The sequence below is a fragment of the Sphingopyxis sp. H073 genome (assembly GCF_001468395.1).
GTDB lineage: Bacteria > Pseudomonadota > Alphaproteobacteria > Sphingomonadales > Sphingomonadaceae > Sphingopyxis.
The window spans coordinates 1-193,174 of sequence record NZ_LNSG01000009.1; the positions used below are offsets into that span (position 1 = coordinate 1).

At 62.9% G+C, this 193,174-nt stretch carries 187 protein-coding genes, 4 tRNA genes and 1 pseudogene; 92 read left to right on the forward strand and 100 right to left on the reverse strand.

From position 1 onward, the window contains the following. Positions 1-137 precede the first annotated feature (137 nt). The 9 genes from ATE64_RS16100 to ATE64_RS16130 all read left to right on the forward strand — a co-directional run bounded on the left by ATE64_RS16100 (position 138) and on the right by ATE64_RS16130 (position 10,833). Positions 138-1,607 (forward strand): TonB-dependent receptor, encoded by a 1,470-nt coding sequence (locus ATE64_RS16100; RefSeq protein ID WP_167541776.1) that lies wholly within the window; start codon positions 138-140, stop codon positions 1,605-1,607. A 107-nt stretch (positions 1,608-1,714) separates the two neighbouring features. After that, positions 1,715-4,165, forward strand: a complete 2,451-nt coding sequence (locus ATE64_RS16105) for an FAD-dependent oxidoreductase (protein ID WP_058455736.1) — start codon at positions 1,715-1,717, stop codon at positions 4,163-4,165. Continuing rightward, positions 4,162-5,046 carry a formyltetrahydrofolate deformylase gene (gene purU / locus ATE64_RS16110; RefSeq protein WP_231729138.1) on the forward strand — a complete coding sequence of 295 codons (885 nt, stop codon included), beginning with the start codon at positions 4,162-4,164 and terminating at the stop codon, positions 5,044-5,046. The genes ATE64_RS16105 and purU overlap by 4 nt, the downstream gene beginning before the upstream one ends. Positions 5,047-5,233: 187 nt before the next feature. Then, entirely contained in the window at positions 5,234-5,896 is a 663-nt protein-coding gene (locus tag ATE64_RS21255) for a cupin domain-containing protein (protein WP_082657752.1), read from the forward strand. Positions 5,897-5,919: 23 nt separating this feature from the next. After that, a complete protein-coding gene (locus tag ATE64_RS16120; protein WP_058455739.1) occupies positions 5,920-6,669 on the forward strand; it encodes an electron transfer flavoprotein subunit beta/FixA family protein in 750 nt (249 codons plus the stop codon). After that, positions 6,666-7,595: an electron transfer flavoprotein subunit alpha/FixB family protein gene (locus tag ATE64_RS16125; protein WP_058455740.1), complete on the forward strand. Its 930-nt coding sequence runs from the start codon at positions 6,666-6,668 to the stop codon at positions 7,593-7,595. Before ATE64_RS16120 ends, ATE64_RS16125 begins: the two co-directional genes overlap by 4 nt. Before the next feature lie 19 nt (positions 7,596-7,614). After that, complete coding sequence (locus ATE64_RS21260) at positions 7,615-8,487, forward strand: tetrahydrofolate dehydrogenase/cyclohydrolase catalytic domain-containing protein (protein ID WP_082657753.1); 873 nt, start codon at positions 7,615-7,617, stop codon at positions 8,485-8,487. Between the two features lie 8 nt (positions 8,488-8,495). Continuing rightward, positions 8,496-9,767 (forward strand): DUF3422 domain-containing protein, encoded by a 1,272-nt coding sequence (locus tag ATE64_RS21265; RefSeq protein ID WP_082657754.1) that lies wholly within the window; start codon positions 8,496-8,498, stop codon positions 9,765-9,767. A 157-nt stretch (positions 9,768-9,924) separates the two neighbouring features. Continuing rightward, positions 9,925-10,833: a LysR family transcriptional regulator gene (locus ATE64_RS16130; RefSeq protein ID WP_058455899.1), complete on the forward strand. Its 909-nt coding sequence runs from the start codon at positions 9,925-9,927 to the stop codon at positions 10,831-10,833. Here ATE64_RS16130 and ATE64_RS16135 read toward each other — a convergent pair. The 12 genes from ATE64_RS16135 to ATE64_RS16195 all read right to left on the reverse strand — a co-directional run bounded on the left by ATE64_RS16135 (position 10,806) and on the right by ATE64_RS16195 (position 22,976). Continuing rightward, complete coding sequence (locus tag ATE64_RS16135) at positions 10,806-11,057, reverse strand: DUF2274 domain-containing protein (protein ID WP_058455741.1); 252 nt, start codon at positions 11,055-11,057, stop codon at positions 10,806-10,808. The genes ATE64_RS16130 and ATE64_RS16135 overlap by 28 nt on opposite strands. Continuing rightward, positions 11,054-12,289, reverse strand: coding sequence for a TrbI/VirB10 family protein (locus tag ATE64_RS16140; protein ID WP_058455742.1), 1,236 nt, complete (start codon positions 12,287-12,289; stop codon positions 11,054-11,056). Before ATE64_RS16140 ends, ATE64_RS16135 begins: the two co-directional genes overlap by 4 nt. After that, complete coding sequence (trbG, locus tag ATE64_RS16145; protein ID WP_231729139.1) at positions 12,286-13,206, reverse strand: P-type conjugative transfer protein TrbG; 921 nt, start codon at positions 13,204-13,206, stop codon at positions 12,286-12,288. Before trbG ends, ATE64_RS16140 begins: the two co-directional genes overlap by 4 nt. Positions 13,207-13,313: 107 nt before the next feature. Then, the gene (gene trbF / locus ATE64_RS16150; protein WP_058455744.1) at positions 13,314-14,000 is read right to left on the reverse strand and encodes a conjugal transfer protein TrbF; all 687 of its coding nucleotides are present in this window, start codon (positions 13,998-14,000) and stop codon (positions 13,314-13,316) included. 6 nt (positions 14,001-14,006) lie between these two features. Beyond that, positions 14,007-15,308, reverse strand: coding sequence for a P-type conjugative transfer protein TrbL (trbL, locus tag ATE64_RS16155; protein ID WP_058455745.1), 1,302 nt, complete (start codon positions 15,306-15,308; stop codon positions 14,007-14,009). A 331-nt stretch (positions 15,309-15,639) separates the two neighbouring features. Further along, the gene (gene trbJ, locus ATE64_RS16165; protein WP_058455747.1) at positions 15,640-16,341 is read right to left on the reverse strand and encodes a P-type conjugative transfer protein TrbJ; all 702 of its coding nucleotides are present in this window, start codon (positions 16,339-16,341) and stop codon (positions 15,640-15,642) included. Further along, the gene (gene trbE / locus ATE64_RS16170; RefSeq protein ID WP_058455748.1) at positions 16,338-18,782 is read right to left on the reverse strand and encodes a conjugal transfer protein TrbE; all 2,445 of its coding nucleotides are present in this window, start codon (positions 18,780-18,782) and stop codon (positions 16,338-16,340) included. Before trbE ends, trbJ begins: the two co-directional genes overlap by 4 nt. An 11-nt stretch (positions 18,783-18,793) precedes the next feature. Continuing rightward, a complete protein-coding gene (locus ATE64_RS16175) occupies positions 18,794-19,072 on the reverse strand; it encodes a VirB3 family type IV secretion system protein (protein ID WP_058455749.1) in 279 nt (92 codons plus the stop codon). Then, positions 19,072-19,404, reverse strand: a complete 333-nt coding sequence (locus ATE64_RS16180; RefSeq protein ID WP_058455750.1) for a TrbC/VirB2 family protein — start codon at positions 19,402-19,404, stop codon at positions 19,072-19,074. Before ATE64_RS16180 ends, ATE64_RS16175 begins: the two co-directional genes overlap by 1 nt. Beyond that, the gene (gene trbB / locus ATE64_RS16185; RefSeq protein ID WP_058455751.1) at positions 19,401-20,384 is read right to left on the reverse strand and encodes a P-type conjugative transfer ATPase TrbB; all 984 of its coding nucleotides are present in this window, start codon (positions 20,382-20,384) and stop codon (positions 19,401-19,403) included. Before trbB ends, ATE64_RS16180 begins: the two co-directional genes overlap by 4 nt. Positions 20,385-20,523: 139 nt before the next feature. Continuing rightward, complete coding sequence (locus ATE64_RS16190) at positions 20,524-20,943, reverse strand: ribbon-helix-helix protein, CopG family (protein WP_058455752.1); 420 nt, start codon at positions 20,941-20,943, stop codon at positions 20,524-20,526. Then, positions 20,940-22,976 (reverse strand): conjugal transfer protein TraG, encoded by a 2,037-nt coding sequence (locus ATE64_RS16195; protein ID WP_058455753.1) that lies wholly within the window; start codon positions 22,974-22,976, stop codon positions 20,940-20,942. Before ATE64_RS16195 ends, ATE64_RS16190 begins: the two co-directional genes overlap by 4 nt. Before the next feature lie 182 nt (positions 22,977-23,158). Here ATE64_RS16195 and ATE64_RS16200 point away from each other — a divergent pair, with 182 nt between their 5' ends. The 6 genes from ATE64_RS16200 to ATE64_RS16225 all read left to right on the forward strand — a co-directional run bounded on the left by ATE64_RS16200 (position 23,159) and on the right by ATE64_RS16225 (position 28,647). Continuing rightward, a complete protein-coding gene (locus ATE64_RS16200; RefSeq protein ID WP_058455900.1) occupies positions 23,159-23,389 on the forward strand; it encodes an AbrB/MazE/SpoVT family DNA-binding domain-containing protein in 231 nt (76 codons plus the stop codon). Beyond that, a complete protein-coding gene (locus ATE64_RS16205) occupies positions 23,389-23,799 on the forward strand; it encodes a type II toxin-antitoxin system VapC family toxin (RefSeq protein WP_058455754.1) in 411 nt (136 codons plus the stop codon). The genes ATE64_RS16200 and ATE64_RS16205 overlap by 1 nt, the downstream gene beginning before the upstream one ends. Positions 23,800-24,817: 1,018 nt before the next feature. Beyond that, entirely contained in the window at positions 24,818-25,642 is an 825-nt protein-coding gene (locus ATE64_RS16210) for a cytochrome b/b6 domain-containing protein (RefSeq protein WP_058455755.1), read from the forward strand. Continuing rightward, on the forward strand, positions 25,639-26,427 hold the full coding sequence (locus ATE64_RS16215; RefSeq protein ID WP_082657756.1) for a molybdopterin-dependent oxidoreductase: 789 nt from the start codon (positions 25,639-25,641) through the stop codon (positions 26,425-26,427). The genes ATE64_RS16210 and ATE64_RS16215 overlap by 4 nt, the downstream gene beginning before the upstream one ends. A 313-nt stretch (positions 26,428-26,740) precedes the next feature. Beyond that, the gene (locus ATE64_RS16220; protein WP_058455757.1) at positions 26,741-27,283 is read left to right on the forward strand and encodes an Rrf2 family transcriptional regulator; all 543 of its coding nucleotides are present in this window, start codon (positions 26,741-26,743) and stop codon (positions 27,281-27,283) included. A 155-nt stretch (positions 27,284-27,438) separates the two neighbouring features. Next, positions 27,439-28,647 (forward strand): FAD-dependent oxidoreductase, encoded by a 1,209-nt coding sequence (locus ATE64_RS16225; RefSeq protein ID WP_058455758.1) that lies wholly within the window; start codon positions 27,439-27,441, stop codon positions 28,645-28,647. Positions 28,648-28,787: 140 nt separating this feature from the next. Here ATE64_RS16225 and ATE64_RS21270 read toward each other — a convergent pair whose 3' ends face one another. The 8 genes from ATE64_RS21270 to ATE64_RS16270 all read right to left on the reverse strand — a co-directional run bounded on the left by ATE64_RS21270 (position 28,788) and on the right by ATE64_RS16270 (position 35,296). Beyond that, positions 28,788-30,518 (reverse strand): VirD2 family relaxase/mobilization nuclease, encoded by a 1,731-nt coding sequence (locus ATE64_RS21270; RefSeq protein ID WP_058455759.1) that lies wholly within the window; start codon positions 30,516-30,518, stop codon positions 28,788-28,790. Between the two features lie 259 nt (positions 30,519-30,777). After that, positions 30,778-31,521, reverse strand: a complete 744-nt coding sequence (locus ATE64_RS21275) for a lytic transglycosylase domain-containing protein (RefSeq protein ID WP_082657757.1) — start codon at positions 31,519-31,521, stop codon at positions 30,778-30,780. After that, on the reverse strand, positions 31,518-32,027 hold the full coding sequence (locus tag ATE64_RS16245; protein WP_231729141.1) for a S26 family signal peptidase: 510 nt from the start codon (positions 32,025-32,027) through the stop codon (positions 31,518-31,520). Before ATE64_RS16245 ends, ATE64_RS21275 begins: the two co-directional genes overlap by 4 nt. 14 nt (positions 32,028-32,041) lie before the next feature. Further along, the gene (locus ATE64_RS16250; RefSeq protein ID WP_231729142.1) at positions 32,042-32,488 is read right to left on the reverse strand and encodes a DUF2840 domain-containing protein; all 447 of its coding nucleotides are present in this window, start codon (positions 32,486-32,488) and stop codon (positions 32,042-32,044) included. Positions 32,489-32,801: 313 nt separating this feature from the next. Continuing rightward, positions 32,802-33,695, reverse strand: a complete 894-nt coding sequence (locus ATE64_RS16255; protein ID WP_058455901.1) for a replication initiator protein A — start codon at positions 33,693-33,695, stop codon at positions 32,802-32,804. 5 nt (positions 33,696-33,700) lie between these two features. Next, complete coding sequence (locus tag ATE64_RS16260; RefSeq protein WP_058455762.1) at positions 33,701-33,967, reverse strand: helix-turn-helix domain-containing protein; 267 nt, start codon at positions 33,965-33,967, stop codon at positions 33,701-33,703. Positions 33,968-34,099: 132 nt separating this feature from the next. After that, positions 34,100-34,876, reverse strand: a complete 777-nt coding sequence (locus tag ATE64_RS16265; protein ID WP_082657758.1) for a DUF2285 domain-containing protein — start codon at positions 34,874-34,876, stop codon at positions 34,100-34,102. Positions 34,877-35,047: 171 nt separating this feature from the next. Further along, complete coding sequence (locus ATE64_RS16270; RefSeq protein ID WP_058455764.1) at positions 35,048-35,296, reverse strand: hypothetical protein; 249 nt, start codon at positions 35,294-35,296, stop codon at positions 35,048-35,050. 210 nt (positions 35,297-35,506) lie between these two features. Between ATE64_RS16270 and ATE64_RS16275 the strand changes: the two genes are divergently transcribed. Beyond that, entirely contained in the window at positions 35,507-35,794 is a 288-nt protein-coding gene (locus ATE64_RS16275) for a helix-turn-helix transcriptional regulator (protein ID WP_231729143.1), read from the forward strand. Positions 35,795-35,801: 7 nt separating this feature from the next. On the opposite strand, the gene ATE64_RS16280 is transcribed toward ATE64_RS16275, so the two are convergent. The 3 genes from ATE64_RS16280 to ATE64_RS21765 all read right to left on the reverse strand — a co-directional run bounded on the left by ATE64_RS16280 (position 35,802) and on the right by ATE64_RS21765 (position 37,510). Continuing rightward, positions 35,802-36,122: a DUF736 domain-containing protein gene (locus ATE64_RS16280; RefSeq protein ID WP_058455766.1), complete on the reverse strand. Its 321-nt coding sequence runs from the start codon at positions 36,120-36,122 to the stop codon at positions 35,802-35,804. Positions 36,123-36,705: 583 nt separating this feature from the next. Further along, entirely contained in the window at positions 36,706-37,122 is a 417-nt protein-coding gene (locus ATE64_RS16285; protein ID WP_058455767.1) for a hypothetical protein, read from the reverse strand. A 142-nt stretch (positions 37,123-37,264) separates the two neighbouring features. Beyond that, a complete protein-coding gene (locus tag ATE64_RS21765; RefSeq protein WP_156416585.1) occupies positions 37,265-37,510 on the reverse strand; it encodes a hypothetical protein in 246 nt (81 codons plus the stop codon). Between the two features lie 206 nt (positions 37,511-37,716). Here ATE64_RS21765 and ATE64_RS22045 point away from each other — a divergent pair, with 206 nt between their 5' ends. The 3 genes from ATE64_RS22045 to ATE64_RS16295 all read left to right on the forward strand — a co-directional run bounded on the left by ATE64_RS22045 (position 37,717) and on the right by ATE64_RS16295 (position 39,070). Beyond that, entirely contained in the window at positions 37,717-37,893 is a 177-nt protein-coding gene (locus tag ATE64_RS22045; protein ID WP_167541777.1) for a DUF6771 family protein, read from the forward strand. 78 nt (positions 37,894-37,971) lie between these two features. Further along, on the forward strand, positions 37,972-38,874 hold the full coding sequence (locus tag ATE64_RS16290) for a MucR family transcriptional regulator (protein ID WP_058455768.1): 903 nt from the start codon (positions 37,972-37,974) through the stop codon (positions 38,872-38,874). Further along, positions 38,867-39,070, forward strand: a complete 204-nt coding sequence (locus tag ATE64_RS16295) for a DUF5818 domain-containing protein (protein WP_058455769.1) — start codon at positions 38,867-38,869, stop codon at positions 39,068-39,070. The genes ATE64_RS16290 and ATE64_RS16295 overlap by 8 nt, the downstream gene beginning before the upstream one ends. 180 nt (positions 39,071-39,250) lie before the next feature. On the opposite strand, the gene ATE64_RS16300 is transcribed toward ATE64_RS16295, so the two are convergent. Then, positions 39,251-40,969 carry a DUF6119 family protein gene (locus ATE64_RS16300; protein WP_058455770.1) on the reverse strand — a complete coding sequence of 573 codons (1,719 nt, stop codon included), beginning with the start codon at positions 40,967-40,969 and terminating at the stop codon, positions 39,251-39,253. 1,355 nt (positions 40,970-42,324) lie between these two features. Here ATE64_RS16300 and ATE64_RS16310 point away from each other — a divergent pair. After that, a protein-coding gene (locus ATE64_RS16310) for an IS3 family transposase (RefSeq protein WP_156416586.1) occupies positions 42,325-43,694 on the forward strand; the annotation gives its coding sequence in 2 pieces (ribosomal slippage) (positions 42,325-42,673 and positions 42,673-43,694; 1,371 coding nt in all). 35 nt (positions 43,695-43,729) lie between these two features. On the opposite strand, the gene ATE64_RS21770 is transcribed toward ATE64_RS16310, so the two are convergent. From ATE64_RS21770 to folK, 10 genes are all read right to left on the reverse strand, one after another. Beyond that, on the reverse strand, positions 43,730-44,557 hold the full coding sequence (locus ATE64_RS21770) for a hypothetical protein (RefSeq protein WP_156416587.1): 828 nt from the start codon (positions 44,555-44,557) through the stop codon (positions 43,730-43,732). Then, positions 44,554-45,486 (reverse strand): hypothetical protein, encoded by a 933-nt coding sequence (locus ATE64_RS16320; protein WP_058455774.1) that lies wholly within the window; start codon positions 45,484-45,486, stop codon positions 44,554-44,556. The genes ATE64_RS21770 and ATE64_RS16320 overlap by 4 nt, the downstream gene beginning before the upstream one ends. 484 nt (positions 45,487-45,970) lie before the next feature. Then, positions 45,971-46,894 (reverse strand): DUF2493 domain-containing protein, encoded by a 924-nt coding sequence (locus ATE64_RS16325; protein WP_058455775.1) that lies wholly within the window; start codon positions 46,892-46,894, stop codon positions 45,971-45,973. A 345-nt stretch (positions 46,895-47,239) separates the two neighbouring features. After that, a complete protein-coding gene (locus ATE64_RS16330) occupies positions 47,240-48,289 on the reverse strand; it encodes a toprim domain-containing protein (RefSeq protein ID WP_058455776.1) in 1,050 nt (349 codons plus the stop codon). Positions 48,290-48,415: 126 nt separating this feature from the next. After that, positions 48,416-48,781 carry a hypothetical protein gene (locus ATE64_RS16335; protein ID WP_058455777.1) on the reverse strand — a complete coding sequence of 122 codons (366 nt, stop codon included), beginning with the start codon at positions 48,779-48,781 and terminating at the stop codon, positions 48,416-48,418. Positions 48,782-48,792: 11 nt separating this feature from the next. Continuing rightward, on the reverse strand, positions 48,793-49,275 hold the full coding sequence (locus tag ATE64_RS16340) for a DUF6878 family protein (RefSeq protein ID WP_058455778.1): 483 nt from the start codon (positions 49,273-49,275) through the stop codon (positions 48,793-48,795). Positions 49,276-49,374: 99 nt separating this feature from the next. Continuing rightward, positions 49,375-51,378: a ParB/RepB/Spo0J family partition protein gene (locus ATE64_RS16345; RefSeq protein WP_058455779.1), complete on the reverse strand. Its 2,004-nt coding sequence runs from the start codon at positions 51,376-51,378 to the stop codon at positions 49,375-49,377. Between the two features lie 135 nt (positions 51,379-51,513). Next, entirely contained in the window at positions 51,514-52,710 is a 1,197-nt protein-coding gene (locus tag ATE64_RS16350) for a hypothetical protein (RefSeq protein ID WP_058455780.1), read from the reverse strand. Positions 52,711-52,963: 253 nt separating this feature from the next. Next, positions 52,964-53,039, reverse strand: a tRNA-Lys gene (locus tag ATE64_RS16355). 43 nt (positions 53,040-53,082) lie between these two features. After that, positions 53,083-53,604, reverse strand: coding sequence for a 2-amino-4-hydroxy-6-hydroxymethyldihydropteridine diphosphokinase (gene folK / locus ATE64_RS16360; protein ID WP_058455781.1), 522 nt, complete (start codon positions 53,602-53,604; stop codon positions 53,083-53,085). Between the two features lie 23 nt (positions 53,605-53,627). On the opposite strand from folK, the gene ATE64_RS16365 reads away from it, so the two are divergent. Continuing rightward, positions 53,628-54,317: a uracil-DNA glycosylase gene (locus ATE64_RS16365; protein ID WP_058455902.1), complete on the forward strand. Its 690-nt coding sequence runs from the start codon at positions 53,628-53,630 to the stop codon at positions 54,315-54,317. Here ATE64_RS16365 and ATE64_RS16370 read toward each other — a convergent pair. Beyond that, positions 54,278-54,751: an RNA pyrophosphohydrolase gene (locus ATE64_RS16370; protein ID WP_058455782.1), complete on the reverse strand. Its 474-nt coding sequence runs from the start codon at positions 54,749-54,751 to the stop codon at positions 54,278-54,280. The genes ATE64_RS16365 and ATE64_RS16370 overlap by 40 nt on opposite strands. Continuing rightward, a complete protein-coding gene (locus ATE64_RS16375; protein WP_058455903.1) occupies positions 54,748-55,689 on the reverse strand; it encodes an alpha/beta hydrolase in 942 nt (313 codons plus the stop codon). Before ATE64_RS16375 ends, ATE64_RS16370 begins: the two co-directional genes overlap by 4 nt. Before the next feature lie 187 nt (positions 55,690-55,876). On the opposite strand from ATE64_RS16375, the gene ATE64_RS16380 reads away from it, so the two are divergent. From ATE64_RS16380 to ATE64_RS16405, 6 genes are all read left to right on the forward strand, one after another. Then, positions 55,877-57,739, forward strand: coding sequence for a 2-oxoacid:acceptor oxidoreductase subunit alpha (locus tag ATE64_RS16380; protein WP_058455783.1), 1,863 nt, complete (start codon positions 55,877-55,879; stop codon positions 57,737-57,739). Next, positions 57,736-57,987 (forward strand): CPCC family cysteine-rich protein, encoded by a 252-nt coding sequence (locus ATE64_RS16385; protein ID WP_197410153.1) that lies wholly within the window; start codon positions 57,736-57,738, stop codon positions 57,985-57,987. The genes ATE64_RS16380 and ATE64_RS16385 overlap by 4 nt, the downstream gene beginning before the upstream one ends. Further along, complete coding sequence (locus tag ATE64_RS16390) at positions 57,984-59,021, forward strand: 2-oxoacid:ferredoxin oxidoreductase subunit beta (RefSeq protein ID WP_058455784.1); 1,038 nt, start codon at positions 57,984-57,986, stop codon at positions 59,019-59,021. Before ATE64_RS16385 ends, ATE64_RS16390 begins: the two co-directional genes overlap by 4 nt. Before the next feature lie 40 nt (positions 59,022-59,061). Then, positions 59,062-60,012, forward strand: coding sequence for a metal-dependent hydrolase (locus ATE64_RS16395; RefSeq protein ID WP_058455785.1), 951 nt, complete (start codon positions 59,062-59,064; stop codon positions 60,010-60,012). Positions 60,013-60,153: 141 nt separating this feature from the next. Continuing rightward, entirely contained in the window at positions 60,154-61,434 is a 1,281-nt protein-coding gene (locus tag ATE64_RS16400; RefSeq protein WP_058455786.1) for a cyclopropane-fatty-acyl-phospholipid synthase family protein, read from the forward strand. Positions 61,435-61,568: 134 nt separating this feature from the next. Beyond that, positions 61,569-62,642, forward strand: coding sequence for a serine hydrolase (locus ATE64_RS16405; RefSeq protein ID WP_231729144.1), 1,074 nt, complete (start codon positions 61,569-61,571; stop codon positions 62,640-62,642). Between the two features lie 6 nt (positions 62,643-62,648). On the opposite strand, the gene ATE64_RS16410 is transcribed toward ATE64_RS16405, so the two are convergent. Genes ATE64_RS16410 through purF form a run of 3 tightly spaced genes read right to left on the reverse strand, consistent with a single transcriptional unit; the run spans position 62,649 to position 65,298 of the window. Continuing rightward, the gene (locus tag ATE64_RS16410) at positions 62,649-63,041 is read right to left on the reverse strand and encodes a hypothetical protein (protein ID WP_058455788.1); all 393 of its coding nucleotides are present in this window, start codon (positions 63,039-63,041) and stop codon (positions 62,649-62,651) included. A 60-nt stretch (positions 63,042-63,101) separates the two neighbouring features. After that, entirely contained in the window at positions 63,102-63,830 is a 729-nt protein-coding gene (locus tag ATE64_RS16415; protein ID WP_058455789.1) for an SDR family NAD(P)-dependent oxidoreductase, read from the reverse strand. Positions 63,831-63,840: 10 nt separating this feature from the next. Next, entirely contained in the window at positions 63,841-65,298 is a 1,458-nt protein-coding gene (purF, locus tag ATE64_RS16420; RefSeq protein WP_058455790.1) for an amidophosphoribosyltransferase, read from the reverse strand. Positions 65,299-65,452: 154 nt separating this feature from the next. Here purF and hisI point away from each other — a divergent pair, with 154 nt between their 5' ends. The 5 genes from hisI to ATE64_RS16445 all read left to right on the forward strand — a co-directional run bounded on the left by hisI (position 65,453) and on the right by ATE64_RS16445 (position 70,258). Next, positions 65,453-65,827 (forward strand): phosphoribosyl-AMP cyclohydrolase, encoded by a 375-nt coding sequence (hisI, locus tag ATE64_RS16425; protein ID WP_058455791.1) that lies wholly within the window; start codon positions 65,453-65,455, stop codon positions 65,825-65,827. Continuing rightward, positions 65,820-66,359, forward strand: a complete 540-nt coding sequence (locus ATE64_RS16430) for a hypothetical protein (protein WP_058455792.1) — start codon at positions 65,820-65,822, stop codon at positions 66,357-66,359. Before hisI ends, ATE64_RS16430 begins: the two co-directional genes overlap by 8 nt. A gap of 65 nt (positions 66,360-66,424) precedes the next feature. Beyond that, positions 66,425-66,856 carry a MerR family DNA-binding transcriptional regulator gene (locus ATE64_RS16435; protein WP_058455793.1) on the forward strand — a complete coding sequence of 144 codons (432 nt, stop codon included), beginning with the start codon at positions 66,425-66,427 and terminating at the stop codon, positions 66,854-66,856. 63 nt (positions 66,857-66,919) lie between these two features. After that, positions 66,920-68,722 carry an acyl-CoA dehydrogenase C-terminal domain-containing protein gene (locus ATE64_RS16440; protein WP_058455794.1) on the forward strand — a complete coding sequence of 601 codons (1,803 nt, stop codon included), beginning with the start codon at positions 66,920-66,922 and terminating at the stop codon, positions 68,720-68,722. Positions 68,723-68,767: 45 nt separating this feature from the next. After that, positions 68,768-70,258 (forward strand): phospholipase D-like domain-containing protein, encoded by a 1,491-nt coding sequence (locus tag ATE64_RS16445; RefSeq protein ID WP_058455795.1) that lies wholly within the window; start codon positions 68,768-68,770, stop codon positions 70,256-70,258. On the opposite strand, the gene ATE64_RS16450 is transcribed toward ATE64_RS16445, so the two are convergent. From ATE64_RS16450 to ATE64_RS16470, 6 genes are all read right to left on the reverse strand, one after another. Beyond that, positions 70,255-71,106, reverse strand: coding sequence for a CoA ester lyase (locus ATE64_RS16450; protein ID WP_058455796.1), 852 nt, complete (start codon positions 71,104-71,106; stop codon positions 70,255-70,257). The two genes, ATE64_RS16445 and ATE64_RS16450, sit on opposite strands and share 4 nt — an antisense overlap. Beyond that, complete coding sequence (locus tag ATE64_RS16455) at positions 71,106-71,558, reverse strand: MaoC family dehydratase (protein WP_058455797.1); 453 nt, start codon at positions 71,556-71,558, stop codon at positions 71,106-71,108. The genes ATE64_RS16450 and ATE64_RS16455 overlap by 1 nt, the downstream gene beginning before the upstream one ends. 2 nt (positions 71,559-71,560) lie before the next feature. Continuing rightward, a complete protein-coding gene (locus tag ATE64_RS16460) occupies positions 71,561-72,019 on the reverse strand; it encodes a GNAT family N-acetyltransferase (protein ID WP_058455798.1) in 459 nt (152 codons plus the stop codon). Then, on the reverse strand, positions 72,016-73,896 hold the full coding sequence (locus ATE64_RS16465) for an acetyl/propionyl/methylcrotonyl-CoA carboxylase subunit alpha (RefSeq protein WP_058455799.1): 1,881 nt from the start codon (positions 73,894-73,896) through the stop codon (positions 72,016-72,018). Before ATE64_RS16465 ends, ATE64_RS16460 begins: the two co-directional genes overlap by 4 nt. Beyond that, entirely contained in the window at positions 73,893-74,339 is a 447-nt protein-coding gene (locus ATE64_RS21280) for a DUF559 domain-containing protein (protein WP_082657759.1), read from the reverse strand. The genes ATE64_RS16465 and ATE64_RS21280 overlap by 4 nt, the downstream gene beginning before the upstream one ends. 79 nt (positions 74,340-74,418) lie before the next feature. Beyond that, on the reverse strand, positions 74,419-76,017 hold the full coding sequence (locus ATE64_RS16470) for a carboxyl transferase domain-containing protein (protein WP_058455800.1): 1,599 nt from the start codon (positions 76,015-76,017) through the stop codon (positions 74,419-74,421). Positions 76,018-76,163: 146 nt separating this feature from the next. Here ATE64_RS16470 and ATE64_RS16475 point away from each other — a divergent pair, with 146 nt between their 5' ends. Continuing rightward, positions 76,164-78,248, forward strand: coding sequence for a M13 family metallopeptidase (locus ATE64_RS16475; RefSeq protein WP_058455801.1), 2,085 nt, complete (start codon positions 76,164-76,166; stop codon positions 78,246-78,248). A gap of 17 nt (positions 78,249-78,265) precedes the next feature. Here the strand turns inward: ATE64_RS16475 and ATE64_RS16480 are convergent, their stop codons facing one another. Genes ATE64_RS16480 through ATE64_RS16495 form a run of 4 tightly spaced genes read right to left on the reverse strand, consistent with a single transcriptional unit; the run spans position 78,266 to position 80,472 of the window. Continuing rightward, a complete protein-coding gene (locus ATE64_RS16480) occupies positions 78,266-78,544 on the reverse strand; it encodes a hypothetical protein (RefSeq protein ID WP_058455802.1) in 279 nt (92 codons plus the stop codon). Then, positions 78,541-78,954: a VOC family protein gene (locus ATE64_RS16485; RefSeq protein ID WP_058455803.1), complete on the reverse strand. Its 414-nt coding sequence runs from the start codon at positions 78,952-78,954 to the stop codon at positions 78,541-78,543. Before ATE64_RS16485 ends, ATE64_RS16480 begins: the two co-directional genes overlap by 4 nt. 1 nt (position 78,955) lies before the next feature. Continuing rightward, complete coding sequence (locus tag ATE64_RS16490; protein ID WP_058455804.1) at positions 78,956-79,306, reverse strand: hypothetical protein; 351 nt, start codon at positions 79,304-79,306, stop codon at positions 78,956-78,958. Continuing rightward, the gene (locus ATE64_RS16495; protein WP_058455905.1) at positions 79,303-80,472 is read right to left on the reverse strand and encodes an isovaleryl-CoA dehydrogenase; all 1,170 of its coding nucleotides are present in this window, start codon (positions 80,470-80,472) and stop codon (positions 79,303-79,305) included. The genes ATE64_RS16490 and ATE64_RS16495 overlap by 4 nt, the downstream gene beginning before the upstream one ends. Before the next feature lie 100 nt (positions 80,473-80,572). Here ATE64_RS16495 and ATE64_RS16500 point away from each other — a divergent pair, with 100 nt between their 5' ends. The 5 genes from ATE64_RS16500 to ATE64_RS16520 all read left to right on the forward strand — a co-directional run bounded on the left by ATE64_RS16500 (position 80,573) and on the right by ATE64_RS16520 (position 86,314). Further along, positions 80,573-81,469 carry a LysR family transcriptional regulator gene (locus ATE64_RS16500; protein ID WP_058455805.1) on the forward strand — a complete coding sequence of 299 codons (897 nt, stop codon included), beginning with the start codon at positions 80,573-80,575 and terminating at the stop codon, positions 81,467-81,469. 33 nt (positions 81,470-81,502) lie between these two features. Beyond that, complete coding sequence (gene cysD, locus ATE64_RS16505) at positions 81,503-82,450, forward strand: sulfate adenylyltransferase subunit CysD (protein ID WP_269433225.1); 948 nt, start codon at positions 81,503-81,505, stop codon at positions 82,448-82,450. Beyond that, positions 82,450-84,351 carry a sulfate adenylyltransferase subunit CysN gene (cysN, locus tag ATE64_RS16510; RefSeq protein ID WP_058455807.1) on the forward strand — a complete coding sequence of 634 codons (1,902 nt, stop codon included), beginning with the start codon at positions 82,450-82,452 and terminating at the stop codon, positions 84,349-84,351. The genes cysD and cysN overlap by 1 nt, the downstream gene beginning before the upstream one ends. Before the next feature lie 3 nt (positions 84,352-84,354). After that, positions 84,355-85,104 (forward strand): 3'(2'),5'-bisphosphate nucleotidase CysQ, encoded by a 750-nt coding sequence (locus ATE64_RS16515; protein ID WP_058455808.1) that lies wholly within the window; start codon positions 84,355-84,357, stop codon positions 85,102-85,104. Between the two features lie 76 nt (positions 85,105-85,180). After that, positions 85,181-86,314 carry a zinc-binding dehydrogenase gene (locus ATE64_RS16520; protein WP_058455809.1) on the forward strand — a complete coding sequence of 378 codons (1,134 nt, stop codon included), beginning with the start codon at positions 85,181-85,183 and terminating at the stop codon, positions 86,312-86,314. Here ATE64_RS16520 and ATE64_RS16525 read toward each other — a convergent pair. Beyond that, the gene (locus ATE64_RS16525) at positions 86,311-87,021 is read right to left on the reverse strand and encodes a YafY family protein (protein WP_058455810.1); all 711 of its coding nucleotides are present in this window, start codon (positions 87,019-87,021) and stop codon (positions 86,311-86,313) included. The genes ATE64_RS16520 and ATE64_RS16525 overlap by 4 nt on opposite strands. A gap of 91 nt (positions 87,022-87,112) precedes the next feature. Between ATE64_RS16525 and ATE64_RS16530 the strand changes: the two genes are divergently transcribed. After that, a complete protein-coding gene (locus ATE64_RS16530) occupies positions 87,113-87,850 on the forward strand; it encodes a glutathione S-transferase C-terminal domain-containing protein (protein ID WP_058455811.1) in 738 nt (245 codons plus the stop codon). Positions 87,851-87,899: 49 nt separating this feature from the next. Here ATE64_RS16530 and ATE64_RS16535 read toward each other — a convergent pair whose 3' ends face one another. The 4 genes from ATE64_RS16535 to ATE64_RS16550 form a co-directional block, all read right to left on the reverse strand. After that, entirely contained in the window at positions 87,900-89,030 is a 1,131-nt protein-coding gene (locus ATE64_RS16535; RefSeq protein WP_231729145.1) for a cell wall hydrolase, read from the reverse strand. Between the two features lie 33 nt (positions 89,031-89,063). Next, positions 89,064-89,984 (reverse strand): cysteine synthase A, encoded by a 921-nt coding sequence (gene cysK / locus ATE64_RS16540; RefSeq protein ID WP_058455813.1) that lies wholly within the window; start codon positions 89,982-89,984, stop codon positions 89,064-89,066. Beyond that, on the reverse strand, positions 89,981-90,649 hold the full coding sequence (locus tag ATE64_RS16545; protein WP_058455814.1) for an alpha/beta fold hydrolase: 669 nt from the start codon (positions 90,647-90,649) through the stop codon (positions 89,981-89,983). The genes cysK and ATE64_RS16545 overlap by 4 nt, the downstream gene beginning before the upstream one ends. 152 nt (positions 90,650-90,801) lie before the next feature. Continuing rightward, entirely contained in the window at positions 90,802-92,112 is a 1,311-nt protein-coding gene (locus ATE64_RS16550; protein ID WP_082657761.1) for an MFS transporter, read from the reverse strand. Positions 92,113-92,239: 127 nt separating this feature from the next. Between ATE64_RS16550 and ATE64_RS16555 the strand changes: the two genes are divergently transcribed. The 3 genes from ATE64_RS16555 to ATE64_RS16565 are packed head-to-tail and all read left to right on the forward strand — an operon-like array spanning position 92,240 to position 96,957. Further along, positions 92,240-93,961 (forward strand): DUF885 domain-containing protein, encoded by a 1,722-nt coding sequence (locus tag ATE64_RS16555; RefSeq protein ID WP_058455815.1) that lies wholly within the window; start codon positions 92,240-92,242, stop codon positions 93,959-93,961. A gap of 54 nt (positions 93,962-94,015) precedes the next feature. Continuing rightward, a complete protein-coding gene (locus tag ATE64_RS16560) occupies positions 94,016-95,185 on the forward strand; it encodes a YARHG domain-containing protein (protein ID WP_058455816.1) in 1,170 nt (389 codons plus the stop codon). Continuing rightward, complete coding sequence (locus ATE64_RS16565; RefSeq protein ID WP_058455817.1) at positions 95,182-96,957, forward strand: adenylate/guanylate cyclase domain-containing protein; 1,776 nt, start codon at positions 95,182-95,184, stop codon at positions 96,955-96,957. Before ATE64_RS16560 ends, ATE64_RS16565 begins: the two co-directional genes overlap by 4 nt. Here the strand turns inward: ATE64_RS16565 and ATE64_RS16570 are convergent. Further along, positions 96,949-98,247 carry a transcription antitermination factor NusB gene (locus tag ATE64_RS16570; RefSeq protein ID WP_058455907.1) on the reverse strand — a complete coding sequence of 433 codons (1,299 nt, stop codon included), beginning with the start codon at positions 98,245-98,247 and terminating at the stop codon, positions 96,949-96,951. The two genes, ATE64_RS16565 and ATE64_RS16570, sit on opposite strands and share 9 nt — an antisense overlap. Between ATE64_RS16570 and ATE64_RS16575 the strand changes: the two genes are divergently transcribed. Then, positions 98,246-98,512 carry a DUF1674 domain-containing protein gene (locus ATE64_RS16575; RefSeq protein ID WP_331458609.1) on the forward strand — a complete coding sequence of 89 codons (267 nt, stop codon included), beginning with the start codon at positions 98,246-98,248 and terminating at the stop codon, positions 98,510-98,512. The genes ATE64_RS16570 and ATE64_RS16575 overlap by 2 nt on opposite strands. Positions 98,513-98,529: 17 nt before the next feature. On the opposite strand, the gene ATE64_RS16580 is transcribed toward ATE64_RS16575, so the two are convergent. From ATE64_RS16580 to ATE64_RS16590, 3 genes are all read right to left on the reverse strand, one after another. Further along, the gene (locus ATE64_RS16580) at positions 98,530-99,072 is read right to left on the reverse strand and encodes a cytochrome b (RefSeq protein ID WP_058455819.1); all 543 of its coding nucleotides are present in this window, start codon (positions 99,070-99,072) and stop codon (positions 98,530-98,532) included. Positions 99,073-99,085: 13 nt separating this feature from the next. After that, positions 99,086-99,862, reverse strand: coding sequence for a SapC family protein (locus ATE64_RS16585; RefSeq protein WP_058455820.1), 777 nt, complete (start codon positions 99,860-99,862; stop codon positions 99,086-99,088). A gap of 109 nt (positions 99,863-99,971) precedes the next feature. Then, complete coding sequence (locus ATE64_RS16590) at positions 99,972-101,396, reverse strand: FAD-binding oxidoreductase (protein WP_058455908.1); 1,425 nt, start codon at positions 101,394-101,396, stop codon at positions 99,972-99,974. Positions 101,397-101,580: 184 nt separating this feature from the next. Between ATE64_RS16590 and ATE64_RS16595 the strand changes: the two genes are divergently transcribed. After that, positions 101,581-102,111: a hypothetical protein gene (locus ATE64_RS16595; protein WP_058455821.1), complete on the forward strand. Its 531-nt coding sequence runs from the start codon at positions 101,581-101,583 to the stop codon at positions 102,109-102,111. Positions 102,112-102,224: 113 nt separating this feature from the next. Continuing rightward, positions 102,225-103,589 (forward strand): DEAD/DEAH box helicase, encoded by a 1,365-nt coding sequence (locus tag ATE64_RS16600; protein ID WP_058455822.1) that lies wholly within the window; start codon positions 102,225-102,227, stop codon positions 103,587-103,589. A 286-nt stretch (positions 103,590-103,875) separates the two neighbouring features. On the opposite strand, the gene ATE64_RS21775 is transcribed toward ATE64_RS16600, so the two are convergent. Together ATE64_RS21775 and ATE64_RS16610 are read right to left on the reverse strand one after the other, a co-directional pair. Beyond that, positions 103,876-104,208, reverse strand: coding sequence for a hypothetical protein (locus tag ATE64_RS21775; protein ID WP_058800288.1), 333 nt, complete (start codon positions 104,206-104,208; stop codon positions 103,876-103,878). 68 nt (positions 104,209-104,276) lie between these two features. After that, positions 104,277-105,293: an NADP-dependent oxidoreductase gene (locus ATE64_RS16610; RefSeq protein WP_082657762.1), complete on the reverse strand. Its 1,017-nt coding sequence runs from the start codon at positions 105,291-105,293 to the stop codon at positions 104,277-104,279. A 101-nt stretch (positions 105,294-105,394) separates the two neighbouring features. Between ATE64_RS16610 and ATE64_RS16615 the strand changes: the two genes are divergently transcribed. Then, a tRNA-Ala gene (locus tag ATE64_RS16615) sits at positions 105,395-105,470 on the forward strand. 119 nt (positions 105,471-105,589) lie between these two features. Here the strand turns inward: ATE64_RS16615 and ATE64_RS16620 are convergent. From ATE64_RS16620 to ATE64_RS16630, 3 genes are read right to left on the reverse strand one after another with little or no spacing between them, the layout of a single operon-like run. Continuing rightward, on the reverse strand, positions 105,590-106,543 hold the full coding sequence (locus ATE64_RS16620) for a DUF4349 domain-containing protein (RefSeq protein ID WP_082657763.1): 954 nt from the start codon (positions 106,541-106,543) through the stop codon (positions 105,590-105,592). Positions 106,544-106,572: 29 nt separating this feature from the next. Next, positions 106,573-108,885, reverse strand: a complete 2,313-nt coding sequence (locus tag ATE64_RS16625) for a UvrD-helicase domain-containing protein (RefSeq protein WP_231729146.1) — start codon at positions 108,883-108,885, stop codon at positions 106,573-106,575. A gap of 48 nt (positions 108,886-108,933) precedes the next feature. Then, the gene (locus ATE64_RS16630) at positions 108,934-109,803 is read right to left on the reverse strand and encodes a Rossmann-like and DUF2520 domain-containing protein (RefSeq protein ID WP_058455825.1); all 870 of its coding nucleotides are present in this window, start codon (positions 109,801-109,803) and stop codon (positions 108,934-108,936) included. A 110-nt stretch (positions 109,804-109,913) separates the two neighbouring features. Between ATE64_RS16630 and ATE64_RS16635 the strand changes: the two genes are divergently transcribed. After that, entirely contained in the window at positions 109,914-111,182 is a 1,269-nt protein-coding gene (locus ATE64_RS16635) for an MFS transporter (protein WP_058455826.1), read from the forward strand. On the opposite strand, the gene rsmD is transcribed toward ATE64_RS16635, so the two are convergent. Together rsmD and ATE64_RS16645 are read right to left on the reverse strand one after the other, a co-directional pair. Then, complete coding sequence (gene rsmD, locus ATE64_RS16640; RefSeq protein WP_058455827.1) at positions 111,169-111,711, reverse strand: 16S rRNA (guanine(966)-N(2))-methyltransferase RsmD; 543 nt, start codon at positions 111,709-111,711, stop codon at positions 111,169-111,171. The two genes, ATE64_RS16635 and rsmD, sit on opposite strands and share 14 nt — an antisense overlap. Continuing rightward, the gene (locus ATE64_RS16645; RefSeq protein ID WP_058455828.1) at positions 111,708-112,556 is read right to left on the reverse strand and encodes a pseudouridine synthase; all 849 of its coding nucleotides are present in this window, start codon (positions 112,554-112,556) and stop codon (positions 111,708-111,710) included. Before ATE64_RS16645 ends, rsmD begins: the two co-directional genes overlap by 4 nt. Positions 112,557-112,711: 155 nt before the next feature. Here ATE64_RS16645 and ATE64_RS16650 point away from each other — a divergent pair, with 155 nt between their 5' ends. The 4 genes from ATE64_RS16650 to ATE64_RS16665 all read left to right on the forward strand — a co-directional run bounded on the left by ATE64_RS16650 (position 112,712) and on the right by ATE64_RS16665 (position 116,155). Continuing rightward, positions 112,712-113,149: a response regulator gene (locus tag ATE64_RS16650; protein ID WP_058455829.1), complete on the forward strand. Its 438-nt coding sequence runs from the start codon at positions 112,712-112,714 to the stop codon at positions 113,147-113,149. A 60-nt stretch (positions 113,150-113,209) separates the two neighbouring features. Continuing rightward, positions 113,210-113,953 carry a DUF1223 domain-containing protein gene (locus ATE64_RS16655; protein ID WP_058455830.1) on the forward strand — a complete coding sequence of 248 codons (744 nt, stop codon included), beginning with the start codon at positions 113,210-113,212 and terminating at the stop codon, positions 113,951-113,953. 107 nt (positions 113,954-114,060) lie between these two features. Beyond that, the gene (locus ATE64_RS16660; protein ID WP_058455831.1) at positions 114,061-115,407 is read left to right on the forward strand and encodes an MFS transporter; all 1,347 of its coding nucleotides are present in this window, start codon (positions 114,061-114,063) and stop codon (positions 115,405-115,407) included. A 4-nt stretch (positions 115,408-115,411) separates the two neighbouring features. Beyond that, complete coding sequence (locus ATE64_RS16665) at positions 115,412-116,155, forward strand: tetratricopeptide repeat protein (protein ID WP_058455832.1); 744 nt, start codon at positions 115,412-115,414, stop codon at positions 116,153-116,155. Here the strand turns inward: ATE64_RS16665 and ATE64_RS16670 are convergent. From ATE64_RS16670 to purB, 8 genes are all read right to left on the reverse strand, one after another. Then, on the reverse strand, positions 116,152-117,492 hold the full coding sequence (locus tag ATE64_RS16670) for a folylpolyglutamate synthase/dihydrofolate synthase family protein (RefSeq protein ID WP_058455833.1): 1,341 nt from the start codon (positions 117,490-117,492) through the stop codon (positions 116,152-116,154). The genes ATE64_RS16665 and ATE64_RS16670 overlap by 4 nt on opposite strands. 19 nt (positions 117,493-117,511) lie before the next feature. After that, a complete protein-coding gene (gene accD, locus ATE64_RS16675; RefSeq protein ID WP_058455834.1) occupies positions 117,512-118,363 on the reverse strand; it encodes an acetyl-CoA carboxylase, carboxyltransferase subunit beta in 852 nt (283 codons plus the stop codon). Continuing rightward, positions 118,360-119,154 carry a tryptophan synthase subunit alpha gene (gene trpA, locus ATE64_RS16680; RefSeq protein WP_058455835.1) on the reverse strand — a complete coding sequence of 265 codons (795 nt, stop codon included), beginning with the start codon at positions 119,152-119,154 and terminating at the stop codon, positions 118,360-118,362. The genes accD and trpA overlap by 4 nt, the downstream gene beginning before the upstream one ends. 199 nt (positions 119,155-119,353) lie before the next feature. Next, positions 119,354-120,574 carry a tryptophan synthase subunit beta gene (gene trpB / locus ATE64_RS16685; protein ID WP_058455911.1) on the reverse strand — a complete coding sequence of 407 codons (1,221 nt, stop codon included), beginning with the start codon at positions 120,572-120,574 and terminating at the stop codon, positions 119,354-119,356. Between the two features lie 100 nt (positions 120,575-120,674). Then, a complete protein-coding gene (locus tag ATE64_RS16690) occupies positions 120,675-121,304 on the reverse strand; it encodes a phosphoribosylanthranilate isomerase (protein ID WP_058455836.1) in 630 nt (209 codons plus the stop codon). A gap of 10 nt (positions 121,305-121,314) precedes the next feature. After that, positions 121,315-121,989 carry an orotidine-5'-phosphate decarboxylase gene (gene pyrF, locus ATE64_RS16695; RefSeq protein ID WP_058455837.1) on the reverse strand — a complete coding sequence of 225 codons (675 nt, stop codon included), beginning with the start codon at positions 121,987-121,989 and terminating at the stop codon, positions 121,315-121,317. Then, positions 121,986-122,336 (reverse strand): LapA family protein, encoded by a 351-nt coding sequence (locus ATE64_RS16700; RefSeq protein ID WP_058455838.1) that lies wholly within the window; start codon positions 122,334-122,336, stop codon positions 121,986-121,988. The genes pyrF and ATE64_RS16700 overlap by 4 nt, the downstream gene beginning before the upstream one ends. A 60-nt stretch (positions 122,337-122,396) precedes the next feature. Continuing rightward, positions 122,397-123,713, reverse strand: a complete 1,317-nt coding sequence (purB, locus tag ATE64_RS16705) for an adenylosuccinate lyase (protein WP_058455839.1) — start codon at positions 123,711-123,713, stop codon at positions 122,397-122,399. Between the two features lie 198 nt (positions 123,714-123,911). On the opposite strand from purB, the gene ATE64_RS16710 reads away from it, so the two are divergent. Continuing rightward, positions 123,912-124,349: a hypothetical protein gene (locus ATE64_RS16710; RefSeq protein WP_058455840.1), complete on the forward strand. Its 438-nt coding sequence runs from the start codon at positions 123,912-123,914 to the stop codon at positions 124,347-124,349. A gap of 71 nt (positions 124,350-124,420) precedes the next feature. Here the strand turns inward: ATE64_RS16710 and rnk are convergent, their stop codons facing one another. Next, the gene (rnk, locus tag ATE64_RS16715; RefSeq protein ID WP_058455841.1) at positions 124,421-124,834 is read right to left on the reverse strand and encodes a nucleoside diphosphate kinase regulator; all 414 of its coding nucleotides are present in this window, start codon (positions 124,832-124,834) and stop codon (positions 124,421-124,423) included. Between the two features lie 217 nt (positions 124,835-125,051). Beyond that, a complete protein-coding gene (gene radC / locus ATE64_RS16720) occupies positions 125,052-125,741 on the reverse strand; it encodes a DNA repair protein RadC (protein WP_058455842.1) in 690 nt (229 codons plus the stop codon). 197 nt (positions 125,742-125,938) lie between these two features. Here radC and ATE64_RS16725 point away from each other — a divergent pair, with 197 nt between their 5' ends. The 8 genes from ATE64_RS16725 to ATE64_RS16760 all read left to right on the forward strand — a co-directional run bounded on the left by ATE64_RS16725 (position 125,939) and on the right by ATE64_RS16760 (position 132,487). After that, entirely contained in the window at positions 125,939-129,097 is a 3,159-nt protein-coding gene (locus ATE64_RS16725) for a YdbH domain-containing protein (RefSeq protein WP_082657764.1), read from the forward strand. Continuing rightward, positions 129,094-129,309 (forward strand): YnbE family lipoprotein, encoded by a 216-nt coding sequence (locus tag ATE64_RS16730; RefSeq protein ID WP_058455843.1) that lies wholly within the window; start codon positions 129,094-129,096, stop codon positions 129,307-129,309. The genes ATE64_RS16725 and ATE64_RS16730 overlap by 4 nt, the downstream gene beginning before the upstream one ends. 49 nt (positions 129,310-129,358) lie before the next feature. Further along, a complete protein-coding gene (locus tag ATE64_RS16735; RefSeq protein WP_058455913.1) occupies positions 129,359-129,721 on the forward strand; it encodes a YdbL family protein in 363 nt (120 codons plus the stop codon). A gap of 205 nt (positions 129,722-129,926) precedes the next feature. Further along, the gene (locus tag ATE64_RS16740; RefSeq protein ID WP_058455844.1) at positions 129,927-130,247 is read left to right on the forward strand and encodes an AtpZ/AtpI family protein; all 321 of its coding nucleotides are present in this window, start codon (positions 129,927-129,929) and stop codon (positions 130,245-130,247) included. Between the two features lie 67 nt (positions 130,248-130,314). Then, a complete protein-coding gene (locus tag ATE64_RS16745) occupies positions 130,315-131,100 on the forward strand; it encodes a F0F1 ATP synthase subunit A (RefSeq protein ID WP_058455845.1) in 786 nt (261 codons plus the stop codon). 41 nt (positions 131,101-131,141) lie between these two features. Further along, positions 131,142-131,369: a F0F1 ATP synthase subunit C gene (locus tag ATE64_RS16750; protein ID WP_003044110.1), complete on the forward strand. Its 228-nt coding sequence runs from the start codon at positions 131,142-131,144 to the stop codon at positions 131,367-131,369. An 82-nt stretch (positions 131,370-131,451) separates the two neighbouring features. Then, positions 131,452-131,952: an ATPase gene (locus ATE64_RS16755; RefSeq protein ID WP_058455846.1), complete on the forward strand. Its 501-nt coding sequence runs from the start codon at positions 131,452-131,454 to the stop codon at positions 131,950-131,952. Further along, a complete protein-coding gene (locus ATE64_RS16760; protein ID WP_058455847.1) occupies positions 131,945-132,487 on the forward strand; it encodes an ATP synthase subunit B in 543 nt (180 codons plus the stop codon). Before ATE64_RS16755 ends, ATE64_RS16760 begins: the two co-directional genes overlap by 8 nt. A gap of 52 nt (positions 132,488-132,539) precedes the next feature. Here the strand turns inward: ATE64_RS16760 and ATE64_RS16765 are convergent, their stop codons facing one another. Next, positions 132,540-133,190, reverse strand: coding sequence for a glutathione S-transferase family protein (locus ATE64_RS16765; protein ID WP_058455848.1), 651 nt, complete (start codon positions 133,188-133,190; stop codon positions 132,540-132,542). Between the two features lie 11 nt (positions 133,191-133,201). Further along, a complete protein-coding gene (locus ATE64_RS16770; protein ID WP_058455849.1) occupies positions 133,202-133,921 on the reverse strand; it encodes an SDR family NAD(P)-dependent oxidoreductase in 720 nt (239 codons plus the stop codon). 70 nt (positions 133,922-133,991) lie between these two features. On the opposite strand from ATE64_RS16770, the gene uvrC reads away from it, so the two are divergent. The 7 genes from uvrC to ATE64_RS16805 are packed head-to-tail and all read left to right on the forward strand — an operon-like array spanning position 133,992 to position 140,592. Further along, positions 133,992-135,926 (forward strand): excinuclease ABC subunit UvrC, encoded by a 1,935-nt coding sequence (gene uvrC / locus ATE64_RS16775; RefSeq protein WP_058455850.1) that lies wholly within the window; start codon positions 133,992-133,994, stop codon positions 135,924-135,926. A gap of 24 nt (positions 135,927-135,950) precedes the next feature. Beyond that, a complete protein-coding gene (locus ATE64_RS16780) occupies positions 135,951-136,343 on the forward strand; it encodes a PaaI family thioesterase (RefSeq protein ID WP_058455851.1) in 393 nt (130 codons plus the stop codon). Next, positions 136,331-137,068 (forward strand): DNA repair protein RecO, encoded by a 738-nt coding sequence (recO, locus tag ATE64_RS16785; protein WP_058455852.1) that lies wholly within the window; start codon positions 136,331-136,333, stop codon positions 137,066-137,068. Before ATE64_RS16780 ends, recO begins: the two co-directional genes overlap by 13 nt. 48 nt (positions 137,069-137,116) lie before the next feature. Next, on the forward strand, positions 137,117-138,163 hold the full coding sequence (leuB, locus tag ATE64_RS16790; RefSeq protein WP_058455853.1) for a 3-isopropylmalate dehydrogenase: 1,047 nt from the start codon (positions 137,117-137,119) through the stop codon (positions 138,161-138,163). Positions 138,164-138,179: 16 nt separating this feature from the next. Continuing rightward, positions 138,180-139,385, forward strand: coding sequence for an aminotransferase class I/II-fold pyridoxal phosphate-dependent enzyme (locus ATE64_RS16795; RefSeq protein WP_058455854.1), 1,206 nt, complete (start codon positions 138,180-138,182; stop codon positions 139,383-139,385). Between the two features lie 17 nt (positions 139,386-139,402). Continuing rightward, positions 139,403-139,804: a Co2+/Mg2+ efflux protein ApaG gene (gene apaG, locus ATE64_RS16800; RefSeq protein ID WP_058455914.1), complete on the forward strand. Its 402-nt coding sequence runs from the start codon at positions 139,403-139,405 to the stop codon at positions 139,802-139,804. Next, positions 139,801-140,592, forward strand: coding sequence for a LysR substrate-binding domain-containing protein (locus ATE64_RS16805; protein WP_058455855.1), 792 nt, complete (start codon positions 139,801-139,803; stop codon positions 140,590-140,592). The genes apaG and ATE64_RS16805 overlap by 4 nt, the downstream gene beginning before the upstream one ends. On the opposite strand, the gene ATE64_RS16810 is transcribed toward ATE64_RS16805, so the two are convergent. Together ATE64_RS16810 and parE are read right to left on the reverse strand one after the other, a co-directional pair. Next, positions 140,593-141,918, reverse strand: coding sequence for a serine hydrolase (locus ATE64_RS16810; protein WP_058455856.1), 1,326 nt, complete (start codon positions 141,916-141,918; stop codon positions 140,593-140,595). 1 nt (position 141,919) lies between these two features. Further along, complete coding sequence (gene parE / locus ATE64_RS16815; protein WP_058455857.1) at positions 141,920-143,899, reverse strand: DNA topoisomerase IV subunit B; 1,980 nt, start codon at positions 143,897-143,899, stop codon at positions 141,920-141,922. Positions 143,900-144,068: 169 nt separating this feature from the next. Between parE and ATE64_RS16820 the strand changes: the two genes are divergently transcribed. Then, a complete protein-coding gene (locus tag ATE64_RS16820; RefSeq protein ID WP_058455858.1) occupies positions 144,069-144,908 on the forward strand; it encodes an outer membrane beta-barrel protein in 840 nt (279 codons plus the stop codon). Positions 144,909-144,968: 60 nt separating this feature from the next. On the opposite strand, the gene ATE64_RS16825 is transcribed toward ATE64_RS16820, so the two are convergent. Both ATE64_RS16825 and ATE64_RS16830 read right to left on the reverse strand, forming a co-directional pair. Beyond that, positions 144,969-145,367, reverse strand: coding sequence for a PaaI family thioesterase (locus tag ATE64_RS16825; RefSeq protein WP_058455859.1), 399 nt, complete (start codon positions 145,365-145,367; stop codon positions 144,969-144,971). Between the two features lie 10 nt (positions 145,368-145,377). Next, complete coding sequence (locus ATE64_RS16830) at positions 145,378-146,064, reverse strand: GcrA family cell cycle regulator (RefSeq protein ID WP_058455860.1); 687 nt, start codon at positions 146,062-146,064, stop codon at positions 145,378-145,380. A 125-nt stretch (positions 146,065-146,189) separates the two neighbouring features. Between ATE64_RS16830 and ATE64_RS16835 the strand changes: the two genes are divergently transcribed. Continuing rightward, positions 146,190-147,062: an ABC transporter permease gene (locus ATE64_RS16835; protein ID WP_058455861.1), complete on the forward strand. Its 873-nt coding sequence runs from the start codon at positions 146,190-146,192 to the stop codon at positions 147,060-147,062. Between the two features lie 21 nt (positions 147,063-147,083). Here ATE64_RS16835 and hspQ read toward each other — a convergent pair whose 3' ends face one another. After that, positions 147,084-147,470 carry a heat shock protein HspQ gene (gene hspQ, locus ATE64_RS16840; protein ID WP_058455862.1) on the reverse strand — a complete coding sequence of 129 codons (387 nt, stop codon included), beginning with the start codon at positions 147,468-147,470 and terminating at the stop codon, positions 147,084-147,086. A gap of 186 nt (positions 147,471-147,656) precedes the next feature. On the opposite strand from hspQ, the gene ATE64_RS16845 reads away from it, so the two are divergent. After that, positions 147,657-148,286 (forward strand): Yip1 family protein, encoded by a 630-nt coding sequence (locus ATE64_RS16845; protein ID WP_058455863.1) that lies wholly within the window; start codon positions 147,657-147,659, stop codon positions 148,284-148,286. 62 nt (positions 148,287-148,348) lie between these two features. Here the strand turns inward: ATE64_RS16845 and ATE64_RS16850 are convergent. Further along, a tRNA-Ser gene (locus ATE64_RS16850) sits at positions 148,349-148,438 on the reverse strand. 91 nt (positions 148,439-148,529) lie between these two features. Then, entirely contained in the window at positions 148,530-151,763 is a 3,234-nt protein-coding gene (locus ATE64_RS16855; protein ID WP_058455864.1) for an amidohydrolase family protein, read from the reverse strand. 126 nt (positions 151,764-151,889) lie between these two features. On the opposite strand from ATE64_RS16855, the gene ATE64_RS16860 reads away from it, so the two are divergent. The 5 genes from ATE64_RS16860 to ATE64_RS16880 all read left to right on the forward strand — a co-directional run bounded on the left by ATE64_RS16860 (position 151,890) and on the right by ATE64_RS16880 (position 157,265). Then, positions 151,890-153,083 (forward strand): CoA transferase, encoded by a 1,194-nt coding sequence (locus ATE64_RS16860; protein WP_058455865.1) that lies wholly within the window; start codon positions 151,890-151,892, stop codon positions 153,081-153,083. A 75-nt stretch (positions 153,084-153,158) separates the two neighbouring features. After that, positions 153,159-154,040: a glutathione-dependent disulfide-bond oxidoreductase gene (gene yghU / locus ATE64_RS16865; RefSeq protein WP_058455866.1), complete on the forward strand. Its 882-nt coding sequence runs from the start codon at positions 153,159-153,161 to the stop codon at positions 154,038-154,040. A gap of 158 nt (positions 154,041-154,198) precedes the next feature. Then, positions 154,199-154,645 (forward strand): TadE/TadG family type IV pilus assembly protein, encoded by a 447-nt coding sequence (locus tag ATE64_RS16870; protein ID WP_058455915.1) that lies wholly within the window; start codon positions 154,199-154,201, stop codon positions 154,643-154,645. A 2-nt stretch (positions 154,646-154,647) separates the two neighbouring features. Beyond that, positions 154,648-156,270, forward strand: coding sequence for a TadG family pilus assembly protein (locus ATE64_RS16875; RefSeq protein ID WP_058455867.1), 1,623 nt, complete (start codon positions 154,648-154,650; stop codon positions 156,268-156,270). A gap of 116 nt (positions 156,271-156,386) precedes the next feature. After that, on the forward strand, positions 156,387-157,265 hold the full coding sequence (locus tag ATE64_RS16880; protein ID WP_058455868.1) for a PAS domain-containing protein: 879 nt from the start codon (positions 156,387-156,389) through the stop codon (positions 157,263-157,265). Here ATE64_RS16880 and ATE64_RS16885 read toward each other — a convergent pair. Next, positions 157,262-158,338, reverse strand: a complete 1,077-nt coding sequence (locus tag ATE64_RS16885; protein WP_058455869.1) for an MBL fold metallo-hydrolase — start codon at positions 158,336-158,338, stop codon at positions 157,262-157,264. The two genes, ATE64_RS16880 and ATE64_RS16885, sit on opposite strands and share 4 nt — an antisense overlap. 153 nt (positions 158,339-158,491) lie before the next feature. Here ATE64_RS16885 and ATE64_RS16890 point away from each other — a divergent pair, with 153 nt between their 5' ends. Both ATE64_RS16890 and ATE64_RS16895 read left to right on the forward strand, forming a co-directional pair. Continuing rightward, positions 158,492-159,685 carry an acyl-CoA dehydrogenase family protein gene (locus ATE64_RS16890; RefSeq protein ID WP_058455870.1) on the forward strand — a complete coding sequence of 398 codons (1,194 nt, stop codon included), beginning with the start codon at positions 158,492-158,494 and terminating at the stop codon, positions 159,683-159,685. Positions 159,686-159,796: 111 nt separating this feature from the next. After that, a complete protein-coding gene (locus ATE64_RS16895; protein ID WP_058455871.1) occupies positions 159,797-160,936 on the forward strand; it encodes an acyl-CoA dehydrogenase family protein in 1,140 nt (379 codons plus the stop codon). Between the two features lie 22 nt (positions 160,937-160,958). Here the strand turns inward: ATE64_RS16895 and ATE64_RS16900 are convergent, their stop codons facing one another. From ATE64_RS16900 to ATE64_RS16915, 4 genes are all read right to left on the reverse strand, one after another. Then, positions 160,959-163,451, reverse strand: a complete 2,493-nt coding sequence (locus tag ATE64_RS16900) for a TonB-dependent receptor (protein ID WP_058455872.1) — start codon at positions 163,449-163,451, stop codon at positions 160,959-160,961. 1 nt (position 163,452) lies between these two features. Further along, complete coding sequence (locus ATE64_RS16905) at positions 163,453-164,388, reverse strand: FecR domain-containing protein (RefSeq protein WP_058455873.1); 936 nt, start codon at positions 164,386-164,388, stop codon at positions 163,453-163,455. Then, complete coding sequence (locus ATE64_RS16910; RefSeq protein WP_058455874.1) at positions 164,381-164,899, reverse strand: sigma-70 family RNA polymerase sigma factor; 519 nt, start codon at positions 164,897-164,899, stop codon at positions 164,381-164,383. Before ATE64_RS16910 ends, ATE64_RS16905 begins: the two co-directional genes overlap by 8 nt. 250 nt (positions 164,900-165,149) lie before the next feature. Next, complete coding sequence (locus tag ATE64_RS16915; protein WP_058455875.1) at positions 165,150-168,353, reverse strand: autotransporter outer membrane beta-barrel domain-containing protein; 3,204 nt, start codon at positions 168,351-168,353, stop codon at positions 165,150-165,152. Positions 168,354-168,527: 174 nt separating this feature from the next. On the opposite strand from ATE64_RS16915, the gene ATE64_RS16920 reads away from it, so the two are divergent. Then, positions 168,528-169,244, forward strand: a complete 717-nt coding sequence (locus ATE64_RS16920; RefSeq protein WP_058455876.1) for a 2OG-Fe(II) oxygenase — start codon at positions 168,528-168,530, stop codon at positions 169,242-169,244. A gap of 4 nt (positions 169,245-169,248) precedes the next feature. Here the strand turns inward: ATE64_RS16920 and ATE64_RS16925 are convergent. Continuing rightward, positions 169,249-169,338 (reverse strand) — tRNA-Ser (locus ATE64_RS16925). 226 nt (positions 169,339-169,564) lie between these two features. Between ATE64_RS16925 and ATE64_RS16930 the strand changes: the two genes are divergently transcribed. From ATE64_RS16930 to mazG, 10 genes are read left to right on the forward strand one after another with little or no spacing between them, the layout of a single operon-like run. After that, positions 169,565-170,557, forward strand: a complete 993-nt coding sequence (locus tag ATE64_RS16930) for a lytic murein transglycosylase (RefSeq protein WP_058455916.1) — start codon at positions 169,565-169,567, stop codon at positions 170,555-170,557. Beyond that, positions 170,541-171,518, forward strand: a complete 978-nt coding sequence (locus tag ATE64_RS16935) for a septal ring lytic transglycosylase RlpA family protein (protein ID WP_058455877.1) — start codon at positions 170,541-170,543, stop codon at positions 171,516-171,518. The genes ATE64_RS16930 and ATE64_RS16935 overlap by 17 nt, the downstream gene beginning before the upstream one ends. 7 nt (positions 171,519-171,525) lie before the next feature. Continuing rightward, positions 171,526-172,749 carry a D-alanyl-D-alanine carboxypeptidase family protein gene (locus tag ATE64_RS16940; RefSeq protein WP_058455878.1) on the forward strand — a complete coding sequence of 408 codons (1,224 nt, stop codon included), beginning with the start codon at positions 171,526-171,528 and terminating at the stop codon, positions 172,747-172,749. Then, positions 172,743-173,372: a dTMP kinase gene (gene tmk, locus ATE64_RS16945; protein ID WP_156416590.1), complete on the forward strand. Its 630-nt coding sequence runs from the start codon at positions 172,743-172,745 to the stop codon at positions 173,370-173,372. The genes ATE64_RS16940 and tmk overlap by 7 nt, the downstream gene beginning before the upstream one ends. Further along, on the forward strand, positions 173,360-174,343 hold the full coding sequence (locus tag ATE64_RS16950) for a DNA polymerase III subunit delta' (protein WP_058455880.1): 984 nt from the start codon (positions 173,360-173,362) through the stop codon (positions 174,341-174,343). Before tmk ends, ATE64_RS16950 begins: the two co-directional genes overlap by 13 nt. Positions 174,344-174,381: 38 nt before the next feature. Continuing rightward, entirely contained in the window at positions 174,382-175,950 is a 1,569-nt protein-coding gene (gene metG, locus ATE64_RS16955) for a methionine--tRNA ligase (protein ID WP_058455881.1), read from the forward strand. Then, on the forward strand, positions 175,950-176,726 hold the full coding sequence (locus ATE64_RS16960) for a TatD family hydrolase (RefSeq protein WP_058455882.1): 777 nt from the start codon (positions 175,950-175,952) through the stop codon (positions 176,724-176,726). The genes metG and ATE64_RS16960 overlap by 1 nt, the downstream gene beginning before the upstream one ends. A 13-nt stretch (positions 176,727-176,739) precedes the next feature. Beyond that, a complete protein-coding gene (locus ATE64_RS16965) occupies positions 176,740-177,504 on the forward strand; it encodes an MBL fold metallo-hydrolase (protein ID WP_058455883.1) in 765 nt (254 codons plus the stop codon). After that, positions 177,501-177,683 carry a hypothetical protein gene (locus ATE64_RS16970; RefSeq protein WP_058455884.1) on the forward strand — a complete coding sequence of 61 codons (183 nt, stop codon included), beginning with the start codon at positions 177,501-177,503 and terminating at the stop codon, positions 177,681-177,683. Before ATE64_RS16965 ends, ATE64_RS16970 begins: the two co-directional genes overlap by 4 nt. A gap of 56 nt (positions 177,684-177,739) precedes the next feature. Further along, complete coding sequence (mazG, locus tag ATE64_RS16975) at positions 177,740-178,522, forward strand: nucleoside triphosphate pyrophosphohydrolase (RefSeq protein WP_058455885.1); 783 nt, start codon at positions 177,740-177,742, stop codon at positions 178,520-178,522. A gap of 10 nt (positions 178,523-178,532) precedes the next feature. Here mazG and hflX read toward each other — a convergent pair whose 3' ends face one another. The 7 genes and pseudogenes from hflX to dusB all read right to left on the reverse strand — a co-directional run bounded on the left by hflX (position 178,533) and on the right by dusB (position 187,742). Continuing rightward, positions 178,533-179,864, reverse strand: coding sequence for a GTPase HflX (gene hflX, locus ATE64_RS16980; protein WP_058455917.1), 1,332 nt, complete (start codon positions 179,862-179,864; stop codon positions 178,533-178,535). Between the two features lie 10 nt (positions 179,865-179,874). Continuing rightward, a pseudogene (gene hfq / locus ATE64_RS16985) lies at positions 179,875-180,396 on the reverse strand (RNA chaperone Hfq); the annotation flags it as partial. 97 nt (positions 180,397-180,493) lie between these two features. Then, the gene (locus ATE64_RS16990) at positions 180,494-181,873 is read right to left on the reverse strand and encodes a sigma-54 dependent transcriptional regulator (RefSeq protein ID WP_058455887.1); all 1,380 of its coding nucleotides are present in this window, start codon (positions 181,871-181,873) and stop codon (positions 180,494-180,496) included. Then, entirely contained in the window at positions 181,863-184,154 is a 2,292-nt protein-coding gene (locus tag ATE64_RS16995; RefSeq protein WP_231729147.1) for an ATP-binding protein, read from the reverse strand. Before ATE64_RS16995 ends, ATE64_RS16990 begins: the two co-directional genes overlap by 11 nt. An 86-nt stretch (positions 184,155-184,240) precedes the next feature. Further along, complete coding sequence (ntrC, locus tag ATE64_RS17000) at positions 184,241-185,656, reverse strand: nitrogen regulation protein NR(I) (RefSeq protein WP_058455889.1); 1,416 nt, start codon at positions 185,654-185,656, stop codon at positions 184,241-184,243. Next, the gene (locus tag ATE64_RS17005; protein ID WP_058455890.1) at positions 185,653-186,747 is read right to left on the reverse strand and encodes an ATP-binding protein; all 1,095 of its coding nucleotides are present in this window, start codon (positions 186,745-186,747) and stop codon (positions 185,653-185,655) included. Before ATE64_RS17005 ends, ntrC begins: the two co-directional genes overlap by 4 nt. Then, entirely contained in the window at positions 186,744-187,742 is a 999-nt protein-coding gene (dusB, locus tag ATE64_RS17010; protein WP_058455891.1) for a tRNA dihydrouridine synthase DusB, read from the reverse strand. Before dusB ends, ATE64_RS17005 begins: the two co-directional genes overlap by 4 nt. Before the next feature lie 96 nt (positions 187,743-187,838). On the opposite strand from dusB, the gene ATE64_RS17015 reads away from it, so the two are divergent. Then, positions 187,839-189,014, forward strand: a complete 1,176-nt coding sequence (locus ATE64_RS17015) for a bifunctional 2-C-methyl-D-erythritol 4-phosphate cytidylyltransferase/2-C-methyl-D-erythritol 2,4-cyclodiphosphate synthase (protein ID WP_058455892.1) — start codon at positions 187,839-187,841, stop codon at positions 189,012-189,014. Between the two features lie 2 nt (positions 189,015-189,016). After that, positions 189,017-189,574: a CinA family protein gene (locus ATE64_RS17020; protein ID WP_058455893.1), complete on the forward strand. Its 558-nt coding sequence runs from the start codon at positions 189,017-189,019 to the stop codon at positions 189,572-189,574. Here ATE64_RS17020 and ATE64_RS17025 read toward each other — a convergent pair. Further along, entirely contained in the window at positions 189,517-189,996 is a 480-nt protein-coding gene (locus ATE64_RS17025; protein ID WP_058455894.1) for a type II toxin-antitoxin system RatA family toxin, read from the reverse strand. The genes ATE64_RS17020 and ATE64_RS17025 overlap by 58 nt on opposite strands. Further along, positions 189,997-190,941 (reverse strand): lipoyl synthase, encoded by a 945-nt coding sequence (lipA, locus tag ATE64_RS17030; RefSeq protein WP_058455895.1) that lies wholly within the window; start codon positions 190,939-190,941, stop codon positions 189,997-189,999. 62 nt (positions 190,942-191,003) lie between these two features. Between lipA and ATE64_RS17035 the strand changes: the two genes are divergently transcribed. Further along, positions 191,004-191,642: a carbonic anhydrase gene (locus ATE64_RS17035; protein WP_058455896.1), complete on the forward strand. Its 639-nt coding sequence runs from the start codon at positions 191,004-191,006 to the stop codon at positions 191,640-191,642. A gap of 22 nt (positions 191,643-191,664) precedes the next feature. Beyond that, positions 191,665-192,243 (forward strand): hypothetical protein, encoded by a 579-nt coding sequence (locus tag ATE64_RS17040; RefSeq protein WP_058455897.1) that lies wholly within the window; start codon positions 191,665-191,667, stop codon positions 192,241-192,243. A gap of 321 nt (positions 192,244-192,564) precedes the next feature. On the opposite strand, the gene ATE64_RS22120 is transcribed toward ATE64_RS17040, so the two are convergent. Further along, a partial coding sequence (locus ATE64_RS22120; protein ID WP_205626371.1) for a hypothetical protein occupies positions 192,565-193,174 on the reverse strand: 610 nt, incomplete at its 5' end.

Sequence of the window (193,174 nt, forward strand, 5' to 3'; positions counted from 1 at the left end):
ATTGGGGCTTCATCTTCGTTCCTTCGTCACTACGACGAAGCCCCAATCCTCCTTAATTCACAACCTCAAATCTGTGCCATAGGTGCTGACGGGGGACAATCAATACATTGCGTGCATCACCAACTGAAGTCTGCCAGGTGATCCAAGCTGGTGCCTGTGTCCATGGTGGATTCTCGTCTTACCCCGGTGCGCTACGGCCGTTGCCAGGCGGTGACTGGTTTGGATACATCGATCCGGACGGCAGCGGGCGGGTAACGTCGAGTGATTATACATTCGATAACGCAAATACCATGTCCACCTACGGTGGTAGTGCCAAGCTGACCTCAGCTGTGGGGGATGTAAACATCAATCTGATCAGCGATTACAAGCAGTTCAAGAAGGACTTCAATCTCGACCTCGAGGCTGGACCGGAAAATCAGTTTGCATGGCATGGCATTGCCAATACTAAGGCCTTTACGCAAGAACTGCGTCTTGACGGTGCAACTGGTCCTCTCAAGTGGGTGACCGGACTGTATTACCTGAATATCAAGACCCATGCCGTCCATGGCATCGCGGCGTTGCCGGACAGCGCGTATCCTATTCCTTCATGGGATCAACCGCGCATCGCAAACCTCAAGACTGAATCTTACTCCGCGTTCGGTCAGGTGGACTATCAGGTTACGGACACGGTCAATTTGATTGGTGGCCTGCGCTGGACCCGCGAAAAGAAGCGGTATGATTTTGAGGTTCTTTTCGTGACCCCGACTGACAACGGCAATCCTTATTCCTGGGATTACTCGCCCGCAATTAGTTTCCCTGGTTTCTCTCAGGGGCTTTACGCAGACTCGCACGGTGAAACGTTGTGGTCATGGAAGGCGGGAGTTAACTGGAAGCCTGTGCAGGATGTCCTGGTCTATGCCAGCGTTACGCAGGGTGCCAAGGCAGGAAGTTACAATGCGGGCGGTCCGCCGCTTCCCGCTTCTGAGATTCCCTATAAGCCGGAGCGGCTTATTTCTTACGAGGTCGGACTCAAAAGCACTCTTTTTGGCGGTAAAGTCCGGTTCAATACAGCGGGCTACTACTATGACTACCACAACTATCAGGCCGCGCGCTGGTTGGGTTTCTCGAGCCTTATCACCAATGCCAATGCGCGGATATATGGTGGTGAAGCCGAGCTTGCTGCTTCTCTTACAGATAATCTCGAAGCGTCGTTCAACGTTGGCGCACAGCACAATACGGTGAAGAATGTCCTAGTGGGAGGAGTGCGGCGTAATGTTCAGACGACCTTTACGCCCAAACTGACCTTGGCCGGCACTATCCGTTACACTGTTCCCAGCTTGGTTGCAGGTGGCAAAGTCGGCCTTCAGGCTAGTGCAAATTATCAGTCCCGGGTGTGGCATAACCTGAACAATTTCGACGCCAATAGTCTCGCGCCCTATGGCGTGGTTAATGCGCGTATTGATTGGACCAGCGAAGACAAGAAATGGTTGGTCGCCTTCAGTGTCAAGAACCTCACAGACAACGTTTACGACAATATCGGTTTCGATTTGTCGCAGGTTTGCGGATGCAACCTTCAGGCACAGGGAAAGCCGCGGTGGTTTAACGTGTCTGTGCGCCGCAGTTTCTAAATAGTTGGTCCTCCGCCTCGCTGTCCCGGCGAGGCGGAGACATCACAATATTTTGAGTGGCTCTCGCGGGCGCTTCAATTTTTGTCCATTCAACAAGAAGTGTAAACATGACCCCTAGTATTCCTCGCAGGGCTAAAGTCGTGATTGTCGGTGGCGGCGTTATAGGCTGCAGCATCGCCTATCATCTTACGAAACTTGGCTGGCAAGACGTCGTGCTCCTGGAGCGTAAGCAGCTAACTTGCGGCACTACATGGCACGCCGCTGGTTTGCTAACGACGTTGCGATCTACAGAAAATGCAACCAAGCTCGCAAAGTATACGCAGGATCTCTATGCAAAGCTGGAAGAAGAGACCGGTCTGTCTACGGGTATTATGCGGGTCGGTTCGCTCCAGATTGCCAGCGACTACGAACGTCTTGAGGAAATGCGTCGCGGTTGCGCGATGGCCGGCATTTTTGGCGTTGAGAGCAGGGAGGTAACACCTGCGCAAGTTCAGGAGCTCTGGCCTTTGGCGGATGTTTCAGACATTCTCGCCGGGTTTTATTTCCCTACAGATGGCCGTACCAACCCGACCGACACGACCATGTCGCTCGCCAAAGGGGCGCGAATGGGCGGTGCCAAGATCGTCGAAGGGGTTAAAGTTCTTGACGTTGTCAAGCGGGGCGATCGGGTTGTTGCTGTTACAACGGACGCTGGTGACATCGAGGCCGATTACGTTGTGAATTGCACCGGCATGTGGGCTCGAGAATTCGGGCTAAGAGCCGGTGTGAATATTCCGCTGCAGGCAGCCGAACATTATTATCTCATTACCGAGAGCTTGGAGGGTATGCATGCCAATCTGCCTATCCTGCGCGATCCGGGTAATGTAGCCTATTATCGTGAAGAAACCGGCAAGCTCATGTTGGGCTTGTTCGAGCCTGTTGCCGCAGTTTGGGGTGAAAAGGGAATTCCCGAGGAATTTTGCTTTGACGAGTTGCCCCCGGATTGGGAACGCGTAACTCCGTATCTGGAAAAGGCGATGAGCCGAGTCCCCTCGATGACGAACGTCGGAGTTCGAATCCTTTTTAATGGTCCCGAGAGCTTCACGCCTGATCATAATTACCTGATGGGACGTGCGCCGGGGTTACAGAATTATTATGTTGCCGCAGGCTTTAATTCTCTTGGGATTCTATCTGGTGGCGGTGCCGGGATGGTCTTAGCGCATTGGATAGTAAACGGCCATCCGCCGATGGACGTCTTTGATTCCGATATTCGTCGTGTTCATGATTTTCAGGGCAATGCGAAATATCTGCAAGACCGTACGGTCGAATCATTGGGCATCGGTTATCAGCACCACTGGCCGTTTCGGCAGTGGGAGACCGCTCGCGATGTCAAGAAACTTGTCCTGCATGATCGCGTCGCTGCCGCAGGCGCATGCTTCGGCGAGTCTGCTGGTTGGGAACGCCCCAACTGGTATGCGCCAGCCGGTGTTAGGCCGCAATACGAATATACTTTCAAGCGCCAGAATTGGTTTGAATATAACGCACAAGAGCATCGGGCGGTCCGAGAGAAAGTCGGCCTATTCGAGCAGAGTTCATTTTCGAAATTCCTTGTCCAGGGCAAGGACGCGGAAAAAGTACTTAACAAGATCAGTGCCAACAACGTAGCGGTGATCGCTGGTAAAGCAGTGTACACACAATTCTTGAACGAGCGTGGTGGGATCGAAGCCGACCTTACCATAACTCGGCTGGGTGCCGAAGAATATCTTGTCGTTACTGCGGCCTTCACCCATAGTCATGTGCTCGCCTGGATCCGGGAGCATATTCCGGACAATGCTCACTGCTCAATCGCAGACATTACCGGCGCCTATGGTATGCTCAACTTGCAGGGGCCGCTTTCGCGGGACTTGCTTTCAAAGCTAACGGACAGCGACCTCTCGCTTGAGGCATTTCCGTTCGGCACCATGCAAGATATTGAAATTGGGTATCAGAAAATCAAGGCGCTGCGGATCACTTATGTCGGGGAGTTGGGTTGGGAGTTATATGTTCCTACGGAATATCTGCTTCCTGTCTACGACAAGTTAATCGACGCGGGCCAGGCATTTGAACTCAAGCATTGCGGCTATCACGCGCTCAACTCGCTCCGCATCGAGAAGGCATATCGCGAGTGGGCTCACGACATAGGCGCCGATGATACACCAATAGAGGCCGGGCTGGGTTTTGCTTGCGATTTCAAAAAGGCGGAGGGGTTCGTTGGGCGTGAGGCGCTCCTGCGTCAAAAGGAACTGGGCGTCCCTTCCAAGAGACTGGTACAATTTCTGCTCAAGGATCCCGAACCGCTGCTCTATCATGCCGAGCCGATCGTCGTGAACGGAGAGGCGAATGGTTTCACGAGCTCGGCTATGTATGGTCATACCCTCGGCGGATCTGTGGCCATGGGATACCTCTACCGTCAGGATGGGGTGACTCAGGACTGGCTCGACAGTGCCGATATCAAAATCAATGTTGCTGGCCAGCTCGTGTCAGCCACAGCTTCGCTCAAGCCTCTCTATGATCCGTCATCAAGTCGGATTCGGGTTTGATCGACGTCCATTTTCCGGGAGGCAGGCAGTTGAATCACCGTTATATTCTTACCTTGGACTGTAAAGATCAGCCGGGGATAGTTAGTTGTGTATCAGGTTTCTTCTTCAAGCGCGGTTACAATATCGAGGAATCGGCACAGTTTCGCGACCCGTTTTCCGATCGCTTCTTTCTTCGAACCGTGTTCGCAGGTGGCGAGGCGCAGGTGCTAGACGATCTTAGCGCAGAACTGGCGGAAGTCAGCGCGCCTTACGACATGGTCTGCTCCATACGAGACGCTGACAAGCCGATGAAGGTAATGATAGCCGTGTCCAAGTGGGGACATTGCTTGACGCATCTTCTCGCGTCCTGGAAGCGTGGAGCGCTGCCAATTGATATCGTCGGTGTGGTTTCCAACCATCCAGACATGGCCGAACTGGCAGGGTGGTACGGAATACCATATCATTATTTGCCCGTGGAGGCTGGGGCCAAGCGTGAACAGGAACTCCAAATTCTCGATCTGATGAGCGCCGGAGGTGCCGAACTGCTTGTCCTCGCACGATATATGCAGATTCTTTCCGCCGAGATGAGTGAGGCATTGGCTGGTCGCGCCATCAATATTCATCATTCGTTTTTGCCGGGCTTCAAGGGCGCGCGTCCGTATGAACGGGCTTACGAACGTGGGGTAAAGCTTATTGGCGCGACCGCACACTATGTGACCTCTGATCTTGACGAGGGACCAATCATTGAACAAGCGGTGGAACGGGTGTCACATGCCCTGATGCCGGCGCAGTTGATTGAAACCGGCCGGGATATCGAGTCCTCGGTGCTAACTCGTGCAGTTCGATGGCATGCTGAACAGCGGGTACTTAGGAACGAAGGGAGAACAGTTGTATTCTCCTAAACGGCCCTTGATATTATGATGACTGCACCGTCGGCTGAGTTTGCAACTAGTTTGACGTGCGCCACGAAAGATATCGCCTTGCTGCTGTCTGTCCGGGAAGGTACGAGTCTGATTGCAAGATGAAAATGCATCAAAGCGGACATCGCCTGACAGGAAGATGACCGAAAGAATATGGGGCTGAGCGAAATTGCTGAAGAAGATGACTAAAGCTCAATTGGCTAGTGGCAAGGGGCCGGGTCGTGGCAAGCGAACGCTGTTTGCTCATAAACGCAATGTTGGGACATCAGATGCTTTGTCTACGCCGCTTAATGTGGGCGGAAAGATAAGGGAAAAACGAAAATTGTTGGGAATGACCATTGAAGATATTTCTCTTAAGACTGGACTATCGATTGGTCATATCAGCCAGATCGAGCGCGATATTACATCTCCCACGTTAAACGCATTTCAGCTTTTGGCGAGCGTCCTTGGTGTAAATATCAGTTATTTTTTCTCTGATGTCGAAGAAAAGGAGAAGGAGGGGCGCTACATCACGCGTGGTGACGACCGGAAATTTCTTACGTTCTCCTCGGGTTTCAAGGAATGCCAGATAAATACGTCCGCTATTAGTAATCTGCAGGTGCTGTGTAGCACTTTTGAACCAGGTGCAGCCGTAGATGAACCCTATAGCCATGATGGGGAGGAATGCGGAATGGTAATCTCCGGAGTATTTGAAATTACCATTGATGGTGAACCTTATCTTCTCAAGGATGGAGACGGTTTTTCTTTTCCTAGCGAAAAGCCCCATTCTTACAGAAATCCTGGAGAGTCCCAGGCGGTGGTTGTTTGGGCCATGACGCCTCCCTCCTATTAACAATAAGTATTTAGGACCTTGCTATGAAACTTTTAGTCCCCGTGAAGCGGGTGATAGATTATAATGTGAAGCCGCGGGTGAAGGCGGACGGGAGTGGTGTTGATCTTTCGAATGTGAAGATGAGCATGAACCCGTTTGACGAGATTGCGGTAGAGGAAGCGCTGCGGCTCAAGGAGAAGGGCGTAGCAAGCGAGATCGTGGCGGTGAGCGTGGGTCCGGCGAAGGCGCAGGAGACCTTGCGTACGGCACTGGCGATGGGCGCGGACCGGGCGATCCTGATCGAGAGCGATGCCGAGATCGAGCCGCTCGCGGTGGCGAAGCTGCTGGCGAAGGTCGCGGGCGAGGAAGCTTCCGGCATGGTGATCCTTGGCAAGCAGGCGATCGACGACGATTCGAACCAGACCGGCCAGATGCTCGCCGCACTCTTGGGCTGGGCGCAGGGCACATTCGCGAGCAAGGTCGAGGTATCGGGCGACGCGGTTGCCGTGACGCGCGAGGTCGATGGCGGTCTGGAGACGGTGAGCCTGAAGCTCCCGGCGATCGTCACCACCGACCTGCGCCTGAATGAACCGCGCTATGCGTCCCTTCCCAACATCATGAAGGCGAAGTCCAAGCCGCTCGCTCAGAAGAAGCCGGAGGATTACGGCGTCGACCTCACCCCGCGCCTTACCACGCTTAAAGTGGAGGAGCCGCCAAAGCGCAGCGCGGGCATCAAGGTCGCCGATGTGGATGAACTGGTGGCGAAGCTCAAGGCATTGGGAGTGGCAGCATGAAGACGCTGGTATGGGTAGAGCATGAGGGCGGCGCACTTAAGGACGCGACTCTCTCCGCCGTCACGGCGGCGTCGAAGCTGGGCGAGGTGCATCTGATCGTTGCGGGTGCTGGCGTTGGCGGTGTAGCCGCCGAGGCCGCGAAGATCGCGGGCGTGGGCAAGGTCCATGTTGCGGACGATGCGGCGTTCGATCATGCGCTCGCGGAGAATGTCGCACCGCTGATCGTGGACCTCATGGGCCATCATGACGCGTTCGTCGCACCCGCGACCAGCAACGGCAAAAACATCGCGCCGCGCGTTGCCGCGTTGCTCGATGTGATGCAGCTCTCGGACATCCTCTCGGTGGAAAGCGCCGATACCTTCACGCGGCCCACTTATGCGGGCAATGCGATTGCGACGGTGAAGACGTCCGATGCCAAACTTGTCATCACCGTGCGTGGCACCGCGTTCGAGAAGGCGGCTAAGGACGGCGGTAGCGGCACGATTGAGGCGGTGTCCTCGACCGGCGACAAGGGCTTGTCGAGCTTCGTTGGCGCGGAGATCGCCAAGCTGGAGCGCCCGGAACTCACATCAGCCAAGATTATCGTCTCCGGTGGCCGCGCCCTCAAAGATGGCCCCACGTTCGAGAGCACGATCTTCCCGCTGGCCGACAAGCTCGGCGCGGCAGTAGGCGCATCGCGCGCGGCGGTCGACGCGGGCTATGTGCCGAATGACTATCAGGTCGGCCAGACCGGCAAGATCGTCGCGCCCGAAGTCTATGTCGCGGTCGGCATCTCCGGCGCGATCCAGCACCTTGCCGGCATGAAGGACAGCAAGACCATCATCGCCATCAACAAGGACGAGGACGCCCCCATCTTCCAGGTCGCAGACATCGGCCTCGTCGGAGACCTGTTCACAGTTTTGCCTGAACTAGCAGGCAAGCTTTGAGCAGCAATTAGAGGTAGGCGTGGTACAGATCATAGATGGCCGCAAACTTGCGGCACAGGTAATTCAGGAGACTGCCGAGCAAGTACGCGCTCTGCGGGAGAGCGTCGGCATATCGACCGGTCTGGCTGTAATTCTTGTAGGCCATGATCCTGCAAGCGAGATTTACGTGCGGCGAAAAATTGCCCAGTGCGCTAAAGCGGGGATCATCTCGTTCGAGCATCGCTTGCCTGTTGACTGTACTCAAGAGGAACTGATTTCCATCATCGATCAACTAAATGCCCGTTCAGATGTGCACGGGATTCTGGTTCAGCTTCCCCTTCCAGCACACATCAAGGATTCCGTCGTACTCGATCGTATCGCTCCCTTCAAAGATGTGGACGGGTTTCACCCGGTAAATGTCGGACGACTGTCTACGGGAACAGGGGGGCTCGTACCCTGTACGCCGCTCGGTGTCATGATGATCCTTGATACTTTGATTGAGGACTATAGCGGTCTGAACGCGGTTGTGATCGGTAAATCCAATATTGTCGGTAAACCGATTTCAATGCTGTTGTTAGAACGCGAGGCCACTGTAACGGTGACTCATATCCAGACTCGCGATTTGCACGATATTACACGCAAAGCCGATATCGTTGTAGCTGCGGCCGGCGCCCCACATCTGGTACGCGGATATTGGGTCAAGCCCGGCGCAGTGGTTATCGACGTTGGCATTACGAGGGTTGCCCTTCCTAATGGAGCTACGGAAATTAGAGGCGATTGCGCCACGGATGAATTGGGACATGCGAGGGCTATCACACCCGTACCGGGGGGAGTCGGTCCGATGACAATCGCCTGCCTGCTCGCAAATACAGCCCAGGCAGCTTTCCGTTCGACCGAGGCGACAAGCTCGTAGGAGATTACATGGGCTGGGTCGAGCATCCTCAACGCCAGCAGGTGGTCAATGAAATGCACCTGCGACGCTGGCCGACCCTGTCGGTGCCAACAATGTTGATCCAGATCCTTAGAATGGTGGATCAAGATGAATGGGAAGCGCAGGCTAACGCCATTGATGGCCTTCCTGATACTAAATTAGACCCTAGTGACAATCCGCGGCAAACTTCAGGCGTTTTACCCGGCGGAGTGCCATTTGTATTGGAGCGTTTTAGCGAAGCAAGTGCTATAACAGTTATCTTGCCGATGGTCGTAGGAGAACATCTGGCTTTCCCGGAAGAAGTTTGCCGTTGGGCGAGGGACTTGCCCGGCAGGGTAATACGCGCAACAAAGATTTTTATCTTTGAGTCGGTTAGCGATGCAGAGATGTATCTGCCCGAGCTAAAAATGAAAACTAGTGACGTGATTAGTTGCTACGTCGGCACGGAGGCAAAGGCAAGGCTGTGGTCTGACTTCCGGATCGGCGAAGATGGATGGGGCCACCTACTTATTGCAGCTGAGCGTATGGACCCTGGCGACTTGACTCGGCTTGTTCAACGCTTGCAAGAGCTGGGCAATTATCGCAACCTTGCGTTGCTTGGTTTACCTGTTGCACGCTTGTATTGGAATGACTTGGATCGCGCAGAACTCGAACTAGCAGCCTTGGCTGCAGAGGTCGCATCCCCTGACTCTATCGATGATGTTTTGTTAGAAAAAGTAACAGGGGTTTCTCTTGGTTTAATTCAAGCTGTGGCTGCAACCCGTTTCCGGATGGCAGCCACACAAGCTTATGCAAGGATAGCAATCGAACGTCTGCATGAAATTAGTACACTGCCTGTGTCCGGTTATCCTTCCTTGCTCGATTTTACTGAGCGACGGCTTCGTCCAGCTGTGCGAACCTGTGATGCGTATGCACAGCGTCTGTCAGAATTAGCGCTCAGTGCAGATAGGTTTGCCGCCCTTCTAAGAACACGTATAGAAACGCGAATTGAAAATCAAAACGCGCTTCTTCTTAAATCAATGCGGAATATATCGATAGCACAATTACGTATGCAACATTTTGTTGAAGGTTTATCCGTAATTGCAATTTCTTATTACATGGTTTCACTATTCTCGCATTTCGTTAAAGCATATGAATTATATTTTGGTGAACATTTTGTTGAAATGAGTGAATCTATTGCCGTTCCAATAACTCTATTCGGTTTTGGATTATTTATTGCTAATAAACGTAAGAAATTAGGCAAGTCAAGATATGAAGCATAGGAAGATTATTTTATAAAATTGTATTTATATTATCTAATAATAATAATAAATATTATTAATTAAATTTTTAGTTTATATCAGTTAATTCTATCGTAAATAGAAATTTTGTATTATCTTTATGATTTTGGAGTTTTCGATCCAAGAGGGAGCGCTTTATTTGATCGAACTCCGCCAGCTTCGGTATCTTGTCGCTGCTTCCGAAGCTGGCAGTTTCAATCGTGCCGCGCGCAAGCTCGGGATCAAGCAAACGACCTTAAGCCGTCATATTTTGCAGGTCGAGCAGCGGCTAGGTATGATCATTTTCGACCGCACCACTCGTGGCGCCGTGCCTACCCATGACGGCGCGAATTACCTCCTCACCGCAAAACGCCTTGTTAGCGAGTTCGATCAACTCAACCATTGGGTCCGGCAAAAGAAGGACGGCATCATCGGCCAGGTCGCGATCGGATTCCATACCTCGATCTCGGCAGGAAACCTGCGTGGAACGCTGGCCGCATTTCGCGGTGCCAACCCGGAGATACATATCGACTACGCCGAACGCGATCGCACGCATCTGCTGCGCGATGTCGAATGCGGGATGCTCGATATCGCCATTTTGATAGGTGAGGTACCGGAACCGGATCTGAAGCACCAGACCCTGTGGAGCGACCGGATCATCGTTGTCTTTCCGGAAGCGCACCCCCTCACAACAATGGAGCAGATCGTATTCTCCGATTTGTTGCGCGAGACCATTGTGTTGTCCACAAGCGATCCCGGTCCGCAGATCCACAAACTGCTTACCGCGAAGATTGGCACGCCGTTCCTGCAACCGCATATCGAGGTACGCGATGTCAGCCGCGAGACGCTGATGTGCATCGTTGCGATGGGCGAAGGCATTACGCTTACCTCTGAAGCCGTATTGGGCTTGGGGATCACTGGTCTTCAATACCGTGATCTCGTCGAGAGCACCGGGCAATTCCGTGCCGGCTATTCCGGCTATTGGCGCGAGGACAATCGCAATCCGGTGCTGACGCGCTTTCTCAAATTCGTGCGCGAGCGCTATTCGCTGCCTCCTTTGCGGAGCTGACCGGCGCTGCCGTTCTCCCGGCGCGCCTTTGCAAAGCCGCGATCTGTCGCCATGAACCGCTCCAGCATGGGCGGTATCAATTTCTCCGGTGCGCTTTTCTGCCCTGTCTGGATGCCATGCACCTGTGTATAATCGAGCAAATCGCGATGCACCAATGCGGGTAGCTCGATTGTCATGCGGACCGGCTTGTCTTGCACGATCGGTCCGATTTTCAAGCGGCTCATCGCGCTGCTCCGGCGGTCTGCTGATCGAAGACGATGTCGCGCGCAACGATGACCGTAAGCGGCATGCCGGGCCGAATCGTCAGGGTCGGCGGCACGGCCAGTTCGCGCCCAATGACCTGTTCACCGGCCCGGGTGACGCTGTCCTGCGCGCCGCGACGCAGCGCACGGGTCAAGGCATCGTCGCTGCCCGAACCGGTTTCTGCGCCGATGGCGAGAATGGTCGAGAGCAAAGCGGCCTTCGCAACATTGCCCCAATGCCGGTTCACCCTGTCCTCCAGCCCGGAATAGCCCGATGCATCGCTGCCCACCAGCCTGTCGAGAAGGATCGAGCGCCCATCAGGAAAGATCAGCCGGTCCCAGGCGAGCAGCACCCGGTTCTGGCCTTGGCTGATGCTTGCATCATAGTCGCCGATCAGCCGGGAGCCCTGTGGGATGAGCAAAATTGTTCCTGTGACGCTGTCAAAGACATTCTGGGTCACCTGCGCTGTGATGGTGCCCGGCAGATCCGAGCGGATGCCGGTGAGGAGCGCAGCGGGAATGATGCTGCCCGCCTGCAGCGTTGCGGGGGAGGCAAGTGGCATCGACCGTTCCAGACTTATGGGCGCGCGCTTGGATGTCTGCAGAAAGGCCTGCTGCGGCGTTGGAGTAGTGGGCGCACTATTGGCACCGGTTTCGAGACCAGGACCAGCCATGACTGGTATGGGATCTGGCTGAGAGGGGGCTGCTGCGTTGGCGATGCCGCCATCGCGCAGGAACAGGCTGCTGGTTCGTGCGGCTTCGCGTTCCTGACGCGCCTGCTGGCCGAGCGTGTCGGCAGCGTTGGCCGCAGGTAGCGCAGTGGAAGCGCCGACCGGCGGCAAGTCTACCCGTTCGCCACGCTGCTGCGCGGCAAGGATCGGACCGCCGAGATCGCCAGGGAGCGGCGGCCCCAATTTCGGCACTTGGCTATAGTCCTTGGGTGCCGAGACGATGTTTTCGGGCGTCGCATGGCTTTCGTTCTCGACCAGATTGGGACCGGCGTCATGATGGGTGGGGCGAAGCGCGACAAGCAGCGCCGCGCTGATCGCCGATGTCGCAACAAGGCTCAGGATCAGTACCGATTTGCGCGAGAGGCGCATCACTGTGGGCATCACCCCACGCAAAGCAAAATCGGGAGCGGGCTGAGGCGGATGGGAACCGTCATAGGCCGCGCGATCTGTTTCACCCGCGGCGGGTGGGACATTTCCGGTCATGGCCGTTTATCCTGTTCCCGGTTCGAGGTGCGGTGCACTATCTTCACCGTCTGCATGCTGTGCCGATCGCCCAAGCGCAATTCGGCGGTTTCGAACAGCCGGTCGACGATCATGAAGCGCGCGCTGTACCGGTAATTGACGAGTTCGGCCTTGCCCGCCGGTCCCACCACGAAAAGCGGCGGCAGCTCATCGCGCGCGATGCTCTCGGGAAATTCGATGAAGACCTGCCCGCCGTCGTTGAATACGCGCAGCGGCCGCCATCTGGGCTTGTCGCCTTTCAGCGCATAGCCAAAATCGAGCGCCGCGACATTGAAGTCGCTGGCGATCGGGGCGGTGGCCAACGCCCGTTCATTGCGGGTGCGCAGCGCGATGAGTTCATCCTGCGGGTAGGTCCAGGAGAGTGATGCCATATAGGTGGCAGGCGTGCTCTTCAATTCCAGATGATAGGTACGCCGGTCGGTGTTGATGACGAGGTTGGTGGAAAGATTGGCGCGCGTCGGCTTGACGAGGATATGGACGCGGGTCTGGACGCCACTGGCGCCGCTACCGCCTCCGCTAATCGTGTCGCCGATGATCCAGCGCGCGGTATCGCCGGCCGCGACCGGGCCTGATCCCACCAACTGCTCGCCTTCCTGCAGGGCGATATCGGTGACCTGACCGATGGCCGTATAAACCTGATAGAGCGCGCCTTCGGCAAAAGGATATTGCTGGATCGCATTGAGGAACCCGTCGCGTACCGGCTGCACCCGCGCGGCCGCATTCGCGGCATTGACCCGCGCGGCCGAGATAGATGATGCGGCTTTGGAAGTATTCGTATCGGGCACAGGCTTTAACTGGCCGGGGAGCGGCAGCGGCTGCGGGAGCGTGACGATCTCTTGGTTGGGACGGGACACCATTATCTCCTTGGCGGGGATCATGACGAGGCCGGCATGGTGCGGCATGGCGAGGGCAGATGCGGGCATCGCCAAACCAAGCGACAGGGACAGAAGAGTAGCTACGCCGAGCTGGCGCGAAGTGTGATATCTCATGGGGCGAGTTCCTTTGACCAGTTGATGGCGGTGACGAAGAGACCGAGCGGATTTTTGCGCAACGCATCGGGCGTGCGTGGGGTCTGGAGCGAAACGGTGAGGATTGCCGACCAGCGCGTGGTCGAAGCCAAACTGCCATTTTCATAGCGGCGCTCTTCCCAGGCGACACGGAAGCTGTCGGGCGAAGCGCGGATGACGCTCGACACATCGACGCCGATCTGCACCTTGCCGATTTGCGCAAAGGGATCATTGGCGCGTGCATAGTCGTTCAAGGCGAGTGCGCCCTTGTCCGAGGCAAAATCATAGGCGCGTAGCCAGTTCTGCCGGACGATGACGGGATCGGCGGGGATCGAGCGGATCTCTTCGATGAAGTGTGCGAGCTGAAACGCGATCTGCGGATCGCTGGGCTGCCATCCCGCCTCTGCCGGCGCGACCGCCTGCGCCGCCCCGAGTTTGTCGACCTCGACCACCCAGGGCGTGATGGTCCCGCGCGCTCCTTGCCAGACAAGGCCAAAGCTGAGCCCGCCCGAGAGCATCAGCGCGCCGAAAAAGGCGAGTCGCCAGTTTTTCGCCTGCATCCGCGCGGAACCGATGCGGTCGTCCCACACTTGCGCGGCGCGCTGATAGGGGGTGACGGGTTCGGGTGTCGTGCCATAATGGATGGCGGATCGTTTGAAGAACATAAGGGTTTAGTCCTTGATTGAAAGATCGACAGAAGCGCCCGACCCGCCACCATCGCCTGAGCGGAGCGTATGCGCGGCGATACTGGCGCCATGGCTCAGCGCCTGGCGGTTGCGGAGCGCAGTTGCCCAGGCGGGAGGAGCCGAAGGAGCGGGCGTACTATCCGTGGCAGCGTCGCTGCTGCCGGTCACCCCCAGCACGCCGCGCGCGCCGTGGCGGAACTCGGCTTTCATGGTCTCGGATGCGGCGCGGAGCGGCGAGGTCGCGCTGCTTGCCGCCGCTTCGCCGACCGCAGATAGGCCTGAAGCAACCGCGGCCGCGCCGCGCTTGCCGGCCGATCCCAAGCCATAGGCCATGGTCGCAGCGCCGGCTGCACGCGCGCTACCTCCCGCCGTTCCGGTGATCGCGCTCGCCGCCGCGCTCGATCCGAGACGCGTCGCGGCGACGCCGGCAGCAAGGCTCCCTCCAGCAAGCAATGCGGTGCCTGCCGCCGAGCCAGCTCCCAATTGCGGTCCGCCCGAGACGATGCCGTTGGCGATACCGGGCGCGAATATGCCGAGGCCCAGCAATGAGAGCGCGGCGAGCACCATCGACATCGCTTCCTCGGCGGTCGGGATGACACCGCTTATGCTGGACGTGAACTGGGTGAAGAGGGTGGTGCCGATGCCGGTGATGACGGCGAGCACCAGGAGCTTGATGCCGGACGAGACGACGTGCCCCAATACCCGCTCGGCCATGAAGGCGGTGCGGCCGAAAAAGGCGAACGGGAGCAGCACGAAGCCCGCCAAAGTGACGAGCTTGAACTCGATCAGCGTGATGAACACCTGCACGGCGAGGATGAAGAAGGCCAATACGACGAAAGCCCAAGCGAGCAGCAGGATCGCGATCGTCACGATATTGGCGAAGAAGGCGGAAAAGCCCAACAGATCGCTGGTTGCAGTGACGAGCGGCTTTGCCGCGGTCAGACCGGTCGCGGCGATGGCGCCCGGCTGCATGAAGGTCGCGAGACTGAGGCTCGATCCGCTCGCCATCAAGCCAAGGCCGGCAAAGCTCTCGAACAATATGGTCGAAAGGCTCGAAAAATTGCCGATCACGAAAGCGAAGAAGCCGATATAGAGGGCCTTCCGCACCAAACGCTGGAGAATATCTTCGTCTCCGCCCCAACTCCAGAACAGCGCCGCCAATGTCACGTCGATGGCGATTAGGGTGGAGGACAAAAACCCGACCTCGCCGCCAAGCAAGCCGAAGCCGCTGTCGATATAGGTCATGAAGACAGTGAGGAAGCTGTCGATGATGCCGGTATTGTTCATGGGGTCGGACCCTCCATTGCGCTGGCATTGTCGTCGCCACTCCCATCCGCGGAATGGGGGGCGGCTACGGCCTCTGAGCGGGGTTCGGACCGAGGCCTATCCTCGCCCAAGAAGCGGCGCCGATGGGCGGCCCAGACAGCCTCGCACGACGCATCAGGCGGGCTCTGCCTCACGCAGCGGGCGAGTTCTTTTGCGAGCGGATCATGGCTGGCCGGAACCTCGGACGGGAGCGGCGGCGGCTCGTGCCGGACCTCGGTGCCCAATGTCACAAAGGCGATGGCGACCATCGTTCCTGCGACAAGAGCGGCAAGGCCAAGCTGTGCGATCGATCTCATGGGTTGCCCAGGAACCGCCGTAGCCGCTCGCGGCCTTCGGCTTCTGCGGTGGCCTGCCGCGCGGCCTCCAGCGCCTGCGCGCGGTCCTGGGCGGCGATGAGCGCGGTCAGATCGGAGAGCTGCTGGGCCTGGAGGGCGAGCAGCTGATTGCCCGCTTGAGCTGCCTGCAGCGCACCCGACGCCGACTGGCTCGCGTTCACTAGATCCTGCATCACCACATGCGCGCCATCAAGGTTGCCGATGACGCCGGCCTGGACCTTTAGGGCATCCTCGAACGCGCCGACGCTGGTGGTCCAGCGCGCCCGTGCATCGTTGATCAGCGCCTGATCGCTGGCGGAGAGTGAGATCGACTTATATTGCGCGGCGAAGCGGGCCTGGATGCTCTGGACATCATAGGCCAGGTTCTGCGCCTGCGCGATCAGCTGCTTGGTCTGCTGGATATGGGCCTGCAAGGGGGCGAGCACGGAGAGCGGCAGATTGGCGAGATTTTTCGCCTCATTCAAAAGCGATTGCGCCTCGTTCTGCAAGGAGCGGATCTGGTTGTTGATCTGCTGGAGCGTGCGCGCGGCGGTCAGCACATTTTGCGCATAGTTGCTCGGATCGAAAACGATGATCGCCTGCGCCGGGGCGACAGGGGCAAGAAGTAAAGCGGGCGTGAGGGCAAGGCTGATAGCTTGGAGAAAGTGATGTTTTTTCATGGATTTGATTCTTTCAGTTGAGAATTTTCAAGAAGATCGGCGGCCCAGTCGAGGCCGCGATGCTTGAGCCAGGCGGCGGCAAAGTGCTCAGCGCCATGGTCGGTCATGATGTCGGCGATGGCGCGCTGGTCGGATTTGGACGAAGCGGCGGTGAAGGCGAGGGCGATCTCGCCGAGGCCAAGCTCAAAGAGGCGATTGCCGTGTGGGGATTGACAATAATAATCGCGCTTCGGCGTGGCATGGGCCACGATCTCGATCTGGCGGGGTGAGAGGCCGAAGCGTTCGTAGATGCGCGCGATCTGCGGTTCGAGCCCGCGCTCATTCGGCAGGAAGATCCGGGTCGGGCAGCTCTCGATGATGGCGGGCGCGATGGCCGAGCTCTCGATATCGGCGAGGCTCTGCGTTGCGAAGACGACGCTCGCATTTTTCTTGCGCAGCGTCTTGAGCCAGCTCTTCAGCTGCGCGGCAAACAGCGGATGGTCGAGCACCAGCCAGCCTTCGTCGATGAGGATGAGGGTGGGCGACCCGTCGAGGCGCACCTCGATGCGGTGGAAAAGATAGGAAAGGACGGCGGCGGCCGATGCCGAACCGATCAACCCTTCGGTTTCGAACGCCTGGAAGCTGCTCGATCCCAGATGCTCGCTTTCCGCGTCGAGCAGCTGACCCCAGGCGCCGCCCACACAATAGGGCGCAAGCGCCTGTTTCAACGCCGAGGATTGCAGCAGTACGGCAAGACCGGTCAGGGTACGCTCCTCTTGCGGGGCAGAGGCAAGCGAACATAAAGCGCTCCAGAGATGCTCCTTTGCCTGCGGATCGAGCGTCACGCCCTCATGGCCAAGGATTGCGCCCAGCCATTCCGCCGCCCAGCTGCGTTCCGCCGGATCGTCGATGCGGGCGAGCGGATGCAAGGCGACGGGCATGGTCGTGCTTGCCGACCCGTGGAGACTGCTCGCGAGGTCCTGCCAGTCGCCGCCACAGGCATGCGTCGCGGCGCGGATCGACCCGCCAAAATCGAACGCGAAGATTTGGGTCTGAGCATAGCGGCGGAACTGCAAGGCGATGAGCGCGAGCAGCACGGATTTGCCGGCGCCCGTGGGTCCGACGACAAGGCTGTGGCCGACGTCGCCGACATGGAGGGAAAAACGGAACGGGGTCGAGTCCTGGCTCTTGCCATAGAGCAAGGGGGGAGCCGCCAGATGCTCGTCCCGTTCCGCCCCTGCCCATAGCCCTGAGAGGGGGAGCATATGGGCAAGGTTAAGCGTGGAAATCGGAGGCTGACGCACATTCGCATAGGCATGGCCGGGTAGACTCCCAAGCCACGCCTCGATCGCGTTCATGCCTTCAGGGACGCAGGTGAAGTCGCGGCCCTGGATGACCTTTTCGACGAGCCGCAGCTTTTCGGTCGCACGGGTGGCGTCCTGGTCCCATATGATAAGCGTGGATGTCACCAGGGCGAGTCCGGCATGATCGGCGCCCAGATCCTGCAGCGCCTCGTCGGCATCCTGCGCCTTATTCGCCGCGTCACTGTCGAGCAGGGCCGAGGCTTCGTTGGTCATCACCTCCTTCAAAATAGCGGCGACGGATTTGCGCTTGGCGAACCATTGGCGGCGGATTTTGGCGAGGAGTTTCGTCGCATCGACCTTGTCGAGCATGATCGCGCGGGTCGACCAGCGATAGGGGAAGGCAAGCGCGTTCAGATCATCGAGGATGCCGGGGAAGGTGACGCTCGGGAGACCGATGACGCTAAGGGTACGCAGGTGATGGTGCCCGAGCTTCGGCTCCAGGCCGCCGGTCAAGGGTTCGTCGGCGAGCAGGGCGTCCAAATGCATCGGCACTTCCGGCACGCGCACGCGCTGCGTCCTTGTCGAGATGCAGCTGTGGAGGAAACTCAGGGTTTCGCGGTCATCGAGCCAGCGGGCTTCGGGCATCATGGCGGCGAGCAAATGCAGCAGCCGCTCGGTCCGGTCGATAAAATGCCCGACATGGTCTGCGCCATCCACGCCGCTGCGGCTGCTTCCCTCGTAGAGCCAGCGCTCGGCACGGGCCGCTTCCTCGCGCGGCGGCAGCCATAGCAGGGTCAGATGATAGCGGCTCTCATAATGGGCGCCTTCCTCGGCGAACTGCGCAGCGCGCTCCTGGTCGATCAGCGCCGAGGCCGGATCGGGAAAAGCGCTCGCCGGATAATCCAGCGCCGGCACGCGCTGCGCGTCGGTAAAGATCGCCCAGCCGGAGCCCAGACGCCGCAGCGCCGCATTGAAGCGCGCGCTCGTCGTAACGAGCTCGGCGGCGCCCGCGCTTTCAAGATCGGGACCGCGAAAGCGCGCCGTGCGCTGCAGGCTGCCATCCTTGTTGAGGATGATGCCGGGCGCGATCAGAGCCGCCCAGGGCAGGAAATCGGCGAGCAGCTGCGGTTTTTTGCGATATTCGCGCAGGTTGAGCATGGGGCGGACCTTCAGACGCGAAAATAGGTGGGAAATCTAAGGTGGCGGCGCGCGACCTCGACAAAGTCAGTGTCGCGCCGCGTTGCCCACACGCTTGAGATATGCCCGATCGCGAAGAAGATGAGCCCCGCGATCCAGAGCCTCAAACCAAGGCCAATCGCGCCAGCGAGCGTGCCATTGACAATCGCCAGCGCGCGCGGCGCGCCCGCGAGCAGGATCGGTTCGCTTAAGGCCCGGTGCACCGGCGCGAAATAGCCGGGGCAGGGCTCGATGCTCTTGTGTTCGAGCATCAGATCAGTGCTCCGCCGCCGAAGCTGAAGAAGGAGAGGAAGAAGGAGCTGGCGGCAAAGGCGATCGATAGACCGAAGACGATCTGCACCAGCCTACGAAAGCCGCCTGAGGTGTCGCCGAACGCAAGCGTCAGACCGGTCGTAATGATGATGATCACCGCGATGATCTTGGCGACCGGGCCTTCGATCGAGGCGAGGATCGCCTGCAACGGGGCCTCCCACGGCATCGACGAACCTGCCGCATAAGCGGGCGCGGTGGTGGCGAAAGCGAACAGGCTGGCGCCGAGCCAGGCGGCAGTGTGACGGACGCGCTGTGCGATAGAGTGGGTCATGCTATGTCTCCATGTGAGGATAGGGTAAGGGAGGTGAGGCGATAGTCGCCGCCGGTATCGAGACCCTCGACACGGGCGAGTTCGGTCAGGCGGCGTCCGCTTGGGGTCCGGACGAGAATGGCGATGATATCGATGGTGTCGGCTAAAGCTAAGCGCGGCACGGTGACGACCGCTTCCTGAATGAGCTGTTCCAACCGCCGCAGCGCGCCCAGTGCTGTCCCGGCGTGGATGGTGCCGATGCCGCCTGGATGCCCTGTGCCCCATGCCTTTATGAGATCGAGCGCTTCGGCGCCGCGCACCTCACCGATCGGAATGCGATCGGGACGCAGCCGGAGCGACGAGCGCACCAGCTCGGCAAGCGACGTTACGCCGTCTTTGGTGCGCAGTGCGACGCAGTTGGGGGCGGCGCATTGCAGTTCGCGGATGTCTTCGATCAAGACCACGCGGTCGCTGGTCTTTGCGACCTCGGCGAGCAGGGCATTGGCGAGTGTCGTCTTGCCGCTGCCGGTGCCGCCAGCGACAAGGATATTCTGGCGGGAAAGAACGGCCTCGCGCAAGCTATCGGCTTGCGCCGCGCTCATGATGCCGGAGCGCACATAGTCCTCGAGCGTGAAGACGCTGGATGCGGGCTTGCGGATCGCGAAGGTTGGAGCCAGGACAATCGGCGGTAGCAGGCCTTCGAAGCGTTCGCCGGTCTCGGGCAGTTCCGCCGATACGCGCGGCGCCCTGTCATGGACCTCGCACCCGACATGATGGGCAACCAGGCGGACGATCCGCTCGCCTGCGTCGGGGGAAAGGCGATGCCCGGTATCGGCCATGCCCGATCCCAACCGGTCGACCCAGAGCCGACCATCGGGATTGAGCATCACTTCGATGATGTCCGCTTGCCCGAGCCAGGTCTGGATCTCAGGTCCCAGTGCAGTGCGCAGCATGCGGTTGCCGCGGGTCGATGCCTGGGATCGGAGTGGATGAACGGTCATGACGGCCCCTCAAACTGGGGCGGATCGCATGCCCCGATGGTGATGGGGATCATCAAGAGACGCAGAAAAGCTGTTCAATCAACAGCAAAAATGGAGCGTCGTGGTCCAGCGTAGAAAGACAGGGCACAGCGTAGGGCGGTCATTCTTCCGCTGCCGATATATCCTCGCGCAGTTCCTGCCGCACCCTCGGACCCTTGGCGAGTCGGCGGCCCAGGGCGTCGATGAAGGCGTCATAGCGATCATTGCCGAGACGCCTGAGCAAGGCCCGTTCGCTTTCGGGCGGGGGCGGCGCGTTCGAGAGCCAGAAGCGTACGAACATTGCGATCATCTCGACCGCGATGCCGGCATCGCGCTCATTGCGGGTCAATCGCCGGTCGATGCGGTCGAGGCGCCGCGCGATCGCGGCTTCACGCTGTTCGTCGGCGTCGGGTGAGAGGAAGCTCGCGATCGCGGCTTCGGCGATCAAAGAGCGCGATTGATCCCGCCGGTCGGCATAGGCGGCCAATGCCGCCATGATGCCGGGGTCGAGATAGACCGAGAGCCGGGCTTTGCTGCTCATAGCTCGATCCCGTCCTCGCGGTCCATCGCCGCGCGCCGCGCCGCATCCGCCTGTTCGCGCGCGATCAGCCGGTCGCGCTGGAAGGCCTTGCGCCGTTCCTCCTCTTCCGCATCCTGATCGAATTCGTTGGCGGGTCCCTGTGTCGGCGGCGTGATCGCGATATGGAGGCTGTGTTCGGGCACCAGATGCCGGTCGTCCTCCTCTTCTTCCGGTTCGCCTTCGCTCTGGTTTCCGTCGCCCTGAGTTTGCGGCCTTTCCATCCTTGCAGCAGCTTTTGGAGGTGGCGGAAGATCGGGTTCTGCTATTGGGTCGAGTGCGCTCCAGTCGTCGGGCCGGGTCGTTCTTGCAGAACGCGCGGGATCGGGTGGCGGCACTATTCGTGCGGCAAGGCGCGCATCCTCATAATAGCGCGCCTTATGGGCGCGTATCGGATTAAGACCGGAGACCATCACGATTTCTTCATGATCGGGGAGATGCATGATCTCGCCCGGGGTGAGGAGGGCGCGCGCCGTTTCCGAGCGCGACACCATCAGATGGCCAAGCCAGGGAGAGAGGCGATGACCGGCATAGTTTTTCATCGCGCGCAGCTGCGTCGTCGTGCCGAGCGCATCCGATACGCGTTTTGCGGTGCGCTCATCGTTGGTGGCAAAGGCGACCCGCACATGGCAATTGTCGAGGATCGCATTATTCTGCCCATAGGCCTTCTCGATCTGGTTGAGGCTCTGGGCAATGAGGAAGCACTTGATCCCATAGCCCGCCATGAAGGCGAGCGAACTTTCGAAGAAATCGAGCCTTCCTAAGGCCGGGAACTCGTCGAGCATGAGGAGCAGCCTGTGCCGCCCCGGCACGGAACCCAGATCCTCGGTCAGCCGCCTGCCGATCTGATTGAGGATGAGCCGGATGAGCGGCCGCGTCCGCGAAATGTCCGAGGGCGGAATGACGAGATAGAGGGTCGCGGGCCGCGCACCCTCGACAAGATCGGCGATGCGCCAGCTGCAGCTGCGGGTGATTTCGGCAATCACCGGGTCATGATAGAGCGAGAGGAACGATATTGCGGTCGAGACTATGCTCGAACGCTCATTGGCGGATTTGTTCAAAAGATCCTGCGCGGTCGCTGTCACCACGGGATGAGGCCCCGCTTCTCCCAGATGCGGGGTCAGTTTCATGATGGCGAGGGTCGTCTCGATCGGACGGCGCGGATCGGAGAGAAAGGCGGCGACGCCGGCAAGACTCTTGTCAGGAAGTGCATAGAGCACATGCAATATCGTGCCCACGAGCAGCGCATGGGCGGTCTTTTCCCAGTGATTGCGCTTGTCGAGCGAACCTTCCGGGTCGACCAATATGTCGGCGACATTCTGGGTGTCACGCACCTCCCATATGCCCCTGCGGATTTCGAGCAGGGGATTATAGCTGTCGGACAAGGCGTTGGTCGGATCGAACAGCAATACTTTACCGTGCAATGCCCGAAATCCCGCCGTCTTCTGCCAGTTCTCACCCTTGATATCGTGAACGATCGCTGACCCGCGCCAGGTGAGCAGCGAGGGCAGCACCAGACCCACGCCTTTCCCCGATCGTGTCGGCGCATAGCAGAGAATATGCTCGGGTCCCGCATGGCGCAGATAGCGGTTTTCGAACTCGCCCAGCACCACGCCCTCGTCGCAAAACAGCTTCGCCTTGCGGATTTCGCTGGGAGTGGCCCAGCGTGCGGTGCCATAGGTCTCGGCGCTTTTTCGCTCCCGCGCGCGATAGACGGACATGGCGATTGCCACTATGATCCCGGCAAAGCCTCCGGAGACCGCGATGAGCGCGCCCTTCTCGAAAATGTGCGGTGCATAGGCATCATAGCTGAACCACCACCAGAAGAAGGCATAAGGCGGATAGACGGGCCAGCTCTCTGCCACGAACCAGGGCTGCCCCAGCTCGCTCTGATAGGCGAGTGCATGCGCGGTCCATTGCGTCGCCGACCAGATGCCGGCGAGCACCAGCGCGAACACCGCAATCACCTGACCCCATAATATCTTCGTTCCGGGCATGACAGTCTCCTTCGTTTCCATAGGAAACGGGGGCCATCAGCCACGACATTCAAGGGACATCGCGCGCAGGGCGAAGGCTGGCGCAGAAATACAGGGGCTGGCGTAGAGGGAGGGGCGACAAATCAATTTGACGTCATGCCTCGCGGGATATACATATGGCATATCCAATTGAGGTGCAGCCCATGAACAAGCCCGCGCATACATCGCTGTTTCGGTCGAACCGCTCGCAGGCCGTACGGCTGCCCAAGGATGTCGCATTTCCCGAAGGGGTGAAGGAGGTATGCGTGGTCCGCGAGGGCAAGCGCCGCATCATCCTGCCCGCTGAAGCGATCTGGGACGATTTTTTCGAGGCGCCGGGTATCGCGTTGCCGGAGCGGGATCAGCCACAAGCTCAGGTGCGTGACAGCTTCTGATGCTGCGCTATTTGCTCGACACCAATTTGTGCATCTGCGTGCTGCGTGATCGACCGCCAGGATTACGCGCGTTGTTCAATGAACGCGCGGAGAGCTTGTGCATCTCCACCATCGTTCTCACGGAACTCCTGCATGGCGCCGCCAAGTCCGCGCGGCCTGAACATCATCGTCAGGAGGTGGAACGTTTTGCGGCGCGGCTCGAAGTGCTGGCGTTCGATCCCGAAGCCGCCGATCATGCCGCTGATATTCGCGCAACGCTCGAACGGGCTGGACAGGTGATCGGAGGCTATGACCTGCTGATTGCAGGCCATGCCCGCAGCCGCGGCCTCATCGTCGTCACGGGTAATTTGCGCGAGTTCGAGCGGGTCGAGGGTCTGCGCTGCGAGGATTGGGAAGCCGAGAGGGGATAGAGATTGAAACGATTCGAATAATCTCTTTCTACAAATGGAATAATGCTAACTGCTACTCGTAAGCAGGCCATGTGACTGTCCACTTTGGTTTAGATGCTCTCATTGCGGACGTTGGTTCGGTCGGATGTTCAACGAGAGAATTGCCGACGGAGAATTGAGAAAATCATTAGAATGAACCTCTTATTATTGTGATAAATATCTATAAAATAAATATTCATATATGATGGCTGTAACATCAAGAGATATTATTATATTACGTTATAATATAGAAGGAGATTTATTTATTCTTATAGTTCTAACCTTATATTTCTAGGGAGAATATTGGATCGCCTTGATCGATTTTCGTAGTTAATTTTTGATCATGACGTTAGACTTGCGGCGATATGCTATCAATCTGTTGATTTGCCGAAAGGGATCCAGACATGGCCGCGGGAAGTATTCCCGGAAGCGTACTTGCAACTAGCAGACAGGTGGGCGCAAGTCCTTGTACCCTGGCGAGCATCAACTCTATAGCATTTGTGATTTACAATGTAGAGCTAGGTATTGTCCCGATCATGTGGGCAAGTGTGCCCGCACCATAGGCCAGTATACCAGATTGATGGGGCGCCATTGTGAAAGAACTCAATGCGTAAAGTTAGGCTTTTCTGTACCTAAAGGTCCAAAACGAGAAACCGCGTCTCGCGATTGATCAGATAGTGTCGTTTGAAGCAGGCAACAAAAGTCTGCTTTTAGCGGATATGGTCCGGTGTGCCGGAATTACACTGCAGACTTTTTACTGATGGAGGTTACAATATTTGGGACGGGATTCCGACTGGGCCGCGCAGATTTAGGCAGGTTGATAGGGGGATCTGAGCCTTCAAAGGCCGGTTGAGAGTTCGGTCTGGACAAGGCAGCGATGCAGGATATATGGATAAATCCCTGCTAGCGCTCTGAGTGAGATAGTACCCTAAATCTTGTCTCGCATGGCTATAGAGAACGCAAAGCGTCCGGGGCATAGCTTTTCAGGAGCGGGTGTGCGGTGAGTAATGAAGCCGATCCTTCAAAATATCCCCTTTTTGTGCGTGTCTTTCACTGGGCCAATCTCGTTCTGTTTGTAATTTTGATGATGAGCGGTTTTCAGATATTTAATGTTCATCCCCGTCTGTATTTTGGCAACACCGGTAATCATCTCGAGCCTGCGGTATTTGAAGTTTCCGGCAATGACGATCCGCACCAGCCGCGCACGTGGATCGCGATTGGCGATCATCGCATCGACACTTTCGGCTTGATCGGGCGTCCGATGGACAATGTATTTTTCGGTCGCATGCATATCGTCTATCCAGGTTGGATGACGCTCGCCGATCCAGGCGACATGGGACATGCCCGCGGTTACCATTTTCTGGTGATCGTACCATTTATTATAAATTATCTGATTTATTTGTTGTTGGGAGTGGTTTCCGGCCATTTTCGGCGCAATGTCTTTCCGATCACCAAGGGCCGCTTCTGGGCCGACGTTTTGCACGAGACTGTTCGGCACGCCCGTCTGGGCAATTGGCGCGAGGGCGTGGTTCCATACAACAACATCTTGCAGAAGCTGGCCTATGGCTTGGTCGTTTTCGTGGCATTTCCGTTGATGATTTTGACAGGTCTCACAATGTCGCCAGCCTTTCTGGCGAAATGGCCTTGGTTACTCCATCTGTTTAACGGTCGTCAGACTGCACGGACAATACATTTCATCGTAGCCAACGCGCTATTATTATTCGTTGTTATTCACCTTTCGCAATTGTTGATTGCCGGACCGCTGGCGCTGACCCGTGCGATGATTACTGGCGTGCGTTGGCCTATCCGCCGGGGGCGAACATGACCGCGCATTTTTCTCGCCGCCGTTTTCTGGGACAAGGTCTTGCTATTGGCGCGGGAGGAATTGTGGCCGCGACTGCGCTTGACAGGATCTGGTCGGAGTCCGATCCGGAACTACTGCAGAAAATCCTCGATGCTGGGGAAGATCTCAATATCGGGATTGAGCGGCTGCTGCTACCCAAGCTCCCACGGGCGCCGGAATTTCCTGAAAGTGCAATATCGAGGCACTTTCCCTCACTGGGCGGCTATGGCGCCACTTACGTTGATAAGGATCTCGGCTTCGAACATATGGCCGCCAACGGTTTTCGAGATTGGAGTCTCGAAATCAATGGACTTGTTAACCGTCCAGCACGTTTTACTCTCGATGAGATATTCCGGATGCCGGCGATTTCCACCATCACGCTTCATGCCTGTGAGGAGGGATGGAGCGCAATCGGCAAGTGGACTGGCGTGCCGTTGTCTTGGTTGATGTTGAAGGTTGGTGTGCAGGCGCGTGCGCGCTTTGCTATCTTCCACGCAATGGACAGGATCGCTGGGAAATTTATGTTTGGTAGCCTCGACATTGCACGCTGCCTGCATCCGCAGACCTTGCTTGCATATCGGATTAATGATCAACTCCTACCGGTAGGTCATGGAGCACCATTACGATTGCGCAGCGCGCTGGACATCGGATACAAGCAGGTGAAGCACCTGAGCAGAATTTCCTTTGTGTCCTCACTTGAGGAAGTTGATGGCGGTAGAGGCGGACTTTTCGAAATCTACGGCTATCAGAACTACGGCGGATTTTAGGGATTTATTTCGCTTTGTTGACGCTCGCCTCTTTAATAAAGTCCCAAACTGTCGTTTGTTTTCCGCAAGGTCAGCAGCCCGTTTACCTTCTCGCAGTAGTACTTCCCTTTTTGTCCTGCTGATGATCGATTCCGGTATGATTGTAATAATGTAGCAAGTTTGAGATGACAGCGCGCGTCGACAGTCGTTTGATACGCCGCCGGTCTCGACGCAATCAAAGCGGAGCACATCCCCGTACTCAGAAAGGTATTTCGGAGCCCGGACTTCGCGATTTGCGCTTGACGCTAAAACTCGGACTAAATATATCCGCGTTATGGCGCACCTTACAGCTAGTGTCGAATACGGTATCCACTGCTTGCTCTGGCTGGTAGCCAAGGATGGCAAGCCCATTAGTTGTAGCGATCTAGCCGAACTCCAAGGGGTTTCGCCAAGTTTCCTCGCAAAAATTTTCCCGAAACTTGAAAAGGCCGGGATTGTTCGGGCCAGCGAAGGCGTGCGTGGTGGCTATCTGCTTGCACAGCCGGCCGACGAAATAAGCTTTCTCAACATTGTCGACGCGATTGAAGGCAAGAAGCCCCTTTTCGATTGTCAGGAAATTCGCGGCCGTTGTGCATTATTCGGTGGGCAATCGCCTGTTTGGGTATCCGCCGGAACCTGCGCGATCCATGCGGTCATGCTCCAGGCAGAACAAGCAATGCGCGAACGGCTCGCATCGCAATCGCTCGGCAGCGTACATCGACGTTTCATTCGCAAGGCGCCGGAGGACTTTGTCAGTGAAGTTGCTGGCTGGATCGAAGGTCGCCTCAAGGGGCGGGACAGCAAAGCCCGCAAGCTAACCCGCGACGCGCCGTCGTGAACGGTGTTTGTTCGTCGCGCTTACCGCAGCATGGATATTTGATTAGATCGCTACTGGGCTAACGCTCGCCTCCTCCAGAGAAGGTCTTAAGCCACACGTCCAATTACAAAAGCGGATGCCTTGCACCCGCTGGGTTGCATGGAAGGAGTATATTTGTGACCAAAAGGATCGTTATCGCCGGCTCTGGTTTCGCTGGACTTTGGGCATCGCTGTCGGCGTCGCGCGCCATTGCCCTTGCAAATAGGCAAGATGACGTCGAGGTGATGGTCGTATCACCGACTCCTGCGCTTGTGATCCGCCCGCGTCTCTATGAGGCAGCACTCGACGGCGTAAATCCAAGCGTTAGCAAATTGCTTGCGGTGATCGGTGTTCGACATTTGCCCGGTGTTGTCGAAACGATTGACGATGCCAAGCGGACTATCACAGTTGTGACCTCCAATGGAGGATTCCAGAAGATCGCCTATGAACGTTTTGTCTGTGCGACGGGTAGCCAGCTTTATCGACCCGCCATTCCTGGCCTTTCCGACTACGCCTTCGACACCGATCAACTTGAGAGCGCCGCAGCACTTGAGGTCCACTTGCGCTCGCTCGCTAGTCGCACCAGTAGCGCTGCCCGTAACACGGTAGTTATCGCAGGCGGCGGATCAACGGGTCTGGAAACCGCAACTGAGATGCCTATTCGCTTGCGGGCTATATTGGGTCGGGACGCCGCCTTTCGAGTTGTCTTGATCGACACAGCGGAACGGCCGGGTGGCTCTCTTGGGAATGAACTAACACCATATTTCGCCGAAGCTCTGGCCTTCGCTGGTGTCGAAGTGCGTAACGGTTTGCGTGTAGATACCATTGCCGAACATGCGGTCACTTTGTCGTCGGGCGAGAGGATCGAGACCGATACGCTCATCTGGGCGGGAGGAATGCGTGCCAATCCACTGGCGGCACAAATCCCGGGTGAGCATGATGAGTTGGGTCGGGTCATCGGTGACGCCTACCTCCGCGCGCCTTCAGCGAATGGCATTTTCGTCACAGGCGATACCGTGCGCGCGGCAACGGACGATCTCGGCAACGTTGCCGCAATGTCTTGCCAGCATGCGCTTAGCCTTGGGCGCGTGGCTGGGCACAATGCGGCTGCCGAAATTGTGGGACTTCCTCTACACCCATACAGCCAGAAGAAGTATGTGACGTGCATTGATCTGGGAGAATGGGGCGCTCTATACACCGAGGGCTGGGATCGCCAAGTCCGCCTCACCCGAGATGAAGCCAAGGCGCTAAAGCGGGATATCAACCGCGTCTGGATATATCCACCTGAGGCGGACCATGACACCGCCATTTCGATTGCCAATCCCGACTACATCATTGTGCCTTAGACGATGGGGAAACTTTCCCGAATATTTAGGAATATGCCAGTCGAATGGAATTGTTCGCGTTGGACCTGAATGTAAATTCGGTCTTGAAATTATCATTTTCTACCTCGAACGTCAGCGCTGTTCACGATCTCACGTTATCATCACAGCCCCATACCCCGGCCTCTGCCCAATGACCAGTCGACATGCCCGTCGCCGCGCATGACGCCGGAGATATGCCGCCCGATATTGCCATCAAGCGAGGGCGACCAGGGGACAAGCTGAAACCCCAACCCATCGTCTATCATCGCGAACCGCTCGGAGGAGAGGGTGATGCGCTGTCGGACGGTGCCAGCCACATAGTCACCGGATCGGGAAGGCTTGTGCGCAAGACCAAGCTCTGCCGCCAGCTTCTCTGCATGGGCGGTGACCTCGCGCTGCTGCAAGCCTTGCAACAGATTGCGCACAAAGACTATGCGCTGCCCCTGACGGCGGGCAAATCCGGCTTCGACCAGATGTCCGGCACGTGCCTCCATTGCTTGGGTGACCTCGGCCCCAAAGCCGATACCAGCGCGTTCCAATGCCTGCTGCGATACAAGCTGACGGTCGAGCCATGTGGCGCCGGGTGCCCCAATTTGCTGCGCCAGATTCATATCGGATCGCACCGCTAGGACGATGCGCGCACGGCCACGCCGATCCTCAAAATGGCGCAGCTCGACGATCGCTCCGCTGGGCGCGTCACCTGTCGCTTCGATGTTGGGGAATACGATATGATGGGTGCGCCCATCCATGCCGTCAATGATGGTATATGCGCTCCCCTTGAGCTCATCATGCAAACCGCGCTCGACCAGTCGTCCAATGATCGGTTTTCCCGGCTGGGCGTCGAGAACAAAGCGTTCGGTCGCGCGCTCGATGTGCCGTTCTTTAATCGCGCGATGCATGCGTTTGATGATGTCATTTCTTATCCCAAGATCGCGCAAAGTTGCTTCAGCATTCTCGTGGAGCGACCAGCACCCTGAGCCAAGCTGATCGGCAAGACCGAAACCTTCGAGTTTGCGCAGCCGCCCAATCTTTAACGCATGGATATCGAGGGGCTGCCCATCCGCCGCTGGAACCATATCGATGAACCCATCGCGTCTCATCGATCGGGCAAGGTCACGATCAAGATCGGTCCATCGTTCCGCTTCGACCTGCCGTTCCAATGCATGACGGATTTCCAGATCGGTGCGAAGACCCAGTTCCTGGGTAATCAGATTCAGGGCACGGGCGCGCATGCCGTTGCTGATATAGTCGCGGGCGATAACCAGATCGCGGCCATCTTCGGCAACGCCGCGCACGACAATATGGATGTGCGGATGCTGGGTATCCCAATGATCAGTGGCGGCCCAGTCGAGCGAGGTGCCGAGGTCCTTTTCCATCTGCCCCATCAGATTGCGGGTAAAACTTTTGAGGTCGGCCATCTCGACCGCGTCTTCAGGCGAGACAATGAACCGAAAATGGTGACGGTCATGCTCGCAGCGCGCCGCAAATTGGTTACGATCGACGTCGTCACCGCTCGGCCCAAACAACTCGCCGTGATCCTGATCGCGGCTGACCCCGTCGCGCTGGATGTAGGAGAGATGGGCAGCCAATGAACTGCGCCCATGATGGCGCACGACACGGGCCTTGACGACGGCTATGCGTGACCTGTTTGTCAGGCGATGGAGTGCACGGACACTGGCAACCCGGCCGCGCCCGAAGGTCGATCGTTTGGGGCTGGTGATCTTACCGACACGCGATATGCGCCCGCCTGCGCGTTGGGCCGCTTTGAGCACCTGGTTGATCGCCGGTTGATTGCGTTCGCCGCCAGAGGAACGGATGCGCCCAGGTTTCAGCCGAAAATCATCGTCCATCATGACAATTTCACCTACACATCGCGGCAATGGCGCATAGTTCCGTGAGATTTACTGGCCATCCACATCGCGCCCAAAATGCGCACCTTAAAATTCCCACGCAAAAAGCCTTGGGAAACAAGGCTCCGACCGGGCCAGGAGTGCATCGCACCTCGCAGCCTTTTATCTCGCCCTCCCAAATCCCACCCTAATTTCAAAACTTGCAAACCTCTCCACGGTCGCAAAATTTGCGCTGGCGTCTGATACCATGCGCCAGAGCCGCTCATGGGCGTTGGGAGCCGGAAAGCGGGACGAACAGGCCGGTTGAGGGGGCGTTCAAGAGCGTTCTCGTGGGCGGCGAGGGGGCAGCGGAAGTGGCGCCGATCTGCGGTTGGACTGCAACGTCTATTTTGCCTTCGGTGCTTGAATCCTGCGTTTCAAACTGCCGGGCAAACAGCGCGGCGCGTGTCCAGCGGGTGCGCGTGGCTGGTAACGGCGATGCGCTTGGCACGGCAGCGCTGCCGCCAATCATCGGCATCAGCTTTGCAATGTAAGCGATGGTTTCTGACGGCAAAGGACGACCGCGCAGGAGATAGTCTTCATAGCGTCCCGGCCCTGCATTATAGGCAGCGAGCATGCCGGTTTGCCCGTAGCGATCATGCATTTCGCGAAGATAGGCGGCACCCGCCATGATATTGTCTTTCACGTCATATGGATCGGTCCCGAGGTCATAGCGGTCGCGTATTAAGCCCCAAGTCGCTGGCATAAGTTGCATCAGTCCTATGGCGCCAGCCGACGATGTGGCGCGTATGCGGCCTGCGCTTTCGACGCGCATCACCGCCCAAATCCAGTGTTCTGGAATGCCGAACCGTTGCGCGGCGCGTGTGACATGGATATCGACCGATAGACCGGATTGCGTTGCGGCTGGAGATATTTGAGCCAACGCCGGAGGCGGCCCCAATAGTGTCAGTGCCGCGATTCCCCATGGCCATCGAAGGGCAGGGCGATACCTCGTTTTGACGGTCATGGCTTTGCGTCCGATACCAACGCGCGCACGAACAGTGGCCGCGCTTCGCCGATCATCCGGGCGACAGGCAAAGGGCCAAAATAGCGGCTATCGAGGCTGTCGGGGATGGACGCATTGAGCAGAAAGAGTTCGCCCGGATGGAGCCGCCTGCATCCGCTCCATTGGGGCATGGATCGGTCGTGACTGTCATGCAATTTGGCTATTGCAACGAACTTGCCATCGATCATGACACGGACGCCATGGCGGCAAACTTTCTGTCCCGCTTTGGCAGCGACATGCTTGAGCAGGGGAATGCCCAGCGGCACATAATGGCGCGTCGCTATCCAGCGTGCGAGCGTTTCGGGCGGCAGGATCGCCACCAGTTCTCCGACAGCCGGATCGTGGGCGGGATGGATCGCATAAAGTCCAACGGGCGCACTGGCGCTGGCATTCCACAGCAAGCGCGGTGCTGGATTTATGAGCGTGATGATGACGATGATGAGCACAGCAAAATAGCTCGTCAGCACATACGCAAGGCGGCTCATAGTCCTGCCTTCCGCCGCTTTTCCCAGGCGATATGGCGGTCCATCGTATAGATGCGCGGCTGCAGTCCCGCTGTTATGCGCTGGTGGACATGCCGCCAGTGATCGGGCGATGCGTCGCATGGATCGATGCCGGCGGCCTCGACCACATCGATCGCACGCAGCACCTGTCCGACCTTCGGCCAGCCCGACAGCTCAAGCAGGCTTTCACCGCCCGGATCAACGTCGGGGCAGGTTGTGAAGGGTTCGCTCGGGTTTACGGCGCGCAGGATATCGATCGCCGAAAAGATCGTGCCATAGTCGTTAGCATCCCAGCGAATGAGCGCAAAAACACTGTTCGGACGGAGATATTTGATGCTTTGCGACCGACTGATGATCTGCTCATTGACGACGCGGCCAAAGCGCAGCCAGTGCTCGCGCTTCTTCTCCACCCAGGTGACATGCACGCGCGTCAGAGCGTGCTGATGTCTGGTGGATGGGGTACCGGACGCCCGCATCATGGGACGACCGTCCGAAGAAGGCAGTGGCCTTGTCCGAAATTTCCGCATTGAGCAAAGCGAACGACAGTGTCGCGATGCTGGCCCCATGCGCCCGCTGCCGCGCCAAGCGTTAGCAAGAATCCGAAGGATTCTGTGTTAGCATTGTTAAGCGCTCTGGAACTCCAGCATTTATGCGGGTTTGAGGGCGATTTCGGTTCCTGATAGGACGAGCCTTGGGTTCCCGATAGGACGACTCCGCCGGTTCCTGATAGGACGAGCGTCATGACCGGTTATCCACAGCTTTTGCACGAGTGCGGGTGCCTATCCGCTGCAGCGCCAGATCGTAGAGATCCGGATTGGTTGCGACAAAGTTCAGCCGCTCATGACCGAAGCTGCGCTCGATGGCGAGGCGATATCCGGGAAGTGACTGGCGCGTGGCGATCGCGCGCAGCTCATAGGCGAAGCGTTTGAGCGGTGAGAGCGCGCCGGACTTGAGATGGAGATGCGCAACATCGAAGCTCCAACCACCGCTTTGCCTGCCGCCATGTTTGCGCACAATGCGGTAGAGCCAGCGCTCTAGCCCGCCGGTCAGCGCAAAATAAGCGCGGTCGATGGTGAGCACCAATGCCTGATCGATGACTGCGGCATAGAACCAGTCGGGCAGGATGAGTTCGATCCCCAACGGGCGGCCATCACTGTCGAGCCGCTCCTGCCATTCGTTGATCCAGGAAAAGCGATGACGGCGCCGCTGATGCTCCTGCCGCAGCGACGTAGCCACACTGGTCGATTGCAGCCGGTCCAATGCAGCTTTCAGCCGATCATAATTGTCACGACTGGTGCCGCGCCCGATGAACGTCAATATCTCGTGCGGGGTAGTGGCAATCAACCGCGAGGTCGCGCGGCCTTTGTCTCGCGCTTCGACGATCTGGCTTGCTGCCCAGATCAGGATGTCAGCATCCCATATGCTCGCCATGCCATGTTCGGGCGTGGCTTCGACCTGGATTGTGACATTCCCCATGCGGAAATCGATCGGCCGGATGCGCTTGGTCTTGGCGAGACTGAAGAAGGGCCAGGCCATCAGATCCTGCGCGTCACGCGGTGCGATATCGCCGGGGACAGAGCGGAACAGTTCCAGCTGCGTTCGGCTTGGTGGTGAAGAAAGATGCGCTTGCATGATGGTCACCGCCGCACCGGTGCTGGCGCGAGGCGCTTTGCCGGGTGCACGGTCCCGCTGCCGGGATCGGAGGTCGAACGGCGTGTTCCCAATGCTGCCCAGGCTTCGAGGTCGTCGATGGCATAGACAATCCGCCCGCCGAGTTTGCGGAACACGGGACCGGTGCCATAGCAACGATGCTTTTCGAGCGTGCGCGCCGAAAGGCCGAGATGGACGGCGGCATCGGGGGTTTTGAGGTACCGCGCCGTAGCTGCGGGGGTGAAATGATCCAATGGGTGTCTCCTGATAGGCGCTGCAAAGGGCAGCGAACAGGAGGGCAGGATCGGGGACAAGCGTGGTTGAAAGAATGGACGGTGTCAGGGGAGGACGATAGCGTCCCGATCCTGTGGCTCAGTCAGCGGGAATCACTCACCTCGCAACAGGCTCAAATAGCCGCCATAGATGAGCTTGCGCGCGTCGCTGAGCCAGCGCCCGATCTGGCGGCGCTGACGCGAGTCCGACCATAAGGCCGCGCCATAGGAGGCGACCCTGGCATCGATCAGCACAGCTGCCAGTTCGCGCGCACTCGCGCCGCTTGCACGCCCGTCCCAGGCGCGCAGCATGACGAGCAGGCGTTGCTGCTTAAGATGGGTGAGCAACAGCGGGGGCGGTCCGCAGGCGAGACCCGATATATGCCGCCGCAAGCGCTCCGTGGCAGCCAGGCGGACATGCAGATCGCGGTCGAGCGGGAGCTGGAGTCCGAGCGGCCCATCGTTGCCGCATGAAAGTGTGACCCGGATATCGCCCGCTGCATTGGCCAGTATCAGGTGTTGGATGTCACCGCATTGCAGACAATGATGCGGGAGACCGAGATTAGCTGGCGTGATGCTGTCATGTGGAGAGGGCGATGCGGGGGTATCGGTCAACTCCAGCGTCACCGGTGACAGTGCGGGCTGAACGTGGATGCGGCTCATATCGTGGGGGGCATTTGGGTCGACCGGGTAGGACAGTCCCCATGAGGCGATCAGCCAGGTGGTGACGTCGTCAGCGGTTGTGATCCCCGATTCGACATCGCCGAGCGCAGCGGCATATTCCGCCTGAAAATTCTCATTGCGTGCGAGATAGCGCATAGCAATTTCATGGCGCTGTAAAGCATGTGCGGGCGCGTCGACAGGCTCGCGCCAGTTTCTGGTCACGGACATAACAGTCTCGCTGATTATCGAGATTATAGCCTGCAGTATCCAGGGCAGGCGCGGAAGCACCGCCGTATTTGCGCGTGCTGTTGTGGGTACGTGAAAAGTAACTTTCCCTATTAACCGTTCCCGTTTTTCCTTCTCAAAAGTCGATCCGATACGGAGAGCTACGGAAACTGTTCAGAGCAGCTTGCGATAGCCAATTTGCGTCATCCAGCGCGCGCGGGCGAGATGACTGTCATGCATGTGCTTTGCGCGCGCGGTCTCCACTTCGGGATCGATCTCGAAGATCAATCTAACCACCTCTTTCCAATCGGCTTTTTCCGCATCGGCGTCGAGCAGGCGCCAATAGGCATCGTGATGGGCTTCGTCATAGGCGGTGATCGCATCGCCATCCGGCGGTGCGTCGAGGAATTGCGATTTGGCCATTATACTTGTCTGTCTTTCTGGCTTGCGACCGCGCTATCCTAGCATGATTCGTCACCAAAATGGAGCGATTGCAGCGCATTCTCGTTATCCGCTCATAGCTATAGCGAGGTCATACATTTGGGATAAGCTGTTTCTCGGCTATGTCGTTTCGCATCATGTGTTGGAAGGTCGGGCATCATCAAATTCCACGATGTAGAGAATACTCCGTGGTTGAATGCTCGACAAGACTTCTTTCTCCTCGTCATGGAGATACGCGATATCCTGGCGGACAATCTGAAGGCGACCCGCAAGCGCAAGGGTATGTCGCAAGAGGAGCTGGCGCATCAGGCCGAGATCGACCGCACCTATATCAGCGCGCTCGAGCGTTGCATCTATGGCGCGACCATCGATGTGGTCGATCGGCTGGCAAAGGTGTTGGGGGTAACTGCGGCGCAGCTTCTGACGGCGCGCGGCGAAACAGACGAAAAGCCCCGCCCGGCGAAGCCGGACGGGGCGTGATCCTTGCTCAGTCGGCGTTCGACTTGCGGGCACGCGACCAGATGAGGTTGTAGCTGCCGTCTTCGTCGTCGAACAGATTGGCGAAGATCGGGGCGGTGAAACTCGGATCATCGAGCTTGAGCGAGAGATAGTCGCGGCCTTCGCTCGAGCGCTTGGTCCAGGCGGCGCCGATTTCCGCGCGGCCGACAAAGACCCGGTGCGAGGGAGCGTTGTCATTGCCCTGCGTGTCTTCGGGAACGATGCGGACATTCTTGGTCTGCACGCTCATCGTGACGATTTCGCCCTGATAGTCATTGCCGGTTTTCTTGAAGGTGCCGATATTTGCCATGTGAAGTCTCCTTGGGTTGTTCGAACCCGCGCCCATCGCGGTCTCGATGGCAGGTCCAGGGCAGGAACACAGGACCGCCGCACCCCCCGGGCCGAAGCACAAGCGGAGGATGGCACGGCGCAGAGTTTCTTGGCTCGCGAGGAATGCGCCAGCAGGGGAAGAAACCCTGCAGCCTTGCCATTGCGGCAAGGGACGTGAGGCAAAGCCGGTTGCTGCCAGGGCAAGCCAGTTAAGAGACGGCATTGGGTCCCGGGAACAGAGCCAAGCAAGTTCAGGCAGATATCTCGCCCTCATTCACCCGAGTGATGAATATAGCGATCGGCGTGACGATTTTGGGGAAGCCGGACCAGATGACCCTGCCTGCGACACTTGGGGGGCATGTGCACCCTTGCTGGGGATCAAGGCTGGGTGAATGCCTCGGCCTGCGTTGACTGCTACATGAAGGCACACCTTCTCGTCCCGCTTGGTCCCGGCTTGCTCCACCTCTTCGAGTCCGTTGGCGCTTACGGACCAGATACGTTTGAGCTTGCGCCGCCGATCATGTTGACAGAGCCAGTCGGCCATTCCGGCTTGCCGGGCAGGGCTATGCCTGCCGCGCGTCGCCATAATATGGCACCCGGACCCAGGCGAGTGCGCCGAAGCCGAGTGCGGAGGCGCTGGCAAGGAGATACGCAATGCCATTCGGCTCAGCGAACAACGCCCAGAGGCCCAGCGCGGCATGATAGCCAGCAAAGGCCGCCGGTATCGCGAATAGGAGACCGATCGCTGCAAGTTGAGTGCGCGAGCGCGCAAGCCCAAGCGCGATGCGCGCGAGCAGCATCGTCAGCAGCGCGGCGCCGAGCCCCGCGGCAATCGAGGCGGCGATGCCATGGCCGGCAGCACTGGTCCACTGTCCAGCGGTGAGGCCAATGGCGACGGGTAGGGCATAGAGGATAAGGTTGAGCAACAGCAGTCCTATGAGGACAAGGGCTGTGATGGTAGCAATGGCGGCAAAGATCATGGGCGTCCTCCTTGACGACAGGGTCGTCGGACGCGCTCTCCTCCACCTCCACAGCGCAATATGTGTCGAGATTATAGCAAATGTCGCCCATCGCCGGAAGGCCAGATCGGCTCTCCGGCGACAGGAGTGGAACCGTTTCGGTTCAAAGTTCGAACGGATCATATTCGCAGATGATGCGCGATGCATCGCCATCATATTCGCGAGAGGGCATGACGCCGAAGGCATCGCCGGTTTCAAACAGGATGACACAGGCCATCAGGCTGCGGGCAAGGGTGAACGCGTGGTGCTGGGCGAGGGAAAGCGGCATATCCTTTAACTCCTGATACGGAGCGGGAGCCATTCCCGCTCGACAGGCGCGGCAAAAGGGCGGTTCGGCGCCTTCGATCACCAGGCAGGCGCAGCCGGACTGGCCGCATGCAAAGTATAGCGGACCCCTTGCGGGTTGATCGATTAAGGAGCCGAAGGGGCCAGGACACGCCTCAAAGAGCGGGATGGCGGACGCTTGTGGAGCAAGTTGAGCCAGGACTGTCCCGACGCTCCCGAAGCACTCCCACGTCCATTGCCTGCGAATGAGTTCGCGCCTAGGGGGACAGCATGACGAACGATGAACAGACTGCAGTCATTGCGAAGGTTCTCGCTAAGGCGCCGGCATGGGTACGCCATGACCTTGGCTCAATGGACAAGGCGGTGCGCACGCGCGCTGAGGATGCTTTGGCAGCGATGATCGCAGCGGCGCTTGTGGAGCAATTGGAAAAGAAAACGGCACTGTAATTTGACTCAGCCGACCAAATATCTCTTAAGGGCGCGGTTTGATATCTGCGTTTGCTAATCGTTACCGGAGCTTTCGTCATGGACAGGTTTGATGCGCGGCAGGCGGCCCTCGATCTTGTTACTGCCTTTGTGAACAACAACAACAGCCTCCAGGCGGCTGAATTGGCGCCATTACTGTCCAACGTCTATGCGGCGATCGCACGCTTCGAAGAGGACAAGGCGGAGAACGTGTCGCAGGCCGGAGGATCGCAGTCTCCGCCGGAGGCGCTGTCCTCCGTTCCGGAACCGGAACCCATCGTCGAACACGAGGACGGCAATCCTGCAGCGAAGGTTTCCATCGAGCGGTCCCTCAGTGATCCCAATTACATCATATCGATGATCACCGGTGAGAGGCTGAAGACATTGTCTCGCCATCTGCGGCGCCACGGGCTCGACGCGCAGCAATATCGCACGCGCTATAATCTGCCGGACGATTATCCGATGGTTGCGCCTGCTTACTCGGAATTCCGGCGGGACGTTGCGAAGAAGATGGCGCTGGGACGAAGCGGGCGAGCAAAGCCTGCCTCCGCCCTCGCCGCATCGACGCATACTCCCGTTTCTCTCCCGATGAACGATGTCCCAGCTGTTGTTGACGAAGCACCCTTGGCAGCGTCGGCTGTGACTGAACCCGCAAAAATCAAGTCCAGACGAGCTGGTCGGAATAGCGCGACAACAAAATCACGCAGGACTCGTAAGCCTGTTTCTGCCGAAACGCTTCGGGCGGCAGGGGGAGCCAATGGGCCTGACGTTGCATCCGAGGCGGAACCTATGGCCGCGACACCGTCAGCAGCTTTGATAGGGGCCATTCCCGTTCGTGCGAAGAAGCCCGGAAAGCCCATCGGCAGACAAAAGGGCAGGATCATTGCGCCAAAGTTGGATGACACTTCCGTTGCGCCAGGGAAGAATCGTCGCAACAAGCTCAAGCCCGTATTCGATGCCTGATGGCAGCGGTCACGCGGATGTCGCCGGCACGTTGATGCGCGATAACGGTGGCTTTGTACTGAGAGCGGATCGGGGAGTAAGCATCCGCCTGTTGCTGCATCGGGTGCCGGTCGATCTTGTCGAGAAGCGTGTGCAAGTCACAGGTCTCTGGATCGACGAGTATACGATCGAAGCCGATGGCGTTGCGCCCATTTGATATTGGTTGTTGGATTGCCGTAGCCGCTCAAGAGCTGACATTTCGAGGTCGAAATGCGGTTTTCGAAACCGGTCATACGTTCATGGCCCATTTGATGACTTCCTGGCCGTAAGGGCATGGCAGTTCTTGAACGAAAAGGCGGAAAACCGGAAGTTGCAGGCCGAGGTCGGGATAGTAGAATCAGGGGCCGAGAATGACTTGCCGGAACACGATTCCCACCTTGAAGCTACGATCCTCAGTCAGAAAGCGGTGGCTCTGCATAAGCTCGTACCGCGACATAAAGGGCAGCTTCTCCAGCGAGAAGTCGTCATCATCGTGGAGCACGCAAAACACGACTGAATAGTCCTTCTCGTTGAGGTCCGCTTTCTTCTCCGGGATCAACGCAAGGAAGCCGGGCTTGTCTTTCGCAGCATTGATGGGATCGACATCGGCACCGATCCATGCCGCCATCCCGGCGCGGCAGGCGGTATCTGTCGAAAAGGCATGGGCGTAGAATCTGCCTTGCGTGAAAAGGTGGCTGATGGATGCCGCGCCGGAGGAGTATCGTTTAACGTGAATGATCGACCGATCGGCATGCAGCAGGTCGCACACTTCGTATCGACGCTGCCCGGCGATCTCGAGCTTGGCCTTGTCAAGGAGATACAGGTTCGCACAATCTTCCGCCGCACGTCGGTTGAAAATCTCCTCGCGGTTCTCCTTCCGGTCGGCCTTGTAGATGTTGATCCCGTGCGGGAGGTAAGCGGGATCAAGAACGAGATCATGTTTGCCGAGATACTGTTCAACCGACGCCTTCAGTTCCTCGGACACCTCCCTCCACTGCCCCGACGAGAGAACAAATGCCCGCCCGTTCCATTCGACCTCGGCCACTAGACATCGATATGCATCCCAGCGCACGAAGGTTCGGCTGAGCTCGGGATTGTACTCGAATATCTTCCACCCTTTGATGCGAGTCTCGTCGAGGTCCTTCAGCCGCCGATGCTTGATGGCGATCAGGTCGGCGATGCGCAGATCGTCGAACGTTTCGATCTTTCCGTCGCCATCCTTCTCGACATAGGCAAACGAGCTGTCGTCGTCGGCGAGAAAGTCCGGCGGGGCGAGGTGAATGGCATTAAAATTCTTCGCTTCGATTGCCGCGCATAGCAGGCGGTTCAGCTCCGCTATGACGACCGGGTCGCTCTCGTGCCGGAGGATGTCGTACACCTTCAGGTCGGTCTTGGTGTAGTCGTCCGATCCATATCGCTCTTCGAGCTTCCGACAGAGCTGAGCAAGATAAGTCCAGGTTACTTCCTGATCCTTCGGGAACTTTATCAGAATGCTGTCCTTGCCGCGAAAGGAGTCGACCAGCTCTTTGTATTCCGTCTTCACATGGCCTGAGATCGTGCGAAGAAATTCGGACTCGGTGTTGATGCCGAACACCCCGAGGCTTGCCCCCGTGCTGGCCTGCCGCTCAGTCTGACGGCTGATCGCCTCATGGGCAGCAGTCTGAATCCGCCGGAGTTTTTCGGCATCGCAGATGTTCATTCCCACTTTGATGCCAAAGTCATAAACGATCTGCTCCCTGTCCAGATAGCTGTCCCCATGCTGGCCAAAGGCAGCTGCGTAGCACACATCTTTCGCGCCATCTTTGCCGATCACCCGCAGTGCCATTAGGGCGCGCGGATATTTGTTGAACGCCTCGTAGGTGTATTTTTTCTCGGCGAAGCCCGAGTTGAGAAAACGGAGCCATGGGATGTGCTCTTCAGTCTTCCGACCGCCGCCCGCGGGGTCGTATTTTATGTACCCCTCGAATTCATCGTTCGGCTCGATGTAGGTGTAGGTCGCCAGATCGCCCTTTAGAAAGTCCTGGAAACTCTTACCGTCCTTGATCCTGAAAAGCGTGATCCGCTTCATGTCCGACATTGAATCTGCCCCCGCGTAACCAGTGACGCTGCTTAGCTCACACCGCACTGTAAGTTCAAAAGCCTACTCCACAACAGCGGGGCTGATGGCACAAGAATAAGGTGATTAATTCGTTCAAAATGGCTCAAATAGATGCATCGCGTTGACGCCAGCGGTAGTGCGCCCTCTCTTTGGCCAAGACTACATCGGTTAATCACTAATTCGCAAAGCGAATATGAGCGTTAAGATAAGTTTGGCGAAGATTGGACAGCAAGACTGGAGCGCGTAGCTGCCGCTCCAAAAGGCAACGTTCACTCTGACATCTAAGGCTAGAACCATTCCTTTCGAGGTTCAAGCCCGCCCACAGTGCCGCTGGAGGTCTGCTTTCGTGTTTTCGCGGGGTGGCGCAACGCTGATGACATCAGTCCCCGCCAAAGCCGATCGGGTGGACGCCCTCGACGTTATTGATGTGCCAAGCTGGAGGTGCTGAACACCACTAGCCAAGCGACCGTTTACGCTTTCCAGCGCCGGCGACTGATGCCGGGATGTGGGAGGCTGGCACCTTTTTACTGGCAAGGTCATCTGCCATGATCGAGCTCGCAATTCCAAGGCGAAGCAAAGTCTCAGCCAAACGCTTTAGCGTGGTGTACGGCGCGCAGCTTCCTCCGTATGCTGCTTTGAAGATTTCCCAGTTCTCAACTATGGCTGCGGCCAGTGCTTGCTCATGGCCGGCTGGAACGGTCCTGAGCGCGACAACGCAATCGGACAGAACAGCTTCGCAGCTAGGCAGTCTAACGACCTTATCTTTCGAGGGGCGCCCTACGCGCGATATCAAGACCGCAGGTCCGTGCACGCGCCGACGTGTGGCGGAGGCCTTCCGTTTCGTTGGCGCTAGGCGGCCTTCCCTCATATCGGTCGTGTGAATGAAACGCGGTCCCGTCTTGGTTTCAACATAGTCGTGGACCGAGAGCGAGCCTCGGGACATCTCGACTGCATAAGGTCGTAGTGAAACTAGCAGCGGTTTTTCTCCCGCCGATTTATGTTTCCGCGATGATCGCGAGATGCGCAAGACAGTCACGGTGACGGAGTGGGACCGGAACGCATTCTTTCGAACGTCGCCGATTTGCTCGACACTACCCCAAGCGCGGATCGCGGCAATTAATTCCGCATCGCGTTCGCTCACGAGCACCGAAGCCGGGAGGATCGCAATTAACTCGCCGTTGACCGAGAGATATTTGAGGGCACGCGCGACAAAGGCCAGCGCCTTACTTGCTGAGTAGATTTTGCCCGCTGTTCCCCGTCAGCACCTATGGCACAGATTTGAGGTTGTAAATTAAGGAGGGTTTGGGCTTCGTCGTAGTGACGAAGGAACGAAGATGAAGCCCAAACCCTCTATGAAAAAGTCGCTGGTGAAGCCCACTGCTGAGCGGGTAATGAAGGACATCCGGCGGCATACCCGGCGCCATTTCTCGGCCGAGGACAAAATCCGCATTGTGCTCGACGGGCTGCGCGGCGAGGACAGCATTGCCGAGCTGTGCCGTAAGGAAGGCATCGCCCAGAGCCTGTACTACACCTGGTCAAAGGAGTTCATGGAAGCAGGCAAGCGCCGCCTGGCTGGCGACACGGCCCGCGGTGCGAGCACCGGCGAGGTGCAGGACCTGCGCCGCGAAGCCCGTGCCCTGAAGGAATGCGTGGCAGATCTGACGCTCGAAAACCGTCTGCTCAAAAAAAGCATGATCGCGGATGGGGACGACGGCGAATGAGGTATCCCGCATCCGAAAAGCTCGAGATCATCCGGATCGTCGAGCAGTCGCACCAGCCTGCCAACCGTACGCTGGACCAGCTCGGTATCGCGCGTCGGACGTTCTACCGTTGGTATGACCGCTATCTCGAGGGCGGGCCGGAGGCGCTGGAGGATCGGCCCTCGGCGCCAAGTCGGGTGTGGAACCGCATCGGCGATGACATCCAGAAGCAGATCATCGACATGGCGTTGGAAGGCGACGCGACCGACCTCAGTCCTCGCGAACTGGCGGTGCGGTTCACCGACGAGAAGCGCTACTTCGTGTCGGAAGCCACGGTTTACCGCCTGTTGAAGGCTCACGATCTGATCACCAGCCCGGCCTATGTCGTGATCAAAGCAGCCGATCAGTTCCACACCAAGACCACGCGGGTGAATGAGATGTGGCAAACCGACTTCACCTACTTCAAAATCATCGGATGGGGCTGGATGTACCTGTCGACTGTGCTCGACGACTTCTCGCGCTACATCATCGCCTGGAAGCTGTGCACCAACATGCGCGCCGAAGACGTAACCGACACGCTGGACATGGCGCTGGCAGCATCGGGTTGCGACAGCGCCACGGTACTGCACAAACCCAGACTGCTCAGTGATAACGGCCCCAGCTACATCGCGGGCGAACTGGCGGAATATATCGAGGCTCAGAAGATGAGCCACGTCCGCGGTGCCCCAATGCATCCGCAAACCCAGGGCAAGATCGAGCGCTGGCACCAGACTCTGAAAAACCGCATCCTGCTCGAAAACTACTTCCTGCCCGGCGACCTTGAGGCCCAGATCGAGGCGTTCGTCGAGCACTACAATCACCAGCGTTACCACGAAAGCCTGAACAATGTGACGCCCGCCGACGCTTACTTCGGCAGGGCCCCGGCCATCATAAAACAGCGCGAAAGGATCAAGCGAAAGACCATCGAATATCGGCGCTTGCAACACCGTAAGCTTGCCGCCTAAAACCCAACCCCTGACGAGGCCCACACTCCGCTAATCTACGCCGCGAGTTGTGCCAAATGTTCTGACGACGGACAGAGAGTGCTGCGCTTTCTCCATCCAAGATCGCGTACGCCAATTTTGAATGTGTAGTGTGGTCCACAATGCTTGATCAACGTGTTGAGGACGACTTGTTGATAATCGAGCAGGTTTTCGAATTCGTCGACGATGAAAAAGAGGCTCTTACCCAAAAATTGAGGCAGCTCGAGAACCGCTTGACAGAGGTCATCAATCGTTTGGCCCTGCAGCGACAGCGGTGGCAAAGCCGTTGGATCAAGATTGTTCAGGAAGGCCTCGAATCGGCGGCGTCCTCGATGAATGCTCTTGAGCAGTTGGGCCTGATCGTCGGCCACATCGAGGTAAAGAGAATCGGCGACATCCTGACACACTGACGTCGGCAGCGCCTCCCCAGCGGGCGCATGCTTGGCATGCCAGTTGAGGAACTCTACCACCTGACCGCAGAAGACCAGATTGAGGTAATGAGCGAAGACCCGCTCCCACTGCCGATCGGTAAGTTCATCGCCGCGAAATGCGGTGACTCGGTTCGTGTTCACCCTGTAATAGAAGCCGTAATAAGGCCATTGGCTGATCGTTGCGGCGCTGTGCTTTTCAAGCTCGAAGCGACCTTCATAAGAAAGGCATCGTAGCACCGTCGTTTTCCCCGTGCCTCGCCCGCCGACCAATACGCAAGGGCGTGGCGTCTCCAGCTCTGGGTAGTAAGCCGGCTTGGTAAAGAGCTTGAAGAGTGCGTCTTTGAGCCACTCGGCACGGTAGATACCAAACGGATCGGTGAGTGCGTCGTCTTCCAAGGATAGATCGTCAGTCATAGGCGTCGCACCAGCGGGGTCCAGCCGCTATTGTCGCTGAAGAAAAGCGGAAGGTTCGCGTCGGGAACAGAGTGCTGGAATGCGAGCGCCAGCCCCAGCTTGTGGAAGCCTCGCCAGTCCGCTTCGCTGCCATCGTCCTGATCATAGCCCAGTCGTCGGCAAACTCTCTCTACGAAAGCAATGCCATCAGCGCGGATCGGCTCAGGCCATAGCAACGAGTCGGGATTGGCAAGCGAATGTCGTTCAGGGATCACGTTACCTGCTGAGATTCTTAGTTGAGGAACATGGCGGTTTACCCTGCCACGTCCGTATTCCGTAGTCATAGCATTGCAGTAATAGAATGTGGCGCGAGGTGTTGCCGCTCGCGACGCAACAGCGAGAGATTCGAACGACGCCGAGCCGGAGGCGTGGCTGTAGGGCCTCCGCCATGTCTTCAGGAATTGCTCACCCGAGCCTACAAAATCATCGACGAAGACGACCGGCCCGGTAAAACCGTTCGCCAGTCTTTCAATCACCTCTCGCGGCTCGAAAAGCTGGCCCTGATTGATTCCCACGGCCTGTCGAGCCTTCCTTGCGAACAGCCAGCCGCTGTCGGACGGGTTCGGATCCTCTCCTTGGACGATAGTGATGAGAGCATTTCTGCAGAAATCTCGCCAGCGCGCCGACGCGTCTTCGAAACTTTCGAGATCGTCGGTCAGCAAGTTGGATAGGTTTTGAAACGCTGACCGAAATAGTTGATCAACCAAGTGATCAGCAAGGAACGTGAAGCGACTGAGTAATATTAAAGCGTAACCACGTTCGGCTTGAGGAAAATTTGCAAGCCATCCTTCGGGGTCAATCTTCGTCTGCTCCCAGGCCCCGAAATCGACCAGGCGACCGCAGGCCTCGAGCACATTAGCTTCATCGGGAAATATCTGTGTGGTGGTCATGTTTTCCGGAGTAACTCAAAAAGAAGATGTTGGCAGCAAGATATTGCGGGGCAGAATCGGCAGCGCAAGGCCGCCTCCGGCGGTACCTTTGCAATCGCAATCGTCATTGTCACCTTCCCATCAGGTTGTTCCGATCTCAATGTCTCAGCTTCCACGCATGCTGTCGGTCGAGGGTGCCGGCAAGGGGGCGAAGCACGCGATCGGCTGATCCATCATCTAACGGTATGAAATGATGAGGACGCGTTCCATTTACCTCCCACGCCAGATATACGAATAGCAACTTCTGGGCTCGTGCTAGGTTGGGCCAAGCGACCTACTTTTGGGGCGGTAGCTGACGGGCCGGCTCGCTGTCCGGGATGTCCGCTATCCTGATCTGCGCTCCTCAAGCAGACTAACCGGTCAGTCCAACCCAGCAGTCATTCCAAACTGCGCGAAATCTCGACAGTAACGTGGACGCTCAGCGACCAGAGCGAATATTATCGCATCATTTCGCTTTCTCCACCTTCCACACAATGATGCCCATCTTGCGGGCCTTGTCGACGAGGTTGGCATTTATACCATTCCCGGGGCAGGCGATCACAGCCTTGGGCAGGCTATCGAGCATCTGGTCGTTGCGGCGGAACGGGGCCGCCTTCTTGAACCGGTTCCAGTCGGGCCGGAAAGCGACATGGGTAATTTTGCGGGCTTTGGCCCAAAGCGCAGCGATATGTTCGCCACCGGTGGGGTTGCCGCCATGAAACAGGATCATGTCGGGATATTTGGCGTGAACCTTGTCGAGAATAGCCCAGATACGATTGTGGTTCTGATAATCCGGGCCTGAGGTGAACGCGATCTTCGTTCCTGTGGGGAGCAGCGGCTCAATTTCGGTCTTGCGCTTGGCGGCAAGAAAGTCTCGGCTGTCGATCATTGAGGCGGTCAGGGTTCGGTGGTTGACCAGCGATCCGCTGCGCGGTGTCCAGCTCTTGCGGAAGTGCGTTTCGAACTGGTCGGCGGCGGCGTCGCACATGTATTCTAGGGCATTGCGTCGTTCGATCAGCCCCGTTCCTTCGCGCAACAGGCGTTCGAGTTCGACTGAGCGGACTTCCGAGCCGTCCTGCTCGCGCTGGGATTGCTTCTGGGCGTTTTCATTGTCGTCAAGCTCTCGCTGCAACTGGGCACCGGCACGGTGAAACATATTGGTGAGCGACCAGCACAGATCTTCCAGATCAGGCTCCAACCTGGTGTCGATCATGGTGGAAATCAAAGCATCGAACATATCGGCGATAGCGCCGGCGACAAGGCGCTCTTCCGGCAAAGGCCGTGGATCGGCTTCATCGGAAAAGGGGCGATAGCCGTAGAGGGCCAGCTCATTGAGCAGATGGGATGTATGGGATGCCTGGTTGTCGCTGTCGTCAATGTCGCTCGCCATCATGATCTCCTGTGGTAAGGAGCCGCGCACCCCGCGCGGCCTTCTGGCGATCACTCTGGACGGATGGACGGGACAGGCACCGGCAAGCGCAGCGGTCCCGCGTCTGCGCAGGATGACGGCCGAAGCGTCAAGCGGAGGAGGGCGGCAAGGGCGCAATTTTGCTTCGCGATGCAAAGCCGGGCATGCCCGGCGGCGGAAAATAGCGCCCTTAAAGCCCTTGTCGGTTCCGGCCAGTCCGGCCCTCCCGATCGCCCTTGAAGAAGGCCGTGCTGCGCGCGCCTCTCCTCTAGGGAATATCTGGCAGTCGACAGAGCGAGGTTAGGCAAGGACTGCCCTGTATCGGCGCTACAGATATGCTTGCCTAATGAGGCTGCGGTCGACGTCGCAGAGTTGATCGCAAATATGAGCTGCAAGTGCATCAGCGCCACCGTCCTGCAGATCGTCGTTGAAATCCCCTCCTTTCGGGACCAACGGGATGACCTCGATATCGAGATGTCTCGCTCGCTCGGCGAGATTGGTGGTTGCCAGCCTGCCAGCATCGTCATTGTCCGTCGCAATATAGAGACGATGCAGCAGCGGCGGAAACAGGAAGGCGGCGAGATGAGCGGAGGATGTGGCGGCGGCCATCGGCATATCGGGCATGACTTCGTGCAGGGAGAGCAGTGTTTCGATGCCTTCGCCAACGATCATCACGTCGTGTGGCGTGCCAAAGCGGATTGCGTGCCCCAGCAACTGCCCCATCGAACGTCGTGGATCGGCGACTGGCGCCTTTGCCCGCGTAGCCGGATCAATCCATGTCCGGTGAACGCCGGTGCTGCTGCCGTCGAGATCGGTGACGATGCCAATCAGCGCTGGCCAGTTCTTGGCGGTGCCGAAACTCTCCTCTTTGGAGTGGCGATAATAGAGTCGGCGATGAGAGCGCAGCGCGTCGATGCCTTCGAGATGATGGATCGCGCGGGTGCGCAGATAGTCGGCCGCAATGCTGCCGACCAAGGGATCTGTGGCGCGAATAATACGTCTTACGGCAGCCTGCGAACCGCGGCGCCCCGGCGGACGACAGCGACGCGGGGTAACATCCGCTATGGTATCCGATGGCAGGCTCAAAAAGCGCCGGGCCTCTGCAAGCGTCTCGGCAAAAGTGCGACAGCCTTGAGTGACGGCAATGATATCGAGCAGATCGCCATGTTCGCCGGTCGCTGCATCGGTCCATTTGCCCGCTGGTCCGTTGTGCATATCGACAAGGCGAACATAAAGACTGCGGCCCGGTGTATTGCGCACATCGCCGACCAGCCAATAGCGGCCTTCGCGCCGTCCGTTTGAGAGATACTGGCGGCACACCGCCTCCGCCCGGGAACCAAGGCGCTGCGCGATATCTGAGGCGGAATGTTGGTCCATGGTCGCTCTTCACAATAAGGAGGGATGCGAGCGCCCGGCAAATCGGCGGTGTCTGGCTTCCCTGGCGCAAAAATGGCGGCGGATGATTGCCCATCCACCGCCATTATGGGTTCGCAATGTCGCCGCTCAGGCGGCGATCGCTGCGAACGGATCGACCTGTTTGTGGATCGGCTGCGCCCGACCCATCCAGGGTTCAGGGCGGATACAGCGTACCCAGTCAGCAAAGCTTGGGATAAATCCGAGATCCTCCAAGACATGCTGCTCGCCGATCAAGCGAACCGGCACGATCCTGCCGGTCGAGATGGTAATCGTTGTGCCGAAAAAGCGCTCCAGCATGAAAATGCCCTCGGCATGGTGCCGCAATGCCCGGTGGCGAAAATCCGCCGTGATGGCTTTCGATTCATCGAACCACTGGTGCAGCGCCAGATAATCGTCCGCTGTGCCACCCCATTTGCGCACCGAGGAGAGGGCGTGATGATAGCAATGTCCCATATCATCCTCCCTCACCAGCTGTGGCTGTAAAGTTCGGCGGTGACATAGCGCTCATTATGCTCAAGACTGATGGTCTGCTCACGGACATCGAAGACGAACTCACCATAGGCGCCGTCATTATTTTCCCAGCCGCAATGGGTGAGGCTCAGGAGATCATAGGCGAGCTGCTCGATCGCCTCTGCAACGGGCATGCGTGTCCGCGTAGGCTCGTCTTGCCCCCAGACATGGCTGACGAGTTCGATTTCGGCGTTCGGCAGTTCGACCTTGGCGTTGTCAGCGACTGCGGAGATGTCCTCGATCTGGCCACTGTCGCCGCCGCCGTCGAAGGTGACGGTTACATATTGGATTCCTGCGGGATCGAGCACGCCGAACAGCTGCGCCTTGTTGGCATCGAGATACTGGATTGCTTTTTCGACCTCACGGGCGCGTTCGGCTTCCCATTGCACATAATCGAACGCGATAATGGGAGCGGGGGACGAAGATGTGTCTGTCATAACGATAGTCCTCTGATTGGGAGTGCAATCCCTTTTCGGGGGTACGGATGATGGAATTGGCGGAAGAAGCGGGGCGACCGCAGTCGCCCCGCCAGATTTTCACTCGGCCGCGACGGCGTAGTCTTGCTCGTCGTCGGGGATATAGGCCGGATCGGCATGCGCGGTGGCGATCCTTGCCGTGCGCAGCGGTTCTGGCAACCAGCCGCTATCCGCGAGAAGGGCTTCCGCCTGGGTCGCCATATCGCCCTTCTTGAGATGTTCGATCATCACCGCCTGGGCCTCATCGCAGCCTTCGCGGACGGCCTGCAATATGCGCGCCTTGGTGACGCGCCCGAAGAAGCCGTTGGCGGTGGGCCTCCATCCCGCCGCCGCCATATCGAGGCCGATGGTCGATGCGAGCGTGTCGGCATGTGCAATGGCGCGAGGTCTGCGGCTATAGGGTTCGATCACCGCATTGACCGAGAGCGATACGCAATGCGCGAACAAGGCCCTGGTCCGCGTCTCGTTCCAGCTTGCCAGCTCATCCCAAAGATGCTCAGGCTCTTTGGGCAGACTGTTGGCCCAGTCGGTATGGCGGTCATCAAGCGCCCGCGCCGAGGGAGTATCGGCGAGGCCCGGTGCCTGTGCCCCAAAGCCGAGACACTTCATCTCGATCTCAAGGCAGCTGTCGAGCGCATAATGATAGAAGCAACGCAGCGCCAGCGCATGGACGGCGGCGAGGAAGGCGATATCGACCTCTTCGCCCAGCCTGTGGCGCAATGCGATCGTGCGATGCGCGGTCAGTTCCGCCACCAGCCGGTCGGGCAGGGGACGCAGGCCATCGTCTTCATCAGGTTCGTCGGGAGGCGATAGTGTAGCCGCAATGCCCGATTCAGGACTGTGGCCTGCCAGCTCCTCGTCGCCGCCGTTCTCGTCCTCAATCACCGGCAGTTCATCTTCCGGCCGGACATAGCCGCGGTCGACCCGCAACATGCCATTGTGATCGATACTGACAAACGCCCCTGCTCGCGCCATCTCGTCGGCATCGAAGACCATGGGGCGTGCATCAAACTGGGCGAGCGCGGTTTCGATCTCGGCGAGGCGGTGGTCGACCTCCTCCGGCAATTCGTCGGCGTCAGAATAATCCGCTTCTAACTTGTCCAGTTCGGCCTGCAATGCGGCCCGTGCTGCCTCTTCGTCCTCGTTCAAGGCAAGCTGAACCCCGCGCAGCTGCCGCAGACCGTAAGCATGGCCATAGGGGAAGGACGGAGCGACCTCGATCCATTTCCATCCCTCAGCCAGGATTACATCGCCCCCTTCGCGTAGACCCTCGTCGACCATCATGTCGAGTAAGGCAACATCCTGCAGCCAGCCGCCATCGTCGGACTGGAACAGGTCGCGTGTGACCGCGCCACCCGCTTCTACATAGGCATCGAGCCGCACGAACTGCGCCCGCTTGTCGCTCGCCCGCACGGCGTGTTCGGTGAGCATGCGCCGGATTGCATGGGGCTGCTTGTCATAGGAGTGACTGAGGCTGTCGAACACCTGCTCTTGCCGCTCATGATCGTCGGAGACGGTGAACGCCATTAACTGGTCGAGGGTCAAACCATCCTCGGCATAGATGTCGAGCAGGCGCGGGCTGACAGCCGCGAGCTTGAGGCGCTGTTTGACGACCGATACGGCGACGAAGAAGGTTGCAGCGATCTCCTCTTCCGACTGTCCCTTTTCTCGCAGAGCCAGAAATGCGCGGAACTGGTCGAGCGGATGCAATGGCGCGCGCTGGACATTTTCCGCAAGGCTGTCCTCTTCGGCAATGCCGCCCTCGCGCACGACGCAGGGCACCAGCGCCGTTCGCGCAAAGCGCTTCTGCCTGGCCAACAGTTCAAGCGCGCGGAAGCGACGGCCCCCGGCAGGAATCTCAAACATGCCGGTTTCCGAGCCGTCCTCGACGAGGACCGGGCGCACGCTCAAACCCTGCAGCAGCCCGCGCCGGGCAATGTCTTCCGCCAGATCTTCGATCGACACGCCCGCCTTGATGCGGCGGACATTGGACTGGGAGAGCAGAAGCTTGTTGAACGGGATGTCCCGCGAGGTAGCGAGACGGATTTTCTCATATTTGGACATGACATCATCTTTCGCGACGGATGCCCGAAAGCCACTCTCTCGAGACCCAAATCCGTCACGAAAACACGGCATCCCTCTTCCTCTATGGGAAATCGGGACGCCGTGAGATCATCAGAGCCGAAGCAACCCGCCGGGTTAGTGCACGCGCTCCATCAGCTTCTTCGCCTTGCCCTCCATGTCGAGACGCGCATCCTGCTGGGGCTTGTCCCGCGCAACCGCGGTGATGCCCTGCACGAAATCGAAGATGCTCGCTGGCGGATGGCCTTCCTCCGCCAACACGCGTTTGATGATCTTCGCGGTCTCCGCCCTAGAGAAGCCACGCTTGCGCAGGAAATCGCTGCGATCCTCGTCGGAGCGGGCGACAATGCGTTCACGCGCCGTGCGGATACCTTCGATGAAGGGGCGGGGCGAAGAATCGGCAAAGCGGGCAAGGGCAGGGGCGGCCTCATGGGCGAAGCGGGAAGCGGCATATTTGCTGTGGCGGATCGCAATCTCCTCAAAATCCTCGACGCCCCACAAATTGCGGTTCTGGCAGACTGCGCGTAGATAGAAGCTCGCCAGCCCCAAAGTCTTGGCACCCACTTCCGAGTTCCAGCAGTAAAAGCCGCGAAAGAAGAGATCGGGCGAGCCATCGGGCAGCTTCCCCGCTTCGATGGGATTGAGATCATCGACGAGAAACAGGAATACATCCCTGTCCGACGCATAGAGCGTGGTGGTGTCCTTCGTCACATCGACATACGGATTATAGATACCGGTTGACCAGTCGAGCACGCCGGGTACCTTCCAGCGGGTATCGCCCGTGCCATTGCCAGCAATACGCTGCACCGCGGATACCAGTTCATGGTCGTAGATGCGACCATAGTCCGGGCCGGTGACAGCGCGCAGTTCGACCCGGCCATCATCAGATTCAAGCGTCTTCACCTGCTCGGTGCGATGCGAGGTCAGGCCATATTGGAGGTTGATGCCGGCAAGGGCGGCGGGCAGCTGGCGTAGATAGGCAGCAGGAGTGCCAACCAGCGAAGCCAGTTGGCCGAAGCTCCAGTGGGTGGGCGCGATAGGTACGTCGGAGCCGGGCAGCATCAGCGTCAGGGCTTCGGCATTGTCGCGTGAAGCCTCGACGCGGATCGCGGCGCTTTCGATGGTGCGCGTCCGGCTGTGTTTGGCGCGGCCCTTGAGAGACGCGAACAAATCGGTCAGCGACAAGAATCGCTCGTCGTCGGGACGCGAAAACCATTCGGACGACACCCGTCCTACGCGCTGACCTCGCGTTACATCCACCTTGTAGCCGCCGCGCGCATCGGCGCGCCCGTCCAGTATCTCAACATCGATCATGGGACTTCTCCATGACGGGCGGCCGGGAGACCCTCTCTCGGCCCTCACTCCGTCACAAAGCCGAAGGCCGAACTCTCACTCTGATATTTTGAGCGAAGCAGCGGACAAAATCGCGTCATGTCGGTCGGAAAAAATCCGACAGATCTGCTCCATTACCGCCCATTGTTCGCGCTCGACTGATTACGTGGCGATTACGTGGAGCGATACAAAGGTTTCCGATAGTAGAGATTATCACCATAAGTCATTGATTTTATGGTGAGCCCTGCTGGATTCGAACCAGCGACCTACTGATTAAAAGTCAGTTGCTCTACCGACTGAGCTAAGGGCCCATCGTGGCGCCGAAAGCGTCGACGCCCGAAGAGAGCCGTCGCCCTAGTGCGCCTCGGCGTTCCGGTCAACCGGCTTGGCGCGGATCAGGCGTGCGGCGAGTTGGCGGACCGTTCGCCCGCTGACCGGATCGCGCCATTCGGGGGCGACGGTGCGGAGCGGGCCAAGAACGAAGGCGCGCTCGGCCATTGCGGGGTGCGGGACGGTGACGTCGGCGTCGCTCCACGCGCCGCCCGACCAGAGCAGAATATCGAGGTCGAGCGTCCGCGCGCTCCAGCGCTGGCCGGTGCGGCGGCCGAACTGCGCTTCGATTTCGCGCAGCCGGGCGAGCATTTCGGGCGGCGTGAGCGGCGAGGCGACGAGCGCGACGGCGTTGGCATAGCGCCGGCGCGACGGCCCCACCGGATCGCTGGCGATGATCGGGCTGGCATCGACCGGCTCGATCTCGTCGCCTTCGAGCGCCGCGAGCGCCGCGACCAGAATGTGGCGCGGATCGCCATGGCGCGCATGGCGGCGGTTTGAGCCGAGGCCGATGGCATATAGAGCAAGGGGCGTTGCGCTGGTCATGGCGGAGCGCCTATCGCAGCCGCGTGGAGATTGTAAGCCCCTTGCCGGGAACCGAGCCGTCCCGCGATTGCCTGCGCTGTCCGCGGCTTGTCGCGCTTCGGGGTCAATGTCAGGTGGATCATCCCGACTGGTGGAACGCCCCGGTTTACGCCTTTGGCGATCCAGATGGATGGCTCGCGTTCGCAGGCCTCGCGCCCGGAAAGCATGGGGCGAACCGGACGGGGCGTCCATTTACCGGCGACTATGCTGGCGACCTGTTGTTCGCGACGCTTGCCGAGTTCGGATTGAGTGAGGGCATTTACGACGCGCGCGTCCACGATGGGTTGCGCCTTCAAGGGGCGATTATCGTCAACAGCGTCAAATGCTTGCCGCCCCAGAACAAGCCGACGCCCGCCGAAATCGCGAACTGCCGCCCCTTCTTCGAACGGCAGCTCGCCGCTTTGCCAAATCTGCGGGTCATCATCGCGCTCGGCCGAATTGCGCATGACGCGGCGCTTCGTGCTGCCGGCGCGCGACTGGCGGCTTACCCTTTCGCGCACGGTGCGGTCCATGCGCTGGCCGATGGACGGTATCTCGTCGATAGCTACCACTGCTCGCGCTACAATACGAACACCGGGCGGTTGACGCCCCCGATGTTTGCCGATGTGTTCCGTACCGCGCTTATCCTCCGCGATCAGACGAGCGAACGGAATTCCTCGACCACGGCGCGATAGAGCTGGCGCTTGAACGGCACGATCAGCATTTCGAGCTCATCGAGCTCGGCCCAGCGCCACGCCCGGAATTCCTGGTGCTTGGTTGCGATATCGACATCCCTGTCCTCGCCCATGAAGCGCATCAGGAACCATTGCTGCCGCTGGCCGCGATATTTGCCGCCCCACATTTTACCCATGAGGTGATCGGGGAGGTCATAGAAATACTCGGTCTTGCTGCGCGCGATGATCTCGACCAGCCCGCCATGGACGCCTGTCTCTTCGCCAAGCTCGCGGATCGCCGCTTCCTCGGCATCCTCGCCCGGATCGATTCCCCCTTGCGGCATCTGCCAGGCGTCCTCAGACGAATCGAGCCGCTGGCCTACGAACACGAGGCCGTCCCGGTTCGCGAGCATCACGCCGGCGCAGGGGCGGTAGGGGAGATTGTCGTCACTCATGCGCTGGCTTCGGTGACGATAGCCTTGAGCACTGTCAAGGCATCACGAATATCGGCCTTCGCGCTCGGAATGCCCTGCGACAGGTTGATGAAGCCGTGGATGGTGCCGCGCGCTTCGCGATAGGTCGTGGGCACGCCCGCCTCGATCAGCTTCGCCGCATAAGCGCGGCCCTGATCGCGGAGAGGGTCGAGCCCTGCGGTGATGAGCAGCGTCGGCGGCATCCCCTCCGCGGAGAAATCGAGCGGCGCGGCGCGGCGGTCGGTCGGGTCGGGGGCATAGTGGCCCGAGAACCAGGTCATGCTGCTCTCCGTCAGCAGATGCCCTTCGCCGAAATCGCGATAGCTTTGCCAGTCGTCGCTGGTCGTCACGGCGGGATAGATCGGGTGGATCGCGATCACCGGCCTCGATGCCGGATTGTCGCGCAGCGCAAGCGCGGTAACAATGGTCAGGTTGCCGCCCGCGCTCTCGCCTGCCAGCACAAGCCCGGTGCAGGGGATATTGTCGGCGACCCAGCGCGCCGCGGCCTCGCAATCCTCGGGGGCGGCGGGGAAGGGGTGCTCGGGCGCCAGGCGGTAGTCGATTGCGACCACCGGCATGTCGAGAATGCGCGCCGCTTCCGCACAATAGGCGTCGTGCGTGTCGAGGTCGCCGATCACCCAGCCGCCGCCGTGGAAAAAGACGAGCACCGGTCCCGGTGCGCGATCGGGCCGATTGTCATAGATGCGGACGCGAATCTCTCCCGCCGGTCCCGGAATGACGCGGTCCTCAACCTTCGCAATGTCGCCGCGTGGAGAATCGGCCATTTGCGTCATTGCCCGGAACATCTCGCGCGCGCCGTCGGCAGGCAGTTCCTCCATCTTGGGACCTTCCTGCGCGTTGAGGAAGGCGAGAAAAGCGGCCACGTCGGGGCGGGTGTAGTGGGTCGTGCCGTCGGTCATCCTGTCCATCCCTTTGTTGTTTTCTGCCGTCCAGATATTCGGCATCGGCCAGCCAAATTCAATCGCGAATCGAAACCGACCAAGTCCTGCCGCTTTGCGGCGCACAATTTTTTCTCAATTGCGGCTCGTGCCGTACAGGCCTAGGCCAATGTCACAGGTTCGCAAGATTCAAAGGCAGATACGAAAAATGGCGACAGCGGTAGAGGACCGGGCCGACAATCGGCAGTCCCCCCTTTCGGATGCAGTTGTAGTCAGGTTTGCAGGCGACAGTGGCGACGGGATGCAGCTGACCGGCGGTCAGTTTACCTTGTCGTCGGCGCTTGCGGGCAACGACTTTGCGACTTTCCCCGATTTTCCAGCCGAGATTCGCGCACCGCAAGGGACATTGTTCGGCGTCTCGGCCTTCCAGATCAATTTCGGGTCTTCGGCGATCGAGACCGCGGGCGACGCGCCCGACGTGTTGGTCGCAATGAACCCGGCGGCGCTCAAGACCAACGTTCCGCAGCTCAAGCCGGGCGGCCTGATCATCGCCGACGAGGGCGAATTCAACGATCGCAACCTCGCCAAGGCGAAATATGACGCGAACCCGCTCGACGACGGCAGCCTTGCGAAATGGCAGTTGCTCAAGCTGAATATCAGTCAGCTCACCATGGATGCCGTGAAACCCTTCGGCCTCGGCAACAAGGAAGCGCTACGCTGCAAGAATATGTGGACGCTGGGGCTCGCGCTCTGGATGTTCGACCGCGACCGCCAGCCGCTGATCGACTGGCTCAACGGCAAGTTCGCGAAGGACCCGAACCTTGCGGCCGCCAATGTTGCGGCGCTGAACGCCGGCCATGCCTATGGCGAGACCGCCGAGCTTGCGGGACCGCTCAAGCAGCATCATGTCGATCCCGCGCCCGTCGCTCCGGGCCTCTATCGCACGCTGACGGGCGCCGAGGGGATCGCGCTTGGTCTCGTCGCGGGCGCGCAGCTTGCGAAACTGCCAATGTTCTTCGGCGGCTATCCGATCACCCCGGCATCGGCGATCCTGCATCACCTGTCGCGGCTCAAGGAATATGACGTCACGACCTTTCAGGCCGAGGACGAGATCGCGGCGATCTGCTCGGCGATCGGCGCGAGCTATGGCGGTTCGCTCGGCGTCACGAGCTCGTCGGGTCCGGGCATCGCGCTGAAGGGCGAGGCGATGGGTCTCGCGATCATGACCGAGCTACCGCTCGTCATCGTCAATTCGCAGCGCGGCGGTCCCTCGACCGGCTTGCCGACGAAAACCGAGCAATCGGACCTCTATCAGGCGGTCTATGGCCGGAACGGCGACGCGCCAATGCCGGTGATTGCCGCGCGATCGCCCGGCGATGCGTTTGAATGCGCGATCGAGGCGTGCCGCATTGCGGTGCAATATATGACCCCGGTGATGCTGCTGACCGACGGCTATATCGCCAACGCGGCCGAGCCGTGGAAGGTGCCCGATCTTGAGAGCTACGATGATTTCCCGGTCGAGTTTCTGACCGAAGTGCCCGAGGGCGGGTTCAAGCCCTATGGCCGCGACGCGAATCTCAAGCGCCCGTGGGTCAAGCCCGGCACGCCCGGCCTGCTTCACCGCATCGGCGGCATCGAAAAGGAAGTCGACACCGGCCACATCAACTATGCGCCCGACAACCATCAGGCGATGACCGATATCCGCAAGGCGAAGGTCGATGGCGTGAAGGTGCCCGACCAGGTGGTCGAACTCGGCGCCGAGGGGGGCAAGCTGGCGGTCGTCGGCTGGGGGTCGACCTTCGGCCCGATCCATCAGGCGGTGCGCCGCAAGCGCGCCGAGGGCGCCGACGTCAGCCATGTCCACATCCGCCATATCTGGCCGCTGCCCGCCAATCTGGGCGAGCTGCTCAAGAGCTATGACAAGGTGATCGTGCCCGAAATGAACACCGGCCAGCTCAAGACGGTGCTGCGCGACCAGTATCTGGTCGACGCGAAGCCCGTAAACAAGGTGTCGGGCCAGCCGTTCACCATCGCCGAAATTGAGGCCGCGATCGAGGAGGCGCTGGCGTGACGACGGTCACCAGCACCGAGTATTTTAATGCGGCGGTCAATGTGGAATTGGCTGCGGGCCCGCACATATGTCCTGTGTGCAGCGAGTTCGAGTTTTCCGAGCAGGGCAGTTATGAGATTTGCGAAGTTTGCAATTGGGAGGATGATCCCGTCCAACTGAACCAGCCTGATTTGGCCGGAGGCGCAAATCAGTTTTCGTTGATCCAAGCCCGTCAGCTTTGGCAAGATTCTGGGAAGAAGACGAAATGAACGAGATGACCACCATCGCGCGGACGACCACGCTCAAGGATTGGGAAACCGATCAGGAAGTTCGCTGGTGCCCCGGCTGCGGCGACTATGCGATCCTCAAAGCCGTGCAACGCACGATGCCCGAAATCGGCACGGCGCCCGAGAACACTGTGTTCATCAGCGGCATCGGCTGCTCGTCGCGTTTCCCCTATTATATGGAAACCTATGGCTTCCACACGATCCACGGCCGTGCGCCGGCGTTCGCGACGGGGCTGAAGCTCGCCAATCCGGACCTCGATATCTGGATCGTCACCGGCGATGGTGACGGGCTCTCGATCGGCGGCAACCACACGATGCACCTCATCCGCCGCAATCTCGATTGCCAGATCATGCTGTTCAACAACGAGATCTACGGCCTCACCAAGGGGCAATATTCACCGACCAGCCGCGTCGGCACGACAAGCCCGTCGACGCCTTACGGCTCGGTCGATCGTCCGGCGCAGCCTGCGGCGTTCGCGCTGGGCGCCGGTGCGCGGTTCGTCGCGCGCGGCTTCGACGTATCGAAAGAGCTGCCCAACGTGCTGAAGGCCGCTCATGCCCATAAGGGCGCGGCCTTTATCGAAATTTTCCAGAACTGTATCGTCTACAATAAGGACGTGTTCGAGGATTTCGCCGCACCGAAGGGCGCCGAAGATCGCCAGCTCTGGCTCAAGCAGGGCGAACCCATGCTTTACGCCAAAGGTACCAAGGGCATCGCGCTCGACGCCGACGAACTGCACCTCAAGACCGTCGACGTCATCGATGGCGATTGGGAAGAAGCGGGCGTGATCGTCCACGACGTGACCAACCGCAGCGTCGCGCACATGCTCGTCGAAATGCGCTTCGGCGAATTCCCGATGGCGCTCGGCGTCCTTTACGACGATCCGCGCCCGACTTTCGAGGCCGACGTCGTCCGCCAGAACAAGGCGGCGAGCGAAGGCAAGACGGCCGATCTGCAAGGCCTGCTCAAGAAGGGGCAAACCTGGACGGTGACCGAGGGCGGTCCCGAACTCTGACGTCTTGCGAAGGGCTGGCCGGTCGGGTTTATAGGCCCGGATGGACAACCTGACGCACAGCCTCGTCGGCGCGGTACTCGGTCAGCTCGGTCTCAAGAAAAGGACCGGGCTCGCCGTGCCGACGTTAATTATTGCGGCGAACCTGCCTGACATCGACGCGGCCTGTGCGATCTATGGCATCGAGTCGCTGTCGATGCGGCGCGGGATCACGCACGGGCCGATCGCGCTCGTCCTTTTGCCTATTGCTCTTTGGGCTCTGATGATCGCCTTCGACCGCTGGCAAGACCGGCGCGGCAAGCGCCCCGCAGGACGGCTCCCGATCGACAAGGGCTGGCTGCTCGCGCTCGCCAATATCGGTTGTTTCAGCCATCCGGCGCTCGACTGGCTCAACAATTACGGCATCCGGCTGCTCGAGCCGTTCAGCCATCGCTGGTACTACGGCGATACGCTGTTCATCATCGATCTCTGGATATGGATCGCGCTCGGCCTGTCGCTGTGGCTGTCGCTGCGCCGCGAACGGCGCGGGACGGCGAATTGGCAGCGCCCGGCATGGGTCGGTTTTACCGCCGTCTGCGTCTATATTTTTGCCAACGGGCTGATGACGGGCCGCGCCGAAGCGCAGGCGGCCGAATTGTTGCGAAAGGCGGGGCAAGACGGTGCGCTCGTTGTCGCCAGCCCGCCGCCGCTGGCGTTCTGGAGGCGCGACATCGCCTGGCGCCGCGACGGCTACTACGGCGGCGGCGCCTATGCACTGGGTTCCGGTAGTACGGTCGAGCCCGGCATCCCAGACGGGATGAGCGATCTACGACTCCGGGCGTGGGTAAAGAACGACCCTGCCGCGCTTGCCTTCCTCTTCTGGTCGCGGATGCCCGTCGCAGAAACTGAGGGCAGCGCGATCGTGCTACATGACCAGCGCTATATGCAGCCGGTAGCGCGCGACCGTTTTACGGTCCGCGTGGAGGATCCCCGCGCAGCAACTATTGTCGAATAGGCGCGCGTTCATCCTGCCGCCTATCGCAATAAAATCTCTGGGAATCAAAAGGCTCGCACGCCTGCCTCGGCGGCTTGTGACGCCATGAAGGCTCGCGACAACCGATTGTCAGGCCGCTGCTTTTGCGGCAGAAAGCGGTATATGAACACGCATGTCAGTCCCCGCCGCGGCAAGGCGCTACTGCGCGCAGACCGGGCGTTTCGCACCGGCGGGGGGCTGGCGCGCCTGATGGCGCTTGCGCCGGCGAGCTTCTTCCACCGCCAGCTAGACCGCATCGACGCCGGGCTCGCCTATGGCACGCTCGAAGGTCATCTGCCCGACGGCAGCGTGCGCATCCTCGGCGGTCGCGGCAAGGGGCCGACCGCGATCGTCCACCTGAAAAGCTGGGCCGCGCTCGTGCGGCTTGTGCTGTCGGGTTCGGTTGGGTGGTACCGCGCCTGGGAGGCCGGGGAGTGGAGTTCGCCCGATCCGGTCCCGCTGTTCGACCTGTTCATGCGCAATGGCGAGACGCTCGGCAATGCGGGGCGGTCGCGCGGCCCGCTGCACTGGCTCAACCGCGCATCGCATTTCCTCAACCGTAACAATCGCACCGGGGCGCGGCGGAACATCCACGCGCATTACGACCTTGGCAATGACTTCTACAGCCTGTGGCTCGATGCGCAGATGAACTATTCGAGCGCGCTCTTCGCCGATGCAGGGCAGACGCTGGAGGAGGCGCAGATATCGAAGCTCGATGCGATTCTCGACCGGCTCGACCTGCGCTCGGGCGGGCGCCTGCTCGAGATCGGTTGCGGCTGGGGGGCGCTTGCCGAACGCGCGGTCGAGCGGCACGACGTCATCTACACCGGAATTACCCTCTCACCGTCGCAAGCCGAGATTGCCGATCGGCGTCTGCACGCGGTCGACCTGTCGGGGCGATCGCGGATCGAGCTCTGCGATTATCGCGATGCGCAGGGCCCCTATGACGCGATCGCGAGCGTAGAGATGGTCGAAGCGGTCGGGCAGGCCTATTGGCCCGTCTATCTCGACACCATCGCGCGCCTGTTGCGCCCCGGTGGCCGCGCAGCGATCCAGTATATCCTGATCAGCGACGCGCTGTTCGAGCGTTACGCGGCCAGTACCGACTTCATCCAGGCCTATATCTTTCCGGGCGGCTGCCTGATTTCCGAAAGCCGTTTCCGCGCGTTGGCCGAGGAGCGGGGGCTTGTGTGGCGCGACGTTCTCCATTTCGGGCTCGGCTATGCCGAAACGCTGCGCCAGTGGCGCGAGCGGTTCGATGCCGCGGTGTCCGACGGGCGCCTGCCGGCAGGGTTTGACGACCGCTTCGTGCGGCTCTGGCGCTATTATCTTCAATATTGTGAGGGGGGCTTTCGCGGCGGCGGTATCGACGTCGCGCAGGTGACACTCGAAAAAACAGCCTGAAAACAAGCAGGGAGAAGGCAATGCGAAGATTTTTGGCAGGCGCGCTGCTGTGCGCAGCCGTGGGAATAGCTGTCCCCGCACCCACGCAAACCACCGCGGCTCGGGCGACCGACAATCTGCCAAAGGATCTGAATGTGCTGTTTTGGAGCCAGGACCAGCGTGACACCGCCTTCCGGACGATGGAGACGGTCCCGAAAGTCGTCGTGCACACGATCAAGGCGGGCGGTCGCGCCTATCCCATGCCGCAAGGCAAGCCGATCGACCTCGGGCTCAATGTCGACGCCCATATGGCGGCGCAGCGCAATGCGGGGCTGATCATCGTCCAGGACGGAAAGGTGCGACTGGAGAAATATGCGCTCGGCTATGGCGCCTCCGGCCGCTGGACCAGCTTTTCGGTGGCGAAAAGCTTCACCTCGACCCTCGTCGGCGCGGCGGTAAAGGACGGCTATATCAAGAGCCTCGACGACAAGGTTACCGTCTATATCCCGGGACTCAGGGGCTCGGCCTATGACGATGTCAGCGTGCGGCAATTGCTGACGATGACCTCGGGCGTCAAATGGAACGAGGATTATACCGATCCCAAATCGGATGTCGCGCAGTTCAATCTGCAAAAGCCGGTGCCGGGCGAAGACATAACGGTCAGCTATATGAAGACCCTGCCGCGCGAAGCGCCGGCGGGGTCGAAATGGGTGTACAAGACCGGCGAGACCAATTTGATCGGCGTGCTGGTGTCGAGCGCGACCGGCAAGACACTCTCGGATTATCTGTCAGAGAAGGTCTGGAAACCGTTCGGCATGGAGCAGGACGGCGTCTGGATGCTCGGGCCGACGGGGCACGAGATCAGCGGCTGCTGCATGTCGGCGAGCCTCAAGGATTATGCACGCTTCGGCCAGTTCATCCTGAACGGCGGCGTCGCGGGGGGAAAGAAGGTTCTGCCTGACGACTGGCTCGCCGCGGCGACGACCAAGCAGGCGGGCATCGACATTCCCGGCCGCGGTTATGGCTATCAATGGTGGACGAACGACGATGGCAGCTTCGCCGCGCAAGGAATTTTCGGTCAGGGCATCTTCATCGACCCGAAGCGCAGGCTTGTGATTGCCTCGAACGGCAATTGGCCGACCGCGACCGACCCCGAAGGCGTCGGCAAGGCGCGCGAGGCCTTTTACAAGGCGGTGCAGGCTGCGATCGACCGCGAAGCGGCGAAATAAACGGAGTCAGGCAGCGACGGAAACCGTCGTCGCCGCGCGCTGGGCGAGCCACGCCGCCGCAAGCGGTATGGCGACGCCCAGCACCATGATCCACCAGGTGTCGGCAAGCGTCACGGCACGATAGAGCCCGGCGCCGATCACAGCCCCGGCGACGATCCACCCGGCATTGGCGCTTGCGGACATGCGCATCGCCAGCCAGCTTCCGCCAAAGGTGCCGACGAACCAGCCGATCAACAGGGCGATGGTCGATGCGAGGGGGATCAGTACCTCCCCGGTTTCGAGGTCATAGACGTCGGGCGACAATTCGTTTCCCGCATATTGCGCGAGCCATAGCAGCGCGAAAGCGACGACGATCCCCACGAGGGTTGCTGCGACCGTCCGCAGGATGTTGCGACCCATAACCGTGCCTTTGACCAGATATTTCGGGCCGAAACCTAACGGCCGAACGCAAAGATCGCGTTAAGCATCGACCATCACTTTGGGCAAGGCATGGAAAGCGGTGCTGTCGAAGCCCGCGATCATCAGCTTCGCGACATATTCGCCGACGGCCGCGGGATCCTTGATGCTTTGCGGATCCTCGCCCGGATAAGCGCGCGCGCGCATCTGGGTGCGCGTGCCGCCGGGATCGAGGATCGCGGTGCGGACGTTCGAGATATTGCGCATCTCGGCGCCATAGCTCGTCACCAGCACTTCAAGTGCCGCCTTCGACGCGGCATAGGCGCCCCAATAGGCGCGCGGATCGCGCGCGACGCTGCTCGACAGCGCGAGCAGGCGGCCACCCGGCGCGCGGCGGAGCAGCGGATCGAAATTGGCGATCAGCGCCTGCTGCGCGACAAGGTTCAGCGTCAGCAGTTTGTTGAATTCCTTGCCGTCGATCGCGCCGACCGGGGTCAGCGTGCCCAGCATCGCCGCGTTGAGGACGAGCATATCGAGGTGCTGCCAACGTTCGGCCATCGCGGTGGCAAGCCGCGCGATACTGTCGCCGTCCGTCAGGTCCAATGGCGCGATCGTTGCGCTGCCGCCGGCCTCGTGAATGCGATCTTCGAGTTCCTCGAGCCCGCCCGGGGTACGTGCGGTGATGACGACATGCGCACCGCGTGCCGCCAGCGCTTCGGCGATCGCCGCGCCGATACCGCGGCTCGCCCCGGTCACGAGTGCGACCTGACCCGCCAAATCTTCAGATACCATGATCACTCCGTCAGACAACGCGCTCGGCAAGCAGCGAAAACTGGTCATCGACCGCTTGCTCGTCGAAATCGGTCAGCGTGGTCGGATAATCGCCCGTAAAGCAGGCGTCACAATATTGCGGGACGTCGTCGTTGCGCCGCGCCTCGCCCAGCGCGCGATAGAGCCCGTCGATCGTCAGGAAGGACAGGCTGTCGGCGTTGATGAAATTCGCCATCTGCCCGACGGTCATCTGCGCCGCGAGCAGTTTGGCGCGCTCGGGCGTGTCGACGCCATAGAAACAGCTGTGCTGGGTCGGCGGGCTCGCGATGCGCATATGCACCTCGGCTGCGCCTGCATCGCGCATCATTTGCACGATCTTCAGGCTGGTCGTGCCGCGAACGATCGAATCGTCGATCAGCACGATGCGCTTGCCGCTGATCAGCGCGCGGTTCGCATTGTGCTTCAATTTCACGCCCAGGTGACGAACCTTGTCGCCCGGCTGAATGAAGGTGCGGCCGACATAGTGCGAGCGGATGATGCCCAGTTCAAAGGGAATGCCCGATTCCTGCGCATAACCGATTGCGGCGGGGGTGCCCGAATCGGGCACCGGGATGACAAGATCGGCCTCGACCGGGTTCTCGCGCGCGAGTTCGGCGCCGATCGCCTTGCGCACCGAATAGACGCTGGTGCCGTCGACGATCGAATCGGGGCGCGAGAAATAGACATATTCGAAGATGCACGGCCGCGCCGAGCGTTCGGCGAAGGGGCGGTGCGACGAAAGCTGGCCATCACGAATGATCACCAGCTCGCCCGGATCGACCGAGCGGACGAATTCAGCGCCGACGACGTCGAGCGCCACCGTTTCGGACGCAAGGATGTGCGCATCGCCGAGCTTGCCGATCACGAGCGGGCGGATGCCCAGCGGGTCGCGGCATCCGATCATCCCCTCCGCGGTCAGGCAGATCAGCGAATAGGCGCCTTCGACCTGCTTCAGCGCGTCGATGAAGCGATCGAGCAGGGTGCGATAGTTCGATGTCGCGACGAGGTGAATGATGACCTCTGTATCGCTGGTCGACTGGAAGATCGAACCGCGACGTACGAGAATCTTCTTCAGCGCCGTTGCGTTGGAGATGTTGCCGTTGTGCGCGACCGCGAAACCGCCGGTCGACAGGTCGGCGAAAAGCGGCTGGACGTTGCGCAGCGCCGTCTCGCCGGTCGTCGAGTAGCGGACATGGCCGATCGCCGACGCGCCGCCCAACTGGCGAATGATGTCGTCGCGGTCGAAATTGCCGGCGACATGTCCCATCGCGCGGTGGGTATGAAAATCCTTGCCGTCGAAGGCAGTGATGCCTGCGGCTTCCTGGCCGCGGTGCTGCAGGGCATGAAGGCCCAGCGCGACGACGGCTGAGGCGCTGTCGGCGCCATGAATACCAAATACGCCGCACTCCTCGCGGAGCTTGTCGTCATCGAAAGGGTGGGTCGTCAGCATGACATTCCAGGGGCAGGGGCCAAGGGGCGGGGGCAGTGACTGCGGCGCATATAGGGAGGCTTGCCGCAAATGTCGCCCCCCAAACTTCACATGATTGTCACAGGCCGGACCCGGACGGGTGACAAGCGCAGCAAAGCTGCTCTAAAGGCCCATCATGGACCAGAAAGCCGACACGACCGACCGCTTCCAGCCGCGCTTCGACGCCGCCGGTCTCGTCACCGCGATCGTCACCGATGCCGCGACGGGCACGCTGCTGATGGTCGCGCATATGAATTCCGAAGCGATCCGGCTGACCCAGGAAACCGGGCAGGCGCATTTCTGGTCTCGCTCGCGGCAAGCGCTGTGGCGCAAGGGGGAGACCTCGGGAAACGGACTGACGCTGGTCGAGATGCGCGTCGATTGCGATCAGGATGTCCTGCTGCTGCGCGTAACGCCCGCTGGGCCCGCTTGCCACACGGGCCGGCGTTCCTGCTTCTATCGCCGTGTCAACGCAGATGGTGGCCTGACCTTTCTCCACGACGATGCGTAGGGTGCGTGCCGCCTTCCTGTTCGGCGCGCTGTTGCTCGCGGGCTGCGATCGGCACCCGCAGGCGGACAGCGACCGGACGGTCGACGCGAACAGCCCGCTCGAACTGGCTGCGCGCGAGCGCGGGATCGTGCGACCCGATACAGCCAGCCCGACGGGCGTGTTCGAACGCTCGCACGAACTCGGGCGCGACGCGATGTGCGTGGTGCCCGACGGCGCGGGTCAATGGCGCTTTGCCTTGTCTGCGTCTTTCGGTCCCGGCCTGCGCTGCGCCGCGCGCGGGACGATCCTGCGCGAGGGGCAGGGATGGCGGATGCGCTTCGCCGACGCCGAGGGGTGCGAAGCGCTGGTCCATGAGGAAGAGGACGAACTCCGGCTGCCTGGCAGCCTGCCCGCGCAATGCCAGACGATCTGCTCCGCGCACGCGTCGCTATCCGGGTTGCGGCTGCCGCGCGCAAGCTGGTCCAAGGAGGACGCGAAACGCTTGCAGGTCGCGGATCCGCGCGGCAATATGATCCAACCGTGCGGCAGTTGAGACGCGCCGATTCCCGGCACCTCCCGCCCTTGACGTTCACGTCAACGGAAACTATTCTGGCCCGTATGACCGAAGAATACGGCCACGCCCACATCGATACGCCCGATCATCTCGGCCGCGACCAGTTCAGTATCACCGACCTGTCGACCGAATTCGGCGTCACCGCCCGCGCGCTCCGCTTTTACGAGGACGAGGGGCTGATCAGCCCGTCGCGCCGCGGCCTGTCGCGCATCTATTCGAAGCGCGACCGTGCGCGGCTCGCCTGGATCCTGCGCGCCAAGCGCACCGGCTTCAGCCTTGCCGACATTCGCGAGATGATCGATCTGTACGACGTCGGGGACGGCCGCAGGCTGCAGCGCCAGGTGACGATCGAGAAATGCGAGCAACGCATCAACCTGTTGCAACGCCAGCGCGACGATATCGACAGTGCGGTCGAGGAACTGACGCGCTTTATCGATATGGTCAAAAAGGTCGACGCCAGTCAGAAAGTGCGCTGAGCCTCGACTCTTGCGCCTCCCCGGACGAGATATTGCTAACCCCGCTTTCCAGAAAGATGAGTCATGCCCGCCTACCGCGCCCCCATCCAGGATACGCTCTTCCTGATCAACGACGTCCTCGGCGTCGAGCGCTACGCCAACCTGCCAGGCTTCGCCAATGCGACCCCCGACATGATCGAGGCGGTGCTGACCGAAGCGGGCAAATTCTGCGAAGAAGTGCTGTTCCCGATCAACTATTCGGGCGATCAGGAGGGCTGCACGCGACACGAAGACGGATCGGTCACGACGCCGAAGGGGTTCAAGGAGGCCTATAAGGCCTATTGCGACGCCGGCTGGACGACGCTGACCCAGCCGGAGGAATTCGGCGGACAGGGCTTGCCGCACATCATCGGTTTCCCGGTCGAGGAATATCGCATGGCGGCGAACCAAGCCTTTTCGATGTACCCCGGCCTCACTCAGGCGGCGGTGGCGGCAATCCTCGTCAAGGGATCGGAGGAGCAGAAGGCGACCTATGTCCCGAAGATGATTTCGGGCGAGTGGGGCGGCACAATGAACCTCACCGAACCGCACTGCGGCACCGATCTCGGCCTCATCCGCACCCGCGCGGTGCCGAATGCCGACGGCAGCTATGCGGTGACCGGCACCAAGATCTTCATCTCGTCGGGCGAGCATGACCTCACCGAAAATATCGTCCACCTCGTCCTCGCGAAGACGCCCGATGCACCCGACAGCGTCAAGGGCATCTCGCTCTTCATCGTGCCCAAATTCCTCGTCAACGAAGACGGCTCGCTCGGCCAGCGCAACACCCTCCAGTGCGGCTCGATCGAGCATAAGATGGGCATCCACGCCAATTCGACCTGCGTGATGAACTATGACGGCGCGAAGGGCTGGATGGTCGGCGATGAGAACAAGGGGCTTGCCGCGATGTTCGTGATGATGAACGCCGCGCGCCTCGGCGTCGGCATCCAGGGGCTGGGACAGGCCGACATCGCTTTCCAGAACGCGGTCCAATATGCGCACGACCGTCGCCAGGGCCGCGCGCTGACCGGGCCGCAGGATCCCCAGGAAAAGGCCGACCCCCTGTTCGTCCACCCCGATGTGCGCCGCATGTTGATGGACGGCAAGGCAGTGGTGGAGGGGCTGCGCGCGCTCTGCCTGTGGGGTGCGCTGCAGGTCGACCTCGCGCATGTCGCCGAGACCGAGGAAGAGCGCCAGCATGCCGACGATCTCGTCAGCCTGCTCACCCCCGTGATCAAGGGCTATGGCACCGACAAGGGCTATGAGGTCGCGACCAACGCGCAGCAGGTGTTCGGCGGTCACGGTTACATCGAGGAACAGGGCATGTCACAATATGTCCGCGATGCCCGCATCACGATGATCTATGAAGGCGCGAACGGCGTGCAGGCGATGGACCTCGTCGGCCGCAAGCTTGCGCAGAACGGCGGCCGCGCGATCCAGACCTTCTTCGCCATCGTCGATGCGGAATGCGCCGCGGCGAAGGACAAACCGGCGTTTGCGGATTTCGCGAGCCGTCTTGAAAAGGCGAACGGCGAACTGAAGGCCGCGACGATGTGGTTCATGCAGAACGGCATGACGAACCCGAACAACATCGGCGCGGGCGCGCATCACTATATGCACATCATGGGTATCGTCGCGCTGGGGTTGATGTGGCTGCGCATGGCCGAAGCGGCGCAGAAGGCGCTGGACGACGGGCGCGGCAACAAGGATTTCCTTCAGGCGAAGCTCGTCACCGCGCGTCACTTCGGTGAACGTTTTGTCCCCGACGCCGGCGCGCTGCGCCGCAAGATCGAAGCGGGCAGCGAGGCGATGATGACGTTGACGCCGGAGCAGTTCTTCGCGGCTTGACCGGCGCCTTTGCAACCATCGCCGCCGCCATGCGTGGAGGCGGCGATGAGCGACCTCGTCCCGATCGTCATTGAAGGCCGCAACTGCTGGCGGATCGAACGCGCCGACAAGGCGCGGATGATCGTCGATGCTGCCGATTATTATGCGCTGCTTGAACGGCTGATGGCCGGTGCCAGGGAGCGCATCCTGCTTATCGGTTGGGATTTCGATCCGCGGATCGCGCTGAAGCCCGACAGGGACGGCATCGGCGAGTCGCTTGGCGACTATCTGCTGCGCCTCGCAAAAAATTGTCCTGACCGCGACATCGACATCCTCCGCTGGAATTTCGGGGGCCTGAAGCAGTTCGCGATGCCGCGCATCGTCGCGATGATCGCGCGGTGGAAGATCACGCGCTCGATCAGTTTCCGGCTCGACAGCGCGCATCCGGTCGGGTGCAGTCATCATCAGAAGGTGGCGGTCTTCGACGACCATCTGGCGGTATGCGGCGGCATCGACGTCGGCTCGCGACGCTGGGACACGCGGGGGCACAAGGACGACGATCGGCATCGGACGGCCCCCGACGGAACGCCCTATATGCCCTGGCACGACAGCACGATGTTGCTCTCGGGGCCGGTCGGCAATGCGCTTGCCGATCTGGGTAACGAACGCTGGCAGCGCGCGACGAAGAAGCCGCTCCGCGAAATCAACGGATCGGGGGAGGGGTGGCCCGACGATCTGGAGGCCGATTTCGAGGGTGTCGACGTTGCAATCTCGCGCACCCGCGCCGAGTATGACGGCTATGAGGAAATACGCGAGGTCGAGCAGCTTTATCTCGACATGATCGCCGCGGCGAAGCGCTTCATCTATTTCGAGAATCAATATTTCACCTGCGGCAAGATCGCCGCCGCCATCGCCGAACGGCTCAACGAGGATGATCCGCCGGAATTCGTGATGGTGATGCCCGAAACCGCCGACGGCTGGCTCGAACAGATGGCGATGGACGCCGCGCGCGTGCAACTGGTGCGCGAAATCGCCAAGGCGAAACACGGCGACCGGCTGCGGGTCTATTATCCGCGCACCAAGCGCGGCGAGGCGATTTACGTTCACGCCAAGACCGCAATCGTCGACGATCGGGCGATCCGTGTCGGGTCGGCCAATCTGAACAACCGTTCGATGGGGCTCGACAGCGAGTGCGACGTGACCATCGACTCGGCGCTGCCGGCCAATCACGGCATCGAGCCGGTCATTCGCCGCCTGCGCGAATCGCTGATCGCCGAGCATCTGGGTGTCGATCCGCTAGAGGTAGCGCGCCGGTTCGAAGCCAGCGGTTCGCTGATCGGGACGATCGAGGGATTGCGCGGCCAGGGGCGCTCGCTCGAACTGCTCGACCTCGTTTCGCCGGGTCCGATGGACGAGTTCATTGCCGAGAACGAACTGCTCGATCCGACGAGCCCCGATGCGATGTTCGAAAGCCTGACCGAACGCGGCCTCAGGAAAAGCTGGCATCGCGGTCGTGACTGGATGCGGCGGCACCGGCCTTTCCGGCGAAAAGCCTAGTCCGCCAGCGACAATATATGCTGTGCCTGTTTAAGGTGCGGCGCATCGACCATCTTGCCGTCGACCTGCAGCACCCCGACGCCCGGGTTGGCCGCGAAGGCATCGACGATCGCCTGGGCGCGCTGAACCTCTTCGTCGGCGGGGGTGAAGGCGGCGTTGATCGGTTCGACCTGCGAAGGATGGATCGCCATCATGCCGGTAAAGCCGTCGCGCCGCGCGCTGGCGGCATAGGCGGCAAGCCCGGCCTCGTTCTTGATCGCCGGGAACACCGTGTCGATCGCAGCGACGCCCGCGCCGTGCGCCGCGAACAGCGTGAGCGCGCGCGCAATCTCATAGGGTGACGTGTAGCTGCCATCCTCGGTGCGGCTCGTCGTCGCGCCGATGGCAGCGGGCAAGTCCTCCGCGCCCCAGGTCAGGCCGACGAGGCGATCCTTCACTTCGCGATAGCTGCCGAGCGTGAAGATCGCCGCGGGGGTTTCGGTCGCGATCGGCAGGATCGGCGGCAGCGAGGCGTCGCGCGCGGATTCGCTCCGCAGAATCGTGTCGAGTTGCTGGATGCTGGGCGCGCCTTCGGCCTTGGGCAGCATGATCGCGTCGGGCCGTCCACCGACGATTGCCGTGACGTCAGCGGCGGTCATATGGCCGTCGAGTGGATTGACGCGCACCAACGTGATGACCTCGCGTTCCCCGGCCAGATATTCGGCGACCGCCGCGCGTGCAGCTTCCTTGTTGGCGGGCGACACCGAATCCTCCAGGTCGAGGATGATCGCATCGGCGCCCGATGCTGCGGCCTTGGCGAAGCGTTCGGGACGATCCCCGGGAACGAAAAGGAGTGAGCGCAGGCGCATCAGGCGGCCTTTCCTTTGATCAGCGCGGCCCGCTCGCACTGGCAGACGATTTCGCCGCGCTGGTTGATGCAGCGGTGGAGAAAGGTCACGATACCCGATCCGGGACGCGATTTGGACTCTTTCAGGCCGATGACTTCGGTCTCGGCGCGCAACGTGTCGCCGATGAACACCGGCTTCGGCATCACCAGCTTGTCATAGCCGAGGTTCGCGACGAGCGTGCCGAGCGTCGTATCGCCGACCGAAAGCCCGACCATCAGGCTGAAAGTGAAGGTGCCGTTGACGAGGATCTGCCCGAACTCCGACGCCTTCGCCGCCTCGATGTCGAGGTGCAGCGGTTGCGGGTTATGCGTCATCGTGGTGAACAGCAGATTGTCGGTCTCGGTCACGGTACGGCGGATCTCGTGCGTGATCGTCTCGCCGATCTGCCACTCGTCGAAAAACTTGCCTGCCATCTTCAGTCCCTCAAATGCAATTTCATGCCGACATGGCTCTGCACGAAGCCCAGCCGGGCGTAAAAGCGGTGCGCGTCGGTGCGTGTAGCTGACGATGTGAGCTGAACCAGCTTGCAATCGCGCGCGCGGCATTGCTCGACCGCCCACAGGATCATCTGTTCGCCGAGCTTTTGCCCGCGCAGGTCGGCGGCAATCCGTACCGCCTCGATCAGCCCGCGCCAGCTTCCGATGAAGGAAAGCCCAGGCAGGAAGCTGAGCTGCATCGTGCCCACGACTCTGCCGTCGAGTTCCGCCGCGATCAGCCGCTGGTTGGGGTCGGCATCGATCGCCGCGAACGCGTCCATGTACCGTGGATCGGACGGGTCGGCTTCACGGCCCGGCGGGATCACATCCTCGGCGAGCATCGCAAGAATGGCCGGTAGCTCTGCGGCCGTCGCGTCACGGAGGATCAGGTCGCTCATTCCGCCGTCTCGATCTTCGCGAGCAGCGCTTCGACCTGCACCTGTGCACCTGCGGCTGCATTGAGTTCGGCCACCACCCCGTCGAAAGGCGCGGTGAGGCTATGCTCCATCTTCATCGCCTCGAGGGTCAGCAGCTTCTGCCCCTTGGTGACCTTGTCGCCCGCCGCAACATCGACCGCGATGATCTTGCCCGGCATCGGCGATAGGATCGCGCCATCGCCAGCGCTGCCGCCAGTGCCCGTCCCGCGGGGCTCGTAAAGCGACGTCACGAAAGCATGGCCCTCGTCGAACTTTATCAGTTTGCTGCCGTCCCAATAGGCCCGGGCCATATAATTGGCATATTCGCTCCAGTCGTCCGGAATGATCGCCTCGCGTTTGTTGCCATCGATATCAAGAAGAACCCGCCTGACGGGAGCAGCATTCAAACGTAGGCCCGACATTTCAAGTCCACCAATGCCTGTGTCCCCGTCGAGCAGCAGATGTACGGCGACATCCAACGCCTCCTCGCAAAGTTCGGGAGGATCGGTCAGGCGTTCCTGGTGCGCGGCGATGAAGCCGGTGTCGATTTGCCCGGCAGCGAAATCGGGTTCGTTCAGGATCTTCGTGAGAAATGCGGCATTCGTGCGGACCGGCCAGACGTCTGCGGTTCGGCAGGCTGCCTCCAGATCCCATATGGCTTCCTGCCGGTTGTCGGCATGCACGATCAGCTTCGCGATCATCGGATCGTAGAAGGGCGATATTTCGTCATCGACTGTGACGCCCGTATCTATGCGGTATCCGCCTAGGTCGAAATACTCGAGCGTGCCGATCGAGGGCAGAAAGCCTTTGGCCGGATCCTCGGCATAAAGCCGCGCTTCCATCGCCCAACCGTTGATCGCGAGATCTTCCTGGCGGAGTGGGATCGGCTCGCCCGATGCGACACGCAACTGCCATTCGACGAGGTCGACCCCGGTGATCTCCTCGGTCACAGGATGCTCGACCTGCAGGCGCGTGTTCATTTCCATGAACCAGATGCGGTCGGCACGAAGGCCTTCGCTCGCGTCGGCGATGAACTCGATCGTCCCCGCGCCGACATAATCGACCGCCTTTGCCGCGCGCACCGCGGCGGCACAAAGGTCGGCGCGCGTCGCCTCGTCCATGCCGGGAGCGGGGGCTTCTTCGATCACCTTCTGATGGCGGCGCTGGAGCGAGCAGTCGCGTTCGAACAGGTGGACGACATTGCCGTGGGTGTCGCCGAACACCTGCACCTCGATATGGCGCGGAGTGAGGATATATTTCTCGATCAGCACATGATCATTGCCGAACGACGCCGCCGCCTCGCGCTGACACGATGCAAGCGCGTCGGCGAAATCGGCCGCGGCATCGACCTTTCGCATCCCCTTGCCGCCGCCGCCCGCGACCGCCTTGATGAGCACGGGATAGCCGATCTGCGCCGCCTGTTCGGCGAGAAAGGTCGGATCCTGATTTTCGCCCATATAGCCCGGCGTCACCGGCACACCCGCCTCGGCCATCAGCTTCTTGGCGGCGTCCTTCAGGCCCATCGCGGTGATCGACGAAGGCTTCGGCCCGACCCATATAAGCCCTGCATCGGCGACCGCCTGCGCAAACTCGGCATTCTCGGACAGGAACCCATAACCCGGATGAATCGCCTCGGCTCCGGTCGCTTGGGCAGCGGCAATGATCTTCTCGCCGATCAGATAGCTCTCACGCGCTGGCGACGGCCCGATATGCACGGCCTCGTCGGCCTCGCGCACATGCAGCGCCTTGGCGTCGGCGTCCGAATAGACCGCCACAGTCCGAATGCCCATCTCGCGCGCGGTGCGGATGATGCGGCAAGCGATTTCGCCGCGATTGGCGATGAGGAGGGAGTTGATCATGCGCGATCCTCCCCGGTACGGGGAGGGGGACCATCCGCAGGATGGTGGAGGGGCACAGGCGATTTGCCTTGCCGCTGCCTGATTTTCACTGCTCTCTCCTCACAAATCTCGACTATCCGGATTACTGTCGATCCCAAATCCCGCATCACGGCAGTGGCGGGAATACGCAGGGTCGCGATGTGCTGCGATTTCAGAAAGTCGGCCCGCAAGCCATCTGCGCGTCCTGCGACAGCGCCATCGTGCGCCTGACCATCTACCTCAATTGGCAGCCGAATGGCGGGGCAATAAAAGTCCAAAATATAAATTCCAGCGGGATGCTGACGCCGATACTTGAAGCCTCCGGGCCGCGCTCGCAGGGCCTTCCAAAGCATCATTTCGGGAAGGCTCATTTCGCTTCGCAGCTTGCGGGCGCGTTTCAGGGTATCGCGCGGACCAGTGATCACAGCACGTGCCTCTCCACCATCCTGCGGATGGTCCCCCTCCCCGTGCCGGGGAGGATCGCGTTAAGACCGCCGCGCATCATCACATCCGGAAAACCCCAAACCCGCGGTCCTCGACCGGGGCGTTCAGCGTTGCGGCGAAGGCGAGTCCGAGCACGTCGCGTGTCTGCGCGGGGTCGATGATGCCGTCGTCCCACAGCCGCGCGGTTGCGTGATAGGGGTTGCCCTCATCCTCATATTTCTGGCGGATCGGGGCCTTGAAGGCCTCGGCCTCTTCGGGCGTCCATTTGTCGGCGTCGCGGTGGACCGTCGCCAACACCGATGCCGCCTGCTCGCCGCCCATCACGCTGATCCGGCTGTTCGGCCAGCTGAACAGGAAGCGTGGGCTATAAGCCCGCCCGCACATGCCGTAATTGCCCGCGCCGAAGCTACCGCCGATCAGCACGGTGATCTTCGGCACTGTCGCGGTCGCCACAGCCGTCACCAGCTTTGCGCCATGTTTCGCAATGCCCTCGGCCTCATATTTGCCGCCCACCATGAAACCGCTGATATTCTGGAGGAAGAGCAGGGGGATGCGCCGCTGCTGCGCCAGCTCGATGAAATGCGCGCCCTTGACCGCGCTTTCGCTAAACAGCACGCCCTTATTGGCAAGAATCGCGACCGGGATGCCCCAGATATGCGCGAAGCCGCAGACGAGCGTGCTGCCATAGTGCGCCTTGAATTCGTGAAACTCGCTGCCGTCGACGATGCGCGCGATCACTTCGTGCACATCGTAAGGTGCGCGCACATCCTGCGGCACGACCCCATAAAGCTCCTCGGCGTCGTATTTGGGCGGGCGCGGGTCCTTCAACGGTACCTCGAAGCCCTTGTTCTCGCCCAGATGACTGACGATATCGCGCACAATCGTCAGCGCATGTTCGTCATTCTCGGCAAGATGATCGACGACGCCCGACTTCTTCGCATGAAGATCGCCGCCGCCCAGATCCTCGGCGCTGATCTCCTCGCCCGTCGCGGCCTTCACCAGCGGCGGCCCGGCGAGGAAGATCGTACCCTGATTGCGCACAATCACCGTCTCGTCGCTCATCGCCGGAACATAAGCACCGCCTGCGGTGCAGCTTCCCATCACGCACGCGATCTGCGGGATCCGCTTCGCCGACATATTCGCCTGATTGAAGAAGATGCGCCCGAAGTGATCGCGGTCGGGAAAGACCTGATCCTGATGCGGCAGGTTCGCACCGCCGCTGTCGACGAGGTAGATGCAGGGCAGGCGGTTCGTCTCGGCAATTTCCTGCGCGCGGAGATGCTTCTTCACCGTCATCGGATAATAGGTGCCGCCCTTCACGGTCGCGTCGTTGCAGACGATCATCATCTGCCGCCCCGATACGCGGCCGATGCCGGCGATCATCCCGGCGCCCGGCACCTCGCCCTCATACATGTCGCACGCCGCAAGCTGTCCGATCTCGAGAAAGGGCGAGCCCGGATCGAGCAGCCGCTCGACGCGCTCGCGCGGCAACAGCTTGCCGCGGCTCGTGTGCCGCTCGCGCGACTTTTCATTGCCGCCAAGCGCCGCCTTGGCGACGCGGGCATAGAGCTCGTCGCGCAGCGCCCGATTGTGCGCGGCATTGGCGCGAAAGCCATCGCTGTCGGGGTTTATCATGGTTCCCAATATTGGTGCGCTCACGTCGCAATCTCTCCTTTGTGGGCGGGTCGGATTATCCTGCCGCTCGTCGACGAACAAGCACCACAGGCCGAAAATGGTTGGCATTGAAACCATCTGGCCGCAGGCCTATGCCCGCCGCGCGCCCCCTGAAAAACAAGGTTAGTCCTATGAAAAAAACCGTCTTTGCCATTTTGCTCTCGACCGCCGCGATCGTCGCGGGGCCCGTCGCCTGTTCGAAGGGCGACAAGGAAAGCGCCGCCTACACCGTCGGGACCGAGCTTGGCATCAGCAAGGCTGCGATGGATACCAGCGTCAAACCGGGCGACGACTTCTACGCCTATGCCAATGGCAACTGGCAGAAAACGACCGAAATCCCGGCTGATCGCTCGTCCACCGGCGCTTTCTACATCGCGTTCCTCGAAACCGAGAAGCGCACCCGCGAACTGGTCGACGCGATCGTCAAGAGCGGCGGCGACCCCACGACCGACGACGGCCGCATCGCCGCTTTCTACAAGGCCTACACCAACACCAAGGCGATCGACGCAGCGGGCATGAAGCCGGTCGAAGCCGATCTCGCCCGCTTTGCGGCGATCACCGACAAGGCGGGGCTGGCGAAAGTGCTGGGCGAACAGACGCGCGCCGACGTCGACCCGCTCAACGCCACCGACTTCGAAACCGAAAATCTGTTCGGCATTTTCGTGACGCAGGGTCTCGCGACGCCGGGCGCGGTCATTCCCTATGTCCTGCAGGGCGGCCTCGGTATGCCCGAGCGCGAATATTATTTGTCGGCCGACCCCAAAATGGCCGCGCTGCGCACGCAATATCAGGCCTATATCGCCAAGCTGCTGACCGCGGCGGGGCAGAGCGACGCCGAGGCGAAGGCGAAACGCATCTACGACCTCGAGGCCAAGATCGCAAAGGCGCACGCCAACCGCGCCGATAGCGAAGATTTCGCGAAGTCGGCGGGCGTCTGGACGAAGGCCGATTTCGCGAAGAAGGCGCCGGGGCTCGACTGGGATGCCTATTTCGCCGCCGCCGGCCTTGGCAATGCGCCGAAATTCGGCGCCTACCATGCCCGCGCGATCACCGGCCTGTCGGCGCTTGTGGCGTCTGAGCCACTCGATACGTGGAAGGACTGGCTGGCGTTCCACCAGATTAACTCGCACACCGACGTCCTGCCGTCGGCGCTCGATAAGGCGCATTTCGCCTTTTACGGGACGGCGCTTGCGGGCACGCCGGAGCAGCGCAGCCGCGACAAGCGCGCGCTCGACGCGCTGAACATCTATCTCGGCGACGCGGTCGGCCGCGTCTATGCCGAGAAATATTTCCCGGCGCCTGCGAAGGCCGAGGTCGGCGACATGGTGAAGGGGATCAAGGCCGCGTTCGCGAAGCGTGTCGAGACGATCGACTGGATGGCGCCCGAAACCAAAAAGGAAGCGATCAAGAAGGTCGAAACGATCGTCGTCGGTGTCGGCTATCCCGAAACCTGGCGCGACTATGGCCGCTACACGGTCAGCGCGACCGACGCCTATGCGAACATGGTTGCGGGCGAGAAGGCCGAATATGCGCACCAGCTCGCCAAGATCGGCAAGCCGCTCGACAAGGGCGAATGGTGGATGGTGCCACAGACGGTCAATGCGGTGAACCTGCCGGTCCAGAATGCGCTCAATTTCCCCGCCGCGATCCTGCAGCCCCCCTTCTTCAATGCCAAGGCCGATCCGGCCTATAATTACGGCGCGATCGGCGCGGTCATCGGCCACGAGATCAGCCACAGCTTCGATAATAATGGTGCCGCGTTCGACGCAAGCGGCGCGCTCCGCAATTGGTGGACCGCTGCGGACCTTGCGAAGTTCAACGCCGCGGGTGCGGCGCTGGCCGCGCAGTACGACAACTACAAGCCGTTCCCCGACCTTGCCGTCAACGGCAAGCTCACGCTGGGCGAAAATATCGCCGACGTTGCCGGGCTCCAGGCGGCCTATGATGCCTACCGCGCGTCGCTGAACGGGCAGGAAGCGCCGGTGATCGACGGCTTCACCGGCGACCAGCGTTTCTTCATCGCCTATGCGCAGACCTGGGCGACGAAGATGCGCGACGAGGCGCTGCGCGCGCGCGTCGCGACCGACGGCCATGCGCCGGGCATGTACCGTGCGCTGACCGTCCGCAACCTCGATGCCTGGTACAAGGCGTTCGACGTCAAGGAAGGCGACAAGCTCTACCTCGCGCCCGACCAACGCGTGCGAGTCTGGGGCTGATCCGAAGGGGCGGGGCGTCATGCTCCGCCCTCATTCCTTTTGGCGGGCTTCTTGCGGATCAGGTGGCTGTAAACGCCGACGAGATTGATGCAGAGCAGCGCAACATTCTGCCAGCCGATCCCCTCGCTGTCAGGCTGAAGGAACCCCCAGGCGATCAGCGCAAGGCTGCTCGTCACGAAGATCACGAAGGCCCAGCCGGTCCACCGCTCGCCGAGATTGAGCGAGACGAGCAACGCCGCGAGCGTCGAGGCGGCTGCGCCATAATATTGCAGCGCGTCGAGCAGGGTGTCGGTCATGCGCCGGTGGCCCCGAACACGAACTCCAATTTCAGTCCGTCGGGGTCGGCGAAGAAGACGGCGTAATATGTAGGTCCGTAGCGCGGATAGTCGGCAGGCGCATCGAGCACGGTCGCATCGATGCTGCGCAGCAAATCGTGGAGTGCATCGACATCGTCGCGGCTTTCGGCGGTCCATGCAAGGTGATGAAGCCCCGGAGAGTAGCGATCGTGTGGCCGCTCCGCACCTGCGCCGCGTGCCTCCAGAATCCCGATCGAATGGAAGGGCTCGCCTTCGCGGTCCCAGTCGCTGCCATGGTCATAATCGGCCGCGCGGCGATAGCCGAGGAAGCCAAGCACCGCGTCGTAGAAGACACGCGACCGCTCCTTGTCGGTGACCGTCAGGTCGATGTGATGGACGAGGCCGCGCATACTAAGCCAACGCGCCGATGACTGCGAAGATGCCTGAGGCGGTCAGGAGCGGCCAGCCGATATGCTTGCCGCGCGTATAGACCGCGTCGAACAGGCCGGTCGCGGTCCAAGCTACGCCAATCAGCAGAATAAGATCGCGCGGTGTGCCGGTCCAGATGACCGCCGCCGCCGACACCAGCATCAGCACCGACAGCGCATGCCACGCCAGCCGGAACACCCTGCGCGCCAGATCGATGCCCATCACGCCCTGATCGAGCGTCATCAGCGGCCGGATCAGCCGCCTTTCGCCCAGAAAGCCGTGAACTGCGGCCGTCGACGCCATGCAGGCCGCCGACAGCCAGAGCCAGATCACGCCCCGGCGCCGATCAGCTCGCGGCCGATCAGCATGCGGCGGATTTCGTTCGTGCCCGCGCCGATGTCGAGCAGCTTGGCATCGCGCCAGTAACGCTCGACCGGCCAGTCCTTCGTGTACCCCGCGCCGCCGAGCGCCTGGATCGCTTCGCCCGCGACCTTCACCGCATTTTCACTTGCGAGCAGGATTGCGCCCGCGGCGTCGAAGCGCGTCGTCTGTCCGGCGTCGCAAGCCTTGGCGACATTATACACATAGGAGCGCGCCGACTGGAGCATGACATACATGTCGGCGACCTTCGCCTGCATCAGCTGGAACGAACCGATCGGTTTACCGAACTGCTTGCGCTCGCGAACATAGGGTATGACCGTGTCGAGGCACGCCTGCATGATCCCGAGCTGAAGCCCCGCGAGCACGACGCGTTCATAGTCGAGCCCCGACATCAGCACGCCGACGCCGCCATTTTCGGGCCCCATAACCTGTTCTTCGCTCACCTCGCAGTCGGTGAAGACCAGTTCGGCGGTCGGCGATCCGCGCATCCCCACCTTGTCGATCTTCTGTCCGATGCTGAACCCCGGCATATCCTTCTCGATCAGGAATGCCGTGATCCCGCGAGACCCGGCGTCGGGGCTGGTCTTTGCATAGACGACCAGCGTGTCCGCATAGGTCGCATTGGTGATCCAGAACTTCGTGCCGTTGAGGACATAGCCGCCCTGGACCCTGTCGGCCTTCAGCTTCATCGACACGACGTCGCTGCCGGCGCCGGCTTCGGACATCGCGAGGCTGCCGACATGTTCGCCGCTGATCAGCTTGGGCAGATATTTCGCCTTCTGCTCGGCATTGCCCCAGCGGCGGATCTGGTTGACGCAAAGATTCGAATGCGCGCCATAGGACAAGCCGATCGCGGCGCTGGCGCGGCTGACTTCCTCGACCGCGATCACATGTTCGAGATAGCCGAGGCCGAGCCCGCCATATTCTTCCTCGACGGTTATTCCGTGCAGCCCGAGCGCGCCCATCTGCGTCCACAGCTCGTCGCGCGGGAACCAGTCGTCGGCGTCGGCCTTGGCGGCGAGCGGCGCGATCTGTTCGTCGGCGAAGCGGGCGGTGGTGTCGCGGATCATGTCGGCGGTTTCGCCGAGCGCAAAATCGAAATCGGGGGTGGCGCGCATGAGCATCCCTTCGGTCAGGGGCGGAACAGGGCCCGGTTGTGCCTCAAAGCGTCTCTATATGAAAATTGAAACTTCACACATTTAGGCATAAACAAAATTTATGATAAAGCGTTCGCACATCCGCCAGTTCCTCGCTGTCGTCGACGCGGGCAGCTTCACGCGTGCTGCGCAGCAAATCCGGGTCACCCAGCCGGCGCTGTCGACCGGCGTGGCCGACCTCGAACGCCTTGTCGGCGCGCCGCTCTTCATCCGCAATCGCCGCCAGATCCGCCTTACCGAAGCCGGAGGCCGCTTCCTGCCGATCGCGCGCGACCTTGAGCGGGGCTTTCGTACCGCCGACGGCTTCGGTCGGGTCGAAGAGAGCGACAAGCCGGTGCTGAGGCTCGGGACGATCCGCTCGGTGCCCGGCGAGTTTCTCCAAGCCGTCGCGGCCTTGCTGTCGCGCGACTTTGCGTTGGAGATCGGCGAGAACAGCGATTCCGAACTCCGGGCAGCCCTTCACGGCGGTCGTCTCAACATGGCGCTCGTCCCGCTGCGGTCGGGCGAGCGCGGTGCCAATGTCATTTCGCTGTACGAGGAACCTATGGCGATGTTCGTCGGGACGGGTCATCCATTGGCGGGGCAGGATGTTGTCTCGCCCGAGGAGCTGGCGCCCGAGACGATGATTGCGCGCCGCTCGTGCGAGTTTCTCGACGCGACGAGCCGCTTCTTCACCCGCCACCGCGTCCGCCCGCGCTTCGCGCTCCGCAGCGACAGCGACGACCGGTGCCTGCGCATGGTCGCGGCGGGCGTCGGGATCACGACCGCGCCCGTTTCGCTGGCGATCGACGGTGTTGTTGCAATCAAGGTCAGCGGCTACGACTTCCGCCGCGAACTCGGCCTCCTCATCGATCCCGCGTGGTTTGCGCAGCCCAAGATGGAGCCACGTCTTTCGCGCGCTCTTCCGGCCATCCAACGCGCCGCCGCCGGATGGCAGGAGACCAGGGTCAATGGCTGAGCTTTCAAGTCTGGCTTGCCCCCCCGAAAGGCCATACAGCTTGATCACCCTCGGCCGGGGCGGCAAGGGCGGGGCATGACCGATACACTGACCCATCTCGACCGGCTCGAGGCCGAGAGCATCCATATCATGCGCGAAGTGATGGCCGATGCGGCGAAGCCGGTGATGCTGTATTCCGTGGGTAAGGACAGCGCGGTGATGCTGCATCTCGCGCGCAAGGCCTTCTATCCCTCGCCGCCGCCATTTCCGCTGCTGCACGTCGACACGACGTGGAAGTTCCGGGCGATGTACGAGCTGCGCGACCGCATGGCGGCCGAAAGCGGCATGGAGCTGATCGTCTATCAGAATCCCGAGGCGAAGGCGCGCGGGATCAACCCGTTCGACCACGGCCCGCTGCACACCGACATGTGGAAGACCGAGGGGTTGAAGCAGGCGCTCGACCTCCACGACTTCGACGTGGCCTTTGGCGGCGCGCGGCGCGACGAGGAAAAGAGCCGCGCGAAGGAGCGCATCTTTTCCTTCCGTACCGCGACCCACGGCTGGGACCCAAAGAAGCAGCGGCCCGAGCTTTGGAACCTCTACAACGCCCGCAAGGCCAAGGGAGAGAGCATCCGCGTCTTCCCGATCTCGAACTGGACCGAGCTCGACATCTGGCAATATATCGCGCGCGAGAATATCCCGATCGTACCGCTCTATTTTGCCGCGCCGCGCCCGACGGTGACACGCGACGGCCTGCTGCTGATGGTCGACGATGACCGCTTCCCGCTCGGGGATGGAGAAGTGCCGGTGCAACGCTCGGTCCGTTTCCGCACGCTCGGCTGCTACCCATTGACGGGGGCGGTCGAAAGCGAGGCGACGACGCTTTCCGAAGTGATCCAGGAAATGCTGCTGACCACTACCAGCGAACGGCAAGGCCGCATCATCGACAAGGATGGCGGTGACGCCTCGATGGAAAAGAAAAAGCAGGAGGGGTACTTCTGATGACCGACCCTGTTTACGTCACCGACGCGCTCATCGCCGAGGATATCGACGCCTATCTCGCGGCTCACGAAAGAAAGTCGTTGCTGCGCTTCATCACCTGCGGGTCGGTCGACGACGGAAAGTCGACCTTGATCGGCCGCCTGCTCTACGACAGCAAGATGATCTTCGAAGACCAGCTGGCCGCGCTCGAAGCCGACAGCAAGCGCGTCGGCACGCAGGGGCAGGAGATTGACTTCGCGTTGCTTGTCGACGGCCTCGCCGCCGAGCGCGAGCAGGGAATCACGATCGACGTCGCCTACCGCTTTTTCACGACCGAGAAGCGCAAGTTCATAGTCGCCGACACGCCGGGGCACGAGCAGTATACGCGCAACATGGTCACGGGCGCCTCGACCGCTGACCTTGCCGTCATCCTGATCGATGCGCGCAAGGGCGTGCTGACGCAGACGCGGCGGCACAGCTTCCTCGCGCACCTGCTCGGTATCCGGCACATCGTGCTGGCGGTGAACAAGATGGACCTTGTGGGGTACGACAAGGCCGTCTTCGATCGCATCACGCTCGCCTACCGCGCGTTCGCGAGCGAGATCGGGATCACCCATTTCACAGCGATCCCGATCTCGGGGTTCAAGGGTGACAATATCACGGCGCTTTCGGCCAATACGCCCTGGTTCAAGGGCCCGGCGCTGATCGAGCATCTTGAGACGGTCGAGGTTGGCGAGGCCGCCGACGGCGCAAAGCCGTTCCGTATGCCGGTGCAATGGGTCAACCGCCCGAACCTCGATTTCCGCGGCTTCTCGGGCCAGCTCGCGAGCGGGACGGTCAAGCCCGGCGATTCGGTGCGCATTCTGCCCAGCGGCAAGACCACGACCATCGACCGCATCGTCACGCTCGACGGCGATCTTGGCGAAGCCGTCTCCGGCCAGTCCGTAACACTGACGTTCGCGGACGAGGTCGACTGCTCGCGCGGCGATGTGATCGCGGCAGCCGATAATCCGCCCGAAGCGGCCGACCAGTTCGAGGCGACGCTCGTCTGGATGGCCGACGAGGCGATGATCGCGGGCCGTGCCTATTGGCTGAAGCTTGCGACGCAGACGGTCTCGGCGACTATCCAGCAGCCGAAGTACGAGATCAACGTCAACACGCTCGACCATCTCGCGGCAAAGACGCTCGACCTCAACGGCATCGGCGTCGTCGAACTGTCGACCGACAAGCCGATCGTTTTCGAAGCTTATGCGGACAACCATACGCTCGGCGGCTTCATCCTTATCGACAAGCTCACCAACGCTACCGTCGCGGCGGGGATGCTGCACTTCAGCCTTCGCCGCGCGCAGAATGTCCATTGGCAGGCGACCGACATCAGCCGCGAGATGCGCGCGGACCTAAAGAACCAGAAGCCCGCCTTGCTCTGGTTCACCGGCCTCTCGGGTTCGGGCAAGTCGACAATCGCCAACCTCGTCGAGAAGAAGCTGCACCGGATGAACCGCCACAGCTTCCTGCTCGACGGCGACAATGTCCGCCACGGCCTCAACCGCGACCTCGGCTTCACAGAGGCCGACCGGATCGAGAATATCCGCCGCGTCGGAGAGGTGGCGAAGCTGATGACCGACGCGGGGCTCATCGTCATCACCGCGTTCATCAGCCCGTTCAAGGCCGAGCGCGACATGGTGCGCTCGATGCTTCCCGAAGGCGAGTTCCTCGAAATCTTCATCGACACGCCGCTCGCCGAAGCCGAGAAGCGCGACGTGAAGGGCCTCTACAAAAAGGCGCGCGCCGGACAGCTCAAGAATTTCACCGGGATCGACAGCCCTTATGAGGCACCCGAGCAGCCCGAAATCCGGATCGATACGACCACGATGACTCCGGATGAAGCTGCAACCATGATCATCGATCGCTTGCTGGGATAGAGTATGATTGTGGGGGAAACGGACGAACAGCTGGCCGAACGGCTCGCGAATGCCGCGGGTGGGATCTTGCTCGACCTTCAGGCGTCTGGCGAGTTCGTCGACAGCGCGCTCGGCAAGGTCGGCGACGCTCGGGCGAACGCCATGCTGATGGACGAACTCCGCGCCGCGCGCCCCGACGACGCGATCCTGTCCGAGGAAGAGAAGGATAATGTTGCGCGCTGCGGCGTCAGCCGCGCGTGGATCGTCGACCCGCTTGATGGCACGCGCGAATATAGCGAAGGGCGCAGCGACTGGGCGGTGCATGTCGCGCTCGCGGTCGACGGAGTACCGACGGTGGGCGCAGTAGCGTTGCCCGGTTTCGGTCTGACGCTAACCTCGGGATCGCCGAAGCCGCTCGCGCCCGTCAATGTTCCGCTCAGGATGCTGGTCAGCCGCACCCGGCCCGCCGCAGAAGCCGTCTATGTCGCGGAGAAGATGGGCGCCGAGCTGCTCGCTATGGGATCGGCGGGAGCGAAGGCCATGGCGGTCGTGCTTGGGCAGGCCGACATCTACCTGCACACCGGTGGGCAGTATGAATGGGACAATTGCGCGCCCGCGGCCGTCGCCATCGCCGCTGGTCTTCACGTCAGCCGCGCCGACGGTTCGCCGCTCTTCTATAATTGTGCGAACCCGTATCTCCCCGACCTGCTGATCTGCCGGCAAGAACTGGCCGAGGAAGTACTGCGGTTCGCCGCGGAATATTCGCCGGGTTGACCTGCCGGGCATTGCCAGTTGAGCCGCTGCGCCCTAGTTCGGTTGCATCGAAAAACCGAACAACGGGAGATGCGCGATGACCGATTTGCCCACCACCAACACCGTCATGCTGACCCTGGTGAAGCCCGGAGGGCAGCTCGAGGTCTATTTCGAGCGCCGCCCGATGCCCGAGCCCAAGCCGCACGAGGTGCTGGTGAAGGTGCTCGCCACGCCGATCAACCCGTCCGACCTCGGCCTGCTGTTCGGCGGCGCCGACATGACGACTGCGCGCGCGGGTGAGCGCGATGGCCTCCCGATGATCACCGCCGACGTCCCGCCCGCGGGAATGCGTGCGATGGGCGGGCGCATCGGCGATGCGCTGGCGATCGGCAACGAAGGCTGCGGCGTCGTGGTCAAGGCCGGCGACTCGCCCGAAGCGCAGGCACTCGTCGGCAAGACCGTCGCGCTGCTCGGCGGCGAGATGTACGCCGAATATCGCTGCCTTCCCGTTCAGATGACGATGCCGCTGCCCGACGGCACCGACCCGGTCGACGGCGCCTCCTGCTTCGTCAATCCGCTTACCAGCCTGGCCTTCACCGAAACGATGCGGATGGAGAACCACAGCGCGATCGTCCATACCGCCGCGGCGTCGAACCTCGGCCAGATGCTCGTCAAGATTTGCGCGAAGGACGGCATTCCGCTCGTCAACATCGTGCGCAGCGATGCCCAGGTCGACATTCTCAAAGGCATCGGCGCGCAGCATGTCGTCAACAGCAGCGCCGACGACTTCATGGATCGCCTCGTCGATGCGATCGCCGAGACCGGCGCCACGATCGGTTTCGACGCGACCGGCGGCGGCAAGCTGGCGGGGCAGATACTGACCGCTATGGAAGCTGCGGCGGTGCGCAAGATGACGACCTACAGCCGCTATGGTTCGGACACGTTCAAGCAGGTCTATATCTATGGCGCGCTCGACCTGTCGCCGACGACCTTCTCGGCGCGCAGTTTCGGCCTGACCTGGGGGCTTGGCGGCTTCCTGCTCACGCCGTTCATGGCGAAGGCAGGGATGGAAACGGTGGGGCGGATGCGGAAGCGCGTCGTCGACGAGCTGACGACGACCTTCAAAAGTCATTACAGCCACGAAATCTCGCTGACCGATGCGCTCGATGTCGATACGGCGCAGGCTTATAATGCGAAGCGCACCGGCGAGAAATATCTGATCCGGCCTTAAGTCCTGTCGTCGGCGCACTCGTGACGGCGTCGGCGCTGGTGCGCCTCCCATCGCGAGCGCAGCCGTGCGAAGGGCTCGGGGATACGCTCGTCGAGCCGCTCGACGCGTTGCATCCGGTCTGTCCTGAAATGGCGGAATGTCCCGCGCAATTCGCAGTGCGCGGCGAGAAGGCGCACCTCGTCCTGATAGCCGATGACGATCGGCCAAAGCACGCGTTCGGTGGCACGACCTTCGACGTCGGCGTAGGCGATCGCCAGCTTGCGCCGATCGCGGATCGCCGCGCGCACGACCGACACGTCGTGGCCGTCCTGATGGCCGTCACGGATCGGGAAGGGCGCAATCGCGGGGTCGATGATCGCAGTGCGAAGATGGTCGGGGACGGCGGCTGACAGCTTGGCGACCAGATCGCGGGCGCCGCGGGCGAGCGCTTCGTCTCCGCGCTGCGCGACCCACGCCGCGCCAAGCGCGGCGGCTTCGAGCTCGTCGACCGTCAGCATCAGCGGCGGCATGTCGAACTCGCTGTCGATGACATAGCCGGTGCCGGCCTCACCGCGGATCGGGACGCGCTGCGCCAATAGTTCGGCCATGTCGCGGTAGAGAGTGCGCAGCGACACTTCGAATTGTTTCGCCAGCAAATGGCCCGCCACAGGGCGCCGCGCGGTGCGCAGCGTCTGGATGATGCCGAAAAGTCGTTCCGTCCGTCGCATGCGGCGATCCTGCCGAACCTATGCTGACATCATGCTGTCAGTAGTCATTCGATATAGACGCGATGTCCTTTTGAAAAGCAGGAGACGAGCCATGACGACGCTATTCGGATGGGGGCCGATGTTCGGCTGCCAGAGCCCCAGCCCCTTTGTGATGAAGGCCGACATCCACCTTCAGATGTTCGGCATGCCGTTCGATCGTGCGATCGCCGATCTGGATAGCGTGGCCAAACACAAGGCGCCCTATGTGGAAGACGAAGGACGCATCATCGAGGATTCCACGTTCATTCGCCTGCATTTCGAAGCTAAGCTGGGTGCCGACCTCGATCATGGACTGAGCCCGGAGCAAAGGGCGATCGCAGCTGCCGCCGAACGAATGTTCGAGGATCGGCTGACCGCGATCGTCGGTCACGAACGCTGGCTCGAAGGCGACAATTTCGAGCGCGGCCCGGCCGCCTTCTTCGGCGCGGTTCCCGAACCGGTGCGCGCCGCTGTCATCGCCGAAACGCGCGAGCGGGTCCGCGCCGGATACGAGATCAGCGGGATCGGGCGCCACAGCCGCGCCGAGCGGATGCAGCTTGCGCGGCGCGACATCGACGCGGCGGCCGCCTTGCTCGGCGACAAGGCGTTTTTCCTCGCCGACTATCCGACGGCCATCGACGGCATCGCCTATGGCGCGCTGTCGGCCTGCACGGCGCCGATCTTCGACACCGAACTCAAGAGTCTGGTTGCGGCGCACAGCAATCTCGGCGCCTATTTCAAGCGAATGGAGGCTCGTTTCTTCTCCGAAGACCGCTGGCCTTCGATGATGCCGCAGGCCGAAGCCGCTTGAGGGAAACGAACGGTCGCGTGCCGAGCCCGCGACCGTTCGTTTCGCGCCATCAGCGCTTCATGCACTGGCGCGTGTCGTCGCGCTTGTACTCGCTGCAATTCCACAGCGCCTTCTCGAACCCTGCCTTGTCGTCGCGGAGGTAGGAAAAGGTCATTGCCGATCGCTGCATGTCGCTCATTGCGTCGCTGTCGGGCTTCAGCATCGGGTTGGTCCAGCCCATGAATTTGCAATAGGGCTTCTCGCCGCAGAGCCTAAGCGCGGTGGTCACAAAGCTCTCGGGCGTCGCGCGGCGGTCGAGCGAAACATAGATGGTGTCGCGTCCGGCCTTCTCGCCCGCGCCGGGGACGAGCTTGGCCTCGCCGACGGCAGCGTTGGCATCGACGCCGGCCAGTTCCACCGGCGGCAGCGTTCCGATCGCCAGCGCGTGCGCGGGCGACAGCGCAGCCATCTTGGCGATTCCGGCGTCGTTGCCCGACACCAGACCGCGAAACGCGCCGGATGTGCCCCAGAAGCCCGGCCAGCGGAAGAAGAGGTGCGTATCGACGATCGCGATCTTCTCCAGGCTGTCGCTCCAATAGGGGCGCACCCAGTCGGTGTGATAATGCGTCGCGAGCCCGACCTTGGGATAGGTCGTCCCCGACAGCATCATCTCCGCATTTGCCTGCGCGCGCGCCCAGGCAGCATCCGAATAACGCCGACTCAGCGCGCCGTCACAGGTGAAGGTAAACTGGCAGCCTGTCGTGCGTTCCGATCCCTGGAACACGACGCCGCAGATCGACTTGGGAAAGGCAGGATGGCGCGCGCGGTTGATGACGACCTGGCCGACGGCCTGCTGGCCCTTCGCATCATCGCCGGCCTCATAGAGCATCGCCGCGGCAAGGCAGTCGCGCGCGCGGGCGCGGCCGTCGCCGCTACCGGCGTAGATGAAAGGGCGCGCGGCAACGAAGCCCTTGGTGATGAGAGGGATTTCGGCGTTCTGCGCCTTGGCGTCGGCCACGGTGACCGGCGCCAATTCGACCGGCGCCACCTCAGGAACGACGTCGGCGGGCGGTGCGACCGGATGCGGGCGTGCGCCATGCTTGCCCGCCCCCGGGTGGCTGCTCGCGTAGAGGACGGTAACGATCGCCACGACCATCATCAGGACGAACAACCAGCCCGTCCAGTCGCGCCGCAGGGGCATCGCCTGTTCGCCTTCAGCGCGCATCAGAGGATGTCAGATTTCGGGCAGGAAATCGGGAACCGACAGATAGCGCTCGCCGGTGTCGTAGTTGAAGCCGAGAACGCGTGTACCGGGGGGCAGTTCTGCGAGCTTCTGCTGGATGGCAGCGAGCGTCGCGCCCGACGAGATGCCGACGAGCATCCCCTCCTCGGTCGCAGCGCGGCGCGCGAAATCCTTCGCGGCCGCGGCGTCGACCTTGATCACGCCGTCGAGCAGATCGGTGTGCAGGTTGCGCGGGATGAAGCCGGCGCCGATGCCCTGGATGGGGTGCGGGGCAGGCTGGCCGCCCGAAATGACCGGCGAAGCCTCGGGCTCGACCGCGAAGACCTTCAGGTTCGGCCAGTGCTGTTTCAGGAATTGCGCGGTGCCGGTGATATGGCCGCCGGTACCGACGCCGGTGATCAGCACGTCGATCGGCGTCTCCTTGAAATCGGCGAGGATTTCTGGGCCCGTCGTGCGGACGTGAACGTCGATATTCGCTTCATTCTCGAATTGCTGCGGCATCCAGGCGCCGGGCGTCGTCTCGACGAGCTCGATCGCGCGCTCGATCGCGCCCTTCATGCCCTTTTCGCGCGGGGTCAGGTCGAAGGTCGCGCCATAGGCGAGCATCAGCCGGCGGCGCTCCAGCGACATGCTCTCGGGCATGACGAGGACGAGCTTGTAGCCCTTGACCGCCGCTGCCATCGCCAGGCCGATGCCGGTGTTCCCCGACGTCGGCTCGACGATGGTGCCGCCTTCTTTCAGGCTGCCGTCGCGTTCGGCGGCCTCGATCATGGCGAGACCAATACGATCCTTGATCGACCCGCCGGGGTTGCTGCGTTCCGATTTTACCCAGACTTCGGCGTCGGGGAACAGCTTGGCCACGCGGATGTGCGGGGTGTTCCCGATGGTCTCGAGGATCGAATTGGCTTTCATGATCGGTGCGCTCTTTCTTTATACTCGAACAGCGGGTCGAGACGGACCCGGTTCGGCCAGTCCCCGGCGCGCAGCCACTTGGTCTCGTCAGCCAGGGCGGGCAGCGGCGCGGGTTGTAACGAGGCGAGCAGATACTGTCCATAAGGCCAGTCGCCGATCCCCGAATCCGCGTTGATGTGACCGAACGGCCCGGCGTTGACGAAGCGCGCATCCCATTGCCGCGACAGGCGCCAGACATGCGGCGTCTTCGCATAAGGATCGTTGTCGCTCGCGACCACGATCATCGGCGTGCGCGAGGTGAAGCTCGGCGCGTCACCGAAGCCATAGACGCGGTTTTCGCGCCGCAGACGCGACAGTTCGGGCGGCGCGACGAGCAGCGCCCCTGCAATGCGAGTGCGCGTCAGCGCGCAGGCCGCGGCAAACCAGTGGGCGAAGGCATGGCAGCCGAGGCTGTGTGCGGCAATAAGGACGGGCTCGCCTTCGGCCTCTATCGCTTCGTCGATACGCTTGACCCATTCGTCTTTGTCGGGGTTCGACCATCGACCGAGATCGACTCGCTCGCAGTCGGCGAACTTATGCTCCCAAAGGCTTTGCCAATGCGTTGGACCGCTGTTGTGCAGGCCCGGAATCGTAAGGATTTTGTGGCGTATCATTGCATTGGGCATGTCGGGTTCTCCATCGAAAGGAGGGAAGGGGAACCGCGGTGACGGGTGCAATCGAAATAACTCAACTAATTTAGTTGGCAATTAATTTGTGGCGAAAGGAAGGCAGTTTGCGACGAGCCGATTTCGTCCTTTCGGGCAGCCGCGAAAATGCGTCAGCCGGCCTGTTTGAACTGAGGCTCGAAGGTCTTGGCGCGGCGCAGTTCGGGGAAGAGCCAAGTCCAGAGCGCGGTCACGCCCACCGCTGCGGCGCCGCCGACGACGACGGCGCTGACGGGGCCGAGCGCGGCCGCCATCGCACCCGCGCGCATCTCGCCGAGTTCGTTCGAGGCTGAGATGGCAAGGCCGGACGCTGCGCTGACGCGGCCGCGCATATGATCGGGGGTGTTGAGCTGGATCAGCGTCCCGCGCACGAAGACCGAGAACATGTCGGCGGCTCCGAGCAGGACAAGCATGCCGAGCGAAAGCAGCAGGCTGGTCGACAGGCCGAAGGCCACTGTGGCGAGGCCGAACACCACGACTGCCCACAGCATCTTCACGCCGACGTTGCGTTCGATCGGCCGAAACGAGAGTCCCAGCGCCACAACCGCCGCGCCCAAGGCGGGGGCCGCGCGCAGTAGCCCGAGCCCTTCCGAGCCGACATGCAGGATGTCGCGCGCATAGACGGGCAGCATTGCGGTCGCACCCGACAGGATCACCGCGAACAGGTCGAGCGTGATCGTACCGAGCAGGAAGCGCTCCATCCATACGAACTTCAGGCCGTCGAGCATCTCGCGCAGAGGATGACGGCGCACCTCGACGGGCGGTGGCAGCACAGGGCGGACGCGGCTGATTGTGAACGCCGAGACGGCGAGGAGGATGGCTGCGAAGATATAAACCGACGTCGGATGGGCAGCATAGATCAAGCCGCCGACTGCGGGGCCGATAACGGAAGCTGATTGCCAGGCGATGCTGCTCATCGCGATCGCGCGCGGCAGCACCGCGGGCGGAACGATATTTGGCGCGATTGCGCTCATCGCGGGGCCCGAAAAGACGCGCGCCACCCCATGCAGCGCAGCAAGGCCGAACAGCAGCGGCAGCGTCAGCCCGCCGGCCCACGTGAACCAACCGAGTGTTGCTGCGATCGTGATGTCGATCAGGTTCGAGAAGATCGCGACGCTGCGGCGCTCGAACCGATCGGCCGCCCAACCCGCGACCGGCGTCAGCAGCGCAAGCGGGACGAATTGCACGAGCCCGAGCAGTCCGAGCTGGAACGACGCCTCCCTGATCGACATGCCATAGTCGGTGCGCGCAGTGTCATAGAGCTGGTATCCGATCACGACAACCATCGCGATCGTTGCCATCACCGCGGTGAAGCGCGCCGCCCAATAATAGCGGTAATCGGGAAAGCTGAGCGGGGAGGCGGCTCTCGGCGTCGATTCCGGCATCACCGGTTCGTCGCCGTCGGGAGGGAGTATCGTTGCCATCGTCCGCCGCCCTATCGGAGAATTCGCAGGTGTCCAGTCGCCCGCGCCGATGCCGTTCGTCGATTTGCGGATGTCATCGACCGATCATGGTGGCACTAAACGCTCATCGATTGAGGGAGATCATCGAATGACGCGTAAATTTGCCCGCTTTGGCGGCGCCGCGATGGCTGCGACGCTGCTGGTCCTGACCGCCTGCAACGCATCGGAAAAAGCGCCCGCATCGGGATCGGGCGCGAAGAACTGGACCGAGTTCCGCGACAATTTCCTCGCGGGCTATTTCCCGCTCAACCCCAATTTCGCGGTCTATCAGGGCAAGCACGAATTCGACGGCAAGCTCCCCGACTGGTCGCCCGAGGGGCTCAACAAACAGATCGCTTTCCTCGAAAAGACGATCGCCGATGCCAAGGCGTTCGACGGCGACATGACAGATGCGGAAAAGTTCGAACGCGATTACCTTGTCCACGTGGCGCAGGGCCAGCTCTTCTTCCTGAAGGACGCCGATTTCCCGCACAAGAACCCAGCCTATTATGTCGGCCAGCTCGATCCCAACGTCTATATCGCGCGCCCCTATGCCGACGCGACGACGCGGATGAAGGCCTTCATCGCCTATGCCCAGAAAGTTCCGGCGGCGGCCGAGCAGATCAAGGCAAATATCAAGCTGCCGCTGCCCGCAACCTTCGTCAAATATGGCACGGCAGGCTTTGGCGGCTTCGCCGACTATTATACCGGCGACGCCAAGAAGGCGTTCGCCGAGGTCAAGGACCCGGAACTTCAGAAGCAGTTCGACGACGCAGCCGCGAAGGCCGCCGCGTCGATGAAGGATCTTGCCGCCTATATCGGCTCGAAACCCGGCACCGCGGACGGCTATGCGATCGGCGCCGACAAGTTTGCGAAGATGATCCTGACCAACGAAGCGGTCGACACGCCGCTGGATGAGCTTGAACGCATCGGACAAGCCGACCTCAAGCGCAATCAGGACGCGCTGAAAGCCGCCTGCGCGACCTATGCGGCGGGGATGACGATCGCCGATTGCATGAAGAAGATGAATTCGGACAAGCCCGCCGACGGTCCGGTCGCCGAAGCGCGGCGCCAGCTCCCGACGCTGCGCGCCTTCCTCGTCGAGAAGGATCTTGTCTCGATCCCCGGCACCGAACAGGCGCAGGTCGAGGAATCACCGCCCTACAATCGGCAGAACAGTGCCTATATCGACATTCCGGGGCCGTATGAAAAAGGCCTGCCGTCGGTCTATTATATCTCGCCGCCCGATCCGAGCTGGGACAAGGCGACGCAGGACGCGTTCGTTCCCGGCAAGAAGGATCTGCTCTTCACCTCGGTGCACGAGGTGTGGCCGGGGCATTTCCTGAACTTCCTGCACTCGAACCGCGCGGAAAGCATCTTCGGCAAACTGTTCGTCGGCTACGCCTTCGCCGAAGGCTGGGCGCATTATACCGAGGAGATGATGTGGGAGGCAGGGCTCGGCAACGGCGACCCGGAAACGCACATCGGCCAGCTCTCGAACGCGCTGCTCCGCGATTGCCGCTATCTCTCGGCGATCGGGTTGCACACCAAGGGCATGACTGTCGCCGACAGCGAAAAGCTGTTCAAGGAGCAATGCTATCAGGATGACGGCAACGCGAAGCAGCAGGCGGCGCGCGGCACCTACGATCCGCTCTACCTCAACTACACCATGGGTAAGCTGATGATCCGCAAGCTCCGCGACGACTGGACGAAAGGCGACAGGACGAAGTGGAAAGCCTTTCACGATGAATTCCTGTCCTATGGCGGCCCGCCGATCCCGATGGTGCGCGCGGCGATGATGAAGGAGGATACGCCGAAGGCGGTCTTCTGAGGCTGGCGAATCGACGGACCCGCGGCTAGCCTCCCCGAAACAGGGGGCTAGCCGATGGTCGACGTCTTCATTTCCTATTCGCGCGACAACAAGGCGCGCGTCGCGCAGATCGCGCAGGCGGTCTCTGCCGCCGGCTATGCTGTGTGGTGGGACGCCGAATTGCCGCCGCATCGGTCCTATGGCGATGTCATCACCGAAAAGATCGGCAGCGCGAAGGCCGCGATCGTCGTCTGGTCGCACCAGTCGGCGCAGTCCGAATGGGTCCGCGCCGAAGCCGACGTCGCGCGCAACCAGAAGAAGTTGGTGCAGACGGCGATCGACGATGTCATGCCGCCGCTCCCCTTCAACCAGATCCAGTTCGCCGAACTCGCCGACTGGAACGGCGAGCCCGATCATCGCGGCTGGCGCAAGGTACTCATGAGCCTTGAAGAACTGTGCGGGCGTGAAGCCGCGCCAGCAGCGGCGGCACCCGTATCTCCGCCCCCGCCCGAGCCGCCGAGGCCGGCCCCGAACAACTGGTCGGCGCAACCCGCCGCCCGGAAGCCGTCCTTCCTGCCCTGGGCGCTGCTCGGTGTCGCGGTGATCGCTGTTGCGCTACTCGCCTGGAAGCTCCTCCAGCCGCCACCGGCACCCGCGCCGACTTCGACCCCGACCGAAAAAACGGCGGCTGCTGAAAATGCGGAGGCGGCCCCCGCGTCGGATGCATCAGCACCGACCGAAGCCTTCACGCTTGCCGCGGTGATCGACGATCCCGACGGCTTCACCAATATCCGCGCGGGGCAAGGGACGCAGACCAAAATCGTCGGCAAGATATTCGAGGGCGAGAAATTCCTGACCTACAGGCAGTCCGGCCAGTGGTGGCGCGTGCGCAAGGCCGACGGGACGACGGGCTTCATGTTCCGCAAGTATATCCGATTGGTCGAAGGTGGGGTGGTGTCGGCATCCGAAGGCTATGAATGGAAGCTGGATGGGCCAGTGGTTATCGCCGACTCTTCGACACGCGAGCTGACGCCTGCGGATGCTGCGTCGCTGACCAAGCAACAAGCCCGTTTGGCGCGGAACGAAATATTTGCGCGAAAGGGGCTTCGTTTCAAAGATCCCCAGCTACGGGAGGTATTCGGTCGCTACGCCTGGTACACGCCGACCTCCGATGTGGTCGAACTGTCGCCGATCGAGAAGGCGAATGTCGCGCTGCTGAAATCGGCCGAAGACGCGGCGCAATGACCGATTGCGCCGCTGTGGAGGCGGAAGTCGCGCACCGCTTGGCCCAGGGCGACGCGCTCAGCGCCTTCGACTGCGCGGCAGCTTCGCGCCGTGACGGGATCGAGAGTCCGCGCCTCCGTTACCTGATGGTTCGCGCGCTCGCAGCGTCGGGAGACAGCCTCGGCGCGATGCACCTCTATGAGCAACTCGACCTCGCGGCGACGGGCGACGTCGATAGTCTCGCGCTCGCCGGGCGGATATGGAAGGACGAGGCGTTCGATCATGAGGGCGCCGAACGGGCGCTGTTTCTTCGCAAAGCCGCAGCGGCTTACGAGAATGCGTTCAAGAGGTCGGGTGCCGACTTTCCGGCGATCAATGCCGCAAGCCTTTATGCAATGCTCGGCGAACGCGAGCGCGCGGCGGCGCTGGCCGGTCCGATCGCGGCCAATGGCGCGTCCGACAATTATTGGGATCAGGCGACGCTCGTCGAGGCGTTGTTGCTGCTCGGCCGCGGCGAGGAAGCGCTGGCCCATGCCGCCGCGGCCGCCGCCGACGCGCAGGCGGCCACGCGGGCAGGGGATCGCGCTTCGACCTGCCGCCAGATCGCACGACTCGCTGCAAGCGGTGCGATCAACGCCACCCAGGCGGCTGCAATCGTCGCCTTGCTGCGCCCGCCGCCCGTCGGCGTCTATTGCGGACGCATGTTTCGCGCGGGCGGCGAAGGCGAAGCACGTGCCGCGCGCGCAATCGCCGAAGCGCTCGATACGCAGCCGCTATCGGCGCTGATCGGCCCGCTCGCGTGCGGGGCCGATATATTGTTCGCCGAAGCAGCGCTCGATCGCGGCATCGATCTCACGATCGTGCTGCCTTTTGCTGAGGATGATTTCATCGCCCAATCCGTGCAATCGGGGGGCGACGCGTGGGTGCCACGCTATCTTCGCTGCCGCGACGGAGCAGCGATGGTCCATTTCGCGAGCAACGCGCGCTATGTCAGCGACGATTGCCAGTTCATTCTCGGCTCTCACACCGCGATGGGCCTCGCGAAGCTCCGGGCGCGCGAGCTCGAAACCGAGGCGATCCAGCTCGCCGTGGTCGATCCCGAATTCGCCGCGCGATCAGGCGCCGAGATTGCCGGGACGAACGCCGATGTCGCGCTGTGGCGCGGCAGGGGCGAGCGGACGCTCACCATCCCCGTCGGCAACCTTGACCGCAATCTCGACTTTCCTCCAGCCCCCAAACCACCCGAAGGGACGCAGCGGGGACTTTACGCGATTCTCTTTGCGGACTTCGCCGGCTTCTCGAAACTCGGCGAGGCCGAGCTTCCGGTATTCGCGGCCGAGGTGATGGGCGGGATCGGGCGCATCCTGGACGATTTCGGCAACGCGGTACTGTTCCGCAACACCTGGGGCGATGCTGTTTACGCGGTAATCGACAATCCCGCGACCGCCTCGCGAATCGCGCTCGCGATGCAGGAACGGCTCGACGTCCTGCCGCCTGGCCTCGGCCTCGAAGGGCACAAGGCCGGGATGCGGACCGGCATCCATTTCGGCCCGATCTATCGCGGCGTCGATCCCGTCGTCGGCAACGAGCTGTGGTACGGTACCGAAGTCACACGCACCGCGCGGATCGAACCCGTCACGCTGGTCGGGCAGGTTTATTGCACCCAGCCCCTCGCGGCGATGCTGGCGCTCGAAAATGCGCGCGATTTCGACTGCGACTATGTCGGCAAGGTCCGCCTGGCCAAGGATTATGGCGAACTGGCGCTCTATCGCCTCTCGCGCCGCTCAGCCTGACGGCGCGCGGAGGCGGGCTACGAAAAAGCCGTCGAGCCCGCCGACATCGGCCAGCATCCCCGGAAGCGTGCGGACGAAGCCGCTCGGGTCGGGAATGATGCCGCCAGGGAGTTCGTTGGCGAGGACGGGGGCGACGGCCCAGCCCGGGTGATCGGCGAGGAAGGCCGCGATCCGCTCCTCCCCCTCGGCGCGTTCGAGCGAGCAGGTCGCATAGACGAGGATTCCACCGGGCCTCAACCAGTGCGCCGCGCGGTCGAGCAGCGCCGCCTGCAACTCGGCCATGTCCGCAATCTGGCGCGCTTCGATGCGATGCAGCACGTCGGGATGGCGGCGAAAAATTCCGGTCGCCGAGCAAGGCACGTCGAGCAGGATCGCATCGGCGGGCGTCTCGGGTTCCCAGACGCGAACGTCGCCCTGCACGACCTGCGCCGTCAGGCCGGTTCGGTCCAGATTGTCGGAAAGCCGCCCAAGCCGCTTGGCGCTCGCATCGACGGCGACGACGTCCCAGCCCGCCGCGGCAAGCTGCATCGTCTTGCCGCCGGGCGCCGCGCAGAGGTCGAGGACACGCCGGCCGTCGCCCTTTCCCAGCAGGCGCGCGGGCAGGCTGGCCGCAAGATCCTGCACCCACCAGCCGCCTTCGCCATAGCCGGGCAGGCTCTCGACCGCTCGCCCGCGAGCGAGGCGGAGATGGTTCGGCGCGAGTGCGACCCCATCGCTCCACTTGTCGGACGGGGGCTCGGCCGCGAAGCTCAAGTCGATCGGCGGCGGCGCGCTCCACGCCTTGGCCGCGGCGTCGGCAACTCCATCCCCCCACTGCGCCGCCCAACGCGCGGCAACGTCATGCGGCAGGCTCGCCCGGTCGGGCAGAGCCCATTCTTCCTGCTGCGCGCGCGACAGCAGTGCATGCACCAGCCGCCGCGGCCCACCGGCAACGAGCGGCAGCGCCGTCGAAACCACAGCGTGCGGCGAGCTTTTCAGCAGAAGCAGCTGCGCCAGCGCGATGCGCAGCACCGCGCGCGACTTCACGTCGTCGGGCAATTGCTGCGCCGTCGCGCCATCGATCAGCGCGTCGATGTCGACCATCCATCGCAGCGCTTCGGACACGATCGCGATCGCAAAGGCGCGATCGGCGCCGCCGAGCCCCTGCGTCGCGGCATGCGCGGCGATGTCGAGCGGATCGCCGCGACGCAGGATCGCATCGATCAGACGCAGCGCGGCACGGCGCGGCGCTGTGCCGGGCGGGTCGGGCTCATTCGCTCCGCGCCGACGCTGGGGGCGCCGGTCAGCCATGCGGCTGGCCATAGTTGTTGTTGGCGACGGACATAGGAAAGCCTATGTTGCGGCCATCATGGCCGACAACAGCAAATCGATGATGGGTGACACGCCGCGCGCGACGAAACGCCCCGCGCATGTAAAGCCCCCCGAAGGCTGGACGAACGACCCCGTTCCAGCGCCCGAACCCCTGCTCGAGGACAAGGCCGAGGACCAGCCGGGCGGACGCAACCCGGTGCGTTACGGCGATTGGGAGCTCAAGGGGCTTGCAATCGATTTCTGAATCACCGGCTGCAACGGTCAAAAGGGATTCATCCGCGAAATAAGCCGATCACGGTCGATGAACTGATGCTTCAGCGCCGCCGCGATATGCAGGACGACCAGCACAAGCATCGTCAGACCCAGCATCTCGTGCCGTTCATGCAGGACATCGGCGAGTTGCTTGTCGGGTCCGACGATCGCGGGAATGGTGAACAGTCCGAAGAAATCGATCGGACGATCCGCCGCCGACATCCAGACCCAACCCGACAGGGGCAGCAGGATCAGCAGCACATAGAAAAAGAAGTGCGCGAAGCGGGTCGCCCGGCGTTCCCACGCGCGCATCGTTTCGGGTAGCGGCGGCACCTTGTTAACCAGCCGCCACAGGATGCGGACCAGCGTCAGCGCCAATATCGCCATGCCGAGCGCCTTGTGCGCGCCCATCGCAGCACGATGGACGTCGCGCGGCAGACCTTCGGTCAGCATCGCCAGACAGATGTTTGCGATCACCGCGAGGCCGATGAGCCAGTGCAGCCCTATGGCCACCGTCGAATAGCGCGATCGGGCGTTGTCGATGGTGGCCATAGACATATGCTCCTCAGACGGCAGGAACCTGGATCAGTTCGGGAACCTTACCCGAGCGGACCTGCTCGGCAAAGATTTCGCGCATCAGCTGCAGCGAGAAGAGGTGGGCAAAGATCAGCGCGAGGATGCCATTTTGCATCATCTTGCGCAGCACGTCGCCGCGCAGTTCGCGCAGCTTGTTCTCGTCGACCATCTGGAAGCCGCGATAGATGAACGGCTTGTCATTGCCTTCGGGCTGGATCGCCACTTCGCCGTCCATCAGCAGGTCGGCCTTTTTCAGTTCTTCGACGAACATGCTGGTGCGCTGACCCGCTTCCTCGAAGGTGCGGCAGAATTCGAGCACCGAATTCACCGGCTCGGTCGGTTGACCATCGGCGAACAGCGCATCGCCTTCCTCGAACTTGCCGATCGCGGGCGAGGTCGGGTCGAAGCACAGCGACAGATCCTCGCTGTCGGGGTTGAGCCGCGCGAGCATGAAGGGATAGCGGCGGACATAGGCGGGGACATAGACCGGATTGATCAGCTTGCCCTGGTCGTCGACGAAGATGTTGACGCCCTCGTTCAGGCCCATCAGCGCCAGCGGAACCGGGTTTTCGCCGGACGAGAATACGATCGGGAAGTACCGGCTTGCCGACACGAACTCGTCCGACGTCAGCGGAATGGCGTGCTGGCCGACCAGGAACTCGGCGGTGTCGAGGCTGCGCGCATGATAATCGGTGTGATCGATGCTCGAGAGCGGAACGAGGTCCTTGTAGAAAAGCGGCAGGTTGTTTGCGGGCGCAGTGGCCATGATCGAACTCCGGCTACATGCCCCGGACCGTTCGGGGCAATGAATAATGGCGCGCCTTATTGGCCCGCGCGGCGCGGCGCAAGGGCGTTTGCATGGGATGCCCCGGCAATCAGCCGATCAGTTTCCCGGGATTGAACAGGCTCGCCGGGTCGAGGCCCGCCTTGACGGCCCTCAGCGCGTGCAACCGCGCCGGACTGTCGAGCTCGGCCAAAATGTCACGTTTCATCTGCCCGATCCCGTGTTCGGCGGAAATCGACCCGCCGAGCTCGATGACATGCAAATAGACGGCGCGGCTGAGCGCCGCTCCATGCTGGGCGAGCCAGGCCTTGCCGTCGACGCCGGCGGGCGGCTGGACATGATGGTGGATATTGCCGTCGCCGAGATGGCCGAACGACGTCGTGCGGACGCCTTGGAATTCGGCGGCAAGACGCGCCGGATTGTCGGCGATGAAGCGCGGCATCAGGTCGACCGGAACGCTGACGTCATGCTGGAGCGCGGGGCCCTCAGCGCGCTCTGCCTCCGAAATGGAATCGCGAAGCTTCCAGAAATCTTCGCTTTCGCGCTCGTTCTTCGCGATGGCGACGTCGTCGATCAGGCCGGCGTCGAGCGCCGCCGCCAAAGTCGCCTCGAGTGGAACTGCAAGCGCCACTTCATCGTCGCCAGCCAATTCGATCAGCGCGTTCCAGGGCGCCGGATCGGCGAGCGGCGCACGGGTCTGCGGAATGTGGCGCAGCACGGCGTCCAGGCTGCTTTTCGGCACGATCTCGAACCCTTCGAGCGCGTCGCCAACGCCGTCGTCGAGTTGGCGCAGCAGCGCCAGCGCGGCCTCGGGCGATTTGAGTCCGACCCACGCGGTCTGGCGCGCCGCGTTTGCGGGAATGAGATGCAGGCAAGCCGCGGTAACGATCCCCAATGTCCCCTCCGCCCCGCAAAGCAGGTGGCGCAGGTCATAACCGCGATTGTCCTTCTTCAGCGGCGCCAGTCCCTCGAAGATGCTGCCGTCGGGCAGGACGGCCTCGATCCCCGCGACAAGCGCGCGCATCGTGCCGTGGCGCAGAACCTGCGTGCCGCCGGCGTTGGTCGACACGAGCCCGCCGATCGTCGCCGATCCCTTGCCGCCGAGCGTCAACGGAAAGCGCAGACCGACGTCGAGCGCCGCATGATGAAAATTCTCCAGAACCACGCCCGCTTCGGCGACGGCCGTCCGTGCCGCTGCGTCAATCGACCGGATGCGGTTCATGCGTCGGAGGCTCAGCAGCAACTGATGTCCGCTGGCATCGGGCGTCGCGCCGCCGACCATGCCGCTGTTGCCGCCCTGGGGAACGATCGCGGCACCCTCGGCGGCGCAGAGGCGGACGATTTCGGCCACTTCGTCGGTCGACCCGGGCAACAGCATCGCCGCAGCCTGTCCATGATATTTGCCGCGCCAGTCGGTAAGCCACGGCGCCATGGCATCGGTATCGACGCTGAAGCCCTTCGGTCCCAGCAGATCGGCCAGGGCCTGAAGCAATCGGGGGGAGGGTGGGTGGCTCACTTGCGAATATTTCCCCAAAAACGCCGTCCGGCCGCCGGTCGGGGTCGACAGCAATTCATTTGATGTTCAATCATGGCCGTTAAAGGGGCGATGGACGAAGAAAGGCTTTTCGTCCAGCATCGATGCGGGAGACGCGGGTGAACGACATCTTCGATCGGGGCGCCGGAAGGGCGGCAGTACGTTCGTGCTGACTCTTGCCGCCCTGTGGACGATGATGATGGCGCCCGTCGCCGAAGCCCCGGGACCGGCGCCGGGGCCGGAGCCCCTCTCGATCGTCTCGATACCGTCACCGGAAGATTCGACCGCGTCCTTCTGGCAAATGGTGATCGAACAGCAGATCATCATCCGCGTTCCGGCGCAGCGGTCGTCGCTCAACAATTTCTCGGCGGCACCCGCCCCCGAACTGCGGGTTCGGAAGGCTCCCGTCGAGTGGAAGGAAAAAAAGGCGCCCAAATGCATCGCGATGCGCAACATTCTGGGGATGCAGGGGGCACAGCGTGACAGCATCGACCTGATCACGCGTCAGAAACAGCGCCTTCGCGCCCAGCTCAACCGCGGTTGCCGTGCGCTCGACTTCTATGCCGGTTTTTACATGCAGGGCTCGAAAGACGGGCAGCTTTGCGAGGATCGCGACCAGATTCATGCCCGAACGGGCGCCAAGTGCGAGATCGACAAGTTTCGCCTGATGGTCCCCGTCACGAAAAGCGACGACTGATCAGCCGAATTGTCGGCCTTTTCTTGACTTTTCGCTGCTGTTTCCCCATTGGCCGCGCAGGATCGGCTGGCGTGGGACGCCGTGCTGAAACATTTTCCGGACAGTTTGACCTTATGAAATTTGCCGACCTCGGCCTTTCCGATGAACTTTTGCGCGCCGTGACGGAGTCCGGCTACGACGAGCCGACCGCGATTCAGGCGGGCGCGATCCCGTCCGTTCTGATGATGCGCGACATGATCGGCATCGCCCAGACGGGCACGGGCAAGACCGCGTCCTTCGTGCTGCCGATGATCGACATCCTGGCGCATGGCCGAGCGCGCGCGCTGATGCCGCGCTCGCTGATCCTCGAGCCGACGCGCGAACTTGCGGCTCAGGTGGCGGAAAACTTTGAAAAATACGGCAAGTACCACAAGCTGTCGATGGCGCTGCTGATTGGCGGCGTCCAGATGGGCGATCAGGTCAAGGCACTCGAAAAGGGCGTCGATGTCCTGATCGCAACGCCGGGCCGCCTGATGGACCTTTTCGAGCGCGGCAAGATCTTGCTCACCGGCTGCAACCTGCTGGTGATCGACGAAGCCGACCGGATGCTCGACATGGGTTTCATTCCGGACATCGAGAATATTTGCACCAAGCTGCCCGCGAATCGGCAGACGCTGCTCTTTTCGGCGACGATGCCGCCGCCGATCAAAAAGCTCGCCGACAAATTCCTGTCGAACCCGAAGACGATTGAGGTCGCTCGTCCCGCGAGCCGGAACGAGAATATCGAGCAATTCGTCGTCAAGACGTCCGAACGCGGCAAGCGCGATACGCTCCGCGGCCTGATCGAGTCGGAGGACATCAGCACTGCGATCATCTTCTGCAATCGCAAGACGACGGTGCGTGAACTCGCCAAGTCGCTTCAGCGTCACGGCTACAAGGCCGGCGAAATCCATGGCGACATGGACCAGTCGAGCCGCATCGCCGAGCTCGACCGCTTCAAGGCCGGGACGATCAACATCCTCGTCGCATCGGACGTCGCGGCGCGGGGTCTCGACGTCAAGGGCGTGAGCCACGTCTTCAACTTCGACGCGCCCTGGCACCCCGACGACTATGTCCACCGCATCGGCCGCACGGGCCGCGCGGGTGCGCAGGGGCGCGCGTTCACGCTGATCACCCCGTCGGACGACGAGGCGATCGACAATATCCAGAAGCTGACGGGCTACACGATTCCGGTTCACGAGGCCGCGGGCGCGTCCGATAAGCCGGCGCGGGATGCGGAGGAACGCGAACCGCGCCGTAGCAGCCGTTCCGATCGCGGGGCCCGCCGTCCTGCGAAGGCCGAGCAGGAGCCGCGGCGGGGCGGCGAAAAGCGTTCGCCGGCACCGAAGAGAGACGGCGCGCGCAAGCCGGCGCCTGCTCCGCGGCAGGATGACGATGGTCCCGACGACGGTTGGAACGGGCCGATGCCGGGCTTCCTGTCGGTGGGTTTCGGTAGCTGATCCGCACGCCGATTGGCGGTGCCGGCTTCGGGGCCGATATCCGCCATGCCTTTTTTCGTCCCGGCGACGTGGATTTCAAAGTTCAGGAAAGGTCAGCCTCTTGCAGGCCCGACTTGCCGTGCTTAACGGAGGCGCCGCACCGGGCTCCTGCCCATCTGCATAGAACGGACTGCGATCGCGGTCGTCCACCTATTTAAAGAGCCGAGGGAAAGGCTGACCGAGCGGAATAATGCAGGACAGCGTTATTTTGCGCCGCGAATGTCCATTTTGGGGTGGTGAGCCGACTCTAGCTAGTGTGGGGTTTGAGATTTGAATTGAGGTAGCGTTTGGAAATTTTTTTGCCCGCAATCATCAAATAATAGGCGGGGGCTTGGTCCTTGAAGTGCCAAATCACGTCGCGAACAATTGCCGATCCGCGGTCGCAGTTGACGAGTGCTCCCATCTCGAACGCGACATTCGCAACCCGATGCAGCTCGTCGGATGGCACGCTAAGCGACTGATCCCCGAATTTGATCCGCGACCAACCACTATCTTCAGAAAGTACGCGAACGACGCGTTGGAATAGTTCGGGAGGTTCGACGCCCCGATGCACAGCGAAAATATGTTCTTCTGGCGTCATCGTCGCAGGAATAATGGTCGAGCGAGATTTCGCAATGGCTGCTTTCGGTCGTTTCCGGACACAGGAACCTACAGCCGGACGAGCATCTTGCCGATATTCGCGCCCGAGAAGAGTCCGAGGAAAGCCTCCGGAGTTGCTTCGATCCCGTCATGCACGGTTTCGCGCATCGTGACCGCGCCGCTGGCGATCAGCCCGCCCATGTCGGCGTAGAACTCTTCCATGCACTCGAAAAACTGGTCGGTGTAGATGAAGCCTTCCGTGCGGATGCGCGCGGGGATCGAGCGGATGATATACTTCATCTCCTGCGGCTTGCCGTCATTATAGACGTCGATCATCCCGCAGATTGCGAAGCGCGCGAAATCATTAGCGACCGCAAAGGCTGCGTCGAGATGCTCGCCGCCGACATTGTCGAAATAGACATCGATCCCCGGCTTTCCGAGCTTTTCGAGTGCCGCCGCGAGTTGCGGCAGCACCGGCCCCGCCTTGTAGTCGATCACCGCGTCGGCGCCGAGATCGGTGACCCATGCGCCTTTCCCGGCGCCGCCGGCCGAGCCGATGACGGCCATTTCGCGCGCCTTGGCAATCTGGACGACTGCAGAGCCGACAGCGCCCGCCGCGGCGGAAACGAAAACCGTATCGCCCGGCTTAGCCGCCGCAACGCGGAGCAGGCCGATCCAGGCGGTGCCGCCAGTCAGGCCCATATTGTGCAGGAAGGTCTGCGGCGACATGCCGCCTGCCAGCAACTCGGCAGGCAATTTGTTCGGCATCATGTCGAGCCCGATAATCCCGCCGTCGCGCCAGCCGCCCATGTGGAGGATCAGGTCGCCGGGCACGAAGCCGTCCATCGTGCTTTCCAGCACCTCGCCGATTGCGCCGCCGGTCATCGGCTGATCGATCTGGAAACTCGCGGCGTAGCTTTTGGCGTCGTTCATCCGTCCTCGCATATAGGGGTCGACCGACAGCCACAGGTTACGGACGCGCAGTTGGTCGGCGTCGAGCGGCGCGTCGGGCAGCTCGCGGAGCGCAAAATTGTCCAGCGTCGGCAGCCCATTCGGACGACTGCTCAGATGCCATGCCCTGCTCATTGGAAATTCCCCCAATTCCCCAATTTCATTCACGCCATGCAGGCAATCGTCAGAAAAGCCGTTGCCACTGTCAAGTCATGCCGTTAAGAGCCGCCCGTCGCGGGGCCGTAGCTCAGATGGGAGAGCGCTGCAATCGCACTGCAGAGGTCAGGGGTTCGATTCCCCTCGGCTCCACCAGCGACCCTTCCCCCCGTCATTCGTCCTCCCTTGCCGCACCGACGGACGTCGCTCGCGCCTCACGCTCCTCGCCATGGGGGAAGGAACCTGATCGCGGCGAGCGATCGCCCGCCCTGCCGTCAACCGGCCGGTGGAGCCGATGATTCGTTCCGCTTGGCATTCGCGCGCATCTGCTGACGCACCGCGGTCATGAAGCGGCTGCGCCAGAAGGCCAGGGCCAGGGCGAAGAGGATGCCCCAGGGGAGAATCGCCGCGCCCAGCGTCAGGACGAAGGTGAGGGCGGTGCTGCCGCTCCGCATCAGCGTCTCGCCCGCATTGGCAAAGGGATTTTCGTGGCCGATACCCGGCAGCCCGCCGTCGCTGACATAGTTGAACGCGACGCTCGTCCACGCAATGCGGGCCTCGCCGGCGCGGCGGCTCTGACGTTCGTCGCCGATCTGGCCGCGGAGCTGACTGATCTGCGCAAGGATTTCAGCGCGCTCGGCCTTGCCAAGGCCGCCCGCTTTCAGTCGATCCTCCAGGCGGGAAATTTCGGCTTCGGAGCCTGCACTACGCTGCTGGGAAGCGAGAATTTCGGTGCCGACGTCTTCGCCCGCGACACTGGCATCGGCAAGGACACCCTCGGCCTTTTCGACGCTGGCGATCGCATTGGCGCCAAACTTGCGCGCAATGCCAGGGTCCAGTTTGAACTGAGTTTGCGCCTCGACGAGCTTTTCATCGCTGAGCTGGTATCGCACATCGACGATACGGCAGCGCTGGACGCCGAGCGTCTCGCAGGCGGCGGCATGCTCTTCCTGAACCTTCGAGATGGATTTGTCGGCAAGGCGGAAGGTGTAAGTATAGTCAAACGCCACACCGGGGGCGGCTTCGACGCCAATACGGGGGGTGCTGGCGGCGTCAGCGGAACCGCCTTCTTCGGCGACGCTTTCGGCAGCGGGGCTATCGGTCGTGGCTGCATCTTCGGCTGCCTTTTGAGAACAGCCGACCAGGGCGAGCGCCATCGTGCCCGCTAAGAGCCTATTTAGCATGCAGATTCTCCCAAAACGCGACTCGGTGATCGCAGGAGATGGCATATCATAACTGATACAGTTGACAATAGAATTCAGGCAGCGCGGACGAAGCCGTCGAGAACCTTTTTGCTGCCTGCCTGGTCGAATTCTACGTCCAGCTTGTTGCCGTCGATGTCGACGATCTCGCCATAGCCGAATTTCTCGTGGAACACGCGCATGCCGATCGCGAGGTCCGAGCGCGGTTTGGCGCCGACCGAAGCGGCGGGCCCCTTTTCGCTAGGGGGAAGGGCGCGCGGGATGGTCGATGACGACGCGACGGCACGCTGCCACGCGGGGCCGCGCGTCATCGTCCGTGCGGGATTACTCTCTGCGACATGCGCGAAGGGGTCGCCCTGCGCCGACCAGTTGGCGCGCCACAGGCTTTGCCCGCCGCCGAAGCTGTTCTCGCTTTCGACATGTTCGGGCGGAATTTCGGCGATGAAACGGCTGGGGATGCTGCTCATCCACTGGCCGTAAATGCGGCGGTTCGCGGCATGATAGATGCTCGCGCGGTGACGCGCGCGGGTGATTGCGACATAGGCGAGGCGGCGTTCCTCTTCGAGGCTGGCGGTGCCGCCCTCGTCCATCGCGCGCTGCGAGGGAAAGACGCCATCCTCCCACCCCGCCAGAAAGACATGATCGAACTCAAGTCCTTTGGCGGCATGGATCGTCATGATCGTGACGGTCTCCGCCTGATCGTCATTGTCGCGGTCCATGACGAGGCTGACATGCTCGAGAAAGGCTTCGAGCGATTCATATTCCTCCATCGCGCGGACGAGTTCGGAAAGGTTTTCGAGGCGCCCGGCAGCCTCGGCGCTGCGGTCGGCCTGCAGCATCGCGGTATAGCCCGACTCGTCGAGGATGAGCTGGGTCAGCTCGGGGTGCGACAGCTCGTTGGCCTTGCCCTGCCAATTTCGCATCTGCGCGATGAAATTGGCGAGCTGGCGGCGGGCTTGCGGGGTCAGCTCATCGGTTTCGGTGATCCGCGAGGCCGCATGGAACAGCGGGGCTCGCTCGATCCGTGCGAACTGGTGGATGCGCGCCAATGCCTTGTCGCCGAGCCCGCGCTTGGGCACATTGACGATGCGCTCGAACGCCAGATCGTCTGCCGGCGATTGCACGAGCCGCAGATAGGCGAGGGCATCGCGGATTTCGGCGCGTTCGTAGAAACGGAACCCACCGACGATGCGGTACGGCATGCCGATCGCGATGAAGCGGTCTTCGAATTCGCGCGTCTGGAACTGCGCGCGGACGAGGATCGCGGTGCGGTCGAGGCTGACCTTGCGATGCTGGAGCGTTTCCAGTTCCTCGCCGATCCGCCGCGCCTCTTCGGGGCCGTCCCAGACACCGACGACGCGGACCTTGTCGCCCGCATCGAGCTCGGTCCACAGCGTCTTGCCGAGCCGGTCGCTGTTCTGTGCGATCAGTGCCGAGGCTGCGGCGAGGATCTGCGGCGTCGAACGGTAATTCTGTTCGAGCCGGATCACCGTCGCGCCGGGGAAGTCCTTCTCGAAGCGGAGGATGTTCGCGACCTCGGCGCCGCGCCACGAATAGATCGACTGGTCGTCGTCGCCGACGCAGCAGATATTCTTGCGCGCCTGCGCGAGCAGCCGCAGCCACAGATACTGGCTGGCGTTCGTGTCCTGATATTCGTCGACGAGCACATATTTGAAACGCTGTTGATAATGTTCGAGCACGTCGCGGTGCGTCTTGAGGATCACCAGCATGTGGAGCAGCAGATCGCCGAAATCGCAGGCGTTGAGCGTCTTCAGCCGCGCCTGATAGAGGGCGTAGAAATGCTGGCCTTTGCCATCGGCATAGGCCTCCTTGTCTGCCGCGTCGAGATCGGAGGGCGTGAGGCCGCGGTTCTTCCACTTGTCGATGAGGCCGGCAAGCTGGCGCGCCGGCCAGCGCTTCTCGTCGAGCCCTTCGGCCTGGATGAGCTGCTTGAGGACGCGAAGCTGATCATCGGTATCGAGGATATTGAAATTGCTCTGGAGTCCGACCAGTTCGGCGTGGCGCCGCAGCATCTTCGCGCAGATGCTGTGAAAGGTGCCGAGCCACGGCATCCCCTCGACCGCGTCGCCGATCATCCGTCCGATCCGCTCGCGCATCTCGCGCGCCGCCTTGTTCGTGAACGTGACCGCGAGGATTTCGGACGGCCAGGCGCGCCGCGTCGCGATGATATGCGCCAGCCGCGCGGTCAACGCGGCGGTCTTGCCCGTTCCGGCGCCGGCCAGCATCAGTACGGGGCCTTCGGTCGTCAACACGGCCTGCCGTTGGGGGGCATTGAGTCCGTGCAAATAAGGCGGATCCGAAGGGTCGGGGCGGGTCAAGTCGGGCGTCGAGGCGGGGAGGTCGGTCACGCGCGAACGATTAGGGAACAGCGGCCGCGCTGTCCAGTGCGGGGACGCTCAGGCCAGCCGGTCACGAAGAGCGGCAAGGTCGATGCCGGCGCCGGTCCGTTCGAGTTCATCGACCGTGGCGAGCGCCATCGCGCGGTAGGCGGGAAGGATCTCTGGACAATCGGTGGCAAGCGCCGCGAGATGGCCTTCGATAGTCCGCTCGTCGCCGCGCAGAAGGGGGCCCGACAGGGCATCGAAACCGCGATCGAGACCATTCTGCAGCGCCGCGCGGACCAGCGGTGCCAGTAGCGATGCCGGATCATCGACGCCCGCGCGCGCTAATGCGTGCGATGCGCCGGTGAGAAGCGTCACCAGATGGTTCGAGGCATGGCAAAGGGCGGCGTGGTACAGCATGCGCTGCGCTTCGGCGATATCGATCGATACACCGCCCAGCAGCGCAACGATGGCGCGCGCCTGCTCGGTGGCGCTTGCCGACGAGCCTGTGACCGCAAATCGCGCTTGCGCCATTTGCGCTACTTCACGCTCTGGATGGCCTGTGAAGGTCATGGCGGGGTGAATGGCGGCGGTCAGCGCACCCCGGTCACGGAGCGGATCGATGATCGCCGCGCCGCTCCGCCCGCTGACGTGAAACACGAAGGTCGAGCTGTCCGCGACCAACTCTCGCGCCAGATCCCCGACAATGGACGGGATCGCATCGTCGGAGACCGCGATGGCGATGACGTCGCAGTCGCTCGCCAGCCGGTCGAGCGACACCGCCACTTCGCTGCCGGTCGCCGCCGAGGCGGCACCGAGTTTTTCCAACGACCGACCCCACATGAGCGGTGGCTCGATCGAATGGCTCGCCAGACCGAAAGCCAACGCCTGTGCCACGCGTCCGGCGCCGATGACGCCGAACTGTTCTATGCAAGTGCCTTCCATGGCGCCGGCTTAGCGCGGACGGCGTTGCTTCGCCAATATCGATACGCCTTGCACCGCGGCCGCAAAGGCGCTCAAAGCGCGCCGGCACAGTTGGGGGAGGGGCGTGGCCCATGGATCTGACACCTTATCGGACACATCGGCGCATCCTGACCGCGAGCCTGGTTGGCACCGCGGTCGAGTTCTATGATTTCTATATTTACGGGACCGCTGCGGCGCTGGTGTTCGGGCCGCTGTTCTTTCCCACCGAATCGGCGTCCGCGCAGCTCCTGTACAGCTTCATGACCTTCGGCCTCGCCTTTTTCGCGCGTCCAGTCGGCGCCATCGTCTTCGGCCATTACGGCGACCGGATCGGGCGCAAGTCGACGCTTGTTGCATCTCTAATGCTGATGGGCGGATCGACGCTGCTGATCGCCTTTCTGCCGACCTATGCGATGGTGGGCTGGGTCGCGCCGCTGTTGCTGTGCTTGCTGCGCTTCGGGCAGGGCTTCGGACTCGGCGGCGAATGGGGCGGGGCGGCACTGCTGGCGGTGGAGAACGCCCCACCGGGCTGGCGCTCGCGGTTCGGCATGTTTCCGCAGCTTGGCGCGCCGGTGGGATTCATCGCGGCAAACGGCCTGTTCCTGCTGCTCGGGCTCGGCCTCAGCGATGCGGACTTTGCAAACTGGGGCTGGCGAATCCCGTTCCTGTTTTCCGCGCTGCTGGTCGGGCTCGGCCTGTGGGTCCGCCTCAAGATCGGCGAAACGCCTGCCTTTGCCGAAGCGATCGAGCGGGACGCGCCGGTCAGCGTGCCGCTCGGCGAACTGTTCCGCCACCATCTGATCGCGACGCTGGCGGGAACCTTCGCGGTCGTCGCCTGCTTTGCGATCTTCTATCTCGCGACCAGCTTTGCGCTTGCGCATGGCACCAGCAAACTCGGCTATCCGAAGGAGCAATTCCTGCTGATTCAGCTGGGCGCGATCCTGTTCATGGCGGCGGGGATCGTGTTCGCGGGTTATCGGAGCGATGCGTCGAGCGCGCAGCGCGTGCTGAGCCTGGGATGCGGCGCAACAATTCTCATCGGCTTTCTGTTCGGTCCGTCGCTGGCGTCGGGAAGCTGGCTGATCATCTTTCTGGGACTCGCCGCCGCGCTGTTCGTGATGGGGCTTGTCTATGGCCCACTCGGGAGCTGGCTGACCGAGCTGTTTCCTGTCCACGTCCGCTATACGGGCGCCTCGGTCGCGTTCAACGCGGGCGGCATCCTGGGCGGCGCGATGGCGCCGATTGTTGCGCAGGCGCTCGCCGAATGGCGGGGTACGCCCGTGGTCGGGCTCTACCTGGCGCTCGCGGGGTTGGTGAGCTGGCTGGGCCTGCTGATGGTCCGTCGGCCTAAGCCGGCCTGAGCAGCGTCAGTTTCGCTTTGCCGACCTTGCGGATCGCATCGATTGCAAACCCTGCGACTTCGACTGCTTCCTTATCGGCGGTTTCGATCGAGATCAGGCTGTCTGCGCCGACCCACCCAAGCCGGTTGAGCTTGTCGAGCGCGACGCTGCCCGCGCCGGTGCCATAGGGCGCGTCGAACAGCAGCAGGTCGAAGGGACGCGGCGCGGGCCCAACGGCCAGAACCGAACCGGCACGCACGTCGGCGCGGGGCGCCGCGCCAAGCGCCGCAAGATTCTTTCTGAGCGCGTCGATGGCCTCGCGGTCCTGTTCGCCAAACACACAATGCGCCGCGCCACGCGACAGCGCTTCGATACCCAGCGCGCCCGATCCTGCAAACAGATCGGCGACATGCAGCCCCTCGAAGCTGCCAAGGCGGCTCGCCAGCATCGAGAAAAGCGTTTCGCGCGTGCGGTCGGCGGTGGGGCGCGTCGCATCGTTTTTCGGCGCGAGCAGCTTGCGGCCGCGCCATTCGCCCGAAATCACCCTCATTTGTCGAGGCGCCGCCGGAACTGAAACAGCTCGTCGCGCGGGACGATTTCGACCTGTCCGACGTCAAGGTCGGCGATGGCGAACTGGCCGTACCGCGTACGGATCAGGCGACTGACCTGCAGCCCGAGATGTTCGAGGACGCGGCGCACTTCGCGGTTCTTGCCCTCGGTGAGCGTCAGCTCGATCCACTGGTTGCGTCCGGTGCGGCGTTCGAGATTGGCGTCGATCTTGCCATAGCGGATGCCGTCGATCTCGATGCCCATGACCAGCTCTTCGAGCTGCTCCTGGCTGATGTCGCCGAACGCGCGCGCGCGATAGGTGCGCTCGACCCCGCTCGCGGGCAGCTCGAGCTGACGCTTGAATTCGCCGTCGTTGGTCAGCAGCAACAGCCCCTCGGTATTATAGTCGAGGCGGCCGACCGGCATCAGTCGCGGCAGGCCCTTTGGCAGGATGTCGTAGATCGTCTTGCGCCCCTTGGGGTCGCGCGCCGCGGTGAGGCAGCCCGACGGCTTGTGAAAGCGATAAAGGCGCGTCGAGACGGGCTTGGCGACCGGGTTGCCGTCGACGGTCAGCCCCTCGAGCGATGCCAACAGCGGCGCAGGCTGCACGATGACGTCGCCGTTGAGCGCGATCCGGCCCTCTTCGATCATCCGTTCGACGTCGCGGCGCGAGCCGACGCCGGCGCGGGCGAGCAGCTTGGCAATGCGCTGCGGCCCGTCCTCGCGCTCGGGCTCGGCTTTCAGCTTGCGCGGCGGGGAGTCGGCGCGCGCGGCGCGGCGACCGCGGGGGGCATCGGTCCTTGCGGCCGAACGGGGCGCGGAGCGGGGTGGGCGGCGGTCATTCATGGGAACGGGGACTGCTTTCTTGGCGTTTCAGGCCATGTAAGTGTGGCTTTGTGATCACGCTCATAGCCGGAAAAGTGTCGCTTCGTCGATGGCAAGCAGAAGCGATCTTGCAGGACGGGGCGGAGCGAGTCATGGCGACCTTAAAGGGAGTTTTTATGCTCTTCGCGTCCCGCCCTACGTGCATCAAGCGCCTTCTGGTCATCGAGGATGATCCGCTGACGGCGTTCGACAACGAGCATACGCTGAAGCACAGCGGATATGACGTCGTTGCGACGGTCGATTCGGGCGAAGCGGCGGTCGCGGTGATCGCCTCCGAACAGATCGATGCGCTGGTCCTGGACCTCAGCCTCGCCGGGCATATGAGCGGCCGCGAAGTCGCCCGCATCGCGCGCGACCGCGGCATCGCGGTGCTGCTTGTCACCGGCCAATGCCCTGTCGATGCCGAGGAGATGGCGGTCGCCTGCCTTGGTAAACCGCACAGCGCCGCCGCGCTTGTGTCCGCGCTGAAGGCTGTCGAGACGATGACCTGCAAAAACAAGACCCCGCGCAAGGTGAGCGGACTGACGACTTTCTGGCGGCCGCAGGCCGCGTAACCGAGACGCGCCAAGGAACGAACCCGCCCTGACAGTCTTCGGGACCGACAGGGGTCGAGTATGAAATATTCACATATCGCTGCCTTTTCGACGATGGCTATCGCGGCCGCCGTTGCGGGCGTCTGGTCCGCGCATGCCGACTCGACCAAGCCCGGCTTCGTCGCGACCCGCCCGGTGCTAGTCGAACTGTTTACCTCACAGGGCTGCTCTTCGTGCCCGCCTGCCGATCGACTGCTCGAAAAGCTGGACGGCGAGGGGGCGGTCGTGGCGGTCAGCCGCCCGGTGACCTATTGGGATCGGCTTGGCTGGAAGGACACGCTGGCGAGCCCCGCGAACGACCTTTTGCAGCGCCGCTATGCCGCACGCGGGCTGCCCGGCGGCGGGGTCTACACGCCGGAGGCGGTGGTCCAGGGCTGGGCCGCGGCCGTTGGATCCGACGAGCGCGCGCTGCGCCAGCTGATCGCATCGTCAGCGCGCCGGGCGGGGGCGATCGAGCTCGCGCAATCGGGTGATCGCGTCGCGGCATCGCGGGCGCAGACGGGCGCCGAACTGCGCTTCCTGGCGATTGCCCGCCGCGCGAGTGTTCCGGTCGGCAGCGGCGAAAATAGCGCACGTCGGCTGACTTACTCGAACGTGGTGCTCGACGAGATAGTGGTGCCCTGCGCGCGAGATGCCGCGTGCGCATCCTCAATTCCCGTCCGCATCGCGAACCGCCGCGGCGCCGATCGCTGGGTAGCGGTGCTGCAGGACCTCGACGGCGGAACCGTGCGCGCCGTGCGCTGGATCAGGCGAAGCGCCAAATAGTCGCTTCCAATTTGGCCCCGACCCATTAGGCGTTGGCGCTTCGGGCCGTACATCCATCCGGATGAGCGCAGGTCGAGCATCCGACGGATGCAGGGGGGAGAGCCGGGTTGCAGCCAGATACGACGACACCGCCGCCGCAGGGCTGGTGGGGCAGCATCCGGCCTTATTTCGAGCGTGCCCCGCTGGCCGCCTTCCTTCTGGGCCTGTCGTCGGGCTTTCCCTATGCGATGATCGGCGCGACGCTGACGACCCGACTGGCCCAGGACGGGATCGACAAGAAGACGGTGACGGCTTTTACCCTGGCCTTCCTGGTCTATAATCTGAAGCCGCTCTGGTCGTGGATCGTCGATGGCGTCCGGCTGCCGGGGCTCGGCGCGCTCGGCCAGCGTGTTTCGTGGATGATCCTGGCCGCGGTGCTGGTGATGGCGGCGGTTGCGAATCTTGCCCTGCAGGAGCCGAAGGCCGACATCTACCAGACAGCGATCGCCGCCATTCTCGTGGGTTTGGCGGGCGCGACCTTCGATATCGTCATCGATGCGTATCGCATCGAGATTCTCAAGCCCGAACAGCTCGGAATCGGTTCGGGGATGAGCCAGTACGGCTGGCGTATCGGGTCGGCGGGCGCCGGCGCCCTTGCGCTATTTCTGGCTGCGCGCTTCGGCTGGCAGCCCGCCTATCTCGCCTGCGCGCTCTTTGCTTTGCCCGCGGTCATCGCCGTGCTGTGGCTGGGCGAACCCGACCGGCATCGCGATCCCGCCCAGCGCAAGGGGGGGAGTGCGATCTTCCAATCGATTATCGGGCCTTTCACCGAATTTTTCCAGCGGCAGGGCGCGTTGCTCGTGCTGTTGTTCATCCTCGTGCACAAGATCGGCGATACGCTTGCCAATCTCACCTTCCGCCTGCTCTTCGACGACCTGGGCTATACCAACGACGAGATCGCGATCTATGATGTCGGGATCGGCTTCTGGGCCTATCTGATCGGCATCTTCGTCGGCGGTATCATGTATGCGCGCATGGGTATGAAACGATCGGTGCTCGTCAGCCTGATCCTGATGGCGGTATCGAATTTCAGTTTCGCGCTCCTCGCGGCGACGGGAAAGAGTAACTTCGGTATGGCCGGTGCGATAGGTTTCGAGAATTTTGCCAGCGGTATCGGCGGCGTCGTCGTGGTCGCCTATTTCTCGGCACTCTGCGACCTGCGCTTCACGGCAGCGCACTATGCGCTGATCTCGTCGGCGGCGAGCATCGTTGGACGCTTCGTCACCGGCACGACAGCTGGCGGCCTCATCGAAACCTTCGGCTACGTGCAATTCTATCTGCTCACGACCGTCGCGGCGGTGCCGGGTGTTTTGCTCTTCTGGTGGATGATGCGGACCGGGCTGGTCGACCTGTCGGTCGGCTCGGCGGGCAAGGCCGAGGGCAGCGAAGAAACACCACTCAAACCCGTGGGTTGAGATCGTGCACTTTCTGTTGCTCTCGATCGCGTTGCAATTGCTCTGCATCGTTCATGTGTTCCGCACCGGGCGCAATACTGCGTGGATCATGGCAATCGCCTTTCTTCCGATGGTCGGTATGCTCGCCTATTTCATCGTCGAAATCCTGCCCGGCCTGCGGCACGACCGACGCGTTCGCGATGTCCGAACGAAGGTCGCCGACAAGATGGATCCCGAGCGGCGCGTGCGGGCTGCGAATGATGCAGTCGAATTCAGCAATACCGCAGGCAACCGCCTTGAACTTGGCGACGCGCTGATGGTGCGCGGGCGGTATGACGAAGCTCTGAAGCAGTTTCGCGAGGCCGAACGGCTGTCTCCGCACGTTGATCGGGCAATCGGGATGCGGATAGCCGAAGCGGCTTACGAAGCCGGACGTTTCAGCGAGGCGCTGGCAGCAATCGACAGGCTGCCGGAGACGATCTCGCAGACCGAGCTCGACCGGCGAACGCTGCTGCGCGCGAAGGTCGCCGAAGCCGATGACCGTCCACATGACGCACTACCGCTCTATCGCGATATCGTCGAGCGCGTACCCGGCGACGAAGTACGTTGCCGCATTGCGGCGCTATTGATCGCTCAAGGTGACCGGCGCGGGGCCCGGGCCCTGTTACAAGAGGTCGAGCAGCGAATGAAGCGCACCCCGCCGGTGACGCTGAAGGCCGAAGCGGCGATGTACGACTGGGCCAAACGGACGCTTGCCGAACTGCGCTAGGCGGGTGGCTCGCCGTTGAGATCGAGCACGACGCCGCCGAGATAGAGCGATCCGCAGATCAGCACGTCGCCGGCGAGACGACGCTCGGCGATGTGGCGCAGCGCCGCGCTCACGTCGTCGCACGGCTGCGCGTCGACGACACCGAGGTCCGACTGAACCCATTGGCACAGATCCTTGGGATCGTGATGCTCGTGCCCGGGGATCGGAACGGCCTGAAACGATGCGATATGGTCGGCAAAAGGGCTGAGAAAGCCCATTGCGTCCTTGCTGCGGAGCAGGCCGCAGACGATGTGGAACGGCAACCGACCGCCCATCGCACGCGCCAGCGCGGCCCCCGCGTCGGGATTGTGCCCGCCGTCGAGCCATATTTCGCGGCTACCGGGGACGAGCGCGGTCAGCGGTCCGGGTCCGAGCTTTTGCATCCGTCCGGGCCAGAAAGCGGCCGACACGCCAGACGCGATAGCGGCTTCGCCCGGACGTGGGCCGGGGGCGATATCGAGCATCGCGATGGCCAGCCCGGCATTGCGCATCTGATGCAGGCCCGCCATCCTTGGCTCGAGAACCCCGGTGATCGACCCCGAGTTCGATTGCCAGCGAAAACCGTTGCCCTCGGGCTCGATTGCCCAGCCATCGCCTTCGGAAAACAAAGTGCCGCCGACCGCGGCGGCGCGCTCGCCGACCAGCTTCATGACGGCGTCGGGGTAGCGAAGCGTGGCCAGGGCGGAACCCGGCTTGAAGATGCCGGTCTTTTCCCATGCGATGCGCTTTATGGCGTCCGTTGGGACACCCTCTTCCGGCGCAAGCAGGAATGCCTCGTGATCGATACCGAGCGATGCAATGCCGCAGACGGCGGGCGCGGGGATGATATTGGTGGCGTCGAGGCGGCCGCCGAGGCCGACTTCGATGATGCAATCGTCCGCCGGAATGCGCGAGAAAGCGAGAAAGGCGGCCGCGGTCGTGACCTCGAAGAAACTAGCCTGCAGCCCCTCGGCCATGTCGAGCACCTCGGCGAGCAACGGCGCGAGCAGCGCATCGTCGATCAGGGTCCCGGCAAGGCGGATACGCTCGTTGAAGCGGACGAGATGCGGGCTGGTATAGGCGTGGACGCGGCGCCCCTGCGCCTCAAGGATCGCGCGGAGGAAGGCGCAGGTCGATCCCTTGCCGTTGGTGCCCGCGACATGGAAGGTCCGCGGCAACCGGTTCTGGGGATTCCCGAGCCGGCGGCAGAGTTCCGCAATGCGTTCGAGGCCCAGGATATCGCGGCCCGGCGACAACGCGCCAAGGCGGTCCAGCTGCGCCTGAACCGCCGGGTCGTCGGAACGGGCGAAGTCAGCCATCGGAGGGGCCGCTTGAGGCTCAGGCCGCCTTTTCGGGCGCCAGATAGCCGATCAGGCGGCCGAGCGTTTCGGGCAGATCCTTGCGGTGGACGACCATGTCGATCATCCCGTGGTCGAGCAGATATTCGGCGCGCTGAAACCCCTCGGGCAGCTTTTCGCGGATCGTATTCTCGATCACGCGCTGGCCGGCGAAGCCGATCAGGGCGTTGGGTTCACTGATCTGGATGTCGCCAAGCATCGCATAGCTGGCGGTCACACCGCCGGTCGTCGGATCGGTCAGCAGCACGATATAGGGCAGGCCCGCCCGGCGGAGCCGCTGGAGCGCGACGGTCGCGCGCGGCATCTGCATCAGCGAGAGCGTGCCTTCCTGCATCCGCGCGCCGCCCGCGGCGGTGATTGCGATATAGGGAACACGGCGCTTGATCGCCTGTTCGACGCCCGTGACAAAGGCTTCGCCGACCGCGACACCCATCGATCCGCCCATGAAGGCGAAATCCTGAACCCCGATCACGGCTCCCTTGCCCGAAATGCGCCCGAACGCGTTCTTGTATGCGTCGCGGTCGCCGGTCTGCGCGCGCGCCGCCTTGATGCGGTCGACATATTTCTTGGTGTCGCGAAACTTCAGCGGATCCTCGGGCGCAGGCGGCGAGGCGATCGGTTCGTGCACGCCACCGTCGAACAGCTGCGCAAAGCGCTCTTTCGCGCCGATGCGGTCGTGATGGTCGCAGCGCGGGCAGACGTTCAGATTGTCTTCCCATTCCTTGACGAACACCATCTGCTGGCACTGGCGGCATTTGTGCCAGAGATTGTCGGCGGTGTCGCGCTTGGCGGTGAAGGGCAAGGCGTTGCGAACGCGGTCGAGCCAGCTCATGCGGCGATCTCCTTTGCGCCGCGGATAGCATCGGCGAGCGAGCGGGTGAAGGCCTCGACATGCGGCGCCGCGGCGTCGCCATGCTCGGCGATGATGTCGATGAACGCCGACCCGACGACGACGCCATCGGCGACGCGCGCGATCGCCGCGGCCTGATCGGGTGTGCGGACGCCGAAGCCGACCGCAACGGGCAGGTCGGTGGCGGCCTTGAGCCGCGCGACGGCTTTGTCGATGCTCGCCTGTGCGGCCTGTTGCTGGCCGGTGATCCCGGCGACCGAGACATAATAGAGGAAGCCGCCCGCGCCATCGAGCACTGCGGGCAGCCGTGCGGTGTCGGTCGTCGGAGTAGCGAGGCGGATGAGGTCGACCCCGGCGGCGCGCAGCGCGGGGCCGAGTTCGGGATCTTCCTCGGCGGGAACATCGACGCAGATCACGCCATCGACACCCGCCTTGGCGCATTCTCCGGCGAACCAGTCGCCGCCGCGGATGGTCATCGGATTGGCATAGCCCATCAGGACGAGCGGGGTGTCGGGGTGACGCTGGCGGAAAGCGGCGGCCTGTCCGAAGATGTCGGCTGTGGACGTGCCCTTAGCGAGACTGCGCAGATTTGCCTGCTGGATCGCCGGGCCATCAGCCATCGGATCGGTGAAGGGCATGCCAAGCTCGATCACATCGGCACCCCCCGCGACGAGCGCGTCAAGGTTCGCGGCGGTGTCTCCGTCGCCCGCGGTGATGAAGGCGACGAGCGCGGGGTGGGGTTTGGTGAAGGTGGCGGCGAAGCGGGTGCTCATTCCCCCTCTCCCTTTGGGGGAGAGGGTTGCGCAGACTTGCGAGCTTGCTCGCTAGTCGTAGCTGGGTGAGGGGTATGCGATCGCTGCGCGATCGCGCGAGCCAGAGGCTCGCTCACCCTCATCCAACTGCGCCTAGGCGGCTGCGCCGCCAAGGCTTCGTATCCTTCTCCCTTCAAGGGAGAAGGGTTTGCATGGGAGCTCACAGCTTCACCCCCAACGCATCCGCCACGGTGATGATGTCCTTGTCGCCGCGGCCCGAGCAGTTGACGATGATGAGCTTGTCCTTGCCCAGCGTCGGCGCGATGCGTTCGGCGGCGGCGATCGCGTGGGCGCTTTCGAGCGCGGGGATGATGCCTTCGAGCTTGGTCAGCTTCTGGAAGCTCGCGAGCGCCTCGGCGTCGGTGACGGGTTCGTAGCGGACGCGGCCGATGTCGTGGAGCCAGCTATGCTCGGGGCCGATCCCCGGATAGTCGAGCCCCGCCGAGATGCTATGCGCCTCGGTGATCTGGCCGTCCTCGTCCTGGAGCAGATAGGTCTTGTTGCCGTGGAGGATGCCCGGCTTGCCGCCCGCCAGGCTGGCGGCATGCTTGCCTTCCAGACCTTCGCCGGCGGCTTCGACCCCGACGATCTCGACGTCGGCGTCGTCGAGGAAGGGATGGAACAATCCGATCGCGTTCGATCCCCCGCCGACAGGAGCGATCAGCATGTCGGGTAGGCGGCCTTCGGCTTCGAGTATCTGTTCACGGGCTTCGTCGCCGATCACCGACTGGAAATCGCGAACAAGCTCGGGATAGGGGTGCGGCCCCGCGACGGTGCCGATGATGTAGAAGGTATCGTGGACGTTCGCGACCCAGTGGCGCAGCGCCTCGTTCATTGCATCCTTCAGCGTCTTGGCGCCGCTCTCGACCGCGACGACTTCGGCGCCGAGCAGCTTCATGCGGAACACATTGGGTTGTTGCCGCGCAACATCGACCGCGCCCATGAAGATGGTGCAGGGCAGGCCGAACAGCGCGGCGACGGTCGCGGTCGCGACGCCGTGCTGGCCGGCGCCGGTCTCGGCGATGATCTTCGTCTTGCCCATCCGCTTCGCGAGCAGGATCTGACCGATGCAATTGTTGATCTTGTGCGCGCCGGTGTGGTTGAGATCCTCGCGCTTCAAATAGATCTTCGCGCCGCCGAGGTGTTCGGTCAGCCGCTCGGCAAACCACAGCGGGCTCGGGCGACCGACATAATGCTTCAGCAGATGGTCAAACTCGGCCTTGAACGCCGGGTCGGCCTGTGCCGCGCGATAGTGACGTTCGAGGTCGAGGATCAGCGGCATCAGCGTTTCGGCGACATAGCGGCCGCCGAACTGGCCGAAATGGCCGCGCTCGTCGGGTCCGGTGCGAAAGCTGTTCGGAAGGGTCGTGGTCTCAGTCATGATCATTTCCATCGGCAAGGTTGGGGCACGCGCTTCGAGATAGTCTCAAGCGATCAGCGCCATCGTTTGCCGATAGCCGTGACGGAGGCGAACCGTGTCATCATGCGGCGACCGCTTTAAGGAAAGCAGCGATCTTGTCCACATCCTTGACGCCCGGTGCACTTTCGACACCCGATGAAACATCGACGAGCGGCGCACCGGTCTCCGCTATCGCTTGTCCGACATTGTCCGGGGTCAGCCCGCCGGCAATCCCCCAGTCCATGCTATGACGGTGGTTCGCGAGCAGCGACCAGTCGAACCGCGTTCCGGTTCCACCGGGCATCGCCGCCGCAGGGGCGTCGAACAGGATGCGATCGGCGATGCCGCGATATTTCTGCGTGCGATCCAGCGTGTCGGCGTCCCTGAGGCCGATTGCCTTCCATATCTGTGCCGGAACGAGTTGCTTCACGCGCGCGAGCCATTCGGGGGTTTCGGTGCCGTGGAACTGGATAATGTCGGGACGAACCTTGGACAGCGCCTCGCCGGTCAATTGCTGCGAGGCATTGACCAGCAGCAGCGCGACCTTGACCTTGCCCTGCGCGCGCTGACGCAGTTCGGCCGCGAGATCGAGCGCAACATGGCGCGGGCTCGGCTCGTAGTGGACAAGGCCGATGTGGGTCGCGCCGAGACGAATGGCGGCATCGACCGTTTCGGGCGTCGACAGCCCGCAAATCTTCACCAACGGTGGCATGGAATACTTTCTAGAGCGTGGCTTCGATCTCGCGCGCGGCGAGATCGGGGTCGGCCGACTGGCTGATCGGGCGGCCGACGACGAGGATCGAGGCGCCATCCGACATGGCCTGGGCGGGCGTGACAACCCGTTTCTGGTCGCCGACCTTGCCATTCGCCGGGCGGACGCCGGGGACGACGAAGAAACCGCCCGGCCAGACCTTGCGCGCCAGCTTCACCTCGCGGCCCGAGCAAACGATGCCGTCGAGCCCGGATTCGCGCGCAAGCTTGGCCAGACGGACGACCTGATCGTCGGGAGCCCCAACAACGCCTATATCTTCAAGGTCGGGCGCATCGAGGCTAGTGAGGACGGTCACCGCGACAACCTTCGTGTTGAGACCCGCCACCGCCTTGGCCTCTTCCATCATCGCGCGGCCACCGGCGGCGTGAACGGTCAGGATCGCGGCTTCGAGCGGCCGCAGCGCCTGGATCGCCTTGGCCACGGTGTTCGGAATGTCATGCAGCTTGAGGTCGAGGAAGATCGGCAGGCCGAATTTCGCCATTTCGTGCACGCCATGATGGCCGTTGGCGCAGAAGAATTCGAGCCCCAGCTTGAGCCCGCCGACATGATGCCGCACCTTTTGCGCCAGGGTCAGCGCGGCATCGAGATGCGGGGTGTCGATGGCAAGATAGATGGGGGAGGTCATGGAATATCCAGTGGCAGGGTTGGGGAGTTGGTGCCGCCCGCGGGCGGCGTCGCCGCAGGGGCGGGCGCCGACGCCGGCTCGACCGGTCGATTGGCAAGTGCACGCAAGTCCGAAAGCTGCCGTTCGCTCGTGTCGAGTCGACGCTTCATCGACCAGCGCGTGGTGCGAAGCGCGATCCACATCGGCACGCTACCGATCAGGAAGGAGACCAGCACAACCAAAGGAAGTTTCGTCTCCGCTTCCCAACCGGGCCAGATCGTGACCGTAACGACGCGCCAGTTCGCCATCGCAAATATCACCAGCACCGCGGTCAGCAGAACCCAGATGATCGTCCGCAACGTCCCCATTCGCTTCGCTCCTCCGCAGGCTGGCCTCGACCCTATGACAGATTTGCGAGCGTTTCCAGCCTATGCCTTGCCGAAAACGCGATCGAAGATCGTGTCGACCTGCTTCATGTGATAACCGAGATCGAACAATTCGGTGAGTTGTTCGGCCGACAGGCGTGCCGTCACATCCGCATCGGCCTTGAGCAGTTCGAGCAGCGAAAGCTGCCCGTCCGATTCCCAGACCTTCATCGCGTTGCGCTGGACGAGTGCGTAGCTGTCCTCGCGGCTCGCGCCCGCCTGCGTCAGCGCGAGCAGGACGCGCTGCGAATGGACGAGGCCGCCCATGCGGTCGAGATTCTTCTGCATCCGCTCGGGATAGACGAGCAGCTTGTCGACGACGCCGGTCAGGCGGGCGAGCGCGAAGTCGAGCGTGATAGTCGCGTCGGGGCCGATGAAACGTTCGACCGACGAATGGCTGATGTCCCGCTCGTGCCACAGCGCGACATTCTCCATCGCGGGGATGACGACGCTGCGGACCATGCGCGCAAGGCCGGTCAGATTTTCGGTCAGTACCGGGTTGCGCTTGTGCGGCATTGCGGACGAGCCCTTCTGGCCCGGCGAGAAATATTCCTCGGCCTCGAGCACTTCGGTGCGCTGGAGGTGGCGGACCTCGATCGCCAGACGCTCGATCGACGAAGCGATGACGCCGAGCACGGCGAAGAACATCGCGTGACGATCGCGCGGGATGACCTGCGTCGAGACCGGCTCGATCGCGAGGCCAAGCTTCGCCGCGACATGCGCCTCGACGCGCGGGTCGATGTTCGCGAAGGTGCCGACGGCGCCCGAGATGGCGCAGGTCGCGATCTCGGCGCGCGCGGCGACGAGGCGGGCTTTGCAGCGCGAGAATTCGGCATAGGCCTCGGCGAGCTTCAGCCCGAAGGTGACGGGTTCGGCGTGGATGCCGTGGCTACGGCCGATCGTCGGCGTGAGCTTGTGCTCGTAGGCGCGGCGCTTGATCGCCTCGAGCAGCGCGTCGAGGTCGGCGAGCAGGAGGTCGGCCGCCTGGCTGAGTTGCACCGCGAGGCAGGTGTCGAGCACATCGCTCGACGTCATGCCCTGATGCATGAAGCGTGCTTCATCGCCGACATTTTCGGCGACCCACGTAAGGAAGGCAATCACATCATGCTTGGTGACGGCCTCGATCGCGTCGATCGCCTCGACGTCGATTTTCGGATTGGTGGCCCACCATTCCCACAAGGCCTTGGCGGCGGATTTCGGAACGGTTCCCAGCTCGGCAAGCGCGTCGGTGGCATGCGCTTCGATCTCGAACCAGATGCGAAAACGATTCTCGGGCGACCATATAGCCGTCATGTCGGGCCGAGCGTAACGCGGAACCATTGAAATTCCTTCCTTTTGTGTCGCTTCGTCGCAAATCGGCAGCGAATTCGCGACGGGGCGCCCCCTAGCAGGGCCGGGGCGTTTAGCCAATCGCGGCAACCACGCAACTTCCCCGAAGCCCGCGCGGTTGATCTTGTGCCCGTTCCCAAAGGCGCTCGATCGCAACCGCTGGTCGGCCGCCGCTACAGGAGAATAATCATGTTGAAGCAAGTCCTTTTGATCGGCGCCGCCATTGTCAGTTTCCCGGCGCTGGCCCAGAATACGCCGCCGGCCGACCCGACCGCGCCCCCGCCTGCCGAGCAGGCCGATCCGGCTGCGCCTGCTCCCGCGAGCGCTCCGTCCGCGGGTGAAGCCGCCAAGCCGGCACCTTCGGGCGCGGCCGCCACGCCCGCACAGGTTGCGCAGATCGTCAATCAAGAGTTCGCATCCTATGACGCGGACAAGAGCAGCGACCTCAACCAGTCGGAATTCGCGGCCTGGATGAAGAAGCTGCGCACCGCGACCGAGCCGTCGATCGATCCCGAATCGGAGCAGGTCAAAACCTGGGTCGGCCAGGCTTGGGCAGCGGCGGACGCCGACAAATCGGGTGCCGTCAGCAAGGACGAACTGACCGGCTTCCTGTCGCGCGGCGCCTGATTTTCAGCGCCGTTGGTAAAGGAGCGTCGCAGCCGTCGGAGAAATCCGGCGGCTGCTTCGCACCGGGCAGGTCATGCCGCGCGCGGCGGCTGCAGGACTGCACGGATGGTAAGCGCGCGTTCCTGCCCGTCGCGGTCGGGCCAGAGAATCGCGCTACCGGCACGCATTCCGATCAACCCGGCGCCGACGGGCGTGAGGATGGAAATGCGCCCTGTCGCGATATCGGCGTCGGAAGGATAGACGAGGCGCACGCTGCGGACGGCGCCGTTCGCCGCGTCGACGAAATCGACCTCGCTGTTCATCGTCACCACGTCGCGCGGGACGTGACGTTCCTTGTGGATTGTCGCGCGGCCGATCTCGCGGAGCAGAAGCTCGCTGACTTGCGGCATGCGCTTTTCGACGCCGATCGCGAGGTCGGTGAGCGCGTCGGCCTCACGATCGATCATATGGACGGGCGGCTTTCTGACGGCCTTTGCGTTGGTCATGGGGATGCTTTCAGCAGAATAGGGGACGGGCGCCCGAAAGGCTTCCCATCTGGAAGTTTCGGAAGTTTCACCCCGGGCTGCCGGGGCGTGACGCGCCGGAACCCGGGGCTAGATGCCCGCGAGAAGCTGTCCCCCATGGTGGCGGAAGCGAAGATGGTGCTGCCGAATCTGCATGGCGCGATGATGTGCTGCCCGCGCCAACAAGTAAAGCGTGCAGCTACAGCAGGCCGAGCCCGCGAAGGCTGCGATGGTCGGCGCCGCCGATAACGATGTGATCGTGAAGGACGATGCCAAGCTTGCCCGCGGCCGCCGCAAGCTCGCGCGTGATCGCGATATCCTGCCGGCTCGGTTCTGGATTGCCGCTCGGATGATTGTGGACGACGATGATCGCAGCCGCACCGAGTTCGAGGCCGCGCTTCACGACCTCGCGAACATAGATCGCCGACTGGTCGATGGAGCCCTCGCTCGCCACCTCATCGCGGATCAGCATGTTGCGCGAGTTGAGATAGAGTATGCGCACGCGCTCGATATCGATCGGCCCCATGTCGGCGCGCAGCCAATCGAGCAGCGCGTCCCAACTGGACAGCAGAGGCTTCTCGCGGAACTCGCCCTTCAGCATCCGCAGGCTCGTCGCCTGGACGATTTTCAGCGCGGCGACGGCAGTGTCCCCCATGCCGCTGACACGGCGAAGCGATTCGGGATCGGCGCTTGCCAGTTGTGCCAACGACCCGAATTCGTGGAGCAGCGCCTTCGCGAGCGGCTTCGTGTCGCGACGCGGGATCGCCAGCGCGAGCAAATATTCGACCAGCTCGTAATCGGCCATGCCCTCGGGATCGGTCAGCAGGCGGGAGCGCAGGCGCGCGCGGTGGCCGCTGTGGTCGTGAAGGGGTGCGGGTGCATCGGCCATGGCGCGGGCATAACCAGCTTGTGGGGCGCACTCAACGGACATAAGGTTCCCGGCCTATGGCTACGTCCCTATTGTTGCAGCCAATTGCGCCATTCTGGCGTTATCTGGCGGGCAGGGACGGACCTGCCGGGGGCGCATGAGGAAAAGAGCATAAGCGTCGTGACGTCATCCGCCACCATAGCCGCTTCGGTACCGGCATGACCGCCGGGGAAGCGGCGCCGCGACGGCGGCTGCATATGCACAGGATATTGTTCAAGAAGCGCTGGATGACGACGGGCGCCGTCGTCGCGCTTGCGGCGGTGGCGTGGATGGCGCGCGAACCGATCGCCGACAGGATCATTCGAGACCAGTTCGACAGTCGCGGGATCCAGGCTAGTTACACGATCGACAAGATCGGCTTCGGCTCCGAACAATTGTCCCATCTGGTCATCGGCGATCCGGCGCGGCCCGACCTCACCGCCACCCATGTCGAGGTGCGTATCGGCTATGGCTGGTCGGGCCCCTATGTATCGGGCGTCATCGCCGATGGCGTTCGCCTCTACGGCCGCTTCGTCGACGGGCGATTGTCGCTGGGCTCGCTCGACAGGTTCCGTGATCCGACGGACACTACCCCCTTCGCCTTGCCCAACCTTTGGGTGAGGGTTGCCGATGCCCGCGCGCGGGTCGAAACCCCGTGGGGCAATGTTGGCGCCGCGCTGAACGGCAGCGGCAACCTGCGCCGGGATTTTTCGGGCAAGCTGGCCCTGGTGGCGCCCCGGATCGCCACCGCCGGCTGCTCGGTGCGCGACGCGAGCTTTTACGGCACGGTCGACGTGCGGAATGTACGGCCGCGGCTCAACGGTCCGTTGCGCGGCGCCTCGCTCAGCTGCGCCGACGGCCGCGTCAGCGCCTTGTCGCCGCAGATCGCGCTCGATGTGTCGCTCTCCGAAGATTTGCGAAGCTGGAGTGGTACGGCGGACGCGAGCATCGCGAAACTTGCGGCAGGGGTAATTGCGGCCGACCGGCTCGGCGTCAACGCCGCGTTCGACGGCACCGCGGACCGGACCGCGATCGACGTCGACGCAGCGATGGCCCGGCTTCATGGCGAAGCGTTCGCGGCGCGCGGCGTCACGCTGACCGCGAAGGGCATCGTCGGCAAGCAGGCTCCGACGATCGAAGGCAGCATCCGCGTTTCGCAGGCAAGCGGCAGCGTCGCGCTTCGCCGGTCGATCGTCGCTGGCGCCGAAGAATGGTCCGGAAGCCCGGTCGGCCCGCTGGCCAGCCGCGCGGCGAAGGCGCTTGCGGCCATGCTCGCCGATACGAGCGGCGAAACGGCGTTCGCATTGAAGGGCGCAGGCGCCGAGGCGCGAATCGACCTGCTGGAGCCCAGGCTGACGAGCGCCAGCGGCGGGCGCTTCATCGGCAGCGACGGCAGCCGGATCGCCTATCTTTTCGGGGGCCCCAAACCCGCAGTGACCGCAAACGGGAGCTGGACCTTCGGCGGCGGCGATCTGCCGTCGGGTTCGCTGACGCTCGATCGCAGCGCCGACGGGTCGGTGAGCGGCCTCGCGCGCTTCGACGCCTATGCGGCCGAAGGCGCCCGGCTTGCGCTCGACGCGATCCGCTTTTCCGGGAAACCGGGCGGCCCGCTGCGCTTCGCGACACGCGCCGAGCTTTCGGGGCCGATCGGCGATGGCCGCGTCGACCGGCTGAGCATTCCGCTCGCCGGCGCGCTCGCTCCGACCGGCGATTTCGCGCTCAACGGTGGATGTACCCGGATCGGGATCGACCGGATTGCCCTATCGGGGTTCCGGCTCGACAAGACGGGCATGGACCTGTGCAGCCGCCCGGACACGCCATTGCTGAGCGCCGGTCCGGGCGGCCTGCGCGGCGCAATCCGCATTCCGGGAATCAGGCTCCGCGGGGCCAGCGGTTCCGCTCCCGTCGCTTTAGATGCCCGCAGTGCCGAGATCGATCTCGCGACGATGCGCTGGGCGATTGCGCTCGCCGACGTCCGGCTTGGGCAGGGCGACAGCGTGACGCGTTTCGCGGCGCGGCGGATCGCCGGGCGGAACGCGCCGCACGGCATGGCGGGCGAATTGGTCGGAGCGAGCGGGAAGATCGGCGCCGTCCCGCTCGAGATGAGCGAAATCGACGGTCGCTGGCGCTGGGCCGGCGGCGCGCTGACGCTGGACGGCGGACTGGCGGTTGCCGACGCCGAGCAGGTCGACCGATTCGAGCCGCTCTTCAGTCGCGACGCCAGTCTCCGGTTCGCCGGCGGCGTGATCGACGCAACCGCCGGTTTCAGCGAGCGAAAGACGGGGACGAAGATACTCGACACGGTGATTCGACACCGGCTGGGCGATGGAACCGGCTCGGCCGATCTTGTGGTGCGCGAGCTCCGCTTCGGCGAAGGTTTCCAACCCGACCAGCTCACGCATCTGGCGCTGGGTGTCGTTGCAAACGTCCAGGGGTCGGTCGTCGGGGACGGGCATATCGAATGGACCGCCGACGGTGTGAAGAGCCGCGGAACCTTTGCCACCGCGAACACCGATCTGGCGGCCGCCTTCGGCCCCGTGACCGGCCTGACTACGACCCTGACCTTCGACGATCTGCTCGGCCTGAAGACCGCGCCGCGTCAGCAGGCGCGGGTGCAAGAGGTCAACCCCGGCATTCCCGTGGTCGACGGCGCGATCGAATATGAGCTGCTCGGCGACAACCGGGTGCGGATAGAGGGCGGGCGCTGGCCCTTTGCCGGCGGCGAATTGCTGCTTCACCCGACAACGCTCAATTTCGCCGCCGATCAGCCGCGGCGGCTGTCCTTCGACGTCGTCGGCGTCGAGGCCGCGGTGTTCCTGCAGAATTTCGGCTTCGACAATATCAACGCGACCGGCAAGTTCGACGGCACGCTGCCCGTCGAATTCGACGGGCTCGGTGGGCGGATTGTCGATGGGCGGATCGACGCGCGCGATGGCGGCGGTACGCTCGCTTATGTCGGTGAGTTGTCGAACCATAATCTCGGCACGATAGCGAATTTTGCCTTTGGCGCGCTGCGCAGCCTCAAATATGACGATCTGACGATCATCCTGAACGGGGACCTCGACGGCGAAATGGTGACCGATATCCGTTTTGGCGGCGTGGGGCAGGGCGCAGGCGCAACGCGCAATTTTCTGACCAACCGGATCGCCAAGATCCCTCTCGTGTTCAACGTGAAGGTTACGGGACCGTTCCGGCAACTCGTGACCTCCGCCAAGGGGCTTTACGATCCCACCGTGTGGATCGAACAGAATCTCACCCAGTTGATCCAGCAACAGGAAGCGGCCACGGCAGGTCAACCGAGCCCTGTTCAGCCCCCAGAAAGCGAGCCCGTGCAATGACCATAAACGAAAATAGCGAACGGAGGCTGATGATCGGACGGCGGTTCGTGGTGATCGTGATGGGGACGGCAGCGCTTGGCGGCTGTGTCCAGATCGAAACGCCCGACAAACCGATCGAAATCAACCTCAACATCAACATCAAGCAGGAAATTGTGTACAAGCTTGATGGAGATGCCAAAAAGCTGATTGAGCAGAATAGCGGAATATTCTGACCAGATAGGAATGATGATGCTGAAACTGGGAAAACCGGCGGGATGGGCAATGGCGGCGGTGGCCGTGACGGCAGCGGTAGCGCTGGCGGTGCCTTCCGCCATGGCGCAACGCGATCCGGCTTATGAGGCGGCGCGTTCGGCGGGGCAGATCGGTGAGCAGCCCGACGGCTATCTGGGCTTTGTCACCAGCCCGACCCCCGCGGTGCGCGACATGGTCAACGACATCAACATCAAGCGCAAGGCGGCCTACACCAGCGGCGCGCCGGCAGGCAGCACGGTCGAGCAATTCGCCTTCGTCACCGGGTGCAACCTGATCGCCAAGACGCGTCCGGGCGAAAAATACAAGGCGCCCGATGGCCGCTGGCTGACCCGCGACAGCGGCGCGCCGGTGCGGGATTCGCGCTGCCCGTAAGATGATGGATTGCAAGGCGGCCCGCGGGCTGCAGATGCCGCCGCGCCCCTAAACGCGGCGGCATTTTTGCGTGTGACAGCCAAGCATTGACTTAATCGGGCGTCGTTCCTAAACGGGCCGCGCCTTAGGGGTCTCCCGAATTTTCGGGCCTTTTTTTGCAGGCAGAGGCGAGTATTTCGGCTCTGTTTCAGGAGGATGGCGGAAAATGACGGAGAATGGCAGCGATCCGGAACCAGCTTCGGAGGATTCGCGCCTGGTCTCGCTCGAAAAGCGATTGGACCGGGCCGAAGCCGCAGAAGCGGAGCGGACCGCAGTGAATGCTGGACCGGAGTCCGATGCCAACTACCGGCTCGGGAACCGCGTCCTGGCCGAGCTGCTGGGCGGATTGATCGGGGGCGGGCTGTTCGGCTGGCTGATCGATCGTTTCGCGGACACGTCGCCCTGGGGCTTGTTGGTGATGTTGTTCCTGGGGATCGTCGTGGCGTTCCGGAACATCATTCGCCTGACATCGACGCCCCGCAAATAGCGGGTCGCAAAGGAAATTTCCGCGGGACGGCCGAACGCGCCGCCCCGCAATGCGCGTGGAGTGAAGAGTGGCGGCGGAATCCGGCAAGATCGACCCGATGCACCAGTTCGAGGTGACCCCGCTCGGCGGCGGTTTCAACCTTGGCGGGCATGAAGTGTTCTTCACCAATAGTGCGCTGTGGATGGTGATCGCAGCGGTCGTCCTCGGCCTCTTCATGTGGGGCGGGATGCGCCGCCAGCTGATCCCGGGCCGCTGGCAGGTCGCGGTCGAAAGCTTCACCGGCTTCATCTCGAACATGATGACCGCGAATATCGGGACCGAAGGGCGCAAATATACGCCTTACGTCTTTTCGCTCTTCATGTTCATCCTCTTCTGCAACCTGCTCGGCATGCTGCCGCTCGGCGTGCTCGGCGTGCATCCCTTCACCGTCACGAGCCACATCGCGATCACCGGCGTTCTGGCGCTGTTGTCCTTCTCGATCGTCCTCGTCGTCGGCTTCTGGCGCCATGGTCTGCACTTCTTCTCGCTGTTTGTGCCGCACGGTACGCCGCTGCCGATGATTCCTTTCATCGCGGTTATCGAGTTCATCTCCTTCATGATCCGTCCGTTCAGCCTCGGTCTGCGTCTTTTCGTCGCGATGACCGCCGGCCACGTGCTGCTGAAGGTGCTGTCGGGCTTCGTGATCAATGGTTTCAACGCCGACAATCTGATGATCGGTTCGGTCGTGTCGGTGCTCAGCTTCACGCTGATGATCGGCATCAGTGCGCTCGAACTGCTCGTCGCCGGCATCCAGGCCTATGTTTTCGCCCTGTTGACCTCGCTGTATATCAACGACGCGGTCAACCTTCACTAATTTCGTTTTACAATAAACGCTTACACCCAAGGAGTAGTATAATGGACGCAGAAGCAGCAAAGCTGATCGGTGCAGGTCTCGCCGCTATCGGTGCCGGCATGGCCGCCATCGGCGTGGGTAACGTCTTCGGTAGCTTCCTCGAAAGCGCACTGCGCAACCCTGCGGCCGCCGACGGCCAGCAGGGTCGCCTGTTCATCGGCTTCGCCGCTGCCGAACTTCTCGGCCTGCTGGCGTTCGTCGTTGCGATGATCCTGCTCTTCGTCGTCTGATTTCGACGATCGGGTGACGCCGGCCTCCTAGCGGGGCCGGCTGCACCATCTGCAGGTTTTCAAGTTTTAGGGTTCGCCTTCCATGCCCCAGATAGCCCAGCTCACCGCTGACAATTGGTATCTTGCCTCGCAGCTTTTCTGGCTGCTGGTCGTGTTCGCCGGCATTTATGTCGTGATCGGCCGCGGCATGCTGCCCAAGATCGAAGCGACGGTTGACGCGCGCGACCGCAAGGTTGCCGACGATCTGGCGGCGGCGAAGGCGGCCCATGCGGCTGCCGATAACCTCGAGGAAAGCTACCGCCAGCAAAGCGAAGCAAGCCGCGCCGCCGCGCAGAAGGCGGTTGCCGACGCGAAAGACAAGGCCGCGAAGGATGCCGAAAAGCGTCTGGCGAAAGTCGACGCCGAGCTTGGCGACAAGCTTGCGGCGGCCGAAACCGAGGTCGCCGCTGCCCGCAAGTCGGCGATGGCGGAAATTGAATCGGTCGCGGCCGAAGCGGCAAGCGACCTCGTCGCCAAGCTGTCGGGGGCGAAGGTCGCGGCGGCGGACGCCAAGGCGGCTGTAAAGGCGGTGCTTCATGGCTAATTTCTCCATCATTTTGTCCGAAGCCGCAGGCGAAGCGCACGCCGATCCGACCGCCTTCGGCCTGAATGCGACCGTATGGGTCTCGATCGCGATGCTCGTCTTCCTGGGCATTCTGGTCTGGAAGAAGGTGCCGGCGGCGATCGGCGCCATGCTCGACAACAAGATTGCCGAGATTTCGAAGCAGCTCAAGGAAGCCGAACAGCTCCGCCTCGACGCCGAATCGCTGAAGGCTGAATATGAAGCCAGGCTCGCCCGAGCGGCGAAGGAAGCCGACGAAATGCGCGCGCGCGCCGATGCCGAGGCCGAAGCGCTCGTCGCCAAGGCCAAGGCCGATGCCACAGCGCTGATCGCACGCCGCAAGCAGATGGCCGAAGACCGTATTGCTGCGGCCGAAGCCAATGCCCTTGCCGAAGTTCGCACCGCAGCTGCAAAGGCAGCTACCGACGCGGCGGCAAGGCTGATCGCGGACAAGCATGACGCGAAAGCCGATAAAGCGCTGATCGACGACGCGATCGCAGCGGTCGCGAAGGGCTGAGCCCTTCGATATCGCAGAGACAAGGCGCCCGCGGATTTCCGCGGGCGTTTTCTTATACCTGTCGCGCGGCCACTTCGGCGGCCCATGCTTTGGTTCCCGGGCAGCCGTCCATCGCGCGCGCATAAGCTTTCCGCGCCGTGGTGCGCGCGACATAGGCCTTTTCGAGGTCAGAGAGCGTGAAGCAGCCGGTGCGCTGGGCGAATTCGAGCGCGTAGGTGATCGAAATATCGGCGGCAGTGAAGCTGTCGCCCGCGATATACGCCGATCGCGCGAGCTGGCGCCGCACCAGATCGAGGCGACTCTCGAACGTTCCCAGCGCCCAGCCAGTGGTCCAGTTCGGCTTCTCGGCCTCCGGGGCTAGGATATTGGTTGCGACGATGGCGTTGATCGGACCGGCCAAACCCGCTTCGCCCATCACAAGAAATTGCAGATAGGCCGGATAATCGGCATCGGACGGGGCAGGCGCGAGCGGCGACGGCCCATGCCGCGCGAGCAGATATTCCATGATGGCGATGGATTCGACCATCACCGTGTCGCCGTCGACGATTGCCGGAATGAATCCGGCGGGATTGATCGCCAGAAACTCGGCGTCATTCTCGATCCCGGAGAGCAGGTCGACCTGTCGCACGCGATAGGGAAGGCCCATTTCCTCGAGCAACCAGACGACCCGAAATCCGCGGCCTTCGCCATAGACAGTGATCATATCTTATGTCCTCAGAACCGGATCATGATCCGCCGTGCGAGCGCGGGCGAGATGCTGTTCACCAGCTGGAGCAGCTTCACCATTCCGGCGTTGACCTCGCGCTTGCCGGTGCGAATGCCCGCGACGATCTCGGCGGCGCAATCATGTGCGCTCATCTTCTTGCCGCTGCGGCCCGCGGTCATGTTGGTTTCGACGACGGGCGGCAGGGCCTCGATCACGTGGACATTACTGTCCTTCAGGAGGTGCCGGATCGCCTGCGTATAGCTGCGGAGCCCCGCCTTGGTCGCGCAATAGATCGAACCCTCGGCGCGCGGCGCAATGGCTAGGCCCGAGGTGACGTTCACGATCGCCGCCTCGGGCTGCGCGCGCAGCGTCGGCAGCAACCGGGTGCAGAGCGCGATCGGCGCATCGAGGTTGGTGCGGATGCAGTGCGCGGCGCTGTCCAGCGTGTCGGGCGTGTCGAGGTCATAGTCGCTGCCGACCCCGGCGTTGTTGACAAGGACCGCCAGCGGTTTGCCCGCCACGCCGTTGACGACTGCATCGACACCCGCCGGCGTCGACAGATCGCCCGCAATCGTCCCGAAGCCGAGCGACGCCATCGCCTGCAATTTCGCGATCGAGCGTCCGGTGACGGTCACATCCGCGCCCGCGCCCTGCAATTGCAGCGCGATCTCGCGCCCGATCCCGTCGCTGCCGCCTGTAACCAAAGCGACTTTGCCGCGAACATCCATTTGTCCCTCCCGCGCTGTTTTACCTTGGACACTATGGCGGGTCGCATCGTCCTCGCCTACATGCAAAATCATGGTTCGCCCGAACGCTCCCGACCGATTCAACGAAGAGAAATCCGCCTATGTCGTCCGCGGCGACGGCGAGGGGGCCGACAAGCCCGACCTCGAACGCGGCGCCGAGGTGATCCGCAGCGTCGTGCGTAAGCTGCCTGTCCGTCCCGGCGTGTATCGGATGCTCGATGCGCGCGGCGAGGTGTTGTACGTCGGCAAGGCGCGCGCGCTGAAGAATCGCGTCACCAACTATACGCAGGTCGCGCGGCTGCCGCAGCGGCTTCAGCGCATGGTGGCGCAGACGCGCGCGATGGAGATCGTCACCACCAACAGCGAGGCCGAGGCGCTGCTGCTCGAGGCGCAGCTGATCAAACGCTATCGCCCGCCGTACAACGTTTTACTCCGCGACGACAAAAGCTTCCCCTTCATCCTGCTCCGCACCGACCATGATTTCCCGCGCGTCCAGAAGCATCGCGGCGCGCGGCGGGCCAAGGGGCGCTATTACGGTCCGTTTGCGAGCGCCGGATCGGTCGGGCGCACGCTCAACGCGCTCCAGAAGACCTTCCTGCTGCGAAGCTGTACCGACAGCTTCTTTGCGAACCGGTCGCGCCCCTGCCTGCTCTACCAGATCCGCCGCTGCTCGGCGCCGTGCGTCGATCGCATCTCGAAGGAGGATTATGCCGGGCTGGTGAGCGACGCCCAGGATTTCCTCGAAGGCCGCTCGACCGCGGTGCAGAAACGCCTAGGCGATGCGATGACCAACGCCGCCGAGGCGATGGATTTCGAGCAGGCGGCGGTGCTTCGCGACCGGCTGAAGGCGCTGACTTTCATTCAGGGCACGCAGTCGGTCCACGCCGACGGGTTGGGAGACGCGGACGTCTTTGCGCTCGCGGCTAAGGGCGGACAGCTCTGTATCGCGGGCTTCTTCATCCGTGGCGGCCAGAATTGGGGGCATCGCAGCTTCTTCCCTGCGCACATCGCGGGCGTGCCCGAGAGCGAGGTGCTCGAAAGTTTCCTGATGCAATTCTATGAAGGCGTGCCGCCGCCGAAGCTGATCCTCGTCGATCGTGAACCCGACGAGGCAGATCTGCTGGCCGAGGCACTCGGTGAAATCGCCGGGCGCAAGGTCGAGATCAGCGTGCCGCAGCGCGGCAACCGCAAGCGGCTGCTCGAACAGGCGGTGCGCAACGCGGGGGAAGAACTCGACCGGCGGCTTGCCGAAAGCAGCACGCAGGCGAAGCTCGGCCGCGAGCTGGCCGACCTGTTCGACCTCGACGGGCCACCGCAGCGTATCGAAATCTATGACAACAGCCACATCCAGGGCACCAACGCGCTCGGCGCTATGGTCGTTGCGGGGCCGGAGGGGTGGATCAAGGGCGCATACCGCAAGTTCAACATCAAACGCGCGGAGACGCAGCCGGGCGATGATTTTGCGATGATGCGCGAGGTGTTCCAGCGCCGTTTCGCGCGCGCTATCGAAGAGGATCCCGAAAGGACGAAGGGCGAATGGCCCGACCTGGTGCTGATCGACGGCGGCAAGGGGCAGGTGTCGGCGGCGGGATCGGTGCTCGCAGAGCTTGGCATCGACGACCTGCCTTATGTCGGCGTCGCCAAGGGGCCGGATCGCAACGCCGGACGCGAGACCTTCTACCTGCCCGATGGGCGCGAATTCACCTTGCCGACGAACAATGCCGTGCTCTTCTATATCCAGCGGCTGCGCGACGAGGCGCACCGCTTCGCGATCGGCGCGCACCGTCAGAAGCGGGCGAAGGCGATGGGCAGTTCGCCGCTCGACGAGGTGCCGGGAGTCGGTCCGGCCCGCAAGAAGGCGCTGCTGATGCATTTCGGCACCGCGCGCGCGATCCGCAGCGCAAGTCTGGAGGATCTGCAAAAGGCGCCGGGCGTCAGCGCCGGCGTCGCACAGGCGGTTTATGATTTCTATAATCCGGGCAATTGAACCCGGCAGGCTGAGGAGAGGCACATGGATTTCGCAGCAACGATGCCGCTCGCTGGAACGCTGGGCGTCTCGATCCACGAGGGCAGCAAGGACCGCGTCGCGGGCAAGCTCCCGGTACGACCCGAGATCTGCACCGCGGGCAACATCGTCCATGGCGGCGCTATTATGGCCTTTGCGGACTGCCTCGGTGCGGTCGGGGCGTTCCTGACCTTGCCCGAGGGGGCCACGGGAACGACGACGATCGAGAGCAAGACCAATTTCCTCGGCGGCGGCCCGGTTGGCTCGATCCTCGTCGGCGAAGCCACCCCGGTGAAGATCGGCAAGCGCCTGTCGGTCTGGCAGACCCGCATCCGAACCGAAGAAGGCGCCGAGGTTGCGCTGGTGACGCAAACGCAGATGGTGCTTTGGCCAGCCTGACCGCCGATGCGATCGTCTGCGCGGTGCGCGCGCATGGCGAGCATGGCGCGATCCTGCGCGCGCTGACGCAGGAGGCGGGGCTCGTTGCGGGTTATGTCCGCGGCGGGCGGTCGAGGCGGCTTAGACCGATCCTGATACCGGGCAATCTCGTCGCGCTCGACCTTCGCGCGCGAACCGAGGAACAGCTTGGCGGTGCGACGGTTGAACTGCTGCAGAGCCGTGCGCCCCTGCTGGCCGAACCGCTTGCGGCGGCTTCGATCGATTGGGCGACAAGCCTGACCGCCGCGACGCTGCCCGAAAGCCAACCCTATCCCGCGCTCCATGCGGCGCTTTCCGCGGTCCTCGATGCAATCGGCGTGGCGGCATCGGCACGCCAATGGGCGGCCGCCTTGGCGCGGTACGAACTGTTGCTGCTCGCCGAACTCGGGTTTGGCCTCGACCTCGAACAATGTGTTGTGACAGGCGCACTCGACGACCTCGCTTTCGTCAGCCCCAAGTCGGGCGGGGCGGTCAGCATCGGGGCGGCGCAAGGCTATGAAGGGCGACTTTTTCGACTGCCACCTTTCCTGCGCGGCCTCGACGCCAGCCCTTCGATGACCGATGTGCTCGACGCGCTGACCATCACCGGCCATTTCCTCGCCCGTGACGTCCTCGACGGGCGCAACCGTGACTTGCTGACGGTAAGAGAAAGATTGGTCGACCGGCTGGGCAGGGCGGTTGCGTGACGCGTCGCCGCTGTCTAAGCGGCTGGCGGGACACGAAAGGGCGAAGCATTGAAAATCCTGCTGTTGGCCGGCGACGGTATCGGTCCGGAAATCATGGCGGAAGCCGAGAAGGTAATCGCGGCGCTTGCCCTGCCGGTGATGCTCGACCGCGCGCTTGTCGGGGGCGCCGCTTATGAAGCGACCGGCCATCCGCTGCCGCCCGAGACCCTGGCGAAGGCAAAGGCCGCGGATGCGCTGCTGTTCGGCGCCGTCGGCGATGCGCGGTTTGACAGCGCCCCGCGCCACCTGCGCCCCGAGCAGGCGATCCTCGGACTGCGTTCGGAGCTTGGGCTGTTTGCCAACCTTCGCCCCGCGAAACTGTTCCCGGGGCTGGAGGGCAGTTCGGCGCTGCGTCCCGAAGTCGCCTCGGCGATCGACCTGCTGATCGTTCGCGAGCTCAACGGCGACGTCTATTTCGGCGAGAAGGGCACGCGCAAGACGGCAAGCGGCGAGCGCGAAGGCTATGACATCATGTCGTACAGCGAGAGCGAAGTACGGCGCATCGCGCATGTCGCCTTCCGTGCGGCGCAAGGACGCCGCAAGCGCCTTTGCTCGGTCGACAAGGCGAATGTGCTCGAAACCTCGCAGCTGTGGCGCGACGTAGTGATCGAAGTCGCGAAGGACTATCCCGACGTCGAGCTCAGCCATATGTATGTCGACAATGCCGCGATGCAGCTGGTGCGCAATCCCGGCCAGTTCGATGTGGTCGTGACCGGCAATCTGTTCGGCGACATTCTGTCGGATCAGGCGTCGATGTGCGTGGGGTCGATCGGACTGCTCGCATCGGCATCGCTTGGCGAAGGAACGACGGGGCTTTACGAGCCGATCCATGGCAGCGCGCCCGACATCGCGGGGAAGGGGATCGCGAACCCGCTGGCGATGATCCTGTCGCTCGCAATGCTGCTCCGCCATTCGGGCGGCGACGAAGCCAATGCCGCGCGGATCGAGGCAGCGGTGGCCAGGGTGCTTGCCGAAGGCTGCCGCGGCGCCGATCTCGGCGGCAATATGGGCACCGCGGCCTTGGGTGACGCGGTCGTTGCCGCGCTGACAAACTAGTTTTACGGACGATGGCATGAAAAAGACCACGGGTTTCGATCGCAGCAAGACAAGGGGCTGGCATCCGGCAACGCAGGCCGTGCGCGGCGGCACCTGGCGCAGCGAACATGGCGAGACGTCGGAGGCGCTCTTCCTGACGTCCGGCTACACCTATGACAGCGCCGAAGAGGTCGCGGCGCGCTTTGCCGGCGAAGCGCCGGGCATGACCTATTCGCGGCTGCAGAATCCGACCGTCGCGATGCTGGAGGAACGGATCGCGCTGATGGAGGGTGCCGAGGCGTGCCGTGCCCAGGCGACGGGGATGGCGGCGATGACGACGGCATTGCTGTGCCAATTGTCCGCGGGCGACCATATCGTCGCCGGCAAGGCAGCGTTCGGATCGTGCCGCTGGCTGGTCGACAGCCTGTGCCCCCGCTTCGGGATCGAGACGACCGTCGTCGACGGCCGCGACAATGACGCGTGGGAAAAGGCGATCAGGCCGAACACGAAGGTCTTCTTTTTCGAGACTCCGGCCAATCCGACGATGGATATCGTCGACATGAAGCGTGTCTGCGCGCTCGCGAAGGCGCATGGCATCACGACCGTTGTCGACAATGCGTTCGCCACTGCCGTGCTCCAGCGGCCGCTCGAGTTCGGCGCCGACGTCGTCGCTTACTCGGCGACCAAGTTGATGGACGGGCAGGGCCGTGTTCTTGCGGGCGCCGTTTGCGGGAGCGAGAAGTTCATCAACGATGTGCTGCTGCCGTTCCAGCGAAACACCGGGCCGAACCTGTCGCCGTTCAATGCGTGGGTGGTGCTGAAAGGACTCGAGACGCTCGATCTTCGCGCGCGGCGCCAATCGGAAAACGCGCTCGCGGTCGGCAAGTTCGTCGAGAGCCGCGTCCCGCGCATCCTGCACCCTGGCCTCGCCAGCCACCCGCAGCATAATCTGGCGATGAGCCAGATGGAGGCGTGCGGCCCGATCTTCTCGTTCGTCCTAGAGGACCGCGCGCAGGCCATGGCGATGCTCAACGCGCTGGAACTCGTCGATATCAGTAACAATATCGGAGACGCGGTGAGCCTTTGCTGCCATCCCGCATCGACCACCCACTATAGCGTCAGCGCCGAAGCACGCGCGGACATGGGCGTCGTCGAGGGGATGCTGCGTATCAATGTCGGCCTCGAAGATCCGCGCGATGTGATCGCCGATCTGGACCAGGCATTGACCAAGGTCGGGCTTTAGGCGACTTTGCGATGGAGATGATCGACTCCTTCTTCCCTTTCTCGGCGACCACGGGGCCGATCACCGTGCGTGTGTCGGTCAGCTATCTGCCCGAACAGTCGCACCCGGCGCTCAGTCGCTGGTTCTGGGCCTATCATGTCCGGATCGAGAATCATGGCGAGGTACCCGCGCAGCTCCTCACCCGTCACTGGCGGATCAGCGACGGGCGCGGCCAGATCAGCGAAGTCGAGGGGGAGGGCGTCGTCGGTGAACAGCCGCTGATCCTGCCCGGCGGCGCGTTCGACTATGTTTCCGGTTGCCCGCTGCCGACCCCCGAGGGGTCGATGGTCGGCAGCTATACGATGGAGCTGGGCGACGATTCGCAGATGCTCGTTGCCATCCCGCACTTTCCCCTCGTGGCGCCTGCGACCGCGTCATGAAGCGCACCCACCTGCCGCTCAACGCGCTTCGCGTTTTCGACGCCGCTGCCCGGCATTTGAGCTTCACGCGCGCAGCCGACGAGCTCGCCGTGACTCCCGCGGCCGTCGGCCAGCAGATCCGCGCGCTCGAGGACATGCTTGGCGTGGTGCTGTTCCGCCGCACGCCAAAGGGGCTCGAACTGACGGGCGAGGCGAATGCCGGCCTCGATGCCCTGCGCCAGGGCTTCCTGCAGTTCGAGGAATCGGTTCGCGCCATGCAGGCCGGGCAATCGTCGCAGTCGCTGACGATTGCCGCGCCGCGCGACCTCACCGCAAAATGGCTCGCACCCCGGCTTGCGCGATACAGCCAGCAGGCACCCGATGTGCGCTTCACGCTCGTTTCGGCCGATGGCGGGATCGACTTCACCGAAGCGAACCTCGACCTTGCGATCTTCTGGACCGACGGAGCCGGCGAGCATGAAGGCGTACCGCTCGCCGAGGCGATGATGGTAACTGTCGCGGGGCCCGGCAGCGACAGCGACACGCGCATCGCCTGGCCCGGATGCCCGGTCGATGAAGGCGAGCCGGCCCTGCGCCTCGGCGATGCCGGGCTTGCGATCGACGCTGCAGCCAACGGTCTGGGCTATGCGAACGTCCCCGCGATGCTGGCCGAGGCCGATATCGCCGCTGGCCGCGTCCGGCTGGTGCGCGAGGCCTTTGCCGTCAAACGCGGCTATTGGCTCGTCGCCCCGACCCCGCAGTGGCGGCAGACCAAGGTCAAGGCGCTGGTCGCTGCACTGACGGTCTGATTATTTGGCGGCGAGCGCCAGCAGGCGCGTCACCAGTCCGACCAGCCGGTCGGTTTCGACATTGGCCTCGTGATTGTTCCAGCTCGCGGTCACGACGAACCATTTGCCGTCCGACTTGCGCTGGCCGAGCAGGCTCATCGACAACACGCCGTTTTCGGATCCACCCTTGTAGCCGAGGTAGCGCCACGGCTCGGCCGCGACGGGTCCAACGCCGTTGTTGATTGCCATCGCAGCCATCATCGGTGCCGAATTGCGCCGGCGCAGGTCGGCCATCAGCCGTGCGATATCCTGCGGCGACGCGAACCATTCCAGCTCGCCGATGAAGCGTGGCCCCGCCGTAAAACTGACGCCGTCAACATTGGCGAGGGTCAGTCGGCCGGCGTTGGCATCGATCAGCCTGCGCTGCGCCTTGTCGTCTGCGCCGATGAAGGCTGCACGTTCGGCGGTGAAATTATTGCCCTTGAGTGCGAAGGCCTCGACGGTCGAGAGAAAGGGGATATTGCGCGAGGGCTCGCTATGCCCCGCCGCTCGCATCCGCGCCTCGATCGCATCGCGGCCGAGAAGATGGAGCAATGTATCCGCCGCGCCATTGTCGCTCACCGAAATCATCCAGTTCGCCAGCGTCTGCAGCGTGACGGGCGTGTCCTTCGGCCAGTTTGCCGTGGCGGCCGACGAGAAACTGGAATGCGACAGGAGGACCACGTCGCGCCAGCGCCGCTTGCCCGCCGCGATCTGGGCGGCAAGCTCGTCGAGGATATAGAGTTTGAAGGTCGAGCCGACCGCATATTGTCGATCGGCGTTCGCACTCGCAATGGTGCGGATGGCATCGCCGTCGATTTCGGCGACCAGAAAGCCTGTGGCGCCCGGCAGGCCCGCCAGATCGCCGGCAATGCGATGGAAGTCGTCGCCATCGACGGTAAAGCCCGTAATCAGCAGGCCGGTAACGCGCTCGTCCGCGGTCGCTCCGACATCGAGCCTGACTGTCGCCGTCCCTTTTTCAAACCGAAGCTTGAGCGTTCCCGAGCGGCCGTCCGCCGATTGCGCGGACTCGACACCTAGCGGACGCCCATATTGCGCGATGAGGCTCCGGGTGATCTCCGCAAACCGGGACTGCGGAACCTCAGCCCGGAACATGGGTGCGAAATAGTCGTCAAATGCAATGTTTCCGGCGACAACATCGGGCAATTGCGCGGTCCGGCGCTCGAACGCGGTGGTCGCCGGAGCGGTCTGCTCAGCCGCAGTCTGCGCCGATGTTGACAGCGACAACAACGAGCAAGGCAGCGCCGCAATCGCGAAGAGAAAGCGGCGATACCCCGTTGCGCGCATATCAGGCGTCGATCGACGCCTCGTCGAGCGTCGCGGCGTTTGCCTGGATGAACTGGAAGCGATGCTCGGGATGTTTGCCCATCAATCGGTCGACGAGATCCTTGACGCCCTGACGCTCCTCATATTCCTGCGGCAGCGTGACTTTGAGCAGCGAGCGCGTCGCCGGGTCCATCGTCGTTTCCTTGAGCTGGTTCGGATTCATCTCGCCGAGACCCTTGAAACGCCCCACGTCGACCTTTTTTCCTTTGAAAACCGTCGCTTCCAGCTCCGCCCGGTGTGCGTCGTCGCGCGCATAGGCCGAAGTCGCGCCCGCCGTCAGCCGATAAAGCGGCGGCTGCGCCAGATACACATGCCCGTTGCGTACAATGTCCGGCATTTCCTGGAAGAAGAAGGTCATCAGCAAGGTCGCGATGTGTGCGCCGTCGACATCGGCATCGGTCATGATCACTATCTTGTCGTAGCGCAGCCGATCGGCGTCGCAATCCTTGCGCATTCCACAGCCGAGCGCGAGCGCGAGGTCGGCGATTTCCTGATTAGCGCGGATCTTGTCGGCGCTTGCGCTGGCCACGTTAAGGATCTTGCCACGGATCGGCAGGATCGCCTGCGTCTTGCGGTCGCGCGCCTGCTTCGCGCTACCGCCCGCGCTATCGCCTTCGACAATAAATAATTCAGTGCCTTCCGGTCCATCGTTGGCACAGTCTGTGAGCTTTCCGGGCAGACGCAACTTGCGGCCGCTCGTCGCGGTCTTGCGCTTGACCTCGCGCTCGGCCTTGCGCTTCAAACGCTCGTCCATCCGTTCGAGGACCAGCCCGAGCAACGCACGGCCGCGGTCCATATTGTCCGACAGAAAATGGTCGAAATGGTCGCGCACCGCATTTTCGGTGAAACGCGCCGCTTCCGGGCTCGAAAGCCGGTCTTTCGTCTGGCTCTGGAACTGCGGATCACGGATGAACACCGACAGCATCATCTCGCCGCCGTTGAACACGTCCTCGGCGGTGATCTGCGCCGCCTTCTTCTGCCCGATCAACTCGCCGAAGGCGCGCAGCCCCTTGGTCAGCGCGGCCCTCAGCCCCGCCTCATGCGTACCGCCGGCGGGCGTCGGAATGGTGTTGCAATACCAGCTATAGCTGCCGTCCGACCACAGCGGCCAGGCGATCGCCCATTCGGCGCGCCCCTGCTCGCCGGAAAAATCCTGCCGACCGACGAAGGGTTCGGCGGTCGCGCATTCGCGCGTCCCGATCTGCTCCTTCAAATGGTCGGCGAGGCCGCCGGGAAACTGGAACACGGCCTCGGCGGGCGTGTCGTCGCCGATCAGCTCGGGCGCGCATTTCCAGCGGATCTCGACGCCCGCGAACAGATAGGCCTTCGACCGCGCCATCCGGTACAGGCGCTGCGGCTTGAAGCGGCCATGCTCGCCAAAGATTGCGGGGTCGGGAACGAACGACACGCTGGTGCCGCGGCGGTTCGGGGTAGGGCCGAGCTCCTCGAGCGGGCCTTGCGGAACGCCTTGCGAAAAAGACTGTCTGTACAATTGCTTGGATCGCGCAACTTCGATCGTGGTTTCAATCGACAGCGCGTTCACGACGCTGACGCCGACCCCGTGGAGACCGCCAGAGGTAGCATAGGCCTTGCCCTCGAACTTGCCGCCCGAATGGAGCATGGTCATGATGACCTCGAGCGCCGATTTGCCGGGGAATTTCGGGTGCGGGTCGACCGGCATACCGCGGCCGTTGTCGATGACGGTCAGGCGATTGCCGACATCGAGAATGATCTCGATGCGCGTCGCATGGCCGGCAACGGCTTCGTCCATACTGTTGTCGATGACTTCGGCAGCAAGGTGATGGAGCGCGCGTTCGTCGGTGCCACCGATGTACATGCCGGGGCGACGGCGGACGGGTTCGAGCCCTTCCAGAACCTCGATCTGCGAGGCGTTGTAGCTTTCGGTCGCGGGCTGGTTGCTGTCGAACAAATCGTGACTCATGGGTTAGCTATACGGGGCCGGAAAGGGCGCTGGCAAGCGCGCTTTTCATGGCGCCACGGCCCGATTTGGCGGCCTCGGTTCGTCCCGTTTTCAGCACGGCGATGAAACCGGTCCATCCTACGGGGGTTGCTCCACCGACTGCAAAGTCATTCAAAAAGTGGAGAATAATATGAAATTTACAGCTCTCCTCGCTGCTTCGGCAGCGGTTCTGATGGCCGCCCCGGCCATGGCGCAGGAAACCGGTGGCCGCGACAAGGCGCAGGACTTCAACGGCGCCTATGTCACGATCGGCGGCGGTGGCACTCTGCAGGGCAGCGATCGCGGTGAAACGCTGGTCTTCGACACCGATCGCGACGGCGCCTATGGCGATACGGTCACGACGGTGGCTGGCGCAAACGCGTTCTCGCCGGGTTTCTGCAACGGCACCGCGACCGGCACAGCGAACATCGGGTGTCGCAACGACAAGGACGGGCCCGAATTCTTCGGTCGTATCGGCGTCGACCAGCGCATGGGCAATTTCGTCGTAGGCGCTTTGCTGGAGGGCGGCCACAGTGTCGCGCGCGATAGCGTCAGCGGCTTTTCGACTACCCCCGCCAGCTATACAATGAGCCGCGAGGCCGATTATCAGGGCAGTCTCCGCCTGCGTGCGGGTTATACCCCCGGCGGCGGCGCGCTTTTCTATGTAACCGGCGGCCCGGCCTATGCGCGGCTGGACAACAAGTTCGCGACGACCAACGCCGCGAATAGCTTCGCAGACAACGGAAAGACCAATGGCTGGGGCTATGCCGCGGGCGGCGGTGCCGAAATCATGGTCACGAACAGCATCGCGGTCGGCCTCGAATATCTCTACACCGATGTAAAGGACGACGATTATGCCGTGAATGTCGGCCCCGGCACCGCGCCGCCGACAAATCCCTTTCTGCTCGACAGTGGCGGCACGGATATCCAGCGCAGCGGTTCGCATTTTCGCACGCACAGCGTGCGCGGGACATTGAGCTTCCGTTTCTGACCTCTCGGAAAGCGGACGGGGAGGCGCCGGACCGTGTGGGCTCCGGCGCCTTTCGCCTGTTCAAGACAGGCTCGGCGCCGCGAAAATCGCGAAATTGCCATTTGCGCTGCTGACCAGCTTGCCTTCCTGGTAGAGCCGGGCATCGATATTGGCGACGCGCTTGCCCCGATGCAGCACCTCGGCCTCGCACGTCAGCCGACCCTCCACGACGCGCGCATGGTAGTTGAACTTGATCTCCAGCGTCGCGCACCATTGATCGTCGGGGAGCAGGCTGGTGATCGCACCGCCCATCGCCGAATCCGCGAGGCTATAGGCGACCCCGCCATGCGCCGCGCCCTGCGGGTTGAAGTGCCGCTCGCGTTCGATGTCGATCCCCATCACGCAGCGGCCATCGCCGCGCTCGACCAACTCGAGGCCGAGCGTGCGCGCAAAGTGGAAATCCTGCCCGAACGGCTTCACTGGACGCGTCTTAACGAACCCGGGGACCACCGAACGGCGGGGGCGGGGGCGGACGGCGCGTGCCGCGCGGAAGCTGAGCCTGATAGGCGCGGCCACAATGCTCGACGCAATATGGGAAGCCCGGGTTCACCGCGACGCCGCAGAAATGGAAGTCGGGCTCGCCCGGATGCCCCATCGGCCAGCGGCAGATACGGTCATTGAGGTCGAGCAGGCTCGTCTTGTCGGCGATCTCGGGGCTCGGCTTCGCGGGCACCAGTCGCCGCGGCGGCGCGGGCGGGATCGGCGCCTGCTGGTCGCCCGGACCCTGGCGAATGAAGCCGCCGGGGCCGATCGAGACGATGCGCGGCGCATCGGGCTTCGGCGGCGCTTCGGAGCCATCCTCGGCCGATGCTTCGACGACCGGCTTGGGTTCAGGTTTCGGCACCGCTGGAGCCGGACGGGGCGCGACGGGCGCCGCTGCGCGCGGCGCGGCAGGCGCCGGCGAGGCAGGCTTGGGCGCGGTGGGCGCCTTTACGGGCTTCGCGACCTTTTCGGTCGCCTTCACCGGCGACGGGCGCGACTTCAGGCCCAGGCGATGCGCCTTGCCGATCACCGCATTGCGGCTGACCCCGCCAAGTTCGTCGGCGATCTGGCTGGCGGTCAGGCCCTTTTCCCACATGCTGCGCAGCTGCTCGATGCGCTCATCGGTCCATGACATGTTTCAATTCCTCATCATTCCACGCAAGGGGCGTCCGGCGATCCGCGTTACCGATCCTTTTGGGGACCGGTTCCAGTCGCTGCCCAGCTTGCGGTAAGATCGGGGAGGCGATAGGCGAGAACGCCATGAACGACCAGCCCCAAATTTCGCGATCCGACTCGAACAACAACGCCGCGGCGCCGGCGTTTGCCGAACCCGGCGTCCCGCATATCCGGACGCTGAACGTGCCCGGCCTGCAGGCCCTATATGTCAAGGAGGTGCGGCGCTTTTTCAAGGTCCAGCTCCAGACAATCTGGGCTCCGGCGGTAACGACCCTTCTTTTTCTGGTCATTTTCACCGTTGCGCTGGGCGGCGCGGGGCGGAAAGTCATCGGCGTGCCCTTTGCCGACTTCATCGCGCCGGGGCTGATCATGATGGCGATGCTGCAGAACAGCTTCGCGAATTCCAGCTTCTCGCTGCTCGTCGGCAAGATCCAGGGCACGATCGTCGACTATCTGATGCCGCCGCTCGGCGTCGGCGAACTGGTCACCGCGCTGATCGGCGCCGCAGTCACCCGCGCGATCCTCGTCGGCTTCGCCCTCTGGCTTGCGATGCTGCTCTGGCCCGGGGTCCATGTCGGGCCTGACCATCTGTGGGCGGTCGCGCTGTTCGGCGTGCTGGGCGCGATGATGCTCGGCTTTCTGGGCCTCGTCACTTCTGTCTGGGCCGAAAAGTTCGATCATGCCGCTGCGGTGACCAATTTTGTCGTCACGCCGCTCGCACTGCTGTCGGGCACCTTCTATTCGGTCGACCGCCTCGCGCCGTGGTTTCAGGGCGTCGCGCACGCAAATCCCGTCTATTATGCGATCATGGGTTTTCGTTTCGGCTTCATCGGGACCGTCGACTCGACGATCTCGCATCCTGTGCTGACCGCGGCGCTGGTGCTGGTCGCGACCAACATCGTGCTCGGCATGATTACCTATCGCCTGCTCGTGTCGGGATGGAAGCTGAAGGCCTGACGCGCGCCCAAAGTCGCGCGATCAGTGCCGGTGGATCGAACGGACGCGATAACGGCCCTTCGCCATCCCGTCGAACAGCACCTCGATCTGCGGATGATCGACCGGACCCTGCTCTGAATCGCCCACCAGATTCTGCTGGCTGACATAGGCGATATAGGATGAATCCTCATTTTCGGCGAGCAGGTGGTAAAAGGGTTGCTCCTTCGCCGGACGAATGGCCTCGGGGATAGCCTCGTACCATTCGTCGCTGTTCGAAAAGACCGGATCGACGTCGAAAACGACGCCGCGAAAGTCGAACAGGCGGTGGCGGACGATATCGCCAGGGGCAAAGCGCGCGCGTTCGATGAGCGGAGCGGCAACGAGAGGGGAAATCTGGCCCGGCGAACCGGAAGGTGTCTTTGACGTCATATCGTCAATCTATGGCTATTTACGCCCGTTTCAAGTCCGTTACACTGGCGGGCACCGCGGCAGGCCGATTCCGGCTCTGTGACGGGGATTACAGATGCGTTGGCCGTTCGGGCTAGCTTGCTCCCTCGGCCTTCGCCCGACCGGTTCGGGTTTGCGGGCCGTCTTGACCCAGGGGAGGCGCTTTTCATGACCGAAATACCTTCGAACAATCTTCCGCCGATGGCCGCGGGCGTCATCAGCCGGGCGAAGGATATCCTTCTCAAGCCCAAGGAAACCTGGCCCGTCATCGCTGCCGAGCCCGCGACGACGCAGTCGATCTATGTGCCTTATGTGGTCTTGCTCGCAGCGATCGGGCCGCTGGCCGGCTTTATCGGCGGGCAGCTCTTCGGCATCTCGATGCTCGGGATCACCTATCATCCGCCGTTGGTCGGCGCGCTCGTGACGGCGATCGTGACCTACGGCCTCTCGCTCGCGACGGTCTTCATCCTCGCCCTCGTCATCGACGGTCTCGCGCCGAGTTTCGGCGGCCAGAAGGATCAGGTGCAGGCGCTGAAGGTCGCTGCGTACGCCGGGACGGCTGGCTGGGTGGGCGGTATCTTCGGGCTCATCCCGGCGCTCGGCATCATCGGCCTTCTGTTCGCGCTGTACGGGCTTTACCTGCTGTACCTCGGCCTGCCGGTGCTGATGAAGGCGCCACAGGACAAGGCGATCGGTTACACGGTGGTCGTGATCATCGTCTATATCGTGCTGTTCCTGATCATCGGCGCGGTGGTCGGCGCGCTGGCCGCGCCCTCGCTGGTCAGCATCAGGGGATAGGTTGCACACGCCGTCCCGGTGCATCCGGGGCGGCGTTCGCCTTGGTCAAAAAAAGAGAAAAATGGAGGAGAGTGAGGGATTCGAACCCTCGGTACCGTTGCCGGCACTTCGCATTTCGAGTGCGACGCTTTCGACCACTCAGCCAACTCTCCTCGCTGAGAGGAGACGCCCCTAGCGGCGGCCGTCGAGTCTTGCAACCCTCTCGTCACAAAATCGTTGGCCGCCGTCTGCATCCGCAATAAATCAGGGTCTTTCGGCCTCCCACCAATAGGGCTGGCGCTTGCGCGTCCCCGTGCCAACCTCGTCCATCGTGAGCGGATCGTAGAGGCGCCCGCCGAGCATGACGCGATGGATCTTCTCGGTATTGCGAATGTCCTGCGTCGGATCGGCGTCGAGAATCAGCAAATCGGCGAGCTTGCCCACCTCGAGAGAACCGACATCCTTTGCATAGCCCAGCGACGTCGCCGGCATGATCGTCGCGGCCCGCAACGCATCGATATTGCTCCAGCCTCCGCGCACGAAGGACCAGATCTCCCAATGCGCGCCGAGCCCCGCCTGCTGCCCATGCGCGCCGATCGAGACCATGCGGCCGGTATCGGCGATCTTCTTCGCCTCGCGCGCGCTATCGTCGTCGACATAGTCGCCCTCGGGCGCGATGACGCGGCGCTTGTTGTTTGCCGCCAGCTCTGCGGGCGGCGCATGGCGCGACAGGATCGGCTGCTCCCAGACATTGGTGTGGGCGCGCCAATAGGGATCGCCCGCGGGACCGCCATAGGTCACGACAAGCGTCGGCGTGTAGTCGGTCCTGGTCTGACCCCAGAGCTGCACCAGATCCTTGTAGAAGGTGTGGAGCGGGATGTTGTGCTCGACGGTCGAATTGCCGTCCTGGATCAGCGTGACGTCCATCGTATAGAGCGAGCCGCCCTCGGGCACGACCTCCATGCCTTCGGCTTGCGCAGCCTTCACAACCATCTGGCGCTGTTCGCGGCGCGGCTGGTTGTAATTCTTGACGCTATGCGCACCCTGCGCCTTCAGGCGGCGGACATGCGCGAGGGCATCCTCATAGCCATTGATTTCGGCGTAGATACCAGCCGCCTTCGCGCCGTAGATGATCTCACCGGTCGAGAAGATGCGCGGCGCGAGGATCAGTCCCGCGCGCTGCATCTCGGACGACACAAATATTTCGGATGCGCGCGACGAAGGGTTGTGGCTCGTCGTCGTACCCATCGCGAGGTTGACGATTTCCGACCAGTTCTGCTGCGGCACAAGCTCGTCGTCGCCATGCGGGCCATGCGCGTGTGCGTCGACGAAGCCGGGGACGATCGTCTTGCCGGAGGCATCGACCGTCACTGCGCCGGCGGGAACGGCGATCGCGCCTGCCGCGCCGACAGCGGCGATGCGATCGCCCTCGATCACGATCGCGCCGTTGTCGATGATGCCGCCATCGGCGCCCGCCATGGTGAGGATCTTTGCGCCGGTGATGACGACGGTGCCTTTATGCTTCGCGACAGGCGCGGTCATCGCGAGCGACACGCCGCTGGTCGGCGGCACGAATTTGGCCGGCTTGTCTTCACCCGCCGCCGGAGCACTCGCGAAGAAGCTGCCGAGGTCGGCGCTGAACAGCGTCGGCCCGCGCGTCCAGTGCAGGCGCTTGCCGCCGTCGGACCAATGCACATAATCGGCGCCGCTACCGCTCACGCGCGTCACCGGCATCGCGCCGCCCGAGGTCGAGAGCGAAACATCCTGCCCGCCGGGCATCAGCGGTGTGACATAGGCATCGTAATTTTGCCGGAAGGCTAACGTGCGGCCATCGGGCGACACCTCATAATCGCTGACGAGTTCGCCGCTGGCGTGGACGCGCCTGTCCTGCCCGTGCAGATCGGTCGAGATCAGCTGATTCTTGCCGTCGGCCGACGCGATCATGAAGATGCGGTCGCTGGCGGCGCCGAACTGCGGCTTGGCGCCATTGTCGCTGACCCGTTCGGCAGCGCCGCCGCTCACCGCGATCCGGTAGATGCCGGGATTATCGCCCCAGCGTTCCGACCGGAGGCCACCGCCCGAGCGCTTTTCAAACGCGATCAGCTTGCCATCGGGCGAGAAGCGCGGCTCGGCATAGTGACCGGGGCTGGCCGTGATCTTGCGCGACGATCCGCCGCCCCTTCCGGCTATGTGGATTTCGCCAAGCCCGGCGTCGGTCCAGCGCACGAACACAACAGATTTGCCGTCGCGCGACCAGCTGGGCCACAGTTCGAACGCATTGTCCTTGGCCGCGGTCAGGCGCCGCGCGGTGCCGCCGGCTGCGGGCTTGAGCCACAGTTTGCCGAGCGTTTCGAATACGACGGTGCTCCCGTCGGGCGACACTTCGGCCCAGCGCGGCATTTTCGTCTCGAAGCTGTCGGGCGCGACCTCGACCGCCGGATGGGTCGCGTCGATGATGACGCGATCGTCGTCGATAGTGAACGGAATGATCCGCGCGTCGCCGCCGGTGCTGTTTACGCGGCGGAGCTTGCCCCCCGCCCAGAAGACGATGTCCCGGCTGTCGGGTGTCCAGCTCATATTGGGATAGACGCCGGTCACCGCCCAGGTTTCCTGCACATCCTGGTCGAGCGCGTCATAGAGCTTCTTCTCGGCGCCCGAGGCGAGGTCTTTCACATAGAGCTTCGACTGCGTTCCCTCGCGGCGAACATAGGCGAGCTTCTTGCCATCGGGCGACGGGGAGGGCCGCACCGCGCCGCCGGGGCCAGCGGCCACCGTCGTGACCTCGCCATCGTTCAGATCGTAGCGTTCGATGTGGAACAGGTCGCCGTTGCTGTCCTGTGCATATTCGAAAATCGGCCCGGGCGTGACGTTGCGCGTGTAATAGACCCCCTTGCCGTCGGGCGCGAAGATCGGCTCGCCGAGTTCCTTCTGGTGGCGCTCGTTCGGCTTCTTGACCAGCGGCACGCCCGCGCCGCCCGAGACATGATACATCCAGACCTCGCCGGTGCCGAGCGAGCGGCCGGTCGTGAAATGCTTCTTCGCGACGATGAACTGCCCGTCGGGGCTCCAGCTCGGCTGGTTGAGCAGGCGGAATTCCTCCTTGCTGAGCTGCCGCTTGTCGCTACCGTCGCGGTTCATCAGCCAGATATTGTCGCCGCCGCCGCGGTCCGAGACGAAGGCGATACGATTGCCATCGGGCGAGAAACGCGGCTGATGCTCATAGGCAAGCCCTTCGGCGATCCGCGTGGGCGTGCCGCCCTCGATCGACATGGTATAGATGTCGCCGAGCAGGTCGAACGCGATGGTGCGGCCGTCGGGCGCAACGTCGACGTTCATCCAGCTACCCTCGTCGACCGCGATCGGCACCTTGTGCGTCGTCATGCCGGGAGGGGCGTTGACGTCCCACTTTTCGGGCTTGGCATCGGCCGGCGCGGACTGCGCCCAAGCCGAAGTCGAACAGGCCAAAGCCGCCGTGAAGGCGAGTGCGAAGCGCGCCATTATATTATCCCCTGTTGAAATTTGCAGCGACCATATGATTTGCCGCGCCACATGCAAGGGACTGGTTTCGACGAAGAACTGGCACGGTCGACGGGCGACTGCTAGCGCGGTTGCAAGACGGAAAAGATGGGGAGGGCCGACGTGCCGCTGACGGGAATGAGGGTACTCGATTTCGGCCGTTACATCGCGGGCCCTTACTGCGCGGCATTGCTCGGCGATTATGGTGCCGACGTCATTCGTATCGAGGCGCCGGGCGGCAACGACGATCGCTATACCGTTCCGGTCGCGGAGGACGGCTCTGGCGCGATGTTCATGCAGATGAACCGCGGCAAGCGCTGTCTGACCCTGAAGCCCGGAAGCCCCGAAGGCCGCGAGATCGTCCGGCGGCTCGTCGAGACCGCCGATGTCGTCGTCGCCAACCTGCCGCACGATGCGCTCGTCAAGCTCGGCCTCGACTATGACAGCCTGTCGGCGATCAATCCGCGCATCATCCTCGCCACCGCATCGGCTTTCGGTAGCGAGGGGCCGCTTGCGAAAAACGTCGGTTTCGATGCGGTTGGACAGGCGATGTCGGGGTCCGTGCATCTGACCGGCACGCCCGATCAGCCCTATCGCGCCCAGGTCAATTTCGTCGATTTCGGCACCGCGCTCCACACCGCGTTCGGCGTTATGGTCGCGCTGCGCGAACGCGAGACGACGGGAGTGGGGCAGTGCGTGTCTGGGTCGCTGCTCGGCACCGCGCTTGCGATGACCAATTCGCTGACGATCGACCATGCGCTGAACGGCATAGAACGGCAGCCCATCGGCAATCGCAGCTTCAGTTCGGGGCCGACCGACATATTCCGCACCCGCGATGGCTGGATCGTCACCCAGATTGTCGGCGGTAGCATCTTCGCGCGATGGGCCGGGCTGATGGGTCGCCCCGAACTGGTCGATGACCCGCGCTACGCCAGCGATATCCTGCGCGGCGACAATGGCGAGGAGCTTAGCGTCATCATGCAGCAATGGTGCATCGACCGCACCAGCAGCGACGCAATCGCGGAACTTGGCGCCGCGCGCGTGCCCGCAGCACCCGTGTTGCGGTCCAGCGAGGTGCTGGCGCAGCCGCAGGTTGTGGCGATGGCGCTCGTCGAGCCGGTTGCCTATCCCGGCGCAGCCCAGGATATTCCGATAATCCGGGCGCCGATAGATCTGTCGGGAAGCGCCAAGGCCGATCCCGCACGCGCTCCGCGCGTCGGCGAGCATAGCGATATGATACTCGCCGAGATCGGTTACAGCCCCGACGCGATTTCCGCTTTGCGGGCGCAAAGCATTATTTGAGCGGCCGACGCTGGACGACCGCGCCCGGGACGATTAAGTACCGATCAGTACAAAATCATGAGCAGGAGCCTCCCGATGACCGACCAGAGTGAATATGTGCCGCCGAAAATCTGGACCTGGGACAAGGACAGCGGCGGGCGGTTTGCGAACATCAACCGCCCGATCGCCGGCCCGACGCACGACAAGGATCTGCCGATCGGCAAACATCCGCTCCAGCTCTATTCGCTCGGCACGCCCAACGGCGTGAAGGTCACGGTGCTGCTTGAGGAATTGCTGGCAGCCGGCCATAGCGGCGCCGAATATGATGCCTGGCTGATCAACATCGGCGAAGGCGACCAGTTTTCGAGCGGCTTCGTCGACGCCAATCCGAACAGCAAGATCCCTGCGCTCGTCGATCGCAGTGGCGCCGATCCGATCCGCGTGTTCGAATCGGGGGCGATCCTGATCTATCTCGCCGAAAAATTCGGCGAGTTCCTGCCGACCGAGCCTGCGAAGCGCGCCGAGACTCTGTCGTGGCTGATGTGGCAGATGGGCAGCGCGCCGTTCCTCGGCGGCGGTTTCGGTCATTTCTATGCCTATGCCCCGACGAAGCAGGAATATCCGATCAACCGCTATGCGATGGAGGTGAAGCGCCAGCTCGACGTGCTCGACCGGCGCCTGGCCGAGAACGAATATATCGCGGGCGCCGACTATACGATCGCCGACATGGCAATCTGGCCCTGGTACGGCGCGCTCGCGAAGGGGTTGGTTTACGATGCTGGGGAATTCCTGCAGGTGCAGGAGTATAAGAATGTCCAGCGCTGGACCGACCAGATTGCGGCGCGCCCGGCGGTGAAGCGTGGACGCATGGTCAACCGCGTGATGGGCGAACCGTCGAGCCAGCTTCGCGAACGCCATGACGCGTCCGACTTTGACCTGCGTACACAGGACAAGCTGGAAGCCGAAGCCGCCGAATAATCGGGTTTTTCGTTTGGCGCCGTCGCCGTGCCGTTAACGGTTCGGCGACGGCCGCAGAATTGCGGGCGATTGGGCCGCTCGAAAATACATAAAGTACGGAAAATTGCGGCGCACGCGCCGAGACCCGGGATTCATCGGGCGACGCCATGCTGTGCCGCATGACCCGACCGACCTTACCCCTGCGGTTTGCCCGCTCGCTGCCCGCCCGACTGGTCCGCAGCGAGCGGGCGGCCGCGATCGTCGAGATGGCGCTCGTGCTGCCGCTCTTTCTTGCGCTGATGATGGGCATATTGGTCTATGGCCAATATTTCATGCTCGCGCACAGCGTGCAGCAGGCCGCCAATGACGGAGCCCGAGCGGCGATCGTCGGGCTCGACGCCGCCGACCGGCGCGCCATCGCCACGCACGCCGTCGACCGCAGTATGCAGGGCGTTCGCGGTTATGCGGTCGCCCGCCGCAGCGTATCTGTCGCCGAAACGACCGACGCCGTGACCGTCGCCGTTACTTATACCGCGCCGCAGACCAGCTTTCTCCGCTCTTCCTTCGTCCCGTCGCCAGGCCATGTGATCCGCGCCCGCGCGACCTTCGAACTGCCGGTGGATTGACCATGCACCTGTTCACAAATCTTGTCGCCGACCGCCGCGGCGGTATCGGCGTGACATCGGCCGCCGCGCTGACGATGCTGATCGGCGCGGCGGCGCTGGCGGTCGACATCGGCTCCTTCCAGCTCGATCGCCGCAAGCTGCAGGGCATCGCCGATGCGGCTGCGCTCGCCGCCGCGGGCAAGCCCGGCGAGGAGCGCGCGGCGGCGGAGCGCGTCATCGCCGCCAACTGCAATTGCAACATCGTCATCGCCTCGCTCGAGGCCGGCACCTATCGGCCCGACGCCGCGATTCCCGCCGAGCAGCGTTTCAACGCGGGCGGGGCGACGCCGAACGCCGTGCGTATCGTCCTAACGCGCGACCGCCCGATGTTTTTCGGCAGCTTCCTGACCGGGCGGCAGAGTACGGTCATCGGCGCCTCGGCAACCGGTGCGCGACGGGGATATGCGGCTTTCTCGCTGGGATCGCGCGTCGCCGCGGTCCACGGCGGCATCCCGAACGCACTGCTGTCGGCGCTGACCGGCAGCCAGGTCAATCTCTCGGTCATGGACTATAACGCGCTCGCGAGCGCCGATATCGACCTGCTTGCTTTTTCCGACGCCCTCAGGACCGAACTCGATGCCGATGTCCTGACCTTCGGCCAGACGCTGAACACGCAAGCAACATTGCCGCAGGTGCTGTCGGCGCTGTCGAAATCGAGCACGGATGCAAAGGTTGCGTCGGCGCTCGGCACGATCGCCGACAGCGCGCTCCCGCGCAGCCTGCTCCCGTCGCGCGCGATCGACCTTGGGCCGCGCTCGTCGAGCATCCGCGTCGATCCGGCCAATCCGGTAAAAGTCAACGCGCTCGGTCTGCTCCGCTCGATGCTGCTGCTTGCCAACGCCAACCGCCAGGTCGACCTGTCGCTCGCCACCGGCTTGCCGGGTGGGTCGGGAGTCGATGTCGCGCTTCTGATCGGCGAGCCTCCGGCGCAGTCGCCGCTGATCGCAGTCACCGACAATCAACAGGTCATCGTTCGCACGGCGCAGGTGCGGCTCAAGATGGAGACGAAAGTCGCGACGCCGCTGGCCACGGTGGAAATCCCCGTGTTCGCCGAACTTGGGTCGGCTTCGGCGCGGATAACCGAGATCGACTGCAGGCGCGGAAGCAGCAACGCCGTGCGCCTTGGCGTCACGACATCACCCGCGACGCTGGCACTCGGAAAGGTCGGCGCCGCCGACTTCCAGAACATGCAGCGCCCGATCGATCCGGCCCCGGCAAAGCTGCTCAAGCTGCCGCTTGCCAGCGTCGAGGGTAAGGCCGAACTTGTCCTCTCCGATCTCAATCCCAAACCGGCTGGCTTTTCGCGCGACGACATCGATCGCGGGACAGTCAAGACGGTGGAAAGCACCGGCCTCGTCGCTGGCGCAGCCAAGTCGCTTGCCGACCGCACGGACCTTACCGTCAATATTCTCGGCCTCGGCCTGAATTCCAAGACTCTGGCCAAAGTGGTGGGCGATGCGGTCGGCCTTGCAGCCCCGGTGCTCGACGGGGTTCTGGAGAGCGTCACCGGGTTGCTCGGCGTCCATATCGGCGAAGCCGACGCCCGCGTGAACGCGCTTCGTTGCAGCAAGGCCAAGCTGGTCTGACGCGCGATCAGGATCGCTACCAAACCGGACATAACAGGGCGCGTTCCGCAGCTATCCGGACCGAAATTGGCGCCGCATCGCTGGATGGAGGGTTAGAATGGGTCCGGGAGGCGCGAATGGCAGCAACTCAGGAACCCCAGCGTGTTTCGGCGGCGGACTTTATCCGGGGCTTCGCGAACTGGCGATTGCAGGCGGCACGCAAGCCGGTGGTGGTGACGCACCACGGCAAGGACGCCCATGTGCTGATCTCGCTCGACGATTATCGCCGACTGGGCCACACCGGCCCGGCGGTCAGGGACTTGCGCGTATCGTTGGCCGATCTGGTCGAATCGATCCATGACGGGATCCTGGTCATCGATCGCGAAAGGCGGATCATCGCCGCCAACCCCGCCGCCTCGGACATGTTCGCCACCGCTGCGGCCGAAATGGTCGGCCGCAACCTCGTCGAGGCGCTGCCCCAATTCGGCCGCCACCTGCTGCTCGCGCATATCCACCGGCTGCTCGACCATCGCGAGCGTTTTTCAGGTGATGTGCCGGGGCTGCTCAGCCCGCGTCGATGGGTACATGCCGAATTGGTGCCGATCCCCGCCGGCGGGGCGCTGTTGCTGCGTGACGTCAGCGCAGCCATGGCCGAGCTGTCGGAGAATGATGCGCGGCGGGCGCTGGCCGACGCTATCGGGGCGCATGGCGATATCGGCTGTGCCGCGATTTCCGTGCGCGAGGCGGTCGAGGATGCGAATGACGCACTGACCGCATGGGTCGGGGTCGACCCGGCCGCGATCCGGCGCGTCCGCTTCTCCGCTCTCGTCGCGATGAAGGAGCGGACGAGCTTTGGTGAAGCGTTGGAGACAGTGTTCCGCACTGGCCTGCCAACACGGCTGGCCTCCGCGCTGATTACACGCGAGGGGGACGCGGTTCCGGTGATGCTGGCAATCGCCGAGCGTCGCAGCGCCTATGCCAGCGAAGGCGCGATGATCTCCGTGACCCGAGCCTAGAACCAGTTTCCGCGCCGGATATCCTTGGTGCCGACGGGCATGGAATAATAATCTCCATCCTCGCCGACGATGACCGGCCCATCGAACTTGTCTTTCGCATCGCCCAGAAATGCCGCGTCGAGATAGCGCAGAGGGTAGGGCGGCACGATATGGCTCAGCACCAGCATCTTCACCCCTGCAGTCTTCGCGCTGGCCGCCGCCTGTGCCGGGGTCGCGTGATAGTCGATGATATCATGCATGATCTGCGCGGTCTGCGGACGCCCTGCGGCCTTCAGCCTGGCGGCCAGCGCCTTGACCATTTCGGGTTGAAGCGCCTCGTGAACGAGCAGGTCGGCGCCCTTGGCCACGGTTTCGACCATCTTCGACGGACCGGTGTCGCCGCTGATCACGACGCTCCGTCCTTTGTAGTCGAAACGATATCCAACCGCGGGCTGGACCGGGCGATGATCGACCGGAAAGGCGGTCACCTTCAGTCCGTCGGCTTCATAAACCACCTCCGGGCCGACCGGGGCGGCAAAAGGCATCGCGATCGCCCCGGCGGCTGCCGGCGGTGCGATCGCGGCGCCGTGATGCGCCGTGCGATATCCATTGTCAGCGGCGTAGGCGGTACCAAAACCGGCGATCACCGCCTCGACTCCGTTCGGGCCATAGACGGGAAGTGGCGCCGTGTTGCCGCTCGCCGTCCAGCGGAGCAGCATCATCGGACCGAGCCCGTCGATATGGTCCGAATGAAAATGCGTCAGGAAAAGGACGCGAATTTTGGCGTTGGGAAGCCCCATCAGCGCGATGTTGCGCGCACCGCCTTCGCCCGCATCGACCACGAACATGGCCTTGCCGGCAATCACCACGGTGCAGGCGCCTGCACGGTCGCGATTAGGTAGCGGCGATCCGGTTCCGCAAAGACCGACGTGGAGCCCGTCGGGCAGGCTCGCCAGATTGTCACGGCCCGCACCGCGCTCGACCGCACGATCGAACATCCAGATCCCGATCTGGCGCTGGAATAGCAGGGCGGCCCCGCCCACCAGGGCAATCAACACAAGCAACGCCGTCAGCGCGCGCAATCCCCTCTTCATCGTCCCCTCCCGCTCATGATTTTCCTAAAGAGCGCCGCTGGACAAGCGGCGCCGCGCGGCGCAGTCTGCCCGAAAGGGTTGCGGCTCGCAACTTACCTTTACGTAAACGTGAGCGCCTTCTATAAGGGCGCCAGTGCCCTTGGGAGAATCATAATGGACATGGAATTCAGCCCGGAAGATCTCGCCTTCCAGAGGGAAGTGCGCGAGTTCATCGCCGAAAATTATCCCGCCGACCTGCGCGCAAAGCAGGATGAAGGCGAAGAGATGGCGAAGGAGGATTTCCTCGCCTGGCACAAGATCCTTTACAAGAAGGGCTGGGTCGCCCCGGCATGGCCGGTTGAATATGGCGGCACGGGCTGGACCCCGACGCAGCGTTTCATCTGGTCGGAGGAAACCGCGCGTGCCGATTGCATCCGTCTGCTGCCCTTCGGCCTCGCGATGGTCGGGCCGGTGATCTACACCTTCGGCACCCCCGAACAGAAAGCCTATTTCCTGCCGCGGATTCTGTCGGGCGAGGACTGGTGGTGTCAAGGCTATTCGGAACCTGGCTCGGGCTCCGACCTTGCCAGCCTTCGCACGACCGCTGTGCGCGACGGCGATCACTATATCGTCAACGGGCAAAAGACCTGGACGACGCTTGCGCAGCACGCCGACTGGGGCTTCTTCCTCGTCCGCACCGACAAGGATGCAAAGCAGCAGGAAGGCATCAGCTTCCTGCTGATCGACATGAAATCGCCTGGCATCACCGTGCGGCCGATCATCACGCTCGGCGGCGAGCATGAAGTGAACGAAGTCTGGCTCGAGGACGTCCGCGTCCCCGTCGAGCAGCGCGTCTATGAGGAAAACAAGGGCTGGACCTGCGCCAAGTTCCTGCTCGCGCACGAACGCACGGGCATCGCGGGCGTCGCGGCGTCGAAGCGCGGGGTCGAGAAGGTGAAGGCGATCGCGCGCACCGAACTCGACGGCGACAAGCCGTTGCTTGCCAACCCCTTCTTCAAACGCAAGATCGCGGAACTCGAGGTCGACCTGACCGCGCTCGAATTCACCGAGCTTCGCAGCCTCGCCGGTGCGAATGCGGGCAAGGGACCGGGGCCCGAATCGAGCCTGCTCAAGATCAAGGGATCGGAGATCCAGCAGCGTCTGACCGAGCTGACGCTGGAGGCAGTCGGCCATTATGGGGCGCCCTATTTCCGCGGTTTCGGCGAGGGCGACAACGAGCATCCGATCGGGCCCGATTATGCCCATCGCGCCGCCCCGACCTATTTCAACACGCGCAAGACGACGATCTATGGCGGGTCGAACGAGATTCAGCGCAACATCATCGCGAAGATGGTGCTCGGGCTCTAAACGCATAATTGACGTCATCCCGGCGAGGGCCGGGATCTCGACCTCTCTGCATAAAGCGACGGAGAGATCCCGGCTTTCGCCGGGATGACGATGAAATTGAGGACTGGGATAATGGATTTCACTTACACCGAGACGCAGGACATGATCCGTGACACGCTGTCGCGCTTTCTGGCCGACACCTATGATTTCGAAACGCGCCAGAAGTTCATCAACAGCGACGCGGGCCGCGACCCGGCGATCTGGACCGCGCTGGCGCAGGAACTTGGTATGCTGGGCGCTGCCTTTGCCGAAGAGCATGGCGGGCTTGGCGGCGGCGCGCTTGAAAATGCGATCGTCATGGAAGAGCTCGGCAAGGTGCTGGGCATCGAGCCCTATCTGCCCACCGTCGTTATCGCAGGTGGCGCGTTGAAGGCCGTCGGCGGAGCGCAGGCCGACAAGTTCATCCCCGAGATCATCGCCGGTAACGTCATCGTCGCCTTCGCCTATGCCGAGCCGCAAGGTCGCTACGACCTCGCCAACCTTCGCACGACCGCGAAGAAAGATGGCGCCGGATATGTATTGAGCGGGCACAAGAGCGTCGTCTATGCGGCGCCCTGGGCAACGCATCTGCTCGTCACCGCGCGCACGGGCGGCGGCCAGCGCGACCGCGACGGCGTGTCGCTGTTCCTGATCGACGCGAACCTGCCCGGCATCGTCCGCCGCGATTATCCGACCGTCGACGGCAGCCGCGCGTCGGAAATCTATTTCGAGAATGTCGCGATCCCCGCAGACGCGCTGCTCGGCGGCGAAGGTACGGCGCTGCCGCTGATCGAACAGATCGTCGACGAAGCGACGGTCGCGGTCTGCGCCGAAGCCACCGGGGTGATGCAGAAGCTGCACGAAGGTACGCTCGAATATACGCAGCAGCGCAAGCAATTCGGCGTGCCGATCGCGAAGTTCCAGGTACTCCAGCACCGCATGGTCGACATGTTCATGGAGGTCGAGCAGGCGCGCTCGATGACAATCATGGGCACGCTCAAGCTCGACCTGCCTGCGGCCGAACGCAAGGCCGCGGTATCGGCCGCCAAGTCGAAGGTCAGCCGCGGCGCGAAGTTCGTCGGCCAGAATGCGGTTCAGACGCATGGTGGCATCGGCATCACACAGGAACTCGCCATCGGCCATTATTTCAAGCGCGCGACGATGATCGAGGGGCAGTTCGGCAGCGCCGACTATCACCTCGATCGCTACGAACAGCTCACCTTGGCCGATTGACCGGATGTGCGGGCCGTCGGCGTCAGTAGCTGACGTCGACGGCGATCCGCAGCGTGCGGGGGCGTAGCGGGGTCAGGAACCCCTCATTGCCCTCGACGAAGGGCGTGCCGAGCGAAAAGCGGTTGCCGCGCGAATCGAACAGATTTGTGAGCGTCAGCGACAGGCCGCGGCGGTCGTTTCCTACGCGCATCGCAAGTCCCGTGTCGACATAGTCGCCCTGGCTCTCGCCAAGCACGGGACCGATACCCAGCCGCGACGGGCCGATGTAGCTCGCCCAGCCATTCACGCGGAAATCCTGATCGCCGAGCAGGGTGGCGTAGTTGACCGATCCGCGCACGGCGTGGCTCGCGACATTGGGGATGCGCCCAAGGCGGGCGGGGGTGGCAGCGAATACCGGCAGGATTTGCGGCGAGAGATCGTCGACCCGGCTGTGGTTATAGACGGCGCTGAGATCGAACGTCAGCGCCGCGCTCGGCCGGACCGCGACGGCGCCCGACACGCTGGTGATGCGCCCATCGCCGATATTGGCGGTCGTCGGGAAGCCGTTGCTGTCGATGAAATCGGCCTGGATATTTCTCCAGCGGCTATGCGAGACTGAAATGCTCGCGTCGAGGAGGCTCTTGCCCTTGTCGCCGAAGCGCATTCCGGCCTCCCAGGTGCGAACCTGGTCGTTGAGGAAGCGCCGAACGAAATTGCCGTCGACGGCAAGGCCGCCGGGACGGAAGCCTTCCTGATAGCGGGCATAGAGCCGCACATTGTCGAGCGGCGTCGCCAGGATCGAGAAGGAGGGCAGGAGGTCGGTCTCGGTCCGCGATGCGGTCGTCGCCCGTCCCGCCTGCGCCAGCGCGAAGGATACGCCCTCGGCCTCGCCGTCCAGCTTTGCGTGCGACAGACGAAGCCCGCCCGAGGCAATGAGGTCGGGCAAGACCTCGACGGTCGCTTCGGCATAGCCAGTGAATTCGGTGACGCGGTTGGTGACGCCGGGCAAGATGGCGATGAGCGATCCATAGGTGTAGTCGCGATTTTGCCGCGCGCGATTGTCGACGAAACTGGCGCCGATTACCCAGCCGAGCCCGTCATGATAGGGGCGCGACAGGCGGTTTTCGCTGGCAAACATGCGCGTGGCGTTATGCTGGTCGAGTACACGCGGAACGTCGCCCAGCGGCATGATCTGGATCGGCGCGAACAGCCGCACCACATCGACCGACCCGACAATGACACCCGAATCGTTGCCGCCGTCCTGTCGCGCTTCGGGCACGCTGGCATCGAAGCGCTCGAAGAGCCGGTGGTCGATATAGGCGTTGGACGACTGGAAATGCAGGCCGTCCCAATCCTTCATCACGACAATCGTGCCCAACCCGTAGCGCGCGGTCGCATTCTGCTCGACCATCGAACGGCGCGTGAGCGGAGGTCCATCCTTGTCGGCATATTGAGCGTCGTCGGAGGTGATCGCCTGATAGACACCGCCGATATCGATCGTCCAGTCGTCACCGGCATCAAGGCGAAAGGTGCCGCGCCCTCCGCGGACATGAACGCGGTTGACGTCATCCTGTCCGCGCAAGGGGTTGTCGATATAGCCGCCGTCGGAGATCATGTAGCCGACAAGGCGAAAGGCGTGTCCGTCACCGACCGGGACATTGGCGATCCCCGCAATGTCCCCGCCCGGTTCGCCGTGCTGGGTCACCGAGAAACCGGCAATCGCCTGCACCGAACTTTCGCGGGGATCGGGTGCCTTGGGAATGGTGCGGATGATGCCGCCGAGCGAGCCCGCGCCGTAAAGCGTTCCCTGTGGCCCCTCGAGCACCTCGACGCTGTCGATGTCGTAGAGGCGCAGATCCGGGTCGGGCGCATTGTAGCTGAGGCGGATATCGCCGAGATATTGCCCCACCGTCGCCTGCGTCGGCCCGGTAAAGCTCGAATCGGCGATACCGCGGATGAAAAGCTTGTTGCGGCCCGATCCGAGATGGGTCGAGGACACCGTCGCGATGCGCGACAGGATCGATTCGGTACCGCGCTCGCCGCCGAACGCCAAATCGTCGCCATCCAGCCGGGTGGCGACGCCTGCGAAGTGCGAATAGGGAAGGTCGGTCTTGGTTGCGGTGACGATGATCTGTTCATCGGCCGAAGCGACATAGTCGTGCGATGGCTCGCGCGCCCTGGGTTGCGGGGCAGCACGGACCGGCGGCGGGCTTTGCCGGACCAGCCTTTGCGGCTCGCGGCGCCGCTCGATCCGCCAGCTCGTCGCGCTGACCTTGACCGCGCGCGCGCCGGTGCCCGCCAGCATCCGCCGCAGCGCGTCGTCGATATCCATGCGGCCGCGAACGGGCTTGACCTCGACCTGCCACAGCCGTGCATCGGCGACGCTGATACTGACGCCGCCCTGCCGGCTGAGCATCGGCAGCGCTGTCGTCAGCGCGCCGCCCGACACGTTGAAGACGCGGTCCTCCGCTGCCATCGCCTGCGCGGGCAGGCTGCACAGCGCGAGCGCCAGCAGGCTGGAGGTCCCCCGCGTCATCCTACCGCGTCAACACCCAGCCATCGCCGCGCCGTTCGGCGGTCGTCCCCGAAAGCGCGGCAAGATCGGCGACGGTCCGGGCGCGATCCTTGTCGATCACCAGCGCACCGCTGAACGAGCGATCGGCCGCCCCGGCGCTGATCGTTACCTCGATCCCCGCCGTTCGCCGCAGGTCGTCGGCGACGGTCGCGAGCGAGGCGGCGTTGTAAACCAGCAGCCCCGACCGCCACGCGCCGACGTTGGCGATATCGACATCGCGAACCTTTGGCGGCGTGGCGTCACCATCGTTCGCCTCGATCGCCTGACCGGCGGTTACCCGCACCTTGTCGCCCTGCGGATTATAAAGGACGATGCCTTCGGAAACCGCCACCGCGATCTGCCGGTCGCGGCGCACCACATTGAAGGCCGTACCCAGGTCGACGATCCGCGACGGCCCCGCTTCGACCACGAACGGGTCCTTTTCGCGGTGAACGATATGGAACATCGCCTCGCCGGCTTCCAGCCGCGCAAAGCGGGGCCGATCCTTATCAAGCTCGACGATCGATCCGCCATTGATCTCGATCTTCGACCCGTCGGCGAGTTCGATGGTGCGATGCTCGCCGGCGGCGGTCTCGATCCGGTCCGGATTTCCGAACAGGCCGAGGTTGGGCAGGCTGACCATCGCCACGAGCGCCGCCACAACTGCTCCGCCGAACCACAGGCGCCGCGACGGGCGGACCTGCTCGCGCGGCCGGATCACGACCGACGGCGTGCTTTCGGGCGGCAGCGCGTCCAGATCCTGATCGAGGCAGGCAAGCGCGTCATAAATGTCCGCATGGGCGGGGTCTTCGGCCAGCCAGTCGGCAAAATCGTCCCAGTCGCCGAAAGCCGGATCGCGCTGACGGATGATCCAGTCGATGGCCTGCGCTTCGGCCGCGCTGTTCGCAGCGTCATGCATCGAACTGCCTCCTCAGCTTGGCGATAGCGGCATAAACCTTGCGCAGGTCGGCCTCGACGGTGCTCAGGCTGACGCCGACCTCGACCGCGATATCGCGCTGGGCGATGCCGTCGACCCGGAACCGACGAAAAATGCGCGCGGAGCGGTCGCCGGTCGCCGTGATCGCCTGTTCGACGAGTGCGAGTTGCTCGCGCGAAATGAGCGCAGTTTCCGCCGACGGCTTTTGTGCCGACGAAGCCTCGGTCCACGCGGCATCGCGCAGCGAACTCTGGCGCGCCGAACGATAGCGGTCGAGCATCAGATTGTTCGCGGCGCGCATTACATAGGGCAGCGGATCGGCGATCGGACCCATGCGCCGTTCGGTCAGGCGCATCCAAAGATCCTGAAAGATATCTTCGGCCAAGTCGCCCGCGCCGCGCACCTCGAGAAAACGCAGAATGCGATCGCGGTTGGCGAGCAACACGCCCTCGATGCCCTGTGCGGCCTCGTTTCGATCACTCGCCTCGGTCATGGGAAAATTGTTGCTACGGAATGCCATCTGCTGTCGACACACACCCCGACGGCGCCCGTCATACGGCCCCCTGATGGCGCCGTCATATAGCGCCATGCGCGCGCCGTGCAACCGCATTGGCATGGCGATACCGGCATCAGGACGGGCGGTTGCTGCTAACTGCATCTGCTCCTTCATTTCTTTCGAGCCTTGGCAAGGGGGAAGCGGGGTAGGGAGGTGCTTCCCCCTTGCTGCGGACCAGCCGAGGGGGCTAGAGGCCGATCCGCAGGCTCGCACGGAACGCCCAGCCGATATGGCTCTGCTGTTCTTCCGCGGATACCTCGCCGGCGACCTGGAAGGCCGAGTTGCCGGCGATCCCGCGGAAGCGGCCGACCCAGCCGCTCGTGCGATCCTCAGGAACCAGGGTGAAGGGCGTGCCGTCCTTGAACGACGCTGTCGTCGCGCCCAGATTGCCGCTGACGATCTGGCGGCGGCCGCCTTCGAGTTCGAAGCGCGTCCAGCCGTCATATTGGTCGGTCCCACCGAACTCGAGGCCCACCGCGACGCTGCCCGTGACCGCCAGTTCATCGCTGTCGCGGCTCTCGACCGTCAGGTCGAGCGCGTCGCCGCCGCCGGTTTCGGTGTAGCCGTCTTCCTTCAGCTTGTAATAATCGACCGCAACGGTCGGGCGCAGCGTCAGACCGCCGACACGCGCGTCCTTGGCGATCGAGCCCGACGCCGAATAGAGCGTCGCATCCCACTTGCCACGCATCGTCTTGTCGATGTCCTCCGCACCGGCTTCGGCGCGGAAGGAGCGCGTGCCCTTCATGCTGATCGGCGCACCCGACACGCGGGCGTGCGCGAGCCAGCCGTTCGACTGGAGCCGCCAGTGCAGCGCACCCTCGAACTGGCTCGACTGCACTTCGCTGTCGTTGCTGCTGTTGCCGTCCTTGCCGTTCAGGAAGGCAATCGAGCCGCCGAAGTTGCCGATGTCGCTCTTGATCTCGGCGCCGAGCGAGATGCCCCATCCGCTGACGTCATAGCCTGCGGTCTGGCCGACGCCCTTCGACGTGCCCCACACCGCCTGGTTGACCCAGTAGCGCCATTTGCCCTCGTCCTGGAACGGCGCGTTGGGATCCTGGAGATAGCGGGCGAGGGCGCGCGATCCCGAGGTGACGGTTTCGAACACGCCACCTTCGTGCTCGGGCAGCATCTGACCGAGCTGGTTGCGGAATTGCGCGCCATCGGTGATGCCGAGGAACACATCCTCGATCTTTTGGTCTGCCGTTACCGCATCGATCACGGCATCGAACGCGCTCGCTTCCGACCGGTTGAGACCGAGTTCGGTGACACTCTTGCGCGAGACGTTGACGATCAGCTGGTTGGCATTCGAGCTCAGCACGCCCTTGTAGAGATAGGGAAGCAACGTCGACGTCGCGGTCAGGTTGCTCGCGCCGGTCAGCGTACCCGCGGTCAGGACGACGTGATTGCCCTCGGCATTTTCGATGCTCGTCAGCTTGAGCGCCAGTTTCGACTCCGCGCCGAAGCTCGCGGTCCCCGACACGTTAAGCGCCGTGCCCGTCGCGCCATTGTCGAGCAGCACCGCGACCGTGCCCTTGTTGGCCACCGCAAGCGACGCAATGCTCGTCGCACCCGAGACGTCGAACATCCCGCCGTCGACCGACACCGAGAGCCCCTGGGCGTTCAGCAGCTTGCCCGAGAAGACCGACGTGCCAGCGATCGTCAGCGCATCGATGCCGCCGCCAAAGTCGGCGGTGCCGACAAAGGCCGAGCCGCCCGACAAGGCCAGCGTATCATTCCCGCCGCCGAAGCGGGCGGTGCCGGCATAGGTCGCGTCACCCGACAGCGCGAGGCGATTGTTGCCCGCGCCGAAATGGCTGTTCCCCTTCACCGAGCCGTCGGCGATGTCGAAAACATCGTTGCCGCTCCCGAACCGTACGTCGCCGACGATCGAAGGCGCCGCGATGCCCGCCGCCACGGCGGTCTGCTTGACGGTGGTTCCGGCATTGTTCGCCGACAAGTCGATCGCGATATTGCGGTCAGAGGTGGCAAGAGCGCCGGTGGCGCTGATCGTGCCGCTGTTTTCGATCGTCGTCACCGTGCCCGACAGGTCGACGATGCCGCGCGCGGTGCCGTTGTCGCCGCCTGCCTTTGCGGTGATCGAGCCGCTGTTGCGGATGAGCGGGACGTTGCCGCCCGCCTCGACGACGATTGCCGTCGTGATCGCGGTCGCAGCGTTGCCGCCCGCCGCCTCGATCTTGCCCGCGTTGCGGATTTCGGGGGTCGAGGTGCCGGCTCCAACGCGGATCGCGGTCGCCGATGCGCCGTTCGACTGTGCGCCGACCGTGCCGCCGATGCCGATGCCGCCTGCGATCGTGACGTTGCGGCCCATGCCGCCGAGCTGGATCGCGGTCGCATCCTTGCCTGCATAGAGCCCGTTGCCGACGACGCCGCCGTCGATGATCAGGCCGAGCCCGGTGCCCGTTCCGGGAACCGCACCGATCGCGATATCCTGTGTGGCGGAGCCGATGCGCAGGGCGGGCGCCGAACCGAAGGAACGGATCGAACCCGACCCTTCCTTGTCGTCTTCGATGCCGTCCTTGTCCTCATCCTTGTCCTCGGGCTTGGTGTCCTTCGGGGGAACGGCGACGACGATGCCACCCGTGACATTGCCCTCGATCGATAGCGCCGGGCCGCCGATCAGCAGATCGTCGGCGTCGAGCTTCGACGGATCGGCGGGCGGGGTGGTGAGGCGATAGCCGGTCGCGGTCAGCGTGCCCTGAACGACCAGCGAGCCGGTAACATTGCCCGCCAGCCGCGCGGCCGTGGCATTCTGCCCAGTCGCGGTGATCGTACCGGCGAGGCGAACGTTGCCGGTGACATCTTGCAGGCCGACGCCAAGCGCATTGTCGCCGAGCACCGAGATCGCGCCGTCATTGGTGAAATTGCCCGTCAGCGGACCGCCGAGGCGAACGCCCGCCGAGTTATTACCTTCGATCGTGATCGTACCCGAATTGAGGATGTTACCGGCAAAGGCGCCGCCGGTCGCGATACCGGTGCGGCCGCTGCCGATTGCGAAGGGACCGTCGAGGTCGCCGTCATTGTCGATGTCGGTCGGCGCATAGGGTTCGTCGATGATGATCTTGCCGGTGGAGCTGTTGGTGATCCCGCCCGTCGTGCCGGCATTGGCGAAGATGCCGGTCGCGCCATTGGCGTTGCCGATCTCGATCGTGCCGTCGTTGACGACCTTGTGGTTGCTGTCGACCGTTACCGCAGTGCCGCTCGTGGGCTTGATCGAGCCGGTCGAGCTGATCTTGATATCGTCCGGTGCGCCCGACTTGATCGTCGAGGTGCGCACCGGGGCGGTGGTGGCGGTGGTGATGCTGGTTTCGGCAAAGGCGGGAACCGAAACGATCGCGGCCAGACAGGTGGTGGCCAGCAAGGTGTTGCGCATGAATGTCCTCTTGTGGTCTGAGCCGGACGGACGCCCGGAACTGTCCACAAGACGGAACCCCCGTTCGACAGCCTTGGAAAAAAGTCAGGCCGCCCTTTTGACCGCAAGAAATGGAACGCCGGGGAGGCGGACGGAAGCTAAGCGGGGTCCGCTCTCCGATCGAAGGACGACCAAATGATCTTGCCGGACCTTAAAACCCGCATTGCCGACCTCGACACCGCAAACATCGCGCGCAATCTGGGCGACAAGGGCTGGGCCGTCGTTCCGCGCCTGCTGGACGACGCGCAGTGCGAGGCCTTGAAAGCGGACTATGGCAGCGACGGCCTGTACCGCAGCACCGTCCATATGCAGCGTCATGGTTTCGGCCGCGGCGAATATCGCTACTTCCGCTACCCGCTCCCCGCTCCGGTAGCGACGCTGCGCAGCGCCTTCTATCCGCTCCTTGCCGGGATCGCCAACGACTGGTGGGAGGCGATGGGCCGGACAACGCTCTTTCCCGCCGATCACGACAGCTTTCTCGCGCAATGCGCGCTCGGGGGCCAATCGCGGCCGACCCCGCTGATCCTGCGCTATGGCGCCGGCGACCATAATTGCCTGCATCAGGATCTGTACGGCGCGCTGCACTTCCCCTTCCAGGTCGCGATCCTCCTCTCGCGGCCGGGCGAGGATTTCAGCGGCGGCGAGTTCGTGATGACCGAACAGCGCCCGCGGATGCAGTCGCGTCCGCACGTCGTGCCGCTGCGGCAGGGTGATGCCGTCATCTTCGCGGTCGACGAAGCGCTGCGGCAGGGCACGCGTGGCACCTACCGCGTCAAGCTGCGCCATGGCGTCAGCGAAATCCGCAGCGGCGAACGCTTCACCCTGGGCGTCATCTTTCACGATGCGATGTAGTAAATGGCGGACAGGGTGGGATTCGAACCCACGGTAACGTTGCCGCTACGGCGGTTTTCAAGACCGCTGCCTTAAACCACTCGGCCACCTGTCCGCACGGCGCCGCCATAGCGTCCGCAAGCTTTGCGGCAAGCAAAACATGGCGGCACGGCCCGCCGCGCATATGACTCGGTCTGTCGCTCTACCAGGGGAGGATGGGGTGGCCAAGCCGCGTGCATCTGTGACAGAGGCACCCTATGGGGTGGGACATGACCGACGCTGGACGTTTCAGAATCAAGCAGATTTTCCGACTTTCGGGCGTGATCGCCTCGGCGTGGGCGATGGCGGCCTCGGCGCCCGTGTACGCCCAGAGCGCCGACGCCGGCTTCGACGCCTATGTCCAGTCGCTTTGGCCGAAAGCGCAGGCGCGCGGCGTCTCGCGGGCGACCTTCGACCGCGTAACGGCGGGGCTGCGCTATAACGCACGTGTCGTCGCGCTCGACCGTGACAATCTCGGGGCGCCGCCGAGCCCCGACACACCGATCCCCAATTTCGCGCCCTACAAGGCGAAGCACGTCGATGCCTCGCGGATCAATGGCGGGCGCCGCGTCCACGACCGGCTGCTGCCGCTGCTGTCGCGGATCGAGCAGCGCACAGGGGTGCCGACGAGCATCATGATCGCCATCTACGGCCACGAAACCGCTTATGGCGCGGTCACGGGCAATTTCGACCTTCCCGAAGCGCTGGCGACGCTGGCCTACGAGGGGCGCCGCCGCAGCCTGTTCGAGCCCGAATTCCTCGCGACGCTGGAGATGGTCCAGAAGGGTGTACCGCGCGATGTGCTCAAGGGAAGTTGGGCCGGAGCCTTCGGCTATCCGCAATTTCTGCCCTCGGTCTATCTCCAGGTCGCCGAAGACGGCGACGGAGACGGCGTCGCGCGCATCTGGTCGAGCGAAGCCGATGCGATCGAATCGATCGGCGCCTATCTGCGCCGCGCCGGCTGGCGCGCCGGCCAGCCGTGGGGCGTCGCGGTTCGCGTGCCCGACGGCTATAATCGCGCGGCGATGGCCAGCCGGCTCCAGCCGACGCGCTGTTCGCGCGTGTTCGCGCGCTACAGCCGCTGGCGTTCGATGGCCGAATGGCGCGCCGACGGTTTCCAGACGCTCGATGGGCGCTGGCCCGACGGGCAGGTGCAGGCGACCCTGCTGGAACCCGATGGTCCAGGAAAAACCGCCTATTTGCTGACTGGCAACTATCGTGCGATATTGGACTATAATTGTTCCAACTTTTACGCGCTTTCGGTGGGGTTGCTGGCAGATGAAATCGATCGGTAGGGGCGGGGTGCTGATGGCCGGGGCGGCGTTGCTGCTTGGTGGTTGCGGTAGTTTCGATGGCACGCGCGACGGCGAGCCCGTCGCAGCACGACCGACGCCGGCCCCTGCGGCCGAGCTTGTCGCCGATACGCCGGTCAAGATCGGCGATCCCTATACGATCGGTGGCACGACTTACACGCCCGCTGATATCCCCGACTATGACGACGTGGGCTATGCGAGCTGGTACGGCGAAGAACTTGGCGGCCGGCCGACGGCGAACGGCGAGACCTTCAACCCCGACGCAATCAGCGCCGCGCACAAGACGTTGCCGCTGCCAAGCTATGTCGAGGTGACCGCGCTTGATACCGGACGCACGATCCTGGTCCGGGTCAACGACCGTGGGCCGATGGCGAACGACAGGCTGATCGACCTGTCGCGCGGTGCCGCGGCGCAGCTTGGCATCAGCGAAGGGGTCGCCGCAGTGCGCGTCCGCCGCACGAACCCGCCGCAGGCCGAACGCGCGCAACTGCGCGCCGGACGCGCGGTTCCCGAACGCATCGCAACCCCCGACTCATTGCTCGAAATCCTTCGCAACAAATTGAAAACGCTTCCTGTTCCGGGTGGGCAGCCAGCGGCGCCGGTCGCATCGGGAACGCAAAAGCCCGGCGATGACAGGCTCGAAGTGAAGACGCCCGCCGCGCCCTCAAAGCCCGCGCCGGTCGCCAAGCCGGCACCCATGAAACCCGCGTCGCCAGCGAAGCCCGCACCCGCAATTGGAAGCTATTTTGTGCAGGTAGGCGCGTTCAGCAGTGAGGAACGCGCCAGTGCGGCGGCGAAGTCCGTCGGCGGCTCGGTCGTGAAGGCGGGCAATCTCTGGCGCGTCCGCGCCGGCCCCTTCGCCAGCGACGCCGAGGCGCGCGCGGCGCTCGGAAGGGTGAAGGGGAAGGGATTCCGCGACGCTGTCGTGGTTCGCGACCGCTGACACCGCCATGGAAAGAGCGTCGTCGATCCTGAAAGCTGGCACGGTAACGCTTGTGATGCTCGTGCTTTCGGCATCTCTGCCGATCGCCGCCGCGGACGCGGCGCCGGGCACGAAGGACCCGGTCACCCGCCCGATCTATGTCACCCAAGCGCCGATCGTATTGCTGAAGGACATGCATTCGGGCGCGATCCTCTTTTCGCGCGGCGCCGACAAGCGTTTCGCCCCTGCTTCGATGGCGAAGGTGATGACCGCCTATGTCGTGCTGGACCTGATCAAGAAGGGCGAATTATCGCGCGAAAAGCTGTTCACCGTCAGCGAAGCGACATGGAAGAAATGGAACGGCAGCACGGGCGGGTCGACGATGTTCCTGCGATCGGGTGAAAAAGTGTCGGTCGACGACTTGCTGAAGGGATTGATTACTGTTTCGGGCAATGACGCCGCCGCCGTGCTGGCAGTCGGAATTGACGGTAGTGAAGAAGCTTTCGTCAAAAGAATGAATGATATGGCGAGCAAAATTGGGATGAAATCGAGTCGATTCGGTACGCCAAATGGCTGGCCCGATGGCGGCGTGACCCAAGTCAGCGCCGACGATCTCGTCACCCTGGCCGATCGCCTGATCCGCGAGCATCCCGACGGATACGCCCGCTATTTTTCGATTCCCAGGCTGCAGCACGGCAAGTCGCCCGCCGGCAAGCCGATCGTCCAGCCGAACCGCAACCCGATTCTCGGCCGTTTCGCGGGCGCCGATGGATTGAAGACGGGTCACACGGCAGAGGCGGGCTATTGCTTCCTGGGCTCGGCAAAGCGCGGTGGGCGCCGCTTGATCATGGTCGTTGCGGGTATGGAAAGCGAAAAGGCACGACGCGACGAGGCCGAGCGGCTGATGACCTGGGGGTTCGAACAGTGGGAGGGGCGCAAGATCGTCTCTGCCGGGGCCAAGGTGGGCGATGTCGAGGTCGGCAAGGGGAGGGCTCCGATGGTCGAGGCGGAACCTGGCGCGGCAGTCCAGATAACGGTTCCCAAGGGCTATTCCGGCGGCTACCGCGCCGTCATGCGCAGCCGTGCCCCGCTGCCCGCGCCCGTCGCTCGCGGGATGCCCGTCGCCGACCTGATCGTGACACCCGACGGCTTGCCGCCTCAAACCACGCCGCTGATTGCAGCAGCCGACGTCGGGCGTGGCGGCTGGCTCGCCCGGTTGCGGACAGGTTTCTACCGGTTGACCGGCTGGTGAGCGGGCGGTTCATCACGCTCGAGGGCGGGGAAGGGGTCGGCAAGTCTACCCAGATTCGTGCTCTCGCTGCCGCGCTTGCGGAGCGCGGGATCGAGGTCGTCGCGACACGCGAACCGGGCGGTAGCGCGGGCGCCGAGGCGGTCCGGACGCTGCTGATGGAAGGGAATGACGACCGTTGGGATGCGCGGAGCGAGGCCTTGCTCTTTGCCGCCGCGCGCGCCGACCATGTCGCCCGCGCCATCCGCCCCGCGCTCGACCGCGGCGCGTGGGTCTTGTGCGATCGCTTCATCGATTCGTCGCGCGCCTATCAGGGCGGCGGCGGCGGCATCACCGACGCCGACATATTGGCGCTCCATGCTTTTGGCTCGCTCGGGCTGATGCCCGACCGCACTTTTCTCCTCACGGTCGGCGCCGACGAAGCGGCACGGCGGCTTGCGGTCCGCGACGCCGGCAGTGCCGATCGCATGGGCAGCAAACCCGCCGACTATCAGATGCGCCTTAACGCGCGCTTCCTCGAAATGGCGGCGGCCGAACCCGCGCGCTGGCGGGTGGTCGGCGCCGACGCGCCCGCCGACGCGGTGACTGCCGCGATCCTCGCCGAACTCACCGAATGGCTGCCATGATCGGCCATGCGGATGCGGAAGCCGCCTTTCTGGAGGCATGGCAGGCCGATCGGCTGCACCACGCCTGGCTGCTCGCAGGGCCGCAGGGCATGGGGAAGGGCAGTTTCGCCACGCGTGTCGCGCGGTTCCTCGTCACTCATGGACGCAGCGGCGATGCCGCGACGCTCGACGATCCCGGCGACGGCGCAGCGAGCCGGTTGGTCGATGCGGGCAACCATCCCGAGATCATCCATCTGACGCGCCAGCCCAAGGACAAGGGCAAGGAACTCGCGCGGAACATCACGATCGACCAGGTGCGCGGGATGATCCGGCGCCTGCACCTCTCGCTCTCGCTCGGCGAATGGCGTGTGGTCATCATCGACGCGGTCGACGATCTCGAAACCGACGGCGCCAATGCGTTGCTCAAGACGCTTGAGGAGCCGCCCGCGCGAACCTTGTTCATGCTCGTCAGCCATTCGCCCGGGCGCTTGCTGCCCACGATCCGATCGCGGTGCAGAATCCTGCGTTTTCAACCCGTTGATCGTGACGTCATGACATCGTGGCTGCACGACCTGCGCCCGATGCTGGACATGCCCGAGGTGCGCGCGATCGTCACAGCGTCGGGCGGTGTTCCCGGCAAGGCGCTGGTGCTGATCGACAGCGATGTCGCAGCGATGGAGAAGAAATTGCTCGCGATCGCGACCACCGGCGACCCCGGCAACCGCCTCCGCGACGCGCTCGCGCGGGAAGTCGGTGGATCGAGCAACCGCGAACGGCTCGAACTGGTGATCGACATCGTTCCCGGCCTGCTTTCGCGGATCGCCCGCGAGCGTCCGATTGCCGACATCGCACCGGTCCTCGCGCAGTGGGACAGGGTACAGCGCACGGTGCGCGATGCGATCCGCGGCTCCTATGACGGATCGATGGTCGGCTTCGAAATCGGCAACTGCCTCGCCGAACTCGCGCCCCGCGAAACGCAGGCCGCGCGCTGACGCTTCCCCTCGCGCGCGGCACCCGCTAAGGCGCGCGCATGTCTGAGCCTTTCTACATCACCACCGCCATCAGCTACCCCAACGGCCGCCCCCATATCGGCCATGCCTATGAGGCCATTGCGACCGACGTGATGGCGCGCTTTCAGCGGATGCGCGGGCGCGACGTGCGGCTGACGACGGGGACCGACGAACATGGCCTGAAAATGTACCAGACGGCGCGCGACCAAGGGCGCTCCACGATCGAACTCGCCGATGAAATGTCGGGATATTTCCGTGAGATGTACAGAAAACTGAATATCAGCTTCGATCATTTCATGCGCACATCGGACCCCGCGCACCATGCGGCATCGCAGGCGCTATGGCGCGCGATGGAAGCGAATGGCGACCTTTATCTCGACCGCTACGAGGGTTGGTATTCGGTCCGCGACGAGGCCTTCTACGACGAAAGCGAGCTCGTGCAGGGGGAAGGGGAGAGCAAGCTCTCGCCGCAGGGCACACCGGTAGAATGGACCGTGGAGGAAAGCTGGTTCTTCCGACTGTCCGCCTATCAGGATAAATTGCTCGCGCTCTATAATGAAAACCCCGACTTCATCCGCCCCGAAAGCCGGCGCAACGAAGTGCTGCGCTTCGTGGAGGGCGGGCTCAAGGATCTTAGCGTCTCGCGGACCAGCTTCGACTGGGGCGTGCCAGTGCCGGACTCGCCGGGGCATGTCATGTATGTCTGGGTCGATGCTCTCACCACTTATATGTCGGCGCTCGGCTATCCCGACCTCGACGGCGAGTGGGGCAAATTCTGGCCCGCGAATATCCATATGATCGGCAAGGATATCGTGCGTTTTCATACTGTTTACTGGCCGGCCTTCCTGATGAGCGCCAATCTGCCCTTGCCCAAGCAGGTCTTCGGTCACGGCTTCCTGCTCAACCGCGGCGAAAAGATGTCGAAGTCGCTCGGCAATGTCGTCGATCCGATGGAGCTTGCCGAACGGTTCGGGGTCGACGCGCTTCGCTATTATCTGCTTCGCGAAGTCAGCTTCGGTCAGGACGGCAGCTATTCAGCCGAGGCGATCGTCCGCACCGCGAATGCCGATTTGGCGAACAGCTTCGGCAATCTTGCACAGCGCAGCTTATCGATGATTTTCAAGAATTTGGATGGTAAGCTTTCTTCGGACTATACGCCCGCGCAAGATGATATCGACCTGTTCCACTTGGTCAATCGAACCGCAAAAGACCTCCTACCCCGCGAATTCGAACAGCTCGCTTTCTCCGTCGGCATAGAAGAGTGGATCCGCGCCGTTTTCGCCTGCAATCAATATGTAGACACGCAGGCGCCCTGGGCGCTCCGCAAAACCGACCCCGAGCGGATGCGCGCGGTGCTGATGACGCTGTTCCAGGCCGTTCGTACCCTCGCGATCGCAATCCGTCCGGTTGTCCCCGACGCCGCCGACAAGTTGCTCGACCAGATGGGCATCGCCGCCGATGCGCGCGATTTCACATCGCTCGCCGACAAGGACTGGTTCGCCAAACTCGCCGCTGGCGGTTTCACCGTTGGCCAGCCTGTCCCCATCTTCCCGCGCCTCGAACTGCCGGAAGGAGAGGGGGAGGGCTGATGCTCGTCGATTCGCACTGCCACCTTAACTACAAGGGGCTCGCCGAGCAGCAGGGCGAGGTGCTCGATCGCGCTCGCGCGCGCGGCGTCACTGCGATGCTCAACATCGCCACGCGCGAAAGCGAGTGGGATGAGGTGCTTGCCGCCGCCGAGGCCAACGACGACGTCTGGGCGAGTGTCGGCATCCATCCGCACGACGCCGATCATCATCCCGACGTTGATACCGCGAAGCTCGTCGCTCGCGCGGCGCATCCGCGCGTGATCGGGATCGGCGAGACCGGGCTCGACTATTATTACGACAAGAGCGACCGCGTCCGGCAGCAGGACAGCTTCCGCCGCCATATCCACGCATCGCAGGAAACCGGCCTGCCGGTGATCGTCCACACGCGCGATGCCGAGGCCGACACGCTCGCTTTGCTCGGCGAGGAGATGGGCAGGGCGACCTTCCCCGGCGTGATCCATTGCTTCACCGCGAGCGACGATTTCGCGCGGCAAGCGTTGGACCTCGGGCTCTTCATCTCGATTTCGGGCATCGTGACGTTCAAGAACGCCGCCGACCTGCAAGCGACCGCGAAATGGCTGCCGCAGGACCGGCTGCTGATCGAGACCGACTCCCCCTTCCTCGCCCCCGTCCCGCATCGCGGCAAGACAGGAGAACCCGCGTTCGTCGCCGATACGCTGGCTTTCCTGGCCGAGCTGCGCGACGAGGATCGCGAGGCGCTGGCGGCGGCGACCAGCGCCAATTTCTATGCGCTTTTCAACAAGGCCGCATCATGACGTCGCAGCGCCCATGAAGCTGAGAATTCTTGGCTCCGGCACGTCTTCAGGGGTTCCGCGGATCGGCAACGACTGGGGCGCGTGCGACCCCGACAATCCGCGCAACCTGCGCAGTCGCGCATCGATCATGGTGTCGCTGGGCGGCTTTCGTATCCTTGTCGACACCAGCCCCGACATGCGCCTGCAGCTGCTCGACGCAGGCGTCGGCGAAATCGACGCGGTAATCTGGACGCACGAGCATGCCGACCACACGCACGGGCTCGACGATCTGCGTCAGGTGATGCATCTGCGGCGCTCCGCGGTGCCGGTCTATGCCCGCGACCATGTACTCGACATTCTGAAGTGGCGATTCACTTATGCGTTCGCGGGAAATGCCGGCTATCCGGCGTCGGTCGATCCGATCGACCTTCACGACCATCAATCGATCGGCCCGATCGAAGTCTCGGCGCTCGAAATGCCGCACGGCCCGATCAAGGCGACCGGGCTTATCTTCAGCGATGGTGCGCACAGGATCGGCTATGCCACTGATTTCTCTAAATTTACGGACGAGATGGTTGATTTCTTTCAAGGGGTCGACCTGTTCGTCATCGACGCGCTCCGTCGCTATCCGCATCCGACGCATCCGCATCTGGCGATGAGCCTCGAAGGACTTGCCAAGGTCGGCAATCCGCGTGCGATCATCACGCATATGGACAACACGATGGATTATGACGACCTTGCGGCCGAACTGCCGTCGGGTGTCGAACCCGGCTATGATGGGTTGGAGGTCCAATTATGAGCGGCGACACGACGGTCGAGCTGATCTGGTTCGCCGGCGCGCTGACGCTTGTGATCAGCGCGCTCGTCGCGCGCCGGATCAAGCTGGCCGATGGCCTAAAGATGGCGCTCGCGTGGGCGGCGATCTTCGGGCTGGTGTTTCTGGCGATCTGGACGTTTCAAGTGGCGCGAGGGGGCTAAGCTCCTCTACTTCCCTATAGATATATTTAACATAATATATATTATCGGATAAACAGATGAGCGAAACCGCCACCCCCGCAGTCCAGTCCCCCATCGATCGCCTCCTTGCCGTGATGGCAAAGTTGCGCGACCCCGACGGCGGATGCGAATGGGATCTCGCGCAGAACTTCTCGACGATCGCGCCTTATACGATCGAGGAAGCCTATGAGGTTGCCGACGCGATCGCCGGCGGCGATCCCGCCGCCATTTGCGACGAGCTTGGCGACCTGTTGCTCCAGGTCGTATTCCACAGCCAGATCGCGACCGATGAAGGTCTGTTCGGCTTCGACGATGTCGCAACCGCGATCAGCGACAAGATGGAACGCCGGCACCCGCATATCTTCGGCGATGTGCGGACGGAAGATGTGCGCGTCCAATGGGAAACGATCAAGGCAGCCGAGCGCGCATCGGACGGCCCCAAGAGTGCGCTCGACGGCGTCGCGCTTTCGCTGCCCGCGTTGCTCCGCGCGCAAAAGCTGCAGGGGCGCGCCGCGCGGGTCGGTTTCGACTGGCCGGATGCCGAAGGTCCGCGTGAAAAGATCGCCGAAGAGCTCGCTGAAGTCGTGACGGCACCCGACGAAAGCGCGCGGGCCGAAGAGATCGGCGACCTGCTGTTCGCGGTCGTAAACTATGCGCGCCATCTTGGTGTCGATGCCGAAAGCGCGCTGCGCGCCGCCAACGACAAGTTTGCACGCCGCTTCCAGGCTGTCGAGGATCGTGCCGGACCCGATATTGCGAAACTGCCGCTCGATACGCTCGAAATGCATTGGCAGGCGGTCAAGGCGGCGGAGCGCTCCTAGGGTCAGGCCCCTACGCGACGCCCGGCGGCCACAGCCGCTCGAACCGCGCGCGATCGGCCGGGTCGAGGCGCACCGTGAGCATATGTCCCTCGCCCTCGGGCAGGTCGGACAGGACTTCTCCGCGCGCGTGGAGCCACGCCATCGCTTCGCCCTGATCGAAACGGAGGAAGATGCGCTCCACCTTGTGCTGCGCAGTCAATTGCGACGCCATGAGCGCGCGCGCCGCCTCGACGCCCTCGCCGGTCACAGCCGAGATGATCGCGACGTCGGGACGCCGCGCCGCCATCTCCTCGATCTGCGCGCGGCGGTCGGCGTCGGCGGTGTCGATCTTGTTCCAGATTTCGATCTGCGGGACCGCATCGGGAGCGTCCTCCCCCTCGCCGTCGCGCGGTCCATTGACGCCGAGTGAATCGAGGATCGCCCGCACATCGTCATATTGCGCGTCGCTGTCGGGATGCACGATGTCGCGGACATGAATAATCAGGTCGGCGGTGGTGACCTCCTCCAGCGTGGCTCGGAACGCGGCGACGAGCTCGGTCGGCAGGTCGGACACGAAGCCCACGGTATCCGACAGGATCGCCTTGTCGATACCGGGAAGCCGGATCTCGCGCATCGTCGGATCGAGCGTTGCGAAGAGCATATCTTCCGCCATGACGTCACTTCCCGTCAGGCGATTGAAAAAGGTCGATTTTCCGGCATTGGTATAGCCGACCAGTGCGATTACCGGCCAAGGCGCGCGTTGCCGCTTGGCGCGCTGCAATTGCCGCGTCCGGCGCGCATCCTCCAGGCTTCGGCGGATGCGCGCCATGCGGTTGCGGATCATCCGGCGGTCAGCCTCGATCTGCGTTTCGCCCGGCCCGCCGAGGAAGCCGAAGCCGCCGCGCTGGCGCTCGAGGTGGGTCCAACTGCGCACGAGCCGCCCCGCCTGATAGTCGAGATGCGCGAGTTCGACCTGCAACCGCCCTTCGGCGGTCGCGGCACGCTCGCCGAAGATTTCGAGGATCAGCCCGGTACGATCGATCACCTTGGTCCCGAACTCGGTTTCAAGGTTGCGCTGCTGGATCGCGGTGAGCGCCGCATCGACAATGACGACCTGCACGCCCTCCATCGCGATGTCGGGCTTGATCGCCTCGATCTGGCCGACACCGAGCAGGGTTGCCGCGCGGGTCTGGCGCAGCCGCAGCGGGTGCACCGCGACGACATTGAGTCCGATCGCTACCGCCAGCCCCTTCGCTTCCTCGACGCGCGCGTCGAGGTCGCGCGACAGGCGCTGCGCGTGCCATTCGGGCACGACGAGCAGCGCGGCGGCGCCGCGCGTCACTTCATCTTCGCTGGCAGTCATCGTCCCAAGGTCAGGCGCCGGCGTCGCCGTCCTCGTCGCCATTGTCGGTCAGGTTGATCGGGCCATTCGGCTGCACGGTCGAGATCGCATGCTTGTAAACAAGCTGCACCTGCCGCTCGCGCTCGAGCAACATGCAGAACAGGTCGAACGCCACGATATCGCCCTGCAGCATCACGCCGTTGACGAGGAACATCGTCACCGACTCGTCCGAGCGGCGCACCGCGTTAAGGAACACGTCCTGCAACGCCTTGCCCTTGCTCGCGGGCGCTTCGCGAAGGTCGGCGCCGAGCGCGCCGACGTCGAAGTCGTGCGACGGCATCACCGTCGAGATCGCATGTTTGTAAACGAGCTGTGACTGGCCGTCGCGGCGCAGCAACAGCGAGAAATTGTCGAACCAGGTGATGATGCCCTGAAGCTTCACGCCCTTGACGAGGAACATCGTGACGGGCGTCTTGCTGCGGCGCAGGGCGTTGAGGAAAAGATCTTGGAGATTCTGATTTTTATCGGACACATTTGCCTCCTGTTCTTGGCGGTAGGACCGCGGGTGCGGCGCCGGTTCTCCGGCATTCTAGCCTTCATCGCAGGCGGCAATATGCGGCAAAGCTTGCCGCAGGTCTAGCGCAAAGCCGTCACCCCTCGCCTTCGGGATTATCCGTCAATCCCAACAGCTTCAGTTTGCGGTGCAGCGCCGACCGCTCCATGCCGATGAAGGTCGCAGTGCGCGAGATATTGCCCGAAAAACGGTTGATCTGGATGCGCAGATATTCGCGCTCGAAATTCTCGCGTGCTTCCTTGAGCGGAATGGCGGTGATCGATTCGCTGCCGGGCAATATGTCGGTGCCGCCGCGAACCAGCTCGGAGGGCAGCATGTCGGCGTCGATCCGGCCCAGCCTGTCACTCGGCGCGAGGATCATCACACGTTCGATCACGTTGCGCAGTTCGCGGACATTTCCCGGCCAATCGTGGGCTTGCAGTGCAGCCATTGCTTCGGCGCTGATTTCGGGCGGCGGCGCGCGGCGGTCGGCGGCGTAGCGCCGGACGAAATGGTCGCAGAGACTGGCGATATCGTCACGCCGTTCGCGCAGCGGCGGGATATGCACCGGCACGACGTTCAGCCGGTAATAGAGATCCTCGCGAAACCGGCTCTCCGCGATCTCGGTCTTGAGGTCGCGCGCCGAGCCCGAGATGATGCGGACGTCGACGCGGATCATCGTCCGTCCGCCGACGCGGGTGAAGCTCTGGTCGGTCAGGACGCGCAGAACCTTGCCCTGCGTGGTCAGCGGCATGTCCGCGACCTCGTCAAGGAACAGCGTTCCACCATGCGCCTGTTCGAGCAGGCCGACGCGGATCGAACCGTCCTCGGCCTCCGACCCGAACAGCTCGGTCTCGACCGTCTCGGGATCCATCCGGGCGGAGGAAATGACACGGAACGGGGCATTCTGCCGCCCGCTCCAGCCATGAAGGACGCGCGCGGCAACCTCCTTCCCCACCCCCGGCGCACCCGTGATGAGCACGCGGCTACCGGTGCCGGCAACGCGCTTCAGTGTCGCGCGGACATTGTTGATCGCAGCGCTGGTTCCGGTCAGTTCGTCGGCGGGGCCGGCCTTTTCGCGAAGTTGCTCATACTCGAATTTCAACCGCTCGCTCTCGGTCGCGCGCGCGACGAGATGCAGCAGCCGCTCGGCCTCGAACGGCTTTTCGATGAAATCGAACGCCCCGCGGCGGATCGCCGCGACCGCGGTGTCGAGCCCGCCGTGCCCCGATATGACGATGATCGGCAACGTCGGATCGAACGCCTTGATCGCCTCGACCAGCCCCAGCCCGTCGAGACGCGATCCTTGCAGCCACACGTCGATCAGCGCGAGCGAAGGCCTGCGCTGGCGGATCGCTTCCAGCGCGGCGTCGCTGTCGGACGCGGTGCGCGCCTCATAGCCCTCGTCCTCCATGACGCCGGCCACCAGTTCGCAGATGTCACGCTCGTCGTCGACGATCAGTATATCAAGCGCCATATTCTTCTTTGCCTTGCCGGTTCCGGATCCGCCCCGGAACCGATTCAATCTGCCCTGTCACCAAGTCGCCGCCCTTACCCGCGAGCGGTCGCAGCCGGTCGGGGTGCAGCGTCAGCGTTACGCACGTCCCCTGCCCCGCCGGATTGTCGCAGAAATCTAGCTCGCCATAATGCTGCTCGACGATCTTCTTCACGATCGCGAGCCCGAGCCCGGTGCCGCCCTGCCGCGTCGTCATATAGGGTTCGGCGATCGCGTCGCGTGCCTCCGGCAATCCGATTCCGTCGTCGGAAATGCGGATGACAATGGCATCGTCGCGCCCGATGTCCAGCTCGGCGCGGATATGGCCGATTGGAGGAGATTCTGAATCTTTCGAATTTTCTTCAATCGCTTCCACAGCGTTTTTGACGATATTGGTAAGCGCTTGCGACAACAGCCGGCGGTCGCACACCAGCGGTTCGATCTCGTTCGGGGTCTTCACGCTGAACTGGATATCGGGCTTCGCAACCTCGAACAGGAACACCGCCTGGCGCAGGATATCGCGCACATCCTCGGCGCCGAAAGTCGGTTTGGGCATGCGCGCGAAGCTCGAAAATTCGTCGACCATGCGGCGCATGTCGTGAACCTGACGGATGATCGTGTCGGTCAGGCGGCGGAAGGTCGCCTCGTCGCCTTCGACCTTCGCGCCGAACCGCCGCTGGAGCCGCTCGGCCGCAAGCTGGATCGGGGTCAGCGGATTCTTGATCTCGTGCGCGATCCGGCGCGCGACGTCGGACCAGGCCGCGCGGCGCTGGTCGAGCAATTGCTGCGTGATATCCTCGAAACTCAGCACATAGCCGTCGCCCTGCGCCACCGCCTTTGCCGCAAGCGTCGCCGGCTCCGCGTCGCGCCGCGCCAGTTGCACGATCGCCTCATGCTCTTCGCTGGTCAGCAGCCGCGCGAGTTCCGGCGCGACGTCGGCGAGCGGCTGGCCGGTCAATTCCCCGGCGCTCTGCCCGATCAGATGCTCGGCGGCAGCGTTGGTGAGCAGGATGCGGTGTTCGGCATCGACCGAGACGACTGCCGACGAGACGCCCGACAGCACCGCCTCGATGAAGCTGCGGCGCGTTTCGAGTTGTTCGTTGACGTTGACGAGTGCCCCCGTCTGCCCCTCGAGCTGTTCGGTCATCCGGTTGAATGCGCGCGTCAGCACCGCGATTTCGTCATCGCGCTCCGGCGGCGTCACGCGTACCGACAGATCGCCGCCCGCCGCGGTCCGCGTTGCCCCAATCAAGGTACCGAGCGGGCGCACGATGCGGTCGGCGACGACGATCGCGGCGATCACCGCGAGCGCGAGCAACAGCAACGACCCGAGATAAAGTGCGCCGTTGAACTGAAGCTGCAATTGCTGCGATCGTTCGAACAGATCATTGTAATCCGCCAGCACGGCTCCGGCACGCGCGGATTGTTGGAATCCGGGCACATTGGCATCACGCGAAGCATAGACATAGGCGCTTTCGGTTCCGGGTAAGCGCGCAGCGGCTTCAATACGGTCAGGCTGGCGGACGACGACCACGTCTTCGCCTGCGTTAAGCCTGCTCACCATGGTCGGCGTCAAACGGCTTTCCGCCGCGCGCTTATCGGGATCAATCGCCGCTGCGGTTCGCGCAACGCCATCCTTGCCGATCTCGATGATCGCCGACTCATTGAGGCTTCGAACGACAACCTGTTGCAGATAATAATTATAGAAGCCGGGGCTATCGACCGTGAACTGCGTCAGCTGTTTGCCGAGGTCGGTCGCCATCGCATAAGTGTTCGCACTCACCTGGCGCTGATTCTCTTGATAATAGCCCTCGGCGAGATTCGCCGCGTTCTCGAACATGCCCCGCAATCGATCGGAGAACCAGAAGTCGACGCCATATTGGAAGAGCAGCGACGCGAAGATCACCACGAGCAGCGTCGGAGCAGCCGCAATCAGCGAGAAGAGCGCGACGAGCCGGACGTGCAGACGCCCGTTGCCGCCCGCCATAGTCTTTTCGGCACGGGCGCGGGCCAAGCGACTACCTACCAGCACGATCAGGGTCATTGCCGGTACGAGGTTGACGATCATGATCGCCGCAACCAGTCCCGGAGTCAGCAGTCTCTCGCTCTGCGCGTCGCCGGTAACGAAGATATAAGTCGCGAGTGCGACGCTGACGATCACCGCCAGCGTGTAATATTCGGGCGCGGCAAAGTGCCAACCGCGCGAACTGGCGCCCGCGGCGGGTAGTTCACTTGCTTGAAGGGGGGAAGCGGCGGGCTCCATTGTTGCCTTGTTACGACAAAGCTGTTGCATAGAAAACACACAAAGTGCGCTCGGCGATCGATTACCGGCTCCGGCCGATCAGATCGTCAGGGTTGTGCGGGATCGATATCGAGCTGGCCCAGCCGCTTGCGCAACGTATTGCGATTAATTCCCAGCCGGCGAGCGGCTTCGAGCTGATTTCCGCGCACTTCGCGCAGCGTCCGGCGCAGCAGCGCGGCCTCGACGATCGCCTCCAGCCGCTCGTGAATCTCGCCGTCATGATCCGCGGCGGCCAGCTGCTCGCGCGCCCAGTCGTCGACCGCACGCGCGATCAGGTCGACGGGGTCGGCGGGCATCGCGCCCTCGCCGCTGTCGTGGAGCACCGATTCGACGTCGCGCGGGGTAACGATCGTATCGCGCGACAGCACGGCCAGCCGTTGGACGACGTTGCCCAGCTCGCGGACGTTGCCCGGCCAGTCGTGCCGTTCGAGCAATTGCATGGCCTCCGGCGCAAACTGGCGGTCGGGGAGCCCCGAATGGCGCCCGGCATCGACGAAGTGGCGCACGAGCGCGGCGATATCGCTCCGCCGGTCGCGCAGCGGCGGCAAGGTCACGGGAATGACGTTGAGCCGGTAGAACAGATCCTCGCGAAAGCGACCGTCGGCGACGAGCTTGCGCATGTCGCGGTGCGTCGCGGCGATGACGCGCACGTCGGCGCGCAGCGCCTGGCTGCCGCCGACGGTCGAATATTCATTGCTCTGGAGCACGCGCAGCAGCCGCGTCTGCGCCTCGAGCGGCATGTCGCCGATCTCGTCGAGGAAGAGCGTGCCTCCCGCTGCCTGTTCGAAACGGCCGGCGTTGCGGCTGTGCGCGCCGGTGAACGCTCCCTTTTCATGGCCGAACAGTTCGGCCTCGATCAGCTCGCGCGGGATCGCCGCCATGTTGATGGCAACAAAGGGACCGGCGCGGCGCAGCCCCGTCGCATGGATGGCGCGCGCGACGACTTCCTTGCCCGTCCCCGATTCACCGAGGATCAGCACCGCAAGATCGTTCGTCGCGAGCCGCGCGATCGTCCGATAGACCGCCTGCATAGCCGGCGCGCGGCCGACGAGACCATGGCTGTCGGCCTGCCCCGGATCGACCTTCGCCGCCGGCTGGCTGCTGCGTTCGAGTGCTGCGCGGACGCTTGCGGTCAGTTCTTCGAGGTCAAAGGGCTTGGGCAGATAGTCATAACTGCCGATCCCCGTCGCGCGCACCGCGGTATCGAGGGTATTCTGCGCCGACAGCACGATCACCGGCGTCTCTGGATCGACCCCGGCACCGGGAAGCGAGTCGATGCCGTCGCCATCGGGCAGCACGACATCGGTGATGATCAGATCGGGCCGGTTGTCGGCAAGCCACGCGTTGCGTTCGCCGACACTGCCGACAGAGGCGAACGTACCGCACTCGCCGGTCAGCGTCTCGCGGATGATCAGCGCGATCGCGGGATCATCCTCGACGAGCAGGATCGTCTTGCCGGTCATTCGCCGCGGCCTTTCTTGGGCACGGCCGGCAGGTGGACGCGGAAGCGGGTCCATTCCCCGTCGCGCATATGCTGGACGGTGCCGCCCATGTCGCGCGCCAGCTTGGCGACGAGCGCGAGGCCAAGCCCCCTGCCCTCGCGCTTCGTGGTCACAAAGGGATCGAACAGGTCGCCGCGGATGTCGGCGGGCACGCCGGGGCCATTGTCGCTGACGCTGACCTCGATCGGCAACGCGATGCGGCCGCGGCCGTCGCCATTGTCGATCGACAGGCCGTGGCGGAATGCCGTCGCGACGCGTACCACGCCGTCGTCGCGCCCGCCGAGCGCCTCGCAGCCATTGGTGATCAGGTTTAGCAGTATCTGCACGACCGCGTCATGATTGCCATGGACGAGCGGCAGCGAGGGGTCGAAATCCTCGGCAAAGCGAATGCCCGGAAACTGCCGTGCACGTGCGGTTTCGATCGCCTGGTGGATCGGCTGATACAGATTGAGCGGCGCACAAGCGATCGGCTGGCCGCGCGAGAAATGCTCCATCTGGTCGATCAGGGTGGTAATCCGGTCAACTTCGGCGCAGATGAGCGTCGTAAAGCGCTCGCCGCTGGCGTCGGTCTTGCGCGCCAGAAGCTGCGCCGCGCCCTTGATCCCAGCGAGCGGGTTCTTGATCTCGTGCGCCAGCATCGACGCCGCGGCCCCCGCCGCGCGGCCCGACCGTCCGATCGCACCGCCCATCAGCTCGGCATCGCTCTGCGAGGGCACAAGCGTCAGGATGCGGTGGCCGCTGCGACCATAGGGCACCATCTGCATGTCGACGAACGCCGATTTGCGCCCGCCGAGCGAGATTTCCGCGCGGTGTGCGAACAGCGCCGAGGTCGCGGGGTCGTTCATCCGCTGGCGATAGCTGCGATCCATTCCGATGACGTCATAGACGACGCGCCCGACCATCGCGGCGCGGCCGATATTGCAGAGTTGCTCGGCGGCGGCGTTGACGAACAGGATCACTCCGCCCTTGTCGATCAGCAGCGTGGCGATCGGGTGCGACTGGATGATCTCGTCATGGTCGAACGTCGGGATGCTCGACGTCAGCGCGCTCACGCAGCGGCCTTGCTCAGATATGGACCGTAAAAGGCTTCGAGCGCGTCGAGGACGCCCTTGCTGTCGGGAATCTGGTTGACCTTGTTGCGAAACTCTGCCGAGCCGTGCAGCCCCTTGACGTACCAGCCCAGATGTTTGCGCGCCATATTGACGCCGGTCATTTCGCCATAGTGATCGATCATCGCACGATAATGCGATGTAATCACTTCATATTGTTCGTCGATGCCGGGATCGGGCCGCTCGGCCTCGCCGCGCAGCGCCGCGATCACCTGCCCGAGCAGCCAGGGGCGACCATAGGCGCCCCGGCCGATCATCACGCCGTCGGCGCCGCTTTGCGCGAGGGCCGTTCTGGCGTCATCGGCCGAACAAATGTCGCCGTTGACGATCACCGGGATCGACACCGCATCCTTGACCTTGCGGACAAAGGCCCAGTCGGCCTCGCCGCGATACATCTGGTTACGCGTGCGGCCGTGGACCGTGACCAGCTTGGCGCCGAGATCCTCGGCGATATGCGCAAGCTCGGGGGCGTTGAGGCTGTCATGGTCCCAACCCATGCGCATCTTGACCGTGACCGGAACCGACACCGCCTTGACGCAGGAGTCGATCAACGCCGCCGCGAGCTTGAGGTCGCGCATCAGCGCCGACCCGGCGTCGCCGTTGGTCACCTTGCGCACCGGGCAGCCCATGTTGATGTCGATGATCGCGGCACCGCGGTCTTCGTTGAGCTTCGCCGCCTCTCCCATCTCATAGGGAGTGCAGCCGACAAGCTGCATCGACACCGGTTCTTCGACCGGATCCCACGCCGCCTTCTGGATCGACTGGCGCGTCTCGCGGATCGCTGCCTGGCTGGCAATCATCTCGGTGACGTTGAGCCCCGAGCCATAATAGCGGACGAGCTTGCGGAACGGCAGGTCGGAGACGCCCGTCATCGGCGCGAGGATCACGGGATCCGCGATGGTGATATTGCCGATCTGAATGGGCCTGAGCGGCGCCATGGCGGGGAGCTTTCGTTGAATTGCCTAAAATTTGAGCAGCCCCTACACGCTAAGCGGCTTTCCCGCAAGGCGCGGCTGCGCTAACCGGCGCGGCTGATGACCGACTCCACGCCGTCCACCGTTCCGCGCGTCGCGGCGATCCTGCTTGCCGGGGGCACGGGCACGCGCGCGGGTTTCGATCATCCAAAGCAACTCGAATTGCTCGGTGGCAAGGCCGTGCTGCGCTGGAGCGTCGATGCATTCGACGCGCATCCGGCGATTTCACTGGGCGTACTGGTGGCAAATGCCGACGTCATGGCGGCCGTGGATGGCATCGGGAAAGGCTGGATTTCTGCCAATCCGGGCGCCGAGCGCCAGCAATCGGTTGGCAATGCCTTGCAGACCCTTTCCAATTGGGAGGACGAGGCGCTGGTCCTCGTTCACGACGCCGCGCGCCCCGGATTGACGACCGATGTGATCGACCGGCTGCTTGCGGCGCTCGAAACCGCGAAGGCGGCGATCCCGACCCTGCCTGTTCCCGATACACTCGTCGAACAGGCGCATGGCGAAGCGGGAGAGGTCATCGACCGCAGCGCCCTCGCGCGCGTCCAGACGCCGCAGGCATTCCGCCTGGGCATCCTCAGACGCGCGCACGCCGCGGCCGTCGAAGCGGCGGCGACCGACGATGCGCAGCTGGTCCGGCGGCTCGGCATTGCCGTCGCTGCCGTCCCGGGCGACCCGCGGCTTCACAAACTGACATATGCCGAGGATATGGTCATCCTCGCGGGACTTTTGGGAACGGGAACGATGCGAACCGCGGTCGGCATGGGCTATGACGTTCACCGCCTGGTTGCAGGCAAGCCGCTGTGGATCGGCGGGATAGAAATCGCGCATAGTCATGGGCTTGAAGGGCATAGCGATGCCGACGTTGCGCTTCACGCCATCACCGACGCTATCCTCGGCGCCCTGTCGGACGGGGATATCGGGGACCACTTCCCGCCCAGCGATCCGCAATGGCGCGGCGCGGCGTCGCACCGCTTCCTTGCCTTTGCCGGCGAGCGCGTCGCGGCGCGCAATGGCCATATCGCGCACGTCGATCTGACGATCATCGCCGAAGCCCCGAAAATCGGCCCGCACCGCCCCGCCATCAGGGCACGGATTGCCGAAATCCTTGCGATTCCGGTCGAACGCGTTAGTGTGAAAGCCACAACGACCGAGCGGCTGGGCTTCACCGGCCGCCGCGAGGGGATCGCCGCGCAGGCCGTAGCGACCTTGGAACTTCCGGAGAATTGAGAGTGGTTTTCGACGCAGAAGCGCGCCTTGCCGAGCGCGACCAACTGGCCACGGCGGTCCTCGCCGCCAACCGTGCGGCGGGCAGGCGGATTGCAGTCGCCGAAAGCTGCACCGGCGGCATGGTCAGCGCCGCGCTGACCGACATTGCCGGAAGCTCGGACGTCTTTTCGGCGGGCTTCATCACCTATTCGGCCGACGCGAAGCAGAAGCAGCTCGATGTCAGTAGCGAGATACTCGAAACCTTCGGCGAGGTAGCGCTGGCGACGGCATGGGCGATGGCCGCCGGCGCGCTCGCGAACAGCGACGCCGATGTCGCGGTGGCAATCACCGGAATCGCTGGCCCCGGCGGCGGGTCGGAACGCAAGCCAGTCGGCCTCGTCGTCTTCGCGCGCGCGCTGCGCGGCCAGGATCCCGACGATTATTTCACCCAGCGTGTTCAGTTCGAAGCGACCGACCGCGCCGCGATCCGCCAGGCCGCGACTCTCTTTGCGCTCGACCTGCTTCAGCCCGAAAGGGACGCGCTGCGACCGTCGGAGGATATCGCGCTTCCGGCGCCATAGAGTTCGCCCGCGCGCGTTTCAAACGCGGCGATCATCTTGCGCAGCGCCTTGTCGAACATCTGCCCGGCGAGCGTTTCGAAGACGCGGCTGCGGAACGAGAAATCGACCATGAAATCGACGCGGCAGCCGCCGTTTTCGAGCGGCGCGAAATGCCATTCATTCTCCAGATGGCGCATCGGGCCGTCGATATAGCTGACAGTCACGGTCCGCGGCCGTTCCTTGTGGACGCGGCACGAGAAGCTTTCGCGCAGCCCCTTGAAGCCGACGATCATGTCGGCCACCGATTCATGTTCACTGTCGCTGCGGACGCGCAGCGCGATAACCCACGGCAGGAATTCGGGATAGCGCGCAATATCCGTTACCAGCGCGAACATCTGTTCGGCGCTGTGCGGCAGTTCGCGCGTCTCGTGATGCCGCGGCAATCAGTCCGCCCCAACCCGTCCCGGCCGGGCATCGCGCGCGAGCTGTTCCTCGCGCGCCGCGCGCATCCGCTCGAAATCGTCGCCGGCATGATAGCTCGACCGTGTCAGCGGCGATGAGGCGACCTGCAGGAAGCCCTTGGCACGGGCGATCTGCGCATAGGCATCGAACGCCTTGGGCGTCACGAATTCGGCGACCTTCGCATGTTTCGGCGTCGGCTGGAGATACTGGCCCATCGTCATGAAATCGATATCGGCGCTGCGCATATCGTCCATCACCTGGTGGACCTCCATCCGCTCCTCGCCAAGCCCGAGCATGATGCCCGACTTGGTGAAGATCGACGGATCGCGGCGCTTGACGCTTTCGAGCAGTCGCAGCGACGCATAATAGCGCGCGCCGGGACGGATCGTCGGATAAAGCCGCGGAACGGTTTCGAGATTGTGATTGTAAACGTCGGGACGCGCGTCGACGATCGCCGCGACCGCGCTTTCGGGCTTGTTGCGGAAATCGGGGGTCAGGATTTCGATCGTCGTCTGCGGAGTTTCGCGGCGCAGCGCCTCGATCACCTTCACGAACTGGCTGGCGCCGCCGTCGGGCAGGTCGTCGCGGTCGACCGAGGTGATGACGATGTGCGTCAGTCCCATCTTCGCTGCCGCCGCAGCCGTATGCTCTGGTTCGAGCAGATCGACGGGACGCGGCATTCCGGTCTTGACGTTGCAGAAGGCGCAAGCGCGCGTGCAGGTGTCGCCGAGGATCATCACTGTCGCGTGCTTCTTGGTCCAGCACTCGCCGATGTTCGGGCACGCGGCTTCCTCGCACACCGTGTGGAGGTTGAGTTCGCGCATCAGCTTGCGCGTTTCGGCATAGCCGGGGCTGGTCGGAGCCTTGACGCGGATCCAGTCGGGCTTGCGCGCGCGCTGGCTGGGAGTAGATGGAGGAGCGTTCATGGCGCCCACATAGTCGTGCGCGCGCCTCTTCTCAACCTCTCTACCTATGCTAAGGGGCGGACATGACTCACTTTACAGACATGATCGAAGGATATCGTCGTTTTCGTAACGGCGGCTGGCAGCAGCAACGCGACCGCTGGGATGAATTGGCCGAGGGGCAATCGCCCAAGGTGATGGTGATCGCCTGCTCCGACAGCCGCGTCGAGCCTTCGCAGATTTTCGACACGAATCCGGGCGAAATCTTCGTCGTGCGCAACGTTGCCGCGCTGGTCCCCCCGTTCGAGACGACGCCGGGCCGCCACGGCGTCTCGGCCGCGCTCGAATTCGCGGTGCAGTTTCTGAAGGTCGAGGAAATCGTCGTGATGGGGCATGGCCTCTGTGGCGGCTGCCACGCGGCGCTTCACAAGTCGATGGAGGGTGCCGAGCCCGGTCGCGGCGGCTTCATCGCCGACTGGATTGCGATGCTGGACGACGCGGGCGCCGAGGTTCGCGCCGCACATCCCGACATCGACAATCGCGAGGCAGGACGTGCGATGGAAATGGCCGCTGTGCGCGTGAGCATAGCCAATCTGCGCACTTTCCCCTGTATCCAGGAGAAGGAAAAGCGCGGAACCTTGAAACTGCGCGGCGCCTTCTTCGCGATCAGCGACGGGGTGCTGCATGTGATGGACGACGCGACGGGAGATTTTGCCCCGGCCTGAGGGCACAAACAGGGAGGACCCGATGAGCAAGAATGCGATGTGGCTGACGATCATTTTCGCAGCCGCGATTGTCGGAGCCTTTCTGGGGCCGTCGCTCGGTAGCCTGCTGGGCGAGACGACGATGCTGATCCTCGCCCCCCTCCTCCTCATCGGCGTAATCGTCTTCTGCATCTGGGCGCTGTCGAGCAACAAGAGCGGCAAGAAGGCCGATACCGCTGCGCTGGCCGAAGCCCGCGCAATGCGCGCGCCCGAAGGCAAGGGCCGCATCTACATCACCCGCCGCGGCTTCGTCGCCGCGCTGCAGGGGATGAACGTCACGCTGGACGGCACGGCGACGGGCCAGATCAAGTCGGGGCAGATGTTGATGGCCGATGTCGAACCCGGCACGCATCGCATCCGGGTCGGGACCGCGAAGGCGAAGCTAGCCAATGCGGCCGAGATGGATGTCGAAATCGGCGCGGGCGGCGTGGTCGTCATCGACGCGATGATCGAGATGGGGGCGCTCAAGGGCAGTGTGAAGCTGGCCCCGCTCGACACGGCCAAAGCGCGCGAGAATGTCAACGCGACCGCGTTGATCCTGTGGGAGGTGGCGCCGGCGTGACGGCTGATGTGCCTGGGTGAGGTAATGATCGTTCAGCGGCGGCGAACCGCCCTGGCCTCCTGTTATCGTTCCGGGCTGGACCCGGAATCCGGCCAGCCCTAGGGCCGCGCGATGGTCCAAAGTTCAGTAAAGTTCAGCCCTGTGCGGCGCTGCTTCGAACCCCACCCTAGGCTGCGAGCACCCCGTACGTCGCGCCGTCGCCGCGCCCGCAAACAACCGTATAAATGAAAGAGCCGGATGAAGGCTGGCATAGCCGGATAATGTAGGAAAGGCCTATTTGAGGGCGGTGTCGGTTTTGGGGTGGGAAGCGGACGGATCCCTCTAGGCGGGAAGAGCGCGGAACGGCCCAGCTGAACCCAACTGAATTTCGACCCGATGCCGAATATAATCATCTGGATGGTTTCGAGCGATATGCATCGCTTCGGCTATGAGTGCTGAAGCGTCATAGGAATAGTCGTTTTCATCTAACGACAACATTGGGATGATGCGCTGACGAACATATGTGCTGTCGGTATCAACGAACTGCCGAAGCATCGCGTCCTTGAAACGCTGGCGTGCATCCCGGTAACGCTGTTCGCCCTCGTCGCCTCGAACCCAGTACGCCGCGCTAACTGCTCCCCCCTGCTCATTTTCCGATCCGCTCGAGAGAAGCTTCGTAAGCTGCTCCATAACGCGCCTAGGCCCCATCGCCCTCACAGCGGGCTCCACGAAAAGGCGATTTGCACTCGGATTCCGTTCGTTCACGCCCTTCTGTAAAAATACAGCAGCGAGATGTTTGGGTGCGGCTTGCCTGTGGAAAACAGCGTGAACAAAGGTCCGTCGGTCAGAATCCTCTAGGAGCCCGTCCACGAACTCTTTTTCGCAGGTGTCGCGGCGGACATGACGGCGTTCGCGCCGGGTTTTGACCTGAGGGGTGGTAGAATCGCGGTGA

Excerpts from the sequence above, each read along its gene's own strand:
- ATE64_RS16255 (WP_058455901.1), bottom strand. The coding sequence starts at position 33,695 with ATGCAAGCGCATCTTTCTTCACCACCAAGCCGAACGCAGCTGGAACTG.
- ATE64_RS16620 (WP_082657763.1), bottom strand. The coding sequence starts at position 106,543 with ATGCCATCTCCTGCGATCACCGAGTCGCGTTTTGGGAGAATCTGCATG.
- ATE64_RS16650 (WP_058455829.1), top strand. The coding sequence starts at position 112,712 with ATGCTCTTCGCGTCCCGCCCTACGTGCATCAAGCGCCTTCTGGTCATC.
- ATE64_RS16910 (WP_058455874.1), bottom strand. The coding sequence starts at position 164,899 with ATGACCGAGGCGAGTGATCGAAACGAGGCCGCACAGGGCATCGAGGGC.
- uvrC (WP_058455850.1), top strand. The coding sequence starts at position 133,992 with ATGGTTCGCCCGAACGCTCCCGACCGATTCAACGAAGAGAAATCCGCC.
- ATE64_RS16465 (WP_058455799.1), bottom strand. The coding sequence starts at position 73,896 with ATGATCAACTCCCTCCTCATCGCCAATCGCGGCGAAATCGCTTGCCGC.
- ATE64_RS16525 (WP_058455810.1), bottom strand. The coding sequence starts at position 87,021 with ATGCGACGGACGGAACGACTTTTCGGCATCATCCAGACGCTGCGCACC.
- ATE64_RS22045 (WP_167541777.1), top strand. The coding sequence starts at position 37,717 with ATGACGAACGATGAACAGACTGCAGTCATTGCGAAGGTTCTCGCTAAG.
- ATE64_RS16585 (WP_058455820.1), bottom strand. The coding sequence starts at position 99,862 with ATGGCCACTGCGCCCGCAAACAACCTGCCGCTTTTCTACAAGGACCTC.
- ATE64_RS16180 (WP_058455750.1), bottom strand. The coding sequence starts at position 19,404 with ATGACCCACTCTATCGCACAGCGCGTCCGTCACACTGCCGCCTGGCTC.
- ATE64_RS16475 (WP_058455801.1), top strand. The coding sequence starts at position 76,164 with ATGAAAAAAACCGTCTTTGCCATTTTGCTCTCGACCGCCGCGATCGTC.
- accD (WP_058455834.1), bottom strand. The coding sequence starts at position 118,363 with ATGAGCTGGCTCGACCGCGTTCGCAACGCCTTGCCCTTCACCGCCAAG.
- ATE64_RS16415 (WP_058455789.1), bottom strand. The coding sequence starts at position 63,830 with ATGGTATCTGAAGATTTGGCGGGTCAGGTCGCACTCGTGACCGGGGCG.
- ATE64_RS16455 (WP_058455797.1), bottom strand. The coding sequence starts at position 71,558 with ATGGCAGGCAAGTTTTTCGACGAGTGGCAGATCGGCGAGACGATCACG.
- ATE64_RS16740 (WP_058455844.1), top strand. The coding sequence starts at position 129,927 with ATGACGGAGAATGGCAGCGATCCGGAACCAGCTTCGGAGGATTCGCGC.
- ATE64_RS16550 (WP_082657761.1), bottom strand. The coding sequence starts at position 92,112 with ATGGCAACGATACTCCCTCCCGACGGCGACGAACCGGTGATGCCGGAA.
- ATE64_RS16330 (WP_058455776.1), bottom strand. The coding sequence starts at position 48,289 with ATGGACCAACATTCCGCCTCAGATATCGCGCAGCGCCTTGGTTCCCGG.
- cysN (WP_058455807.1), top strand. The coding sequence starts at position 82,450 with ATGACCGACCCTGTTTACGTCACCGACGCGCTCATCGCCGAGGATATC.
- ATE64_RS16390 (WP_058455784.1), top strand. The coding sequence starts at position 57,984 with ATGAACGAGATGACCACCATCGCGCGGACGACCACGCTCAAGGATTGG.
- ATE64_RS16580 (WP_058455819.1), bottom strand. The coding sequence starts at position 99,072 with ATGGCCACCATCGACAACGCCCGATCGCGCTATTCGACGGTGGCCATA.
- ATE64_RS16445 (WP_058455795.1), top strand. The coding sequence starts at position 68,768 with ATGAGCGACCTCGTCCCGATCGTCATTGAAGGCCGCAACTGCTGGCGG.
- ATE64_RS21270 (WP_058455759.1), bottom strand. The coding sequence starts at position 30,518 with ATGATGGACGATGATTTTCGGCTGAAACCTGGGCGCATCCGTTCCTCT.
- ATE64_RS16290 (WP_058455768.1), top strand. The coding sequence starts at position 37,972 with ATGGACAGGTTTGATGCGCGGCAGGCGGCCCTCGATCTTGTTACTGCC.
- ATE64_RS16885 (WP_058455869.1), bottom strand. The coding sequence starts at position 158,338 with ATGAAGAGGGGATTGCGCGCGCTGACGGCGTTGCTTGTGTTGATTGCC.
- hflX (WP_058455917.1), bottom strand. The coding sequence starts at position 179,864 with ATGACTGCCAGCGAAGATGAAGTGACGCGCGGCGCCGCCGCGCTGCTC.
- ATE64_RS16430 (WP_058455792.1), top strand. The coding sequence starts at position 65,820 with ATGCGTAGGGTGCGTGCCGCCTTCCTGTTCGGCGCGCTGTTGCTCGCG.
- ATE64_RS16435 (WP_058455793.1), top strand. The coding sequence starts at position 66,425 with ATGACCGAAGAATACGGCCACGCCCACATCGATACGCCCGATCATCTC.
- ATE64_RS16285 (WP_058455767.1), bottom strand. The coding sequence starts at position 37,122 with ATGATCTTTGCCGCCATTGCTACCATCACAGCCCTTGTCCTCATAGGA.
- ATE64_RS16205 (WP_058455754.1), top strand. The coding sequence starts at position 23,389 with ATGCTGCGCTATTTGCTCGACACCAATTTGTGCATCTGCGTGCTGCGT.
- trbE (WP_058455748.1), bottom strand. The coding sequence starts at position 18,782 with ATGCTCAACCTGCGCGAATATCGCAAAAAACCGCAGCTGCTCGCCGAT.
- radC (WP_058455842.1), bottom strand. The coding sequence starts at position 125,741 with ATGGCCGATGCACCCGCACCCCTTCACGACCACAGCGGCCACCGCGCG.
- ATE64_RS16320 (WP_058455774.1), bottom strand. The coding sequence starts at position 45,486 with ATGACCACCACACAGATATTTCCCGATGAAGCTAATGTGCTCGAGGCC.
- ATE64_RS16450 (WP_058455796.1), bottom strand. The coding sequence starts at position 71,106 with ATGCGCCTGCGCTCACTCCTTTTCGTTCCCGGGGATCGTCCCGAACGC.
- ATE64_RS16440 (WP_058455794.1), top strand. The coding sequence starts at position 66,920 with ATGCCCGCCTACCGCGCCCCCATCCAGGATACGCTCTTCCTGATCAAC.
- ATE64_RS16900 (WP_058455872.1), bottom strand. The coding sequence starts at position 163,451 with ATGACGCGGGGGACCTCCAGCCTGCTGGCGCTCGCGCTGTGCAGCCTG.
- ATE64_RS16845 (WP_058455863.1), top strand. The coding sequence starts at position 147,657 with ATGACCGAAATACCTTCGAACAATCTTCCGCCGATGGCCGCGGGCGTC.
- ATE64_RS16805 (WP_058455855.1), top strand. The coding sequence starts at position 139,801 with ATGAAGCGCACCCACCTGCCGCTCAACGCGCTTCGCGTTTTCGACGCC.
- ATE64_RS17040 (WP_058455897.1), top strand. The coding sequence starts at position 191,665 with ATGAGCAAGAATGCGATGTGGCTGACGATCATTTTCGCAGCCGCGATT.
- metG (WP_058455881.1), top strand. The coding sequence starts at position 174,382 with ATGTCTGAGCCTTTCTACATCACCACCGCCATCAGCTACCCCAACGGC.
- ATE64_RS17015 (WP_058455892.1), top strand. The coding sequence starts at position 187,839 with ATGACCGACTCCACGCCGTCCACCGTTCCGCGCGTCGCGGCGATCCTG.
- ATE64_RS16810 (WP_058455856.1), bottom strand. The coding sequence starts at position 141,918 with ATGCGCGCAACGGGGTATCGCCGCTTTCTCTTCGCGATTGCGGCGCTG.
- ATE64_RS16875 (WP_058455867.1), top strand. The coding sequence starts at position 154,648 with ATGCACCTGTTCACAAATCTTGTCGCCGACCGCCGCGGCGGTATCGGC.
- ATE64_RS16690 (WP_058455836.1), bottom strand. The coding sequence starts at position 121,304 with ATGCCACCGTTGGTGAAGATTTGCGGGCTGTCGACGCCCGAAACGGTC.
- ATE64_RS17035 (WP_058455896.1), top strand. The coding sequence starts at position 191,004 with ATGACTCACTTTACAGACATGATCGAAGGATATCGTCGTTTTCGTAAC.
- ATE64_RS16770 (WP_058455849.1), bottom strand. The coding sequence starts at position 133,921 with ATGGATGTTCGCGGCAAAGTCGCTTTGGTTACAGGCGGCAGCGACGGG.
- ATE64_RS16370 (WP_058455782.1), bottom strand. The coding sequence starts at position 54,751 with ATGAGTGACGACAATCTCCCCTACCGCCCCTGCGCCGGCGTGATGCTC.
- ATE64_RS16725 (WP_082657764.1), top strand. The coding sequence starts at position 125,939 with ATGACCGCCGGGGAAGCGGCGCCGCGACGGCGGCTGCATATGCACAGG.
- ATE64_RS16670 (WP_058455833.1), bottom strand. The coding sequence starts at position 117,492 with ATGGCTGACTTCGCCCGTTCCGACGACCCGGCGGTTCAGGCGCAGCTG.
- ATE64_RS16575 (WP_331458609.1), top strand. The coding sequence starts at position 98,246 with ATGCGGCTGGCCATAGTTGTTGTTGGCGACGGACATAGGAAAGCCTAT.
- ATE64_RS16295 (WP_058455769.1), top strand. The coding sequence starts at position 38,867 with ATGCCTGATGGCAGCGGTCACGCGGATGTCGCCGGCACGTTGATGCGC.
- ATE64_RS16335 (WP_058455777.1), bottom strand. The coding sequence starts at position 48,781 with ATGGGACATTGCTATCATCACGCCCTCTCCTCGGTGCGCAAATGGGGT.
- ATE64_RS16855 (WP_058455864.1), bottom strand. The coding sequence starts at position 151,763 with ATGGCGCGCTTCGCACTCGCCTTCACGGCGGCTTTGGCCTGTTCGACT.
- ATE64_RS16880 (WP_058455868.1), top strand. The coding sequence starts at position 156,387 with ATGGCAGCAACTCAGGAACCCCAGCGTGTTTCGGCGGCGGACTTTATC.
- purF (WP_058455790.1), bottom strand. The coding sequence starts at position 65,298 with ATGCTGACGACCCACCCTTTCGATGACGACAAGCTCCGCGAGGAGTGC.
- ATE64_RS16120 (WP_058455739.1), top strand. The coding sequence starts at position 5,920 with ATGAAACTTTTAGTCCCCGTGAAGCGGGTGATAGATTATAATGTGAAG.
- ATE64_RS16495 (WP_058455905.1), bottom strand. The coding sequence starts at position 80,472 with ATGCGCGCCACCCCCGATTTCGATTTTGCGCTCGGCGAAACCGCCGAC.
- ATE64_RS16965 (WP_058455883.1), top strand. The coding sequence starts at position 176,740 with ATGAAGCTGAGAATTCTTGGCTCCGGCACGTCTTCAGGGGTTCCGCGG.
- ATE64_RS16340 (WP_058455778.1), bottom strand. The coding sequence starts at position 49,275 with ATGACAGACACATCTTCGTCCCCCGCTCCCATTATCGCGTTCGATTAT.
- ATE64_RS16195 (WP_058455753.1), bottom strand. The coding sequence starts at position 22,976 with ATGCCCGGAACGAAGATATTATGGGGTCAGGTGATTGCGGTGTTCGCG.
- ATE64_RS16950 (WP_058455880.1), top strand. The coding sequence starts at position 173,360 with ATGGCTGCCATGATCGGCCATGCGGATGCGGAAGCCGCCTTTCTGGAG.
- ATE64_RS16895 (WP_058455871.1), top strand. The coding sequence starts at position 159,797 with ATGGATTTCACTTACACCGAGACGCAGGACATGATCCGTGACACGCTG.
- ATE64_RS16750 (WP_003044110.1), top strand. The coding sequence starts at position 131,142 with ATGGACGCAGAAGCAGCAAAGCTGATCGGTGCAGGTCTCGCCGCTATC.
- ATE64_RS16960 (WP_058455882.1), top strand. The coding sequence starts at position 175,950 with ATGCTCGTCGATTCGCACTGCCACCTTAACTACAAGGGGCTCGCCGAG.
- ATE64_RS16410 (WP_058455788.1), bottom strand. The coding sequence starts at position 63,041 with ATGGGTCGCAACATCCTGCGGACGGTCGCAGCAACCCTCGTGGGGATC.
- ATE64_RS21770 (WP_156416587.1), bottom strand. The coding sequence starts at position 44,557 with ATGACTGACGATCTATCCTTGGAAGACGACGCACTCACCGATCCGTTT.
- ATE64_RS16270 (WP_058455764.1), bottom strand. The coding sequence starts at position 35,296 with ATGGCCAAATCGCAATTCCTCGACGCACCGCCGGATGGCGATGCGATC.
- ATE64_RS16755 (WP_058455846.1), top strand. The coding sequence starts at position 131,452 with ATGCCCCAGATAGCCCAGCTCACCGCTGACAATTGGTATCTTGCCTCG.
- ATE64_RS16350 (WP_058455780.1), bottom strand. The coding sequence starts at position 52,710 with ATGATCGATGTTGAGATACTGGACGGGCGCGCCGATGCGCGCGGCGGC.
- ATE64_RS16610 (WP_082657762.1), bottom strand. The coding sequence starts at position 105,293 with ATGAGCAGGGCATGGCATCTGAGCAGTCGTCCGAATGGGCTGCCGACG.
- ATE64_RS16395 (WP_058455785.1), top strand. The coding sequence starts at position 59,062 with ATGGACAACCTGACGCACAGCCTCGTCGGCGCGGTACTCGGTCAGCTC.
- trbG (WP_231729139.1), bottom strand. The coding sequence starts at position 13,206 with ATGATCCCCGCCAAGGAGATAATGGTGTCCCGTCCCAACCAAGAGATC.
- ATE64_RS16545 (WP_058455814.1), bottom strand. The coding sequence starts at position 90,649 with ATGCCCAATGCAATGATACGCCACAAAATCCTTACGATTCCGGGCCTG.
- ATE64_RS16190 (WP_058455752.1), bottom strand. The coding sequence starts at position 20,943 with ATGAGCAGCAAAGCCCGGCTCTCGGTCTATCTCGACCCCGGCATCATG.
- ATE64_RS16735 (WP_058455913.1), top strand. The coding sequence starts at position 129,359 with ATGGCGGCGGTGGCCGTGACGGCAGCGGTAGCGCTGGCGGTGCCTTCC.
- ATE64_RS16820 (WP_058455858.1), top strand. The coding sequence starts at position 144,069 with ATGAAATTTACAGCTCTCCTCGCTGCTTCGGCAGCGGTTCTGATGGCC.
- trbB (WP_058455751.1), bottom strand. The coding sequence starts at position 20,384 with ATGACCGTTCATCCACTCCGATCCCAGGCATCGACCCGCGGCAACCGC.
- ATE64_RS16600 (WP_058455822.1), top strand. The coding sequence starts at position 102,225 with ATGAAATTTGCCGACCTCGGCCTTTCCGATGAACTTTTGCGCGCCGTG.
- ATE64_RS16795 (WP_058455854.1), top strand. The coding sequence starts at position 138,180 with ATGAAAAAGACCACGGGTTTCGATCGCAGCAAGACAAGGGGCTGGCAT.
- apaG (WP_058455914.1), top strand. The coding sequence starts at position 139,403 with ATGATCGACTCCTTCTTCCCTTTCTCGGCGACCACGGGGCCGATCACC.
- ATE64_RS16710 (WP_058455840.1), top strand. The coding sequence starts at position 123,912 with ATGTTGAAGCAAGTCCTTTTGATCGGCGCCGCCATTGTCAGTTTCCCG.
- ATE64_RS16515 (WP_058455808.1), top strand. The coding sequence starts at position 84,355 with ATGATTGTGGGGGAAACGGACGAACAGCTGGCCGAACGGCTCGCGAAT.
- ATE64_RS16140 (WP_058455742.1), bottom strand. The coding sequence starts at position 12,289 with ATGACCGGAAATGTCCCACCCGCCGCGGGTGAAACAGATCGCGCGGCC.
- ATE64_RS16520 (WP_058455809.1), top strand. The coding sequence starts at position 85,181 with ATGACCGATTTGCCCACCACCAACACCGTCATGCTGACCCTGGTGAAG.
- ATE64_RS16325 (WP_058455775.1), bottom strand. The coding sequence starts at position 46,894 with ATGGCGAGCGACATTGACGACAGCGACAACCAGGCATCCCATACATCC.
- ATE64_RS16970 (WP_058455884.1), top strand. The coding sequence starts at position 177,501 with ATGAGCGGCGACACGACGGTCGAGCTGATCTGGTTCGCCGGCGCGCTG.
- ATE64_RS16105 (WP_058455736.1), top strand. The coding sequence starts at position 1,715 with ATGACCCCTAGTATTCCTCGCAGGGCTAAAGTCGTGATTGTCGGTGGC.
- ATE64_RS21775 (WP_058800288.1), bottom strand. The coding sequence starts at position 104,208 with ATGACGCCAGAAGAACATATTTTCGCTGTGCATCGGGGCGTCGAACCT.
- ATE64_RS16630 (WP_058455825.1), bottom strand. The coding sequence starts at position 109,803 with ATGGAAGGCACTTGCATAGAACAGTTCGGCGTCATCGGCGCCGGACGC.
- trbL (WP_058455745.1), bottom strand. The coding sequence starts at position 15,308 with ATGAACAATACCGGCATCATCGACAGCTTCCTCACTGTCTTCATGACC.
- ATE64_RS16930 (WP_058455916.1), top strand. The coding sequence starts at position 169,565 with ATGGCGGCCTCGGCGCCCGTGTACGCCCAGAGCGCCGACGCCGGCTTC.
- ATE64_RS16530 (WP_058455811.1), top strand. The coding sequence starts at position 87,113 with ATGACGACGCTATTCGGATGGGGGCCGATGTTCGGCTGCCAGAGCCCC.
- ATE64_RS16870 (WP_058455915.1), top strand. The coding sequence starts at position 154,199 with ATGACCCGACCGACCTTACCCCTGCGGTTTGCCCGCTCGCTGCCCGCC.
- ATE64_RS16560 (WP_058455816.1), top strand. The coding sequence starts at position 94,016 with ATGGTCGACGTCTTCATTTCCTATTCGCGCGACAACAAGGCGCGCGTC.
- mazG (WP_058455885.1), top strand. The coding sequence starts at position 177,740 with ATGAGCGAAACCGCCACCCCCGCAGTCCAGTCCCCCATCGATCGCCTC.
- cysK (WP_058455813.1), bottom strand. The coding sequence starts at position 89,984 with ATGAAAGCCAATTCGATCCTCGAGACCATCGGGAACACCCCGCACATC.
- trpB (WP_058455911.1), bottom strand. The coding sequence starts at position 120,574 with ATGACTGAGACCACGACCCTTCCGAACAGCTTTCGCACCGGACCCGAC.
- purB (WP_058455839.1), bottom strand. The coding sequence starts at position 123,713 with ATGGTTCCGCGTTACGCTCGGCCCGACATGACGGCTATATGGTCGCCC.
- dusB (WP_058455891.1), bottom strand. The coding sequence starts at position 187,742 with ATGGCGCCGCTCAGGCCCATTCAGATCGGCAATATCACCATCGCGGAT.
- rsmD (WP_058455827.1), bottom strand. The coding sequence starts at position 111,711 with ATGAGGGTGATTTCGGGCGAATGGCGCGGCCGCAAGCTGCTCGCGCCG.
- ATE64_RS16300 (WP_058455770.1), bottom strand. The coding sequence starts at position 40,969 with ATGTCGGACATGAAGCGGATCACGCTTTTCAGGATCAAGGACGGTAAG.
- ATE64_RS16645 (WP_058455828.1), bottom strand. The coding sequence starts at position 112,556 with ATGAATGACCGCCGCCCACCCCGCTCCGCGCCCCGTTCGGCCGCAAGG.
- ATE64_RS16655 (WP_058455830.1), top strand. The coding sequence starts at position 113,210 with ATGAAATATTCACATATCGCTGCCTTTTCGACGATGGCTATCGCGGCC.
- ATE64_RS16730 (WP_058455843.1), top strand. The coding sequence starts at position 129,094 with ATGACCATAAACGAAAATAGCGAACGGAGGCTGATGATCGGACGGCGG.
- ATE64_RS16125 (WP_058455740.1), top strand. The coding sequence starts at position 6,666 with ATGAAGACGCTGGTATGGGTAGAGCATGAGGGCGGCGCACTTAAGGAC.
- ntrC (WP_058455889.1), bottom strand. The coding sequence starts at position 185,656 with ATGACCGGCAAGACGATCCTGCTCGTCGAGGATGATCCCGCGATCGCG.
- ATE64_RS16345 (WP_058455779.1), bottom strand. The coding sequence starts at position 51,378 with ATGTCCAAATATGAGAAAATCCGTCTCGCTACCTCGCGGGACATCCCG.
- ATE64_RS16220 (WP_058455757.1), top strand. The coding sequence starts at position 26,741 with ATGGCGCACCTTACAGCTAGTGTCGAATACGGTATCCACTGCTTGCTC.
- ATE64_RS16940 (WP_058455878.1), top strand. The coding sequence starts at position 171,526 with ATGGAAAGAGCGTCGTCGATCCTGAAAGCTGGCACGGTAACGCTTGTG.
- ATE64_RS16280 (WP_058455766.1), bottom strand. The coding sequence starts at position 36,122 with ATGGCAAATATCGGCACCTTCAAGAAAACCGGCAATGACTATCAGGGC.
- ATE64_RS16500 (WP_058455805.1), top strand. The coding sequence starts at position 80,573 with ATGATAAAGCGTTCGCACATCCGCCAGTTCCTCGCTGTCGTCGACGCG.
- ATE64_RS16995 (WP_231729147.1), bottom strand. The coding sequence starts at position 184,154 with ATGGAGCCCGCCGCTTCCCCCCTTCAAGCAAGTGAACTACCCGCCGCG.
- ATE64_RS16700 (WP_058455838.1), bottom strand. The coding sequence starts at position 122,336 with ATGGGGACGTTGCGGACGATCATCTGGGTTCTGCTGACCGCGGTGCTG.
- trpA (WP_058455835.1), bottom strand. The coding sequence starts at position 119,154 with ATGAGCACCCGCTTCGCCGCCACCTTCACCAAACCCCACCCCGCGCTC.
- ATE64_RS16860 (WP_058455865.1), top strand. The coding sequence starts at position 151,890 with ATGGGGAGGGCCGACGTGCCGCTGACGGGAATGAGGGTACTCGATTTC.
- parE (WP_058455857.1), bottom strand. The coding sequence starts at position 143,899 with ATGAGTCACGATTTGTTCGACAGCAACCAGCCCGCGACCGAAAGCTAC.
- hisI (WP_058455791.1), top strand. The coding sequence starts at position 65,453 with ATGGACCAGAAAGCCGACACGACCGACCGCTTCCAGCCGCGCTTCGAC.
- ATE64_RS16570 (WP_058455907.1), bottom strand. The coding sequence starts at position 98,247 with ATGGCTGACCGGCGCCCCCAGCGTCGGCGCGGAGCGAATGAGCCCGAC.
- trbF (WP_058455744.1), bottom strand. The coding sequence starts at position 14,000 with ATGTTCTTCAAACGATCCGCCATCCATTATGGCACGACACCCGAACCC.
- ATE64_RS16935 (WP_058455877.1), top strand. The coding sequence starts at position 170,541 with ATGAAATCGATCGGTAGGGGCGGGGTGCTGATGGCCGGGGCGGCGTTG.
- ATE64_RS16990 (WP_058455887.1), bottom strand. The coding sequence starts at position 181,873 with ATGGCGCTTGATATACTGATCGTCGACGACGAGCGTGACATCTGCGAA.
- ATE64_RS16175 (WP_058455749.1), bottom strand. The coding sequence starts at position 19,072 with ATGCTCGAACACAAGAGCATCGAGCCCTGCCCCGGCTATTTCGCGCCG.
- ATE64_RS16565 (WP_058455817.1), top strand. The coding sequence starts at position 95,182 with ATGACCGATTGCGCCGCTGTGGAGGCGGAAGTCGCGCACCGCTTGGCC.
- ATE64_RS16830 (WP_058455860.1), bottom strand. The coding sequence starts at position 146,064 with ATGTCATGGACCGATGAGCGCATCGAGCAGCTGCGCAGCATGTGGGAA.
- folK (WP_058455781.1), bottom strand. The coding sequence starts at position 53,604 with ATGACCAGCGCAACGCCCCTTGCTCTATATGCCATCGGCCTCGGCTCA.
- lipA (WP_058455895.1), bottom strand. The coding sequence starts at position 190,941 with ATGAACGCTCCTCCATCTACTCCCAGCCAGCGCGCGCGCAAGCCCGAC.
- ATE64_RS16400 (WP_058455786.1), top strand. The coding sequence starts at position 60,154 with ATGAACACGCATGTCAGTCCCCGCCGCGGCAAGGCGCTACTGCGCGCA.
- ATE64_RS16265 (WP_082657758.1), bottom strand. The coding sequence starts at position 34,876 with ATGTCCGTGACCAGAAACTGGCGCGAGCCTGTCGACGCGCCCGCACAT.
- ATE64_RS16215 (WP_082657756.1), top strand. The coding sequence starts at position 25,639 with ATGACCGCGCATTTTTCTCGCCGCCGTTTTCTGGGACAAGGTCTTGCT.
- ATE64_RS16920 (WP_058455876.1), top strand. The coding sequence starts at position 168,528 with ATGATCTTGCCGGACCTTAAAACCCGCATTGCCGACCTCGACACCGCA.
- rnk (WP_058455841.1), bottom strand. The coding sequence starts at position 124,834 with ATGACCAACGCAAAGGCCGTCAGAAAGCCGCCCGTCCATATGATCGAT.
- ATE64_RS16200 (WP_058455900.1), top strand. The coding sequence starts at position 23,159 with ATGAACAAGCCCGCGCATACATCGCTGTTTCGGTCGAACCGCTCGCAG.
- ATE64_RS21265 (WP_082657754.1), top strand. The coding sequence starts at position 8,496 with ATGGGCTGGGTCGAGCATCCTCAACGCCAGCAGGTGGTCAATGAAATG.
- ATE64_RS16905 (WP_058455873.1), bottom strand. The coding sequence starts at position 164,388 with ATGCATGACGCTGCGAACAGCGCGGCCGAAGCGCAGGCCATCGACTGG.
- ATE64_RS16635 (WP_058455826.1), top strand. The coding sequence starts at position 109,914 with ATGGATCTGACACCTTATCGGACACATCGGCGCATCCTGACCGCGAGC.
- ATE64_RS16835 (WP_058455861.1), top strand. The coding sequence starts at position 146,190 with ATGAACGACCAGCCCCAAATTTCGCGATCCGACTCGAACAACAACGCC.
- ATE64_RS16780 (WP_058455851.1), top strand. The coding sequence starts at position 135,951 with ATGGATTTCGCAGCAACGATGCCGCTCGCTGGAACGCTGGGCGTCTCG.
- yghU (WP_058455866.1), top strand. The coding sequence starts at position 153,159 with ATGACCGACCAGAGTGAATATGTGCCGCCGAAAATCTGGACCTGGGAC.
- ATE64_RS16485 (WP_058455803.1), bottom strand. The coding sequence starts at position 78,954 with ATGCGCGGCCTCGTCCATCACATCGACCTGACGGTCACCGACAAGGAG.
- pyrF (WP_058455837.1), bottom strand. The coding sequence starts at position 121,989 with ATGACCTCCCCCATCTATCTTGCCATCGACACCCCGCATCTCGATGCC.
- ATE64_RS16555 (WP_058455815.1), top strand. The coding sequence starts at position 92,240 with ATGACGCGTAAATTTGCCCGCTTTGGCGGCGCCGCGATGGCTGCGACG.
- ATE64_RS16375 (WP_058455903.1), bottom strand. The coding sequence starts at position 55,689 with ATGACCGACGGCACGACCCACTACACCCGCCCCGACGTGGCCGCTTTT.
- ATE64_RS16480 (WP_058455802.1), bottom strand. The coding sequence starts at position 78,544 with ATGACCGACACCCTGCTCGACGCGCTGCAATATTATGGCGCAGCCGCC.
- ATE64_RS16380 (WP_058455783.1), top strand. The coding sequence starts at position 55,877 with ATGGCGACAGCGGTAGAGGACCGGGCCGACAATCGGCAGTCCCCCCTT.
- ATE64_RS16890 (WP_058455870.1), top strand. The coding sequence starts at position 158,492 with ATGGACATGGAATTCAGCCCGGAAGATCTCGCCTTCCAGAGGGAAGTG.
- ATE64_RS16915 (WP_058455875.1), bottom strand. The coding sequence starts at position 168,353 with ATGCGCAACACCTTGCTGGCCACCACCTGTCTGGCCGCGATCGTTTCG.
- ATE64_RS16135 (WP_058455741.1), bottom strand. The coding sequence starts at position 11,057 with ATGAGCCGCTTGAAAATCGGACCGATCGTGCAAGACAAGCCGGTCCGC.
- ATE64_RS16535 (WP_231729145.1), bottom strand. The coding sequence starts at position 89,030 with ATGCCCCTGCGGCGCGACTGGACGGGCTGGTTGTTCGTCCTGATGATG.
- ATE64_RS16765 (WP_058455848.1), bottom strand. The coding sequence starts at position 133,190 with ATGATCACTGTCTATGGCGAAGGCCGCGGATTTCGGGTCGTCTGGTTG.
- ATE64_RS16760 (WP_058455847.1), top strand. The coding sequence starts at position 131,945 with ATGGCTAATTTCTCCATCATTTTGTCCGAAGCCGCAGGCGAAGCGCAC.
- ATE64_RS16460 (WP_058455798.1), bottom strand. The coding sequence starts at position 72,019 with ATGAGCGACCTGATCCTCCGTGACGCGACGGCCGCAGAGCTACCGGCC.
- hspQ (WP_058455862.1), bottom strand. The coding sequence starts at position 147,470 with ATGACGTCAAAGACACCTTCCGGTTCGCCGGGCCAGATTTCCCCTCTC.
- trbJ (WP_058455747.1), bottom strand. The coding sequence starts at position 16,341 with ATGAAAAAACATCACTTTCTCCAAGCTATCAGCCTTGCCCTCACGCCC.
- ATE64_RS21275 (WP_082657757.1), bottom strand. The coding sequence starts at position 31,521 with ATGACCGTCAAAACGAGGTATCGCCCTGCCCTTCGATGGCCATGGGGA.